General features: G+C 42.0%; 216 protein-coding genes, 1 tRNA gene, 19 pseudogenes, 3 riboswitches and 3 other annotated features (2 of these 242 cut by a window edge). Of the genes and pseudogenes, 70 read left to right on the top strand and 166 right to left on the bottom strand.

Features of this window, described 5'->3' with window-relative positions; translation table 11 throughout:
- Positions 1-284, bottom strand: partial view of an amino acid permease gene (locus NST18_RS03870; RefSeq protein ID WP_004891557.1) — the start only. The gene continues 1123 nt to the left of window position 1, outside the view; the window shows 284 of its 1407 coding nt (coding positions 1-284); its start codon is at positions 282-284; its stop codon lies beyond the left edge, outside the window.
- Positions 285-702: 418 nt separating this feature from the next.
- Here NST18_RS03870 and NST18_RS03865 point away from each other — a divergent pair, with 418 nt between their 5' ends.
- Positions 703-1038 carry a DUF485 domain-containing protein gene (locus NST18_RS03865; RefSeq protein WP_004891560.1) on the top strand — a complete coding sequence of 112 codons (336 nt, stop codon included), beginning with the start codon at positions 703-705 and terminating at the stop codon, positions 1036-1038.
- On the top strand, positions 1038-2579 hold the full coding sequence (locus NST18_RS03860; RefSeq protein WP_004891562.1) for a solute symporter family protein: 1542 nt from the start codon (positions 1038-1040) through the stop codon (positions 2577-2579). Before NST18_RS03865 ends, NST18_RS03860 begins: the two co-directional genes overlap by 1 nt.
- Before the next feature lie 122 nt (positions 2580-2701).
- Here the strand turns inward: NST18_RS03860 and NST18_RS03855 are convergent, their stop codons facing one another.
- From NST18_RS03855 to NST18_RS03780, 17 genes and pseudogenes are all read right to left on the bottom strand, one after another.
- Entirely contained in the window at positions 2702-3328 is a 627-nt protein-coding gene (locus NST18_RS03855; RefSeq protein ID WP_004891564.1) for a hypothetical protein, read from the bottom strand.
- A 23-nt stretch (positions 3329-3351) separates the two neighbouring features.
- Positions 3352-4167: an urease accessory protein UreD gene (locus tag NST18_RS03850; RefSeq protein ID WP_035018805.1), complete on the bottom strand. Its 816-nt coding sequence runs from the start codon at positions 4165-4167 to the stop codon at positions 3352-3354.
- Between the two features lie 74 nt (positions 4168-4241).
- Entirely contained in the window at positions 4242-5522 is a 1281-nt protein-coding gene (gene iscB, locus NST18_RS03845) for an RNA-guided endonuclease IscB (protein WP_340721620.1), read from the bottom strand.
- A gap of 238 nt (positions 5523-5760) precedes the next feature.
- A pseudogene (locus NST18_RS03840) lies at positions 5761-5826 on the bottom strand (urease accessory protein UreG); the annotation flags it as partial.
- A 35-nt stretch (positions 5827-5861) separates the two neighbouring features.
- Complete coding sequence (locus tag NST18_RS03835; protein ID WP_340720847.1) at positions 5862-6791, bottom strand: Rpn family recombination-promoting nuclease/putative transposase; 930 nt, start codon at positions 6789-6791, stop codon at positions 5862-5864.
- Positions 6792-6868: 77 nt separating this feature from the next.
- A complete protein-coding gene (locus NST18_RS15155) occupies positions 6869-7033 on the bottom strand; it encodes a flavoprotein (RefSeq protein WP_080601159.1) in 165 nt (54 codons plus the stop codon).
- A gap of 5 nt (positions 7034-7038) precedes the next feature.
- Positions 7039-8250, bottom strand: coding sequence for an MFS transporter (locus tag NST18_RS03830; RefSeq protein WP_064213934.1), 1212 nt, complete (start codon positions 8248-8250; stop codon positions 7039-7041).
- Between the two features lie 154 nt (positions 8251-8404).
- Positions 8405-9580 carry an ISL3 family transposase gene (locus NST18_RS03825; RefSeq protein WP_004891576.1) on the bottom strand — a complete coding sequence of 392 codons (1176 nt, stop codon included), beginning with the start codon at positions 9578-9580 and terminating at the stop codon, positions 8405-8407.
- Positions 9581-9668: 88 nt separating this feature from the next.
- Positions 9669-10142 carry a hypothetical protein gene (locus tag NST18_RS03820; protein WP_155116434.1) on the bottom strand — a complete coding sequence of 158 codons (474 nt, stop codon included), beginning with the start codon at positions 10140-10142 and terminating at the stop codon, positions 9669-9671.
- Positions 10126-10434 (bottom strand): hypothetical protein, encoded by a 309-nt coding sequence (locus tag NST18_RS03815; RefSeq protein WP_004891577.1) that lies wholly within the window; start codon positions 10432-10434, stop codon positions 10126-10128. The genes NST18_RS03820 and NST18_RS03815 overlap by 17 nt, the downstream gene beginning before the upstream one ends.
- 81 nt (positions 10435-10515) lie before the next feature.
- Positions 10516-13797: a VWA domain-containing protein gene (locus NST18_RS03810; protein WP_340721242.1), complete on the bottom strand. Its 3282-nt coding sequence runs from the start codon at positions 13795-13797 to the stop codon at positions 10516-10518.
- Positions 13798-13973: 176 nt separating this feature from the next.
- Complete coding sequence (locus NST18_RS03805) at positions 13974-15140, bottom strand: IS256 family transposase (protein ID WP_340721241.1); 1167 nt, start codon at positions 15138-15140, stop codon at positions 13974-13976.
- A 94-nt stretch (positions 15141-15234) separates the two neighbouring features.
- Positions 15235-16200 carry a Cna B-type domain-containing protein gene (locus NST18_RS03800; protein WP_004891586.1) on the bottom strand — a complete coding sequence of 322 codons (966 nt, stop codon included), beginning with the start codon at positions 16198-16200 and terminating at the stop codon, positions 15235-15237.
- Positions 16201-16236: 36 nt separating this feature from the next.
- Positions 16237-17088, bottom strand: a complete 852-nt coding sequence (locus NST18_RS03795; RefSeq protein ID WP_064214012.1) for a class C sortase — start codon at positions 17086-17088, stop codon at positions 16237-16239.
- Between the two features lie 42 nt (positions 17089-17130).
- A complete protein-coding gene (locus NST18_RS03790) occupies positions 17131-18606 on the bottom strand; it encodes a SpaH/EbpB family LPXTG-anchored major pilin (RefSeq protein WP_004891590.1) in 1476 nt (491 codons plus the stop codon).
- Between the two features lie 431 nt (positions 18607-19037).
- Positions 19038-20219: an IS701 family transposase gene (locus tag NST18_RS03785; protein WP_088223288.1), complete on the bottom strand. Its 1182-nt coding sequence runs from the start codon at positions 20217-20219 to the stop codon at positions 19038-19040.
- Positions 20220-20652: 433 nt separating this feature from the next.
- On the bottom strand, positions 20653-21777 hold the full coding sequence (locus NST18_RS03780; RefSeq protein WP_340721240.1) for an IS4 family transposase: 1125 nt from the start codon (positions 21775-21777) through the stop codon (positions 20653-20655).
- A 423-nt stretch (positions 21778-22200) separates the two neighbouring features.
- Here NST18_RS03780 and NST18_RS03775 point away from each other — a divergent pair, with 423 nt between their 5' ends.
- Entirely contained in the window at positions 22201-22356 is a 156-nt protein-coding gene (locus NST18_RS03775) for a hypothetical protein (protein ID WP_155116435.1), read from the top strand.
- Positions 22357-22651: 295 nt separating this feature from the next.
- On the opposite strand, the pseudogene NST18_RS03770 reads toward NST18_RS03775, so the two are convergent.
- A pseudogene (locus tag NST18_RS03770) lies at positions 22652-23184 on the bottom strand (IS256 family transposase); the annotation flags it as partial.
- 42 nt (positions 23185-23226) lie between these two features.
- On the opposite strand from NST18_RS03770, the pseudogene NST18_RS03765 reads away from it, so the two are divergent.
- Positions 23227-23778: pseudogene (locus NST18_RS03765) on the top strand (MFS transporter); the annotation flags it as partial.
- Between the two features lie 377 nt (positions 23779-24155).
- On the opposite strand, the gene NST18_RS15150 reads toward NST18_RS03765, so the two are convergent.
- The 5 genes and pseudogenes from NST18_RS15150 to NST18_RS03740 all read right to left on the bottom strand — a co-directional run bounded on the left by NST18_RS15150 (position 24156) and on the right by NST18_RS03740 (position 28733).
- Positions 24156-24218 carry a DUF7667 family protein gene (locus NST18_RS15150; RefSeq protein ID WP_420867691.1) on the bottom strand — a complete coding sequence of 21 codons (63 nt, stop codon included), beginning with the start codon at positions 24216-24218 and terminating at the stop codon, positions 24156-24158.
- A gap of 131 nt (positions 24219-24349) precedes the next feature.
- Entirely contained in the window at positions 24350-24667 is a 318-nt protein-coding gene (locus NST18_RS03755; RefSeq protein WP_013146668.1) for a hypothetical protein, read from the bottom strand.
- Positions 24668-25069: 402 nt separating this feature from the next.
- A complete protein-coding gene (locus NST18_RS03750) occupies positions 25070-25975 on the bottom strand; it encodes an Rpn family recombination-promoting nuclease/putative transposase (protein WP_004891643.1) in 906 nt (301 codons plus the stop codon).
- 479 nt (positions 25976-26454) lie between these two features.
- Positions 26455-27585 (bottom strand): annotated as a pseudogene (locus NST18_RS03745) (IS1380 family transposase); the annotation flags it as partial.
- A 252-nt stretch (positions 27586-27837) separates the two neighbouring features.
- Positions 27838-28733 (bottom strand): annotated as a pseudogene (locus NST18_RS03740) (cation diffusion facilitator family transporter).
- A gap of 150 nt (positions 28734-28883) precedes the next feature.
- Between NST18_RS03740 and NST18_RS03735 the strand changes: the two are divergent.
- The 5 genes and pseudogenes from NST18_RS03735 (at position 28884) to NST18_RS03715 (ending at position 33033) form a co-directional block, all read left to right on the top strand.
- Positions 28884-29192: an ArsR/SmtB family transcription factor gene (locus tag NST18_RS03735; RefSeq protein ID WP_004891647.1), complete on the top strand. Its 309-nt coding sequence runs from the start codon at positions 28884-28886 to the stop codon at positions 29190-29192.
- A 14-nt stretch (positions 29193-29206) separates the two neighbouring features.
- Positions 29207-30163, top strand: a complete 957-nt coding sequence (locus NST18_RS03730) for a cation diffusion facilitator family transporter (RefSeq protein WP_004891650.1) — start codon at positions 29207-29209, stop codon at positions 30161-30163.
- 15 nt (positions 30164-30178) lie between these two features.
- A pseudogene (locus NST18_RS03725) lies at positions 30179-30301 on the top strand (oxidoreductase); the annotation flags it as partial.
- 352 nt (positions 30302-30653) lie between these two features.
- Positions 30654-32376 (top strand): annotated as a pseudogene (locus NST18_RS03720) (putative bifunctional diguanylate cyclase/phosphodiesterase); the annotation flags it as partial.
- A 39-nt stretch (positions 32377-32415) separates the two neighbouring features.
- A complete protein-coding gene (locus NST18_RS03715; RefSeq protein WP_004891652.1) occupies positions 32416-33033 on the top strand; it encodes a histidine phosphatase family protein in 618 nt (205 codons plus the stop codon).
- A gap of 44 nt (positions 33034-33077) precedes the next feature.
- On the opposite strand, the gene NST18_RS03710 is transcribed toward NST18_RS03715, so the two are convergent.
- From NST18_RS03710 to NST18_RS03700, 3 genes are read right to left on the bottom strand one after another with little or no spacing between them, the layout of a single operon-like run.
- Positions 33078-34433, bottom strand: coding sequence for a nucleoside recognition domain-containing protein (locus tag NST18_RS03710; RefSeq protein ID WP_413432305.1), 1356 nt, complete (start codon positions 34431-34433; stop codon positions 33078-33080).
- A 7-nt stretch (positions 34434-34440) separates the two neighbouring features.
- Positions 34441-35175, bottom strand: a complete 735-nt coding sequence (locus tag NST18_RS03705) for a FeoB small GTPase domain-containing protein (RefSeq protein ID WP_004891658.1) — start codon at positions 35173-35175, stop codon at positions 34441-34443.
- Entirely contained in the window at positions 35168-35419 is a 252-nt protein-coding gene (locus NST18_RS03700; RefSeq protein ID WP_004891660.1) for a FeoA family protein, read from the bottom strand. Before NST18_RS03700 ends, NST18_RS03705 begins: the two co-directional genes overlap by 8 nt.
- Before the next feature lie 229 nt (positions 35420-35648).
- Here NST18_RS03700 and NST18_RS03695 point away from each other — a divergent pair, with 229 nt between their 5' ends.
- Entirely contained in the window at positions 35649-36377 is a 729-nt protein-coding gene (locus NST18_RS03695; protein WP_064221392.1) for a M48 family metallopeptidase, read from the top strand.
- Between the two features lie 42 nt (positions 36378-36419).
- Here NST18_RS03695 and NST18_RS03690 read toward each other — a convergent pair whose 3' ends face one another.
- From NST18_RS03690 to asnB, 5 genes are all read right to left on the bottom strand, one after another.
- The gene (locus NST18_RS03690) at positions 36420-39374 is read right to left on the bottom strand and encodes a type I restriction endonuclease subunit R (RefSeq protein WP_340721619.1); all 2955 of its coding nucleotides are present in this window, start codon (positions 39372-39374) and stop codon (positions 36420-36422) included.
- 62 nt (positions 39375-39436) lie between these two features.
- Positions 39437-40717 carry an RNA-guided endonuclease IscB gene (iscB, locus tag NST18_RS03685; protein WP_340721618.1) on the bottom strand — a complete coding sequence of 427 codons (1281 nt, stop codon included), beginning with the start codon at positions 40715-40717 and terminating at the stop codon, positions 39437-39439.
- A 205-nt stretch (positions 40718-40922) separates the two neighbouring features.
- Positions 40923-42236: a restriction endonuclease subunit S gene (locus NST18_RS03680; RefSeq protein ID WP_340721239.1), complete on the bottom strand. Its 1314-nt coding sequence runs from the start codon at positions 42234-42236 to the stop codon at positions 40923-40925.
- On the bottom strand, positions 42229-43713 hold the full coding sequence (locus NST18_RS03675; RefSeq protein ID WP_340721237.1) for a type I restriction-modification system subunit M: 1485 nt from the start codon (positions 43711-43713) through the stop codon (positions 42229-42231). Before NST18_RS03675 ends, NST18_RS03680 begins: the two co-directional genes overlap by 8 nt.
- A gap of 275 nt (positions 43714-43988) precedes the next feature.
- Positions 43989-45887 carry an asparagine synthase (glutamine-hydrolyzing) gene (gene asnB / locus NST18_RS03670; protein ID WP_004891673.1) on the bottom strand — a complete coding sequence of 633 codons (1899 nt, stop codon included), beginning with the start codon at positions 45885-45887 and terminating at the stop codon, positions 43989-43991.
- A 151-nt stretch (positions 45888-46038) separates the two neighbouring features.
- Here asnB and NST18_RS03665 point away from each other — a divergent pair, with 151 nt between their 5' ends.
- The 5 genes and pseudogenes from NST18_RS03665 to NST18_RS03645 all read left to right on the top strand — a co-directional run.
- Positions 46039-47220 (top strand): IS701-like element ISBsm1 family transposase, encoded by a 1182-nt coding sequence (locus NST18_RS03665; RefSeq protein ID WP_088223322.1) that lies wholly within the window; start codon positions 46039-46041, stop codon positions 47218-47220.
- Positions 47221-47404: 184 nt separating this feature from the next.
- Positions 47405-47643: pseudogene (locus NST18_RS03660) on the top strand (IS982 family transposase); the annotation flags it as partial.
- Between the two features lie 183 nt (positions 47644-47826).
- A complete protein-coding gene (locus NST18_RS03655) occupies positions 47827-48699 on the top strand; it encodes a C39 family peptidase (RefSeq protein ID WP_042411611.1) in 873 nt (290 codons plus the stop codon).
- 149 nt (positions 48700-48848) lie between these two features.
- Positions 48849-49169, top strand: a pseudogene (locus NST18_RS03650) (multicopper oxidase domain-containing protein); the annotation flags it as partial.
- A gap of 118 nt (positions 49170-49287) precedes the next feature.
- Positions 49288-50376 (top strand): annotated as a pseudogene (locus NST18_RS03645) (IS701 family transposase); the annotation flags it as partial.
- Positions 50377-50709: 333 nt separating this feature from the next.
- Here NST18_RS03645 and NST18_RS03640 read toward each other — a convergent pair.
- The 13 genes and pseudogenes from NST18_RS03640 to NST18_RS03580 form a co-directional block, all read right to left on the bottom strand.
- Positions 50710-51447: pseudogene (locus tag NST18_RS03640) on the bottom strand (Rpn family recombination-promoting nuclease/putative transposase); the annotation flags it as partial.
- Positions 51448-51679: 232 nt separating this feature from the next.
- Positions 51680-52258, bottom strand: coding sequence for an Ig domain-containing protein (locus NST18_RS03635; RefSeq protein WP_340721234.1), 579 nt, complete (start codon positions 52256-52258; stop codon positions 51680-51682).
- A 73-nt stretch (positions 52259-52331) separates the two neighbouring features.
- Positions 52332-52673, bottom strand: a complete 342-nt coding sequence (locus tag NST18_RS03630) for a hypothetical protein (RefSeq protein ID WP_340721233.1) — start codon at positions 52671-52673, stop codon at positions 52332-52334.
- A 3-nt stretch (positions 52674-52676) separates the two neighbouring features.
- Positions 52677-53102, bottom strand: coding sequence for a hypothetical protein (locus tag NST18_RS03625; protein ID WP_340721232.1), 426 nt, complete (start codon positions 53100-53102; stop codon positions 52677-52679).
- A 521-nt stretch (positions 53103-53623) separates the two neighbouring features.
- Positions 53624-54988: a phage portal protein gene (locus NST18_RS03620; protein ID WP_340721231.1), complete on the bottom strand. Its 1365-nt coding sequence runs from the start codon at positions 54986-54988 to the stop codon at positions 53624-53626.
- A gap of 21 nt (positions 54989-55009) precedes the next feature.
- Positions 55010-56614, bottom strand: coding sequence for a terminase large subunit domain-containing protein (locus NST18_RS03615; RefSeq protein ID WP_340721230.1), 1605 nt, complete (start codon positions 56612-56614; stop codon positions 55010-55012).
- Between the two features lie 261 nt (positions 56615-56875).
- Positions 56876-57277 (bottom strand): hypothetical protein, encoded by a 402-nt coding sequence (locus NST18_RS03610; RefSeq protein WP_340721229.1) that lies wholly within the window; start codon positions 57275-57277, stop codon positions 56876-56878.
- A complete protein-coding gene (locus tag NST18_RS03605; RefSeq protein WP_172437888.1) occupies positions 57277-57435 on the bottom strand; it encodes a hypothetical protein in 159 nt (52 codons plus the stop codon). The genes NST18_RS03610 and NST18_RS03605 overlap by 1 nt, the downstream gene beginning before the upstream one ends.
- 67 nt (positions 57436-57502) lie before the next feature.
- Positions 57503-57763 (bottom strand): hypothetical protein, encoded by a 261-nt coding sequence (locus NST18_RS03600; RefSeq protein ID WP_340721228.1) that lies wholly within the window; start codon positions 57761-57763, stop codon positions 57503-57505.
- Between the two features lie 513 nt (positions 57764-58276).
- Positions 58277-59068: a hypothetical protein gene (locus NST18_RS03595; RefSeq protein WP_340721226.1), complete on the bottom strand. Its 792-nt coding sequence runs from the start codon at positions 59066-59068 to the stop codon at positions 58277-58279.
- A gap of 161 nt (positions 59069-59229) precedes the next feature.
- A complete protein-coding gene (locus NST18_RS03590) occupies positions 59230-59391 on the bottom strand; it encodes a hypothetical protein (RefSeq protein ID WP_340721225.1) in 162 nt (53 codons plus the stop codon).
- A gap of 14 nt (positions 59392-59405) precedes the next feature.
- The gene (locus NST18_RS03585) at positions 59406-60323 is read right to left on the bottom strand and encodes a tyrosine-type recombinase/integrase (protein ID WP_340721224.1); all 918 of its coding nucleotides are present in this window, start codon (positions 60321-60323) and stop codon (positions 59406-59408) included.
- Between the two features lie 117 nt (positions 60324-60440).
- Positions 60441-60513 (bottom strand) — tRNA-Val (locus NST18_RS03580).
- A 193-nt stretch (positions 60514-60706) separates the two neighbouring features.
- Here NST18_RS03580 and NST18_RS03575 point away from each other — a divergent pair.
- Positions 60707-61243, top strand: a complete 537-nt coding sequence (locus NST18_RS03575; protein ID WP_004891686.1) for an HD domain-containing protein — start codon at positions 60707-60709, stop codon at positions 61241-61243.
- A 20-nt stretch (positions 61244-61263) separates the two neighbouring features.
- Here the strand turns inward: NST18_RS03575 and metC are convergent, their stop codons facing one another.
- The 3 genes from metC to tnpC (NST18_RS03560) all read right to left on the bottom strand — a co-directional run bounded on the left by metC (position 61264) and on the right by tnpC (NST18_RS03560) (position 65961).
- Entirely contained in the window at positions 61264-62403 is a 1140-nt protein-coding gene (gene metC / locus NST18_RS03570) for a cystathionine beta-lyase (protein ID WP_340721223.1), read from the bottom strand.
- A 4-nt stretch (positions 62404-62407) separates the two neighbouring features.
- Positions 62408-63511, bottom strand: a complete 1104-nt coding sequence (locus NST18_RS03565) for a methionine biosynthesis PLP-dependent protein (RefSeq protein ID WP_340721222.1) — start codon at positions 63509-63511, stop codon at positions 62408-62410.
- A 78-nt stretch (positions 63512-63589) separates the two neighbouring features.
- Positions 63590-63697: riboswitch (SAM riboswitch) on the bottom strand.
- Positions 63698-64512: 815 nt separating this feature from the next.
- Positions 64513-65961 carry an IS66 family transposase gene (tnpC, locus tag NST18_RS03560; RefSeq protein ID WP_340721183.1) on the bottom strand — a complete coding sequence of 483 codons (1449 nt, stop codon included), beginning with the start codon at positions 65959-65961 and terminating at the stop codon, positions 64513-64515.
- Between the two features lie 209 nt (positions 65962-66170).
- Here tnpC (NST18_RS03560) and NST18_RS03555 point away from each other — a divergent pair.
- From NST18_RS03555 to mscL, 4 genes and pseudogenes are all read left to right on the top strand, one after another.
- Positions 66171-66383, top strand: a pseudogene (locus NST18_RS03555) (extradiol ring-cleavage dioxygenase); the annotation flags it as partial.
- 236 nt (positions 66384-66619) lie between these two features.
- Entirely contained in the window at positions 66620-67900 is a 1281-nt protein-coding gene (gene iscB, locus NST18_RS03550; protein WP_340720851.1) for an RNA-guided endonuclease IscB, read from the top strand.
- A 53-nt stretch (positions 67901-67953) separates the two neighbouring features.
- Positions 67954-68130: pseudogene (locus NST18_RS03545) on the top strand (dioxygenase); the annotation flags it as partial.
- A gap of 13 nt (positions 68131-68143) precedes the next feature.
- Positions 68144-68539, top strand: coding sequence for a large conductance mechanosensitive channel protein MscL (gene mscL / locus NST18_RS03540; protein WP_004891700.1), 396 nt, complete (start codon positions 68144-68146; stop codon positions 68537-68539).
- A 103-nt stretch (positions 68540-68642) separates the two neighbouring features.
- Here mscL and NST18_RS03535 read toward each other — a convergent pair whose 3' ends face one another.
- Positions 68643-69158, bottom strand: a complete 516-nt coding sequence (locus tag NST18_RS03535) for a phosphatidylglycerophosphatase A family protein (protein WP_064221123.1) — start codon at positions 69156-69158, stop codon at positions 68643-68645.
- Between the two features lie 194 nt (positions 69159-69352).
- Here NST18_RS03535 and NST18_RS03530 point away from each other — a divergent pair, with 194 nt between their 5' ends.
- The 4 genes from NST18_RS03530 (at position 69353) to NST18_RS03515 (ending at position 73412) form a co-directional block, all read left to right on the top strand.
- Entirely contained in the window at positions 69353-69865 is a 513-nt protein-coding gene (locus NST18_RS03530) for a YjcG family protein (RefSeq protein WP_128356787.1), read from the top strand.
- Positions 69866-69869: 4 nt separating this feature from the next.
- Positions 69870-70301: a GNAT family N-acetyltransferase gene (locus NST18_RS03525; protein WP_340721220.1), complete on the top strand. Its 432-nt coding sequence runs from the start codon at positions 69870-69872 to the stop codon at positions 70299-70301.
- A 67-nt stretch (positions 70302-70368) separates the two neighbouring features.
- On the top strand, positions 70369-71046 hold the full coding sequence (locus NST18_RS03520; protein WP_064214214.1) for a DUF421 domain-containing protein: 678 nt from the start codon (positions 70369-70371) through the stop codon (positions 71044-71046).
- 242 nt (positions 71047-71288) lie between these two features.
- Entirely contained in the window at positions 71289-73412 is a 2124-nt protein-coding gene (locus NST18_RS03515) for an ATP-dependent helicase (RefSeq protein WP_340721219.1), read from the top strand.
- 17 nt (positions 73413-73429) lie between these two features.
- On the opposite strand, the gene NST18_RS03510 is transcribed toward NST18_RS03515, so the two are convergent.
- The 3 genes from NST18_RS03510 to NST18_RS03500 all read right to left on the bottom strand — a co-directional run bounded on the left by NST18_RS03510 (position 73430) and on the right by NST18_RS03500 (position 74217).
- Positions 73430-73684 (bottom strand): stage VI sporulation protein F, encoded by a 255-nt coding sequence (locus NST18_RS03510; protein ID WP_064214213.1) that lies wholly within the window; start codon positions 73682-73684, stop codon positions 73430-73432.
- 87 nt (positions 73685-73771) lie between these two features.
- Positions 73772-73906, bottom strand: coding sequence for a YjcZ family sporulation protein (locus tag NST18_RS03505; protein ID WP_004891713.1), 135 nt, complete (start codon positions 73904-73906; stop codon positions 73772-73774).
- 68 nt (positions 73907-73974) lie between these two features.
- A complete protein-coding gene (locus tag NST18_RS03500) occupies positions 73975-74217 on the bottom strand; it encodes a hypothetical protein (RefSeq protein ID WP_004891715.1) in 243 nt (80 codons plus the stop codon).
- Between the two features lie 86 nt (positions 74218-74303).
- Between NST18_RS03500 and NST18_RS03495 the strand changes: the two genes are divergently transcribed.
- Complete coding sequence (locus NST18_RS03495; protein WP_088223443.1) at positions 74304-74624, top strand: thioredoxin family protein; 321 nt, start codon at positions 74304-74306, stop codon at positions 74622-74624.
- A 20-nt stretch (positions 74625-74644) separates the two neighbouring features.
- Here the strand turns inward: NST18_RS03495 and NST18_RS03490 are convergent, their stop codons facing one another.
- The 13 genes and pseudogenes from NST18_RS03490 to NST18_RS03430 form a co-directional block, all read right to left on the bottom strand.
- The gene (locus tag NST18_RS03490) at positions 74645-74950 is read right to left on the bottom strand and encodes a hypothetical protein (RefSeq protein ID WP_088223444.1); all 306 of its coding nucleotides are present in this window, start codon (positions 74948-74950) and stop codon (positions 74645-74647) included.
- A 157-nt stretch (positions 74951-75107) separates the two neighbouring features.
- Positions 75108-75401, bottom strand: coding sequence for a hypothetical protein (locus tag NST18_RS03485; protein ID WP_019418192.1), 294 nt, complete (start codon positions 75399-75401; stop codon positions 75108-75110).
- A gap of 5 nt (positions 75402-75406) precedes the next feature.
- Positions 75407-75634, bottom strand: a complete 228-nt coding sequence (locus tag NST18_RS03480; protein WP_019418193.1) for a helix-turn-helix transcriptional regulator — start codon at positions 75632-75634, stop codon at positions 75407-75409.
- A gap of 296 nt (positions 75635-75930) precedes the next feature.
- The gene (locus tag NST18_RS03475; RefSeq protein WP_340721218.1) at positions 75931-76788 is read right to left on the bottom strand and encodes a DUF421 domain-containing protein; all 858 of its coding nucleotides are present in this window, start codon (positions 76786-76788) and stop codon (positions 75931-75933) included.
- Positions 76789-76790: 2 nt separating this feature from the next.
- Positions 76791-76997 (bottom strand): DUF1657 domain-containing protein, encoded by a 207-nt coding sequence (locus NST18_RS03470; protein ID WP_004891728.1) that lies wholly within the window; start codon positions 76995-76997, stop codon positions 76791-76793.
- A 6-nt stretch (positions 76998-77003) separates the two neighbouring features.
- Positions 77004-77360, bottom strand: a complete 357-nt coding sequence (gene spoVAE / locus NST18_RS03465) for a stage V sporulation protein AE (protein WP_004891731.1) — start codon at positions 77358-77360, stop codon at positions 77004-77006.
- Positions 77357-78373, bottom strand: a complete 1017-nt coding sequence (spoVAD, locus tag NST18_RS03460; RefSeq protein ID WP_064214212.1) for a stage V sporulation protein AD — start codon at positions 78371-78373, stop codon at positions 77357-77359. Before spoVAD ends, spoVAE begins: the two co-directional genes overlap by 4 nt.
- Positions 78370-78852, bottom strand: coding sequence for a stage V sporulation protein AC (gene spoVAC / locus NST18_RS03455; RefSeq protein ID WP_064214211.1), 483 nt, complete (start codon positions 78850-78852; stop codon positions 78370-78372). The genes spoVAD and spoVAC overlap by 4 nt, the downstream gene beginning before the upstream one ends.
- A gap of 12 nt (positions 78853-78864) precedes the next feature.
- A complete protein-coding gene (locus NST18_RS03450) occupies positions 78865-79320 on the bottom strand; it encodes a YhcN/YlaJ family sporulation lipoprotein (RefSeq protein ID WP_064214210.1) in 456 nt (151 codons plus the stop codon).
- Between the two features lie 106 nt (positions 79321-79426).
- Complete coding sequence (locus NST18_RS03445) at positions 79427-79630, bottom strand: DUF1657 domain-containing protein (RefSeq protein WP_064214209.1); 204 nt, start codon at positions 79628-79630, stop codon at positions 79427-79429.
- Positions 79631-79714: 84 nt separating this feature from the next.
- Positions 79715-79905: pseudogene (locus tag NST18_RS03440) on the bottom strand (holin).
- An 18-nt stretch (positions 79906-79923) separates the two neighbouring features.
- Positions 79924-80046: a hypothetical protein gene (locus tag NST18_RS03435; protein WP_269194780.1), complete on the bottom strand. Its 123-nt coding sequence runs from the start codon at positions 80044-80046 to the stop codon at positions 79924-79926.
- 71 nt (positions 80047-80117) lie between these two features.
- Positions 80118-80384 (bottom strand): hypothetical protein, encoded by a 267-nt coding sequence (locus NST18_RS03430; protein WP_064214208.1) that lies wholly within the window; start codon positions 80382-80384, stop codon positions 80118-80120.
- Positions 80385-80539: 155 nt separating this feature from the next.
- Between NST18_RS03430 and NST18_RS03425 the strand changes: the two genes are divergently transcribed.
- A complete protein-coding gene (locus NST18_RS03425) occupies positions 80540-81259 on the top strand; it encodes a hypothetical protein (RefSeq protein ID WP_064214207.1) in 720 nt (239 codons plus the stop codon).
- A gap of 33 nt (positions 81260-81292) precedes the next feature.
- On the opposite strand, the gene NST18_RS03420 is transcribed toward NST18_RS03425, so the two are convergent.
- On the bottom strand, positions 81293-81553 hold the full coding sequence (locus NST18_RS03420) for a hypothetical protein (RefSeq protein ID WP_004891751.1): 261 nt from the start codon (positions 81551-81553) through the stop codon (positions 81293-81295).
- Between the two features lie 199 nt (positions 81554-81752).
- Here NST18_RS03420 and NST18_RS03415 point away from each other — a divergent pair, with 199 nt between their 5' ends.
- On the top strand, positions 81753-82442 hold the full coding sequence (locus NST18_RS03415) for a hypothetical protein (protein ID WP_064214206.1): 690 nt from the start codon (positions 81753-81755) through the stop codon (positions 82440-82442).
- Positions 82443-82463: 21 nt separating this feature from the next.
- Here NST18_RS03415 and NST18_RS03410 read toward each other — a convergent pair whose 3' ends face one another.
- Positions 82464-82796 carry a DUF1360 domain-containing protein gene (locus NST18_RS03410; protein ID WP_004891761.1) on the bottom strand — a complete coding sequence of 111 codons (333 nt, stop codon included), beginning with the start codon at positions 82794-82796 and terminating at the stop codon, positions 82464-82466.
- A gap of 108 nt (positions 82797-82904) precedes the next feature.
- Between NST18_RS03410 and NST18_RS03405 the strand changes: the two genes are divergently transcribed.
- A complete protein-coding gene (locus NST18_RS03405; protein WP_340721217.1) occupies positions 82905-83069 on the top strand; it encodes a hypothetical protein in 165 nt (54 codons plus the stop codon).
- Here the strand turns inward: NST18_RS03405 and NST18_RS03400 are convergent.
- The 6 genes from NST18_RS03400 to mgtE form a co-directional block, all read right to left on the bottom strand.
- On the bottom strand, positions 83053-83409 hold the full coding sequence (locus NST18_RS03400; RefSeq protein WP_035018832.1) for a CotO family spore coat protein: 357 nt from the start codon (positions 83407-83409) through the stop codon (positions 83053-83055). The genes NST18_RS03405 and NST18_RS03400 overlap by 17 nt on opposite strands.
- A gap of 74 nt (positions 83410-83483) precedes the next feature.
- The gene (locus NST18_RS03395) at positions 83484-84305 is read right to left on the bottom strand and encodes a multinuclear nonheme iron-dependent oxidase (RefSeq protein WP_155116437.1); all 822 of its coding nucleotides are present in this window, start codon (positions 84303-84305) and stop codon (positions 83484-83486) included.
- 150 nt (positions 84306-84455) lie between these two features.
- The gene (locus NST18_RS03390; protein WP_230456210.1) at positions 84456-85232 is read right to left on the bottom strand and encodes a hypothetical protein; all 777 of its coding nucleotides are present in this window, start codon (positions 85230-85232) and stop codon (positions 84456-84458) included.
- A 319-nt stretch (positions 85233-85551) separates the two neighbouring features.
- Positions 85552-85971 (bottom strand): hypothetical protein, encoded by a 420-nt coding sequence (locus NST18_RS03385; protein WP_004891771.1) that lies wholly within the window; start codon positions 85969-85971, stop codon positions 85552-85554.
- A gap of 395 nt (positions 85972-86366) precedes the next feature.
- Positions 86367-87143 carry an enoyl-ACP reductase FabI gene (gene fabI / locus NST18_RS03380; RefSeq protein WP_004891773.1) on the bottom strand — a complete coding sequence of 259 codons (777 nt, stop codon included), beginning with the start codon at positions 87141-87143 and terminating at the stop codon, positions 86367-86369.
- Positions 87144-87235: 92 nt separating this feature from the next.
- On the bottom strand, positions 87236-88555 hold the full coding sequence (gene mgtE / locus NST18_RS03375; RefSeq protein WP_004891777.1) for a magnesium transporter: 1320 nt from the start codon (positions 88553-88555) through the stop codon (positions 87236-87238).
- Positions 88556-88666: 111 nt separating this feature from the next.
- On the opposite strand from mgtE, the gene NST18_RS03370 reads away from it, so the two are divergent.
- Positions 88667-89830 (top strand): FtsW/RodA/SpoVE family cell cycle protein, encoded by a 1164-nt coding sequence (locus NST18_RS03370; RefSeq protein ID WP_004891782.1) that lies wholly within the window; start codon positions 88667-88669, stop codon positions 89828-89830.
- Between the two features lie 42 nt (positions 89831-89872).
- The gene (gene prpE / locus NST18_RS03365) at positions 89873-90607 is read left to right on the top strand and encodes a bis(5'-nucleosyl)-tetraphosphatase PrpE (protein ID WP_004891783.1); all 735 of its coding nucleotides are present in this window, start codon (positions 89873-89875) and stop codon (positions 90605-90607) included.
- Here prpE and NST18_RS03360 read toward each other — a convergent pair.
- From NST18_RS03360 to NST18_RS03345, 4 genes are read right to left on the bottom strand one after another with little or no spacing between them, the layout of a single operon-like run.
- Positions 90604-91482 carry an RluA family pseudouridine synthase gene (locus NST18_RS03360; RefSeq protein ID WP_004891785.1) on the bottom strand — a complete coding sequence of 293 codons (879 nt, stop codon included), beginning with the start codon at positions 91480-91482 and terminating at the stop codon, positions 90604-90606. The two genes, prpE and NST18_RS03360, sit on opposite strands and share 4 nt — an antisense overlap.
- A 12-nt stretch (positions 91483-91494) precedes the next feature.
- Entirely contained in the window at positions 91495-92286 is a 792-nt protein-coding gene (locus tag NST18_RS03355; RefSeq protein ID WP_004891788.1) for an NAD kinase, read from the bottom strand.
- 6 nt (positions 92287-92292) lie between these two features.
- Positions 92293-92931: a GTP pyrophosphokinase gene (locus NST18_RS03350; protein ID WP_004891792.1), complete on the bottom strand. Its 639-nt coding sequence runs from the start codon at positions 92929-92931 to the stop codon at positions 92293-92295.
- Positions 92932-92943: 12 nt separating this feature from the next.
- Positions 92944-93300: a UPF0738 family protein gene (locus NST18_RS03345; RefSeq protein WP_004891794.1), complete on the bottom strand. Its 357-nt coding sequence runs from the start codon at positions 93298-93300 to the stop codon at positions 92944-92946.
- 127 nt (positions 93301-93427) lie between these two features.
- Here NST18_RS03345 and NST18_RS03340 point away from each other — a divergent pair, with 127 nt between their 5' ends.
- The 5 genes from NST18_RS03340 to NST18_RS03320 all read left to right on the top strand — a co-directional run bounded on the left by NST18_RS03340 (position 93428) and on the right by NST18_RS03320 (position 96283).
- On the top strand, positions 93428-94018 hold the full coding sequence (locus NST18_RS03340) for a CYTH domain-containing protein (protein WP_064214259.1): 591 nt from the start codon (positions 93428-93430) through the stop codon (positions 94016-94018).
- Positions 94015-94623, top strand: a complete 609-nt coding sequence (locus NST18_RS03335) for a lytic transglycosylase domain-containing protein (protein ID WP_064214258.1) — start codon at positions 94015-94017, stop codon at positions 94621-94623. The genes NST18_RS03340 and NST18_RS03335 overlap by 4 nt, the downstream gene beginning before the upstream one ends.
- 56 nt (positions 94624-94679) lie before the next feature.
- Entirely contained in the window at positions 94680-95084 is a 405-nt protein-coding gene (locus NST18_RS03330) for a globin domain-containing protein (protein ID WP_064214257.1), read from the top strand.
- Positions 95068-95880, top strand: a complete 813-nt coding sequence (locus tag NST18_RS03325; protein WP_064214256.1) for a ClpXP adapter SpxH family protein — start codon at positions 95068-95070, stop codon at positions 95878-95880. The genes NST18_RS03330 and NST18_RS03325 overlap by 17 nt, the downstream gene beginning before the upstream one ends.
- 238 nt (positions 95881-96118) lie before the next feature.
- Positions 96119-96283: a hypothetical protein gene (locus NST18_RS03320; protein WP_035018834.1), complete on the top strand. Its 165-nt coding sequence runs from the start codon at positions 96119-96121 to the stop codon at positions 96281-96283.
- A 24-nt stretch (positions 96284-96307) separates the two neighbouring features.
- On the opposite strand, the gene pepF is transcribed toward NST18_RS03320, so the two are convergent.
- Positions 96308-98104 carry an oligoendopeptidase F gene (pepF, locus tag NST18_RS03315; RefSeq protein ID WP_004891804.1) on the bottom strand — a complete coding sequence of 599 codons (1797 nt, stop codon included), beginning with the start codon at positions 98102-98104 and terminating at the stop codon, positions 96308-96310.
- Positions 98105-98141: 37 nt separating this feature from the next.
- Positions 98142-99326, bottom strand: coding sequence for a competence protein CoiA (locus tag NST18_RS03310; RefSeq protein ID WP_004891807.1), 1185 nt, complete (start codon positions 99324-99326; stop codon positions 98142-98144).
- A 223-nt stretch (positions 99327-99549) separates the two neighbouring features.
- Here NST18_RS03310 and mecA point away from each other — a divergent pair, with 223 nt between their 5' ends.
- Positions 99550-100215 (top strand): adaptor protein MecA, encoded by a 666-nt coding sequence (mecA, locus tag NST18_RS03305; RefSeq protein ID WP_004891810.1) that lies wholly within the window; start codon positions 99550-99552, stop codon positions 100213-100215.
- Between the two features lie 57 nt (positions 100216-100272).
- Complete coding sequence (gene cls, locus NST18_RS03300) at positions 100273-101781, top strand: cardiolipin synthase (RefSeq protein ID WP_004891813.1); 1509 nt, start codon at positions 100273-100275, stop codon at positions 101779-101781.
- A gap of 12 nt (positions 101782-101793) precedes the next feature.
- Here the strand turns inward: cls and spxA are convergent, their stop codons facing one another.
- Positions 101794-102204 carry a transcriptional regulator SpxA gene (gene spxA / locus NST18_RS03295; RefSeq protein ID WP_088223457.1) on the bottom strand — a complete coding sequence of 137 codons (411 nt, stop codon included), beginning with the start codon at positions 102202-102204 and terminating at the stop codon, positions 101794-101796.
- Positions 102205-102455: 251 nt separating this feature from the next.
- Here spxA and NST18_RS03290 point away from each other — a divergent pair, with 251 nt between their 5' ends.
- Positions 102456-102647 (top strand): hypothetical protein, encoded by a 192-nt coding sequence (locus NST18_RS03290; protein ID WP_035018836.1) that lies wholly within the window; start codon positions 102456-102458, stop codon positions 102645-102647.
- Positions 102648-102750: 103 nt separating this feature from the next.
- Here the strand turns inward: NST18_RS03290 and NST18_RS03285 are convergent, their stop codons facing one another.
- The 5 genes from NST18_RS03285 to NST18_RS03265 form a co-directional block, all read right to left on the bottom strand.
- Positions 102751-103689: an ABC transporter ATP-binding protein gene (locus NST18_RS03285; protein WP_064214253.1), complete on the bottom strand. Its 939-nt coding sequence runs from the start codon at positions 103687-103689 to the stop codon at positions 102751-102753.
- Complete coding sequence (locus NST18_RS03280) at positions 103686-104744, bottom strand: ABC transporter ATP-binding protein (RefSeq protein WP_004891822.1); 1059 nt, start codon at positions 104742-104744, stop codon at positions 103686-103688. The genes NST18_RS03285 and NST18_RS03280 overlap by 4 nt, the downstream gene beginning before the upstream one ends.
- Positions 104745-104757: 13 nt before the next feature.
- Positions 104758-105768, bottom strand: a complete 1011-nt coding sequence (opp3C, locus tag NST18_RS03275; RefSeq protein WP_004891823.1) for an oligopeptide ABC transporter permease — start codon at positions 105766-105768, stop codon at positions 104758-104760.
- Entirely contained in the window at positions 105768-106697 is a 930-nt protein-coding gene (opp3b, locus tag NST18_RS03270) for an oligopeptide ABC transporter permease (protein WP_004891826.1), read from the bottom strand. The genes opp3C and opp3b overlap by 1 nt, the downstream gene beginning before the upstream one ends.
- Before the next feature lie 103 nt (positions 106698-106800).
- Entirely contained in the window at positions 106801-108453 is a 1653-nt protein-coding gene (locus NST18_RS03265; RefSeq protein ID WP_340721215.1) for a peptide ABC transporter substrate-binding protein, read from the bottom strand.
- 291 nt (positions 108454-108744) lie between these two features.
- On the opposite strand from NST18_RS03265, the gene NST18_RS03260 reads away from it, so the two are divergent.
- Together NST18_RS03260 and trpS are read left to right on the top strand one after the other, a co-directional pair.
- Entirely contained in the window at positions 108745-109071 is a 327-nt protein-coding gene (locus NST18_RS03260) for a DUF3899 domain-containing protein (protein WP_004891831.1), read from the top strand.
- 35 nt (positions 109072-109106) lie between these two features.
- Positions 109107-109334 (top strand) — a binding site (T-box leader).
- Positions 109335-109383: 49 nt separating this feature from the next.
- Complete coding sequence (trpS, locus tag NST18_RS03255) at positions 109384-110373, top strand: tryptophan--tRNA ligase (RefSeq protein WP_340721214.1); 990 nt, start codon at positions 109384-109386, stop codon at positions 110371-110373.
- Between the two features lie 29 nt (positions 110374-110402).
- Here the strand turns inward: trpS and NST18_RS03250 are convergent, their stop codons facing one another.
- The 3 genes from NST18_RS03250 to NST18_RS03240 all read right to left on the bottom strand — a co-directional run bounded on the left by NST18_RS03250 (position 110403) and on the right by NST18_RS03240 (position 112203).
- Positions 110403-111143 carry a YjbA family protein gene (locus tag NST18_RS03250; RefSeq protein ID WP_077427633.1) on the bottom strand — a complete coding sequence of 247 codons (741 nt, stop codon included), beginning with the start codon at positions 111141-111143 and terminating at the stop codon, positions 110403-110405.
- 76 nt (positions 111144-111219) lie between these two features.
- On the bottom strand, positions 111220-111426 hold the full coding sequence (locus tag NST18_RS03245; protein WP_006318836.1) for a hypothetical protein: 207 nt from the start codon (positions 111424-111426) through the stop codon (positions 111220-111222).
- A gap of 54 nt (positions 111427-111480) precedes the next feature.
- Positions 111481-112203, bottom strand: a complete 723-nt coding sequence (locus NST18_RS03240; RefSeq protein ID WP_340721213.1) for a DUF2268 domain-containing protein — start codon at positions 112201-112203, stop codon at positions 111481-111483.
- Between the two features lie 432 nt (positions 112204-112635).
- On the opposite strand from NST18_RS03240, the gene NST18_RS03235 reads away from it, so the two are divergent.
- Entirely contained in the window at positions 112636-113865 is a 1230-nt protein-coding gene (locus NST18_RS03235; RefSeq protein WP_064214420.1) for an IS110 family transposase, read from the top strand.
- Positions 113866-114070: 205 nt separating this feature from the next.
- Here the strand turns inward: NST18_RS03235 and fabF are convergent, their stop codons facing one another.
- From fabF to NST18_RS03220, 3 genes are all read right to left on the bottom strand, one after another.
- Positions 114071-115312 (bottom strand): beta-ketoacyl-ACP synthase II, encoded by a 1242-nt coding sequence (gene fabF / locus NST18_RS03230; RefSeq protein ID WP_340721212.1) that lies wholly within the window; start codon positions 115310-115312, stop codon positions 114071-114073.
- 32 nt (positions 115313-115344) lie between these two features.
- Positions 115345-116277 (bottom strand): beta-ketoacyl-ACP synthase III, encoded by a 933-nt coding sequence (locus NST18_RS03225; RefSeq protein WP_004891851.1) that lies wholly within the window; start codon positions 116275-116277, stop codon positions 115345-115347.
- 108 nt (positions 116278-116385) lie between these two features.
- Positions 116386-117345 (bottom strand): BMP family ABC transporter substrate-binding protein, encoded by a 960-nt coding sequence (locus NST18_RS03220; protein WP_051035098.1) that lies wholly within the window; start codon positions 117343-117345, stop codon positions 116386-116388.
- A gap of 312 nt (positions 117346-117657) precedes the next feature.
- Here NST18_RS03220 and NST18_RS03215 point away from each other — a divergent pair, with 312 nt between their 5' ends.
- On the top strand, positions 117658-117837 hold the full coding sequence (locus tag NST18_RS03215; RefSeq protein ID WP_035018840.1) for a YjzD family protein: 180 nt from the start codon (positions 117658-117660) through the stop codon (positions 117835-117837).
- Positions 117838-117863: 26 nt separating this feature from the next.
- Here the strand turns inward: NST18_RS03215 and clpB are convergent, their stop codons facing one another.
- The 9 genes and pseudogenes from clpB to argC form a co-directional block, all read right to left on the bottom strand.
- Positions 117864-120446, bottom strand: a complete 2583-nt coding sequence (gene clpB, locus NST18_RS03210; protein WP_004891856.1) for an ATP-dependent chaperone ClpB — start codon at positions 120444-120446, stop codon at positions 117864-117866.
- 85 nt (positions 120447-120531) lie between these two features.
- Positions 120532-120711: a YjzC family protein gene (locus tag NST18_RS03205; RefSeq protein WP_003395421.1), complete on the bottom strand. Its 180-nt coding sequence runs from the start codon at positions 120709-120711 to the stop codon at positions 120532-120534.
- 89 nt (positions 120712-120800) lie between these two features.
- Entirely contained in the window at positions 120801-121745 is a 945-nt protein-coding gene (gene argF / locus NST18_RS03200; protein WP_340721209.1) for an ornithine carbamoyltransferase, read from the bottom strand.
- Positions 121742-124846: a carbamoyl phosphate synthase large subunit gene (locus NST18_RS03195; protein ID WP_340721208.1), complete on the bottom strand. Its 3105-nt coding sequence runs from the start codon at positions 124844-124846 to the stop codon at positions 121742-121744. The genes argF and NST18_RS03195 overlap by 4 nt, the downstream gene beginning before the upstream one ends.
- Positions 124839-125907, bottom strand: a pseudogene (locus tag NST18_RS03190) (carbamoyl phosphate synthase small subunit). Before NST18_RS03190 ends, NST18_RS03195 begins: the two are co-directional and overlap by 8 nt.
- A 49-nt stretch (positions 125908-125956) precedes the next feature.
- Positions 125957-127114 carry an acetylornithine transaminase gene (locus NST18_RS03185; RefSeq protein WP_004891867.1) on the bottom strand — a complete coding sequence of 386 codons (1158 nt, stop codon included), beginning with the start codon at positions 127112-127114 and terminating at the stop codon, positions 125957-125959.
- Positions 127111-127869, bottom strand: coding sequence for an acetylglutamate kinase (argB, locus tag NST18_RS03180; RefSeq protein ID WP_004891870.1), 759 nt, complete (start codon positions 127867-127869; stop codon positions 127111-127113). Before argB ends, NST18_RS03185 begins: the two co-directional genes overlap by 4 nt.
- A 12-nt stretch (positions 127870-127881) precedes the next feature.
- Positions 127882-129108 carry a bifunctional ornithine acetyltransferase/N-acetylglutamate synthase gene (gene argJ, locus NST18_RS03175; protein ID WP_340721207.1) on the bottom strand — a complete coding sequence of 409 codons (1227 nt, stop codon included), beginning with the start codon at positions 129106-129108 and terminating at the stop codon, positions 127882-127884.
- A gap of 14 nt (positions 129109-129122) precedes the next feature.
- Positions 129123-130148 carry an N-acetyl-gamma-glutamyl-phosphate reductase gene (gene argC / locus NST18_RS03170; protein ID WP_004891874.1) on the bottom strand — a complete coding sequence of 342 codons (1026 nt, stop codon included), beginning with the start codon at positions 130146-130148 and terminating at the stop codon, positions 129123-129125.
- 173 nt (positions 130149-130321) lie between these two features.
- On the opposite strand from argC, the gene NST18_RS03165 reads away from it, so the two are divergent.
- Positions 130322-131005: a Crp/Fnr family transcriptional regulator gene (locus tag NST18_RS03165; RefSeq protein WP_004891876.1), complete on the top strand. Its 684-nt coding sequence runs from the start codon at positions 130322-130324 to the stop codon at positions 131003-131005.
- Between the two features lie 40 nt (positions 131006-131045).
- Here the strand turns inward: NST18_RS03165 and NST18_RS03160 are convergent, their stop codons facing one another.
- Complete coding sequence (locus NST18_RS03160; protein WP_064214239.1) at positions 131046-131753, bottom strand: YwiC-like family protein; 708 nt, start codon at positions 131751-131753, stop codon at positions 131046-131048.
- Positions 131754-131821: 68 nt separating this feature from the next.
- Entirely contained in the window at positions 131822-132577 is a 756-nt protein-coding gene (locus NST18_RS03155) for an alpha/beta fold hydrolase (RefSeq protein ID WP_340721206.1), read from the bottom strand.
- Positions 132578-132685: 108 nt separating this feature from the next.
- Here NST18_RS03155 and NST18_RS03150 point away from each other — a divergent pair, with 108 nt between their 5' ends.
- Genes NST18_RS03150 through NST18_RS03140 form a run of 3 tightly spaced genes read left to right on the top strand, consistent with a single transcriptional unit; the run spans position 132686 to position 133909 of the window.
- On the top strand, positions 132686-133492 hold the full coding sequence (locus NST18_RS03150) for a Cof-type HAD-IIB family hydrolase (RefSeq protein WP_004891884.1): 807 nt from the start codon (positions 132686-132688) through the stop codon (positions 133490-133492).
- Positions 133493-133521: 29 nt separating this feature from the next.
- On the top strand, positions 133522-133734 hold the full coding sequence (locus NST18_RS03145; protein ID WP_004891887.1) for a hypothetical protein: 213 nt from the start codon (positions 133522-133524) through the stop codon (positions 133732-133734).
- A gap of 1 nt (position 133735) precedes the next feature.
- On the top strand, positions 133736-133909 hold the full coding sequence (locus NST18_RS03140; protein WP_004891891.1) for a DUF3813 domain-containing protein: 174 nt from the start codon (positions 133736-133738) through the stop codon (positions 133907-133909).
- Positions 133910-133932: 23 nt separating this feature from the next.
- On the opposite strand, the gene NST18_RS03135 is transcribed toward NST18_RS03140, so the two are convergent.
- Positions 133933-134766 carry a YitT family protein gene (locus NST18_RS03135; protein ID WP_081253607.1) on the bottom strand — a complete coding sequence of 278 codons (834 nt, stop codon included), beginning with the start codon at positions 134764-134766 and terminating at the stop codon, positions 133933-133935.
- An 88-nt stretch (positions 134767-134854) separates the two neighbouring features.
- Here NST18_RS03135 and NST18_RS03130 point away from each other — a divergent pair, with 88 nt between their 5' ends.
- The 5 genes from NST18_RS03130 (at position 134855) to metH (ending at position 141993) form a co-directional block, all read left to right on the top strand.
- The gene (locus tag NST18_RS03130; RefSeq protein ID WP_004891897.1) at positions 134855-135718 is read left to right on the top strand and encodes a DegV family protein; all 864 of its coding nucleotides are present in this window, start codon (positions 134855-134857) and stop codon (positions 135716-135718) included.
- 31 nt (positions 135719-135749) lie between these two features.
- Positions 135750-135875: a DUF3941 domain-containing protein gene (locus NST18_RS03125; protein WP_003395443.1), complete on the top strand. Its 126-nt coding sequence runs from the start codon at positions 135750-135752 to the stop codon at positions 135873-135875.
- A gap of 133 nt (positions 135876-136008) precedes the next feature.
- Positions 136009-136500 (top strand): YajQ family cyclic di-GMP-binding protein, encoded by a 492-nt coding sequence (locus tag NST18_RS03120; protein WP_021094041.1) that lies wholly within the window; start codon positions 136009-136011, stop codon positions 136498-136500.
- A 93-nt stretch (positions 136501-136593) separates the two neighbouring features.
- Positions 136594-136696: riboswitch (SAM riboswitch) on the top strand.
- Positions 136697-136763: 67 nt separating this feature from the next.
- Positions 136764-138611 (top strand): bifunctional homocysteine S-methyltransferase/methylenetetrahydrofolate reductase, encoded by a 1848-nt coding sequence (locus NST18_RS03115; RefSeq protein ID WP_192951450.1) that lies wholly within the window; start codon positions 136764-136766, stop codon positions 138609-138611.
- A complete protein-coding gene (metH, locus tag NST18_RS03110) occupies positions 138604-141993 on the top strand; it encodes a methionine synthase (protein ID WP_004891906.1) in 3390 nt (1129 codons plus the stop codon). Before NST18_RS03115 ends, metH begins: the two co-directional genes overlap by 8 nt.
- Before the next feature lie 24 nt (positions 141994-142017).
- Here metH and cobO read toward each other — a convergent pair whose 3' ends face one another.
- From cobO to NST18_RS02995, 23 genes are all read right to left on the bottom strand, one after another.
- Positions 142018-142539, bottom strand: coding sequence for a cob(I)yrinic acid a,c-diamide adenosyltransferase (gene cobO / locus NST18_RS03105; protein WP_004891909.1), 522 nt, complete (start codon positions 142537-142539; stop codon positions 142018-142020).
- A complete protein-coding gene (cobA, locus tag NST18_RS03100; RefSeq protein ID WP_004891912.1) occupies positions 142533-143282 on the bottom strand; it encodes a uroporphyrinogen-III C-methyltransferase in 750 nt (249 codons plus the stop codon). The genes cobO and cobA overlap by 7 nt, the downstream gene beginning before the upstream one ends.
- Complete coding sequence (locus NST18_RS03095; RefSeq protein WP_004891915.1) at positions 143275-144789, bottom strand: cobyric acid synthase; 1515 nt, start codon at positions 144787-144789, stop codon at positions 143275-143277. Before NST18_RS03095 ends, cobA begins: the two co-directional genes overlap by 8 nt.
- Entirely contained in the window at positions 144782-146143 is a 1362-nt protein-coding gene (locus tag NST18_RS03090; RefSeq protein WP_004891918.1) for a cobyrinate a,c-diamide synthase, read from the bottom strand. Before NST18_RS03090 ends, NST18_RS03095 begins: the two co-directional genes overlap by 8 nt.
- The gene (locus NST18_RS03085) at positions 146140-147219 is read right to left on the bottom strand and encodes a cobalt-precorrin 5A hydrolase (RefSeq protein ID WP_004891921.1); all 1080 of its coding nucleotides are present in this window, start codon (positions 147217-147219) and stop codon (positions 146140-146142) included. Before NST18_RS03085 ends, NST18_RS03090 begins: the two co-directional genes overlap by 4 nt.
- 1 nt (position 147220) lies before the next feature.
- Positions 147221-147988 (bottom strand): precorrin-4 C(11)-methyltransferase, encoded by a 768-nt coding sequence (cobM, locus tag NST18_RS03080; RefSeq protein WP_004891924.1) that lies wholly within the window; start codon positions 147986-147988, stop codon positions 147221-147223.
- Positions 147985-148686 carry a precorrin-2 C(20)-methyltransferase gene (gene cobI / locus NST18_RS03075; RefSeq protein WP_192949222.1) on the bottom strand — a complete coding sequence of 234 codons (702 nt, stop codon included), beginning with the start codon at positions 148684-148686 and terminating at the stop codon, positions 147985-147987. The genes cobM and cobI overlap by 4 nt, the downstream gene beginning before the upstream one ends.
- Positions 148683-149888, bottom strand: coding sequence for a bifunctional cobalt-precorrin-7 (C(5))-methyltransferase/cobalt-precorrin-6B (C(15))-methyltransferase (locus tag NST18_RS03070; protein WP_035018841.1), 1206 nt, complete (start codon positions 149886-149888; stop codon positions 148683-148685). Before NST18_RS03070 ends, cobI begins: the two co-directional genes overlap by 4 nt.
- Complete coding sequence (locus NST18_RS03065; RefSeq protein WP_088223467.1) at positions 149854-150966, bottom strand: cobalt-precorrin-5B (C(1))-methyltransferase; 1113 nt, start codon at positions 150964-150966, stop codon at positions 149854-149856. The genes NST18_RS03070 and NST18_RS03065 overlap by 35 nt, the downstream gene beginning before the upstream one ends.
- 2 nt (positions 150967-150968) lie before the next feature.
- Positions 150969-151601, bottom strand: coding sequence for a precorrin-8X methylmutase (locus NST18_RS03060; protein WP_004891934.1), 633 nt, complete (start codon positions 151599-151601; stop codon positions 150969-150971).
- Positions 151602-152378 carry a precorrin-6A reductase gene (gene cobK, locus NST18_RS03055; RefSeq protein WP_004891936.1) on the bottom strand — a complete coding sequence of 259 codons (777 nt, stop codon included), beginning with the start codon at positions 152376-152378 and terminating at the stop codon, positions 151602-151604.
- A 10-nt stretch (positions 152379-152388) separates the two neighbouring features.
- Complete coding sequence (locus NST18_RS03050) at positions 152389-153222, bottom strand: sirohydrochlorin chelatase (RefSeq protein ID WP_004891937.1); 834 nt, start codon at positions 153220-153222, stop codon at positions 152389-152391.
- Positions 153223-153227: 5 nt separating this feature from the next.
- Entirely contained in the window at positions 153228-154748 is a 1521-nt protein-coding gene (cobJ, locus tag NST18_RS03045; protein ID WP_088223731.1) for a precorrin-3B C(17)-methyltransferase, read from the bottom strand.
- Between the two features lie 4 nt (positions 154749-154752).
- On the bottom strand, positions 154753-155517 hold the full coding sequence (locus tag NST18_RS03040) for an energy-coupling factor ABC transporter ATP-binding protein (RefSeq protein WP_004891941.1): 765 nt from the start codon (positions 155515-155517) through the stop codon (positions 154753-154755).
- A complete protein-coding gene (locus NST18_RS03035) occupies positions 155501-156211 on the bottom strand; it encodes a CbiQ family ECF transporter T component (RefSeq protein ID WP_004891944.1) in 711 nt (236 codons plus the stop codon). Before NST18_RS03035 ends, NST18_RS03040 begins: the two co-directional genes overlap by 17 nt.
- A complete protein-coding gene (locus tag NST18_RS03030; RefSeq protein ID WP_004891947.1) occupies positions 156204-156473 on the bottom strand; it encodes an energy-coupling factor ABC transporter substrate-binding protein in 270 nt (89 codons plus the stop codon). Before NST18_RS03030 ends, NST18_RS03035 begins: the two co-directional genes overlap by 8 nt.
- Positions 156470-157222, bottom strand: coding sequence for an energy-coupling factor ABC transporter permease (locus tag NST18_RS03025; RefSeq protein WP_004891951.1), 753 nt, complete (start codon positions 157220-157222; stop codon positions 156470-156472). The genes NST18_RS03030 and NST18_RS03025 overlap by 4 nt, the downstream gene beginning before the upstream one ends.
- Positions 157219-157584, bottom strand: coding sequence for a (2Fe-2S) ferredoxin domain-containing protein (locus NST18_RS03020; RefSeq protein WP_003395475.1), 366 nt, complete (start codon positions 157582-157584; stop codon positions 157219-157221). The genes NST18_RS03025 and NST18_RS03020 overlap by 4 nt, the downstream gene beginning before the upstream one ends.
- A 137-nt stretch (positions 157585-157721) precedes the next feature.
- Positions 157722-157902: riboswitch (cobalamin riboswitch) on the bottom strand.
- A gap of 86 nt (positions 157903-157988) precedes the next feature.
- Entirely contained in the window at positions 157989-159023 is a 1035-nt protein-coding gene (locus tag NST18_RS03015) for a LacI family DNA-binding transcriptional regulator (RefSeq protein WP_004891954.1), read from the bottom strand.
- A 16-nt stretch (positions 159024-159039) separates the two neighbouring features.
- Entirely contained in the window at positions 159040-161367 is a 2328-nt protein-coding gene (locus NST18_RS03010) for a glycoside hydrolase family 31 protein (protein WP_004891958.1), read from the bottom strand.
- 19 nt (positions 161368-161386) lie between these two features.
- Entirely contained in the window at positions 161387-162901 is a 1515-nt protein-coding gene (locus tag NST18_RS03005; RefSeq protein ID WP_128356571.1) for an alpha-amylase family glycosyl hydrolase, read from the bottom strand.
- A 97-nt stretch (positions 162902-162998) separates the two neighbouring features.
- Positions 162999-163841 carry a sugar ABC transporter permease gene (locus tag NST18_RS03000; protein WP_088223470.1) on the bottom strand — a complete coding sequence of 281 codons (843 nt, stop codon included), beginning with the start codon at positions 163839-163841 and terminating at the stop codon, positions 162999-163001.
- A 175-nt stretch (positions 163842-164016) separates the two neighbouring features.
- Entirely contained in the window at positions 164017-165366 is a 1350-nt protein-coding gene (locus NST18_RS02995; protein WP_064214294.1) for an ISLre2 family transposase, read from the bottom strand.
- Between the two features lie 260 nt (positions 165367-165626).
- Here NST18_RS02995 and brnQ point away from each other — a divergent pair, with 260 nt between their 5' ends.
- On the top strand, positions 165627-166955 hold the full coding sequence (brnQ, locus tag NST18_RS02990; RefSeq protein WP_004889014.1) for a branched-chain amino acid transport system II carrier protein: 1329 nt from the start codon (positions 165627-165629) through the stop codon (positions 166953-166955).
- A gap of 22 nt (positions 166956-166977) precedes the next feature.
- Here the strand turns inward: brnQ and ezrA are convergent, their stop codons facing one another.
- Positions 166978-168669 carry a septation ring formation regulator EzrA gene (gene ezrA / locus NST18_RS02985; protein ID WP_128356582.1) on the bottom strand — a complete coding sequence of 564 codons (1692 nt, stop codon included), beginning with the start codon at positions 168667-168669 and terminating at the stop codon, positions 166978-166980.
- Positions 168670-168832: 163 nt separating this feature from the next.
- On the opposite strand from ezrA, the gene hisJ reads away from it, so the two are divergent.
- Positions 168833-169621: a histidinol-phosphatase HisJ gene (hisJ, locus tag NST18_RS02980; protein ID WP_004889012.1), complete on the top strand. Its 789-nt coding sequence runs from the start codon at positions 168833-168835 to the stop codon at positions 169619-169621.
- Between the two features lie 13 nt (positions 169622-169634).
- The gene (locus NST18_RS02975; protein ID WP_064214278.1) at positions 169635-170120 is read left to right on the top strand and encodes a GAF domain-containing protein; all 486 of its coding nucleotides are present in this window, start codon (positions 169635-169637) and stop codon (positions 170118-170120) included.
- Positions 170121-170153: 33 nt separating this feature from the next.
- On the opposite strand, the gene NST18_RS02970 is transcribed toward NST18_RS02975, so the two are convergent.
- Complete coding sequence (locus NST18_RS02970; RefSeq protein ID WP_340720624.1) at positions 170154-172001, bottom strand: sensor domain-containing diguanylate cyclase; 1848 nt, start codon at positions 171999-172001, stop codon at positions 170154-170156.
- Between the two features lie 380 nt (positions 172002-172381).
- Here NST18_RS02970 and rpsD point away from each other — a divergent pair, with 380 nt between their 5' ends.
- Positions 172382-172984, top strand: a complete 603-nt coding sequence (gene rpsD, locus NST18_RS02965) for a 30S ribosomal protein S4 (RefSeq protein WP_003398030.1) — start codon at positions 172382-172384, stop codon at positions 172982-172984.
- Positions 172985-173021: 37 nt separating this feature from the next.
- Here the strand turns inward: rpsD and tyrS are convergent, their stop codons facing one another.
- Positions 173022-174281, bottom strand: coding sequence for a tyrosine--tRNA ligase (gene tyrS / locus NST18_RS02960; protein WP_064214279.1), 1260 nt, complete (start codon positions 174279-174281; stop codon positions 173022-173024).
- Between the two features lie 51 nt (positions 174282-174332).
- Positions 174333-174557 (bottom strand) — a binding site (T-box leader).
- Positions 174558-174695: 138 nt separating this feature from the next.
- On the opposite strand from tyrS, the gene NST18_RS02955 reads away from it, so the two are divergent.
- Entirely contained in the window at positions 174696-177509 is a 2814-nt protein-coding gene (locus tag NST18_RS02955) for a transglycosylase domain-containing protein (RefSeq protein WP_004889007.1), read from the top strand.
- A gap of 25 nt (positions 177510-177534) precedes the next feature.
- Here the strand turns inward: NST18_RS02955 and acsA are convergent, their stop codons facing one another.
- Positions 177535-179253, bottom strand: coding sequence for an acetate--CoA ligase (gene acsA, locus NST18_RS02950; protein WP_035019132.1), 1719 nt, complete (start codon positions 179251-179253; stop codon positions 177535-177537).
- Positions 179254-179420: 167 nt separating this feature from the next.
- Here acsA and NST18_RS02945 point away from each other — a divergent pair, with 167 nt between their 5' ends.
- A complete protein-coding gene (locus NST18_RS02945) occupies positions 179421-180053 on the top strand; it encodes a GNAT family N-acetyltransferase (RefSeq protein ID WP_004889005.1) in 633 nt (210 codons plus the stop codon).
- Positions 180054-180284: 231 nt separating this feature from the next.
- Here NST18_RS02945 and NST18_RS02940 read toward each other — a convergent pair whose 3' ends face one another.
- On the bottom strand, positions 180285-181724 hold the full coding sequence (locus NST18_RS02940; RefSeq protein ID WP_064214575.1) for a DDE-type integrase/transposase/recombinase: 1440 nt from the start codon (positions 181722-181724) through the stop codon (positions 180285-180287).
- A 164-nt stretch (positions 181725-181888) separates the two neighbouring features.
- Here NST18_RS02940 and NST18_RS02935 point away from each other — a divergent pair, with 164 nt between their 5' ends.
- Positions 181889-182533: an acetoin utilization AcuB family protein gene (locus tag NST18_RS02935; RefSeq protein ID WP_004889004.1), complete on the top strand. Its 645-nt coding sequence runs from the start codon at positions 181889-181891 to the stop codon at positions 182531-182533.
- Complete coding sequence (locus NST18_RS02930) at positions 182530-183702, top strand: acetoin utilization protein AcuC (RefSeq protein WP_004889003.1); 1173 nt, start codon at positions 182530-182532, stop codon at positions 183700-183702. Before NST18_RS02935 ends, NST18_RS02930 begins: the two co-directional genes overlap by 4 nt.
- A gap of 72 nt (positions 183703-183774) precedes the next feature.
- Here NST18_RS02930 and ccpA read toward each other — a convergent pair whose 3' ends face one another.
- The 3 genes from ccpA to NST18_RS02915 form a co-directional block, all read right to left on the bottom strand.
- Positions 183775-184773 carry a catabolite control protein A gene (gene ccpA, locus NST18_RS02925; RefSeq protein WP_064214280.1) on the bottom strand — a complete coding sequence of 333 codons (999 nt, stop codon included), beginning with the start codon at positions 184771-184773 and terminating at the stop codon, positions 183775-183777.
- Positions 184774-184922: 149 nt separating this feature from the next.
- A complete protein-coding gene (locus tag NST18_RS02920; protein ID WP_004889001.1) occupies positions 184923-186005 on the bottom strand; it encodes a bifunctional 3-deoxy-7-phosphoheptulonate synthase/chorismate mutase in 1083 nt (360 codons plus the stop codon).
- Positions 186006-186091: 86 nt separating this feature from the next.
- Positions 186092-187273 (bottom strand): IS701 family transposase, encoded by a 1182-nt coding sequence (locus NST18_RS02915; protein ID WP_088223189.1) that lies wholly within the window; start codon positions 187271-187273, stop codon positions 186092-186094.
- A gap of 352 nt (positions 187274-187625) precedes the next feature.
- On the opposite strand from NST18_RS02915, the gene NST18_RS02910 reads away from it, so the two are divergent.
- Both NST18_RS02910 and NST18_RS02905 read left to right on the top strand, forming a co-directional pair.
- A complete protein-coding gene (locus NST18_RS02910; protein WP_064221133.1) occupies positions 187626-188750 on the top strand; it encodes an IS4 family transposase in 1125 nt (374 codons plus the stop codon).
- A gap of 190 nt (positions 188751-188940) precedes the next feature.
- Positions 188941-191098: pseudogene (locus NST18_RS02905) on the top strand (cell division protein FtsA).
- Positions 191099-191122: 24 nt separating this feature from the next.
- On the opposite strand, the gene NST18_RS02900 reads toward NST18_RS02905, so the two are convergent.
- The gene (locus NST18_RS02900) at positions 191123-192238 is read right to left on the bottom strand and encodes an aminopeptidase (RefSeq protein ID WP_004888999.1); all 1116 of its coding nucleotides are present in this window, start codon (positions 192236-192238) and stop codon (positions 191123-191125) included.
- Between the two features lie 128 nt (positions 192239-192366).
- Here NST18_RS02900 and NST18_RS02895 point away from each other — a divergent pair, with 128 nt between their 5' ends.
- From NST18_RS02895 to ytxJ, 3 genes are read left to right on the top strand one after another with little or no spacing between them, the layout of a single operon-like run.
- Positions 192367-192759 (top strand): DUF948 domain-containing protein, encoded by a 393-nt coding sequence (locus tag NST18_RS02895; RefSeq protein ID WP_004888998.1) that lies wholly within the window; start codon positions 192367-192369, stop codon positions 192757-192759.
- Positions 192760-192771: 12 nt separating this feature from the next.
- Positions 192772-193122: a hypothetical protein gene (locus NST18_RS02890; RefSeq protein ID WP_004888997.1), complete on the top strand. Its 351-nt coding sequence runs from the start codon at positions 192772-192774 to the stop codon at positions 193120-193122.
- Positions 193109-193438, top strand: a complete 330-nt coding sequence (gene ytxJ, locus NST18_RS02885) for a bacillithiol system redox-active protein YtxJ (protein ID WP_004888996.1) — start codon at positions 193109-193111, stop codon at positions 193436-193438. Before NST18_RS02890 ends, ytxJ begins: the two co-directional genes overlap by 14 nt.
- Positions 193439-193449: 11 nt before the next feature.
- Here ytxJ and murC read toward each other — a convergent pair whose 3' ends face one another.
- The 8 genes from murC to NST18_RS02845 all read right to left on the bottom strand — a co-directional run bounded on the left by murC (position 193450) and on the right by NST18_RS02845 (position 201605).
- The gene (murC, locus tag NST18_RS02880; RefSeq protein ID WP_004888995.1) at positions 193450-194751 is read right to left on the bottom strand and encodes a UDP-N-acetylmuramate--L-alanine ligase; all 1302 of its coding nucleotides are present in this window, start codon (positions 194749-194751) and stop codon (positions 193450-193452) included.
- 160 nt (positions 194752-194911) lie between these two features.
- Positions 194912-196021 carry a nicotinate phosphoribosyltransferase gene (locus tag NST18_RS02875; RefSeq protein WP_004888994.1) on the bottom strand — a complete coding sequence of 370 codons (1110 nt, stop codon included), beginning with the start codon at positions 196019-196021 and terminating at the stop codon, positions 194912-194914.
- 71 nt (positions 196022-196092) lie between these two features.
- Positions 196093-198204 carry a DNA translocase FtsK gene (locus NST18_RS02870; protein WP_004888993.1) on the bottom strand — a complete coding sequence of 704 codons (2112 nt, stop codon included), beginning with the start codon at positions 198202-198204 and terminating at the stop codon, positions 196093-196095.
- 72 nt (positions 198205-198276) lie between these two features.
- A complete protein-coding gene (gene ytpR / locus NST18_RS02865) occupies positions 198277-198882 on the bottom strand; it encodes a YtpR family tRNA-binding protein (RefSeq protein WP_035018444.1) in 606 nt (201 codons plus the stop codon).
- On the bottom strand, positions 198882-199685 hold the full coding sequence (locus NST18_RS02860; RefSeq protein WP_004888991.1) for a DUF1444 domain-containing protein: 804 nt from the start codon (positions 199683-199685) through the stop codon (positions 198882-198884). Before NST18_RS02860 ends, ytpR begins: the two co-directional genes overlap by 1 nt.
- Positions 199678-200004, bottom strand: coding sequence for a thioredoxin family protein (locus tag NST18_RS02855; RefSeq protein WP_004888990.1), 327 nt, complete (start codon positions 200002-200004; stop codon positions 199678-199680). Before NST18_RS02855 ends, NST18_RS02860 begins: the two co-directional genes overlap by 8 nt.
- Positions 200001-200525 carry a DUF84 family protein gene (locus NST18_RS02850; RefSeq protein WP_004888989.1) on the bottom strand — a complete coding sequence of 175 codons (525 nt, stop codon included), beginning with the start codon at positions 200523-200525 and terminating at the stop codon, positions 200001-200003. The genes NST18_RS02855 and NST18_RS02850 overlap by 4 nt, the downstream gene beginning before the upstream one ends.
- 12 nt (positions 200526-200537) lie before the next feature.
- Positions 200538-201605, bottom strand: a complete 1068-nt coding sequence (locus tag NST18_RS02845; RefSeq protein WP_004888988.1) for a M42 family metallopeptidase — start codon at positions 201603-201605, stop codon at positions 200538-200540.
- Between the two features lie 106 nt (positions 201606-201711).
- Here NST18_RS02845 and NST18_RS02840 point away from each other — a divergent pair, with 106 nt between their 5' ends.
- The gene (locus tag NST18_RS02840; RefSeq protein WP_035018443.1) at positions 201712-202008 is read left to right on the top strand and encodes a PepSY domain-containing protein; all 297 of its coding nucleotides are present in this window, start codon (positions 201712-201714) and stop codon (positions 202006-202008) included.
- A 51-nt stretch (positions 202009-202059) separates the two neighbouring features.
- Here the strand turns inward: NST18_RS02840 and NST18_RS02835 are convergent.
- Both NST18_RS02835 and trmB read right to left on the bottom strand, forming a co-directional pair.
- Positions 202060-202224: pseudogene (locus tag NST18_RS02835) on the bottom strand (MBL fold metallo-hydrolase); the annotation flags it as partial.
- An 80-nt stretch (positions 202225-202304) separates the two neighbouring features.
- Positions 202305-202955: a tRNA (guanosine(46)-N7)-methyltransferase TrmB gene (trmB, locus tag NST18_RS02830; protein WP_004888986.1), complete on the bottom strand. Its 651-nt coding sequence runs from the start codon at positions 202953-202955 to the stop codon at positions 202305-202307.
- Positions 202956-203027: 72 nt separating this feature from the next.
- On the opposite strand from trmB, the gene NST18_RS02825 reads away from it, so the two are divergent.
- Positions 203028-203297, top strand: coding sequence for a YtzH-like family protein (locus NST18_RS02825; protein ID WP_004888985.1), 270 nt, complete (start codon positions 203028-203030; stop codon positions 203295-203297).
- Here the strand turns inward: NST18_RS02825 and NST18_RS02820 are convergent.
- From NST18_RS02820 to pepV, 9 genes are all read right to left on the bottom strand, one after another.
- The gene (locus NST18_RS02820) at positions 203289-204065 is read right to left on the bottom strand and encodes a phosphotransferase family protein (RefSeq protein WP_004888984.1); all 777 of its coding nucleotides are present in this window, start codon (positions 204063-204065) and stop codon (positions 203289-203291) included. The two genes, NST18_RS02825 and NST18_RS02820, sit on opposite strands and share 9 nt — an antisense overlap.
- 81 nt (positions 204066-204146) lie before the next feature.
- Positions 204147-206267: a type I pullulanase gene (gene pulA, locus NST18_RS02815; RefSeq protein ID WP_004888983.1), complete on the bottom strand. Its 2121-nt coding sequence runs from the start codon at positions 206265-206267 to the stop codon at positions 204147-204149.
- Positions 206268-206506: 239 nt separating this feature from the next.
- Positions 206507-207880 carry an IS1380 family transposase gene (locus NST18_RS02810; RefSeq protein WP_088223305.1) on the bottom strand — a complete coding sequence of 458 codons (1374 nt, stop codon included), beginning with the start codon at positions 207878-207880 and terminating at the stop codon, positions 206507-206509.
- 268 nt (positions 207881-208148) lie between these two features.
- Complete coding sequence (locus NST18_RS02805) at positions 208149-209105, bottom strand: hypothetical protein (RefSeq protein WP_004888982.1); 957 nt, start codon at positions 209103-209105, stop codon at positions 208149-208151.
- A 35-nt stretch (positions 209106-209140) separates the two neighbouring features.
- A complete protein-coding gene (locus NST18_RS02800) occupies positions 209141-209812 on the bottom strand; it encodes an LrgB family protein (RefSeq protein ID WP_004888981.1) in 672 nt (223 codons plus the stop codon).
- Positions 209809-210186 carry a CidA/LrgA family protein gene (locus NST18_RS02795; RefSeq protein WP_004888980.1) on the bottom strand — a complete coding sequence of 126 codons (378 nt, stop codon included), beginning with the start codon at positions 210184-210186 and terminating at the stop codon, positions 209809-209811. The genes NST18_RS02800 and NST18_RS02795 overlap by 4 nt, the downstream gene beginning before the upstream one ends.
- A gap of 22 nt (positions 210187-210208) precedes the next feature.
- A complete protein-coding gene (gene thpR / locus NST18_RS02790; protein WP_004888979.1) occupies positions 210209-210739 on the bottom strand; it encodes an RNA 2',3'-cyclic phosphodiesterase in 531 nt (176 codons plus the stop codon).
- Between the two features lie 33 nt (positions 210740-210772).
- A complete protein-coding gene (locus NST18_RS02785; protein WP_035018442.1) occupies positions 210773-211924 on the bottom strand; it encodes an MFS transporter in 1152 nt (383 codons plus the stop codon).
- 84 nt (positions 211925-212008) lie between these two features.
- A complete protein-coding gene (gene pepV, locus NST18_RS02780) occupies positions 212009-213412 on the bottom strand; it encodes a dipeptidase PepV (protein ID WP_004888977.1) in 1404 nt (467 codons plus the stop codon).
- A 173-nt stretch (positions 213413-213585) separates the two neighbouring features.
- Between pepV and NST18_RS02775 the strand changes: the two genes are divergently transcribed.
- The gene (locus NST18_RS02775) at positions 213586-213807 is read left to right on the top strand and encodes a DeoR family transcriptional regulator (RefSeq protein WP_004888976.1); all 222 of its coding nucleotides are present in this window, start codon (positions 213586-213588) and stop codon (positions 213805-213807) included.
- A gap of 38 nt (positions 213808-213845) precedes the next feature.
- On the opposite strand, the gene NST18_RS02770 is transcribed toward NST18_RS02775, so the two are convergent.
- The gene (locus NST18_RS02770; protein ID WP_004888975.1) at positions 213846-214568 is read right to left on the bottom strand and encodes a pseudouridine synthase; all 723 of its coding nucleotides are present in this window, start codon (positions 214566-214568) and stop codon (positions 213846-213848) included.
- Between the two features lie 106 nt (positions 214569-214674).
- On the opposite strand from NST18_RS02770, the gene NST18_RS02765 reads away from it, so the two are divergent.
- Positions 214675-214959 carry a hypothetical protein gene (locus tag NST18_RS02765; RefSeq protein ID WP_004888974.1) on the top strand — a complete coding sequence of 95 codons (285 nt, stop codon included), beginning with the start codon at positions 214675-214677 and terminating at the stop codon, positions 214957-214959.
- Between the two features lie 14 nt (positions 214960-214973).
- On the opposite strand, the gene NST18_RS02760 is transcribed toward NST18_RS02765, so the two are convergent.
- On the bottom strand, positions 214974-216599 hold the full coding sequence (locus NST18_RS02760) for a putative polysaccharide biosynthesis protein (protein WP_004888973.1): 1626 nt from the start codon (positions 216597-216599) through the stop codon (positions 214974-214976).
- A 101-nt stretch (positions 216600-216700) separates the two neighbouring features.
- On the opposite strand from NST18_RS02760, the gene NST18_RS02755 reads away from it, so the two are divergent.
- Positions 216701-217966: an NAD(P)/FAD-dependent oxidoreductase gene (locus NST18_RS02755; RefSeq protein ID WP_004888972.1), complete on the top strand. Its 1266-nt coding sequence runs from the start codon at positions 216701-216703 to the stop codon at positions 217964-217966.
- 32 nt (positions 217967-217998) lie between these two features.
- Here the strand turns inward: NST18_RS02755 and NST18_RS02750 are convergent, their stop codons facing one another.
- The 5 genes and pseudogenes from NST18_RS02750 to NST18_RS02725 form a co-directional block, all read right to left on the bottom strand.
- A complete protein-coding gene (locus tag NST18_RS02750) occupies positions 217999-218295 on the bottom strand; it encodes a rhodanese-like domain-containing protein (RefSeq protein WP_004888971.1) in 297 nt (98 codons plus the stop codon).
- Between the two features lie 58 nt (positions 218296-218353).
- Entirely contained in the window at positions 218354-220771 is a 2418-nt protein-coding gene (leuS, locus tag NST18_RS02745) for a leucine--tRNA ligase (protein WP_004888970.1), read from the bottom strand.
- 62 nt (positions 220772-220833) lie between these two features.
- Positions 220834-221046 (bottom strand) — a binding site (T-box leader).
- 228 nt (positions 221047-221274) lie between these two features.
- Positions 221275-222570, bottom strand: a pseudogene (locus tag NST18_RS15145) (ISLre2 family transposase); the annotation flags it as partial.
- Positions 222571-222574: 4 nt separating this feature from the next.
- Positions 222575-223120: pseudogene (locus tag NST18_RS02730) on the bottom strand (UPF0236 family transposase-like protein).
- A gap of 212 nt (positions 223121-223332) precedes the next feature.
- On the bottom strand, positions 223333-223878 hold the full coding sequence (locus NST18_RS02725) for an MFS transporter (protein ID WP_340721200.1): 546 nt from the start codon (positions 223876-223878) through the stop codon (positions 223333-223335).
- A 166-nt stretch (positions 223879-224044) separates the two neighbouring features.
- On the opposite strand from NST18_RS02725, the gene tnpC (NST18_RS02720) reads away from it, so the two are divergent.
- Positions 224045-225493, top strand: a complete 1449-nt coding sequence (gene tnpC / locus NST18_RS02720; protein ID WP_088223283.1) for an IS66 family transposase — start codon at positions 224045-224047, stop codon at positions 225491-225493.
- Positions 225494-225715: 222 nt separating this feature from the next.
- On the opposite strand, the gene NST18_RS02715 is transcribed toward tnpC (NST18_RS02720), so the two are convergent.
- The 5 genes from NST18_RS02715 to dgt all read right to left on the bottom strand — a co-directional run.
- A complete protein-coding gene (locus NST18_RS02715) occupies positions 225716-227155 on the bottom strand; it encodes a DDE-type integrase/transposase/recombinase (RefSeq protein ID WP_064214575.1) in 1440 nt (479 codons plus the stop codon).
- Positions 227156-227276: 121 nt separating this feature from the next.
- Entirely contained in the window at positions 227277-227921 is a 645-nt protein-coding gene (locus tag NST18_RS02710; protein ID WP_340721199.1) for an MFS transporter, read from the bottom strand.
- An 11-nt stretch (positions 227922-227932) separates the two neighbouring features.
- Complete coding sequence (locus tag NST18_RS02705) at positions 227933-228556, bottom strand: dienelactone hydrolase family protein (RefSeq protein ID WP_004888968.1); 624 nt, start codon at positions 228554-228556, stop codon at positions 227933-227935.
- A 70-nt stretch (positions 228557-228626) separates the two neighbouring features.
- The gene (locus NST18_RS02700; protein ID WP_231110112.1) at positions 228627-229760 is read right to left on the bottom strand and encodes a cytochrome P450; all 1134 of its coding nucleotides are present in this window, start codon (positions 229758-229760) and stop codon (positions 228627-228629) included.
- On the bottom strand, positions 229742-230686 hold the 3' portion of the coding sequence (gene dgt / locus NST18_RS02695) for a dGTP triphosphohydrolase (RefSeq protein ID WP_064214410.1). 183 nt of this gene lie beyond the right edge of the window; only the last 945 of its 1128 coding nucleotides appear in the window; its start codon lies beyond the right edge, outside the window; it ends in the stop codon at positions 229742-229744. Before dgt ends, NST18_RS02700 begins: the two co-directional genes overlap by 19 nt.

Below are 230686 nucleotides of genomic sequence, written 5' to 3'. Positions count from 1 at the left end.
TACGTATACGCACTTCCCGATACCGGAACAGTCGATGCAAATTCTGCATAGCAAAGTGCCGCAAACACGCACGCAAGACCGGAAAGAATAAATGAAAGAACAAGTGCTGGCCCGGCATGTTCTGCTGCTGCTACCCCTGTAAGTACGAAAATTCCTGTACCGATGATCGCACCAATTCCGAGCATCGTTAAATCAAATGCACCTAATTCTTTTTTTAGTGATGCCCCTTTTCCTTCTGCTTCTCTCAGAAGGACATCAATCGGTTTCTTTCTGAATAAATTCATCCGCTGTCTCTCCTTGTCGTTTTTTGTCGAATGTTGCAGAAGTTGCACGACTGAAATTGTATACTATTCGATATTTTTTGTAAAGTTGAAAAATAAAGAAATAGTCCGATTACTTTTCTTTTTTCACAAACTCATCTTCTAAACACGAAAATTACCTTATTTATCAGAAAATAAATTATTATTTTAATTTTACAAAAATAATTTCGGTTGTTTTTCTGATAAAAATATAGTTAAATGACAATTAATTTTTTAAATTTTTTAATTTACTAATTTTTCAGATAAATGTATAATGAAATTGTGACATACTTGTGAACATCATGTGTCATACTTATGAAAACGAAATGAAAGGAGGATCACATTACTTTTATCTTGCCCATCAAAAGCAAAAAAATATTTGTAAGAGGGGGTTAGTTAAATCATGGCTTTGAAAGAATTTTCTTCTCAACAGCAAACGATTGACTATAGCAAAGTCGTTCAATCAGCTTCTTTCCAACAGCTTATGCGTGAAAAACGCGGATTCATTTTACCTTTCTCATTGTTCTTTTTAGCGTTTTATTTTACGTTGCCGATTTTAACATCGTATTCAACTGTGCTCAATACTCCAGCATTCGGCTCCATTAGCTGGGCTTGGGTGTTTGCTTTCGCTCAATTCATCATGACATGGGTGCTTTGCATGTTGTACTCTAAGCGCGCCGCACGTTTTGATGAAATCGTTGAAAAAATGAAACAAGAAGTAAAAGGAGGCAACATGTAATGAACGGATTAGCATTCACCCTATTTTTAGCGATTGTTGCATTAACGCTTATTATTACGTACTTTGCTTCTAAACGAACAAAAACAACGAGTGAATTTTACACAGCCGACAGTTCATTAACTGGCTGGCAAAACGGATTAGCAATCGCCGGAGACTACATGTCAGCTGCCTCATTTTTAGGTATTGCCGGAATGATTGCGTTAGTTGGTTTTGACGGATTTTTCTACAGCATCGGCTTCCTCGTCGCATATCTTGTCGTTCTTTACATCGTTGCAGAGCCGCTTCGCAACTTAGGGAAGTATACGATGGCAGACATGATCGCTGCACGTTTTGATGATAAAAAAGTGCGCGGTGTGGCAGCATTAAACACCGTTTCGATTTCTATTTTTTACATGATTGCACAACTTGTCGGTGCAGGTGCCCTCATTAAACTTTTATTAGGTATTGATTATGTGTACTCCGTCTTAATCGTCGGAACGTTGATGACCGTTTATGTCGTATTCGGCGGAATGACAGCAACAAGCTGGGTGCAAATTGTAAAAGCTGTTTTATTGATGGTTGGTACGTTCATTATTTCCATCATGGTATTTGCGAAATTTGATTTTAGCATTTTCAAAATGTTTGAAGAAGTAAAAACAGCAACACCGTTAGGCGAAGCGTTTTTAAATCCAGGCAATAAGTTTAAAAATCCACTTGACACCATCTCACTCAACTTGGCTCTCATCTTAGGTACAGCAGGACTTCCACACATTTTAATTCGTTTCTTTACAGTAAAAGACGCACCAACAGCTCGAAAATCAGTCGTATATGCAACGTGGATTATCGGATTGTTCTATGTTATGACGATTTTCTTAGGATTCGGAGCAGCAGCGTTTGTAGGCTACGATAAAATCGTTGCAGCAAACCCAGCTGGAAATATGGCTGCGCCATTATTAGCTGAAACGTTAGGCGGCGACTTCTTGTTCGCATTCGTTTCTGCGGTCGCATTCGCAACCATTTTAGCGGTTGTCGCTGGACTTGTTTTATCTGCCGCATCAGCATTTGCCCACGACTTTTATAGCCATATTATTCGTCATGGGCAAGCAACAGAAAGAGAGCAAATGTTGGCTGCGCGTTGGGCATCAGTTGGAGTTTCCGTATTGTCCATTTTATTAGCGTTATTTGCTCAAAAAATGAACGTGGCATTCCTCGTTGCATTAGCGTTCGCCGTAGCAGCAAGCGCCAACTTGCCAATCATTTTATTAACGATCTTTTGGAAGCGCTTTAATACAACAGGCGCCATTACAGGCATGCTCGTCGGCTTGTTTAGCTCACTCTTGCTTGTAGCGCTTAGCCCGAACGTTTGGGCACCAGAACCTGGTGTAGCCATTCTCGTTGGCGAACCAATTTTCAAACTTTCAAACCCAGGAATTGTGTCCATTCCGTTAGGCTTTATCGGGGCTATTGTCGGTACGCTCCTCTCGTCGAAAAAAGCAGACGAGAAAAAATACGAAGAAATTCTCGTCAAAGCAAATACCGGCATAAAAGAACTAACACATTAATGTTCGATCGGTACATCCGAAACAATCATCTGAAAGAATCAGGGCGAAATTGCTCTGATTCTTTTTACGAACAGTGCCTGGCACCGTTCGCTTATGCTTTTCGTTTCGAACCTTGCAAGCGATTAAACAATGATTTCACTACTTATGCGATACATATAGTATAAACCATATACTATACTAATTAAGGAAACTACTTTTACAATGAACTGATAAATCGTTTGCTTCTGTTTCATCCAGATGAACGGAAGCCCTAGAAAAGTAGTGAATAACATCATGCCAATGATCGTTCCTACGCCAAATATGAGTATAAACAGCAGCGCCTGCCATCGATTATCAACAGTTGTTAACGTTAAAAGCACCATCCCGGCACTGCCGGCTAATCCATGAATAATTCCAATTAAGGTCGACTTTAAATGCAGATGGTTTATATTCATTTCTTTTCTAATAGGAATCATATAAGCGGAACGAAAGCTTGTAATTCCTAAGACTACGATCATCACTCCAACGATTAGTTCCAGCCACATTGCTGTGGTTTCTGGTATTTGTTGCTCCATCCCTATTATAACCATGCCAATGACAAACAGGGTTACGGTATGGCCGATCCCCCAAAAAACCCCTGCAAGCGATGAAAGCGAAAGCTTATTTGTTCGGCTGGCAATGGTGGATACAGCAATGACATGATCCGGTTCGGTTGCATGTTTGATGCCTAAGACAAATCCAAAAAGTAAAATCGGTAATACGGTACTCACCAACACTCCATCTCCTTATCTTTTTAGTACTTTCGCAGAAAAATAGGTTCCTCTTGAAAACATTCTTCGCGAATAAACTGATGAATCATTTGAAAAATCGTTTCAATAGCATGCGTTTCATGGGCCAAAACACGAATAACCAATCCAGGGATCATAGGGATGGACCAGCCAAGGTGTACAGAAGCAGGAAAACGCGCTGCCATCGATTCAAATTTTTGAAGAAGATCCTGTGTCATAAAAGGGCTAATCACAAAAAGCGAACCAAAATGAGTATATCCTTCCATCTGAAAAATTCCTGTCATCCCTGTGCTTGTCTCTAAATAGAGATGATCAAACAACTTTAAATTGTCCTCATAATATATCTTTAATTTAGAGCGGATCCAATCGTAGCGAAACAACTCGCCACTTTCTGACCACCCTGGCGTAATAATATCCCCATAAATAAATGTAGAACTTTCTTTCATATAAACGGTCATTTCTTGATAAAATTGAGCTTTTTCATAAGCAATGACTGGATCGGGAAAAAATTCGAGCACACTTTGATCATCCAAGTAAGCTGACGTATATTGTTGTACCGGCACCTTGACTGTCTTGTATATTTTCGTTGCCGATTGGGTGGTGGCAATCAGATGTGCTCCTTCTTGCAACATTATTTCCGTTTTATATCGATCCCCGTCTACATACCCTCCCCCTACATGAATCAAGTAAATCGTCGGCTGAGACGGGTGAAGGTATACCGGCCGGGTCAACTTCAACGCTCCTTCATAATAGCAATCGGAAATAACCGTACGGCCGTTTTTCTCCACAGCCGTACACTGCAACAGTCCTGACCAGCTCATTCTTCTAACCCTACCAACATCACGAAACTTACGCAAGGAAGCCCCTGCCTTTAGGCACGGGGAGGAATTGCACCTTACGCAAGTTCCGCCACCCCCTTTCCATAAGCATATCCGTCAAATCGCTGAATGACTTGGACATATCTATAATTTATTCCTTGTGCGATACGCTTTCCGTCCTTGCCTTTAATATCGAAACTTCCAGTCTTTCTACATGCGACTTCGCCAAACCAAACGCCTTGATATTTCCCTCTTGGGACAACAGCCTTAACCATGTCCCCTGTTTGGAAGCCAAAGAAGAACTTTTGTCTTGCAAGATAACCTCTTGGGAAGCCATATCTATCTAGGTTTGTGCGTGAACGACTACCACGCCCCTTTGCTCTAATGAATAACACTTCTTTTGTTTTGAAATATAAGTGATTTGGTGTGCTTTCGCCTACACAACAAGCGTCAAAATAGTGTGTTTTCGGCAAGTCTAAACGAATACGATTCATTTTTGTTCGTGCACCTGTTCCACACTCGACATCTAATCCTGTCTGCTTTAACACTTCATACACTTTCCATCGAGTGGCATTCACTACACTTGCGTCTTTTAGCGTTTTTTTGACCATTTCTTGAATATGTGGATACCCGAATTCTTCTGCTGTCTTACTTCCTTTGCGCTGATTACAGTCATGACAGGCAAGACATAGGTTATCCACTCGGTCTGTTCCACCTCTCGATTTTGGAATGATATGCTCCACTTCAAGTGGAACATTTTCTTTTCCGCAATAACAACACTTCCGCCCAAACTTTTCAAGCAAATACTCCCGTACTTCATATCCTTGTAGCGTGCCTTGTTGATACTCTACACCATTGATTTCAGGATTTCGCATGAGTTGCGTGTCGAATTTGGCATTTTCGTATGATATATACCCAATGGGGCATAACTTCTTTAGGCGGTTAACCCATGTTTGGATATTTTGCACACGACTCTCTAGTGATGACGGCAACCACCCCTCCTTTCGCTTGCGGTTCAGAAAGCGTGGTTTTCTGTATCTTGTTTTTCGATTTCGTCTTGCTCGACGAAAAGCACGCCTTTTATCTATTCTTTCCTTGATGTCTGTGCGATGGTCAAGTTGCCCTAACCATACCACTTCTTGTCCTCGCAAAATCGCTAATCCTGTATGCCTGCTTCCATAGTCGATTTTTAGCCGATATGTTGCTTTAATTTCTGATTCGTCTACTGATTTTTTCAAGATGATGGTAAATGGAAATCGCCTGTAAATCGCCGCCTTCCCTTGTTTCAACAGCTTTCTTGCAACTGCTTCGTGACAAGGAGCAAGCGGACGTTTGTTTGTGTCTAACACAAAAACCATAGGGTTCTCCCCTTTCCTCTGCATAAAGCAGGTCATATTCTCCTCGACCATGTTATAGATGCTTGTTATGTGCAAGACACTAGCGCTACCCACCACGCTTGTTTAACCTTGCACGACAGAGGAACGGGCTGGAGAAGCACCCGAACGTGTCATGACATCTATAACGTAGGCTCTGTTTCAAGCCTTGGTCTGGTCAACATGGGGCTTACAAGCCCATGACTTTAGTCATTGGGTTGTTGACATAAATAGAGAAGTCAACGAGCTCCGGACTGAATGTGGCGGCCAAATTATCGCCGCCGCTTTTACGAACAGTGCCTGGCACCTTTTGGACACCGTTCGCTAATCTCCCAACCGCTCCCGTACTTCCTCCTCTGTCATGTCGAGAATATGGGCAACGTCTGTTATACTCATTCCTTTTTCGACCATTTTTCGAATCGTTTCATTTTTCCCTTCTTCTCGACCTTGTTCTAATCCTTTTTTCAATCCTTCTTTCAATCCTTCTTGTCTTCCTTCTTCCCGACTGCCGCGAATGTTTGAGAGTTGATCAAGGAGCCATTTCAGCCGCATTTCGTACGCGTAACGGTTTTCGGGGTCAACGCTTAAACTTTGCCATTCTTCTAACGCCTCTAAAATGTCTTGTTCTGTCATCGCGATTCCCTCCAATTCGCGAAACATCTCTTCATCCATTTTTTTCGTTCGTCCATCGACAGCCGACAACATCGTTAGCCATGGCCATTCCGGTGACTGTTTCACTTCTCTCCGATATTTCTTCCATTTTACCATAAATTGTGACAAGTCGAGTACATGAAATTCAAGGTGATGGCTCCAAAGAAACTGTTCTTCGTCTTCACGAATGTGAAAAACGGTATGGAAGCGATCTGTTTCATGTGGGAAAAGGGGATAATTTAAGATGGCGATCATAATCGTTGGAGGGAGAATGTCGTACCGTTCTCCTTTCGATAGTGAAGATGAAAACAACCTTGCCCAGTAATACAATAGCCGTTCGGGCATACCGTATTGTGGGATGATTTGAATTTCAACGTGAATGCGCTCGCCGCGGTTTGTGCGAACGATGACATCTAACCGTCCAGTCTTACCGTCTTCTGTTTCTTTCGTTAGTTCGGTGTTTTCAAACTGTACGTCGATGATGCGATCATCTCCAGTCCGATGTAGCAACGCATTTAAAAACGCCATCGTGATTGACTTTCTGCTTGGGTGGCCGAACAGTTGTTTAAACATAAAATCCATTTTTAAATCGAGGTATTGCATACAAATCATCCTTTCGTAGAATATAAGGGACAATTTGATTAAAATCGGGAAATAAGGGAAATGCAAAAGTGGAAAATTTACGAACAGTGCCTGGCACCGTTCGCAATAAATTTCTGAACGTTCGATGTACAAACTAGTCTAATGTTAGCATCTAGTTTTTCTCTAAAAACTCGTAAATACATAGGTAGTTCAACAACTCCTGAAGAACCTGTAACGCCAACTAATATATTCAAGCTTAACACCTCCTTTACATTACAGTTTCTCTTGGCGTACCTTTTCTCTCATTAATTAATAACGAAGATAAACTAGTAACTATACCCAAAGCACCTGCAATGAAGAAAAGATATTTTATATTGAAATAATCGACACTGACCCCAAAAATAAACTGGGCTACTGGCGTTGAAAGCATTGAAATCGCCATCATAATACTATTAACTCTTCCTAATAAATGAATAGGTACAGAACGTTGAACAAAAGTAGGTATAAGGACTCCTATAAAACCAGTAATTAAGCCAATTACAAAAACAAAAATTAGAATAATCAAAAAATTTCGGGTGAAACATAGTGCGGCAATACCAGTAGCTTGTAAAAGAAAAGATAAATAAATAATCTTCAATTCAACCCTGTGAATGCTTTTAACTGAAAAGATTAAACCAGTTAACAAACTTCCCATTGACATCGATGAATATATATATCCTAAATACTTAGCATCATCACTAACATTTTTAGCTAAAAAAGGGAACAATACATTAACCCCGTTTGCTCCAATATTTACAAAAAACATAGTTATAACCAAATAAAAAATCATTTTTTGTCTATTCAAAAAACTAAAACCAAGTCTTAAATCCGAAAAGTAAGAAGTTTTGTCATTATTATCGTTCATATTTTCAAGATGACTATTTTTAGAGTCAATAAACAAAATTAAAAAAGTTGAAAATACATATAAGATAGAAATGGCTATCAAGGAATGTTCTATTGAGATTGATTCAACCGTCCAAGCGGCGATTAAAGGTCCCAAAATGATCGTTGTTCTTACAACAGTGAAGTATTGACTATTGAGACGACTCAAATATTCAGTAGCGACTAATCTTGGCTTTATTGATTCTGAGGCTGACCAATAAAAAGCATCAATCGCTCCAAACAAAACGGAGACCATTATGAGAATTACAAAAGAGATAGTATGATCCCATAACAGAATAGCCAAAACTAACACAATGATTGCCCTTATCATGTCTGACAACCACAGAAACAACTTTGCCCCTATTCGATCAATAACCGGTCCGCAAAGAAGCCCAGCAATAAATCTCGACAAACCTAGGGAAAATAAAACTGCTCCCATCAAAAAACCTGATTGTAAAACATCAGCAATATACCAAGCTATAACAACACTGTATATGACATCCCCCAAGTTTGAAAGAAACGTTGCTATACAAAATTTTGTAGCGTTCAAAATGATCACCCTTAGAAAGATTGAGACTAGGCATGTAATGCACTTGTGAAACAGAACAAAATCAAAACATAGGATAAGGGGCGGTTTTAATATAACTAAAGATTCATTATATTACAATTATTACAATAATTAGGTTCATCACCAAAAGTTGTACTTGCACCTGTCATGAAAGTATGTTAGCTGTTTCTAGCCGAACCCGCAATGCAAAACGCTGGATATTTCTGTATCCGTATCCCCGACGTTTCATCAGCTTGATCTTGTTATTTGTTCCCTCCATTTTCCCATTTGAATAAGGGGATAAAATGCACGATATGATTTCGTCTGTTCGTTTGACGAGTGATTTTGCGATGGCGCGAACAGCAGAACAAGGACAAAACAAATACCGATGAACCCAGGCGTTCAAACGACGTTTCGCCTGTTGCTCATCTTTGCTTTTGAACACATAGCGAACATGTTGGAGCGATTGGTAAACAGACTTTAAGTAATCGCTTTCATTACACCATTCTCGTATGATTTGACGTTCTTCCTCCGTCAATTTCTCTGGACATTGGCTCAATAAACGGCAAACGTAACGAACATTTCCGTGTTTCTTGCCTCCTTTGCCCAAATATTTGCGACAACGTTCTAAAGCATCGGTAAACAGCTGAATGACATGGAAATAGTCGACGACATGTGTCGCCTCTGGGCAAACCCGTTGAATCGCTTTTTTCATCGCTGGAGTCAAGTCACTCACGACATACTGAACGGAACGAGACACATGAGCCAATGCACGCCCAATGGCTTCCTCGTTCTTTCCTGCTTCCATGGCATACACTTCTCCCGTTTCGGCATCCATGATCGCCACTCCATAGTCGTGCCCTTTTCGAAAAGCAAACTCATCGACACAAACCGCCTTTGGTTGGACGTCATTCGATAGGAAGGAAGGGGCATGGGTATAAAACCAGCGTTCAACGGTCGTGTAAGGAAGCTTGAGCATACGAGCCACCGCCTGAATGGATGTTCCGATGCAAGATTGCGCGACCCATCGCTGAAAAGCATCCGTCGCCACACTTCGAGGAGAGATGGCTGGATACGACGTGCTGAACGTCACGCCACACGTGCTACAACGTCTGCGCTCGACAGGAAGTTCGATCCAAAAAATTCCGATTCGCTGAGCATAGCCATGCATCCATTGCTTCTTTTTGTCTGTCATTTTGATCGTGCGCTTCAAGCAGACAGGACATAACGGGCATTGTTCGGGTAGAGAAAGTTCGAAAATCCAACGTTCCCCTTCTTTCCGCACCTTTTGAATCAAAACATCTGGTAAATCGATGAGTTCTTTGATAAACTGAGAGTACATGCGAATTTCCCTCCATGGTTTGGTTTGGTCACCTTTACCATACAGGAAAATTCGCATTTTTTGTACCCTCTATTTCCTCTATGCACACCTACCTTAAATGATCAAGTACAACTTGTGGTGAAGAGCCTTTTTTCTTAAATGTTCCCAGTGTATATCTCTTTTTTCTTAAGGTAATATAAGAAACCCATTTGCCACTTTTAGTTTGACTAACGCCTTTTACACCACTGGTATTATTTGATGGAACTTTTCCTGTTAATAGGTATGGTAAAGCTCCGTCTACATAGTTATATTTTCGGTCATTACCAAGATGACCACAACTAATAAGTGTATGCCTGCTGATTAAATTAGATCTGGATACATAAGTGGACTTACCGCAAGAACATTGGCAAAGATATTTTTCTCTATTTTTATCAAATGAGATAACTGTAAGTTCTCCGATTTTTTGTCCCAATAAGTCTTCATATTTATGATTCCCACAGTCTTTGACATATCCTCTGTCCAGTTGCTTTTTAGTGGCTTCAATATATTTTCCACATTTAAGACATCTACATTTTCCAAACAATTAAGCCATCTTCACGTTTTTCAGTCTTCTCTTCGACTATAAGATCGTGATATATTTCCCCTACTATGTTTTTATAGCTATTAGCAATCTCTGCCCCTCGACAACCGCAACTTACTGTTCTTCCTGAAACAAGATTGCTATAGTATACATCAGTAGTATTTCCACAATCACAAATACATTTACATTTTTTGTACTTGCCTTTTTTATAAACAGATAATACTTTTAATTTTCCAAACCTTTTTCCTACAAGTTTATCTTTTTTATTTATTTCTTTTGCTTTGTTTGATGTCATATCTACAAAAATTTTCTCTTTTCAAAATATAACCTCTCTTAAATTTTATTTCTACAATGATATATGAAGAAAAATTATTGCCTATTTTTCAATTCTTTTACATCGTATAGTTGTTCTTGCTTCACCACTTAGAGTGCAAGTGAATAATGTTAAGTCCCAATCTCCAGAGACCATCTCTTCAACTTGTATTTCATCTAACTCTTCTTTCTTTTCTACAGTAAAATCGAAAAGATTGTCATTCATATCTTTAAATTGAATGATATCTCCAATATTTAATCGATGAAGCTTGCCAAAATGGGCTTTATAGTTATGTGCTAACAGGATCATATTATTTAGGTATACCGATCCCTCATATCTTGCCGGGGCGATCTTAAGCTTAGGATAAGACCAAGAGCTCAGAACCGGAAGTTCCAGCTCTAAGCTCGGTATAATTACATATCCGATATAGTCATTGCCATCAATCGTTGTTTTTGGCATTTCCATATACGGGTTTTTAACATAATCAGGTCTATCATCAATTGGTTTTTCAATTTTTGTGACCTTCTTTTCTTCAAGCCTTTCTTTGATAATCTCGGTTTCTTTTCCAACCTGATAATCTTCCCATAAGTTTTTAGAAAAAAGTACAAGTCCTGCTAAAATACAGATAGTACCAAATAAGAAAAACTTATTTACCTTTCGCATTCTAAATTGTCTCTTTCTATAAGGGATGATTAAGGCAATGGCTAACACTAAAAGCCCAGTTAATCTGAATATAGTATTTCCTGATCCACCAGTTGTTGGCAGTTCATAGCCTCCTAATTCCTGATTTATAACCTCAATATTAACATCTCCTCTCGGAATATCACCTTCATGATTTACCAAGAACTTACTAGTTTCTTCTCCATCAATCTTAATAGTCGTAATATAGTTTTTTTCTGGAGTAGCTATTTCATCAACCGAGTAGGTTCCCTCATCTCTCAGAGTAGTACGCCACTTATAATCTTCATTTGGACTTAATACATGGCTTTCATCGTAGGTCTTCAAATCATTAGTAACATTAATTGTAAATGTTATATCTTCATTTAATAATTTTCCATTAATATCTAATAAGACCTTTTTAACCTTCAAAAGAACTGGATCTACCTTTGGAGAATCAATTGATACGGTCTTCTTCTCATCCTTAATATCTGTATAAGTCAAATCAGTTACGGCATTGGTAATAAACTTCTCGTGTTGATTAGTCTTTGCACCTGGTAGAGTTAGAATATCATCGTTGATTTCAATTCTATAAGTTAATTCTGCATATCTTACGTCACTTTTTGCAGCCACACTCTTAGTTACAGTTCCTATATCCCAATTTATTGTTTCTGAATTTCGATCAAAACTTATTTTCCCTTCACTTACTTTTATTTTTGACTCATCTGTTACCGTAAAGCCTTTACCCATGATGTCAACGATTTTGAAGTCACGCATAGCACTTTTGATACTAATAGTTTTTGCTATTTCTTTAAAGGTATCTGTCAATCGCTCCTCATTTCTAACATCATAAAACTTTCCAGAATCAGCAATTTCGCTTAGCGTTCTAACAGCAATTTCCAATGCTTGTCCAGTATAGGTTTCAAAGCCAACACCTACAGCATACAAAGTATCCAAACCTATGTTTGGGTCTTCTCTTAATCTTTTAGCTTCTAAAACAGTTGATTTTTGATGTGAATATCTGTATTCTCTTGCAAAGTTCTCACCGTCCACATGATAACGATGAGCTTGTACAGTTAGGTCTATATTATTCGGATCTTTAGTACCTGTTTTATATTCTCCATAGGTATACCAGTAAACATTTTGTATATTCTTATTAACTTGCAGAGTCTTATATGCTGCTGACGACATATTTTCAGTTCCCAAACCTACCCTATTATTGTAATTAAATTGAATCTTACTTTCATCTTCAGGTAGTCTGTAGTATTTAGTCTTTTTATAAAGATCCTTTATTATATTAAAAGGACCACCTGGCTTGTAATATAATTCTGTTTGTTCTATTTTCTCATCCCAAGATGAAGAATCTAAGTCATAACTAAAAGTCGGTAAACCATCAGTCATAAGCACCATGTGCTTATTATCTGCTGAAGAACCTTTTAAAATTTCACCAGCCTGTTTAATAGCTGCTTGAGTAAAAGTTCCCCCTTTCTTCTCTGGGTCAAGTGAAGGCGGTTTTTTAATCGCATCAATATTTGAATATAGTGCTTGTTTGTCTTGTGAAAATGGTTGTTTAATATCCCCAGAGATTATCGTTACCTCACCATTATAAACTACTATAGCAATTCTTAAGTTAGGATTTTCATTCAGTGCTATATCAACAAATTTCTTAGCAGCCTCTTGTGCCGCTTGAAAACGAGTTCGTCCATCAGCTAGTTTGTTTTTATACATACTTAATGAATTATCAAGAACTAGAACAACATCTGTAGTATCAGGTATGTTGTCCCTACCTTCTACACGAACAGTAATATCCCAAGTATTAACCTTTCCCTTAACAGGTGTTGCTGTTTTCTTTGTTATAACTTGGCCATGTTCAAGAACTATATTACCAAAGGCATCGGAAGTACGACCTGGATTCAGTATTTGAGAAGAGTCTATTACTGCTTTTCCAAGAGAACCGGGAGCATATTCTATATAGTGCTTAACATCATTAACAAAGTCTGTTGCCTTAAGAGTAGAGGGATGATCTGCTATTACTTTAACAACTGTCACAGGAGAGAAGCTATCAAATTCAGCTTCTATAACTCCGTTTTCCCCAATTTCAATTTCCTTATCTTCTACCTCATTTGTTAATTCATTCAGATGAAGAACCTTTACTTCCTTTGTAGCATCATCAAGATCAGTAGTATCAAAACCTGAGAAGGACACCCTTAACTTATTAACAGGTTCAATTTCCTCCCCATCTAACAAGATGCTTATATCATAATGATGCCAATTGATCTTAATGGAATCACTTTTTTCAGGAATAAATTTTTCCATCTCTGTCTCGATAATTTCAATTTGCTCTTTATCTTTCCCATTGTTTGGATTAAGTTCTTTTACCTCAAGCTGTATTTCACCTTCTAATTCTGAAAAGTCTTTTCTCAACCCCTCAATAGTAATTTTCTTATTACCTGATAAACTCTTTTCAAGCTGAATAAATTCATCTAGTGAATTACTCTCACTCTTTTTTTCGTCTAATGAGCCTTTTTTTATTTCTTGTGTGTTTGTTGTAACAATTGAATTACTTTCTTTTGTATTCTCATCAAAAGAATCTTTACCCATAGCTAGAGAAAGAGGGGAATTTGAAAATAATATTAGCAACGCTAAAACTATCGATATAATTTTTTTCATTTTAATTTTAATTTTCATTCATCCACCTTCTTTCGGTACCGTCAAGAATTTTGTGTAATGTAAAATAGATAGGGTATCTCTGAAATAGATTTAGAATAGAGGGGAGACTGGTTTCCTCCACACAAGAGACTGAATATTCAGCCTCTTGTATGGAAAGGGAGAATCCCCTTATTTTGTTTATTTACATTATTTGGTTAATGATAACGTTCTTCAAACATTCGCTCGAGGGCTTCATGCGCTTCGGCAAATCCTCTTAACTTTCGCCCTGCCCATTTCTCATTAAAATCTTGAATGGTCAAATACACGATTTTTTCAGTGGCTTCTAAACTATTCAAACTGTTCATCGGTTTTAGGCGTTTCCGAATTTCCTTGATCGTTCGTTCAATGGCATTCGTCGTATAAATCACACTTCGAATACTGCTTGGATAATCCATAAATGTAAGGAGGACATCCAACTCATTGGCCCAAGATTGAACTTCTCTCGGATACTTGCTGGACCATTTCGACTCAAACTGTTGAAACATTTGTAACGCCATCTCCTTATTCGGCGCGCGATAAATCAGTTTGAGATCCTCTGCCACTTCAAATTGATCTTTTTTCCGAACACGGCTGAGGGTGTTACGGACTTTGTGAACGACACAACGCTGCACATCGGCTTTCGGATAAACCGCCTTAAAGGCTTCCTCCAACCCCGGTAGTCCATCGAATACGCCCAGAAGCACTTCCTTGACGCCTCTTTGATAGAGGTGTTGAAGGATTTCCTGCCATACATAGGCGCTTTCTTGTCCTCCCACAAAGAAATCAAGAATTTCGCGATATCCTTCTTCGTTCACCCCTAACACCACATAAATGACTTCTTTCTCCACGGTTTCGCGACGAAGTTTTACGTATAAACCATCCAAATATAAAACCGAATAACGCTGATGTAGAGGACGATTGTGCCATTTCTCGATGTCTTCCTTCACTACATCGGTAATACGACTGATTGTCGTTGGAGAATAGGCATTTCCTAAAATTCGTTCGATAAACTTGCCAATTTCCCTCGTACTCATGCCACTTTGATACATTTTGATGACGGCTTCCTCGAGCCAACCAGTATGACGTTGGTAAGGGGCAAACAGCTGCGTTTGAAATTCCCCATTTCGATCCCTTGGGACCAAAAGGCCTTCAATTCGGCCATATTGCGTATCTAGATTTCGTTGATAGTAGCCGTTTCTCATATTGGATGTGTCCGCCTGTTCGATTTCGAGGAAATGTTTGATTTCTTCCCGCATGATCAGTTCTAATTTTTCCTTTACAAACTGACGAATGACACTTTCCAGTTGATTTGCCCAGTCTACATTCGGTATACTTTTAGACATAGGTAGGGTACTCCTTTCTCTAAGATTTTTGGTTCAAATCAGAGAATACCCTACCTTTTTTCTTTTTGCCTAGCAAAATGCTTTACACAAAATTTTATACATCATCCTTCTTTCTTCTATTTTGAATAAAGCCTAACACAATCATGACTGAGCCGAGACCAACTAGTGTATACACCGGCCACCATAACTGACCCGTTTGTGGCAAGGGTTCTTTTGTTTTTTTGGGTGGTTCTTTTGGTGGTCTTTTAGGTGGTATATAGGTATTTTCAACTATAAAAGTATCCCCCTCTTCACTTATAGATACTTTATATTTTCCTTTATCCACGCCTTTTTCTACCAATGTCCAATTAACACTTTCGTCTAATTTATGCCATGTGTGTTGCCAATTATTTTTTTCACTTAAAACTATGGTCTCTCTTAGCTTCCCGTTTCCTAATAGTTCAATCTCTATTTCTTTAGGACGTAAGTTTTCAAATCCTTTATCTTTCCAAATCTTAATGACTTTTTTAGATACTTCCTTTATGATTTTTTCATTTCTTGTTGTCTTTGGCTTTGAGATAACATCATAATTCCATGTTCCTGTTTCTTTTTCGACATTAGGTAGTAATACTAGAAAAGGACTAGACTCATATATATAATTATCCAAAGTTAGATTTTTACCGATAACAAGATACAAGCCTGCTTTTAGTTTTGTTTTGTAAATTCCTTTGGCATCAGTTATTCCTGTCTGTAAGGGTTTTACCCCGTCACTTTGTACATATCCCTTAAGAGTCAGAGCATAATCGTTCCAACCATCTTGATTTAATTTTGTTAAATCCACAGGATATTTACTAAATTCCTCTGTAAGTTTAATGTTTAAATCTTTATCAACATCTGCCACTTTATATATGTCAAATTCCGCATTAGATAATCTTTTACCTTCATTCTGATAGTCGATAGTAAACTCAACGTCTTTGTTTGCATCAAACTCACTACTTGCTAAAATCTTTGAAGGAAATATAATAAGACTTAATATTAAGCACATAAGAAATAATGGTAGGATTTTTTTAGTTTTATTCATCTTTCACCACCAATAAATCTTGCTTTAAGCAAATTTTTAATTTTTATCTTGGTTTTTATGCTTTTTCCTATTTATTATCAAAGATATTAAATCTTTTATAATAGTAAATAGAATAATAAGGAATACAATCAAGAAAAATATCATCTTAATTAGATGTGTTTTTATACTTTTTTCTGCTTTTTCAAGAGTTTTTGCTTCTTTATGATTTGTATCTTTTATTACTCTTTCTCCTCTTACTAAAAGCCTATGAGTATTTATTCCATAGGGTGTGCATGTAACCATGGTTACATAGTCCTTATCTTCTTCAATTTTTAAGGCTTCTACTTCTTTTGGTAAAACAGTAATAATTTGATTTATTTTATAGGTTAAATTATCCCCTAAGACAGATAAGGTAAATTCATCACCTATTTTCAGTTTATTTAAATCAGTAAATAATTTAGCCGATGGCAGTCCACTATGAGTTGTAATTACAGCATGTGTGCCTTTGCCTCCTACCGGTAAAGAAGATCCCGGAAGGTGTCCAACTCCTACTTGGAGTACCCCCTCGTTGACACCATGGTAAATAGGTAAGTTGACATTTATTTTGTCTATGATTACCGTTCCCATCATTCCGTTTTTAAAAGGATCCAGGTTTTCTTTATATCCTTTGAGTGAAAGAGGGTTGGATAAGGGATGTTCTATCTTTAATAAATTTTGATTGTACTTATCCGCCTTTTCTTTTATTTTCTCTATCTCCATCCCTTCGAGCTGACTTAGTGCTTCTTGGTATTCAACAATCGCTCTGGATTGAGTGATGCTATTGACATAATCACTAATAGTAGGGTAGAAGAAAATACTACAACCTATTAATAAAAGAAGGCGAAAAAAAATTGATTTGCTTTTTTTCATAATTAACTATTATTTAAGTAGAGGTGGTAAGTCCACCTCTACTTAAATTTTTAGCTCCTTTCCTTTTTTTACTTTTCCTTTTGCAAGACCAAATAGAGCGATTAAGATAACTCCTCCACCTAAAATTGTAAATAGGGTTGTACCCATACCACCAACTCCTGGAAGTTCTACACCTGAATTATTTTCAACTGTTGCTTGACCATCTATAATAGCAGTAACAGTTTCATTTTCTTTAGTCACTTTAATTTCTACTACTTTTTCTTCTGTTAATAGGTTATATCCTTCTGGTGCTTTAGTTTCTACCAAATAATATGTTCCAGCAGCTAAACCTTCAAAAGAAGCAGTTGCTTTTCCATCAGTTCCGATTTTTGTTTCAACTTCTGTTGCTTCTTCTTTGTCAACCCAAGTTACTTCTTTAGTTGACTCATCAACTTTATAATATTTACCTTGGTCATTTTTTAACTTGAATTTTGCACCCTCTAAAGCTTTTTGGTCTTTTCCATCAACTTTATTTACTATAACTTTAGCTGTAAACACTTTTTCATTATCTTTTGTTGTATCTGTTGATTCAGGATCTTTTGGATCGTTACTATATTCAAGAGTAACTTCGTTTGGATTAGCTTTATCTGTAATCACTGCATCTTTATTTAGTTTTGCCTTATATGTTATCGTAATTGTTTGACCTACTTTATCTTGTAGTTGTAACATATCAAAAGATACTTCTAAGACTTGCCCATTTATTTTTTTTGTTACATGTTCTTCAATAGGGTCACTACCAATTGTTACTGTTACTTCCTCAGGTTTAGAAATAAAAGTTAGCCCTTTTGATAATGTATCTTTCATTTTAAAGGTATACTTACTATATCCTGTAGTGTCAGGAACTTTACTTGTTAATGTATAAGTAAGTTCTTGTCCAATGTCAGCTGTTGGCTTATCCACTTTCTTTTCTACAGTTGGATATGTTGCTTTCACTTTAACTTCTGCTTTTGGAGTTGTTGAAGTTAAAGACACAATTGAATTTTGGCCATCTGCTTTATCTGTAGCTCCTTCTGGATGTACTAAATAGTAACCAAGTTCTAATCCACTAAAAGTCACCGAGTCTCCTAATGCTTTTTTTGTCTGAGTTTTCTTTATACTTTCCTTATTTAATTCACCCAATGCAGCTTTTGCAAAGTCAGCAATATTTTCGTTGGTTATATTTATATACTTAACAGCACCGCTTACTACTATTGGATTTAGGTTTCCTTGTTCATTATTTTTATCAGCGATATATTCTTTACCTGCACCATTAGTGAAAAAGTCTTCCCATTCTTTTGCAATAGTATACGAAACATTTTCTCCACTTTGAGTTAAGTCAAAAATCTTATATATTGAATAACTCTTACCTTGTGTTGTTCCTGTTACTTCAATTTCTCCATTACCTCCAGCAGCTAATACCTTTGAACTTCCAAAGCCTGCTGATAGAATCATTGCTAGTGCCATCATTATACCTAGTAAACTTTTAATTTTTTTTGTCATGTTTTTCCTCCTTATGACTTGATTTTTAGTTTCTTATTTGTGTAATAAAACACTGATGTCGTATAGATTTATTTGTCATTAATTATTGTCTTTTAACTCCTCCTTCCATTTAAATTTTTTGGTTTAATTCTAACTTTGACTGTCAAGGCTCTTCACCACAAAGTGTACTTGACAAAGAAAGACGATTATGATAGAGAAAATCAAAACAGCATTTTTCCTTTTTATACCACACATCTCTTTGAGCAACATTGCTATCATGTTTGTCTTTAAAAGTCAAGTACATCTTTTGGTGATGAACCACTGTCAATAATATCAGACTTTTAATGGCAATAATCTTAGACTTTTGTTTACGTATAAATCGCTTACTAACTGTAGTTGAGCAATTTTCGTTACAATAATTACCATTTAAAAAGAGACAAACAGGGTACCCCTTATGCCACGTGGAGCTGTTTTTTCACGGTATCAATGGGAATATTTTGTTTCGCTGCACGGTAAATGAACTCCACGAGGCTATGTCCTTTTCTCTTGCGCAGGAGATCGAGCCCATCCGAAAAATCACTGTTCGACTCGAACATGCTGTACATATACGCAAGTTGCACCAAGATCCAATACCGTTTCACCGCCCGACGCCCGCGAACGCGGTATCCATCGAGTTTCAGCTGGTCTTTCGCTTGACGGAAAAAACATTCGATCGACCAACGTGCAGCATAGTAGCGCAAGATCTCTTCATCGCTTAGCTCGCGATCGGTGCTCAAGACGCAATGAAGATGTTTCGGCGTCATCGGCTGATCGGCTTTCCATGCGAGCAGCACCACGGCATCCTTGAGACCGTTCAGAGCGCCTTCGTAGCGATACACCCGATAACGCTCTTTTCCCACCGTGACGAGGCGGGTATCCCGTGGCTCCATAGATTTGGCAAATTCTTTTGCTTGAATGGCCGTCCCTTTTGGATAGAGAATCCGATTCGTCTTCAGCATCGCGATGACGTGGAACCCTTTTTTCAAGCAGGCTCCCACGAGGGTTTTCGATGGATACCAAGAGTCCATGAGCACATAAACGGGGCGACTCACATCCAACGAAGAAAGCATCTCGATCGCGAGTTCCCCTTTGCTTTTCCCCGCCGTCTTGTCGTAGAGGCGAAAGGCAAAAGGAAACGCTTGAGTCATCGTATGAACCATGAGCCAAACGAGAGAATGTCCCCAAATCGATTTTTTCTCTGCGTGACAATAGTGCCAATCACACCCTTGAATGGCGTGCGTTGCCCGTGATGAGGGCTTCGTTTTTTGGCAAATCGTATCATCGATCGAAACAAAAATGGGTTGATTCTCTCGTTTCGAGCTGCGTTCGACACGATGAAGCACCCACTGTTGGAGTTTGCGAAGCAGCGTCTCTTCCTCCCATGGGCTTTTCGTGAAAAAATGGCTCAGTGTCGTGCGATGGTTCGGATGAAAACTCCCATGATGTAGATCGGTCAGCGTTCCCGAAAAGCCCTTTGTAATCATCGCATCCACGATATGAACGAGATGCTTCATCACAGGTTTCGAGAAATAAAGCGCCAACCCTAACGTTATGAAAAACTTGTGGATTCCTTGATGATGTGCTAATCTATTCATGAGACATGAACCTCCTTGTGGATAGTTGTGGCACATCTATTTTAACCAAGGAATCGGGTTCATGTCTCCTTTTTTGTTTGGTTGTAAATTTATGTTAGCGAATTTGCTCATCTACAGTTACTAATTCAATACTGTTACCCGTGGTGCTAGTTGAGCGCTAGCGCTCAACTAGCACCACGGGTTTCACATGTATCTTTCTTACTCATTCATTATCCCCTTTCATATTCAAATTTCCGTTTGAATATATTATACCCCATTTCTTTTATTATTCAAGTATTTATTTGAATGCACTACCGTCGCATAAATGATGTCTGAATTTTCAGTTTTATTTTTTCTGGACTTTAGAGAAAAAACGAAAACACCTAAGCGAGGGTAGTATACATCCATTTTTTTACTATAACCTATGACTTGTGCAACAACGACTGGCAAACCTTTATGGGACGCTGTTTCCTTCGATTTTTCGTAACCAAATGTGAGCGGATTTCCACAAAGAAGCCTTCAAATAGCGACTAATTTGTAAGTAACTGCGTTCGCTATTCGTGTTCAACTGAGCTAAAACATTCAGACAGTACACTATCATGGCTACGTACACTTGATTATGTACAGCTTGTTCACTGTGACCAAAAAACTTTTTAATGTTCAGATGTTGTTTCATCCATTTGAAAAAAAGTTCGATTGCCCAACGTGATTGGTAGATTTCTGCAATTTCATCTGCGTCAATGTCAAACCGATTTGTCAGTAAATGAAGCTTATTTCCTTTTGTATCTTGCAATTTGAGTAAGCGAAACACGTTTTCAGAACGATTTTGTGGTGTTCCAATGACAACCATTTCATCAGAGAATACGGGTGAATCTTCTGGTAACGAAAAGGATTCTAACACTCGGACAACAGCGTTTTTACGCAAACGGGTCACAAAGAAATAGCCATCTTCCGTCATTTGATCAAAGCGCCTATAATCCAAGTAACCACGATCAAACACGTACATGCATTCTTTGTCATCCGCGAATACTTCTAGTTGACCACGATCATGTTCGTTGGCATTCGTGAGTACGGCTTTATCTGGATAGGAGAGTCCTTTTTCCATAAAAACAAGTCGTAAGTGAAGCTTTACTCCTGATTTTGTCTTTCGAAACTCTGCCCACTTATGATTGGTCAAATTAAGCGGTAATGTACTCGAATCAATGATTTTCAAAGGCGTTGTCACTTTTCTTCTTGTTTGGAAATTGGTTTTCCGATGAATTTGTGCCACTAAATCGAGAAAAATCGTTTGAAAGAACTCAGTTGGGATGGTATTGATTCGTCTCCCTAACTGTGAAAAACTAATCGATTCCAATCCCGTTGCTCGTTGTAATTCTTCTAAAAAGACAGCGTCACTCAACGCCCGTAAACTCTCGGTTTCATGGAGTTGGGCATACAAAAGCAGTTTCATAAATGAAGCCATATAAAGTTTCTTGGTATAGTGATTTAATTGATGTGTTTTCACTAGGTCGTCAAATAATGGACGATTAATCGGTGAAAACCATTGTTCAAATGATGTTTTTCGTGTAAACTTATCCATGGTTTTGTCCTTTGTATTGGATTTGGATGGTTTACTACCACCCAACCATTATAAAGGATTTTTTTGTGTTTGGATTATATTTCAGAAAATTCGGTTTATTTAAAGGTGTTAAATTATTTTAATGCGACACTAGTGATTTGAATGAAAAACAAAAAAAGAATTGGATGTAAAAAATCCACCTAATATTTACCAGGTAGTTCATTTAATTAGCTACATCAAAAAATTCTATTAGCTAAAAACAATAAACCTCATTATCCGCAAAAAGATAATGAGGTTTACTATTTCTTAACCAAAGAATAGTACAACTTTCGATGAAGATCCAAATTTAAAATAAAATAGACAAAAAGTAGGATATGTTTTATTAAGAGGAAAAATATAACTATGTGTTATAATATGATAAACATCTGTTTTGGGGGGAAGATTGTGAAAGTATCTTTGGGGTTACTAATATTTTGGTGTCTTCTTTCAGGGTTAATTTTATATGTAATAATTGAAACAGCAGTTAGAAGAGCTATAGATAGCTCTAGATTAACTGAAAAAATAGATAAAATTTTAAATGAAAAGAACAAAAGAGATTAAAGTTCTGATTGATAATTCGATGAAGTCCGAGTTTTTGTGTAAAAAGAAACGCCAAAAAGCTGTTTAATTTTCCCAAGGCCTAAATTCGTTGGAACGAGAGCGAAATTTTACACAATAATCAGGACTTGACCGAACTAGGTACCGTCAGGAATTTTGTGTAATGTAAGATAGATAGGGTATCTCTGAATGGATTTAGAATGGATAAGGAGTCGGTTTCCTCCGCACAGGAGACAGAATATTCTGTCTCCTGTGCGGAAAGGGAGCATCCCCTTACTTTGTCATTTGCATTATTTGGTTAATGATAACGTTCTTCAAACATTCGCTCGAGGGCTTCATGCGCTTCGGCAAATCCTCGTAACTTTCGCCCTGCCCATTTCTCATTAAAATCTTGAATGGTCAAATACACGACTTTTTCAGCGGTTTCTAAACTGCTCAAACTGTTCATCGGCTTTAGACGTTTCGAATCTCCTTGATCGTTCGTTCGATGGCATTCGTCGTGTAAATTACACTTCGAATACTGTTTGGATAATTCATAAAGGTGAGGAGGACATTCAACTCATTGGCCCAAGATTGCACTTCTCTCGGGTACTTGCTCGACCATTTCGATTCAAACTGTCGCAACATCTGTAACGCCATCCCCTTATTCGGTGCGCGATAAATCAGTTTGAGATCCTCCGCCATTTCGAATTGGTCTTTTTTCCGAACACGGCTGAGGGTGTTACGGACTTTGTGAACGACACAACGCTGTACGTCAGCTTTCGGATAAACCGCCCGAAAGGCTTCCTCCAGCCCCGGAAGACCATCAAATACGCCTAAAAGCACTTCCTTACGAACAGTGCCTGGCACCATATTGATGACAGGGGGATACACATGAATCAACCGATGATTTCCCAGCGCAAGCTGTTAGGCATTGCCGATCTCGGTTGGCTGTTTGACGCGATGGATGTCGGCATGTTGTCGTTTTTGATGGCCGCCTTGCAAAAAGACTGGAACTTGACAGCCGAACAAGTCGGCTGGATCGGCAGCGTCAACTCGATCGGCATGGCGGTCGGGGCGCTCGTGTTCGGATTGCTTGCGGACCGGATCGGGCGGAAAAACGTTTTTATTTTCACATTGTTGCTGTTCTCGCTTGGCAGTGGGCTGTCGGCGCTGACGACGACGTTGGCGGCGTTTTTGGCGCTCCGCTTTTTGATCGGCATGGGACTTGGCGGCGAGCTGCCGGTCGCGTCAACGCTCGTCTCAGAAGCGGTGCCAGCTAAGGATCGCGGCCGGGCTGTCGTGCTGCTCGAGAGCTTTTGGGCTGGCGGTTGGCTATTGGCAGCGCTCATCTCGTATTTCGTCATACCAGCTTACGGCTGGCGGACGGCGTTATGGCTGGCGGCGATTCCGGCGCTGTATGCGATCTATTTGCGCCTCCGCCTCAGCTTTCAGTCTTCGATTCTCTTCCTCTAAACTGCACTCTTTTTTTCGGGGTCTTCCCTTGAATGGAGACTTGGATGTCCCGCGCCGTTCTTCGAGCCCTTTTCGACCATGTTCATGATAACGTTTTACCCAAAGTCTGATCGTTTTCGTGCAGGGAATCCCTATAACTCTTGGCATATCCGCTTATATCCCCATCCTTCTTCGATGTACATCTGGACAGCCCTCCATTTAAACTCCACGGAATAGGTGGTCTTCCCTTTCGGTGTTTGCTTGGTCTCGAACATAAACAAATCCCTCCAGTGTTTTTCATGACAGTATGGGCATTTTCCCAACTGTCTACACTAGAGGGATAATATCAAGCGAGAAGGGCTCCTTTTTCATCCCGACAACTTCTCCAGCCTCGCGCACAACTCATGCTGCCACTCAACGTCGCCGGTCATGCTGGCCAGTAGCGACAGGTTTTTGAGTTTCGCGATCTCCATACTCTCTTGACATTGACAGAATCGTTTGGTGAAGATTTGGATGTTTTGAAGAAAAATAAACCCGCCTCGACATGGGCGGGTTTTTTCTGTCAATCCAAATACTTCTCGCATAACGATACGAACTTTCCATCTGACTTTAGCCCTTCCAAAATGCTTCTCAACATTGCACTTCTTTTGGGAAGCTGCTTCTCGAACTCTGCCACAAATGTGTCCTTGTCCCACTGTGATTTGCCAGCGTGATAAAACAGCTTTTCCAGGCGTTCCAACTCGTCGGCAGTAAAGCCAGTGGCTAAGGCCAGAATCGCAAAGCTTTTGTGCTCCTTGTTCACCATATCTAAGAGTAACGTAATTGCGTCGGTGGCTAGACTCAATTTTGCTTCAAGATCCTTGATTCTTTCCTCGTTCATAGCACCCTCCTTGTACTATAGTAATACCCAGTCTACGAATTTTGAAATGACCCAACCAACCTGTCTCGCTGTACTCAGTGGTACTCCCAGATCATATAACGCCCCGCTAACTTGATCTTGAATGATTTGGATAGAAAGGTCTTTCCAAGAAGCTATGGTCCGCAAGGTATCAGCAATATTATCGGCATATTCCCTGATAGTATCTGCTACCTTTTTACTGCCGTAGTCCTTACGAACAGTGCCAGGCACTGTTCGCTAAACAGTGCCTGGCACCGTTCGCTAATTTAGGACGTATTTGAACAGCGAATCGATTTTCTGATCGCTCTCCAATCACCTGTGCAACATCATTGACGTGGGACAAAGAGGGACACAACATAGTTGAACAGCACCCGACACCGTTCGCTAATCTCCCAACCGCTCCCGTACTTCCTCCTCTGTCATGTCGAGAATATGGGCAACGTCTGTTATACTCATTCCTTTTTCGACCATTTTTCGAATCGTTTCATTTTTCCCTTCTTCTCGACCTTGTTCTAATCCTTTTTTCAATCCTTCTTCCCGACTGCCGCGAATGTTTGAGAGTTGATCAAGGAGCCATTTCAGCCGCATTTCGTATGCGTAGCGGTTTTCGGGGTCGACGCTTAAGTTTTGCCATTCTTCTAGCGCTTCTAAAATGTCTTGTTCTGTCATGGCTATTCCCTCCAATTCACGAAACATCTCTTCATCCATTTTTTTCGTTCGTCCATCGACAGCCGACAACATCGTTAGCCATGGCCATTCTGGTGACTGTTTCACTTCTCTCCGATATTTCTTCCATTTTACCATAAATTGTGACAAGTCGAGTACATGAAATTCAAGGTGATGGCTCCAAAGAAACTGTTCCTCGTCTTCACGAATGTGAAAAACGGTATGAAAGCGATCCGTTTCATGTGGGAAAAGGGGATAATTTAAGATGGCGATCATAATCGTTGGAGGGAGAATGTCGTACCGTTCTCCTTTCGATAGTGAAGATGAAAACAACCTTGCCCAGTAATACAATAGCCGTTCGGGCATACCGTATTGTGGGATGATTTGAATTTCAACGTGAATGCGCTCGCCGCGGTTTGTGCGAACGATGACATCTAACCGTCCAGTCTTACCGTCTTCTGTTTCTTTCGTTAGTTCGGTGTTTTCAAACTGTACGTCGATGATGCGATCATCTCCAGTCCGATGTAGCAACGCATTTAAAAACGCCATCGTGATTGACTTTCTACTTGGGTGGCCGAACAGTTGTTTAAACATAAAATCCATTTTTAAATCGAGGTATTGCATACAAATCATCCTTTCGTAGAATATAAGGGACAATTTGATTAAAATCGGGAAATAAGGGAAATGCAAAAGTAGAAAATTGAATTTTGCGGAAAATTTTTATGACAAATGGGGTAAAAAAGTGAGAGGATGAACCGTTTTTTAGGTTGAAAATTTAATTTTTGAAGGGAGAGAGTGATTAAAAGATAAAATAAATTCCAACTGTTTAAATTCAGCCCACTTGATCATGTGGCTGAATAGTTACAAAGTGTTTATTCTTCGCTGGACCATATCTTTGGAAACGAATAAAACGGAAAAGAGAAGAAGTTTTGATTAAAGTCTCAGATGACTAGATATCATCCACATCCATTTCAGGGGAAAGCCATTGTCGCTTTGCCTTTTTTCTTTTTAATCAAAGAAAGGGAAGACAAAAGAAAAGCCCCGCAGAGATTTCTCTCCGCAGAGCTTTTCGACATACTTCGGGCGGTGACAGGCACCGATCCTAACACGAGCGCATTCGTTTTCATCTTCCCTGATGGAAGTCGCTCTAAATCTAAGTCGCTTTTCAGTTCGCTATGAAACTGTTCGCATGTCGCATGATCGTGATACAATGCGAGCACATCACTCATTCGAACATGCTCGTATCCTTCGAGGCGCACCCAGTAGCTTTCGACTTCGTAATCAGGAACGAGCATCAGCTGTCCATTTCGTTCCATCGTTCGTTCCGTCACTTGGGTGACTTGAACGTACGTATACGTGTGTCCATCGATTGCTGCTGTCTGTGGAAGGCATAACTCATACGTTTGTACTCCTTCTGTTTGTCCATCATCGACGCGTCTGCCCTTTTGCGAAGCGATCTGGAACCAAAGCGCTTTCGATTCTCGGCGTAAGTTTCGCTTGATGACAAAGTCCACGTCTTCCTTTAGACATACGTGCACATTCGCTTCCGCATCGTTCCCTGCATCCATGCGGACAAGCAGACGAGACGAGGTCAGCGGACGAGCTCGACGGATGGCGGTAGTTAAAAACGAAGGCATGTTGTCTTGTACATGTTGTTTCCCTGGACGCAGCTCGGCATGAACGATATACCCTTCCTTCCCTGCGTACGCAAACAACGGCGTAAAACCGTCAAATCCTTTATACGTTCGACTCACTCCTTCTTTTTTCGTATCGGAGTTATCAAATGGGGAAGCATCTATATCAAGGGGAAGCCATGTCGTTTTCCCTTTCGTCCAACAAGCGGACAAGGTAGCGTGTTGTCGAACCAACAGACGCATCGATTCCTCCCAAATGATGGTTTCGGTCATCGGGAGACAAGCGAGCTGATCGAGACGCTGTCGCAACGTTGGGGAGGAAGGTACGTGCCGAATGCCCATTGATGTCGAAAAGATATCGTCCTGACGATACGCTTCGATATGATCAAAATCCGTTTTTCCTGTGGCAAGCAAGCCGATCATCGAGCGAATGACGTCGCTATGGGAAATGTGCACATCTCGACGAACCGTTGGGAGCCGAAGTGCGTTTACTCGTTTATCCAGCTTCGTTTGGTGCAGTAAGTAGCCCACGAGAGCAAGCCCAGCACTTGGAGTAATCGCTTCATCTGTCAATACAAACCGAATCGGGAAATCTTTCATCACATTCACCTACTTGATGAAGAGTCGTCAACGTCGTTTTCCCTTATCGTATCAACGGTTTGCGACCATTGTAAAGATGTTTTGTCACGGATTCAGGTATACTGTGTTATAATGGCTATAATTGGTTTTGTATTGGTTTCATTTTACTTATTTTTTCTGTAAAAAACTTGAGGATAACGTCATACGGGAATTTGAATAAGAATTTACAATAGATGTGCTTATATTTTAAAGGACAGCTTACTGCTGTCCTTTTTATACCCTTAAATCGGTATGTTGTAAGTCCGATTTTTCCACTTGAATTGTCGTATGCAAGATGTGAAATTCTTCTTCAATCCGTTGGATGGACTGTTTCAAAATGTCCTGACTATCCTTGGTATCATCAATGAGCAAATGGCAACTGAGCGAATCCAACCCAGAGGTGATTGTCCAGATGTGTAAATCGTGAACATCTTTTACGCCCTCAATGGATTGAAGAGTTTGCTTTACTTTGTCCATATCAATTGTAATCGGCGTTCCTTCCATAAGAATGTGAAAGGAGTTGCTTACCACACCCCAAGCGCTTCTCAAGATTAATAGCGACACGACAACACTGATGATGGGGTCAGCCACATACCAGCCGAAAAAGTACATTACAATCCCTGCCACAATTGCCCCAATCGCACCTAATGCATCAGAAATGATATGCAAATAGGCACTTCGCACATTTACATTTTCTTTGGTATCACTTTTTTTGTCAAAATAAATGCGCTGGTGATGTTTGCCAACAATCCAATGGTAGCAATGAGCATCATTGTACCACTTGCGACTGTTGGAGGTTCAAAAAAACGTTTATAAGCTTCGTAAGAAATAAATCCCGCAATGACGAATAAGAGAAGTCCATTCAACATAGCTGCCAGTATTTCAAATCGGTAAAAACCGTATGTTTTTCGTGGAGAAGGGGGTCTTGCGGCGAACCACATAGCAAACAAGCTCAAAGCTAGAGAGCCAATATCGCTTAACATATGCCCTGCGTCCGATAGTAATGCTAGGCTATTCGTAAACAGTCCACCAAAGAACTCCAAAACCGTTATCCCCGAAGTAATAAGAAGAGCGATCATTAATCCCTTTTTGTTATCTGATACGTGGGAATGATTATGATTGTCTCCCATATCATCAGCCTCCTCTCATTCATTATGAGCTAAATCACCCATTTTCATTAAAAAACATTTCCTAAACTTGACAAAAAACTGAATTTAAAATATTATTACATACATATGAACATATGCTCATATATAATAAATAAAGTGAGGGAAATCATAATGAAAACCGAAGACCATTCTTTCTTAAAATCTGAAACCATTGAAAATGTATCGCAAATATTTAAGGTATTAGCCGATCCAACAAGAATCAAAATTCTTTATTTGTTATCGCAAGAAGAGTGCAATGTAGATCACATTGCAGAAGTATTGGAAATGTCTCAATCAGCTGTTTCCCACCAACTTAGTATGTTACGAAATCTGAGACTGGTTAAGTATCGCCGTGAAGGAAAAACACTATTTTACTCCTGCGATGACGAACACGTTATTTCATTATTAAAACAAGCCATTGACCATTCTGAACATCATTAAGGAGGCGTTTTACAATGCATAATCATCATCACCATCATTCTCACGATCACCACGGTCATCACCATCATCACGGTCACGGACATCATCACCACGACTTCGGCAGAGAAGGTAATAAAAAGGGGCTTACGATTGCCCTTCTCATCACCTCTGGAATTATGTTGTTAGAGTTTTTCGGAGGTTTAATCACAAACAGCCTAGCCCTTCTTTCTGACTCTGGTCATATGCTTAGTGATGCCAGTTCACTTATTCTTAGCTTAGTTGCAATTTGGTTTGCAACCAAACCAGCTTCCCCCAATAAAACGTATGGCTTTTATCGTTTTGAAATCTTAGCCGCTTTATTTAATGGAGTTACCTTGTTTGTTATCGCTGGATTTATCGTATGGGAAGCTATTCAGCGTTTTTACAACCCGCCAACTGTAGCTAGCGGTTCTATGATGCTGATTGCATTCATTGGACTTTTTGCCAACCTTTTAAGCGCCTGGGCGTTAATGAGAAAAGGTGATGTTAAAAATAATGTCAATCTTCGTAGTGCCTATCTTCACGTTATCGGAGATGCTTTAGGTTCTGTTGGAGCCATTGTTGCAGGACTCGTTATGTGGCTCTTTGGTTGGTATATTGCAGACCCCATTATTTCAGTTTTGGTTGCTTTATTAATTTTGAAAGGTGCTTGGGGAGTTATTAAACATACGGTTCATATTTTGATGGAAGGAACGCCTATTACCATTGACCAAAATGAAGTGAAAAAAGCCTTAGAAAGTATTGAAGGAGTGATTGACGTTCACGACCTTCATATTTGGACAATTACTTCAGGGTTGGACTCATTAAGTTGCCATATTTTGATTGAAGATCATCAAGACAGCCAAAAGGTTTTACAAGAAGCGATCCATTTTATTGAGGAACACTTTAAAATTCAGCATACAACCATTCAAATTGAAACCTCTCAAATCCATCACGGGGAAATGAGAATCTAACCCTCTTCGGAGCTGGTTGATTCTGTACAAGGATTATATTTCTTAGGATTGCCGTGGCAGTATCGAAGAGGATCCGCTCTTATTGGAGGAGTGGGTGCCGATGCAGAGTATTTGATAAATGATTTTTTAAACCATTGAAGGTGATGGCAATGTTATGGTTAGAACTTTTTATAGCCCTTCTAAGCTTAACGTAAGTGGGAGAGTATTCATTCAAACATAAGTTTCAAATATTATTAAATGGTTTGAACAAGGTCAGTACCTTGTTCAATATTTTAGAGAGCCTAAGAACTAATAAGTAATAAAAGTTTCCCTTGACTAAAATTCTTTCGGAGGTACAATTTATTTAGGCAACATTTTCTTTGCTCTTACATATATCTAATTCTAAGTGTAGGAGCAATTTTTTTTACCCTAAAAGTTTCCTTTATGCAAAATATTTAGTACAAACCAATTACGAACAGTGCCTGGCACTGTTCGCTTAGAAAACGTTTGCGCTATTTTATGCGTATTACGCGATCGAACAGAACAAAAGCAGATGGAAGCGGCGCTGCAAGAAAGCGAAAAATGGTTTCGGATCATCGCTGAACATTCATCCGACTACATTTTAATTCTTTCTAATGAAGGAAAAGTAACGTATATTTCTCCTTCTTTTGAAAACACGTTCGGTATCGTTCGAGAAGAATGCTTGAAGAACGATTTGTTTCGTTACGTACATCCGGAAGATGTGTTGCTTTTGCAAGAAAAATTACAAATGTTATATGGAACGAACGAGCAACAAACCGTAGAATTTCGTAGACTCAACCAACAAGGCGAATGGGTATGGATGGAAGCTCATGGAAAAGCGATTTTAAATGAGGACGATCAGCTTGATTACATTGTTGTTACGGCGAAAAATATTAGTGAGCGCAAAAAATATGAAGAAAAATTGCATCAGCTCGCTTATTTTGATTCGTTAACTGGCATTGCCAATCGCAGTTATTTTGAAAAATATATACGTCAGCTTGTTGAAGCGCAGACGACGTTTGCCTTATGCTATTTGGATTTTGATAAGTTCAAATGGATTAATGATCATTTTTCGCACCAGGCGGGAGATTATTTTTTAAAAGAGGCGGTGAAGCGGGTTCAAGCGGTGTTGCGTGCTGATGATTTTTTTTGCGCGAATTGGCGGAGATGAATTTGTGCTATTGTTGACGAATGCAACAAAAGAAAAAGTGTCCGAGTTAGCGGAGCGGTTGATTCAGGCGTTTCACCAGCCGTTCCGTTACGAAAAACAAATGATTCAATCGACGCTTTCGATCGGCATTGCGTTTTTTCCGAGTGATGCGGACGACCAAGAACAACTGATGAAATATGCCGATCAAGCACTTTACTATGTGAAAGATCGCGGAAAAAACGGCTATTATTTTTACCAGCCCGTTCAAAACCAGGCGGCGGTGATTAAGCGTGATCTTCCGTTTGCAATTATGCGTGAACAATTTTATTTATGTTATCAGCCGAAAATCGAATTAGGAAGCGGCTCTGCGATGGGGGTAGAAACGTTGCTTCGCTGGCGGCATCCGAAACTTGGAGAAATTCCGCCGCTTGAATTTATTCCACTTGCAGAAAAAAGCGGATTTATTTTTGAAATTACCTTGTGGGTATTAGAGCAGGCATGCCGGCAAGTAAAGGAGTGGCAAGTCCATTTTCCGCAGTTAAAATTAGCGGTAAATTTATCTCCATTTTTGTTGAATCGAAAAGAACTGGTCGGTCATGTCATTTACATATTGAACGAAACTGGCTTTGCGCCGGAGCATTTAATTTTAGAAGTGACAGAAAGCGGATTGATGGAAAATATCGAAACAGGCAGGCATATTTTAACGGAGTTGAAAAACATCGGTGTGCAAGTGGCGATCGATGACTTCGGTACCGGTTTTTCATCGCTTGCCTATATCCGTAATTTGCCGGTGTCGATGTTAAAAATTGACCGCAGCTTTATTCAAGGGATTGTTGAAAATTCAAAAGATGCAACGATTGTCGATACGATTATTCATTTAGCGAAAAGCCTTGATATTCAAGTACTTGCAGAAGGGGTCGAAACGAATCACCAATTATCTCTCCTTCAACAAATGCACTGTGATTTTGCCCAAGGCTTTTATTTCAGCAAATCGCTCGAAGCGGAAAAGTTAAAGCAATGGCTTGAGCAATATAACCGAGCAAACATGCCCTCTAACACGTAATGGTGAGAGGGTATGTTACAAGGGGGGACTAGCGTGCTTATGCTATATTTGACAAGACATGGGGAAACGGAGTGGAATATAGAGAAGCGCATGCAAGGTTGGCAAGATTCGCCGCTGACGGAAAAAGGCAGGGAAGATGCGCGCCGGCTTAGGAAAAGGTTAGAGGAAGTCGATTTGACAGCAATTTATGCGAGCACAAGCGGACGGGCGCTTGATACAGCAAAGATCATCCGTGGGGAGCGGTTGATTCCGATTTATCAAGAGGAAAGATTGCGGGAAATCCATCTCGGGGATTGGGAAGGAAAAACGCATGACGAAATTCAGCGGTTCGACCCCATTTTGTTTCACCATTTTTGGAATGAGCCGCACTTGTACGCCCCGAAGCGAGGGGAACGATTTAGTGACGTGCAAAATCGGGCGTTTGCTGCATTAACTGACATCATCAATGAGTACCGTTCCGGCAATATTGTAATTGTAACGCACGGAGTTGTCTTAAAAACGATCGTGACTCGTCTGAAACAAGCCCCGCTGGAAGAACTTTGGGCTCGGCCGTTTATGCATGGTGCGAGTCTTACAACCGTTCGAGTGAAAGACGGGCGATTGGAGTTGCTTGTAGAAGCAGATGTGTCGCATTTAGAGGAAGTGAAAGAGGTATAACAAAATATCCCGCTTGCCTTTTAACTAAGGAAGCGGGATGTTCATTAAAGGAGCCCTAGCCACTGTACGATATGGGCGGTTGTAAACGTTACGGCAATCGCAATACCTGTTGGAAGTGCGAACGCCACAAACGTCCATTTTTTGCTTTTCGTTTCTTTATAAATATTGATGAGTGTTGTCCCGCACGGATAGTGAAGCAACGAAAACAGCATCATATTTAACGCCGTCAGCCATGTCCAGCCGTGGTCGAGGAAAATTTGTTTCAGAGAATGAAGCCCATCAACTTCGGTTAACGCTCCTGTCGATAAATACCCCATCAATAAAATCGGAAGCACAATTTCATTGGCAGGGAGCCCTAAAATGAACGCCATCAAAATGTAGCCGTCGAGTCCTAACTGGCGGGCAAACGGATCAAGCAAATGGGCGACATAAGCAAGGACTGTTGTATCACCGATATGAATGTTAGCTAACACCCATGTCAACACGCCAGCTGGAGCAGCGACTGTTACAGCCCGCTTTAAGACGCAAATGGATTTATCCAATGTGGAGCGAACAATCGTATCCCATATTTTTGGCCGCCGGTATGGCGGAAGTTCGAGCGTATAATGGGTCGGCATGCCGCGTAACGCGGTTTTGGATAACACCCAGGAAACGGTGAGGGTGACGACGATTCCAAATACGACCATCGCGACGACCACACTTGCTGTCATCAACGTCTTCCAGCCACCTGTATAGCCAGCTGCCATAAATAATGAAGCAAGCAAAATTAACGTCGGCCATCTGCCGTTGCAAGGGACAAAGTTGTTCGTTAAAATGGCCAGCATTCGTTCACGTGGCGACTCGATAATTCTTGTGGACATGATCGCCGCAGCGTTGCAGCCGAACCCCATCGCCATCGTCAGCGACTGCTTTCCGTGCGCTCCTGACTTTTTAAATAACCGGTCCATGTTAAAAGCAACGCGTGGAAGATATCCGTAGTTTTCGAGCAAAGCAAAAATCGGGAAGAAAATCGCCATCGGCGGCAACATGACGCTCACGACCCACGTTGTGCCACGGTACAATCCTAGCACGAGAATTCCGTGCAGCCACTCTGGGGCATGCATTTTCTCAAAAGCAAGCGTTATATATCCTTCAAACCATCCGAAAAATTCAGCGAGCAGCGAAGAAGGAACGTTTGCGCCAGCGATTGTGATATAAATAACGACGGCAAGCATGGCGAGCATAATAGGGAATCCCCAGATTTTTGAAGTAAAAATACGATCGAGCTTTTCGGTTTCATGCAGCTTTTCACGTTTTGTGTACGTAATAGTTTCTTTGCAAATGTCTCTTGATGTTTGGAAAATAGCGGAAACAATTTGTTCCCTTGTATCGCCGTCCGATAAACTTTTCGCATAATCCATCAATTCATCAAATGGATTTAGCGGAACAGTGGCACGCATAGTTCGGCACCCCCTTTAACAAATGATGCGGCTGATGCTGCAAGGCGTGAAGCAATGACGTATCTCCGTCTAATAAACGAAGCGCAACCCAGCGCGCCGGATATTCCTCCCCGACAATTTCTTTAACAAGCGGGAGAAGTTTGGTGATCTTTTCTTCGATCGCGCGACTGTATGAAACAACGATCGGTTTTGTTTTGATTTCCCCATGAACCATCCGGACGATTGTTTCGAGCAATTCCTCGATGCCTTCTTTATTACGCGCCGCAAGCGGTACAACCGGAACGCCTAGTTTTTTGGAAAGTTTAGCGATATCAATGACAATTCCTTTCTTTTTCGCTTCGTCCATTAAGTTGAGGCAGACGATGACACGGTCGGTCATTTCTAATACTTGCAACGCTAAATTCAAATTTCGCTCCAGCGCCGTTGCATCCAACACGACGAGCGTAACATCAGGCTTGGCAAAAATGATAAAATCCCGCGCCACTTCTTCGTCCACGGAGTTAGAGTATAACGAATACGTTCCGGGAAGATCGATGATTCGATATTGTTCATCTTTATAGGTGAAAAAGCCTTCGGCGTGAACGACCGTTTTCCCCGGCCAGTTTCCTGTATGTTGCCGCAAGCCCGTTAACACGTTAAATAACGTACTTTTTCCTGTATTTGGATTTCCTGCGAGTGCAATCGTATATTCACGATTATTCATTGCCGATCCTCTCCCCGTAAATATTAGAACTTTCTTCCTTTCTTAAAGCAATGGTCGTATGGCTGACACGATAAGCCGTTGGGTCACCTAACGGACTTTTTTGCAAGACTGTTACTTCACAGCCGGGCACAAACCCTAAATCAAGCAGTCTCCGCTTCATTGTTCCTTCTATATTAATCTTTGTGATACGAAAACGTTCTCCTGGTTGAGCATCACATAAACGTTCGAGTTTTGCTTGAGTCATAACAGTTTCCCTCCTATTAACAATTTGTACAGAGGTTATAATTTTTCCCTAAACCAACTTTTAATCTTATCTTATTCAGCGAATGTCATTTTGTCAACGATTTTGCTTGTTTTTTGGCGAAAAGAGCATATTCCTTACGAACGGTGCCTGGCACCGTTCGCAATTGACCTTTTGCTTTCCCAAAGTTAAAATGAAAGACAATTAAAGGAACGAAGGAGTTAGTATTTCTATGCCTAGCTTTCAATATGGCAAGACAACAATAGATTATGCAGTAGAGTATAAGCCGGAAAAGCGGGATGTGACGATATCGGTTGAATGGTTAGAGGGGGTAAAAGTCGTAGCCCCCGTGGGGATAGAGCCTACACTTTTACATTCTATCCTTTATAAAAAGGCTCCATGGATTATTGATAAATGGCAGGCGTTGAATCAAATTTCTGATTGCCCTGCTCCAAAAGAGTTTGTAAGCGGAGAGAAATTTGCTTATTTAGGGCGCAATTATCGATTAAAAGTATATAAAAGCGAGGAAGTTACAAAGCCGATTCTTATGTTTAAACAAGGGAAATTTATTGCCACGGTGCCACCGCATTTAACAGAAGAAGAAAGAATCTCATTTTTCCAACAAGCGTTCAAAGATTGGTATATTCTGTACGGAGAAATGAAACTACAAGAACGTTTAAAAATTTATTGCCCTAAAATGGGAGTAACCCCTACTAAAATTAAATTAAAAGAACAAAAAATGCGCTGGGGAACATGTACAAACGAAGGAGCCATATATTTAAACTGGAGAATTATGATGGCACCAATGCCGATTATCGATTATTTATTAGTACATGAATTAGCACATATTAAATATCCGAATCACTCCAATGATTTTTGGCATTTTGTTAAATCTGTGATGTCGGACTATGAACAAAGAAAAGAATGGTTGCGTGTAAATGGCCCAACCTTAACTTTATAAATGACGAAAGCCTCCCTAGATTGGTAGGAGGCTTTCATACGTTTATCGTTTATAATGAACCATCGCTAATGACATAATCTGTTGCGTTACATTTTCTATCTGATCTTTAGGGATAACACTTGCCCGCAACTGCTTTTTAATTTTCTTCCGCATTTCTCGTTTTACATCTTCTTTGTTTACCCAATCAATGACTTGGCTTTCCTCGGCAATCATGTCTGTTACAAGATGCGTCAACGCATCGATCGTATCTTTATGTTCTTCATCTGGAAGAAGCTGTTGGAACAGCTGGTAAAATGGATATTGTTCCCGTGTAAAGCCAAGATTTTGCGCTTGTTGGTTGACGTTTCGCATGTCATTGACCATGCTGCGTAGCTTTTCTACTAATTCTGCGATATCCATCATTTTTTTCCGTCTTGCTTCGATTAATTGTTCAAGTTTTTCTCTTAACGACGTGTAGTATACAGGGTTTTCTTCCAGCTTCACTTTAATCTCATGACGAATCGCATGTTCCATTTCCGCCGCCTGTGCTTCTTTTGAAGGGGCTTTTTTTAGCCGCTCATCAAACTTACTGGACAAAATATCAATCGGTTCATGGATGACTTCGACAGACTCAGCATATAAATGCTCTGCAATTAATTGTTTGACCTTCTCGCCACACTCGGAAATATCCATTTGCTCGTCACGATATAACGTTTTTGCCATTTGCCGTACTTTCCCTAAAAACTTTAAGTCTTCTATATATGGAGAAGCTTCACGGTTCGGTAAAATCATATCCATTCGTTTGGAAAACTCTTTAAACGCTTTTTCAAACTCATGACGCACATCTTCAGGCTCTAATACTTGAACGCACGCATCGGCATCGCTTCGGTTAATATAGTCAAAAAAGCTCATCGCTTTTCGGTGGGCTTGTTTTAACTTTGGCAACTCGCTTTCAATCGGCAACAACGCTCCTTGAATATCTTGTTTAGAGAAAATCGCGAGCGCCTTCTCTAAAAATTTCGATACCCCAAAGTAGTCAACAATAAGCCCATACGTTTTTCCTTCATACGTACGGTTTGTACGAGCGATTGCCTGAAGAAGGTTATGCTCTTTTAACGGTTTATCTAAGTACATCACTTGTTCGATTGGAGCGTCAAAACCTGTTAGAAGCTTATCGCAAACAATTAAAATCGCTAGTTTGTCTTCTTCAAACGGCTTTTTGAAGCGTTCAATTAATTGTTTTTCTTCCTCACGGGATAGAGAGTAGTCTTTTAATAATTCATTGTTTTTATCTTCGGGACCTGTTGAAATAATTAATGCTGTTTCATATTTTCCGTTAATAAGTTCATCGAGCTTTTGTTTATAAATCGCCGCCGCTTCACGGTTCACCGCCACCACTTGCGCTTTAAAACCGTTTGGCAGGATATAATTTTCAAAATGTTCCACAATATCTAAGGCAATTTGCTCAATGCGGCTCGGAGCGGCTAAGATGGCTTCTTCTTTGGCGTATTTCTTTTTTATTCGCTCACGGTCTTCTTCGCTATAGTCGCTAAATTTACGATCAAATAAGCGATCTAGTGACTCGCCTTGCAAATGAAGGTTAACCATTCGAGCTTCGTAGAAAATCGGAACGGTTGCCCCATCATCGACCGCTTGTTCAATCGTATATTTGTCAATATAAGAGCCAAACGTTCGTGTTGTACTTTTATCTTCTTTATCAATCGGTGTTCCTGTAAAGCCGATATAGCAGGCATTCGGCAATCCTTTCCGCATGTTCATCGCTAAACCTTTATATTGCGTACGGTGCGACTCGTCGACTAGCACAAAAATATTTTCCGACCTTGAAAGTTCTGGATACTCGTCTTGATCTTTGTCTGGTTGGAACTTTTGCACAAGCGTCATAATCGTGGATCCCGGTCCTTGTTGTAATAGCCTTTTAAGGTCTTTAACGCTTTCCGCTTGCTGCGGATTAGGAAAGCCGCATTTACGGAACGTTTTTGTAATTTGGTCATCCAAATCTTTACGGTCGGTGACAACGACAATCGTTGGGTTGTGCAACTCTTTGATTCGTCGCAGTTTGACGGCTAAATATAACATCGTCAACGATTTACCTGAACCTTGTGTATGCCAAATCACCCCGCCGCGATCTTTCGGCGTTTTTGCATGTAAAATGCGATGGATCGCTTTATTTACAGCACGGAATTGTTGATAACGGGCAATTTTTTTAATGACCCGTCCACCATCAACTTCATAGACGATGAAGTTTTGAATCAAATCAAGCAAATTTTCTTTCGATAACATTCCTGCAACTAAAATATCTTGTTTCGTAGGTGAGTCACCAAGTTCAGGCACCGTTCTTGGATACGGATCTTTCCACTCGCCGTAATGTTGCACTTTCGCTCCGATCGTTCCCGCCTTTGCGCGATAATTGCTTGTCGCAATCATAAACTGGTTATAGTAAAAAAGTTGCTCATGCGTTTCTTGATAGCGTCGTAATTGATTGACCGCTTTTGAAATTTGCGTATCTTCTTGCAACGTTGGGCTTTTACATTCAATTACGACTAAAGGCAATCCATTCACAAAAATAACAACGTCAGGACGAATCGTGCCTCTTGCATTTTGAATGCGGAATTGGTCAACAACTAGAAATTCATTGTTATAAGGGTTATCAAAATCAATCAGTTTAACCGTTTGATTTTTTTTTCCTTTTCCTAAATCTTGTTGAACCGAAATGTAGTTCACAAGCATTTCATGAAACTTTTCATTCGCTTGCATGAGTCCTGTTGCTTCGATATGAGTAATGTTGTAAATCATGCGAGCAAGGTTGTTGTCATCAATCCATGGATTTAACCGCTGAATCGCTTTCTTTAACCGCTCTTTTAAAATCACTTCACTTAACGAATCACGTTCAGACTCAAGAGCTGAGCCTGGTACATGTTCATAGCCCAACTCTTGAAGCTGATTGATCAAACGTTTTTCCACGAGGTTTAACTCATTCCATTCACTTGCGGCGGTCACTGTGACATCACGAAACTTACGCAAGGAAGCCCCTGCCTTTAGGCACGGCGAGGAATTGCACCTTACGCAAGTTCCGCCACCCCCTTTCCATAAGCATATCCGTCAAATCGCTGAATGACTTGGACATATCTATAATTTATTCCTTGTGCGATACGCTTTCCGTCCTTGCCTTTAATATCGAAACTTCCAGTCTTTCTACATGCGACTTCGCCAAACCAAACGCCTTGATATTTCCCTCTTGGGACAACAGCCTTAACCATGTCCCCTGTTTGAAAACCAAAGAAGAATTTTTGTCTTGCAAGATAACCTCTTGGGAAGCCATATCTATCTAGGTTTGTACGAGAGCGACTACCACGCCCTTTTGCCTTGATAAATAACACTTCTTTTGTTTTGAAATATAAGTGATTTGTTGTGCTTTCGCCTACACAACAAGCGTCAAAATAATGTGTTTTCGGCAAGTCTAAACGAATACGATTCATTTTTGTTCGTGCACCTGTTCCACACTCGACATCTAATCCTGTCTGCTTTAACACTTCATACGCTTTCCATCTTGTCGAGTTGATAGCACTTGCATCCTTTAATGATTCTTTGACTTGCTTTTGAATGTGCGGATACCCGAATTCTTCTGCTGTCTTACTTCCTTTGCGCTGATTACAGTCATGACAGGCAAGACATAGGTTATCCACTCGGTCTGTTCCACCTCTCGATTTTGGAATGATATGCTCCACTTCAAGTGGAACATTTTCTTTTCCGCAATAACAACACTTCCGCCCAAACTTTTCAAGCAAGTATTCTCTTACTTCGTATCCTTGAAGCGTGCCTTGTTGATACTCAATGCCGCTGATTTCAGGATTTCGCATGAGTTGCGTGTCGAATTTGGCATTTTCGTATGATATATACCCAATGGGGCATAACTTCTTTAGGCGGTTAACCCATGTTTGGATATTTTGCACACGACTCTCTAGTGATGACGGCAACCACCCCTCCTTTCGCTTGCGGTTCAGAAAGCGTGGTTTTCTGTATCTTGTTTTTCGATTTCGTCTTGCTCGACGGAAAGCACGCCTTTTATCTATTCTTTCCTTGATGTCTGTGCGATGGTCAAGTTGCCCTAACCATACCACTTCTTGTCCTCGCAAAATCGCAAGTCCTGTGTGTTTGCTTCCGTGATCGATTTTGAGCCGATATGTTGCTTTAATTTCTGATTCGTCTACTGATTTTTTCAAGATGATGGTAAATGGAAATCGCCTGTAAATCGCCGCCTTCCCTTGTTTCAACAGCTTTCTTGCAACTGCTTCGTGACAAGGAGCAAGCGGACGTTTGTTTGTGTCTAACACAAAAACCATAGGGTTCTCCCCTTTCCTCTGCATAAAGCAGGTCATATTCTCCTCGACCATGTTATAGATGCTTGTTATGTGCAAGACACTAGCGCTACCCACCACGCTTGTTTAACCTTGCACGACAGAGGAACGGGCTGGAGAAGCACCCGAACGTGTCATGACATCTATAACGTAGGCTCTGTTTCAAGCCTTGGTCTGGTCAACATGGGGCTTACAAGCCCATGACTTTAGTCATTGGGTTGTTGACCTCATCATCAACTTTGACACGAACTTTGCCTGTTAGGAGGACTTGCATAAGGGCTTTTTTGATTGTTTGAAGTTGTTCAAGCGATTTTTCTTCAATCTCAAGTTTTTCATCGTATTTTGCTAGTATTTTCGCAATTTTTGTCTGCTCATTAATATCTCTAGGTACACCCAACTTATACTCTTTTATGTCTGTCGCTGTTACAGCAGGATAATTTGAACCAGTCATTCTGGATTTCAAAAATTCTACAAACTTATCATTCAAAATAGACTGAAACAAAAAAACAGGGTCAATTTTTTCTTTCGGTCTTAACACAGCAAAACCTGTTGAACAAACTTTTTGATCATGTTTATTGTCAATAAAAGCAAACGCCCTCAAATATGGACGAACGGTAGAAATAATTGTATCGCCAGTTCTTACTATTCTTCTGGCTCGACTAGGAGAATTTTTGAACTGATAGCGAACTGTTTCTCCAATTTTTCCTGTTCTCTCCACAGATCCAATATCAATATATTCAAACTCGTATTCTTCATTGGTTTTATTGGACAAACTTTCTGGATTTACAAATACCAACTCGTCTATACTTTTCACTTCCCACTCTTCAGGAATCTCCCCAATCTCCGACTTTTTAAACTTCGTGTGTCCGATTCCTTTTGTGAGCAACTGTTGCATGAGTCCCTTTTTCACTTTCTCCGTTTGCTCGATGATAGCTTCGGTTTTTTCAATGGCTTCATCGACGGATGAGAGAATGGCTGCGATTTTGTATTGTTCTTTGACTGGTGGAACGGGTACTTTTAGCTTAATCATTTCACTTTTTGACAGATTAAATCTTGTCGATCCCTGGGCCAGCGGATACACTTCATTTCTAAATACTGGTCCTCTAAAGTAATATCCATAAAACTCTGGTATAGTTTTTTTCAGGTCGTTAAACCTAAATCCAAAACAAAAACTATTTAGATAAACATCATCGACCTCTTCAAGTAAAACAGAACTAATTCCAACTTCATCAGGTGTTTCAGAAGAACCTGTAAAAAAAACATCACCGTATTTTACTTTATTTTGTTTTTCGTCCTTATATATTCTTACACTTTCTAATTCATTAGTGTTGATAAATGTATTGTTGTATATATTTTTATAAGTTATAAATTTTGAGTTACCTTCAGCGAAATCCTCTTTGCTTTTATTGGTTAAACCTCCATAAGTTGAGCCAATATCCGCTAACTTTTTTATTGGCCAATCCTTAGGAAAGCTATTAGCATTTGTTATTTTTTCTTTACCCACTATACCCCAACTCCTTCAAATAGCCATACATCACCTTTTCAATCTCGTTCCGTTCTTGTTCGAGTTGACGGAGTTGACGAAGTGCTTCTGCGACATCAATTTCCTCTTCTTCTTCGGTTGTATCAATGTAACGTGCAATGTTTAAGTTGTAGTCATTTTCTTTAATTTCTTCTAATGTAACGACACGGCTATATTTCTCAACATCTTTCCATGCATCGTATGTGCTGACGATTTTTTGAATATCTTCATCACGAAGAAAGTTTTGATTTCTGCCTTCTTGATAGTCCTGTGATGCGTCAATGAAGAGAACTTTTCCTTTTTTATGCTCTTCTTTATTTTTGCTGATAATAAGAATAACCGCAGGAATACTCGCCCCATAGAACAAGTTCGCTGGCAAACCGATAATCGCTTCAATTAAGTCTTCTTCTAAGATACCTTGACGAATTTTCCCTTCCGCTCCGCCGCGGAAAAGAACGCCGTGCGGCATAACAACTCCCGCTTTTCCTTCATCATTAAGTGTGGCAATCATATGTTGAATAAACGCATAGTCTCCTGCGTTTTTTGGCGGTAAACCAAAACGGAAACGGTTAAATGCGTCTGCTTCTGCTTCCTCACGTCCCCAGTTTTTTAAGCTAAACGGAGGATTAGCAATGACGCGATCATATAATAGAAGCTCGCCATTTTCGTCTAATAGTTTCGGTTCACGAATCGTATCGCCTTTTTTAATTTCATGGTCGCTTAAGCCATGAAGCAACAAATTCATTTTACAAATCGCCCATGTATTTAAGTTTTTCTCTTGTCCATGCAATGTAATGTTGCGTGGATTGCCGCCTTTTTCTTTTATATAGTCAACAGCTTGAATAAGCATTCCACCAGACCCTGCGGTTGGATCGCATACACGCATACCTTCTTCAGGTTTAATTAGTTTGACAATTAATTTAACGACTTGGCTTGGCGTATAAAACTCGCCGCCTTTTTTTCCTGCATCGTCAGCAAACTGCTTAATTAGGTACTCGTAAGCACGACCAAGGATATCAGGTTCTGATAAGTTTTCATTGCGTAAGTCAATTTGTGAGAAGTGCTGTACTAATTGAAGAATCGTTTTATCGGACAATTTTTCTTTATCGTTAAAATCAATATTCGCTAATACCCCTTGTAGGGAAGGGTTCTCATCTTCTAATAATTCAAAGGCTTTATTAATAACCGCCCCCACGTCTTGGGAGTGGGATTGAATATAACTCCAACGTGCTTTCTCAGGTACGAAAAATTGGTGTTCGTCGCGATCATACCAACCGTAATCTTCCCCTTCTTCTTTTTCAATCCGCTCAGCTGTTTCGACAAACACATCGTTTAATCGTTTTAAAAACAGCATTCCGAAGATATAGTTTTTATAATCAGAAGAATCAATACTACCACGCAATATATTCGCAGATTCCCAAAGATGAGATTCAAGTTCTTGTAGCGTTAACTTGCTCATACTGTTGCCTCCATTTTTTCTTGTTCTTTCATCTCTTCCAACTTTAATCATAACAAAAATTCCTATTTGTAGACTACTGTCATTTGACAACAATGGATAAGAACATCACGTCTCGTCTCATATGCCCAAATATACGAAACCCCAGCTATCTGAACATAGCTGGGGTTAAGTTTAGTCCATCATCTTTATGGATTGGTACATTTGTCGTCAATCCCCCGGAGTTTTTGCAAGATTGGAGGCCGACAATAGAAGACAGGCAACGAAAATCAGTCAAATTAGATTAATAGCGACAGCTTGTCTTTTCTATATATATTTGTAAAATCGTATTTCTTTTCCATGTATACTTGATGCCAAATCATAAAAGCAAGGACGGTCCAGATTTTTCGGCTATGGTCTGCTTTATTTTTGCAATGTTCGTCTAGTAAACGATACAATACATCTTTATTAAATAAATGATCGGTTTCGCTTTCTTTTATAATGTTTTTCGCCCAATCATGCATTTCATTTTTTAACCAATGACGAATTGGCACCGGAAATCCTAATTTTTTGCGATTTAAAACATGATCTGGAACAATTCCTTTTGCTGCTTTTCGTAGAATATATTTCGTCGTTTTGTTTGTCGTTTTCATTTCCGGAGCAATTTTGGCGGCTACTTCAAATACCTTTTTATCTAAAAATGGAACCCTTAACTCTAATGAATGGGCCATCGTCATTTTGTCGGCTTTTAATAAAATATCGCCTCGCAGCCATGTATGAATATCAATATATTGCATCCGGTTTACAGGAGGATAATGAGTTGTTTCTCTATAAAAAGGAGCTGTAATATATATATATTCTAATCCCCTCTTATATCCTTTTAGCAGTTCTTGTTTTTCTGTCTCGCTATACATTTTCGCATTGCCGATATATCGTTCTTCCATTGGTGTTGTACCGCGCTCAATAAAGCTTTTTCCTTTTATTCCTTCCGGGAGTAGCCATGCAATCACTCTCAAAGCTGATTTAACCGTACTTGGCATTCGCTCAAAAAGTTCCAATGACTGTGGCTCACGATAAATGTTGTAACCGCCAAATAACTCGTCAGCTCCCTCACCGGAAAGAACGACCGTTACATGCTTTCTTGCTTCCCGGGCAACAAAATAAAGCGGTACTGCCGCAGGATCGGCAAGTGGATCATCCATATGCCACATAACTTTCGGTAATTCCGCCATATATTCCTCTGGTGAAATGACATAGCTAATATTCTCAACGCCCAGCTTTTCCGCTGTTTCTTTTGCCACATCAATTTCACTGAAGCCTTCCCGCTCAAAGCCGACAGAAAATGTCTTGATATTAGGATTGAATTGTTTAGCAATTGCTGCAATGAAGGATGAATCAATTCCTCCTGATAAAAACGAACCTACCGGCACATCGCTGCGCATATGCACTTGCACGGAATCGAACAGCGCGTTGCGAATTTCTTTGACAAGTTCATCTTCTGATTTGATGATAGGTTGGAATTGGGCTTTCCAATAGCGATGAATGGTTAATTTTTCACCGATTTTTTTCTTAATATAATGACCCGGTTCTAACTTTTTAATACCAACAGACATCGTCATTGGTTCAGGTACATATTGGAATGTTAAATAATGCTGCAGTGAATCATAGTCTAATAAATCATTTTTAAGAGCTAGCAAAATACTTTTCTTCTCGGAAGCAAAAAACGTACGGTCGCCCTGTTCCATATAGAAAAATGGTTTTATGCCAAACGGGTCACGTGCCGCAAAAATCGTTCTCTCTTGTTTGTCCCAGATGACGAAAGCAAACATACCTCGAAGCTTTTCTACAGCTTTTTCTTTTTCAGCACTATAAAGAGCAATAATGACTTCTGTATCGGAATGAGTAGTAAATTTATATCCCTTTGCAAGCAATTCTTCTCGCAATTCCACATAGTTGTAGATTTCCCCATTAAATATGATCCAATATCGTTCATTTTCATAGGACAATGGCTGGTGCCCTGTCTCAAGATCGATAATACTCAAACGTCGAAATCCAAAATTCACATATTCATCAAAAAAATAACCACCATCGTCAGGACCACGATGAGTAATGATATCATTCATTTCTTGAAACGTTTCTTTCCATTTTTCATCAATGATTCTTGGATGATCATGAATACAACCAATAAAACCGCACATTATGTTGTTATTCCCCCACTTTATTAAATTTACTGTAGATGAGCAAAATCACTAACATAAATTTACATCGAAACAAAAAAGGAGACATGAACCCGATTCCTTGATTAGAATAGATGTGCTACCAAACCATTCACAAGGAGGTTCATGTCTCATGAATAGATTAGCACATCATCAAGGAATTCACAAGTTTTTCACGATGTTGGGGTTGGCCCTTTATTTTTCAAAACCCGTTATGAAGCATCTCGTTCATATCGTGGATGCGATGATCACGAAGGGATTTTCGGGAACATTGACCGATCTTCATCATGGGAGCTTTCATCCGAACCACCGCACGACACTCAGCCATTTTTTCACGAAAAGCCCATGGGAGGAAGAGGCGCTGCTTCATAAACTCCAGCAGTGGATCCTTCGTCGTGTCGAACGCATCGCCAAACAGGAGAATCAACCCTTGTTTGTTTCGATCGATGATACGATTTGCCAAAAAACCAAGCCTTCGTCACGGGCAACACACGCGATTCAGGGATGTGATTGGCACTACTCTCACTCAGAGAAAAAATCGATTTGGGGCCATTCTCTTGTTTGGTTCATGGTTCATACTGCAACCCAGGCGTTTCCCTTTGCCTTCCGCCTCTACGACAAGACGGCGGGAAAAAGCAAAGGGGAACTCGCAATCGAGATGCTTTCTTCGTTGGATGTACGCCGTCCCGTTTATGTGCTGATGGATTCGTGGTATCCATCGAAAGCGCTCGTGGAAGCTTGTCTGAAAAAAGGATTCCACGTCATCGCGATGCTCAAGACGAACCGGATTCTCTATCCGAACGGCGTTGCCGTCCAAGCGAAGCAGTTGGCCCGCTCCATCGAACCGAATGACACTCACCTCGTCACGGTGGGAGAAGAGCATTATCGCGTCTATCGTTACGAAGGAGCGCTCAACGGTCTCGACCATGCGGTGGTGCTGCTCGCTTGGAAAGCCAATCAGCCGATGACATCGGAACATCTTCACTGCGTCTTGAGCACCGACCGGGAGCTAAGCGATGAAGACATCTTGCGCCACTATGCCCAACGCTGGTCGATCGAATGCTTTTTTCGACAAGCGAAAGACCAGCTGAAGCTCGATGGGTACCGTGTTCGTCAGGTTCGAGCGGTGAAACGCTACTGGATCTTGGTGCAGCTTGCTTACGTGTACAGCCTATTCGAGTCGAACAGCGATTTTTCTGATGGGCTCGATCTCTTGCGCAAGAGAAAAGGACATAGCCTCGTGGAGTTCATTTACTGTGCAGCGAAACAAAATATTCCCATTGATACCGTGAAAAAACAGCTCCATGTGGCATAAGGGTTACCCTGTTTGTTTCTTTTTACATGGTAATTATTGTTATGAAAATTGCTCATCTACAGTTAAATTTAAATTTTATAGAACCCGTGGTGCTAGATAAAATCGAGTAAGCATAAAAATAGCCCTTGCTTGTGGATCTCCTGTAGAATGAAAGGGCGATCCAACATTCGAAAGGAGAATCCCTATGCAAGAGCACTTTCATTTTACTACAGATCAAGCAAAGATTCAAAAACAATATGCAGTCATTTTCTTTTTGTTTCTGCCCAGCTGTCACAAATTCAATGCTATCTTCAACGTCGCAATCGTCATTTGGTGAAACAAGAAGATACGGTGATCATTGCTATTCATCTTTTACATCTTTTAGGAAAGCTGCTTGGCTTCTCTTCCGAACATGCATGGCATCGCTTTGTGACTGGGAACTTGACCTGCTTGCGATATTTTCATTCCTCTAACATATTAAAACAATAAAATGTGGAGAAATTATGGATTTTTTGAGATTGTTACATAATTGTTACATAATTACATGATAAGAATCATCTCCATTGTTTCTGCATATGTAGTCGATAATATAAAAACAGCAAGTTTAACAAAGGAGTTGCAACTATCATGTTAGGGATTATACTTTTTTTAGCCTTTATGATTGTTTCACTTTCTATTTTTCTTTTACGAAAGCCAACCAATGAGAAGTTATATAAACTAGCAATAGGATCCTATATCGCTTTTTTCCTATTGTTTTTAACTCTATTTTTCCATTATGTAAATTCTGAAAATATGGTCGACGCTATAAACAATCTAGTACAGAAAACATCATATAAAAATAAAGTTGAAGCGAGAAATCCATCATCTAGACATTCAAAAGAACAAATCCCGGTTAAATCAGCTCTCATTGATGCCCCCCTTTTCTCGCAACTCCCAGAACTACCAAGGGGGTGCGAGGTAACAAGTCTGGCAATGCTTTTGAATCACGCGGGAATCAATGTAGACAAGATGACACTAGCGAAGCAAATAAAGAAAAATCCAACCCCTTATCGAATACATAATGGAAAAGTATTTTATGGACATCCAAATGAAGGGTTTGTTGGTGACATGTATACAATAAAGAAACCGGGATATGGTGTCTATCATAAACCTATAAAAGAATTAGCCGAGATTTATTTACCAAACCAAATCGTTGATTTAACAGGACAATCATTTGAAGAAATATATAAGTATTTGTCTGAAGGTACCCCAGTTTGGGTTATTACCAACACAACCTTTCGTATACTTCCTCCGTCTGAATTTATTGAATGGCAGACCCCGCAAGGCCCTATAAAAATAACATACCGGGAGCATTCCGTGTTAATCACCGGATATGATGAGAAATATATTTATTTTAATGACCCATTGACAGGTACGAAAAATAAAAAAGCACCTAAGTCTGAATTTATTCAAGCTTGGATACAAATGGGCAAACAAGCTATTACCTATAACCGCAATTAACCGGTTATAGGTAGTGGCTTATCTTTTTTATTTTAATCTTCGAACTACTTCGTGTGAAAAAAATATAATTTTTCCCCATAAATTTTGCACATTTATTTTTTATGATGATGTTACTATGACTTACATCACAAGTTTATGGAGGGAAAGCGATGAAGAAATTATTGTTAGGAACTGTTTTGGCAGGAGTTGTTGCGATTGGTGCAGCTTGCTCAAATAATTCTTCGATGCAAGGACACGACATGTCCAACATGAATATGAAGGAAGAAAACACCGCACAGGACTCCAGTAAGAAACTGCCTTTGGCAACAAACACAGAAGTTTTATCCGGTAAAGAGATTAATCTTACTGCTAAGGAAGCATTATTACAAATAAATGATAAAGTCAAACTCCCGGTATACACGTATAATGGATCGGTACCCGGTGCGCAAATCCGCGTAAAGCAAGGGGATAATGTGAAAATTGTTTTAAAAACTGTAGATGAGCAAATTCGCTAACATAAATTTACAACCAAACAAAAAAGGAGACATGAACCCGATTCCTTGGTTAAAATAGATGTGCCACAACTATCCACAAGGAGGTTCATGTCTCATGAATAGATTAGCACATCATCAAGGAATCCACAAGTTTTTCATAACGTTAGGGTTGGCGCTTTATTTCTCGAAACCTGTGATGAAGCATCTCGTTCATATCGTGGATGCGATGATTACAAAGGGCTTTTCGGGAACGCTGACCGATCTACATCATGGGAGTTTTCATCCGAACCATCGCACGACACTGAGCCATTTTTTCACGAAAAGCCCATGGGAGGAAGAGACGCTGCTTCGCAAACTCCAACAGTGGGTGCTTCATCGTGTCGAACGCAGCTCGAAACGAGAGAATCAACCCATTTTTGTTTCGATCGATGATACGATTTGCCAAAAAACGAAGCCCTCGTCACGGGCAACACACGCCATTCAAGGGTGTGATTGGCACTATTGTCACGCAGAGAAAAAATCGATTTGGGGACATTCTCTCGTTTGGCTCATGGTTCATACGATGACTCAAGCGTTTCCTTTTGCCTTTCGCCTCTACGACAAGACGGCGGGGAAAAGCAAGGGGGAACTCGCGATCGAGATGCTTTCTTCTTTGGATGTACACCGTCCTGTTTATGTGCTGATGGACTCTTGGTATCCATCGCAAACGCTCGTGGAAGCTTGTCTGAAAAAGGGATTCCACGTCATCGCAATGCTCAAGGCCAATCGGCTTCTTTATCCAAAAGGCATTGCGGTTCAGGTGAGGGAGTTTGCCCGCTACATCGAACCGAAAGACACTCACCTCGTCACGGTGGGAAAAGAGCGTTATCGGGTTTATCGCTACGAAGGCTCTCTCAAAGGTCTCGATGATGCCGTGGTGCTGCTCGCATGGAAAGCCGATCAATCGATGACATCGGAACATCTTCATTGCGTGTTGAGCACCGATCGCGAGCTAAGCGATGAAGAGATCTTGCGCTACTATGCTGCACGTTGGTCGATCGAATGTTTTTTCCGTCAAGCGAAAGACCAGCTGAAACTCGATGGATACCGCGTTCGCGGGCGTCGGGCGGTGAAACGCTACTGGATCTTGGTGCAGCTTGCTTACGTGTACAGCATGTTCGATTCGAACAGTGATGTTTCGGATGGGCTCGATCTCCTGCGCAAGATTACATGGTAATTATTGTGATTAAAATTGCTCAACTACAGTACCTTAGCTATTTTCAATCCAATCCCTTCTTCACTATAAACGATAGTACTAATGACGCTCTTATTTAGAAGGATTGATGATTTTTAAATGTTTGTCAATGAAAATTTTTATCACACTCATACTTACGGACACACGCACAATGACAACAAAATGAGAACATCTTAAGAAATATTCGTGATAATTTGCAACGTTAGAAGAAAGCGTGTTAAACGGCAAACGAACATCATATTGGCACCCACTCATTGTAAAACAAAAAACTGCCGTCTCCAAAAAGGTCGACGACAGTCCCCCCTACTCCAACAACCGCTCCACTTCTTCTTCCGAAAGGTCCGTGACGTTCGCAATGTCTTTTACACTCATCCCTTTTTTCGCCATCGTTTGTACAAGACGCTTCATTCCTTGCTTTATTCCTTGCTTCACCCCTTCTTCTCTTCCTTTTTCTAACGCCTTTTGTTCATAAGAAATAATCAATTCCATCACTTGTTCTTTTTCTTTCGTCTCCATTTCATTCACCTCGCTTCGCAGTCTTCGTTCTTCTTCATCTGATAGTTTCACATATGTTTCAAAAAAGCCAAACAATAACCGTTGTTTCGCTTCGTCTAATTCCATTCGGACAAGCATGCGTAAAAATTGTTTTTTCAATTCTACCCGTTCACTTTCAGTATACCCCATTTTACTTAGTAGTGCAGCGGCGATCGGGTTGTCTTGGCGGATGTAGTTGCGCCAGTTTTGTTTGCGCAATTCGACAGTAAAAAAACGAAAGTCAAGCACGTGGCCAAAAGGAAATTGGAGGGTAAATGTCGATGGCTCGTCGCGGATCGTATCGTAGCTAAATACAGCAATTGGTACAATGTTTTTACGGTACTTTTCAAACAAACGGCTAAAATAAATAAACATCCGTTCGGAAAACGACGATTGAACGTAGCTTTGATTTTCGATATGAACGATAATTAAGCTATCCTCCCCTCTCAGCTTCGTTTCCACAAGCAAATCAACGCGATACTTCTCCCCTGCCACTACAGGGGAGAAACAACAAAAAACCCCGAGCTCTTTCATCGAACTCGGGGTTTGCGATGATTCCGACTGGGCTCGAACCAGCGACCTCCACCCTGTCAAGGTGAATCCAGTCAAAATCTTATGTATCAATAAGTGGCTCAACAAATTTTACGAAAAACCACTTCACATTTTATTTTATTGATTCTTATTATAGAGTAGTCGTTAAAAAATGTAAAGTGGTCATAGAAAATATTATAAAATTTATTTAATTACTCAATTCACACGTCAAAATAAGCAATCCATTTCTTGTTAAATCCACATCAATAACCTTCCAAGTTTTCCCCATCACATCGAATGTTGCATTAGCAACAAATTTTTGTTTCGTATTATCATCTTCACGTATAGTTACGATTATCTGATTTTCCGGCAAACGGATTGGCGCAAAATTATCTATTTTGAAAGTGTATTTATCAACGATTGCAGGAATATTAATTGATTCTGTTGTGTGGCACTCATAAATTGGCTCTCCGAAATCATTCCAGCCGACTATTTCACACACTTTCTGCCCTTCAACAATGATTTCATAATTACAATGACGCATTAATGCTTTCTTATAAAGTTTCCCTTGTGTCACATCAGAGACAATAAGATAGTTTTTTCCATTGTACACAATAAGATTTCCACGCTGGATTGAATCGAGAGTATAAATATATTTTTCCTCATAATCGCCAATTTTTGCATTATTTACAATTACTTTTTTCTCAACATTATCTATCGTAACCGTTTCCCCGATTGTATCAAGAAGGAATTGAAAATCAGACGTATCAAATGTAAAAGGATTCATTTTTAAACCTCCTTTAGTAACATAAAGGGGAATGGATAATCATCCCCCTACTGCGTGACTTCCAGTCACTCTGTCATGAATTAAACAACATAAACACATTTCCTGTTTGCTCTTGTTCATCCGTTTTCATGCTGCGAATTTTCCGCTCTAATTGATCTATACGATTCAATAAATTTTCGTGAAAATCGGCAACGGTCATATCGTCAAGTTTGTATGTTTTCATTAAAGTAGGATTGTTGGCGATGGATTCAAGGATACTTAATGCTGTCTTATAAATGTTCCGTTTATTCGTTGCTGATTGAGGAATATATTCATCATGGGCTTTTAGACCGTTTTCTTCTAAATAAACCGCTAATTCATTTTGATCGAGGTTGATTCCTTGTACCTCTAAAAGCAAACGTTGAAGATTAGTCATAATTTATTCTCCTTTCTGTAAACGTAAATATTCATGATTCAAATCAATGACAAATGCTTTCAATGTATCATCAGTTACTAGATGTCCTTGACCGACAAAGCCATATTCGTTTTCGTACCAGTCGCCGCTTTTTTCAAGTTTATATTGACGCTTAATACTTCCGTACTCTAAAACGAAACCTTTTAAGTAATAATGGTTATAACCGACATAATAACTTAAAGGCGAATACGATATATCTTTCATACTCAACCGCTTTGGTTGATATTCATTTAGATAATTAATGATTTTTTGCATGAACTCACGATGTTTCACCTTGTACATAGCGTTGTAATAATATTCGTCCATAAAATTCTGTTCTAACCGCTTTTCAAATTCTTCTCGCCTTCTCTTTTCTAAAATCATTTGAGGGTGATGTTTAAAATACTCCATTTTTTCACCTCCCGAAATATTCATCATTTCCTTTCATTTTATTTTGGCGGAATGGGTAATCATAGGCAAAGCGAAAAAATAATCAATAGAAACGAGCAATATTTCATCTATGTTTAAAAAACGTTGATATATAGGCATTTTTTGAATGTATAGTGAATGTGCGAAAAGTATTGATATATCAACGTTTTTGGAAGGTTGAAAATTTAAAAAAATTTTCGTGGGTGTGTAAAATGACTTGCTGCGGGCAAATTTTGACAATTAGGGGTACTTCTGTATGCTTTTTGAGTTGCCCCTATAATGTCTGTTATATGGGGAATTGCTTCCGATAACATGTATTATGTAACCTAGAGTATATTTTCACCTAATTTTTACCATATTTTATGTATTTTTTTACATTTTTAAGCCCTATTTTAGATTTGACCGCCTGCCCTCACTTATTTTTGATAAGTGTGTCATTTTTCGGGAAATATTTTTTTATTTCCCACATTCATAACAGGCGCAGGCAAGCGGATATATCACTGTCAAGTATTATCCCTTGACACATCTACATTTTCATTAAACACAACATCTTGTGTCTTATTATCAACTCCACTACTATATCTAGTGTTATTTTCTTCCTTCAATCTCATAAGTTCCTGCTGAACATCATATACATATGGATTCTGTTCGATCATCGTTTGCAAACTCAATCCGCCTACTTCACGCAACGATTTCATGTTTTCAATAATTTCTTTATCACTTGAAGGCAACGCATATTGGAATACAAGCCCTAACGAATCAAATTCATCATCTGTAAACGTTACGCCTTTGTATGCAAGTAAACGTCTAATCTTCTCAAAACGTTGCTCAATACCTTCACGAATATGTTGCTCATTCTGTCCTGCCTTCATTTTTGCCATTTGATAGAAGATTCTAACTGCTTCTGTACTCACATTACTAATATCTGTACGCCCTACCGCAATAGCAGGCAAATGTGCTACTGTATATAAAGCATTTAACAATGTTTCATACAATGTATCAAACGCTTGTGAATCAAACTTATTACTTACAAATTCAAATGTTGCTCCATCATCTAAATTCAATCCTGCTCCAACGATGTCAACTGACAATCCTTCACCTTTTAACTCTTGCCCTGTGATTACCGGAATACCTGTGATGTATTTGTAGTATGCATCTGTTGCTTTACTGATTAAATCCTCTAAATTGTCAAGAATACTTATCCAATTTTCAAGTTCACTTTTTCCCTCATTCTCATTTACTTCATTTGTTGTTTTATAAATAATAGGTAATCCACTTAAATTCGCATAACGCCCTGTTAATCTTAATTGTCCGCCTTTGTTGCTGTATGTTTCAACAACATCTTCACTATAAACGATATAATAATCAATCCCATCAACCATATACGCTTGGATAAAGGCGATCATTTCATTTTCATGATTATAAATAGGATACCCTTCACTAGCATCAATGAGTTTCGATTTAATTGTTTTATTATCTAAATAAACATACTCATACACTTGTCCATATTTCAACATCTTATCAAGAATCCGATAATTCAATCGGTCATATTTCCCTTGTCGATTTACTTTTTGATACTCCTTCACGATGCGCTCTTTTCCTGTTATTGTGATAGGATTTTGCAACAAGAATGATGTTTGAAAGTTAAGAAGTGTCAACGCATGATTCATAACAATTTTTCTCGGCACATACTCCTTCCCGCCAAACTTTTCATTCGGCTTCTGAAGGATTTTATGTTTTCCGTCAAGGTAATCTTTTAAGTTTAACACATTCATTACACGTTGTTGCGCTGATACACTCTGCACTTCCTCAACGAACCAGTCACTACGCCCTTCATGATATTCGTTTATGTACTGTTGAAGATTCATATAGAAATTCCCCCTTCATCATCAAATATCAACATAATATTTCGCTTGTTTCATGGCTTGGCACGCCATAGCAACGCTGATAACCATATCATCGAAATTTGATTTTCCTTTCTTGTTACCCATCTTTCCATTTTTCTCTTGATATATCTTCATTTCTTCTAACGTTCGTACACATTCAATGTTAATCATGCCAAGTTCAAACATTTCTTTCATGTCGTTAATAATAATCGGCTTTGTAACATTTGTCGTTTGAAAACCTAACTGCATTTTCCGTTTACCTCTTTGGTCAAACACCTTTTGTTTCAGTAAGTTCATATATCCATATTCTTTTCGCAATCGTTCAAGTAAAGGCAAACCGTACGAGTTACGCTCTACACAAATAAACGCATAATTAAAAAATCTACCTAAAGCGTCAACTATTTCAGCAAATTTATAAACAGGAATATCATTCGCATAGAATGAAGCGACTTGCTGCCCATCAGCGTCTAAAATACTAATTGCCGTATAATCGTTGTTACCTCCAGTCCCCGATGCCACGTCCACGCCTGCATAATGTCTAATTTTTGGTTTCGGTAAATGATAAATGAATAGATTTTTGTTTAAATAAGGTTTTAAGGTATCGGGTAAAACTCCCAAGACCTCTTTTGTTTCAAGTGGAGGAATGACATGATGAAGTCGTTCAATGATCTTTGCAGTATCAAAGATTGCTTTATTTGTTTCCATGAACGCTTCATTTGGTGTAGTCGGAAATTCGCGTTTAAACTTTTCAAGAGAATTTGTTTGAATATAGTAACGTCTAAACATTAATTGACGGTATGTCGCACCGTATTTATCACGCAAAATCTTTTCATCGTGATCTAAATCGTCATATGTCATTCTGCGACCTTGATTATTTAACTTAAACCAATTCTCTGCTTCATCAAATGTATGGCGGAATTGTTTCTCATACGCCTTTGCTAACCATGAATAGAAATGTGCCTTCCAAACACTTTCTTTGTCACGATACGCCTTCATAAACATTTCTTGGTAAGTGTTGTAGCCAAAGGCAGTCGATTCAATAATGATTGCGCTAGATTCATTTTTTGCCAGTGCAGGAATACATGTCGCAATTATTTCCTCTTGTACATCGGCAGGGTATTTAGCCATTTCTGAAAGATGTATGATTTGAAATGAATTTCCTGAAATGGCATCTTCTCCTTGTGCTGTTGCGATGATGATTCGGCTACCATTGTCTAAATACAACTCATCCCTGTTATTGAGAACTGTTTTAGGAAACAAATTCGGATACTTCTCATGCGGAAGGTTTTTATACATCTTTTTCAATTTGACAAAAAGCGATTTACTGACGCTAGCATGATGTGTCATGATGATATAGTTTGTATCGGGCTTTGTGCACGCGCTAAAAAGCATATACGCAAGTGAAAGCGTTGTGAATCCGACCTGTCGCCCTTTGAGAATGCAGTTATATTTTGACATCTCATTCATAAACTGTTCCTGCTCTGGATTCAAAACAAAAGGCACTGTATCCCCGTTATTGTCAATAATTTTAATGAAGTTTTTAGAGAACAATTTAAAATCGTTCATAATGATTTTTAACTTTTCTTCTTTCGTTAATTTTTTAGCCAATCTAATCACCTCCTACAAACAGAAAAAGGAGTGCCATTACGACACTCCTTAAAATAGAAGTTTTTTTAGTATAGAAATTTTCAAAGTGAAATTTTCCCCTTTTCTCATACTTAAAACCACGTTACCCAAACGAAAAATCGTTACCCGTCTTTGGGTAATGAAGTTGGGTAACGATCGGGTAATGATGGGTAATCATCGGGTAACAATGTTGGGTAATGTGGGAAACTTATATTAATATAAAAAACCGACATACTGTCTGTTTTAAATCTCTAAATCATCATCCTCATCTTCTTGTACTTTCTCTTGTTTTGTTTGTGTCCGATTCATTGCTTTTTGAAGTTGTGTCATATCTTTATGTAATTGAAGAAACAATTTAACCGCCTTTTCGTCACCTTGTTTTGCTTTTTCTGAAACAACATCATAAACAGTTTCAAGGTCTCGTTGCATTTTGCCCTTCATATACAACATATAGATTTCAAAATACTCATCCGTTTGTTCCCAATTCTGAAAAACAATCATCGACTTTCTATCTGCCCACTTGAGAAATTCTTCATCAGACATAGAAAGAATGTGTTCATTCTTTGGTGATCGTATTTGAAATTTCCGCATGAAATATGCTCTTTTGCGCCAATCTAGTTTTGATAATGCTTGATGAATGTTCATTATTTATCCTCCTTTGATTCAAAATATTTTTCCAGCCGTTTTATGTCGGACAATATTTCTTTTGTAATCAATTGTTGTTCAAGAAGATTTAATTTCATTAGCGATAACCGCATTTGCATCATTTCAATATTTTTCATCATTTTCTTAAATTCTTTCATAAAGATTCCCCCTATTTGATTAATTTTTGATTAAATAAAAAAATGGACTAGCGTTTGGGCTAGCCCATTAATCTAATTCATTAAGCCACACATTCAATTTACTTTGTCGTTCTTGATGATCTTGTTTTTCTTTCTGTTCATCTTCTCTTTTCTTTTCATCTAATTCCCAATCTTCTACAACGATAGCACTAATGTCAATGATTTCACGCTTTCTTTTTTGTTCTGCTTCTCTTTTTGCTCTTTCCGCCATTTTCATATATTCATTTTCAACTTTTTTCGCAACAACTTTCACCGTTTCATTTTTTTGTGTCGGGAAAAATTCATTCATAACCGTATCTTTAATTGAAATATCAACGTTTTTCTTGTCAAGTGTTTTTTTACATTTTTTCGTACAATTTATACTCCTCATAATATAGCAATTTAAACAAAAAATTTTCACGATTTTTCGCTAAAATTTTATACCTCTCATAATATAGCCTTTTTTAGAGATTTTTTTCACGATTTTTCGCCGAAATTTCGCATCACTATATTTCATACTACAAAAAATCCTTAATTTCTCCCATTTTTTTTTGACGTAATATATAGCAAAAATTTTTATACCTCTCATAATATTGCTTTTTTTAGAGATTTTTTTCACGATTTTTCCTGTAATTATCACATTTTTTACAAAATGACTGTTTACCTTCCTTTACAGGAAATTATTTCAAAATAGGCTCAATCCCTTGTCGCTCTAGGGCTGGAGGGTATTTTTTCAAAAAATATTTTTCATTAAAAGTGCCGAAAAATCTTGTGGCTGTAGGGATTTGGCGATTTTCTAAACTTGGACATCTTCCCGTTTTTTCTAACTTGCATAATATTCTTCATACATTTCATGAAGTGTATTTTCGTATTCACGATCAAGAATAGCCCCTACGATTCCCCAATAATAACCGAAAATGTTGTGTACTTTACGCCCATGTCTAATGTTCCGTATTAGTTGTTTAAAAGAATCAATAGCAAGGTCAAGTTTATCTTGCTGCGAATAATAGGAAAGATAATAAGTTTGAATCTGAATGACCTTCCATAGTTCCTCGATCACTTTATAATCATTCCAAAAGCACTTTACAAGATCACGAAACTCTTTAGGTACTCTTGAAGAAGCGAATGAGCCATCTAATGCTTTAGTACGTTTTATATTATTTTGATTGCTAGTTTTAGATAGATTGCTAGTTTGTGGGCAGTTCAATTTTTCCTCTTTAGGTAGTTCAATTGTTTGAGAAAAAGAAACATCTTCTTTTACTGGATAGCGATTAAACACATATAGATTAGATGATTGAGAACCGTTTTTCCGTTCTGTTTCATAAACAGTAAGCAATCCAAATGCTTTCGCTTTTGTAACCATGCGCTTAAAAGTTGAACGACTAATACCAACTCCATCTAATTCATGTGTAGCCGAAACAATAGTTGCGATCTTCGCGTTGCAAACGCCAGCGACTTTTGCGGAAAAACGAATAAGGCGTTTTAAAGCGATTAATTCCGATTTGGTGAATTTAGATTTTAAATCAATCATCCATTGTTCTATATTATTGTTAAAATCTTTTAAATTTTGAAACTGTGATAAATGTTTAAATTGTTCAATAATGCCCGCTTTCATAAAAAATATGCCCCCCTACCGTATGTTTTTAGGGCATACTCAATACACAAACACCTTGCTTATTTTTAAAAAATGGTGTATGCTTTATTTAGTGCATTATTTATTGAGTATGCCTTATCCTTTTTGGGAGTGATGTTGGCGCATCACTCCCGCTTTTTTTGTTACTGTGCAAACGATAGTGCTTCAAACGCTTGCTCGTATTGTTGAAGCAAATCATCTACATTTGCACCTGCGGCTTTTTCTTTTTTCATTTGTTGGATTTGTGTCCATAGCACCGCTTTGAGTGTTGCAAGTTCTTGTTCAGTCACTTGAATTGTTTTCATATTTGATTACCTCCTTAAATATCTAAATTGTTTAAAGGATTAAATTTCTCGTTCTGTTCCTTTAAATCGTTCCCCCACATTGCGACATATCGCATAGTAACGTTTATATTTTGATGGCGCATGAGTTTCTGAATCGCAAATGCCGACATGCCCGACATGGCTAATCTGTGACAAAATGTGTGTCGAAACGTATGAGACGATAGACGTACATCTTTAAAATTCATGATCTTTGCTAGACGCTTAAAGACATTCTGTACTGCGTTCGGTGTAAGTTGTTTATTGGATCTATTCGTAAAAACATACTCACTCAAATTTTCAGCACCGAAATATTGCTCACAATACAATTTGTAAGATGATAATTCTTTAGCCAACTTTTCAGTGATTGGAATTGTTTCACGTTTACGACTTTTGCCGAAAACCGTTAATGTTTGATTGACAAAGTCAATATCATTCCATTTTAAAGAACATAATTCACTTAATCTTAAACCTGTGCCAAGTAAAGTAACGATGATCGAATAATCACGATAAGCATAGAACGCTTTTTCTCTTTGTTTTATTCTCCTGTAATAATTCAACATTTGCCTAATGTGATAATCAGAAAAAACATCAATCTTAATATCTTCCTTTGCTCTTTGGAATTTATCCGCTGGATTTTTTTCAATTACTTCACATTCAACCATGTAATTAAAAAATGCTCTGATTCGCTGTAGTTTTGTATTTGTAGTGGTGGAGTTGTTTCCTTTGTTTTGACAATGAAGCAAATATTTCTTGACCGTATTCGGAGTGACATCTTGAACATTTAATATTTCATTTTCATTACAAAAATCAAAGAAATGTTTTAAAATGTTTTTGTAACTTTCGATAGTTTTAAGGGTAACGTTCTTAAATTTCCTATCGTCTAAAAAATCTTGAATCGCAAATTTAAGCAACAAAAAAACCACCTCACATTTCTGTGAAGTGGTTTACCCGTATTGTAGCAAGTTTCGCTACGACCACAACATTTTTTAATGTTGTGAATGTTGAGCGAACCCTTGATACAACTATTGCGATGATTCCGACTGGGCTCGAACCAGCGACCTCCACCCTGTCAAGGTGGCGCTCTCCCAGCTGAGCTACGGAATCGTATGTTGTTGTGTTATCGAACACATTTTTCATTATACGTATCGTTCCCTAGTTTGTCAAATACTTTTTTTAAAAAATTTTTTCGTCATGACGTCTTTCGTCTGTTTTTTCTTTTCTGTAAAAATAGATATTGCCTTCTTTAAAAAAGACATGATATGATAATTAGAAAAACATTTGAAAGGGATGGTGAGCTATGAGACGTGTCACATTAACTGACATCTTCCTTCACCCCATCACCCAAAAATATTTAAAACGTTCAGGCGTCGCGCACGCCATTGCGACCGCATATCATGCGTATCGCCTTGCCTTGCAATATGGAGTGAATGTTGATTTAGCAACAAAAGCCGCATTGCTTCATGATATCGGGCATTATGAATGGTACTCTAATGGAACATGGGACTATGAAACATATAAACAAAACGACATTCATGCGATTAAAGGGGCGGAGCGAGCACATAAACTGCTTATTCGACTCGGTGAACATCCTCAACATGCGAAAGAAATTGCCCTCGCCATTTTGCTTCATACCGATTCGTATCTTCCAGAAGGAGAATTAAAACGAAAGCCGCTCCAAACGATCGTGAAGCTCGCCGATGAAGCAGATGAAGAACCGGGTGGCAAACATCATTATCGCCAAATCGATGACGAACTCGCTTTGAAAAAAATTCAACAGCTCGATCGCATGGTCGAACAACAACTACAACGTAACGCTCTCGACCAAATTAGCTAAGGCTAGGTGTTATACCTAGCCTATACATATGATAACGCCTGTTCCACATCAGCAAGCAAATCATCGGTCGCCTCTAATCCAACACTTAAGCGCAACAAGCCGTCCGTAATGCCGCGGCGATGGCGCTCCGCTTTCGGCATCGCTGCGTGCGACATTTTCGCTGGATACGATAAAATCGACTCGACCGCTCCTAAACTGACCGCAAACACAGGGATGCGCGCATGTTTCACAAACGTCCGCACCGCTTGTTCGTCCTCCAATTCAAACGACAGCACCGCACCAAATCCGCGCGCTTGATCGCGATGAATATCGTGTCCTTCATGAAAAGAAAGCCCAGGATAATATACGTGCGCAACTTTCGGATGATGATGGAGAAACTGCGCCAGCTGCAACGCCGAACGTGAAGCATAATCTAACCGAACGTGAAGCGTTTTTAACCCGCGCAACACGAGCCACGCATCTTGCACGCCAAGCACCGCCCCGAACGAATATTGCAGTTTGCGCAGCTGTTTTGCGAGACGCTCGTCTTTTACAACCGCCAGCCCGGCTACAACGTCGCTATGGCCAGCTAAAAATTTCGTCGCGCTATGCAAAACGACATCGACGCCGAGATCAAGCGGACGCTGCAACAAAGAGGTCGCAAACGTATTATCTAAAAACGTCAAACAACCGTGCGCTTTCGCAAGCTTCACAACCCCACGAATATCCGTAATTTTCAAAAGCGGATTCGATGGCGTTTCCATATAAATGACTTTCGTGTTCGGGCGAATGTGACGCGCTACCGCATCTAAATCAGTCATATCGACAAACGTATGTTCGATGCCAAATCGGCTCAATACGTCCGTGATGATGCGATACGTTCCACCATACACATCATCGGTAATTAATACGTGATCTCCTTTTGACAACAATAAAAATGCTGTTGAAATGGCAGCCATGCCCGATGCGAACGCAAAACCGCTGACGCCCCCCTCCAGTTCCGCAATCGTTTCCTCAAGCGCCTCGCGTGTCGGGTTGCCAGAACGGCTATAATCGTACTTGCCAAACGTATCAAAATCAAACTGATGAAACGTCGATGCATGATGAATCGGGACGCTAACTGCCCCTGTTTGCGCATCAATTCGCCATTTATTATGAACAAGTTGCGTTTGTAAATCCATCCTTTTACACCTCTTTCATGCGTTGAAACGCTTGAGTTAAATCGGCAATTAAATCGTCCGCATGTTCAATGCCGACCGAAAAACGTAACAAACGATTACACACCCCGTTTGCGATGCGAATATCCTCTGGAATATCCATATGCGTTTGCGTTGCGGGATACGTAATAAAACTTTCGACACCGCCTAAACTTTCCGCAAACGTAATCAGTTTTAAACTTTGTAAAAAGGTATTCACCCATTTTTCATCGCGCACGCGAAACGACAACATGCCGCCTCTCCCCGGATACAATACGTCCGTCACATCTTCATGTTCGACTAAAAATTTATATATCGCCTTTGCGTTTTGTTCGTGCTGGCGCATGCGCAGCGCAAGCGTCTTCATGCCGCGAATTAACAGCCATGAATCAAACGGTGATAACACCGCCCCGATCGCGTTATGATACATCGCGAGTTGCTCGCACAGCTCTTTTCCTTTGGCGACAATGAGCCCGGCTAGCACATCGTTATGTCCGCCTAAATATTTTGTCGCGCTATGAATGACGATATCAGCTCCTTTCGTTAATGGCTTTTGTAACACAGGGGTATAAAACGTATTATCGACGATAAGAAGAAGCCCATATTGCTTCGCGAACGTTGCCACCGCTTCAATATCCGCCTCTTGCATAAGTGGATTTGTCGGCGTTTCTAAAAAAATCGCTTTCGTTTTTTCAGTCACATGCGCCTTTACCGCATCGAGATCGCGAAAATCGACGTATGTAAACGACAAACCGTATTTCTTCCACCCTTTTTCAAATAGCCGATACGTTCCGCCATATAAGTCGGCGGAAACGAGAAAATGGTCGCCGCTTTCAAACAGCGCAAACACCGTTTGAATCGCTGCCATGCCTGAGCTACATGCAAACCCTTGATCCCCTTCTTCTAGCTGCGCGATCGCTTCTTCGACAATATGCCTTGTTGGGTTGCCGGTTCGAATGTAATCGTACCCTGTCGATTGTCCGATTCCTTCATGACGATACGCCGTTGAAAAATATACTGGCGGATTGACCGTCCCTGTCGCTGTCTCGCTTCGATTGCCAATTTGCGCTAACCGTGTTTCGATATGACTCATTCGCTCTCTCCCTTTCTAATCTAAAAAAATAAAAGCCTTCAAAGAAGAAGGCTTTTTTTGTCCGTAGACAATCGCTTCTTCTTATCTTCCGAATTGAACGCCAATTCGCTGGATTTAGCACCTGACCGTTTCCGGCTGGTTGCTGAAGCTTCATCGGGCCAGTCCCTCCGCTTCTCTCGATAAGAACGCAAAACAATATCGAATTTTCTGATTTTTAATTAATGTACATCATTTACAACAAAATTGCAACTGTTTTCTTCACTAAAAGTTGTGCTTGATTTTTTCGCAACATGCCCCCCTCGCGCTTGTAAGGAAAAATCAGTGAGTCAATGATTTTTGCAAATCCTTGTCTAGGAGAGCATATCGCTTGTCAAGCACATGTTGTGATGATGAACCCCTTTTTTATATAAAAAACAACAAATAAGTCTTATCTGATATAACGGAACGCATACCTCCTTATATAGGAATATGACAAACCTTATTTTTTACAATAATGTGAATTATATAGAATTTTTGACTATAAATCATGTAAAATATATCTTAAATTATAATTATTACAGAAGAAACAGAAAACGAAAAAGAGATTGTCGTTCAGTTCGATTTGTCTAATCAAGAAAAACACGAGATGAGTATCGTCAATGAATTTGGGAAAGAAATAACCTTTATCGTTGAGCCCTTTATTTTATCGGAAAGCATGAATTATGACAAAGTAACTAATTACTAAGGACGGAGAGCAATGGGATACTTTTCACTTGTAGCCATTATTATTTTTGCATTTTCACTATTTTTTCTTTTGAAATGTGCTTACCAGCTAAAAAAAAATAGCGATATACAAATTAAACAAAACGAACACATTATCCAATTACTAATAGAACAAAATCATAAAAAGAGATAATGTAATAATACATGTTCTCACCTCTTTTTCATGGTAACTATTCATCCCGATAGTAGTATGTAAAGAAGCGCAACACAAATAGGACATCCCCGTAATAGAAAATGCCCTAAGTGGTAGAAAGAACACGATCGAGCGTGTCACCCGTCAACAGAAGACATAACGAATCCCACACGTTTTTTTCGTGTTTCGTCAGTGTGGAAACGATGCTTCTTGCGATGCAAAACGACTGCGCGAATGTTTCTTCGCGAAACGTACCCGAAATGTTCTCTTTGACTTTAACCATGCGAAGATCGCGTTCGGCTTGGTTGTTGTCAAAGGGAACATGTACTTCACGTAAGAAACGCAACGCTTCTTCCTTTCGTTTCTGAAGCCGTCGAACAAAAGCGAGTGCTTTTTTCGGAAGAGGTGTCATCGTTTCCAATCGATGTTGTGCTCTTTCTAGGATGCGATCATACACTCGTTCCCACCGTCTCGCTTCTTCTTCGGAAAGTGCACCGTGATGGGCTTCGACGGCTTGCTTGGCGGCTAACAGAAACGTGGTCATGCGCATCGCCCACGTATGCCCTTGTTCGATGAATCCTTTTAACTCACGCAAATGGTGGGCATGACAAAGGGCATGGGTGGCATGTGTGTATTTCGGATACGTACCGAACCCATCGTGCATCATCGTCCCTTTGTATTGTGGAAGAATCCCGATCTCATCCGTTGCTTTCTTTCCACGAGAAGCGTGAGAAGCCAAGTATGTATATCTCGATGTACACGCGACATGCACCCATGCGAGTTTCCCATTGATGCGCAAACTCGTTTCATCGACATGCAGGATGTTGGATTCAAGTAAGGCGTCTTCGATGATGTCCATATTTGATTCCAGCGCTTCGCGTCCTCGTTTCACCATATTGGCAAGGGTTCCTGTACTAATCGAGTGTTGATATAACGCTTCGATTGTATCACTTAAACGCTTGTACGGGATCAATTGGATATGATGTAAATAAACAACGAGCGCAGTAAGGCGTGGACCGTATTGCACATGATTCGTGACATGGGATGGGAATTCGGCTTGTTGCACGCATCGACAATGCGGACACGATTTCACTTCACGTTCATGTTGTGTCACCTCGATCGCCACAGGAGGGACATCAAACACTTGACGGATATCGACTTTGAACGGTTTGACGTCACGCAAAGAAACCCCACATCCTTGACACGTATGCACACGGTGGACGACACGATGATGTGGATGTTCCACTTGACGGAGCGTCGTTCCTTGATGTCCTTCTTGTCCGCCTGGCTTGTTGCCAGATGGTTGACGAGAAGAACGTGTGTTGGCAAAACGGTCAGAAGATGGGGGCAAATGGCTATTGGAGCTGTTTTTTTTCGTGCGTGCTTCCAGCTCTTGAACGCGATACTTCAGTTGTTCATTTTCTTTGCGCAGCTGTTTGATTTCGTGACGCAAATGTTCATTTTCTTGAACGAGTTGATGAATGAGCTGTTTTTGTTGTTGAACTTTGCTGATTAAGCTTTCAACTGTAAATACAGCTTGTTGTACCGTCAACATGCGATTCACCTCCTTGTCTATCAATATTCACATCATAGACAAGGAAAGAAGAAAATATTCAGCTCACTTTATGATGTGGCTGAATAGTTACTTTTCATGATTAATCACATTCATCGTCATGTTATGCACAACTGCCCGACCATGTGCCTCGGATGCAAAAATCGACAAATCAGAAATATATATGGTACATTAAAAAAAGGAGTGAGATAATGAAAGCACCTGCTTTATTTCTTGCGCATGGATCACCGATGTTAGCGATTGAAGATAGCTCATATGCATCGTTTTTAACAACGCTCGGAAAACAGATGCATCCAAAAGCTATCGTCGTCTTCACTGCACATTGGACGACGCGTCAACCGACCGTTTCGTCGATTGACGGAACGTATGAGATGATTTATGACTTTTCCGGCTTCCCACGTCAACAACCCAATGACTAAGGTCATGGGCTTGTAAGCCCCATGTTGACCAGACCAAGGCTTGAAACAGAGCCTACGTTATAGATGTCATGACACGTTCGGGTGCTTCTCCAGCCCGTTCCTCTGTCGTGCAAGGTTAAACAAGCGTGGTGGGTAGCGCTAGTGTCTTGCACATAACAAGCATCTATAACATGGTCGAGGAGAATATGACCTGCTTTATGCAGAGGAAAGGGGAGAACCCTATGGTTTTTGTGTTAGACACAAACAAACGTCCGCTTGCTCCTTGTCACGAAGCAGTTGCAAGAAAGCTGTTGAAACAAGGGAAGGCGGCGATTTACAGGCGATTTCCATTTACCATCATCTTGAAAAAATCAGTAGACGAATCAGAAATTAAAGCAACATATCGGCTAAAAATCGACTATGGAAGCAGGCATACAGGATTAGCGATTTTGCGAGGACAAGAAGTGGTATGGTTAGGGCAACTTGACCATCGCACAGACATCAAGGAAAGAATAGATAAAAGGCGTGCTTTTCGTCGAGCAAGACGAAATCGAAAAACAAGATACAGAAAACCACGCTTTCTGAACCGCAAGCGAAAGGAGGGATGGTTGCCTCCATCACTAGAGAGTCGTGTGCAAAATATCCAAACATGGGTTAGCCGTCTAAAAAAGTTATGCCCCATTGGACATATATCATACGAAAATGCCAAATTCGACACGCAACTCATGCGAAATCCTGAAATCAATGGTGTAGAGTATCAACAAGGCACGCTACAAGGATATGAAGTACGGGAGTATTTGCTTGAAAAGTTTGGGCGGAAGTGTTGTTATTGCGGAAAAGAAAATGTTCCACTTGAAGTGGAGCATATCATTCCAAAATCGAGAGGTGGAACAGACCGAGTGGATAACCTATGTCTTGCCTGTCATGACTGTAATCAGCGCAAAGGAAGTAAGACAGCAGAAGAATTCGGGTATCCGCACATTCAAAAGCAAGTCAAAGAATCATTAAAGGATGCAAGTGCTATCAACTCGACAAGATGGAAAGCGTATGAAGTGTTAAAGCAGACAGGATTAGATGTCGAGTGTGGAACAGGTGCACGAACGAAAATGAATCGTATTCGTTTAGACTTGCCGAAAACACACTATTTTGACGCTTGTTGCGTGGGAGAAAGCACACCAAATCACTTATATTTCAAAACAAAAGAAGTGTTATTTATCAAGGCAAAAGGGCGTGGTAGTCGCTCTCGTACAAACCTAGATAGATATGGCTTCCCAAGAGGTTATCTTGCAAGACAAAAATTCTTCTTTGGTTTTCAAACAGGGGACATGGTTAAGGCTGTTGTCCCAAGAGGGAAATATCAAGGCGTTTGGTTTGGCGAAGTCGCATGTAGAAAGACTGGAAGTTTCGATATTAAAGGCAAGGACGGAAAGCGTATCGCACAAGGAATAAATTATAGATATGTCCAAGTCATTCAGCGATTTGACGGATATGCTTATGGAAAGGGGGTGGCGGAACTTGCGTAAGGTGCAATTCCTCGCCGTGCCTAAAGGCAGGGGCTTCCTTGCGTAAGTTTCGTGAAGATGTGTTTCACTATGAAGAAAAAGCCCCTTATGCGAAACAAGCTGTCCCAACACCAGAACATTTAGCACCGTACTGGATCGCCTACGGAGCAGGCGACCGCAAAGAAGCTCCACGCGTCTTATTTCGAGCATACGAGTACGGAAGCTTAAGTTTAATGGCTGTATCGTTTTAAAGGAGGGGTTCGGATGTGGCAGGAATTTAAAAAATTCGCAGTACGTGGCAACGTCATCGACTTAGCTGTCGGGGTCATTATCGGCGGGGCGTTCGGGAAAATCGTTTCTTCTCTTGTCAACGACATCATTATGCCGCTTGTTGGTCTCATTTTAGGCGGCATTGATTTTAGCGAGTTATCTTGGAAAGTCGGCGAAGCGGAAGTGAAATACGGGGCGTTTCTTCAAACCGTCGTTGACTTTTTAGTTATCGCCTTTTCGATTTTTCTATTTGTCAAACTTTTAAACAACTTGCATGAGCGAATCAAAAAACAAGAAGAAACGAAACAAACCGCACCAACGATGACAAAAGAACAACAACTACTCACAGAAATTCGCGATTTGTTAAAACAGCAAAAAGAAACACCGTAGCCCTCAAAGTTTGGGGGCTTCATTCGCATAATAAGCAAGCCGTTTATATTTCACATTTTCTCCGTAAAAAAAACCGTAAACCCATGCGGATTTACGGCTTTTTTTACGCATTCAACGCAGCTTCTTCCTCGTCGCGCAAGTTGTGCGCAAGGCGACCAGAGGCGCTTGCGGCAACGCTTGCGACTAAATCGTCTAAAAACGTATGCACGCCTTTGCCACGTTTCGTATCAAGCTGCTTAATGATCCCGACTTTATTTTTATCGAGATGACCAAACGTTGTCACCGCGATGCTTCCGTATCCGAGCACTGCGCCGAGCGCCAACGTTTCATCGACGCCAAACAGTCCTTCGTCCGTTTCAACAATCGTCTGAAGCGGTTCGGACAGCATGCCTTGCTCTGCGAGTTTATCAAGCTCGATGCCAACTAAAATCGCATGTTGCACCTCGCGTTTTTGTAGCACTTTTTCGACGCTTTCGATACATTCTGCCATCGTTAGCTCTTTGTTGTAAGGACTTTGCATTTCATATACAATCTCAGCAATGGCTGGAATCGTTACCCCACGTTCTGTTAATAACTGCAACGTTTTTTCATACACTTCTTTACTTGATATACGCTTCATGTTTTATTCCCCCTCTCGTTCTCCCATTATATCACGCAACGACAAAAAATGCCGAAATGTAGTACGATAAAAAAGAACAACGTCGTAAAAGGATGGGAGAACATGCAAGAGTTAAAAAAAGTTATTGAAATGGAACAGTATTTTCCGAAAATTTGTTATAATATATAAATATAATGACGAAAGGAGGAAATCGCATGAAATGTGGCATCGCGATTTTTCCATCAAAAAAAATTCAAGATTTTGCAAATTCGTATCGTAAACGGTACGACCCTCACTACGCCTTAATCCCACCGCATATCACGTTAAAGTATGCGTTTGAGGTGGAAGAGGACAAGCTCAATGAGCTCGTTCAACAACTTCGCAACGTCGCGCGCGAAACAGAGCCATTCACGTTGCGCGTCACGAAATTTAGTTCGTTTTATCCAGTCAACAATGTCATTTATTTAAAAGTGGAAAAAACAGAGCCGCTCATCAAACTACATGAAAAATTACATCGTCCACCGTTTATCGAACAAACGGACTATGCGTTCGTACCGCACATTACGATCGCATGCGATTTATCAAACGACGAATATTCCGACGTATTCGGACGCTTTAACATGCAGTCCGTCCATTTTGAAGAACAAGTCGACCGCTTCCATCTGTTATATCAGCTTGACAACGGATCCTGGTCGACATACGAAACATTTCATCTCGGAAAGGAATAATCATATGTACGTCAAATACGGACAAGATGAAGCGCTTTGGCGCGACGCCCTTTTCGTTCGCCGCGCCGTCTTTATTGACGAACAAGGGGTATCGGAAGAGGAAGAAATTGACGCATTTGAACAAACGTCCATTCATTTCGTACTATACGACGATGACAAACCGATTGCGGCAGGACGCTTCCGAACGATTGACGACGTCGGTAAAATTGAACGCATTTGCGTCCTCTCTGCTTATCGCGGACGCGGCCTTGGCAAGCGCATCATGAAAGCAATCGAACAATACGCAAAACAACATGTCACAAAAGTAAAATTAAACGCCCAAACACGCGCCGAACCGTTTTACAAACAACTCGGCTATGAAACCGTATCAGGCGTCTTCCTTGACGCTGGCATTCCACATGTGACAATGGTCAAAGCAATCAACATGCGATCATAACGGTCGCATGTTTTCTTTTTCCCTTGGCATACTAACAAAAAAAAGCGACAGAAGAAAGGATATCGTGATGAACGAATTTGGACAAATTGCGGTCGAACTCATTGTCGGTTATATCACCTTGTTTATTATGGCGAAAATACTCGGACGGACACAAATTACGCAAATTACACCATTTGACTTCATTTCCGCCCTCGTTCTCGGAGAGCTTGTCGGAAATGGACTATACGATGTAAATGTCGGACTTGCGCAAGTATTGTTCGCAATCGCTCTTTGGGGACTTTTAATTTACGCAACTGAAATGATTACGCAAAAGAAAAAAGAGCTGAGGGAACTGCTAGAAGGAAAACCGGTGATCGTCATTTCAAAAGGAAAAATTTTATATGACGCATTGAAAAAAACGAAGCTTGATTTAAACCAACTGCAACATTTACTTCGCTCTCGCAACGTCTTTTCCATTCGCGAAGTCGAATACGCCATTTTAGAAACAGACGGAACCGTAAGCGTCATGAAAAAAGCCCCATACGAACAACCGACGCGCCAAGACCATAACATATCTGCATCTGAAGCGGTATTGCCTGTGACGGTCATTATCGACGGGGAAGTCATTTGGGACAATTTACGTGAAAACGGCTGGGACGAACAATGGCTGAAAAAACATATGCGCCATGCGGGCTTTGAAAACTATAGCGACATTTTATACGCCGAATGGCAAGACGGCAAAGGCATGCACGTACAATCATACTAACGCTTTTTTAAAGAACGATCTTGAGGTCGTTTTTTCTTTTCAGGGGGGTTTTCTTTTTTTCATTCGTTGTGCGTTGTACGCTTGTTGCACGCGGAACGGTGAATGGATTCGAACGAATTGGCGGGATATGCACGTTCATCGCCTCCTTTATCATACTATTCGCCAACCAACAAAAAACTCCTTTTCTCTTATTGTATGTTTTGTTAACATAGACGTTGACGTTACACAAAGGAGTTCAAGCGATGAATAAGGCGCAATATAACGGCAAGTTGTTTGACATTCATACGTTACCAAGGGAAAAATATGAGCTCGTGTATGAACAAAGTTTACGCAACAAATGGACGTGCCCGATGTGCGGTGGAATCGTTCGTTTGCATTTAGCGATTGAACATGCCCCGCACTTTTATCATGTTTCGAATCCGTGCATAAAAGAAGAACGACAACGAGGAAACGCGGTTGCTATTCGACCGCACCAACCGTTTCAAGCGAAAGAAAAAAAACAGACGATCGTATGCGGTATCCCACTCGATACAGAGCAATACGAAGCCGTTCAACACGTGGAGGGTCCACTTCTTGTGCTTGCAGGGGCTGGGAGTGGAAAAACACGCACGTTAACGACGCGCGCTGCCGCCATGATCGCACATCATCGCATTCAATCGAAAAACATGATGATCGTCACCTTTACGACAAAAGCGGCAAAAGAGCTAGCGGAACGACTGTATGCATACAACCTTGATGTCCTGCCGACAATCGGCACATTTCATAGCTTATTTTATCGCATGTTGCAACATGCCGATCCGTTCCGTTGGCGACACGAACGGCTCATTCGCGACTGGCAAAAAGAAAAGATGATGAAAGAAATCGGCCGCGACATCGGCATCGATGAACGTGATTTTCCGTACGACGAAGCGATGCAGCGCATATCGTATTGGAAAAATACGCTGACGCCCCTTCACACCATCACCATTGAAAACGAATGGGACGAGCGCGTTGTGCAATTGTACAAACAATATGAAGCGAAAAAACAACAGCTCGAATTGTTTGATTTTGATGATATGTTATACGCGTGCTATGACATGTTGCGGACGGACGAAAGACGATTGCGACAATATCACGAACGGTTTCATTACTTTTTAATCGACGAATTTCAAGACATTAACAGCGTGCAATATGAAACGATGAAGTTGCTTGCGTCACATACGCACCATATATGCGCCGTCGGCGATGACGATCAAGCGATTTATGCGTTTCGCGGCTCTGATTCATCGTTTATTCAGCAATTCCAACAAGATTTTCCACATACAAAAATCGTAAAGTTAACGGAAAATTATCGTTCGCCACATCCGATCGTATCGCTTGCCAACAGCATTATTTCTAAAAGTCGCACGCGCATTCCGAAACAAATGAACGCCCAAACGGATAGCGCACATATGCCGATATGTTTCTTTCCGTACGATGAAGAAGAAGAAGCGACGATGATTGCCTGCGACATACAAGAGCGAATGAAACAAGGTGCGAAACCGAGCGATATCGCCATTTTATGCCGAACGAACGCCGCGTCGCGCGCCGTCTTTGAACGGCTTTCACAACTTCACATCCCCGTCACGACAGACGGCGATTCGTTTTACAACCGTCGCATCGTGCGCTATTTGTTAAGCTTTTTTCAACTTGCGCTCGATCCAAACGACGAACAAGCAATGACCGACGTCGCCACCGTTTTGTTTTTAAAACAAACGATTATGAACGACTTAAAGGCGAACGCCATTTTACAAGACTGTTCGCTCGTGGAGGCGCTCGCTAAACTCGATCGTATCGCACCGTTTCAACAACAAAAATTGCGCACGATCGCCCCGCTGTTTGCGAAAGTGAAAGACATGAAACCGATGGACGCCATTGATTTCATTGAAAAAGAAATGGGCTTTGGCGACTTTTTAAAAAAGCGCGGCAACGAAGGAAATGCGATCGAAAAAGGATCAGATGATGTGCGTGATGTCAAAGTCGTCGTGCGGAAATTTAAAACGATTCAAGCGTTTCTATCTCACGTCAAACGCGTTCAAGCATACGCCAGCACAACGTGCGATGACGGCATTCAACTCATGACGATTCACCGTTCGAAAGGGTTAGAGTTTCCGATCGTCTATATCATCGGGGCAGTCGACGGACTATTGCCGCATGACTATGCGCTTGAAGCATACCGAAACGGCGATGTCGCACCGCTTGAAGAAGAGCGCCGCCTTCTTTACGTCGCCGTCACGCGCGCCAAAGAGCGTCTCTTTATTTCCGTCCCGTCGATGCGCCGATTAAAAAAAGCAAACGCCTCGCGCTTGCTTCCTTCTCTCAAAGCAAAAGCGAAAAGCCCCGTCTAAGACTTTTCGCTTTTGCGTTATTTTTTATTTAACATGTTCGCGATCGTATTGAAGTCCATTTGTTTTCCGTTGTTGATAATCGATTGAACAATTCTATCTTCCAATTCTTTCGGCACGTTGCGATTCGCGATTTGCGCCACGCGCTTCACGATATCGCGCACCGTTTTTTCATCTTTAAAGTTCGCATGTTGCAACGAATTGGCGAGCGCAAAAATGTCTTGCATATTCACACCCGTTTTCTTTTCAATGTTTTTAAAAAAATGTTGATCCATCTTCGCTACCTCCTTCACTTTTCTTTTTCAGCATATGAAAAAACAAAAAAAAACGTTCCAAAGGTATGCCCTTTGGAACGTCTCTTCTTAGTGAACGAACGCTGCACCAACGATAATCAACAAGATGAACAACACAACGATCAACACGAATGTTGAACCGTATCCGCCGCCGTATCCGCCGCCGTAGCCACCGTAACCATATCCGCAATATCCGAAGCCCATGAAACTCCACCTCCTTGAACGTTGTCGCTTACATCATATGCATACAAATGAATTTGGTATGGGCGCTCCTATAAAAATTCCCCTCCTTGCCGAAACATCCGCGCGAACTGCTTTTCTTTTTTCGCAAAAAACGCTTCGGCATCGCTCATATTTGCTTCAAATTGTTGCAATAGCTTACCGTTTATGTTTTCAAGTTTGCTTAGCGTTGCTTCGACTTCTTTCCCCCATGTGTCAAACTCCTTCATGAACGCATCGTGCTTTTGATGTTTGGCGCGCGTATACGATTGCAGTTCTTTTTCCAATCGATCCATCGTTTTTCCCCCCTTGCTTTTTCATACGTAAAAAACGAAAACATGTGCTAAAATAAAAGACGAAATCAAAAGAAAGGACGTGTCATATGGAACGGCTACAAGACGCACAACAATTTGAACAAGCAATCGCATCGGCTACACCTGTTGTCGTGAAATTTTTTACAACATGGTGCCCAGATTGCGTACGAATGGATCAATTTATCGGCGAAGTGATCGCTAGTTATCCACAATTTAAGTGGTATGACATCAATCGCGACGATGTGCCAGACATTGCGGAAACATACAACGTCATGGGCATTCCGAGCTTACTTGTATTCCAAAACGGCGAAAAAATCGCCCACTTGCATAGCGCCAATGCAAAAACACGCGAACAAGTCGAGGAGTTTCTGCAAACAATTAAAGGCTGACAAATGATGTCAGCCCTTCTTTATCGAATCTCCACTTTTCCTGTATATTTTATTCTTTCTAATACAGCAAACAACCGTGAATAACAGTCTTGAATCGTTTTTTCATTTTTGATGTTGTTGTATAGCCCAAAACCAACATACGTATCTTTGTAAAATCCAACAAGATAATCGCCCGATTTCATATCATGCGCATGCTCATAGCTGAGATTGCCATCCACAAACGCTAAATATACTTTTTGGGAATCAACAAAAACAAACGGAACAGAAGATTGTAAATAAATATCGGCATACGGTTTTTCAGCTGCCTCTTTCAAATGTTCCTTCATTTTTTGATAAAATTTTTTGGTTCATTATCACAACATGTACTTGACAAATGATGCTCTCTCCTGAACAAGAATGTGAAAACATCATTCATTTGCTTATTCTTTCGTATAAATGTCAGTACAACATGTTATAAAAAATGGTGTACAACTTTTATTTTTACTAAGCTGTTTTACTAAGATATATCCAATAAACAAGTCCAACAAAAATGTTCAATGACATTAAAGTAGTGATGCTAACTCTAAGCAAAGTATAATCTATAGTTTTCCACCCTGTCACAATTATAATTAAAGATAGTCCGATCAGCAGGAAAGTAAACAGAAAACTAAACAATTTATAAACCATATATTGTGTTCTTTCATCGTTACCTTCTCGCTTAATCAAAAAAATTAAAACTAAAAAAGCAGCCAGTGCTAATACTGCTAAAATATTAGTAAAATGAACGAAAGTACCCATTATTATCAAACCTCCTCATTTTTTTTAAACTGGAATACATCATTAATGTCCACTCCAAAAGCATTTGCAATTTCAAACGCTAATACTAACGAGGGTGTGTAGTTTCCCTTTTCAATTGAAATAATCGTTTGTCTACTAACCCCTACTTTTTCAGCTAAATCTTTTTGTGTCATTTTCCGTTCGGCTCTTAAAACGTTGATTCGATTGGATAAAGAGCCGTTGTTCTTTGTCATTTATCACACCTCCATTATGCAAAGATTTCTATATACACATAGTAAAGTATTTTTTACAAAATGTAAAGTTTATTTTACATAAAAACGTTACGTTTTTCACCTAGAACTCGTATACTATCCGAAAATAACTTGGCAAAATGAAATGTTCGCATGTGTCAACGTTAAATCGCTTAACCACTACATGCGACAATGACCCATCGTCCACTTTGCTTTCTATATGTAAGCTGAACCATTTCCCCTTAGAAAAACAAAAATACCGCCCCTATGCCTATTCGCATAAGAGCGGTGTTTATCTTTCACATAAGAAACGGCTTCAATTTTTGAATAAGCTGCTGCATTTGTTTTGCTTGTTGTTCATACATTTGTTTCGCTTCTGCATCGTTCGTTTGTAAAGAGAACAGCTCGAAATCGGCTTCTGCTTTTTTCATCGAGGCAAGCAATAGTTGTTTTTGTTGCGGTGCTGGTACTTGAATGCGGTCGTCATATAAATCGACGGTCAGCTGGCCGTACGAATCGACTTGCGCTAAAAAGACGTTTTCGATAGCGACGCCCATTTGATCGAGTTGTTGCTTCAACCAGCCGCGGCTTAAACGGGCGGTCGCAAGCGGTTCGTCTAAAATTTTGCCGTCCATAATGACCGTTTGGGGTTCTTTTTCTTCTGGCGCATACGGTTTGATGTCTCCGAGCGTCAACGGCTGTTTGTCGCGTTTTAATAAAATATTTAAATCACCGTTCGCTTCAAGCGTCGCAAATTCCACATCGGCGACGCGGAACACATCTTTTTTCCGCAGCTGTTCAAGCAATTCGTCCGCCGTATATTTCTCTTTTTTCAAATTATCTTCTAAGATTTTTCCGTTTTTAATAAATACGGTTGACTTTCCTGCGACAAAATCACGAAATTTTTTGCTTCGTAACGAAATGATCGAGATGGCGACGGGGAAAAGCGTCCAAATTAAAATGCTCGTAATCCCTTCCGTTAATCGAATATCTAAATCCATTGACATCGTGCCAGCAATATCCCCGATCGTAATGCCGGCGATATATTCGAAAAACGACAGCTTTGACAACTGTTTTTTTCCTAACAATTTCGTAACGATGAACAGTCCGATTAAAATGCAAATGGAGCGAATCGCAACTTCTAACCATGCTGGCATATTTACATCCCCTTGTATTGCGGCTCCTCGCGTTCAAGCGTCGATATTCGACCTTTCAGCGCCGCAATCATTTGTTCCGTCTGTAACATCGCTTCATGAAACGCCCGTTGCGCTTCCTCGTTTGTCGAAGTGAGCGCCAACTGTTGCAACGTCGCATGAATCGCTTTCATATTCGCTAAACTTTGCTTTACTTGTGAACCAATGGTCATCTTCCTCTATCCTTTCGGTTTAAATAATAATGCTCCGATAAAGCCGAATACAATGGCTGCCGAAATGCCGGCGCTCGTCACTTCAAACATGCCCGTCAACACCCCGACGATGCCATGCTTTTCCGCTTCTTGCATCGCTCCGTGCACGAGCGCATTACCGAAACTTGTAATTGGAATAGTCGCACCCGCTCCAGCAAAATCAATAAGCGGCTCGTATAAGCCGAAGCCGTCTAAAATCGCTCCGACGACAACGAGCGTGCTTAACGTATGGGCTGGGGTAAGTTTGAATACATCAAACATCAACTGCCCGATGACACAAATGAGCCCTCCGACGACAAACGCCCAAAAAAACATCGCTATCATGAATGATCGCCTCCATATTCAATCGCCACTGCATGAGCAATACAAGGAATCGTTTCCCCTTGTTGAAACGTCAGCGGCGACAAAAGTGCGCCCGTCGCGACGACGAGCATGCGCTTTATCTCTCCTCGCTTCATACGATTCAACAAATGACCGTACACGACCGTCGCAGAACATCCCGCCCCACTTCCACCTGACAACACCGGCTGCCCTTCGCGATAAATGATTAACCCGCAATCTTGATATCGCTCCTCCTCTAGCTCCATTCCGTTTTTCCGCAATAAATCGAGCGAGACGGTGCGGCCAATTTTTCCTAAATCACCTGTGACAATTAAGTCATAATACGACGCATCGACTTGCATATCGCGCAAATGCGCCTCAATTGTATCAACAGCCGCTGGCGCCATCGCTCCCCCCATATTAAACGGATCGGTCAATCCCATATCGACGACGCGCCCGATCGTTGCGGACGTAATGCGCGGACCGTCTCCTTCGCCCCCGACGAGCGCCACGCCTGCCCCGGTCACCGTCCATTGTGCCGTCGGCGGCTTTTGTCCCCCGTATTCCGTCGGATAGCGAAACTGCTTTTCGACCGCTGTATTATGGCTTGCCGCTCCTGTTAATATGTACTTTGCGCCGCCGTAATTGACGATAAACGCGCTTAGTGCGAGCGCCTCCATCGACGTTGAACATGCGCCAAATACACCGAGATACGGCGTGCTAAGCGTGCGCGCCGCAAAACTTGACGGCGTCATTTGATTAATTAAATCGCCACAAATAATAAACTGCACTTGTTCCTTTTCGATGCGCGCTTTTTTCATCGCTTGAAAAAACGCTTCTTCAATCAACACTTTATGCGCTTTTTCGTACGAATCTTCCCCGAGCCAAAGGTCTTCGTGAAGCAAATCAAAATCATCGGCAATCTTTCCGTTCGCTTCAAACGGTCCGCCAACCGTTGCGGTGGAGACGATGACCGGACGGTTTTCAAACACCCACGTACGATGCCCTTTCATCATCCGAGACCACCCCATCTCACCGCAATCGTTTTAATGAGCGCAACGACAAAGGCAGAAAACGTGCCAAATAAAATGACAGAGCCCGCTAATTTAAACATATTTCCACCGACACCGAGCACAAACCCTTCCGTCCGATGCTCAATCGCAGGCGAAATGACGGCATTTCCAAATCCGGTGACAGGCACCGCACTTCCTGCCCCGGCAAACTGCGCCAATCGGTCATATACGCCAAACCCCGTTAATAACATCGCGATAAACACCATCGTCGCCACCGTCGGATTGCCGACTGTTTTTTCTGTAAAGTCGAAAAAGTACATGTAAAAATAAGAAATGGCTTGGCCAATCGCACAAATCAAACCGCCAACAAGAAAGGCACGCACGCAATTTTTTAACACCGGTCGCTTCGTTTCACGCGCTTGTTCAAACTGATGATATTCTTGTTGAACGGGTGTTGAATTTTTTCGTTTTTCGTTTGCCATCATCTCACCTCGCTACGTTTGTTCTTCGCTTAATTTCTGAATGGTCATCATTTTTTTTTCAATCTCTTTTTCACTCATATGCTTCGTTTCGAGTTTTTCTTTTAACGCTTTCGTTTCCCAAAAAATTTTTAAATCGCGTGAAGCGATCACTTGTTTATCGAACGTATCGTTTAACATGCGCTCTATATCTTTTTCAATATCTTTCATACGAAATCGTTGCATATGCTTCACTTGATACGCAACAAGCAGTCGTCCGTTCGCTTCGACCGCCACCGCATCTTTCACATCGCGTCGTGCTTTTAACATATCGACCGCTTTTTTTGCGTGCCATTGGTCGCTTCGACTTGCGCTCCCGTCATGGCTTACGTTCGTGATGTTTTCGTTTTGCAGCGACTGTTTTTGTTCTTTTGGCTCATGTGCACAACCTATGATGAAAAAAAAGAGGATCATTACGAGCAATTGTCTCATCGCATTCACCTTTCTGTTCATGTAATGAGAGGGCGCCCACGATTGGACACCCGACTCACTTACTTCATGTGACGAGAGGGCGCCCACGATTGGACACCCGACTCACTCACTGTTTGTATTGTGGCTCTTCTTGTTCAATTTCTTGCAGGCGCGGGGACAACATATCAACGATCGCTTGCGTTTGTTGAGCCGCTTGTTGATACAATTGTTTCGCTTGTTGGTTTTCTGTTTGCAGGGCAAACGTTTCAAAACTTGCTTGCGCCGATTTTAATCCAGCTAACGTTTGTTTCACAGAACTTGCAACAGTCATATTGAAAAACCTCCTTTTTCTTTTTCATCCCATAGTGTGCACACATCTCGTAAAGTTATACAAAAAAAATAGCCCCCGAAGGAGCTAACATTTATCGCGAAATCCGTTTCCGAGCGACGGGTTATTGATGATTCCAGCCATGACTAAAATACTTAAAAAGGCGTTCCATAATTGCTCATATTTTCCTAAATCAATATCGACTCCAAACGTTTGCAAAAAAGCGGTATAAAAGCGCCGATCGCGAGCCATAGCCCGTAATTTTTAAAACGCTCCATCTTCTTCTCACCCCGTGCTTATTGTTTTTTTATTTTTTTTCCACATCCGCAGCCACCCGTTTTTTTGACAGGTGCTGGGGAAGACGTATATACTTTTGCCGACTGTGTTCCGTAAAGCGCCATCGTCTTTTTCTTTTCCATTTTGTAACCCTCCACACATGTAAGATACAATAACATATGAAAAAGATGGAGCGAACGACTATGCGTTTTCCCTATTTCTTTTTTTCCGCAAACGAAAATGGGGTCGAAAGTGGCAGCTGTCCGTCATGCTTTAACGTCTGTTGTCGCTTGATATTGTGCATAAACCATGAATCTGTTCCTTGGGCAAATAACTGTTTGGTCATTTGTTCGAGCTGCTTTTTTAACTCCTCATTTTCTTTTTTTAACCGTTTCATTTCTTGATAGCGCTGTTCACTTAACGCTGCTAATTCTTTTAACAACACATTTTCCGCCCGCAACACGTCTAACTCGTTTTGCATATGCCGCCTCCTCTCTACTACATAACAATTCAACATTGCGCTCATTTATGACAAAAAGATTCCGCACATATCCCTGCACACTTACCTACCTTTCTCATACTATACAGTAGTCCCGATACATGCGACGGGAAAAACTGAAATAGGAGGAACGAGGCATGACGCATCATAAAGAATGTAAAGAAAAAGTGTGTATTAAAACACGCAAAGTGTATGACTGGGTTACTCGTCAAGTCGATGTGCCGTTGCGTAGTTTTTCAAATGGGGATTTGGAAAATATCTTTCCTGAATGCAAATGTCCGCGTGGAGGGCAATCGGTTTGTGATTTCTTCGCGTCCAACGGCTTAAGCGCTGGCGATTTCTCGATTCGCTGCTTTTTAACAGACGATGAAGGAAACCGCATCGATCAAACAGTAGATAACAATGCTCTTATTTGCCAAGAAATTTTGCAACCAGACGGACGCCAACCTGTTCACGTCACTCTTCCATCAGGCGACACAGTTACATTACAAAAAGTAAAAGTGCTCGTAAAAGGCCACGTTGTTGTGCAAGTCGTAAACGCAAATGGCTACGTTGTTTGTGAATCAAATCCAATTCCATTCGCGACAGCGCAAACATTTATTTTATGCGCCCCAGAAGGAACGACGCTTGATTGCCACATTTCATTTTTCGAATGTGACGCTAGCTTAATTTGCACCGACAACTTCTCACAGCTCGATGTATCGATTACATTATGTTTAGAAGTGCAAATGGAAGCCGAGGTAAAACTTGAAGTCGAAGCACGCTACTGCCAGCCGCGCGAAGAAATTTTAGAAGCGACGCTTTGCCCAACAGACAAATTCCCACCGCAATGCCCTGAAGTATTCCCAGCACATTAATGAGTAAAGCAGGCTCACATACAGCCTGCTTTTTTATATGTTTAACATGTAGCTGATTACCGTATATGTGCAAGCAATCCAAAAGGAATAAGAACGATAGCACGTATTTTTCACTTCTTCTGAAGACCTATTCCACATATACCCACTTCCATGTATATAGAAGAGAAAACTTGTGGCAATCACACCGACAAGAAACGTCCATTCCATATATGGCACGCCTGTTTTTTCACTTGCGGCATATGGAACAAAAAATAAAAATACGATTGTAGTCAAAATAGAAAGCGATGTTCCCATTCAATCAAACCTTTATTTTGGTATATATGACATATGATAAAATAAAATGAATATTGAAACAACAAAAAGAGAGGATGGCATAAAATGACGAAAAAAATATTGGTCGTATTTTTCATTTGTTCGATGTTTATCATTCAACCAAGTCATATGACTCCAAATGGTTGGCAAGGATGTCCAGAATGCTTATAGGGGGGAGGAGATGAACGACCAACATATTCAACTTCAACAAAAAGTGATTCATTATCGCTCGGAAGTGGCCAAATATAAACAACTTTTGCAGCTTGCTGAAACCGAACTAAAACGTGAGCAGCTGCGCAATCATTATTTACAAAAACAGCTTGAACAAATGGATGAATATGAACAAACGATCGAAAAGCTCGAACAACAGCTTCTGTTTTACGAAGTGGCGCTTGAAGAAGAAAAAAAGCGAAAAAAAGAAACAAAAAAAGAAACAAAAAAAGAAGAGATCGTGCGCGCCCACGCCTATTTTGCATATGCCGTCATGATCCCGGAAGAAAAAGAAGAACATGTGACGATTGTTGGCGATTTCGTCATTGAAAATATCGGCAATACGCCGCTCAATGACCCGATCATTTGTCTTCGTCTCCGCCCCGCACATCACGCTCAGTTAAGCGGAAAATTTTCATTTCGCCAACTGCAAGAAGAAGGCGGATGGACGTTTGCGGTCGAAGATTGGCGCCAAAAAGTAAAAGAAGGGGAATATTGGCTAAAACCGATCGACCAGACAACGCTTTTACCGAACGAACAACTGCGCTTTCCGTCATTTGAATTGAGCATATTCCATACGATCGTTGTAGAAGCGTTCGTTTATTTCCGCCAGCTCAAACAAGGAATCCCCTCCTTCAATCATATCGTTATCAATAAATAAGCAGGCATTTGCCCGCTTTTTTTATCGGCTCCATTGTTGGACAACGACTTCGATAAGCGCAGCACCTCCCGCAATCGCTAATATCCACACAAACGGCATGACAATGTACGTGGCGAACATCACGCCAACGTACAACGCCGCTGCGCACCATACCCCTGTACACCAATGACAGCTTAACAGTTCTCCGATCCATTTCCGTATTCCTGTTCCTTTTATGACGATATACGTTTCTCCATCTTGTTCAACTTCATCGTGAAACGGCGCGCGCAAAAACGACGTAATACGGTCATATACAATGAGGTGCGTCAAGCGAAACGAAGCAATACATAAAAGAAAAAAGTGAAACGCATCCATCTTTCTCGCCTCCTCGCTCTACTGTATGTGACATACGATGAAAAAATGTCGGCAAACCGCCCATTCCCCTTTTCCTTTCCGTACTAGACGAAGAAAGGAGTGGAACGAATGTATCGCATTTTTTTCAGCAAAGACTTTTTAGCAAAAAAAAAAACAAATAAAGAAAAAGCGCTCGCACTTGCTCGCGAAGGACGAAAACGGGCAGAAACGACGTTTTCATTCGCAAACACAGCCGAGCAGCTCGATCGTGTATATATTACGATTTGCCAATAAGCGATACGGATACGATATGTTCTAGCGGGATCGTGATCGTTTTTTCTTCTTCACTCAATGTAAAAACGACTTTTTTCTTATCGCACGTTTGAATAACCCCTTCATACGTCTTGTTTTTCGTTTTTAATTCGCACGTCACCGGGCGAAGTTCATTCGGGAGCGTCGCTAAAAACTCAATGCGCTCGATCGTATCCATGTCGCGAAAGTTCGCAAACGATGGCGGTGGATACGACGGCTTTTCTTTTTTTGTCCGAAACGTCTGTTGCATATAGCACGTTTTCGGCCCTAAATTCGGCTGAACGATATACAACAACGGTGCATTTTCCACATGCTTTTTCATTTCCATACCCCTCCTTTTTACGACTACTATATGCGCAAAAAGAAAGGGGCATGCTAAAGGAATGAGTAACAAATTTACAAGATACTCTTCTTTTTATGAACGATGCCCCTAAGTTTATAAATATCCTCTAACACATCATCAATGGATCGAACATTAAAATCTCTCTCTATCAGTATGTACTTTGGATTCACGCGTTGCAACATCCACTCCGTTGATATTAAAATCTCTTCATTAAGGGAGTTGGAATGAGTATCTCTCAGCGTTCCCTTACCATCCCTCTCAAATCCAGAAACATGAATGCATTCAATTTTTTCAAAAGGGTATTCTGAAACATATTTTTCGAAAGAGTGGTTATTATTTAAGGCTGTTACGTAAGCATTTGTAACATCAAACAAAATTTTTATCCTAGGATTTGCATCCTTCAATAATTCGCTGAAAAATCTTCCCTCATTTAATTGATCATTGTTAGACAATTTATTTTGCGTAATATTCTCTACGAGTATTTGGTTAGAAAAGAAGCTTAATATAATTTCTAAGTTCCTCCTCATTATGAGTACATTTTCTACATCATACTCTATCGGAAAAACTTTTGATAAATAAACCCCGTGCATATGGGAGTAGGCGACGTGATCTGAATAATATTCAGCTTCTACATAATCACTATAAAAAGCATATTGTTCAATTGCCGATCTATATATTCCTTCCTTTGACCCTAAGGAAGATCTTAGACAATGTATACCTATCCCAATATTTTTATCCTTACAAATTTCCAACAATCTTTTCGTTTCCTTATATCCTGTTATATCAGGCATAAGTTCAATAAAATCTACATATTCAATGATTTCATTGATAAGATCCTCATGGATAGAATCTCTATAACATATTCCTATTTTCATGATTAGCGAAGACACCTACCTTCTTTTGTTAAATATATACGACTGGAAATTTTATTTTTTTTGTATATTTAGCGAGTACTGGTCAAAGGGGAATCCTACTCCATCATACCTTCCGTCCCCCCACTGATGCTTTTCATAAAACTTTTGACACTACCGTTTAGGGCTGCTGTATCCCTTTTCATTCACTTTCATGCGCTCGAAAGATATAAAAAAAACTAAACTTAAAATAGCGTTTATTAATAACATAAAGTGAACTATAGAATGAATGTACATACCCAAAAAACTAAATAATAGATTGGAAATCGATATAGACACTTGAATGATTTGCATTAACTCCCTCTTATCTCTTGTCTTATTTTTGTGAATAAAAATCGTATTGATGTAAACATTTATGGATACGCCTAAAGTGATAGTAGTACTTAGCATGATAACTTGAAAGATAAGGGGAGTATCGGTGAAATATATCACCATAAAAAGTAAGGATATCACAAAGTAAGAAAGGGGAATATATCTACTATACTCCTTGTCTTTGAGATACCTCAAAAATAAAACATTCATTATTCCTGGTAAAATAAATGGAATAAAGGATAACCTTATCATTCCTTCTTGATCAAATCTTTCTACTAAAGATGGGATCCAAAGCATTGGGATAGATGATATAAAACTCATAAATATTAACAAAAATACACTTTCTACTTTTCTGGGAGATATAGTAACAACTTTATCATATGAAAAGTTACTTTCGACATTTATACTCGCGATTACTATAAACAAAACTAGTGATAAGAAGATATATATCGTCGACGGAATATTAAAAATGAAAGCCCCTAATCCAAATCCTATAAGTTTAGCTAGATTCCCAGCTATGCTTATTTTTGCCATACCACCAAACAGACGTTCCTCACTCTCAAATATCTTTTCCTCCAAGCTTCTCCCTACATATGAAGATGAAAAAAATAAAACTACATATGTAACCAATAGAATGATTATCTCACTTTGTAAAAAGTAAGATAGAAAAAATAATATCAACAAAGAAAAGCTTGTGATCAAACTAATAATTCGAAAATGCAAAATCGATATTTTTTTTATAAAAATAAAGACTAAGATGCTAATAATTGAATTTATAACTATAACTAAAAAAGGCGATAAATTAGAAGTTGACACAACTCTAGTAATCGTGTAGGAATAGGTCATCCCTGAAGACAAAACTAAGAACAAATACAATAAAATTAATTTATGTATTATTTTAACATATTTCATAATACGTAATTCCCTTTTTTTGTTCCTTGAAGTTTTCAAACTCTAGCTTATCATGAAAGAAAAAGACAGAGGCATCCTCACCTATTTCAGAAACATATAGCTCATAACCATTTTTATACTTCACTAACACACCATAGTTAAAATCTTCAAAGTAGATAACTATTGTTTGTAAAAGTGATTCTACGATAACATTCATCTCTTTTTCATAGGCATACTTAACAACTTCTAAGAAAAAAAAGAAAGAAAATGAACATTCTTTTTCAAAGTAGATCCGAAGTATATCAACTTGAACATCACGAGGAAGTTCAACATTTTTAGGTAAATACTGTTTGAACACAATCATAAATCTATCAAGGGATTGAACAACAAACTTTTTAAAAATCTCATCTTTCGAATAAATACACATTTAATGCACATGCAAGTAAAAGATGGTCTCCGTGACTGAGTAAAGTCACCAGTCACGGAAAGTTAATTTACCAGTTATAACAAGTCTCCTTAGCCAACTTTTTCTTAGATTTCTTAATCACTTTTACCTGCATGTTTTTCCTCCTCTCTCCAAAAATTAAATACATTAGTAATTATATATATATATATATATAATTTTGTCAATAAAAAATTTTCCAAAAATAAAAATCGATTAAATTCAAGAGATCTTAATCCAGTTGTTTACTTATACCACATATTAACCCCTAACGCGACACGCCACATGCTGGTAAAAACCCATCAGAGGACTTTAAAATGTTATTTGGATTGATGTGTACAGAAAAAAAGCTGTTCGGCAAATGCCAAACAGCTTTCAAATTAGCGTGCTAAAATGTGGTAGCCAGAGTCAACGTGGATAATTTCGCCTGTCACGCCGCGCGATAAGTCGCTAAATAAAAATAGAGCAGTATCGCCTACTTCTTCTTGTGTCGTTGTACGGCGTAACGGTGCGCGTTCTTCAATTTCTTTTAAAATCGAGTTAAAGTCGCCGACGCCTTTCGCTGATAATGTGCGAATCGGACCTGCGGAAATGGCGTTGACACGAATGCCGTATTTGCCTAAGTCGTTCGCTAAATATTTGACGCTCGCTTCCAATGACGCTTTCGCTACGCCCATAACGTTATAGTTTTGTACGACGCGCTCGCCTCCTAAATACGTTAACGTGACGATGCTTCCGCCTTCCGTCATTAGCTCTTTCGCCGCTTTCGCCACAGCTGTTAATGAATATGCGCTAATGTTGTGCGCCAGCAAAAATCCTTCGCGATCGACGTTCATATATTCGCCTTCTAAATGCTCTTTATTCGCAAACGCGATACAATGCGCAAGACCGTGAATGACGCCTACTTGTTCTTTGATTTGCGCAAAGCACGCTTCAATTTCTTCATCTTTCGTCACATCGCAAGGCAATACAAGCGCTGTGTCATCTTCTAACGTCGCAACGAGTTTTTTCACTTCATTTTCAAAACGCTCACCTGCATATGTAAAAATTAATCGCGCCCCTGCCGCATGAAGCGCACGCGCAATGCCCCAAGCGATGCTTCGTTTATTTGCCACACCCATAATGACGTACGTCTTTCCTTGCAATGATAATTGCATATTCGTTCATCCCCTTAAATTATGATTTGTTATTAGAACCTAGTATTAATATGATTATAACAAAAAATTCCCTACTTTCAAATAGGGAATTATCATAAATAGTCCATAAACATCGTTGCTAAACCGAAATAAATGAGAATGCTAATTAAGTCGTTAATCGTCGTAATAAACGGACCAGAGGCAACGGCAGGGTCGATGCGCAGTTTATGCATAAAAAGCGGAATGAGCGCCCCTGCAACTGTCGCGACCGTCAGCGTCGCAAATAACGCCAGCCCGACGAGCATCCCTAAGAAAAATTGTTGCTTCCATACATACACGACAATCGTAATGACGACGCCACACGACAACCCAATAATCAGCCCTGTCAACGCCTCACGCGCGATCATACTCCACTTTCCTTCTTTTTCGAAATCGCCCATCGCCAGTCGGCGCACCGCGACCGCCAACGACTGCGTCCCTGTATTTCCAGACATGCCCGCAATAAGCGGAATAAACACTGCTAAAATCGCGACTTTTTGCAACGTGTCTTCAAAACGGCTAATTAAATTCGCCGTCATCATGCCTAAAAACAGTAAAATAATAAGCCATGGCAGCCGTTTTTTCGCTGCTTCAAACGGATTGCGCTGAATGTCGACATCCGGAACCCCTGCGAGTTTCGAATAGTCGTCTGTCGCTTCTTCCGAAATGACGTCGACGATGTCATCGACGGTAATAATCCCAAGCAAATGATTGTTCATATCGACGACAGGAAGCGCTAAAAAATCGTAGTTTTGCATTTTGCGCGCCACTTCTTCTTGATCCTCATCAACAAATACAGAAACGACCCGGTCGTTCATGACATCACAAATCATCGCATCATCATCCGATGTCAACAGCTCGCGTAGCGACAATACCCCAACGAGCTGCCGTTGTTCATTGACGACATACAAATAATAAATCGTTTCTGCATTCGCTGCTTCTCTTTTTAAAATTTGCATCGCCGAACGCACCGTTTGATTGGCGTGAATGGCGATATATTCCGTTGTCATAATGCTTCCGGCCGTATATTCTTTATAATGAAGCAGCCCTTGAATATCTTTCGCCGCTTCATCGTCCATAATCGTTAAATAATTCGCCACTTCTTTTTTATCGAGTTCATTTAATACGTCCGCCGCATTGTCGGCATACATGTGCGCGAGCATTTGCGCCACAAATAACGGATCCATTTCCGACAAATAAATTTTATATTCATCTTCTTCAATGTCGAGGTGGTCAAAAATTTCCGCCATTTCCGCTGGCGACAAATATTCATACATGCGCTTTCTCACTTCTGGGCTTTGTTCAACGTAAAACTTCGCACGATCATACGGATGCAATTTTAAAAACTGTTTTCGAAACGCTTCGATTTTTCCATCATATAACGCCTGCAACATAATACCCCTCCTCTCGACAAAAATCGCTTTTCTTATTATGCGCGAATCTTTGCCAACTTGCAAGCAACGATGTAAAATGAGAATGCACGATGAAACACAGGGGGAACAAAAATGGAAAACGAAAAAACCGTTCAATCGAAAATAGATTATCATTTATTGTTCATTTTATTTTTAATTGCGATCGTGAGCGCCGTCGCCATCGAAAGTGCGCGCGAGACGCTCCCTGTCAAACTGCAACATATTAACTTTGCGCAAAAACAGCTCATGTGGTACGCCATCGGTGCCGTCGTCATTGCCGTGACGATGCTTGTCGATTACGATCGACTATTTAAAATCGCTTGGTATTTATATGGCTTCGGGATGATTCTTTTGCTTGGATTAGAATTAAACGTACCGGGTACATTAACGATTAAAGGAGCAACGAGCTGGTACAGACTGCCGGGCGGAAACTTTCAGCCGTCTGAGCTGATGAAAATTTTTATGATTATCGTCATTAGCCGCATGATCGTCAACCATCGCGAAAAGTACCATGATCCGACGTTGCAAGACGATTTGAAACTGCTCGGAAAAATCGGACTGTCGCTACTGCCGCCGCTCTTTTTACTTGCGCGTCAACCGGATATGGGGATGTCAATGGTGTTTATGGCGATCGCCGGCTCGCTCATTCTCGTTTCCGGCATTCGCCTGCGCATTATCGTCGCCATCGTTAGTCTCGCTGTACTCGGAGCGACAGCCTTTATCGTGGCGTTTTTATATTTCCCAGACGTGTTAAAAATTCAACAATATCAATTAAACCGTTTTTACGGCTGGTTGAATCCGTACGAATATTCAAGCGACCAAGGGTTTCAGCTTATTAAATCGCTACTTGCGATCGGATCTGGGGAATTATATGGAAAAGGATATAAAAACTTAGACGTCTATTTACCAGAGTCGCATACCGACTTTATTTTTAGCATTATCGGGGAGCAATTCGGCTTTATTGGGGCAAGCATCGTCGTGTCGCTCTTTTTCCTATTAATTTACCGCATGATTCAAATTGCGCTAGAATGCCACGATCCGTTTGGCAGTTATTTATGCGCCGGCGTCATCGGCATGATTACGTTCCAAGTATTCCAAAACATCGGCATGACAATCGGGTTGCTGCCGATTACCGGTCTTCCGCTTCCATTCGTCAGCTACGGAGGAAGCTCGCTTGCCACATACATGCTTGCGATCGGGCTCGTCTTAAACGTCCGCTCCCGCACACAAAAATTTATGTTTTCTGCTGAACAATGATAGCCGCTTGTATGCGGCTATTTTTGTAGAAAGGAGCAAACGATGTACGACATTATTGGCGATATTCACGGCTGTTTTCACGAATTCATGTTATTAACAAAAAAGCTTGGCTACGTTTGGGAACACGATATCCCGATTCATCCGAACGGGCGAAAGCTTGCCTTCGTCGGCGATTTAGCCGATCGTGGTCCGCAATCGTTGCGCGTCATTGATACGGTCATCTCGCTCGTTCAACAAAACAAAGCGGTGTACGTTCCGGGCAACCATTGCGACAAATTGTATCGTTTTTTTCTCGGTCGAAACGTACAAATTACGCACGGGCTTGAAACGACCGTTGCTGAATGGGAACAAGCCGATGAAAAAACAAAAACGCGCCTTCGTACGCAATTTATGAAGCTGTACGAAAACGCCCCGCTTTATGCCGTCTTAGACGATGGAAAACTTGTGATCGCCCACGCCGGCATTCGAGGGGACTATATTGGCAAATCGAATCAAAAAGTAAAAACATTTGTGTTATACGGCGATATTACAGGAGAAAAACATCCAGACGGCTCGCCCGTTCGGCGCGATTGGGCAAAATATTACCGAGGCGATGCGCTTATCGTATACGGACATACGCCCGTCAAAGAGCCGCGCTGGCTAAACAACACCGTCAACATCGACACCGGCTGCGTATTCGGTGGACAACTCACAGCGCTTCGCTATCCGGAAATGGAGACGGTTTCTGTTCCATCAACGATGCCATATGTCGCAGAAAAATTTCGCCCGTTTGACTAAAGCAAACGGGCCATGTCATGAGGGAGCGGCGCATGAAACGTCATCGTTTTTTCGAGAAATGGATGAAAAAACGTCAGCTCACAACTATGTAACGCTTGGCGGTCGATATGTTCCCGAAAACCGCCATACAAATCATCACCAACGAGCGGATGACCGATATGAGAAAAATGAACGCGAATTTGATGCGTACGCCCCGTTTCTAATCGAATCGACACGTGCGTCATCTCATTTTTCTGTTGCAATACTTCATAATGCGTCACCGCCCGCTGACCGTCTAATCGCACTTCCCGCTCGATGATGCTGTCGCCTTTTCGTCCGATCGGCGCATCAATCGTTCCAACGAGCGGGGTGACATAACCGTGGCAAACCGCTTCGTACCGCCGTTTCACCCGCCCTTGCTTTTGTTGTTCGCTAAGTAAATGATGCACGTGGCGATGCTTTGCGACAAGCACAAGCCCAGACGTATCGCGGTCAAGCCGTGTGACGACATGCACCGTCGTTTGTAACTGTTGTTGTTCGTAATGATGCAATAACGCATTCGCAAGCGTCCCATGCGGATGTTCGCGCGACGGAATGGTTGACATGTGCGGAGGCTTATTGATGACGATCACATAATCATCTTCATACACGACCGCAAGCGGAATCGGCTCAGCGACCATATGTACCCCTTTTTGTTCTGGTGGAAACGAAACGCACACTTCATCGCCTGCTTTTAGCACGTAGCGAACGGTGACGCGCTGACCGTTTACTTCAATATTTCCCCCTTTAAACTTAATGTCTGTCAATGCTGTTTTCGAAATATGCTTTTCTTTTAAAAATTCCCTTACAGCCATTCCATCTTGTTGCTTTGTCACAATCCAACGAAGTTGAAACATACGAATCCCTTTCTACTGAATAAATGATTCGCGTACACGCTTCCAAAACGGAAACGGACGGAAGCGCGCAAAGCGAATTTTTTCATCAGCGACGCGGCATTGTATCGACTTCACATCTTTATGAAGTAGCGACAAATGGTCGATCGTAATTTGAAAATCGACGTCATTGACCGGCTTTAACATGCACGTATGATGCTTCGGCAAAACGAGCGGCGAGCCGATCGTGCGGAAGACGCGATTGTTAATCGACGCCATTTCCGCGACTTGAATGGCCTCTAACGATGGATGTAAAATCGCCCCGCCAAGCGCTTTATTGTATGCCGTACTTCCCGATGGCGTCGAAATGCATAACCCATCCCCGCGAAACGTTTCAAACAAATCGCCGCGAATTTCAACGTCCATCACAAGCGTCCCTCCAACGCTTTTCACCGTACATTCATTGAGCGCTAAATATTTTGCTTCGCGTCCGCCGCGCACATATCGAATCGTCACTTCTAAAAGCGGGTATTCCACGATTTGATATGGCGTTTTCGCAATCGCAATGACGAGCTTTTCAATTTCATCTGGCACCCAATCGGCATAAAAGCCTAAATGACCCGTATGTACCCCGACAAACGCCGTCTGTTCGAGCCGGCTCCGATAACGATGAAACGCATACAACAACGTCCCATCCCCGCCGACTGAGATGACAATATCCGGCTCATCTTCATCATACGTTAAACGAAAATCGGTTAAATATGTACGAATTTTATACATACATTCGTTTGATATCGCATCCCCTTTTGATATGACCGCAAATTTCACGCGCCTTCACTCCTCGCTCTCTTTTAAGTCTTGCTTACGCGAAAACGCCGCTTGCGCCTCTTGAATTTCAAAACGAATTTTCGACATTTCCTCGTCTAACAAATATGCGGCTTCTGCGGCGCGCTGCAATCGTTGGCGAATATCTTCTGGAAACTTGCCGCTATATTTGTAGTTTAACGAATGTTCAATCGTCGCCCAAAAATTCATCGCAAGCGTTCGAATTTGAATTTCCACTAAAATGTTTTTTTCACCGTAAATCATTTGCACCGGATAACGAATAACGACATGGTACGAACGATACCCGCTCTCTTTTTTTTGCGTAATGTAATCGCGCTCTTCAACGATCGTAAAATCGTTTCGCTTGCGCAACAGTTCAACGACCGTCTGAATGTCATCGACAAATTGACACATCATACGCAAACCAGCAATATCTTGCATTTGTTGTTCAAGTTGATCGAGCGGAATATTTTTCTTTTGCGCTTTATCTAAAATGCTCGCAATCGGCTTCACTCTTCCTGTCACAAATTCAATTGGAGAATGCACCCCTTGCATTTCAAATTGGGCGCGCATCCCTTTTAACTTTACTTTCAGCTCTTCCACCGCCTGTTTATACGGCGCTAAAAAAAACTCCCAATGTCTTTCCATTCAACCACCTACTTATGCGAAAAATGCCGTTACCGCCTGTTCCATTTCTTCACCGTAGTTTGCATTTCCTGCAATATTTTCGATTAAGTATGCCACTTCTTCATGAATGCCTTCTAACTCGATTGTTGCATCGTTTCCGACAAGAAACACCGGCTCGCTTGTACGAAGCGCTTCTTTAATCGCCCCCCATACTTCCTTTGGCATAATGACATAAACGAACGCATCCGCCGCTTCTAATATGTATGCGAACGCACATGCATCCGAATCAACAAGCATATGGCGTTTCGCTTGTAACCCTTGAAGCGACGCCTCACATAAAAAGTACCATCCGTTTTCTTTTTTTTCTGCTGTATGTACATATATTTTCATGTTTGTTCCTCCGTCATCCATGATGTCCGCCTTTATTTTACCACATTTCACCTAGCGATGTTCACTAGTTGCACTTTTTCGCGTACATGTTGATAATAAAAGTAGAATGACGTAAGGAGAAAAAACGATGAAGCATGAATTAGAAATTGAATTTAAAAACGTGTTAACGGCTGAAGAATTTTCCCGCTTAACGAACGCATTTTGCGTGCGCGATGAGGAATGGGACGTGCAACAAAATTATTATTTTGACACGCCAGACTTTCAACTGAAACAACAAAAAAGCGCATTACGCATTCGTTTCAAAAACGGCTCATATACATTAACATTAAAACAACCATACGAAGACGGGCTGTTAGAAACGCATGAGCCGCTAACGTCTGAAACCGCGACAGCACTTATTTCGGGTGCGACATCACTTCAAGGCGACATCGCCAACATATTGCAGGCGCTTCATATCGATCCAACAGCGATCGTTTGTTTCGGATCGCTCACAACTCGGCGCGCGGAACGCCCGTATAAAAATGGCACGCTCGTTTTCGATTATAACGAATATATGAACGTAGCTGACTATGAAGTCGAATACGAAGCGAACGAACGAGCAGAAGGGGAAAAAACGTTTACGCAACTGCTCGAATCGTTTCATATTCCAAAACGAAAAACGAAAAATAAAATTGAACGATTTTACGAAGCTAAATACGAAACGGAGCGATCGTCATGAACGTGCAACAATTGAAATTGCTTCTTGAACTGCAAGCGTTGCAACATTTACAAGGAAAAAAAGAAGCGCCAACAACATCGTTTCACGACCTATTTCGCGAGCTGTTAACGCCAGAGACGAACGAAAAAACGGAAGCAATGCGCCTATCGCTTCCGCTTATGACAAGCGGAGAAACGAAAGCGCCGACATATAAAGTGAGCACACCGCTTCATAAAGATACGATACATCAATGGATTGACGAAGCTGCAGCGAAATACGATGTCGATCCGAAACTCATTTATGCGGTCATTCGCCATGAATCGAATTTCAATCCGCAAGCAAAAAGCCGCGTCGGCGCGATGGGACTGATGCAGTTAATGCCGAGCACGGCGCGCATGTTAGGGGTACAAGACGCCTTCGATCCACAACAAAACATTGAAGGCGGGACAAAATATTTACGCCAGCTTCTCGATCGGTACGACGGCAACATGGCACTTGCGCTTGCGGCTTATAACGCCGGGCCGGGAAATGTCGATAAACATGGAGGCATTCCACCGTTTCGCGAAACGATAAACTACGTGAAAAAAGTCATGCAAACGTACTATGCCGCAAGTCACATCGTTTGAGATGAAACAAAGTCGTTGTTACAATATGTATATATCTCGGCAAAGGAGTTTTTCATATGTTTCAATCCCCTTATGAAGCGATTGGAGGCGAACAAGTTGTCTCAAAACTCGTTGATGCTTTTTATGAACGGGTGGCGAAACATCCTGATTTAGCGCCGATTTTTCCAAAAGACTTAACAGAAACCGCGCGAAAACAAAAACAATTTTTAACGCAATATTTAGGCGGCCCACCGCTTTATACAGCCGAACACGGACACCCGATGTTGCGCGCTCGCCACTTGCCGTTTCCAATTACACCAACGCGCGCAAAAGCATGGCTTGCGTGTATGCATGAAGCGATGGATGCGATCGGACTAAAAGGACCTGTTCGAGACGAATTGTATCAACGGCTCATGTTGACTGCCCAACATATGATTAATACACCAGATGACGAGCGAAAGGAGCATGAAGGTGAATGGTAAGCAAGAAGGAACGGCAAAGCAATTAGAGATTTACTTATTTGTCGATCCTCTTTGCCCAGACTGTTGGGCGCTTGAACCTGTTTTAAAAAAATTATGGATCGAATACGGACAATATTTTGCTTTGCGTCACGTCTTAACCGGTCAACTCGATCGGCTGAATGGCGTCAGTTATAAACGAATCGATCGGCATGCGTCGCGCGTCGGCATCGCCTGTGAAGACCGCGTGCTTCTTCAAACGCCGTTGCCGATCCCATACATTGCTTCGCTCGCTGTGAAAGCGGCCGAATTGCAAGGGCGTCAAGCGAGCATTCGCTTTTTGCGTCAACTACAAGAAATTGTATTTATTCAAGGCAAAACGATTACAGAAACAAACACACTCATTCAATGCGCCATCGATGCTGGTTTAGATGTGCAAGAGTTTATAAACGATTTATCTTCTCCAAGTGCCGTTAAAGCGCTACAATGCGATTTAAAAATTAGTGCAGAAATGGACGTTCGCGAAGTTCCAACGCTCGTCTTTTTTAACGAAAACATTGAAGAGGAAGGCATTAAAATTTCAGGCTGTTATCCGTACGACGTATATGTCGATTTAATCCATGAAATGCTCGGATTTCATCCTCAACCATCTTCACTTCCACCAATTGAACAGTTTTTACATCATGCGCTATTCGTTACGACCGATGATATTGCCATGGTATACAACATCCCGCACAGCAAAGCGGAATGCGAATTAAAAAAGTTGCGTTTAAAGCAAAAAGTGGAGAAAATCGGCTCATTTTGGCGCTGGATCGGATAAAGAAAAAGGACTCGGGGGATGCCGAGTCCTTTTTCTTTGTCACAAAGACAACAAAGGGGATGGGAGAAATTTTTCACGGTCAAACAAAGGGGTATAAGTTTGTTTGATTGTGATTCACTTCACGTTTATATATTAACAGACTCCTTTATGCCTTGACAAGTGCTTTGCTTACTTGTTCACACATTTGTCATAATTATTTTCGTTTTTGCTTATTATGAATAAGTAAGGGGGGATCAGCATGTTCGCGTTGCATATCGTCTGGATCATCGTCGCATGGATCATTCATTTTTTTGCATTAATGCGCTTATTTCCGCTGCTCATCTCAACTCCGTTTTTATTTCTTTCTTTTTTCTCGTTTTTTACTTACCTCAACAACCGCCACCGTTTTCGCGGATTTCATTAAGAAAAGGCGACACGCAGTCGCCTTTTACAATAGTTGCTCAAGCTGTTGTAATTTTTGTTCGAACACTTGACACGCTTGTTCAATCGGCTCAGGCGCTGTCATATCGACACCTGCTTTTTTCAACACTTCAATCGGATAATCGGAGCTTCCTGCTTTTAAAAATCCAATGTAACGTTCAACCGCAGGTGTACCCTCTTCTAAAATTTGTTTGCTTAATGCGGTCGCAGCGCTAAAGCCTGTCGCATATTGATACACATAATAGTTGTAGTAAAAATGCGGAATGCGCGCCCATTCTAAACCGATTTCTTCATCGATGACGACGCCATCCCCGAAATACGTTTTGTTTAGCTCATAATATTTTTCCGTCAATACTTTGGCGGTCAGCGCTTCCCCGTTTTGTGCCATTTGATGAATCATATGTTCAAACTCCGCAAACATCGTTTGACGGAACACCGTCCCTCGGAACGTTTCTAAATAATGGTTTAATAAATATAACTTTTTCTTCTCGTCATCGATCGTTTTTAATAAATAATCGTTCAACAACGCTTCGTTGCACGTCGATGCGACTTCCGCAACGAAAATCGAATAGTTTCCGTACGGATACGGCTGATATTTGCGCGTATAGTAACTATGCACCGAATGGCCAAACTCATGGGCAAGCGTAAATAAGTTGTTCACATTATCTTGCCAGTTCATTAAAATGTACGGATTCGTTCCATATGAACCAGACGAGTACGCTCCACTTCGTTTGCCGCGCGTTTCTTGCACGTCAACCCAACGGTTATCAAACCCTTCTTTCACGATCGAAATATATTCGTCACCTAGTGGCGTCAATCCTTTTAACAATATGTCTTTTGCTTCTTCATACGTCACTTTCATATCGACTTGTTTGACAAGCGGCGTATATAAATCGTACATATGCAATTCATCTAATCCGAGCACGCGCTTGCGCAATTGAACGTAACGATGCAAAAGTGGCAAATAGCGATGAATCGTTTCAATTAAGTTATCGTACACCGTTTCAGGAATTTGGTTTTTACTTAATGCCGCCTCGCGCGCTGAGCGATAGTTGCGAACGCGCGCAAAAAAGTTATTGCGCTTCACCGCTCCGCTTAACGTGCTCGCAAACGTATTTTCATATTTGCGATATGTATCGTATACCGCTTTAAATGCATCGCGGCGGACGCGGCGATCTTCGCTTTCAAGGAAACGAATGTAACGGCCGTGCGTCACTTCCACTTCTTCGCCGTTTTCATCTGTAATCGTCGGAAAACGCAAATCAGCATTATTTAACGCCCCGAACGTATTGCTTGATGCGTTCATCACTTCCGCCGCCTGTGCAAGCAACGCTTCTTCTTTTTCCGATAACACGTGCGGACGTTGGCGGTTCATTTCATCTAATTCATGCGCATACAAACGAAGCGGCTCGTATTGTTGTAAAAACGTGCGCAACACATCTTCATCCATCGCTAAAATTTCTGGCACGATAAACGCCGTCGCTTGACCTGCTTCCGCATACAACCCTTCCGCTCTCGTTTCCAATCCTTGATAAAGCGAATTAGCCGTATCTTCGTCATGGCGCATATGTGCGTACGCATATAATTTTCCTAGTCGCATGAACACATGGTCGCGATATTGTAACGCTTCGTATAACATCTGTGCGCTTTCCCCTAATCTGCCTTTATACTCCGAAAATTTCGGAAGCAGTGCTTGAATTTGTTGAAATTCTTGTTCCCATTGTTCATCCGTCGCGAAAATATCTTCGAGACGCCATGTGTACTCTACCGGAACGTCTTTACGTGTCGGCAACGTTTTTGCCATATCAATCACCTCTTACATCAAAATGTTTACTTATATATTATTCTCGTTTTGTGAAAAAATCCTCTTTTTTGCTTACAATTCGTCGCAATAGTTGCTCATCTCCACGAATCGCTTCTTCAGCGTTGCGCGGAAGCGACCATGACCGAATGCGCTGAAACGAACTTTTTCCGACTTTTTTTAAAAAACGAAGCGAAACGAGCGCATGTAAATAATCCATAAGGGCATATGAGTAATGACTTTTTGTCACAAGCGGCAAGCGGCGAATATGAATAAGATTTTGACGAATGAAATATCGCATTCGCTCATATAATTGATGAAACGAAAACGTCACATGAAGCGGAACGTTCATCATCTCAACTAACATATACGTTTGCCAAATAAACGGAGGTGTCTCAAACCAATACGAATGGCGAAGTGGAATGCCAGCTTCATGCGGAAATAATGATGGGGTCATATGCGCATGATATACGATGCGGCAAAACGTTCGATTTGTGCGATAGTATAAGGGAGATAGCCGCCATTGCTTCTTTTTCATTTGCCATGCATGAAACAAAACATCATGTTGTCGTTGTGGCGTCTGAAAAAAAGAAGAAAACGATATCGCATGAAGTGGAAACGTCGCCCATTCTCCGTATGCGAGCGTAGAAGAGAGCGGAATAAGATGATGAAGAAACGATACTTCTCGGCGTTCAGCACAATAAAACGGGATGACTTCTTGATCATTGAAAAATAGCCATGAAAATGAGGAAAGTTGAAAAAACAAACTGCGGCGTTTGACATGAGATGTATGAAGTAACCAAATCGGGACAATATGTGCGTTCTTGTATGCATTCGTTCGTTTCGCGAATAAAGAGAATGGAATGACGGAACATTGATATTCGATCGCGTACATGTGTTGCATATGTCGAACAAATACATCTGGACGTTGCTGAATGTGCCGCAAATACTTCTCGATTTCTACTTCGATTTTTTCATTTGTCAACCATTCATACAATTGTTGTTTTCCTTGTAAATGAGCAAATGTCTCCCGCTCTGTTTCAATCGTACATTTCGTTTCGTGCGCAAAATGCGGCATACGTTTTGTCCCTATTTTCAACTGAACTCGTTTTAAACAAACAGGACAAAAAAACGCCTGCGTCGCTCGCAATACATATAGCTGCTCGATCGTCCAATCGTCTAACAACGAACATGTTTCTCCATTTTTCAATAATGCGACAAACATATAACCTCTCCTTTCTCCACACATTTTTTCACCATCATCGTCTTTTTTCCTGCAACAAATACAAAAAATAGGGGAACAACTAAATTTATTGAATTAGGCGTTTTTTATTTCCCTTCTTTCACATTTTGTCATACAATAGAAGTACAAGATGTAGGAGGATGGGCGAACGCTCGGGGATACATTCCCTTCCTGACTGGATAATCGTAGAAGGGAGCTGAGGAACATGGAAATCGAACGCATCAATGAATATACGTTGAAACTATATATATCTTACGGAGATATTGAAGAACGCGGCTTCGATCGTGAAGAAATTTGGTACAATCGCGAACGGAGTGAAGAATTATTTTGGGAAATGATGGATGAAATCCATCAAGAAGCAGAAATTTATTTAGAAGGACCGCTTTGGATTCAAGTGCATGCTCTTGAAAAAGGGTTAGAAGTATTCGTCACAAAAGCGCAAATTTCAAAAGACGGCAGCAAACTCGAATTGCCAATTGTCGATGAACGCTTCAGAGACTTACCGGTTGATGAAAAAATTGAACATATATTAGACCAGCATTTTAACATTATAAAAGCATCGTCATCAGAACCTGATAATCCGCTCCAGTTCGTCATCCGTTTCAAAACGATTGAAGACGTCATTGCTCTTGCGCACCGTCGCGATTTTTCAACATTGCACAACAAACTATTCGCATTTGAAAATCACTACTACTTGTACGTCGAATTTACAGAAGAAGATACCGATCGCGACATTGACAATATGTTAAGCATATTGCTTGAATACGGGCAAGATTCGCAAATGACGATTCATCGTCTCGAAGAATACGGAAAAATCGTCATCGCAGAACAAGCATTAACAATGATCGCCAAACACTTTCCAAACTCATAACGCCGATTTCAATTGATTGAAATCGGCTTTTTTCTCGCGAGGTCAGGTGAACAACAAATGAGAAACGCTTTAAAAGTTGTGCTATTTATACTTGCTTTCGTCGGCTTTTTAGTAGTGACAAAAGATTATTGGGAAGGCTGGCTACTCGGAACGTTCAGCTTATTTGTCACCTTGTCAGTAATTTTTATTTCGTTTGTCATCTTTTTAGAAAATCGCCATCCAACGAAAACGCTCACATGGCTCGTTTTATTCAGCAGCTTTCCGCTCGTTGGTTTTATTCTTTATTTTTTACTCGGCCAAAACTATCGCAAAAAACGACTATTTCGAAAAAAGGCGTTGCTTGATGAACAAACGTTTCGCAAACTAGAGCGCAACGAGGCGCATGACGCGCAAACATTATATATGAAACCGCATCAACAGCCGTTGCTACAACTAGCGAGACGCATGACGAAAGAATCGATTTCAACCGCTACGCAAACGCGCGTCTTAACGAACGGAGAAGAAACGTTTGCCGCTATTTTTGCCGAATTGGAAAAAGCCGAGCATCACATTCATCTTGAATATTATATCGTACGTGACGACGACATCGGCCAACGGCTGAAGCAAATATTAATGGGCAAAGCAAAAAAAGGGGTGCACGTCCGCTTTTTATACGATGCGGTCGGCAGTTGGCAGCTATCGAAAACGTACATACAGGAGATGCGTGAAGCTGGCGTTGATATCATCCCTTTCTCCCCTGTGCGCTTGCCGTTTTTAAACAATAAAATTAACTTCCGCAACCATCGTAAAATTATCGTCGTTGATGGAAAAGTCGGTTTTGTTGGCGGGTTAAATATTGGAGACGAATATTTAGGGAAAAACGAATATTTCGGCTTTTGGCGCGATACGCATTTATTCGTGTACGGCGAAGCAGTACGTACGCTACAACTTATTTTTTTACAAGATTGGTATTACATGACCGGTCAACAGCTATTAACGCTGAACTACTTAAGTGCACCGACAGTTGAGGATGAAGCACTTGGAGGCGTTCAGCTTGTCGCCGGCGGACCGGATACGAAATGGGAAGTGCTGAAACATTTATTTTTTGCGATGATTACATCGGCACAGCGCTCGATCTGGATCGCCTCGCCGTATTTTATTCCAGATGAGGACATTTTAACGGCATTAAAAGTGGCGGCATTAAGCGGAATTGACGTGCGGCTTCTTGTTCCGAAGCGACCGGATAAGAAAATTGTATTTTATGCGTCACGCTCTTATTTTCCCGAACTACTCGAAGCAGGAGCGACAATTTACGAGTACGAAAAAGGATTTATGCACAGCAAAATTATCGTTGTAGATGGAGAACTCGCTTCCATCGGCACAGCGAATATGGATATGCGCAGCTTCCATTTGAACTTTGAAGTGAATGCGTTTTTATATCAAACACCAAGCGTGCAAACGTTAGTCGATGACTTTTTAAACGACTTCGAGCATTCATCAAAAATTGATATCAATCAATTCAAACGCCGACCGCTTTGGATGCGGCTCGCCGAGTCGACTGCTCGCCTCCTTTCGCCGTTACTATAAAAGGCTTAGCGTTTATGCTAAGCCTTTGTTGTTGACGAGTTGCTGTGCTTGACGCAATTGATACGTACGCACTTTTCTCGGTAAAAAGCGACGAATTTCGTCTTCATTGTAGCCAACTTGTAGGCGCTTCTCGTCCATAATGATCGGACGGCGCAACAAGCCTGGATGTTGGCGAATAATTTCATATAAATCTTGCAGCGGCAATGAATCGACTTGAATATTTAGCTTTTGAAAAATTTTTGATCTCGTCGAAATAATTTCGTCTGTCCCGTTTTCAGTCATGCGCAAAATGCCTTTAATTTCTTCAATCGTTAACGGTTCAGCGAAAATATTGCGCTCTTTATACGGAATGTGATGCTCTTCTAACCACGCTTTTGCTTTTCGGCAAGACGTACAACTCGGCGATGAATATACGATCACCATATATCAATCACTCCCTTAAACATGGGTTGTTTTACTAGCTTCTGTATTAAAACACATCTTATTTTAAAATAAATTTAAAAAACTCTACAATGTACATTATATAACAAAAAAGTTTAGAAAGATACACCTTTTTTCAATTTACCCAACATATTATACGGTTGTCCGATAAAAATGGTTTCATTTTTCGTTGCGTTCATTTGCAATTTTCTCTACAATAAAAGTACAGATGGCAAACAAAGGGGGAAGTGACAATGGCGCAATTTTTTATTGACTTTACGATCGTCGCTATTTTAGTGATTGGAATAACTGCGCTCATGGGCGTCATTTTAAACGGCATTGGTGAAAACGTATTTGGCGGACGAAAAAAGCGGCTACATACAGCGATGAGTGAACATATCCAAATCGGTTGGAAAACGGTCGGCGGCAAAAGAGCTTCGAGATAATCTCGGAGCTTTTTTTAAAAATGAAATAGTCGAATAAATCGAAATATTGTATAATACTTTAGTGCATCAAACGAAAAAAGCTAATCTCTCGAAAGCCGAGAGATTAGCTGTACATCGCTTTATATGTTTCGTACTCTGCTTCAGAGCAGTAAACGAAATGACCTGGCGTAATTTCGCGCATGCGCACATCTTCGCCTTCTTTATAGTTATGTTGTGACGGATCGTAAATGATGCGCTTACGCGTCCGCTCTGTTTCTGGATCTGGATGTGGAATCGCAGAAAGAAGCGATTTCGTGTATGGATGAATTGGGTTGCGATACAGTTCTTCTGCATCAGCAAGCTCAACCATTTTTCCGAAATACATAACACCGATGCGATCGCTAATGTATTTCACCATCGACAAGTCGTGCGCGATAAATAAATACGTTAACCCTTTTTCACGCTGCAACTTTTTCATTAAGTTGACGACTTGCGCTTGAATCGATACGTCTAACGCCGAGATTGGCTCGTCCGCAATAATAAACTCCGGCTCAACCGCCAATGCGCGCGCAATGCCGATTCGTTGACGCTGACCACCCGAAAACTCATGCGGATAGCGATTCGCATGTTCACGATTTAATCCGACTGTTTCAAGAAGCTCATATACGCGATTCATGCGCTCTTCTCGCGACGACGCTAAGCCGTGAATATCGATGCCTTCCGCAATAATATCCGCAACCGTCATACGTGGATTTAATGACGCATACGGGTCTTGGAAAATCATTTGCATTTTTCGCTTTAACTCTTTCGCTTCTTTCGCTGACTTTTTCCGATGCACACTTTTCCCGTTAAACAACACTTCGCCGCCTGTTGCTTCATATAGCCCGATAATTGTACGGCCTGTCGTTGACTTTCCACATCCTGACTCCCCAACAAGACCGAGCGTTTCACCTTTATAAATATCGAACGTCACATCGTCAACCGCCTTAACGACTTGACCCTTCCCGACTTTAAAATATTGTTTTAAGTTTTTCACTTCAACGAGTTTTTGTTTTTCGCTCATTGCTTATTCCCTCCTTTGTTGTTCGTTAGTGTAACGAATTTTTTCATCCGTTCACGAACGACTTTCGGAGGTTCAACTTTCGGTGCGTTCGGGTGAAGCAACCACGTCGCTGCATAGTGCGTGTCTGATACTTGGAACATTGGCGGCTCCATTTCATAGTCAATTTTTAACGCGTACGCATTACGAGGCGCGAACGCATCGCCTTTTGGCGGATTTAATAAGTCTGGTGGCGTTCCTGGAATGGAGTACAATTCTTCGTCTCCGTGCTCTAGGCTTGGCATCGACGCAAGCAGCCCCCACGTATACGGATGTTTCGGATTGTAGAAAATTTCATCGACCGTTCCTTTTTCAACAATTTTTCCTGCATACATGACCGCCACACGATCAGCTACGTTTGCCACAACACCTAAATCATGTGTAATGAATATAATCGATGTGCCTGTCTTTTTTTGAATGTCTTTAATGAGTTCCAAAATTTGCGCTTGAATCGTCACGTCCAGCGCTGTCGTTGGCTCATCGGCAATGAGCACTTTCGGATTGCATGCAAGCGCAATTGCAATAACGACACGTTGGCGCATACCACCTGATAATTGATGCGGATATTGTTTAAAGCGAAGCGCTGGCTCTTTAATGCCGACAAGATCAAGCAATTCAATGGCACGCGCTTTCGCCTCCGCTTTTGCCATTTGTTGATGTTTTAACAATACTTCTGTAATTTGTTTTCCGATCGTCATCGTCGGGTTTAACGCGGTCATCGGATCTTGGAAAATCATCGAGATTTCCGCACCGCGCACACGTTGCATTTCTTTTTCCGATAGTTTCGTCAAATCGCGACCTTCTAACAAAATTTGTCCTTGTTTAATTCGCGCAGGAGGAACCGGTAGTAAACGCATAAGCGCTTTTGATGTCACCGATTTTCCTGATCCGGACTCCCCAACAATCGCCAACGTCTCTCCTTTGTACAAATCAAACGATACACCTCGTACAGCTTGTACTTCTCCACCGTACACATCAAACGAAATGTGCAAATCTTTTACTTCGAGCACTTTTTCCATTGTTCCACCTCCTCTATTTACGCATTTTTGGATCAAGCGCATCGCGCAATCCGTCTGCTAATAAGTTAAAGCTTAAAATGAGCAAGCTAATAACAAACGCTGGAATCATCATTAAATGCGGGAACGTTTGGATCGACTTATAACCGTCATTTACAAGTGAACCGAGCGATGCTTCTGGTGGACGAATACCAAGTCCAATAAAGCTTAAAAACGCTTCTGTGAAAATGGCGCTTGGAACCGTAAACATCGTCGTAATAATAATTGGACCAACGACGTTCGGAAGCAAATGTTTGCCGATAATGCGTGCATCTGACGCTCCGAGCGTACGTGCCGCTAATACGTATTCCATATTTTTTAACTTTAAAATTTGTCCGCGCACAATACGCGCCATCGTCACCCAACCTGTAATAACCATCGCCATCGTTATTGAAATAATTCCCGGCTCAAATACGAGAATAAATAAAATAACGACAATTAAGTTCGGGATACCGACTAATACTTCAATAATGCGCTGCATCACATTGTCGACGCGCCCACCGTAAAAACCGGACACACCACCGTAAATAATTCCAATTAACAAGTCAATGGCTGCAGCTAACACCCCGATATATAACGAAATACGGGCACCATACCACGTACGTGTCCATAAATCGCGACCGAGGTCATCGGTTCCAAACCAATAGTACTCTTTTACGCCACGTTTCTCGTACACATCAATGCCGTTCATATCTTTTCCGTTAAATGGAAGCCAATCAATATGTTCTAACACCGGAATGCGCGGTGGTAATTTCGCATGACTTAAATTTTGTTGTTTGTACGTACGATCGCTCATGATCGGTGCAAAAATAGCCATCAACGTAATGGCAATAATCATGATTAGTCCGAAAACAGCACCTTTATTTTTTCTTAATCGAAGCCAAGCGTCTTGTAAAAACGTTAAGCTTGGACGATTAATTTTTTCCATATCACCTTGACGTTCTGTCGCTAACTCAAACAACTCAGGAGATAGTTGCTTTTCTGTCATTATTTTTTCCCTCCCGCCAAACGAATTCGCGGATCAATTAAGCCGTAAAGCACGTCCACAATAAAAATAACAAAAATAAATAACGCACTATAGAAAATAGTCGTTCCCATAATGACCGGATAGTCATTTAAGTTAATGGAACGAACGAACTGTTCCCCTAAACCAGGGACAGCAAAAATTTGCTCAATGACAAGTGTTCCTGTCATTAAGTTAACAGCCATCGGACCAAGAATTGTAATAATCGGAATCATTGCATTTCGCAATCCGTGTTTAAAAATGACGCCAAAGCCGCTAATTCCTTTCGCGCGCGCTGTTAAAATATAGTCGGAACCGAGCACTTCTAACATTTCTGTACGCATAAAACGAGCGATGCTCGCGATAACGGATACGGATAATGCTAGCGTTGGCATAATTGTGTATTCAAATCCTTCCCAAAACGCAACAGGAAGTAGTTTTAATTTAACACCAATGTAGTATTGTAACAAGCCACCGAATACAAACGATGGGATAGAAATACCTAGAACAGCTAGTACTGTCGCACCATAGTCGATTGGTGTATTATGGCGAACAGCAGCAATGACACCGAGTAAAATACCAACAATTGTCCCGAATACGAGCGCTTGAAAACCGAGTTGTGCCGATGGCCCAATGCGATCACCAATAAGCTGTGTGACTGGACGGTTATCATATTGGAAGGAAATTCCTAAATCACCTTTTACTAAATTGCCTAAATAACGAACGTATTGCACAGGAACTGGATCATTTAATCCATACTTTTCTAAAACGATTTTTTGTTGTTCTGGTGATAACTTCTCTTGATTTTGGAGAGGAGAACCTGGGAGAAGTTTCATTAAAAAGAACGTGGCCGTTGCAATAATAAATAGCGTAATAATCATATAAATAAGACGTTGCAACGTATATCGTGCCATATCGCACACCTCCTTAAAAATTAAAAACTTTTTGAAATTTTACTGATTAGCAGGCAAAAGGAGAGTATATGCTTTCGCACATATACTCTCCTTTCTTTTTCGATTACTCGATATAAGCCCACTTATAGCTATTGTCTGGACCGAATGGATGATCAACGATACCTTTCACGTATTCACGCTCTAAGTACGCTGAACCACGTTGGTACACTGGTGCGATAACTGCCTCGTCTAACAAGATTTTCTCAGCTTTTACCATCGCATCCCAACGAGCTTGCAAGTCAGAAAGAAGCGTTGTTTTCGCATCTTTTACAAGTTTGTCGTACTCCGCATTTGACCAACCTGTTTGGTTATGAGCACCGTTTGTGACAAACATATCGATGAATGTCATTGGGTCTTGGTAGTCTGGATCCCAACCAGCAAATGAAAGCTCATATTGCATTTTGTTTTCAAGATCAAGTTTTTGTTTAAATGGTTGTTGTTTAATGTTAATTGTTAAACCTGGTAAGTTTGTTTCAAGTTGCTCTTTAAAAAATTCACCGATTTTCTTCGCGCTATCATTGTCGTAGTTTAACAATTCAAGCGTAATTTTGTCTTTGCCAAGCTCTTTTTTCGCTTGTTCCCAATATTTTTTCGCTTCTTCTGCGTTAAACTTCAATAAATCGCCATTTTCTTCACGGAAGTCTTTTCCGTTCGGACCTTTAACGAATCCTTCTGGAACGAGGTAGTTCGCTGCTTTAGAACCGTTATTTAAAATCGTCGCAACCATCGCTTCTTTATCGAAGCCCATCGCAATCGCTTTGCGAGCATTTACGTTTTTCAACACTTCATTCTTTTGGTTCATACGAATGAAGAATAATACTGGTTCAGATTTTGTTTTAAAGTTTTTGTCGCTTTTATATTTGTCAACAAACTCTGCACTTAAACCGACGCGGTCTGCTTTGTTTGTTTCATACAAGTTTACACCTGTCGCTACATCTTTAACGATGTTGAAGTTAATTGTTTCAAGTTTAACTGTTTGTGCATCCCAATATTGCTCGTTTTTCTTTAATTGGAAGCTTTGCTCATGTTTCCACTCGCTTAATACGAACGGACCGTTGTAAATTGTTGTGTTTGCTTCAAGACCGTACTTGTCCCCTTGTTCCTTAACGAATTTCTCGTTTTGTGGATAGAACGTCGGGAATGTTAATAAGCTTAAGAAGTATGGAATTGGGTTTTTCAATTCAACTTGTAACGTTTTTTCGTCAATTGCTTTTACGCCTAATTGGTCAACAGGCACTTTTCCTGTGTTTACTTCTTCAGCGTTTTTAATGTCGTACATAATGTATGCATACTCAGCACCTGTATTTGGATCAAGCGCTTTTCTCCATGCAAACACGAAATCGTTTGCCGTTACAGGCTCACCATTTGACCATTTCGCATCGCGAAGTTTGAATGTGTACACTTTTCCATCTTCGCTTACTTCATAGCTTTCAGCCATTCCTGGTGTAGGCTCGTTGTTTTGGTCTAAACGATATAACCCTTCAAATACGTTGTTCATGACGCGGAATGATACGGAATCAGTCGCTAACGTAGTGTCTAGTGAAGGAATTTCCGAAGTTTCTAACAAGTTCAATACTTGCTCTTTTGCTGGCGCTTCTTGAGCCGGCTTTTCGCCCTCATTGGCAGTCTTGTCTTCTTCTTTTTTGCCGCCACATGCTGCTAGTACCATGGAAGCGACGAGAAGAAGAGCGAAAAAGGCAGATAGCTTTTTCTTCATGCGAGTTTCCCCCTTATTTTTTGTTTTTTTAGATTTTATTTCCATCTTCTGATTTATCAGAAGATTTGAAACACAAGGATATTATATAATGAATTAGTATACTTGAAAAGATTTTTTAAAAACTTTTTTTAAATTTTCTAACATCTTAAACGAATGTAAGGTTTTTTCACAAATATGATAAAATCAACTTGAGGACTATTTTATTCGTTTTATTCTCATTTGTAAATAGAAAATTTACACTTTTTTTAGTATAATACTTCACAGCGATTAAGCGTGGAAGGTGGATAAGTTGTGAAAAAACTAGTTGTGACAAGCGTTCTCGTCTTTTTTATTGCGCTAACAGTTGCACTTTTTTCTGCACATAGATGGCTTACTTTTATTAACGTTTCGTTTCTCCTCGCTCAACCGCTCATCATCATCGGTGGCTTACGGTTCATTTATGAACGAGGATTTTTCGATGTAACGATCGCGAGTTTTAAGCGGTTGTTTCGCTCACCTGTCGAGCGTTATTATGCCCAAGACGAACATGATGAAACAAAAACGCAGTGGGGTGCTCCTTTTTTTTTCGCTGGGCTATTCGTAACGTTCATGACGCTCATTTTGTCATACGTTTATTGACATAAAAAAACGAACACCATATAATGTTTTAAAAAACCGATGCGATGACAAAGAATAGTACATATGACGAGGCGTTCAGAGAGCTTGTGGATGGTGCGAACAAGCCGCTAGTTATATGGAATGGGCTTTCGAGCATTCAAGCTGAAACGAAAGTAAGCTTGGACGGTTGCCTTCCGTTACAAAGGTGCCATGCATGCGCATGGGCAAAGTGATTGTCGTATCGGCAATAACTAGGGTGGCACCACGGTTCTATCGTCCCTACAGATGATAGAGCCTTTTTTTATTTGGAAAAATAAAAAAAGGAGTGATTCGATGAAGACGATTTTTTCAGGTATTCAACCGAGCGGCGTCATTACGCTCGGCAACTATATCGGGGCGATGAAGCAATTTGTTGAACTGCAACACGACTACAACTGCTACTTTTGTATCGTCGATCAACATGCGATTACCGTCCCGCAAGATCGGCTCGCGCTTCGGAAAAACATTCGCAGTTTAGCGGCCTTTTATTTAGCGGTTGGCATTGATCCGAACAAATCAACGTTATTTATCCAGTCAGAAGTTCCTGCGCATGCACAAGCAGGTTGGATTTTACAATGCATCGCCTACATCGGCGAATTGGAGCGCATGACGCAATTTAAAGATAAATCAGCAGGAAAAGAAGCGGTCAGCGCTGGGTTGTTAACGTATCCGCCGCTTATGGCAGCCGACATTTTACTTTACTCGACAGACATCGTTCCTGTCGGTGAAGACCAAAAACAACATATTGAGCTCACACGCGATTTAGCGGAGCGATTTAATAAACGATATGGGGACATTTTCACGATCCCGGAGGCGCGCATTCCGAAAATCGGAGCCCGCATTATGTCGCTCACCGATCCGATGAAAAAAATGAGCAAATCCGATCCAAACCAAAAATCGTACATTACACTACTTGACGATGCGAAAACGATCGAGAAAAAAGTAAAAAGCGCCGTGACGGACTCCGAAGGCACCATTCGTTACGATAAAGAAAAGAAGCCGGGCGTATCAAACCTATTGACGATTTACTCCATTTTGGCGAACGAATCGATTGAGCAATTAGAAGAGCGCTACGCAGGAAAGGGATACGGAGAATTTAAAGCGGACGTCGCTCAAGTGATCATTGACGCATTGACACCAATCCAAGAAAAATATTATGAGCTTATGGAAAGCTCAAAACTAGATGACATTTTAGACGAAGGGGCAGAAAAGGCAAACCGCGTCGCAAACAAAATGTTAAAGAAAATGGAAAATGCCATCGGGTTAGGAAGAAAAAGACGATAAAAAACTCAGCTCCGTGTGGGGCTGAGTTTTTAATTCACTTTCGGTTCTTGTTCCATTTCCCACAGTTTTTCAAAAAACGGTTGTCCTTTCACAAGCCGTTCGCACAAATGAACGTGCCGCTCCGACCATCCATGTTTCGCTTCTTCGTACAAGCCGTTCCACGCTTCTTCGAACGACATTTGTTGAATGTATGCATACTTTTCTGGCGCCCATTCCGTATACCAATAACGCACTTCGGCAACATTTTTCGTTCCGTATAGTTGATCAAGCGCCATAAATAACAGTTGTTTCAATTGTCGCTCTTTACGTGTCAATCCGCTCATGAGCGCAGGATGAGGCGATAAAATGTGATATTCTTTTTCACTTTGTTGAAATGGATATGTGCGCACTTCTTGTTCTTTCATCATCTCATACACGAGCTGTTCTTGGCGTGGAATGAGGCGGCTTTTTCGAATCGGAATATGATAACCAATCGTATCAATGGCGATAATGCCGTAACCATCTGTGGCGATAAAACAATAATCAAGTTGAATGCGTTCGTGGTTTTTGCGCACGTACGCTTTTTGATATACGTCTTCAAGCAACGGTTTCGGAATTTCGGCCAAGCTGTTTTCTAAGTAGTGAAACAACGGCGCGCTCACTTTCAACACTGGCACTTGATCTAACAGTTCAATCGCATCATCTTTTCTCCACTCATAAAAGTGGCAAACGTTATAGCCGTTTTCTTCTCCTTCAAACCAATTTACCCAAACATCGTGAAGATACAACATGCATAACCCCTCACTTCGAACGATTTGTTCACAGTATGGTCAGAGGTCGTTCATTTTATTCCATTTCACCCTAAATTTAACCATCATCACGAAATGGGAAAAAAATGCTTAGCCACGTCATGAATAAGCCAATCGGTAAAAAATAACACTCCACTTTTGTGCTAATAAATAACAAATATTCTTTCCAATCTGAGCGCGATGCCATAATGTTTAAATACGCAATCATCGTCGTCCCACCGATCACCGACATCCCGAACCCAAGCAAATAAAAAAAGAAACGCATACATTAGCCCCCTTGTCCACTACTATATGTATGAACAAGCGACATAACGATGCGTTACATAAAAAAAATTTGTTCAGATGTCATAGTGAGTAACTCCGTCATCGTCTTTTTCGCTAGCGCTCGTCTCACCACTTCATATCCAACCGCGTAACCAAGCATGCGTGGATACAACATCGAACCATACAACAAGGCACGATAACGAGCATCGTCTGGACGAAGAGACAAGTTTGGCACGAGCCATTTTTTCGTAAATTGCTCGAGTTGTTCTTTCGTATAATATGTCGTCCATTTGGCGACATATTCGCTTCCAAGCCGCTCCCTCACCGCATGTTCGGCTAATCCTTCCATGACGATGCGATCAAGGAGCGTATAGTCCCGTTCATCTTTCGGGTCAGCATGTAAACGACAGACATGATTGTATTCGTGAATGAGGAGGGCGTAAATATGTTCGTTCGAGACATGAGGAAGTAAAAATAAAAATAGTTGATCGAAAAAAGCGACGCCTGACTTTCCGCCAAATTCATGTTGGAGTGAACGATTTGTGGCATCTGCGGGGAAAATATAAATCGGCACATCTGGCCCATTCCACTCTTTTTTTAGCTCCGCAAACTTTTTGGCGACAAACGCCCATACGTTTTTTTGTTCCAGCTGTTTCATCATGTCATGTTGATTGCGCCGTGCCATGCCATGTGCGAATAAATGGCGCTGTACGTCTTCGTTTATTTTTTTACGCCATCGATCATCCACAAACCAATCTTTCGTATTTACTACTCCCATCATCCTCCCTCCTCGTATAGTATGTTTAGAAAGATTTTTAAATCGAATTTCCAGTTGGATATGCTCCTTGACAATCGCATATGTGTAAGTGATTTGCCCACGGGGGAGGGGCGCGCCCCTCCCCCGTGGATGGCACTACATCGGGGTTGGACTTTTCGCGATGTTCTTGGATAATGGTCTTAGGATCATCGGGGACACTCTTCTCTCTCCTGTAGCTTTGACTACTTAGAAAGTCTGTCTCCCCGGCTCCTGTTCGGACTTCTAACCCGCAGGCTGTTCCCGTTGGTTTCCCATGCTGGAAGGAGCAGCTTCCAGGCAGCCCATGGCCCAACGTGAGTTCTCATATGCGAGGGTGACTGGTCAACAGGCGCGGTCCGGGGGCATCCCGAAGAGTCCCAACCCCACGATCCTACTACGATTGGAGGTGATCTCATGAAACTCTACGTCGGGATTGACGTGAGCTCAACGGACTTATACACGTGTATCATGGATCAAGAAGGAAACACGTGCGCCCAATTCAAGGTGGACAATCATCTCCTTGGCGCGACCTTCCTTCGCGATCAAATCCTCCTGTGGGCCAACAAGCTCCAACCATCCGAAATTCTCATCGGGATGGAAGCCACTTCGGTCTACAGCTGGCATCCAGCGATGTTTTTCCACCAACAGGAGGAGCTGAAGTCTTGGAATGTCAAGGTGTTTACCATCAATCCAAAGCTCATTCGCAAATTTAAAGAAGCGTACACTGACTTGGATAAAACGGACGGCATCGATGCGTGGATCATCGCCGATCGGCTTCGCTTTGGCCGTTTGAAAGTGACAGCTGTCATGCAAGAACAGTTTATCGCCCTTCAACGGCTCACGCGCATGCGCTATCATCTCGTCCATCAGCTGACTCGGGAAAAGCAGTACTTCCTCCAACACTTGTTTTACAAGTGCAGTTCCTTTACCCAAGAGGTGGACAGCTCCGTGTTCGGACATGCCATCTTAGAGCTTCTTCTCGAGTCGTTTAGCTTAGACGAAATCAGTCAGATGGACGTGCAACAGCTCGCTGACTTCTTGCGCCAAAAAGGACGCAATCGCTTTGCCGATCCGGAATGCATCGCCAAGTCCATTCAAAAGGCGGCTCGTTCGTCGTATCGGCTTTCCAAATGTGTCGAGGATTCCATCGACTTGCTTTTAGGGCTATCGATTCAATCCATCCGTAGCCTTCAAGCGCAAATTAAAGAGCTAGATAAAGCGATTACTCGCCATTTGGAAGGCATCCCAAATACGTTACAAACGATTCCCGGCATTGGTCCGGTCTACGCCGCTGGCATCTTAGCCGAAATTGGACAAATCGAGCGCTTTGACAACCAAGCCGCCTTAGCAAAGTATGCAGGTTTGACTTGGTCTAAGCACCAGTCCGGTCGGTTCCAAGCCGAGGAGACTTCCCTCATTCGTTCCGGCAATCGCTATCTCCGTTACTACCTAGTGGAGGCTGCCAACTCGGTACAACGGCATGATGCGTCGTTTCGCACCTATTACCGGAAGAAGTATGAGGAAGTACCAAAGCACCAACACAAACGAGCCCTCGTCCTCACCGCTCGAAAACTCGTGCGTGTGATCGATGCGCTGCTACGCAACGGTCAAATCTACACGCCAAGAAAGGGGGAAGATCGATAGGGGTATCGATCTAACTGATTTTGCATTAAAACCCAGTTAATGACATAAGACAAGACTGGGCTTCTTAAGTATTGCCTTTTTTCGGGTCATCGGACAATCGAATTTCCAATTTCGATGATTTTTCACCTTGACATATTACCGCAGGACTTTCGTTATCGCATTGTACGAAAAACGAAAGGAAAATGTGAAAAGGATGAGGAAAGCCTCATCCTTCATATTTTTTGAAAATGATCGTCGCATTATGGCCACCAAAACCGAGCGAGTTGCTTAATACGGCACGCACGTCTTGTTTGCGGGCAACGTTTGGCACGTAATCTAAGTCGCATTCTGGATCTGGTGTTTCATAGTTAATCGTTGGCGGAATAACACCATCGTAAATCGATAACACGGAGAAAATCGCTTCAACAGCCCCTGCTGCCCCGAGCAAATGCCCTGTCATCGATTTCGTCGAGCTGACCGCTAATTTGTACGCATGTTCACCAAATACTTCTTTAATCGCCATCGTTTCGTATTTATCGTTATACTCTGTGCTCGTTCCGTGTGCGTTAATGTAATCGATGTCTTCTGGTCGCATGTTCGCATCATGAAGCGCTTGGCGCATCGCGCGGACGCCGCCTTCTCCGCCCGGTGCTGGCGCGGTAATATGATACGCATCGCCTGTCGCACCGTAGCCGACAATTTCTGCATAAATGCGTGCACCACGTTTTAACGCATGTTCAAGTTCTTCTAAAATAATAATGCCTGCCCCTTCGCCCATAATAAATCCGTCGCGATGTTGATCGAACGGACGGCACGCCGTTTTCGGATCAGGGTTAAACGAGAGCGCTTTTGCGGCGCTAAATCCTGCAAACGCCATATGTGTAATCGGCGCCTCTGTTCCGCCTGTAATCATCACATCGGCATCGCCGCGCTCAATTACTTTGAACGCATCGCCAATCGAGTTCGTTCCTGTGGCGCAGGCGGTCACCGTGCATGAGTTTATTCCTTTCGCGCCAAGCATAATCGACACTTGTCCGGCCGCCATATCTGGAATCATCATCGGAACAAAAAACGGGCTGACGCGACGATACCCTTTTTCTAAAAACGTCTTCATTTGCTCTTCGTACGTTTCCATCCCGCCGATACCTGAGCCAATCCATACGCCGACGCGCGTTGCGTTTTCCTCTGTAATTTGTAAATTTGCATCTTTTACTGCCATCATCGAAGCAGCAACCGCATACTGCGTGAAACGGTCCATTTTGCGCGCTTCTTTTTTATCAATAAATTGTTCGACTTGAAAATCTTTCACTTCTGCCGCCACTTTTGCAGGGAAATCGTCCGCATTTAACCGTGTAAGCGGACCGATGCCCGATTTTCCTGCCACGATGTTTTTCCATGTCGTTTCCACATCATGTCCTAACGGTGTGACAGCCCCTAATCCCGTGACGACGACTCGTCTTTTTGCCACCACTCATCACTCCTTTGTTTCATCATACATCGTTATTTGCCCCAGCGCAACGCGATAGCGCCCCACGTTAATCCACCGCCAAAGCCAACCATAATGATGAGATCATCATCTTGAATGCGTCCAGCTTCTACTTCTTCAACGAGCGAAATCGGAATCGATGCAGCGGACGTATTTCCGTATTTATTAACCGTAATCGACATGCGTTCGACAGGTAGTTCTAACCGTTCGCGCGCCGCTTCCATAATGCGAATGTTCGCTTGATGTGGGATTAAAAAGTCGACGTCCGCTTTCGTCAAGCCTGCTTTTTCTAATACGCGAATGCACGACTCTCCCATTTGACGCACGGCAAACTTAAATACTTCCCGTCCGTTCATGACGACATAATCGTCATGATATAAATATTTTCCACCTGTTCCGTCCGCACCAAGCTCAAATGACACGATGCCGCGGCCTTCTGAAACTTTCCCCATCACAACAGCTCCTGCTCCGTCCCCAAACAACACCGCTGTGTTGCGATCCGTCCAATCGACAATTTTCGATAATTTTTCTACCCCGACAACGAGCACATATTTGTACGTGTCCGTTTCAATAAATTGTTTCGCTGTCACCATGGCATACATAAATCCTGCGCATGCCGCGCTCACATCAAGCGCCGCCGCGCGCACCGCACCAAGCTTTTCTTGCAACATACATGCAACAGACGGAAACGCGCGATCTGGTGTCACCGTCGCTACTAAAATCAAATCAATTTGTTCGGGAGAAATACCCGCATCATCAAGCGCACGCTTTGCTGCGATATAGCCCATATCGGACGTATCGATATCGTCTGACGCAATGCGCCGCTCTTCAATGCCTGTGCGCGTCCGAATCCATTCATCGGACGTATCCATTTGTTGTTCTAATTCTTTATTCGTCACAATACGTTCCGGCAAATATCGTCCAATTCCAATAATTCCTGCATTCACGGAAATATCGTCTCCTTTTATTATCAAACTTTATTACTTGGTACTAATTTTACTTTCTTTTTTCGTTCCGTGCAATAAAAAAAATGAGGTGCTTACTCGACACCTCATTTACTCATTCGGCAATTTCCCTGTTTTTTTATATCGTTCAATCGCTTTTGTCATTTTTTGTTGAAACGATTCATCTACAAGCGGGCTAAACGCGCCGAGTTCAACGACACCGTCTTGAAAGTCGACATATGTCGTTCCTGACGTTAACTCCCCGTCGATAAACTTTTGCGCAACGAGTTCATATAGTGCATCGACATGTTGGACGGTGCTTGTCAGCACTGTTCGTTCCCCTAAATCTGATTGGTCTGTCACATAGCCAATCGCATAAAGACCATGTTCTTTCATCTTTTCAATGATCGGTACGCTAAATTTATCGCCAGCTGGGTATATGACATCGACCCCGTCAGCGATCATCCGCTCAGCGATCGCCATGGCTGCATCGATGTCATCCCAACTTTGTACATATTCAATATCGACATGGACGTTTTCATTTTCATATAACGCCCCTTCAAAAAAACCGTCCACTTCCGATTGCCATTCAAACGCAGCAATAACACCTATTTTGTTTGTTTTCGTCATATGTCCTGCGACCATACCACCGAAAAAGCCCATCGCATGTCCTTGGAGATTGAAGCTTGTGACGTTTTTCTTTTTCGCCTCTCCGTTAAAAAATACAAAATGTATGTTCGGATATTTTTCCGCGATGTCATCAAAATATTCCCCATATTCGTTTCCGTGCCCGAAAATTAACTTAACGCCTTTTTGATGAAACTCTTTTACCGCCTGTTTTGTGGCCGCTTCCGAGTTCACACCCTCCCGATAAAACACTTCAGCGCCAAACTTCGCTTGAATACGAAGCAACCCTTTATATCCTTTCGTTCCCCACACTTGATCGTCGATCGTATCCGGAACGAGCAAACCAACCTTTTGTACATGTCCCGATGATAATTGAGCAGGAGCGCAAGAAGATAATATAACAAGTAGTGCAAAAATCAAATATGTATATCGCCACATCAACATGCAACACTCCTTTTTCCGTTTCATCTCTTATTTTACTTGCTTTGTTTCTAGTTGGTAAAGAAAAAATCCCCACGGGTATGGGGACTATACATCATTATATTGTTCGTAAATGCGTTCATATGAATCGCACACCATTGCTCGCTGAATTGGAAAAATCGTTGCTTCTCTGTCATAACCGTCCACCTTAAGCACATCATTGTACAATATATCGTATGCGATTTTCTTTTGCGTGTACTAGGCGTTATAATTTTTCGTTTTCGCACATCCATCATTTATGTTAAGATAAAAAAAGAGTGCAAAGGAGGGAGTTACATGCGCATTTTTTGGACGTTTTTTTGGACGTTTTTATTAGTCAACATGGTGACATACGTCGTTAGCTCCATGATCGGTGTGGCGTACCATTTCGCAACCGGTACAACATTGGCAGTCATTGCAACCGTTCTCATTTTGTTAATCGCGCAACTTATTCCAAACGACCCTGTCCATCATTAAAAAAAGGATAAACGGCATCTGTCCGTTTATCCTTTTTTTACAACTAATTGATCACCTTCGACATCGATCGTCACCGCGTTATAGTCTCCGATATGCCCAGCGACAATTTCACGCGCAAGCTTCGTTTCGATATGTTTTTGAATAAACCGTTTGAGCGGGCGAGCACCATATACATGATCAAACCCATGTGTCGCAATGTATGTTTTCGCTTCGTCCGTTAATGTGACTGTGATGTGACGCTCCGCTAACCGTTCTTCTAATTGTTTGATAAACTTCTCGACAATGCCTTTTACTTCACGTACCGTTAACGGCTTAAATAAGACAATATCATCGATGCGGTTTAAAAACTCTGGTCTAAAATGCGCACGTAACTGTTTTAACACTTGTTCGCGCGCTTCTTCGTTTACCTCCCCGTGCGCATCGACCGCTTCTAACAACGTATGTGATCCGATATTTGATGTCATAATGACGACTGTGTTTTTAAAGTCTACCGTTCTTCCTTGCGAGTCCGTCATGCGACCGTCATCTAACATTTGCAGTAAAATGTTAAACACTTCTGGATGCGCTTTTTCAATTTCATCAAGCAAAATGACCGAATACGGTTTTCTGCGTACCGCTTCGGTGAGTTGTCCCCCTTCTTCGTAGCCGACATACCCCGGAGGCGCTCCAATTAAACGAGATACTGCATGTTTTTCCATATATTCCGACATATCGATACGAATCATTTGTTGTTCGCTATCAAACAACGCTTCCGCTAACGCCTTCGCCAGTTCGGTCTTTCCGACACCTGTCGGACCGAGGAAAAGAAATGAACCGATCGGACGATTCGGATCTTTCATCCCTGCACGCGCGCGTAACACCGCATCACTCACTAGCTCAACAGCCTCATCTTGTCCGATAACGCGTTCATGTAAAATATTTGAAAGCCGCAATAACTTTTCTCGCTCGCCTTCCACGAGTTTCGTCACCGGAATGCCCGTCCATTTCGACACAATCGTTGCGATTTCTTCTTCCGTTACTTCTTCACGTAGCAAGCGTCGCTCTTTTTCGCTTTGCTCTAATTGTTTCAATTGTTTTTCAAGCTGTGGAATGCGTCCGTGACGAAGTTCTGCTGCTTTATTTAAATCGTAATTGTTTTCTGCTTCTTCTAACTCACGCTTTGCTTTTTCTAACTGCTCACGCAACGCGCGCACGTGTTGAATCGCTTCTTTTTCTTTTTCCCATTGCGCTTTCATCGCGTTTGCTTTTTCGCGCAAATTTGCCAGCTCTTGCGATAGCGCCTGTAAGCGTTGTTTGCTCGCTTCGTCTTGTTCTTTTTTAAGCGCTGCTTCTTCAATTTCCAATTGCATCATTTTTCGCATTACTTCATCAAGTTCCGTTGGCATCGAATCAATTTCTGTTCGAATCATCGCGCACGCTTCATCAACTAAGTCAATCGCTTTATCAGGTAAAAACCGATCGGAAATGTAACGGTCTGATAATGTCGCTGCTGCCACAAGCGCACCGTCATGAATGTTGACACCATGATGAATTTCAAATCGCTCTTTTAATCCGCGTAAAATTGAAATTGTATCTTCGACCGTCGGCTCTTCGACGAGCACTTGTTGGAAACGACGTTCGAGCGCTGGATCTTTTTCAATATATTGACGATATTCATCAAGCGTCGTCGCTCCGATACAATGCAATTCCCCGCGCGCAAGCATCGGCTTTAACATGTTACCAGCATCGAGCGCACCGTCTGCTCGCCCTGCCCCGACGATCGTATGCAGTTCGTCAATAAATAAAATGATACGACCTTCGCTTTTCTTTATTTCATTTAATACCGCTTTTAACCGCTCTTCAAACTCTCCGCGAAACTTCGCACCGGCAATGAGCGCGCTCATATCGAGTGCAAAAATCGTTTTATCTTTCAATCCTTCTGGCACGTCTTTTCGGACGATGCGCTGCGCGAGTCCTTCGACAATCGCTGTTTTACCGACGCCCGGCTCCCCAATTAAAACCGGATTGTTTTTCGTCTTGCGCGATAAAATGCGAATGACGCGGCGAATTTCGCTATCGCGGCCGATGACCGGATCTATTTTTCCCGCTTTTACTTCTGCGACTAAATCGCGACCGTATTTTTGCAACGCTTCGTATGTAGCTTCCGGATTTGGACTAACCACGCGTTGATTCCCCCTTATTCCCATAATCGTTTGTAGTAGCTTTTCTCGGTCAATACCGTAGCGCGACAATATTTGTTTCGCTTCTTTATCATCAACGAGGGTAAGCAACAAATGTTCAACCGATACATATTCATCTCTCATTTGTTTCGCTTCTTGTTCTGCCCGCACAAGCCATTGTTGTAAACGATTTGTTACATATATTTTTCCTGCCTCTGAACTCGAAATAACTTGCGGTTTTTTGTTTAGCTGTTTATGCCATTCATCTAACAACGTTGCGACGGAAACTGACATTTTCTCGCATATTCGTCGAGCGAGCCCATCTTCTTGTTCAAAAAGCGCTATACATACATGTTCGACATCGACTTCTTGATGTTGTTTTTCCACCGCCAACGATTGAGCCCGCATGAGTGCTTCTTGCACTTTTTCCGTCATTTGTTGCATATTCATCGCGCTCACCCCTTTGACTTTGACTTTATTTGACTTTTATCTATTACGTATTATAACGAGAAAGCCACCCTTATGCAAGGATGGCTTACGGTTTCGGAAAGTACGTCCAAATGCGGTTATGATTTGACGTCTCAGGGAAACGGTCACCTGCTTTTAGCTTTAATTTTTTCGGGTTTTTCACTTGATCCCCTGTTTCACCAATTTCAATATATATCCCGTTGTTAGGTGCTTTTTGCCCTGGGCGGAAATGTCGACTTTGTCCCATCCGTATCCCTCCTCATCGTCTCATCATTTTATAATATGTCCGTTTTGCTTCGGAAACATGATGAGAAATAACGGATGGACATACAAATGTTACAGTAACGAAACGAGCAGCGCTTTTTGCGCATGAAGGCGGTTGCCTGCTTGTTGGAAAATGTACGACTGTTTTCCATCGATGACACCTTCCGTCACTTCTTCTCCACGATGGGCTGGCAGGCAATGTAAAAACATAAAATCTGGTTTCGCTCGTTGGACGAGTGCTTCATTCACTTGAAATGGGGAAAAAATGTGCATGCGCTCGTTCGCCTCCGCTTCTTGCCCCATGCTTGCCCAAACGTCTGTGTACACCACATCCGCATCAGCAATTGCTTCGTACGGATCGTTTGTGACAACGATCGTCGCTCCGCTTTCGTTTGCGATCTGCTTCGCTTCTTTAACAATCGCTTCTTTCGGCTCATATCCTTTCGGTGAAGCGACCACACAATGCATGCCGACTTTTGCAGCAGCAAGCATTAACGCATGCGCCATATTGTTTCCATCGCCAATGTAGGCTAGCTTTAGTCCTTGTAGTTTTCCTTTTACTTCATAAATCGTCAATAAATCAGCAAGCGCTTGACACGGGTGATCGTCGTCAGTTAACCCGTTAATAACTGGAATGGTCGCATAATGAGCAAGTTCCGCGACTTTTTCATGCTCAAATGTGCGAATCATAATGGCGTCGACATATTCGGACAATACGCGCGCCGTATCGGCAATCGTTTCTCCGCGCCCAATTTGCAAATCGCGACTGCTTAAATGAAGCGCATGTCCGCCTAATTGCACCATACCTACTTCGAACGAGACGCGCGTTCTCGTTGACGGCTTTTCAAAAATCATTGCCAACGTTTTGCCGCTTAACGGCGTATACCGCTCCCCGTTTTGTTGTTTTTCTTTTAATTCAACAGCTAAATGAAGCAAATATTCAATTTCTTCTTTTGAATAATCCGCTAACGTTAAAAAATCTTTTCCTTTTAATTGAATGGTTGCTGTCATATTCATTTTCTCACCACTTCACTTATTGTTTTTAACCAATCTTGAATCGAACAAACGGAAAAATCTTTACTTGACCATGCTTGTAAAAACAATTTCGCTGTTTCTTCTTCCGTTAACACGAGCACATGGCGAGCGAGCGCTTGTTTTCTTCGCCCCGCACTTTGTTCATCACGCATAAAGCTAACAAACGCAAGCGCCTCTTTTTTCGCGACCCATTGTTCAAACGGCTCATCTGTTACAATCGTTACCCCTTGTTGTTGCGCTTGTTCAATAAAGGACTTCGCATCCGCTGGCGCATCGACGTATATTTCATGCGCCTCTTTTTTCTTCACGAGATATGGATAAAACGCTTTATATGCCGCTTCTTCGATCGTTTTGGCGATGCTAATGCCTTCGCCTGTCGATTTCATTTCCGGCCCAACGAGCGGATCGACACCAGGCAATTTATATGTCGAAAACACCGGATATTTTAAGACAACATACGGGAGTAAAACCGTTTGTTTGACTTCTTCCGACAAATATTTCCCAAGCAATACGTTTGTCGCATGTTGAACCATCGGTACCCCTGTCACTTTACTAACAACTGGAACGGTACGACTTGCCCGCGGATTCACTTCTAATACGTACACTTCGCCGTCTCGTACGATAAACTGAACGTTCATTAATCCTTTAAAATAAAGCTTTTTTGTGATTCGTTTCGTATAGTCGATCATTTTTTCTTTTTCTTCTTTCGTAAACGATTGAGCAGGCAACAATGCATAACTATCGCCCGAATGCACCCCTGTTTTTTCGACATGTTCAATGATCGTCGGAACAAACGCGTCATATCCGTCACAAATCGCATCAAGCTCGCCTTCTTTTGCGCGCACATATTCGTCAATTAATACAGGATAAACGATGCCTTGCTCTACAAGGGCAGAAAGCTGTTGTTTATCGTGAACAATATGCATCCCTCTCCCGCCAATGACATACGATGGGCGAAGCAAAAGTGGATATCCAATTTCTTCTACTTTTCTCCACAATTCCGTTTCATCGTTTGCCATCGCCCCTTTCACGTGCGGGATGTCAAGCGATTGAAGCAACGTATAAAAACGCTCCCGATCTTCCAACTGATCGATCGTATCGCTATTCATTCCAATGATGGAAACGCCGTACGCTTCAAGTTTGCTCGCTAAATTAATGGCCGTTTGCCCACCAAATTGCACGATGACCGCTTCAACGTTTTCCGCTTCCACCACATTTAATACGTCTTCGACGGTGAGCGGTTCAAAATATAAACGATCCGCTACCGTAAAATCGGTACTTACCGTTTCGGGATTGTTGTTGATTAAAATCGCTTCATAACCCGCTTGTTGTAAAGCGTACACACAATGAACAGAACTGTAATCAAACTCGATCCCTTGCCCAATACGAATCGGTCCTGAACCGAGAATAAGCATTTTCGGTTTGTCGCTCGTTTGCACTTCGCTTTCGCCAAAATATGTTGAATAGTAATATGACGTTTCTGCTGAAAATTCTGCCGCACACGTATCGACCATTTTATAAGCTGGAACAATGCCGTATGCTTTTCTTTTTTCACGCACATCTTTTTCAGCAACGTTCCATATATGAGCTAAATACGCATCGGAAAATCCTTTTTCTTTTAACGTGCGAAACGTTTGTTCATCAATGAGATCGAGCGTCGTTTCTTTCGCCTGTTGTTCAAGCGCAATGAGCTGAGCAAAACGCGTTAAAAAATACAAATCGATTTTCGTCCATTCATATATTTGCTCCGTTGACATGCCGCGCCGAAGCAGCTCTAAGATCGCAAAAAAGCGCCGATCGTCTCCCGTTTTTACGATGTCAATTAACATCTTCGTCGGCTGTTTTGCCATTGTTGGTGAATATAAGCCAATATGGTCTAACTCAAGCGAATGAAGGGCCTTTTGCAACGCTCGCTCGAAATTGCGGTCGATCGCCATCACTTCTCCTGTCGCTTTCATTTGCGTCCCGAGACGACGATCGGCAAACGAAAATTTATCAAACGGAAAGCGCGGAAATTTGACGACGACGTAATCGAGTGCAGGCTCAAAGCTCGCATACGTATGTCCCGTCACCGGATTAATAAGCTCGGCTAGCGTATAGCCGACCGCCAATTTCGCCGCCATTCTAGCGATCGGATAACCGGTCGCTTTCGATGCGAGTGCAGACGATCGACTCACACGCGGATTGACTTCAATTAAGTAATATTTTTTGCTCGTTGGATCAAGCGCAAATTGAATGTTGCATCCACCGACAACGCCAAGCGCCGAAATAATTTTAATGGCAGCGGAACGCAACATATGATATTCGACATCCGTCAACGTTTGCGACGGGGCAACAACGATCGAATCGCCCGTATGAATACCGACAGGATCAATATTTTCCATATTACAAATCGTAATGCACGTATTCGTATGGTCTCGCATCACTTCATATTCAATTTCTTTAAAACCCGCGACGCTTCGTTCCACTAAACATTGCGTAATCGGGCTTTCCTGCAATCCTTTTGTGACAATGTCAACAAGCTCATCCATCGTTTCGGCAATGCCACCGCCTGTTCCACCGAGCGTATATGCCGGACGGACGATGATCGGAAACCCGATTTGTTTTGCGAATTGCACCGCTTCTTCAACTGTCGTTACAATTTCGCTTTCTGGCACCGGTTCATTTAATTCATACATTAACGCTCGAAACGCTTCACGATCTTCCCCACGCTTAATTGATTCAATCGGTGTACCGAGCAAACGAACGTTATATTTTTGTAAAATACCACGTTCATGGAGCGCAAAAGCCAAATTTAGTCCGGTTTGCCCGCCAAGCGTAGCCAACAGCCCATCGGGTCGCTCTTTTGCGATAATTTTTTCCATACTTTCAACGGTCAGCGGCTCAAAATATACCGCATCCGCATGCACTTCATCGGTCATAATTGTCGCAGGATTGTTGTTTGCTAAAATGACGCGGTATCCTTCTTCTTTCAATGCTAAACAACCTTGCGTTCCTGAATAGTCAAACTCCGCTGCCTGCCCGATGACGATCGGACCAGAACCGATGACAAGAATCGAGCGAAGCGTTGTATCTTTAGGCATACACTTTCTCCTTTCTTGCTGCTTTCATCATGTCGACAAATTCTGCAAAGATAAATTGCGTATCGTTTGGTCCAGGGTGCGCTTCAGGATGATATTGCACGCATAAAATCGGCTTCGTTTCATGGACGACTCCTTCCACTGAACCGTCATTAACGTTAATAAAGCGAATGGAGAGCGGCGTATCGGCTAAACTTTCCGCCTTGACAACATAGCCGTGATTTTGCGATGTCATCCATACTCTTTTCGTTTTCACATCATATACCGGCTGATTTGCCCCACGATGCCCAAACGGCAATTTTTCCGTATCCCCCCCCGTAAGCAAGCGACACGAGCTGATGTCCGAGACAAATCGCAAGCGTTGGATACCGTTCAATAACGGAAAGAATGTTTCGTAAATGATGCGACAACTGTTTCGGATCCCCCGGTCCGTTCGATAACAACACCCCGTCAGCATCGAGTTGCTCAACCGTTTGTAACGGCGTATTGTACGGAACGACGGTCACCCGACACCCATGTTCAATTAACGACTGAACAATTGATTTTTTGTAGCCAAAATCAAATAAAACAACATGCATATGACCGTCTCCGTACGTTTGTACATCCGATGTACTAACGAGTGGAACAGGCGCTTGTTCCTCCATTTGCACGACCGCTTGACGACTTGTTGAAATGACGGCAGGCATCGCCCCATGTTCCCGGATTTGTTTCACAACCGCCCGCGTATCCACATGCGTAAGAAGGGGGACGTTCCATTTTTGCAAATATTGCTTGAGGCTATAGGCCGCTTCGTAATGATGTCCCGTCTCTTCTGCTTCATAAACGATGACAGCTTTTACATGCGGCTGTTTGCTTTCAAAATCGACTTCATTAATCCCGTAATTTCCAATGAGCGGATACGTAAAAACAATCATTTGATTTTTATACGACGGGTCTGTTAACACTTCTTGATATCCTGTCATTCCTGTAAAAAAGACAACTTCTCCTGCAATATCTCCCGTCCACGCCGTTTCTAAATTGCCGACAAACGTTTTGCCGTTTTGTAAATGTAAATACGCTTCCATTTCAACACCCCAACCGAATGTTTATTAAACAAAAAGAATTTTTATTCATTTATGCGTATAAAAAATTGCGTTCATATAACGTTAACGCATCTTGTAATATATTTACCGCTTCATCAAGCTCTTCTTTCGTGACAATGAGCGGTGGTAACAGACGAATCACGTTCGGCCCTGCGGCTAAAACAAGCAATCCTTTATCGTGAATATGTGGTAAGATGTTTGCGACTGGTTCGCGACATACGATGCCAATCATTAACCCTAAACCGCGTACTTCTTGAACGATATGAACGTCTTTTAATTGCTCGGCTAATTTTTCCTTGAAATATATTCCTTTTTCCTGTACTTCTTGTAAAAACGAAGGCTGAGTGACGATTTCAAGCGTTGCTTTCGCTGCTGCCATCGCCAAAGCATTTCCGCCAAACGTGGAGCCGTGCACACCTGCGCTAAACGTTGCGACGACATGTTTTTTTCCGAGCATCGCCCCAACAGGAAATCCGCTTCCTAACCCTTTCGCAATCGTAATAACATCAGGTGAAATGTCAAACTGTTCGTAAGCGAATAACGTTCCTGTTCGCCCGATCCCTGTTTGCACTTCATCGACAATCAACAATGCTCCATACGTTTGACAAAGCTGTTGTGCTGCCTGTAAAAATGATTTTTCTCCGACGACAACACCGCCTTCACCTTGCACGACTTCCACCATGACAGCCGCTACCGTTTCGTCCATTTCTCTCTGAAGGGCATCGATATCGTTAAACGGTACATACACAAACGTCGGCAACAACGGGCCAAAGCCGTCATGAATTTTCGCTTGCCCTGTTGCTGACATCGTCGCAAATGTACGCCCGTGAAACGATTGTTCACACGTAATGATTTTCGAACGTCCCGTATGTTTGCGTGCAAGCTTGATCGCCGCTTCGTTTGCTTCCGCTCCGCTATTGCAAAAAAACACCGCATCGCCAACAGAATGTTGAACGAGAAGAGAAGCGACTTCTTCTTGAATCGGGAGATGAAATAAATTGGACACGTGCCATACTTCATTTAGTTGCGCCTCGAGGGCTTGTTGCACTGCAGGATGGCGATGACCGAGATTGCATACCGCAATGCCTGCAACAAAATCGAGATATGATGTTCCGTCTGTTGCGATAAGTTTCGTCCCCTCAGCTTTTGCCACCGTAATCGGGAATCGTTGATACGTTGGAAAAATCATACGTACACCTCTTTCTTCATCATCGTTCCATGCCACGTTCCTTCTTTATAAAATGAAGCCTTTCCGCTCACAATCGCCACTTCTTCAACCGAATGGAGCGCGTGAAGAGCAGCTTTTACTTTCGGAATCATTCCACCTGAAATTGTTCCATCAGCCATCATTGCCTCAACCGTTTGAGCAGTTGCTTCTTTAACAACTTCTCCATTTTTTAAAATACCAGCGACGTCTGTGACAAAAACGAGTTTGTCAGCCGAAAGCGCCTGCGCAATGGCAGAGGCGGCTGTATCGGCGTTAATGTTGTACGTTTGTCCACGTTCATCCACACCGATTGGCGCAATGACAGGGACGTATCCGTGACGCAACAACATATGCAACATTTTCGTATGAACGTGTACGACTTCTCCTACATAGCCGAGCGTTTGTACGTCGATCGGTTTCGCTTGTAACAAGCGATCGTCGACACCGGACAAACCAACCGCACGAATGCCGTTTGTTTGCAAAAGTGAAACGAGCGTCTTGTTCACTTTTCCGTTTAACACCATTTCAACAACGTCTAGCACGTCTTTTGTCGTTTTTCGCAAGCCGTTGACAAATTCGGACGGTATGTTGAGCGCCTGTAACAAATGCCCAATGTCTGGTCCACCACCATGAACGATGACAACATCAAGTCCACTTTCTCTTAGTTGTTTAACGCTCGTAAAAAACGATGGAGATAACTCATGAAGCACACTGCCGCCGCATTTAATGACAATCACAACGATCCCACCTTATGTGCGATAGCTCGCATTAATTTTAATGTAGTCGTACGTTAAATCGCATCCCCATGCGATCCCTTCTCCTTCGCCGAGATGTAAATCGACTGTAATGACGACAACATCTTCCATTAGAGCGGCTTTCGCTTCTTCCTCTGAAAACGGCACCGGTTGGCTTTGCTTTAACATTTGAATGAAGCCAATCCATACGTCAACACAATCTGGTTTGATGTATGCTCCGCTATGTCCAATCGCACCGATAATACGCCCCCAATTTGCATCTGCCCCATATACTGCTGTTTTCACCAAATTCGATCCGACGATATGTTTCGCCGCCCATTTCGCTTCTTCGTCTGTTCGCGCTCCCTTGACACGCGCTTCAATCAATTTCGTTGCCCCTTCACCGTCGCGCGCAATTTGCTTCGCTAAATGTTCACACGTTTGGCGAAGCGCTTCATAAAAGTTTTCCCAATCCGGATGTTGCGGGGAAAGCGTCTCATTGCCTGCCAATCCGCTTGCCATGACGATGACCATATCGTTTGTTGACGTTTCTCCGTCGACCGTAATTTGATTAAACGACACATTTGTAATGGAGCGCAGCGCATCTTGTAATACGTCTGATGGGATGTTCGCATCCGTCGTAATAAAAGCAAGCATCGTTGCCATATTTGGATGAATCATCCCCGAACCTTTTGCCGCCCCTGCAATAGTCACGACTTGACCGTCTACAACCGTTTCGTAACACGTTTTTTTCATAACAAGGTCAGTCGTTAAAATGGCCGTTTGAAAATCAACTGCACTATCCCATTCCGCCTTCGGTTTCAATTTTGGAATGCTCGCACGAATTTTTTCCATCGGCAAATACTCACCAATGACTCCTGTCGATGCGACCGCTACGAGATGCTCATGAAGTCCAAATGTTTCCGCACACAACCTCCGCATTTCGTACGCATCTTGTAATCCTTGTTCTCCTGTACATGCATTCGCATACGCGCTATTGACAATGACTGCTTGAAGTTTTTGTTCTACCGCAATGCTTTGTTTCGTCACTTGCAAAGGGGCTGCTTGAAACACATTTTGCGTATACACTGCCGCACATGTTGCCGGCACGTCGCAAACAATCACCCCTAAATCTTTTTTCGTATAACGCAGTCCCGCATGCACACCAGCAGCTTGAAATCCTTTCGGTGTAACAATCGTTCCATCGGCTATATATTTTACTTTTTTTTCTTTCACTTTCACTTTTCTCCCCCCATTTACGGATACATCGGCATCGCCGTCAGTCCCGTTTGTTCGTCGAATCCAAACATCACATTTGCATTTTGAACGGCTTGCCCTGCCGCCCCTTTCATTAAATTATCGATCACGCTCACAACAGTAATGCGATTCGTGCGCTCATCATAAGCAATCCCAATATCACAATAATTTGAGCCATATACGTCTTTCGTACATGGGAACGATCCAGCTTCCCGCACGCGCACGAACGGGCAATGTTTGTACGTTTCTTCATATAACTCTATTATTCTATCAACCGATACGATACATGCCGCTTCCGCATATATCGTCGCCATAATGCCGCGCGTCATCGGAATTAAATGCGTGCTGAACGTAATCGGCCCAATTTGGTCATTCCAATCGCCTAACATTTGTTCAATTTCAGGAATGTGTTGATGCGTATTCACTTTGTATATTTTTACGTTTTCATTCGTTTCTGCAAAATGAACGCCAAGCGACACCCCGCGCCCTGCACCAGACACACCTGATTTCGCATCGACAATAATCGAATCAGAAACAACCCATTTTTGAATGACAAGTGGCGCTAATCCGAGCAACGTCGCTGTCGGGTAACAACCGGGATTGGCAACGACATTCGCCTTCGCAATATGCTCACGATTCCATTCCGTTAAACCGTATACAGCCTGCTTAAGCATTTCTTCACTCGGTGGCGTTTTTTTATACCATTTCGCATATACGTTCCCATCACGCAAACGAAAGTCTCCGGATAAATCGATGACTTTATGCCCTGCTGCCAGCAATTTCGGCGTCCATTCGCTCGATACGCCAGGCGGTGTCGCTAAAAACACAAGCTCGCCTTCGATATCATCGCTTCGAATATCACGCAAGACGAAACGCTCCTCGATATGCGGATACACGTCATGTAGCGAAACACCTGCTTGTGAAGATGAATGAACAGAAGCGACATGCATATGCGGATGATGTTGCAATAAGCGAATGAGTTCAATTCCCCCGTATCCTGTCGCTCCAATAACGGAGACTTTCATCAACCTGTTCCCCACTTTCTGTATATTTTATAAATTTAGTTATCATTATAATACTGCATAAAAATAAAATCAAATGTATATTTAAATATTTTTCGTTTTTCCCATTCATTTATTGACGCCGCATCTGTTTTTCTTTTTAATGGAATTAGATAACAACAAAAGGTGGTTAGCATATGACAATTCAACCGATCTCCTTATCCGAGCTTCTTTCCCTCCCTCACCATACGATCGACATTCAAAAAGGAGAATATATTTTTCAAGAAGGGGAAGCGGCAAGTGAGCTGTATGTTGTATGTACAGGAAAAGTACAATTGAGTAAAACGACTGAGGAAGGGCGCGAACTGTTGCTTCGCATTTGTGAGCAAGGGGACGCGTTTGGGGAGATCGTTCCGTTTCAATCGATGTGCGTTTGTACCGTTAGCGCAAAAATGATGGAGGCGGGGACGTTAGCTGTCATCAACAAGCAACAACTCGAAGAAAAATTGACGACAGACCATGCGTTTGCGTTGCAGTTTATGCAATGGATTCATTTACAATTACAACGGATGCAAGCAAAAGTGCGCGATTTAATTTTGCACGGAAAAAAAGGTGCGCTTTATTCCACACTCATTCGTTTAGCGAATAGCTACGGCGTTGAAACAGAAGACGGTATTTTTATCGATCTTCCGATGACGACGCAAGAACTCGCCAATTTTTGTGGCAGTGCACGCGAAGTCGTCAGCCGCCTGTTGAAAGAATTAAAAGAGCGTGGCGTCATTTCTTTCGAGAAAGGGAAAATGACGATTTACGATATACAATTTTTAAAAGATGATATTCGTTGCGAAGGTTGTCCAATCGACATATGCAACATGAAATAAACGGGTGTCCGAAAAATGAAGACACCCGTTTTGCATCATATTAATAAACGATCATCACAACAAGCGCAAAATAAACAGCATTGACAATTTCATAAATCCCTACTTTTTTAATCGACAACGCTTTTCCATAAAAATAAATCGCCCGTACGGCGCTTGGCACATACGCGAAGGCAAGCCAACCGTTTCCTGTTGCAACACATGCGACAACGACAAATAGATGAAACAACCATGACGCCCACTTATAGCGTGGATTGTTTTTTTCGCGAATCATCGTTTTCACGTAAAATGTACTTCCGATGAAAAACAAAACAGAAGCAATAAATAAAAACAACGCTTTTTCATCTATATGTCCCGTACCGATGTAGTAACTCCCAAGTCCACCAATGGAAAAGTTGATAATGGCAGCGACATCGTTTACAAACGCACGCTCTTTTTTCTTTTTCGCAAAATACATATTTACAATAAAGAACGGAATCATCGCTAAACCGAAATAAATGAGCGACGGTTTGTAAGCAAGTGGAAACGCGACAAAAATAAGCGCGATCAACATATATGTTGCAAACCATTTTTGATGACGAACAGTTGCTTGTTTTTTTATCATTAACGTCCATACATATGTGGCTAAATATAGGAAAAACCATGCGACAAATAACGGAAAATGAAGCCACGTCGCTTGACCGATGTCGATACCGAATAAAAATGGAATGATTAACATCGCCCATGCGCCATGTTGTTTCGGAATAACCATACTATCCCTCCTCACGTCTCATTGTACCATCCCCCCTTTCTCTTTTTTGTGATCGATGTCACATGTTTTTATAAATGTGTGACAAACCATTGAACCGTTTGTAACCATGCTTCGCGCGTCACTTTATGTCCCGCATGTTCATCAATTAGCATCGTAAGCGGCTGATGAAACGGCTCAATTTGTTTATAAAAGGCGTATGTATAATCAAACGGAACGACATCATCTTGTTTTCCGTGCCAAATAAAAAGCGGACGGCCATTTAATTTTTCCGGCTGCAGCGATAAATCATATGTTGTTAATGTGTTGCGCAACGCAGCGAGCTGCTCGTTTGACAGCGGCAAAGACATACCTTTTCGCTCAGCAAATTGCAGCTGCAAGTCGAAAAACGTTTGATAGCATGGACTGCCCATGAGCGAGCCAGCGACGCGAATCCATTCATATTGCGTCAACGCACCGAACGTCACAATTCCCCCCATCGATGTCCCAACGACGCCGATGCGATTCGGATCAACAACGTTTCGTTCGACGAGCTCATTTTTTATATCATCTAGCTCGCGAATGGTCGTTAATACAATATCCCAAAACGACAAATGAAGTTCATCGTCAGAAAGCGGATTTGGACGTTCCCCATGATACAGCGCATCCGGCAAAATGACGCGATATCCTGCTTCTGCAAGCCAATAGCCGAAATGAAGATTATGTTCTTTTGCGCTCGTAAAACCATGAATAAAAATGACAAGTGGACGCATATGATGGATACCATCTTCTTTTACGACATGTAAGCAAGGAATGTTTGCGATCGACTCGCGAATAATGGATACCATGTTCTCATCTCCCATATGATGTTTTAACATTATATTACCATATAGACAAATATTTTGGAAAAACGATACACTGAATGAGGAATAATTTTGACGAAAAGGGGAACGGTTATGGAACAACATTTAATTGCAATTGATTTAGATGGGACGTTGTTAAAAGATGATAAAACGATTTCTTCACGTTCTTATGATGTTATTCAAAAAGCAAAAGCGGCGGGACATGTCGTCGTCATCGCAACAGGTCGCCCGTATCGCGCAAGTAAAATGTATTATGAACAACTCGACTTAACGACGCCGATCGTCAATTTCAACGGTGCATTCGTCCATCATCCGAAAGATGACAGCTGGGGAATGTACCATACGCCACTTCAGTTAGAAACAGTAAAAGAAATTGTTGAAGTAAGCCGAAAATATAACGTACGCAACATTTTAGCCGAAGTGATGGACGATGTTTATTTTCACGAACATGACGAGCAGTTGCTTGATTTGTTTAATTTAGGAAATCCAAATGTGTATATCGGAAACTTACGTGACATTTTACGAAAAGATCCAACGAGCATTTTAATTTTATCTGACGAACAAAACGTCGGGCGCATTCGCACATATTTATCTGAAGTGCATGCCAACGTCATCGACCACCGCAGTTGGACAGCCCCGTGGCACGTCATCGAAATCGTCCGAAGCGGCATTCATAAAGCAGTCGGTCTTGAAAAAATTGCTTCCTATTACGGTATTCCACGCGAGCGCGTCATCGCTTTTGGCGATGAAGATAACGATATCGAGATGTTAAAATGGGCTGGATTAGGTGTCGCGATGGGCAATGCGATTGAACCGCTAAAAGCGGTCGCAGACGATGTGACAAAAACGAACGAAGAAGACGGGATCGCTGTTTATTTGCAATCATTATTAAAGTTATAAAAAATTCCCTTACGTATTGTGACGTAAACATGAACAAACTATCATCGACGCCATATGCGTCACAAGCGGCAAACAAGGGGGCGTATCGTGTGGGCAAACGAAATAAATCAAAACGTTTCGTTCAACAAGGTGCTGATGCGGTTTATAAACATGATGAGCGCATTCCGTATCATATGACGTATGAAGAAGCGGAACAACGCAAAGCAGAAAAAGCGGATCATACGAATCTCGGGGGATTTTAATATGGGTAATCCGTTATTTCAACAAGCAAAAGAAGCGGTCGCTAAAGCAAAAGAGGAAAAAACAGAACGCGCCATCGCTGTAGCGAAAAATGCGCTCTCATCCGCTTTTGCGAATGCGAACGATGCGGAACGAAGACAGTTGCACGATTTGCAAGATGAGCTCGATACATTGTAAAAAGCTGCGCGTCACGCGCAGCTTTAATCTTTTCGGAAAAACCCGACGACTTCTGTCGTTTGCATAATATTTGTAAACGCCTTTGGATCGACTTCTTTAATAATTCGTTTTAAATCAAACAACTCATAACGTGTAATAACGATCATAAGCATATCTTTATCTTCGTTTAAAAATGCTCCTTTCGCCGGAATGACGGTAATGCCACGAATCATTTGTGACTTGATCGCTTGCTTCATCTCTTCCCCTTTTGTCGTAATAATGAGCGCAGTTAATTTTTGATGGCGCGTATGAATCGCATCGATGACGCGCGTCGTCACATATAACGTCACGAGCGTATATAACGCTTTTTCCCATCCGTACACATATCCAGCGGTTAAAATAATAATCGAGTTTAACGCAAAAATGTACGTCCCGACCGAACGATCATTGACGCGAGACAATACGAGCGCAATAATATCTAATCCGCCTGTTGACGCCCCCCATTTTAACGTCCAGCCCGTTCCGACTGCTGCAATCACTCCGCCGAAAACGGCGTTCAATAAAATGTCTTCAGAAAGCGGACGAACAGGAATGATTTCAAGAAATAGCGACATAAACACAACGCTTAAAAAGCTATAAAACGTAAACGATTTTCCTACTTTTTTCCATCCTAAAATGGCCACAGGAATGTTAAATAAAAAAAGCAATAAACCTGTCGAAATAGCATAAGGCGTATAGTCGCCTACGACTTTGGAAATGAGCTGCGCCGCTCCAGCAAACCCACTCGTATATACGTTCGCTGGAATTAAAAATAAATTCATGCCGATGGCGTTTAATAATCCGCCAATGACGACGACAAACAGTTTTTTTACGTCCACAGAACATCCTCCTACAAAGCGATAAAAATTGTTTTTTTTCATAATAATCGCTACACTTAAAATAAGTACATACATAGGGGTGATTGAAATGAATATTAAAATTATAGCGGATAGCGGGTGCGATTTGCCACTTTCTTTTATACAAGAAAAACAAATTGCTTTTTTACCGTTAGCTGTTCATATAAACGACAAAGACTACGATGATCAACTGACGATCCAGCCAAAGCAAGTATACGATGCCATGCGCGCAGGCGACGTACCGAAAACATCGCAAGCAAAACCAGCGCAAATGGAAGAGCTATTTACGACGCTCGCCAAAGAAAACATTCCTGCCATTTATATCGCCTTTTCCTCTGCTTTATCCGGTACATATCAAACAGCGGTCATGATAAAAAACGATGTGCTTGAACGATACCCTGATGCAAAGCTAACGGTTATCGACTCGAAATGCGCATCGCTCGGTCTTGGGCTTGTCGTAAAAAAAGCCGTTGAGCTTGCAGAAAGCGGTATCGCATATGAAGATGTCGTGACGACCATTGAAACGTATTGTCGCCATATGGAACATATTTTTACCGTTGATGACCTACAATATTTAGCGCGCGGCGGTCGCGTCAGCAAAACAGCAGCATTTGTCGGCGGGGTATTAAACATTAAACCACTTCTTCACGTCGAGGACGGGAAATTAATCCCGATTGAAAAAGTGCGTGGACGGAAAAAAGTGTTGAAACGAATGGTCGAGATCATGCGAGAGCGCGGAGCAGACGTGCAAAACCAGCTCATCGGCATTAGCCATGGCGATGACGAACAAACGGCGCTCGAACTAAAAGCGATGATTGAAGAAACGTTCGGCTGCAAACAATTTTTCATTTCTGAAGTCGGCGGCGTCATCGGAGCACATGCCGGACCGGGAACGATCGCCCTCTTTTTCTTGAATAAACAGCTTGGGCATTGATTACACTACCCTTTAAAGGGGTGACGAAGCGATGACAAGCGACAACGACAAAAAAGCAAAAGACAATAACGCGAAACGACACGAAAAAAATATGGAGCGCGAAAAAAATCGCCAAGCTGGCAAGCGCGCCTACTCAAAAGAAACGAACCATTTGTAAACAAAAAAGATGCTCGCGCGGAGCATCTTTTTTACTTCGTTTGAATAGAAAGCATAATAAAGATTTTGTAAAGTTGTTCATATGTCAACAACCGACTATAATGGAAGCACAATATTTGTTTGAGGTGATCCATATGTCAAAAGAAAGTTCATTTGATATCGTGTCAAAAGTCGATTTGTCGGAAGTCACAAACGCCGTCAACATCGCGTTAAAAGAAATTCAAAATCGCTATGACTTTAAAGGGAGCAAAAGCGACATTTCGCTTGAAAAAGACGAGCTTATTCTTATTTCCGACGACGAGTTCAAACTAGAACAACTGAAAGATGTGCTCATCGGCAAACTTATTAAACGTGGCGTCCCTACAAAAAACATTCAATACGGAAAAGTGGAAGCTGCGTCTGGCGGAACGGTGCGCCAGCGTGCGAAACTCGTTCAAGGCATCGACAAAGACAACGCGAAAAAAATTAACACAATCATTAAAAATACAGGTTTAAAAGTGAAAAGTCAAATTCAAGAAGACCAAATTCGCGTCAGCGGCAAAAGTAAAGACGATTTGCAAAAAGTCATCGCCGCGATTCGCGAAGCAGATTTACCGATCGACGTCCAATTCGTCAACTACCGTTAAGAAGGCTATGCGCCTTCTTTTTTCTTTTCTCAAATAAAATAGTTGAATATTTCTAAAAAATCAGTTACATTTATGAGTAACTTCATACACATCATCTTATCGAGAGAAGGGGAGGGACTGGCCCGATGAACCTTCAGCAACCTGACGATCGTCAAGGTGCTAAGTCCAGACAAGCGATTCGCTTGGAAGATAAGAAGGAGCGTACGACGTCTTCTTCTTATGGAGGAGACTTTTTTATTTGAAAAAGAAACGGAGGAATGGACGTGGGATTGCTAAATGATTTAAAAGAACGCATCGTCATCGCCGATGGAGCGATGGGGACGTTATTATATGCGCACGGCATCGATCGCTGTTTTGAAGAATTAAATGTGACAAAGCCTGAAGAAATCGTTCATATTCACGAAGCGTATATCGATGCAGGAGCTGAAGTCATCCAGACGAATACGTACGGAGCGAACTATGTAAAGCTCGCCCGCTACGGATTGCAAGATGATGTCAAACAAATAAACGAAGCAGCCGTTCGGCTCGCCAAGCAAGCCGCAAAAGGACGCGCCTATGTGCTCGGCACAATTGGGGGACTCCGCAGTACAAATAAAAGCACCATTTCGCTCGAAGAAGTGAAACGAACGTTTCGCGAGCAACTGTACGTCTTGTTAAACGAAGGCGTCGATGGCCTGCTGCTTGAGACGTATTACGATTTTGAAGAACTGCAAACCGTTCTTTCCATCGCTCGCCAAGAAACGACGTTGCCGATCATCGCCCACGTCACCTTGCACGACATTGGCGTCTTACAACATGGCATGCCGCTTGCAGATGCGCTGTGTCAACTCGAACAGCTTGGCGCCGATGTCGTTGGCTTAAACTGCCATCTCGGTCCGTATCATATGTTGCGCTCGCTTGAAGAAGTGCCGATTCCGACGCGCGCCTTTTTATCGGTGTACCCAAACGCAAGCTTGCCGCAATATCGCGACGGACGGTTCGTTTATGAAACGAGCGAACAATATTTTGAAGAAACAGCGCGCGCCTTTCGCGATCAAGGAGTTCGACTCATCGGCGGATGTTGTGGAACGACGCCGAAACATATTTCCGCTATCGCTCGCGCCCTGTCCGACCGCACACCTGTATATGAAAAAAAAGTGAAACAACGGCATACAATCGTCGTGCAAGAAGCGGAACAAACATCTGCACCTTCCCTAGCTGACATCGCACGCACGCGCCGTTCGATCATCGTCGAGCTCGATCCACCAAAAAAGCTCGGCTTAACAACATTTTTAGAAGGCGCCAAAGCGTTGAAAGAAGCACATATTGATGCGCTAACGCTTGCTGACAATTCGCTAGCAACACCACGCATTAGCAACGTCGCTGTCGGAACGATCGTCAAACAACAACTGAACATGCGCCCGCTTATTCACATTACATGCCGCGACCGCAATTTAATCGGCTTACAGTCGCACTTAATGGGGCTTCATACGCTCGGCATGACCGATGTGCTCGCTTTAACCGGCGATCCATCAAAAGTCGGCGACTTTCCAGGGGCGACATCCGTCTACGATTTATCGTCATTTGACCTCATTTCGTTAATTCGTCAATTTAACGAAGGGCTTTCGTATTCTGGAAAACCGCTCGGACAAAAAACGAACTTTTCCATCGCTGCGGCCTTTAATCCGAACGTACGCCATTTAGATAAAGCGGTGAAACGACTAGAGAAAAAAATTGAATGCGGAGCGCAATATTTTTTAACGCAGCCGCTATATAGTGAAAAACAAATCGAAGACGTATACGAGGCGACAAAACATTTGGCGACGCCAATTTACATCGGCATTATGCCGCTTACAAGCGCTAGAAACGCCGACTTTTTACACCATGAAGTACCGGGCATTACATTGTCTGATGACATTCGCGCTCGCATGGCCGCTTGCGCCAATGACCCGATTCAAGCAACAAAAGAAGGATTGGCAATCGCCAAATCGCTTATCGACGCAGCATTCGATTTATTCCAAGGTATTTATTTAATTACACCGTTTTTACGTTACGATATGACAGTCGAACTCGTTCGCTACACGCACGAAAAAGAGCGGCTCAAAAAAGAAAGGACGGTTTACCATGGCTAGTTTACTCGAACAGCTTGAAAAGAAAATTTTAATTATTGACGGGGCAATGGGAACGATGATTCAAGCCGCCAACTTAACAGCGGATGACTTTGGCGGTGAAGCGTACGAGGGATGCAATGAATATTTGACGATCACCGCCCCAGAAGTCATTGCCCACATTCATGAAGCTTATTTTGAAGCGGGCGCGGACATCGTCGAAACGAATACGTTTGGCGCAACGAACATCGTATTAGATGAATACAATCTCGGACATATCGCCCTTGAGTTAAATATCGAAGCGGCAAAGCTCGCTAAGCGAATCGCGGAGCAATATTCAACGAGCGATTGGCCACGCTTTGTTGCTGGTTCGATGGGACCGACGACGAAAACGTTATCTGTTACAGGCGGAACGACGTTTTCTGAACTTGTCGCCGCATACGAACAACAAGCGCGTGGACTATTACTTGGCGGCGTCGATCTTCTTTTATTAGAAACGTGCCAAGATACGTTAAACGTCAAAGCCGCTTTTCTAGGCATAACCGAAGCGTTTAAAACGGTCGGAAAACAAGTGCCGCTTATGATTTCTGGAACGATTGAACCGATGGGAACGACGCTTGCCGGACAGACGATCGAATCGTTTTTTATTTCGATTCAACATATGAAACCATTTGCCGTCGGCTTAAACTGTGCAACCGGTCCAGAATTTATGACCGATCATTTGCGCACGCTCGCCTCCCTCGCCAATACAGCCGTCAGCTGTTATCCAAACGCCGGTCTTCCGGACGAAGAAGGACATTATCACGAAACGCCAGACATGCTCGCGAAAAAAATTCGCCAATTTGCCGAGAAAGGATGGCTAAATATCGTCGGCGGCTGTTGCGGTACGACGCCTGAACATATTCGCGCCATCGCTGAAGCCGTTCGCGACGTGCCACCGCGCGTCATTCCGAAACAGTTTCCGATGCATGCCGTCTCTGGCATTGATGCGCTCGTTTACGATGAGACGATGCGCCCGCTTTTCGTTGGAGAACGAACGAACGTCATCGGTTCGCGCAAATTTAAGCGGCTCATTGCGGAAGGAAAATATGAAGAAGCGGCAGAAATTGCTCGCGCTCAAGTGAAAAACGGGGCGCACGTCATCGACATTTGTTTAGCCGACCCTGACCGCGATGAAAAAGAAGATATGGAACAATTTATTCAACAAGTCGTGAAAAAAGTGAAAGTGCCGCTCGTCATCGACTCGACAGACGAAGACGTCATTGCCTGCGCTTTATCGTATTCACAAGGAAAAGCAATTATTAACTCGATTAACTTAGAAGACGGCGAAGAACGATTTGAAAAAATTGTTCCGCTTCTTCATCAATACGGAGCAGCGGTCGTCGTCGGCACGATTGACGAACAAGGCATGGCGATCGAAGCGAAACGAAAACTTGATATCGCCCTTCGTTCATACGATTTACTCGTCAACAAATACGGTGTCTCACCGCACGACATCATTTTCGATCCGCTCGTTTTTCCGATCGGCACAGGAGATGAACAATACATTGGTGCAGCGAAAGAAACCATTGAAGGCATTCGCCTCATTAAACAACATTTGCCGAACTGTTTAACGATGCTCGGCATTAGCAACGTCTCATTCGGTTTGCCACCTGTCGGGCGCGAAGTGTTAAACTCCGTCTTTTTATACCATTGCACACAAGCTGGTCTCGACTATGCGATCGTCAATACCGAAAAATTAGAGCGATTCGCTTCCATTCCTGAAGAAGAAGTACGTTTAGCCGAGGCGTTGTTATTTGACACAAACGATGAAACGTTAAACGCGTTTATTCAATTTTATCGCGATAAAACGAAACAGCCGAAACAAGCAAACGTCCATATGACGTTAGAAGAACGGCTCGCCGCATATGTCGTTGAAGGAACGAAAGACGGGCTCATTGAAGATTTAACGCTCGCATTACAAACGTACAGCCCACTTGACATTATTAACGGTCCGCTTATGAACGGAATGGACGAAGTCGGTCGTTTATTTAACGACAACCAACTCATCGTCGCCGAAGTGTTGCAAAGTGCGGAAGTGATGAAAGCCGCGGTCGCCTTTTTAGAGCCGTATATGGAGAAAAACGAAACGAGCGTGAAAGGAAAAGTGCTGCTTGCAACCGTCAAAGGAGATGTACATGACATCGGTAAAAATTTAGTCGACATTATTTTAAGCAATAACGGGTTTCATGTCGTTGACTTAGGCATTAAAGTGACACCACAACAACTCATCGAAGCGGTGCGACACGAACAGCCCGATATGATTGGCTTATCAGGACTGCTTGTTAAATCCGCACAACAAATGGTGCTTACCGCCCAAGACTTAAAACAAGCCGGCATTTCGTTACCGATTTTAGTTGGCGGAGCGGCTCTGTCACGCAAATTTACCGATACGAAAATTGCCCCTGAATATGACGGTATCGTTTTGTACGCCAAAGATGCGATGGAAGGACTGACGCTAGCCAATCGCATCGTTCAACAAGATATCGTCTATGAGAAAAAAGAAAAAGTGGAACATGTAACAAAACAGCAAAACGCTGTCACTGTCATGACAAAGTCCAATGTGAAGCAAGCACCTATTTACGTTCCGACCGATACAGAAAGGCATATATTACAACACATTCCGCTTTCACACATTGAACCGTACGTCAATTGGCAAATGTTGCTCGGACACCATCTCGGCTTAAAAGGAAACGTCAAACAGCTGTTGGCGGAAGGAAATGAAAAAGCGATCATGTTAAAAGAGCTCATCGATGAATTACTTGCCGAGGCAAAACAAACAAGTTCGCTTGCACCAAAAGCAGTATATCAATTTTTCCCAGCAACAAGCGACGGCGATACGGTGATCATTTACGATCCGCGCGATCAACAAACGGTCATTGAGACGTTTACGTTTCCAAGACAAACGAAAGCACCGTATTTATGTTTAGCAGACTATCTTTCTAGCGAACAAATCGACTACGTCGGGCTATTTGCCGTTACCGCCGGGGCAGGCGTGCGCGATTTAGCACAACGGTTCAAAGAAGAAGGGCAATTTTTGAAAAGCCACGCGATTCAAGCGTTAGCGCTTGAACTAGCGGAAGGATTGGCGGAACGCGTGCATCAAATTATGCGCGACCGCTGGGGCTTTCCAGATTCGCCTGACTTTACGATGGAGCAACGGTTTGCGGCAAAATACCAAGGACAACGTTTTTCTTTCGGCTACCCTGCTTGTCCAAATCTAGAAGACCAAGAAAAACTTTTTCGCCTATTGCGTCCAGAAGAAATTGGCATTCATTTAACAGAAGGCTATATGATGGAACCGGAAGCGTCTGTCTCCGCCATCGTCTTCGCTCATCCAGAAGCAAGATATTTTAACGTGTTGTGAAAAAGCTGACTAAAGTCAGCTTTTTCACAAATCAATCCCTTTGATCGCATGAACGCCTTCACGGTAATAATGTTTTACTTCTTTCATTTCCGTCACTAAATCGGCAAGTTCAATGATTTCCTCTTTTGCCCCTCTTCCTGTGACGACAACGTGCGTATGCGCTGGCTTGTTCGTTAACGTATGTACAACGTCATAAAGCGGCAACACATCATCAATCGGAAACGACGTAATCGCTAACGCTACATTTAATTCGTCTAAAATAACGACATCATACATACCTGATTGCACGCACTCTTTCGCTAGCGCCCACCCTTTTTGCAATGCTTCGCGATGCTCAGACGGTGTTTTCGTCCATGTGAAACCAACACCTGTTTGGTGTACGGCGATGCCGAGCTGCTGTAATATTTTCGCCTCACCATATGGACGATGCGGCGATTTAATAAATTGAATGACAATCACTTTTTTCCCATGCCCCGTGGCCCGAACAGCAAGACCGACCGCTGCAGTCGTTTTTCCTTTTCCGTCCCCTGTATAAACAATCACCATGTTTCTTCCACCCACTTTAATTGATCGTGTAAACGTACAACGTCTCCGACAACAATAATCGCGGGGGAAGAAAGTTGTTTTTCATTGACGATGTCAACGATCGTTTGCAACGTACCGACGACCGTCCGCTGCTTATTTGTCGTTGCCCATTCAATGACCGCCACCGGCGTATGCTCATCTTTTCCATGACGTTTCAGCTGTTCGCAAATGTAAGCGATATTTGCCATCCCCATATAAAATACGATCGTATCTGTCGCTTGACTTAATGCATCCCAACGAATGCGATCGCGCTCTCCGCTTTGATGTCCAGCGATGAACGTCACCCCGCCCGCATAGTTGCGATGCGTCACAGGAATGCCAGCGTACGCTGGCGCAGCCACACCAGCTGTCACCCCGGGGACAATTTCATACGGAATGCCGTGTGCCCGCAAATGTTCTGCCTCCTCTCCACCGCGACCGAACATAAATGGATCACCGCCTTTTAATCGAACAACCGTTTTTCCTTGCAACGCATATTGTACAAGCCATTCGTGAATTTGTTGTTGAATATTTCCATGTTTTTTCGGCTCTTTACCGCAGTATAGTAGCTCGGCTTCTTCTTTCGCATATGCAAGCAGCTGTTTGCTCACGAGCCGATCGTAAATAATGACATCCGCCCGTTCTATACATTCGCGCCCATATACGGTAATAAGCTTCTCATCCCCCGGACCTGCCCCGACAATGTACACTTTTCCTTTATGCATCACCATATCTCCCCTTTTGAAATTCAATCATTTTTCGTTCAATCGTTCTCACATCGACATGTTTTTCGACGCAATCTGCTAGCTCGTCAAACGCTTCGTTGCGCAATCGCCGATAAAATGGTCGCTCTATAGGGAATAAAACGTGCTTTTTTCGCCGTACATCATTTAACAAATAATGACGAAACGCATCGTTATGAAATAAATCGTGCATATACGTTCCGATGACACGTTCATCTTTCGTTTTGCATCCATCTGTTTTCCCTTCCATAAAAATGAGCGGTTCGCCTCGTTTTACGCTTGAACGTCCCATATGAATTTCATAGCCTTCTACGTGGAACGTTTCGCCTTTGAACATCAATATTCCTTCGCATAACACCGTCGTTTTTTCGCGAGCGAGCGTCGTCTCCATCGGCAATAAACTTAATCCGTCGATCTCATCAAGCGGTGTTTCGACATGAAAAGGGTCTTGAATGCGCTCGCCAAGCATTTGATAGCCGCCACAAATGCCGACGATTGTCACATCCGTTCGTTCATATAAGCGTCGGAGAGCAGAAAATAAGCCCGTTTCTTTTAAAAAACAAACGTCTTCGATCGTATTTTTACTGCCCGGCAAAATGAGTATATCGGGCTCACCTAACAACGACGCGTCCGACACAAACCGTACCGAACAGTCCGGCTCCGCAAAAAACGGATCGATATCAGTAAAGTTGGAAATGCGAGGATATTGAATGACGGCTACATCGATCGCTTTCCCATCGTCTTTTTTCGTCGCATAACGAGAAAGTGCAACCGAATCTTCCGCATCGATGCGCACGTGCGTATACGGAACAACGCCAAGCACCTTCACACCTGTATATTGTTCGAACCAGCGCAATCCCGGCTGAAGAAGCGAAAGGTCGCCACGAAATTTATTAATGATGACGCCAATCACACGCTTGCGATCTTGTTCCTCTAATAATTGCAACGTGCCAACTAAACTCGCAAACACCCCTCCTCGCTCGATGTCGCCAACGAGAACGACCGGAGCATTTGCCATGCGTGCTACACGCATATTCACAAGTTCGCGATCATTTAAATTTACTTCTGCAGGGCTTCCCGCTCCTTCAATGACAAGCCGATCGTATTGCTTCATCAACATATCAAGCGATTGTTGAATAAGCTGAAGTCCAGTATGAAAAAACTCGCTTCGGTAGTCGCTCGCCTTCATATTTCCGTACGGTTTCCCATGTACAACAATTTGCGCTTCTTGATCGCGGCTCGGTTTAATTAAAATCGGGTTCATATGCGTCGTCGCCAACACGCCTGCTGCTTCCGCCTGCACCCCTTGCGCGCGTCCAATCTCCTTTCCGTCAACCGTCACATATGAATTGAGCGACATATTTTGTGATTTGAACGGGGCCGTCTTCCAACCGTTGCGCGCAAAGATGCGGCAAAAAGCGGTCGCGATGACGCTCTTTCCGGCATCCGAATGCGTTCCTTGAAACATAATCGGAAGCGCCCTACGCATCTTTTTTCACCTCGCTACACGCCTTGAGCCATCGCTCAACAAGCAAAGGATTTGATGGAAAATAAAAATGAACGTAACCGGCGACAAGACGTTTATCCATATAGCCATCTAATTTACATCCTCGCAACCCTTTCACTTCATATGCAAACTTTTCTTCTTTGCGTGGGACAAACGTCGAGTAATGAAATTCGTGACCTTTTGCTCTGTCATATTCAAGCAAAAAGTTCCCCTTTCGTCCCGTCACTTCGCGATATCCGAGAGCAGCGAGCTTTTGCTGCATACGTACGTATCCTGGGATGACGCCGACCATCTCGTAATATCGTTCGTCAGTTGTCGTCATAATTCCTTCCGTTAAATACATAAATCCGCCGCACTCTGCAAGCGTCGGTAAACCGCGTTGAATCGCTTCCGCAACCGACTGTTTCACTTGTTCATGTTGTGCAAGTTCCGCTGCAAATTCTTCTGGAAATCCTCCACCAATATATAGCCCATGTACATCATGTGGAACACATTCACCGACGAGTGGAGAAAAATAAACGAGTGTTGCCCCATACGCCTGAAGCATTTCTAAATTTTCTTCGTAGTAAAAATGAAATGCAGCGTCCTTCGCCACAGCAATGCGCACATCGTACGTTTGCTTCGGCTGAAAAAGTGGAGCGCTCGTCAGCTCATTCGCCTCGGCTAAGTCCCATATCGCATCCAAATCAACCGTTTTCTCTATTCGCTTGCCAAGCTCATTAAAAAACGGTTGAAGCTCTCCACGCTCCACAGATGGAACGAGCCCTAAATGACGCTCTGGAATCGTCAAGTCAACCTCTTTTTGTAAATAACCGACAACAGGAATACGGCATTGTTGCTCAATCGCTTCTTTCACAAGCCGAAAATGTCCTTCGCTCCCAACGCGATTCGCGATCACCCCAACGATGCGAACGCGCTCATGAAACGATTGAAACCCGCGCACGACAGCCGCCGCACTTCGCGCCATTCCTGAACAATCAACGACTAACAACACCGGGCTTTCCGTGATGATGCTAATTTCTGCAGTGGAACCTTCATCTGTCGTCGCTCGTTTCCCATCAAATAGCCCCATTACCCCTTCAATAATGGAAAGATGCGCTCCTTCGCTTCCTTTCTTGCATACGTAGCGCACAATGTCTTCATTTCCCATCCAACTATCTAAATTGCGCGAACGCCTTCCCGTCACCGCCGTATGATACGTCGGATCAATGTAATCAGGTCCACATTTAAACCCTTGAACAACATAGCCTTTTTGTTTAAACGCACTCATTAAGCCGAGCGTTATCGTCGTTTTTCCAACACCGCTCCCAGTCCCAGCCACGACAATTCTTTTCACCGCTCTCCCTCCCATAGCGCAACGGAAATCGTCACATTCCCACTCTTTTTTTTCGTTAAAATAAGCTTTTGTTGTCCGCTATATCGCTTTGCTGCAGGTTCGCTTACACCATATGCCCCAGTATAGCGAAATACTGTTTCAGACGGTTCATCAATCGGAACGTCGTTTAATTGTTCGGGCGTATAAAAAATAAGCGGCCACCCATATTTGTTTGCGACGGCTAATAAACCTTCTTCATCTTTTTTTAAATCAATTGTGCATAATGCTTTCACACTTTTTATAGAGAAACGTAGCTGTTGTAACGTATCACAAATCACTTGTTCAATTTCTTGTGCGCTTGTCCCACGATTGCAACCGATGCCAATGACGATCACTTTCGGACGATACAACACTCCATGTTGTAAAATGGCTTGTTCCTCTTTCTCGAGCAGCCGATGCGTCACAACTAATGCTGCATCAGGCCTTGCTTTCAGCGCTTCCGCAATCGACCCATATGTACGAATGTTCGCTGGAAGCGGTGCATCATATGTCCACCAATGCCGCTCCCCTGATTCTTGTACAATCGCGACGTGTTGCTCGTTCACAACGGCAGCGCTCACAGGTGTTAAGTTTTCTTCGTTCTCCCACACCCATCCGAACGAGCGGCCAAATAAATCAACAGCAATTGTTTGTTGCACATCAGATGCTGTTGTAATAACTGGACGGGCATGCAGCAATGCCGCTACTTGGCGCGTTAATTCGTTTGCCCCACCTAAATGGCCAGACAACACACTAATGACATGCTCCGCCTTATCATCAATAACAACAACAGCAGGATCTGTTTTTTTATCTTTTAGTAACGGGGCAATCATGCGCACAACTGCCCCAAGAGAAATAATTAAAATAAGACCGCGGTACGTGCCGAACCATTTTCCTAAATGAGAGCGAACATTTCCAGAAAATAAATAAATACCTTTTTGCTTTTCATCACCTTTTGCAAATTTATCTGTGTAATACACGTGTGTATCTGGGAGTGTTTCATGTAGTTTTCGTGCAATTTCTACTCCGTGCTTCGTAATGGCTACAACGGCATACATGTTATTCCCCACCTTTTCGATAGCCGTGTGTAAACGTTTCATCATACAATTTGGAACGACATGATTCATCGAGTTCATTAGAAAGCGCCCAGCCTGCTAAAATAAGGGCATGTTTCCGAATGCCGTGGCGCTGCATATCTTCATGTAGCGTACCAACAGTAGAACGAACGACTTTTTCATCCGGCCATGTCGCTTTATACACAACGACAACAGGCGTATGCTCGCTCCATCCTGCTTCAAGAAATGCAGCTGTCACTTTTTTCGTTAACGTCGCACTTAAAAAAAGAGCGATTGTACAATGATGTTGCGCCAACGAAGCGAGCTGTTCTTTTTCAGGAACTGGGGTTCTTCCTTCTGCTCGCGTTAAAATGACCGTTTGCGTTAAATTCGGTACGGTCAATTCTACTTGTGCCGCAGCGGCGGCAGCGAACACCGAACTAACTCCCGGAACGATGTCAACGTCAATGCCTTCTTTTTTCAAAAGCACGATTTGTTCCATCGTCGCCCCGTAAATCGACGGATCACCAGTGTGAAGACGAACGACGATACGTCCGTTTTTCACTTCTTCGCACATCATGGCAACCATTTGCTTTAAATGCATACCCGATGTACAAAAAATGCGCGCGCTTTCTTTTGCATATGTAAGCAGTTCATCATTGACAAGCGAATCGGTGTAAAAGATGGCGTCCGCTTGCTGCAACAGCTTCATTCCTCTGACTGTAATTAAATCGCTCGCTCCCGGACCAGCGCCGACAATATATATTTTCACTTTCTCACCACCATTAATGTTAAATAAGGTAATGACACTTGCTCCAACTGTTCAATATTCCATATGACCTCTTCGTGAGATGTCACTTTTGTCACAACTGCTGCTTTGTTTGTTATATTCATCTCCCTTAAAATGGCAAGAAGCAGCGACATCACTTTTGCGACTTTTAAAAAAATGACGCAATCGTGCGTTTCAATCACTTTTTTCATCGCATCATAATCATCTCGTGCTGGGATGATGGCAACTGTCTCATCCCCATCCGCTAGCGGCAACTGCAAACGTGCGGCTGCTCCATTTATAGATGAAATGCCAGGTACAATTTCAATCGAAACGTTCGGATATTTCATTTGCATCGTGCGCATAAAATGAATCCATGTGCTATATAAAAGCGGATCGCCTTCCGTCACAAACGCAACATGCTTCCCCTCACGCAAATAAGTCCATACCGTTTCGACTGTTTCATTCCATTTTTCCCGCAACACATTTTCGTCTTTCGTCATCGGAAAAACGAGACCAAGCACCTGTTTTTCTTTTGGCGAAAAGTACGCATCGACAATTTGCTGCGCATAACTTTTACTGCCATTCGCCTTTTTTGGATAAGCAATGACGTGCGCCTCTTTCAATCTACGAAACGCTTTGACTGTTAGTAGTTCTGGGTCCCCCGGACCAACTCCTATGCCGTATAACGTACCAATCATTCTGTATCCCTCTTCCATGCTGAAATGATATATATTGGATTTAATGCATCAAAACGCGTCAATTGTAAAATCGGTTTGCTGCGTGAAAATTGGGCGAGCAAAATATCAACAGTATATCCATAGCTTCGTAATGCATCGATCGCTTCATATAACGTTTCGACCGTGACCGCATTGATGACGATGCGCCCACCTTTTTTTAATCGCGTACAACAAACAGCAATAATGTCACGCAAACTCCCTGATGTACCGCCAATAAAAATCGCATCTGGATCAGGAAACTGCTCCAAATGTTCTGGCGCGCGGCCGTGAATGAGTGTAAAATCTACGCGAAATTTTTTCATATTTTTCTGACATATCTCAATATCATAGGCGTTTTTCTCAATTGCAAATACTGCTCCTTCACGAGCCATTTTTGCCGCTTCAATAGCTACCGACCCTGTACATGTGCCAATGTCCCATACAACGCTTTTTTCATGAAGATGGAGCGCCTGCAAACTTAATACCCTCACTTCTTTTTTCGTAATGAGCCCTTTTTCTGGCTTGCGCTGAAAAAATTCAGCATCGTCGATCCCAAACATCCACTTCGTCCCATCTGTTTTTCTGCGCAAAACGACAATATTTAATGGAGCGAACGAAGCCTCCTTCATCTCTTCCAACGTAAAAAAACGACAGCGCTCGTTTTCGCCCCCAAGATGTTCCCCGACAAACGCCTCATATTCAGTCATCCCATAAGCCAACAAATACGACGCAATGGCAGGCGGATCGTTCGTTTCATCTGTTAAAATAGCTACCTTTTCTTTTCCATCGATTCGCTGTGCCAATCCTTTCATCGTACGCCCGTGCAAACTAACGATGTATGCATCATGCCAACTTTCTCCCATTTTCGCAAACGCCCATTGCAACGAGCTTACAGAAGGATATACTTCAATCGGCACTTTTTTTGCTAAATAACTACCGATTCCATAAAACATTGGATCCCCTGAAGCTAAAATAACTGTTTTTTTCGGCTCATTCATTAACGTGGAAACGAGCGATGATAAATTGTTCCGAATAACGATTTTTTCTCCTTTGTAATGAGAAAAAAAAGATAGTTGCCGTTCCCCACCAACAAGCCGTTCACTTTCATCAATCCATTGTTTATATAGCGTAGGGAGGGATGCTGCTCCGTCAGCACCAATCCCGATTAACTTCATTCGCTCCATCGCTTCGCACCGCCTTTCCTAAACATTGCCCTTTCAGCGTATATAACGTCGTCTCGACAGTCAGTCCGCCATTCACTTCCCGAAACGCATGTTGGCAACAATAGTCACATAACAAATGAAAGAATGACAAATGTCCAGCTTCATACATCATATCGCCAACTTGCGATGCGGTATTCGCCTGTTTAACAGCTTCAATCATATGTGTTGGAGCACCTGATTGTTTCGCAACGTCTGCTAAAAATTGAAAATCAACAGGTGCACTTTTGGAATGAACCATCATAACGCCTTGGGCGACTTTCGAAAATTTTCCCATCATCCCAACGAGCGACACTTTTTTTATCCCGAGCCGCTTACATTGTTTTAATGTAAATCCAACAAAATCCCCCATTTCAATAAATGCTTCTTCTTTCAAATGAGGATATTGTTTCATTGCATATGTTTCACTTCTTCCACCCGTGGTGACAACAACATGATCGCAGCCACAAGCGACCGCAACTTCAAGTGCACGCACAATACTTGCTCGATACGCTGATGTCGAAAATGGAACAACGATGCCGCGCGTCCCTAAAATCGAAATGCCTCCAACGATACCAAGACGGCCGTTTAATGTTTTTTTCGCAATTTCTTCTCCATTTGGAACAGAGATAATAATGCGCACACCACGTTTTATACCGTATTTTGTCATCAACTCATTGGCAACGTCCATCATCATTTGCCGCGGCACGGGATTAATCGCTGCTTCGCCAACAGGAATAGGTAAACCCGGTTTTGTTACTCTTCCTACCCCTTCTCCTCCGTCAATATGGATGCCCTCTTCCGTCCAGCTTACAGTTGCGACAATAGAGGCACCGTGTGTCACATCTGGATCATCTCCCCCATCTTTAATTACCGTTGCGCTCGCTCGTTCTTCTTCCATTTCACAAGAAACGATCGCAAAGGTAACTTCTCGTCCGATCGGCAACATAATGGTCGCTTCTGTTTGTTTCACGCCAGTAATGAGCGCACATAACGCCGCTTTAGTAGCAGCCGTTGCACACGCCCCTGTCGTATATCCTTCACGCAACTTTTCTTTTTCCATACTTATTCCCGCTCCGCTAAAATGGACAACGCATTTAATGCGGCGACAGTTACCGTACTCCCTCCCTTTCTCCCGATATTTGTGATAAACGGAACATCCAATTTCGCCAATTCTTCTTTCGATTCTGCTGCTGAGACAAATCCGACGGGTAATCCGATAATGAGACTTGGGCGCGCCTCCCCTTCTTTCACTAGTCGAATGAGTTCTAGTAGAGCTGTCGGAGCGTTACCAATGGCAAAAATGCCCCCCTCCGCTTCTTGCACCGCTTTGCGCATCGCAACAATCGCTCTCGTTGTGTTTAATCGTTTCGCTTCTTTTATCACATCTTCATCAGAAATGTATACATGAACGCTCCCACCATATTTTTCAATACGCGCTTTATTAATTCCAACTTGCACCATTTGTACATCAGCCACGATCTTTTTCCCGGCACGAATCGCAGCCATTCCCGCTTCAATCGCTCGCGGATGAAACAACAAACTTTTCCCTAATTCAAAATCGGCGCTCGCATGAATGACGCGTTGAACAACGGCATACTGCTCAGCAGTGAATGCATGCTCCCCTATTTCTTCATCAATGATTTGAAAGCTTTTTTGCTCAATTTGTTCTGGTTGCACAGTTATTGGACGAAACATTTACTTTTCCTCCTTTTTTATCTCTCGCTCAAGTGCGCGAATGATGTCGGAAAACTCATTGTACACGTTTGGATAAGCAAGTTTTGGGCGACGAATAACAACCGTTTCAATACCAAGCTCTTGCGCCGCAGCAATTTTTTCATCAACGAATCCAACCCGTCCGCTTTCTTTCGTCACAAGAAGCGTCACTCCGAAGTGTTTCATAAGTGCAACATCTAACTGTTTCGTAAACGGACCTTGCATCGCAATAATATTTTCTTGTGGAAAGCCCAATTGTTCGCACTTTTCCATATTGTCCTTCCGCGGTAACATACGGGCAATGAGGCGAACATCGGGAAGCGGAAGCAACTGCTCTGCAAAAATGTGTAACGTTTTGCTTCCCGTCGTAAGCATAATGACTCCTCTTTTTTTTGCTGCATACTGTGCCGCCGCTTCATAGCTATCGACAAATGTAACGCGCTCATACGCAATCACGCTTTCTTTTCGCTCATAGCGAATGTACGGAACGCATGCTCTTTCCGCAGCTTGCATTGCTTGACGCGACGCCTCTTCCGCAAACGGATGGCTCGCGTCAACGATCGCCTTAACTTTATGTTCGTTCATGAGCGCAATCATTTGTGACGCTGTTAATCGTCCGACGTGCGCATGAATGCCGACATGAGCCATCTGCTCTGCCGCATGTTCGGTAACGACGGTCGCAAATATGTCATATCCCGCATCGCGAATAGCTAGCGCTAACTGTCTCGCATCGCTTGTTCCTGATAACATCATAATCATGTGCTTCACCTCAATGATCGTGATGGTGATGATGGTGATGATGGTGATGATGTTCAGCGACATGAAGCCGATATTGACACGTATCACAATTCATACGAACCGAATTGCTTATTGCTTCTTGCAACCGATCAAGCACAATCGTTTGTAGTGCCGGGTGAAAACCAAAATAATGCGCAAGCACAAACGAAATGTCCGAGTATGTGCTTTGAAACTCGGAAACTCGCTTTTCTAACCGTTTGATTAATACGCCCGTAAATAAAAAGTACGGCAAAATCACAATTCTTTTCGCACCGAGTTTGATACATCTGTCGATGGCCTCATCTAATGACGGATTCGTCACCCCCATAAACGCCGGTTCTACAATCGTCTGTTTATTTCGCTCCCAAAATAAGCGAGCAATTTTATACAAATCGCTATTTGCATCTGGATCGCTTCCACCGCGCCCAAGCAAAATGATCGCTGTCTGCCCATCCATAACAATCCCTGCTTCTTGCAGACGGTCGTTTAAAATCGTAAACGTGGCGTCATGAATACCGAGCGGTCGTCCGTACGTAAATGAGACGTACGGGTAACGTTCTTTTGCCTCATCAATCGCTGCCGGAATATGCAACTTCGAATGACCAGCTGGCAGTAAAATGATTGGAATAACAATAACGTCCGTTGCCCCTTTTTCTACACAATGGACAATACCGTCTATAACAGATGGGACACCGAACTCTAAAAAACACGTGTACACATAAAACGTCTGATCAATTTGCGGACGAAGCATTTGAACAAACTGGCGAACTTGCTCGTTTCCTTCTTCATCCCTACTTCCATGCCCAACAAATAAAATTGCTCTCATTTGCCTCACTCCCCACATGCCGCTGGCTCTGTTTTTAACGTTTCACCGTAAACAAAACCGCCGACTTCTTTTTTTCGTTCAAAAAATTTATGGAAACGTTCATTCGCATATCCTTCCTCTTTATATTGCCTAATGATACGAGTGATCGTTTCAATCAACTGATCAGGATGAATACCTTCAGCAACAAGCTGTCCCGGATGAGCATTTCTCCCTACCGTTTTTCCACCTAAAAATAAATCAAATGCTCCTTTCCGATAGACGATGCCAATATCTTCATGGACAGCGCCATAACAAGCCATGCCACACCCGTTAAATCCAAGCCGCAATTCTTTTGGCAATTCCATCCCGCCAAATTGTTTGTATAATTGTTCAGCATAAGGAATGGCGTCTTTTTTCTCTCCGTCACAAAAATCACATGCTTTCATAACAAATACATTTCCTGTTGGGGCGACGGTTAAACCAGCTTCTAAAAGCTCACGAACAACTTCGTCTGGTCGCTCCGTTTCCATCGTCACTTTAAGATAATGATCTGGTGTGTACGTAATTGTTCCTTTTTCACCAACGATGCGTGCAATGTCTATCATTTGTTTCGTTGTTAACGTTTTATTTGTCACCCCTGGACTAATGGCTATTTCTAATCTTTCTATCTGTTTTGGAGCACTCACTTTTTCGTACGCTTCTTCGGCAATCGCGCGCACGTTTGCGAGTGACCACGGTTCCGCCTCTGGTCGCAGCCGTTCATGTGGCTTTAACGGTTGAACAGCGCTCGCTAGCTTATATTTCCGTTCATAACCACGAGGTGTAATCATCAGTCCATCGTAAACAAATGTGGAAGAGTTCCCGATAATAACGGTCGTTAACATACCGATGTCGTGCTCTAACATGTCTCCTAAACTTGTTAATACAATATGTTGTCGTTCGCGGTACGCGCTTTTGACGAGACCAACAGGTGTATGTGGTGAACGATATGTTAATAAAATACGTTGCGCTTCGACAATCTGCTGGGTACGGCGACCGCTTTTTGGATTGTATAGCGCAATAACAAAGTCAGCTGCTGCGGCTGCCTCAATTCGTTTGGCGATGATGTGCCATGGTGTTAAATGGTCGCTTAAACTAATCGTGCATGCGTCATGCATAATCGGTGCCCCTAGCAAAGCGGCACAAGAATGAATGGCTGAAATGCCTGGAATGACTTCCACTTCAATCCCTGTTTCCTTATGCCACCCGTTTTCAATTAACACCTCGTAAACAAGCCCAGCCATACCGTACAGTCCGGCATCTCCGCTCGAGATGACAGCGACGTTTTTTCCGCGTTCTGCCTGCTTTACAGCTTCTTGTGCTCGACTCACCTCTTCCGTCATCCCTGTGCTAATCACTTCTTTTCCACGAATGATGTCTTTAATTAAATCGACATACGTTTTATAACCAACGATAACATCGCTTTCTTCAATCGCTTCACGCGCCCGTTTCGTCATATGATCAACACTTCCTGGGCCAAAACCGACAACAAACAATTTTCCCATTATGTTTTCACCCCTTTTTCCATCGTTCGATCCATTCAAACAGTTGTTGTTCTGTACACGTCTTATTTTCCTTCATCCATATGCGTAAAAGAAGAGGAAGCGGCAAACGAAGCTGGTGAAAAATATCCGCTTGTGAAAATATAAACGCAGGTGTACCGTGCAAAACGATGCGACCGTCATCCATAACAAACACTTCGTCTGCCCATTGCCATACGAAATCAAAATCATGAGTGATGACAACGAGCGTCGTACCTGCTTCGTGCCACTCATTTAGTTTCATGATAAGGCGCTCGCTCTGTGCAGCATCTAAATAAGCAGCTGGCTCATCGACAATAAGCAACTCCGGTTGAGAGGCCATCGCTACAGCGAGCGACAACCACTTTTTTTGTCCGAGACTGAGATGATGAATGGGCACGTCTCGCCATTCAGCAAGCGAAAATGTTTTTATCGCTCGTTCGATCCGTTCGCTATTCCCTTGCAAACTAAGCGCAAGCTCTTCCTCAATCGTTGGTGCTAAAAATTGATGTTCTGGATTTTGAAAAACGACGCCGACATGTTGACGTAAATGTTCCTTTACACGTTTTCCTTCCCAATACACCTCCCCTTTTGTTGGGCGATAAATGCCGTTTGTATGAAGCAACCATGTTGTTTTTCCACAACCGTTTTTTCCGATCAACGCATATTTTTTTCCGCGTTCGATCGTAAGTGATACTCCTTTTAAGACGTGCGCACCGTTTCGATACGTATAGTGAACATCATGAAACTGCAACATATAATCCCTCCACGATGAGTAAAACAACGATGCCAAGCGATGCTTCAATGACATACCTTTTTGGCAATTGCTCGTCCGTGCACCGCGGAACTGTAAAAGAGACGTGGCGCGCTCGTTGCGCAATGACCATCGCCTCATATTGATGCAATGTGTGGCGTAACAATTGTGCAACGGCAAGTGAAGCGATCCGCCAATTTCGTTCTCCTTGTCTCACGCGCACCGTAACAAACAGCTCCCTTGCTGCCTTTTCCAACATGAAAATGAAACGATACGTTAACAATAGAAGCTCTATTAGTACACGCGGGATGCGCAATGTTTGTAGTGCGCATGCCAAGCGAAAAAATGGCGTTGTTGCGGCAAGAAAAAAGAGAACGAGCGAGCATGTAAACGCTCGTAACCAAATCGTACCTACATATGAAACGTCCACAACAGCACCATCAAGTGAAAAAAGGAGCGGTGCGCTACTCCAAAGAATAACGAGCGCCATAAGCAAACAAACACGCAAACAAACATGCCATGGTAAGCGTGCATAAACAATAAGCCAAGTAAGCATCCATCCAACAATGAAAAAACGACCAGCATTCGTTCCAATCATCGCCCATATAAGCAAAATAAATGAAAATGTCAGTTTAAATGTCGCCCGAAGTTTCGAAAGCTGATTGCGATACGCCCATTCGTCAAGCCAGCTAACCATTTCGTTTTCGCCCTCTATATAAACCGATAATGTAGCCAATCACTCCCGCTCCAATTGCCGCCTGCAATGAAAATAGCAACGTTTCTACTTCCCCGCCGGGCGGTTCAAAAAACACATCGAACCACGGTTCATAATTGGGCGCAAGTTGTTGAATCATCTCCTCCGCAAGCGCATCCGCCCCAGCAAACTCCGTATGTTTTACAACGACGAGCGGCAAAACGATCAAAAGTGCGGCAAGGAAAAGCAATAGTCGATTGTTCATTTAGCAGACGCCCCTTTCTGTTGCAATATACTTAATTCTTGTTTCGTGTACGTATGTAAAAAATTCCATACAACAACAGTCAGAAGCCCTTCGGTAATTGCAAGCGGTATTTGAGTGACAGCAAAAATGGAAGCAAACTTTAAGAACGCCCCCCATACCCCGCCTGTTGCGTCTGGAAATGCCAGCGCAAGTTGTATCGATGTCATCACATACGTAGCTAAATTGGCAAACATCGCCGCCACAAAAACAGAAAGGCGCATCGAAATGCGAAGCTTTTGGCATGCAACAAACGACACGTACGCTACAAACGGACCGATAACCGCCATCGAAAACGCATTTGCACCGAGCGTTGTCAATCCACCATGCGCAAGCAATAATGCTTGAAACATTAACACAGCCGTACCGATGACCGTCATGACGAACGGCCCAAATAACAGCGCACCGAGGCCTGTCCCTGTCGGATGCGAGCTGCTTCCTGTGACAGATGGAATTTTTAAAGCGGAAAGAACGAATGTAAATGCGGTCGCTAGCGCAAGCAACATTTTCATTTCCGGCTGTTGTTTTACGATGCGCGTCATCGTCCGTAAACCGACGAAGAAAAATGGCAAAAATAACAACCACCAAACGAGCGCCCAATGCCAAGGTAAAAATCCTTCCATAATGTGCATCGCATATACTGAAGGTGAAAGCGCAAATAAAACGTAGACAGTCAAGCATGTACAAACGATCCACCATGCGTTTCGCTTCATTTTTCTTTCCCCCTTGTCGCAACGCTATGTTCGGGCATAACAAATCCTGTATGTTCATACGTATACGTGACGTAATCGCGCAATATGTTCCCGTCACGTACATGATTGCGTACAATGTCTCTCCCTATTTGTTCATCAATCGTACGATACCAAACACCTTCTGGATAAACGATGACGACACATGCATCTTCGCAGCGACCGTTGCATCGTGTACGCGTCGTATGAACGCGCCCATGTAACTGCAACCGATCAATTTCATCGCGAATCGCTTGCGTCACCTCTTCCCCTCCTTTTCTCATGCAGCTTCCTCCGTTGCAAATAAGCACGTGATGTGTCGTTCCTTGTAAATTCCATGTTGCCATATATGTCGCCCCTTTTTTCAAAATAAAAAAGCACCTCTAGGTAGAGGTGCAGAAAAAACGAAAGATTCAAACAATCATATATTCACAACCGTTGCTTTCCATCGTCTCCGCACGTCCACCTATATTCCCGTAGGCAGCCGACGTATCGCAAGCAGGCAGGTCTCCTGGCTTAGGTTCATCATTTCGTTGCGCCTTCCCAAAAATCAGTGGCATATTGCAACGAAACTCCCCATCACAGTGGCGGGTACCGCGACGGCTTTGCACCGTTCTTCCCTTTTAAGCATACGGACGTATGCACCGTACTTGCTCATCGTATATATTTTTTCAAAGAGCGTGAATGTTAAGAATATAATACACCATTTTTTTCTTCTCGCCTAGCCTGTTTATAAAAAAAGAGCACCTTCCTATTCAGAAGATGCTTTGTAATAATCGCACGAAAACCGTTTGACGAGCGTATGCGGAATAATGATGCGTTTAATTGGCTCATTCGGGTTTTCGATTTGTTGAATTAAATTTCTTGCTGCTTCAAAGCCGAGCTGGAAAATGTTAATGTCTACCGATGTTAATGGCGGACGGGAAATTTCTGATAAAAGTACGTTGTTAAAGCTCACGATCGACAAATCGGCTGGTACGCTTAGCCCCATTTCCGCAAGCGTATTTAATACTCCAAGCGCCATTAAATCGTCGGCGACAACGAGCGCAGTCGGCGGTTCTTTCAATGAAAGCAACCCTTTCATCGCCTCTTGGCCGCCTTCTTTTAAAAATTCTTCATGCACGATGTAATCTTTTCGATACGGAAGACTAGCCGATTTCAATGCTTTTTCATATCCGAGCAAACGATCCATCGTCACGATGAGATTTACATTTCCTCCGACAAAAGCGATGCGTTCATGACCGAGCTCAATTAAATATTCCGTCGCCTCGCGCGCAGCGCGAACGTTATCGTTATCCACGTGCGTAATTTGCTCCGCTTTTTTATGCGGTTTACCGATGACGACAAACGGCACGTCTTCTTTTTGTAAATACGCCATAATTTTATCGTTCGCTCGCGAATACAGCAAAATCACCCCATCGACGCGTTTTCCTTGCACCATATGGACGACGCCTTCATAAATTTCCGCTTCCGTCTCCCCTGTCGACAACTGCAACGCATATTGCCGATCATGCACCGCTTTGCTAATGCCGCGAATGACTTCTGGGAAAAACGGGTTTTGAAACGCTTTATCGGCTGAGCTTGGCATAATTAAGCCGATCACTTGCGTCGATTTATTTGCTAAACTGCGGGCGATAAAATTCGGATGATAGCCGAGCTCTTTCATCGCTTCGCGCACTTTTTTCTTCGTCTTTTCACTAATGCGCGGACTGTCAGCAATGACGCGTGAAACAGTCGATGGTGCCACGTTCGCTCGTTTCGCTACATCTTTAATCGTTACTGTCATAAAAATCCCCCATCTCTTACAAAACAAACGTGTTTGTCGCCTCATCGATGATACATCGTTCTCCATTAACAACAATTGTAGACGGTACATCGCCAACAAATACGACACGCAATTGCCAAGGTGGTTTGTACGCACCTTCCCGTTCTATCTCAAAATGAACCGCATCGTCCGAAAACGTCGCACGAATATGCATGTTCACATACTCTCCTTTTTCGTATGCAAACGTTGTGCCGTCATCATCGTATAACGTATATGATGATATTCCTTCTTCCATCGTATACACATACAACGTCAACTGTTCGTCCGCAATGGACGTCGATTGTTTTGCTTCGGCACGGGCAATCATCGCCCCTTCTTTTACAAATATCGGCAACCGATCAAGCGGCGCTTCGACAATATATCGTCTGCCGCCTTCAAATTTTTCTTTCGTCCAATAATCGATCCAACGCCCTTTCGGAAAATAGACGAGGCGATGGAACGTATGCGGACGCATAACCGGCGCGATCATGACTTCATTGCCGACCATAAATTGATCTGATATGTTCCACGTCTCAGCATCGTCCGGATATTCTAACATGAGCGGACGCATCATCGGCACACCTGTTTGATATGCTTCAAAACATAACGTGTACAAATGTGGGAGCCACTCGTAGCGCAACTCAATATATCGCTTCACCATCTGTTCATATGTTTCACCGAACGCCCACGGTTCTTGACGGGCGAAACCAATCGCACAATGATTGCGGAAATATGGGAAAAAAGCGCCGACTTGCGTCCAACGAACAAGCAATCCCCCATGAGCATCATGAGCGAAGCCGCCCACATCCGCCCCACAAAATGCAACGGCAGATAATCCTAAATTTAAACACATCGGCAAAGATAGTTCAAGATGTTCCCAAAAACTGCGGTTGTCTCCTGTCCACACAGCAGCATATCGGTGAATGCCCGAAAAACCGGCGCGCGTTAACACAAACGGACGCTTCCCTTTCAGTTGTTTTTTCAATCCGTTGTACGTCGCTTCCGTCATCATCATTCCGTATATGTTATGCACTTGACGATGCGTTTTCCATCCGTCATGAACGACTTGATCGTCCATCGTTTTCGTTTCGTTAAACACAGACGGCTCATTCATATCATTCCAAATGCCTTCAATGCCGATGCTCGTGTAAAACGCATGTTGTTCGCCCCACCATTTGCGCACTTTTTTCTTCAAAAAGTCAGGAAACACGCTCGTCCCCGGCCAAACGTCTCCTTTAAACAACGTTCCGTCTGCATATTTACAAAAATAATCTTTTTGCACGCCATCGCGATACGTATCGTACTCTGCATCTACTTTCACGCCCGGATCAACGATCGGAACGATGCGAACCCCTTGTTCACTCGCATATTGAACGAGCGATTTCGGATGTGGAAACCGATTTTGATCGAACGTAAATACACGATATTCGTCCATATAATGAATATCTAAATATACCGCATCGAGCGGAATATGTTTTTTGCGAAATGTGTCAATTAATTCACGCACTTCTTGCTCCGTTTCATAACTATAGCGCGACTGGTGATAACCGAGCGCCCACTTTGGCGGCAGCGGCATGCGACCAACGAGATGCGTATACTGCCCTAACACATCTTTTGGGTGCGGGCCGGCAAACACGTAATAGTCGAGGGCACCGCCTTCTGACGTGAACGTATAAAACGATTCATGCCGCAAGTCAAACGTCGTTTCATACGTATGATCGAAAAAGACGCCGTGTGCATGTCCGTCTTTTAACACCATCATATACGGATGCGACTGGTACAGCGGGTCCGTTTCTAAATTGTGCGGAGCATACACATCTGTATTCCACATCTTCCATACCGCTCCGCGTTTATTTAACACTCCTGTCTTTTCACCTAATCCATATACGACATCGGTCGGAGCGAGGGCGTGTGCACAGCGCATACGCCCTTTCGCTTGAAAACGAACCGGCTCGACATCGCGTACAAGCACCTTCCCTTCTCGATCATAAACCGTTATACGAAACGGGCGTCGTTCGATCACGACCGTCAACGCATTCGTCTTCAGCTCCCAACCATTTTCCACTTCCTGCACATGCATCGTCACTTTCTCTGGCGCTGCCACGACTGCTGGACTAACGGAAGCGTACTTTTGAGCAAATGGATCGATCGTGATCCGAACGATATCGTCGCGGTAAAAATGAATTTTACCCGACGCGTTCTCGCATGTGAATGCAAATATTTGCTTTTTTCCTTCAATTTTTTGTACATCACCAAGCGGTTGCCACACTTCTTTTTCGTCCAACTGATCAATCGGTCGAATCGCAAAACTTGTATCTTCTAACATACTCTCTCCTCCCCCATCATTACGCTTTTCGTTTGCGCGCGAAGTATAAAAATAGACCGAATGCCGTATATACCGCTACAAGCGCCGCAATAAACGGAATGTTTAATCCTGTTTTTGGCGCCAACACGTAAATTTCCGCCGTTTCACGATCTAAAATGATATCATACTTGCCGTCTTTGCTGCGCACTAAATCTCCCGCAAGCAACCCACGCAATTCTTTTCCTTGTTCCAATTCGTCATCGAGCGTTACTTTTTGTGTTTTTGACGTATTGTTAATCGCGATCACTGTTGTTTCGTTTTCGTACGTTCGTTTAAAAAGTGCCATGCCGTCTTTTTCATAAAGCAATTCAAAATCACCTCGGCGAAGCGACGGCAATTTTTCACGCAATTCACCAAGCTTTGTCACATAATCAATGAGCTCTTTATCAGTACGGAAATTCATTAAACGTCGATTATCCGGATCTTCTCCGCCATCAAGCGCGATTTCCGTTCCGTAATACATAATCGGAATGCCTGGGGCACTAAACAAATACGTCAGTCCAAGTTTTAAACGCGTCACCGGATTGATGCGATTTTGCAAGGCTAAACGTGTAAAACGAACCGTATCATGATTATCTAAAAACGTCCCAAGCAAATATGGACGGTCATAAAACGCCTCGTTTCGCTTCCATACGTTGTAAAGTGGTTCAAGCGATTGATCGACGTTTGAAAAAATGGCTGATGCTTCTTTATAAAACGGAAAATCAATTAATGCATCAATTCCGTGCTTCCCATATTCCGCTACATAACGCGGATCGTCATGCCATACTTCTCCAAGAAGGAAAAAGTCTTGTTTCACTGACTTCACTTCTTTAGCAAACTCTTCCCAAAACCATTTCGGTACATGTTTAACCGTATCTAGCCGATATCCGTCAATATCCGTTTCTTGAATCCACCATTTCGCCACGTCAAATAAATACGCTTTCACTTCCGGATTTTCTTGCGCTAAATCAGGAAGGCCAAACAGCCAGCCGTTTTCAACTTCCTGTTGATCGGCCCAATTGAAAATGTCTTTTTTCTCATGAAACCAATCTTTTTTCGTCGGATCATTTAGCCACGGGTGGTTGTAGCCTGTATGATTGACAACGAAATCTAAAATGACTTTCATATCGCGCTTATGCGCTTCTTTTACAAGCCGTTTGAAATCATCGAGCGTACCAAAATGTTCTTCCACTTTATAAAAATCTTCAATCCAATAGCCGTGGTAGCCGCCTTTTTCGTTCGCAAAAATGGGGGTAAGCCAAATAGCTGTAAAGCCCATGTCCTTTATGTAATCGAGCTTGTCAATAACCCCTTGCAAGTCGCCACCGTGATACGCTTTCGGGTCGTGCACATCGACGTCGTAGTCATTTTTCGGATCTCCATTATTAAAGCGGTCAACCATAATAAAATAAATACGTTCATCTTGCCATGTGCGCTCTGTTTTCGCACTTACTGGCGCCGTCACGGACAACAACAAAACAAAAATAAGTAGCGCGCGAAATACACGTTTCATTTCATTTCACTCTCCATTCATTCCAAAGCATCTTGTGTTAATATATCTCGAAATAGTAAGAAAGGAAAGAACCTAAACGATTCTTTCCTTTCGTTTCTCATCCTTTTGTTCCACCTGCCGTTAAGCCAGAAACGAAATACTTTTGGAATGAAAGGAAGAGAATAGCGATCGGCACCGCAATTAATACAGAACCTGCCGCAAACGTCGTAAATTCGCTGCCGAACTGCTTTGCAACTAAATCGTACAATCCAACCGCAAGCGTATATTTTTCTTTGCTGCGAAGCAACACGCTCGCTAAAATGAAATCGCCAAACGGACCGATAAACGTAAAGAGCGCCACAACCGCAATAATTGGCTTCGCAAGCGGCAAAACGATTTGGAAGAAAATGCGCAAATGCCCAGCTCCGTCAATCTTCGCTGACTCATCAAGCTCTTTCGGAATCGTATCTAAATATCCTTTCATTAACCACGTATTCATTGGAATCGCTCCGCCGACATACACGAGAATTAACCCTAAATGCGTATCAACTAATCCCGTTAAAAGCGCTAAAATGAAAATCGCAATAAGCGCCGCAAAGTTTGGGATCATCTGCAAAATTAAAAACGTCATCAATCCGTTTTGGCGTCCGATAAAGCGATAACGCGAAAACGAATACGCTGTTAAACTGACTAAAATAACGGAAAAAATCATCGTCAATGTCGCAATTTTTAACGAGTTCCAATACCAAATGAGATAGTCGCTTTGCGACGTATCAAACAGCTTTTTATAATGGGCAATCGTTGCGTTATCTGGAATCATTTTTGACCCAGATAAACTTTGTCCTGGGTTAAATGACGAGCCGATGACCCAAAGAAGCGGATAGACGATAATGATCGTCATCACCAAAACGACTGCATACGACAACGTAAGCCGAATAAGTTTTTGTCCTTTCATATCCATCTTACATCATATCCTCTTCTTTAAATGATTTTGTTCTTCTAAATGTTTGAGTCAAGACTTTGTGGGAGATTTTTTTCTCGACCGATTTTTTTGGTTATATATGGTTTTATAAAATCGTTATATGTAAGCGCTTTTACTTACTCTCATCCTGTAGGTATGTGCGTTTTCTCTCGTTTTAAAAACCTTTCAATGCTTGCAATGCCTCGTAAATCGGTGTCCCTGAAGATTGGCGAAGGTATGGGATGTTATCTCGTACCACTTCTGTCATTTGCGTTTGCACGCGCTTCAGTGCCTTTTTCACGATCGTTTCTCGTTTCGTTTCTTCTCGTTCTTCCGCGCCATACATCACTCCATCGCGTGTCCGAATGAGTAACGTATCTTTTATCGCGACGATCGCTCGCAACATCGCTTCAATCCCTGCATCCCTCCAACTTCGACCGTTTTTACTTCGTTTCGCAAACACATGCATCGTTCCTTCCGCACTCCCCATCGCCCTCATGTTTGTCGTGTCAATCCCTTTTTCCTTCAACCATACGCGATAGTCACGCAAACATCCTGGCATCTCCTCGATTCGACGAACAAGCGCCTCGAGTTGCTTTTCCTTCTCCTCATGTTCTAACGTACCGATGGCACTTGTGAGTTCTCGTAACACACCTTCTTCATCCCATGATGCTAACTTCTTTCGAATCACCCGATATCTCGCATGACCTCGGAACAATTGACGAATCTCTCTTGCCACATGGAACCGATCAAGCTGAAAGTACCCCCTGTCCCCGAAATATTCTCGACACGCTGTAATCCATGGGGCTCCATCTCCATTGATGACCACCCAATCCTCAAACGGATCATAGCTGTATTCCTTCATCAGAAAATTCTCTACAGCTTCCCAAATCGGTTCATTCGTTTGATGAACCATATACCGTCGATTCACTAAGGATACGCGTTTCCCGTTTTTCTCCCATCCTTGGTGAATCGTGATGATCTTTTCTTCTTTTCCTTTGATGCGGCTTCGTTGACGTTTCACGTACAACCCGTCTGCTTCGATAAAAAACACGCGCCCTTTTTTCTCCATCGCACGGTGCCCTTCCACCTCTGCCTCGATGATGGACTGGCGAATCGTTTCGTGACTCATACATGCATACCCCACCAGCTTTTCAAGCGACTGCGCAGCCTGTCGATACGAAGAACCCGTCACGGCGAGATGAATCGCTGTCTCCTCTAATAGCGGACTCACTCCATGCGCCCCATCGAACTGGAGAAAGACATCGAGTAAAGACGTATACACCTTTTTTTCACGGTCAAAGTAGTAGTTTCGCTTCACTTCCACCTCTCCAAATAGCGTTTGGAGTCGGATCGTCCGCTTATCTTTGAGCGCATATCGTTTCTTGTCCCGCTGTTCTGCCAATGTGCGGTCGATCTCCTCCAACACCTGTTGAAGGAGATGACCATATTGTTTTTGCATATGTCTAAATAAAGACTGTTCGATCTCTTTTAATGTCAAGCCGTTTGTGATATAATCCTGCATGGGCTCCACTCCTTTCTTTGGTTGTATTTTTTTTCGCACTTACTACCTTACCAGGAGGAGAGCCCGTTTTTCATCTATTTTGCTTACATATCTGACAGGTTCCTTATTATACCAAATCAGGAACCTGTCTTTTTTTCTCCCACAAACATTTTACTCATACAAGAATATTTTAAAGATTGAAACTTTTGATAAAAACGACAAAATTTTTATTTTGTATGGTAGTATATATGCTGGTACGGAGAAAACAAAGGAGGATCAGCATGTCGAAAAAAGATTTAATAGCTGTCGGTTTTATGTTATTTGCTTTATTTTTTGGCGCTGGTAACATGATTTTCCCTCCAGCTCTCGGGCAAGCAGCAGGGGAAAACATGTGGCTTGCCATCGCAGGTTTTTTAATTACCGGTGTCGGATTGCCAGTTTTAGCAGTAATCGCGATTGCAAGAACAGGGAACGACTTGCAACAATTAGCTAGCCGAGCACATCCAGTATTTGGTATCATCTTTACAATCGTTATGTATTTAGCCATCGGTCCGTTTTTTGGTATTCCACGAACAGGTACGGCATCATTTGAAATTGGTGTGACACCATTTTTACCTGAAACTGTCGATCGATCCGTCATGTTAGCGGTGTATACTGTTGTTTATTTTAGCATATCCCTTTGGTTAGCGTTAAACCCTTCGAAATTAGTTGACCGAATTGGCAAGTTGTTAACACCTCTTTTACTCATCGGTCTTACTTTATTTTTTGTCAAAAGCATATGGACGCCTATGGGAGACATTCAACCGCCAACGGATGCATATACAGACGCCCCATTTTTTAAAGGGTTTGTTGACGGGTACTTAACGATGGATGCCATCGCAGCACTCGTTTTTGGTATCATCGTCATTCAAGCCATTCAACAAAAAGGAATTACAAATAAAAAACAATTAACGAAGCTTTGTATTCAGGCCGGGTTCGTGGCTGCTTCTGGATTAACGCTCGTGTATGTATCGCTCGCTTTTATTGGAGCATCGAGCGTACAAGCGATCGGTTATCGCAATAACGGCGGCGAAATCATTAGTCAAACAGCGACCTATTTATTCGGTCAAGCGGGTACAATCATTTTATCGATCATCATTATGCTTGCGTGCTTAACGACATCAGTTGGTTTATTATCTTCTTGCGCAAGTTATTTTTCGAAAATTTCGCCAAAGCTTTCCTATCGAATGCTCGCCATTGTTATGAGCTGCTTTAGCGCATTCACCGCAAATGTCGGTTTAACGAAACTCATTTCGTTATCCGTTCCTGTGCTTATTATTATTTATCCATTAGCCATTACCCTCGTCGCCCTATCGTTTCTCCATGACTATTTCAGGGGAAAACAAACCGTTTACATCGGGGCGCTCGCTGGTACGTTTCTCGTCAGCATCGTTGACGGACTGAAGGCAGCAGGATTTGATGTATCGTCCATCTTACATGTATACGAAAAAACATTGCCGCTCTTTGAACAAGGGATCGGCTGGCTTACACCAGCACTCATTGGCGGGGTCATCGGTTTATTACTAAACAAAACAAATCGTGTCACACGTACCGAAAGAAAAGTAAGTTAAAAACGAGTGAAAGGACATCCTTTCACTCGTTTTCTTTTAGCCACTGGCGGATGCGTTCGAACGCCCCTTCTTCGACTTGTTCTACCGCAGCGATGGCTTTTTGTAACGCCAGTTCGTATTCGTATCGTCGGAATAGTTGTTCCGCTTCCTCTAATCCCGCATTTACCGCATGAAAACGGCGACGATAGCGGTTGCCGTATTGAATCACACTCTCCGCTAATTGAGCTTGCTCAATCATTTCTTTCGTTTGATCATATACGTTTTGCACGGAAACAGTTGCCTCATCCAACGCTTGATGAACAGCTTCCATATTTAACGGTTTCCCATCTAGCGTAAGCGATACGCGCGTTAAACTTTCACGCGCCTCGCTTACTTGCAACATATAAGATTCTGGCAACCCAGGAAGTTTGCTTTTTTTCACGAGTCGAATCGCTTCAGACAATTGTTTTTTCATTTCTGCTAACTTTTCGCGCGCCGCTAGCTCGTCTTTGCGTAACGCATATAAATGCTCGCGAAACTGGGCATGCTTCTCTTTTACTGTAGCAATTTGCGCTAAAATTTCTTCAAGCTCTTCACGAATAAGCGAGTAAGCTAAACGCTCCTCGGCCATCTTCGTTTGGATGAGCATAAAACGTTTCATTAGTTGTTGTACTTGCTTCTCGATTTGTCGATATTTATCTAAGTCGCTTTGCGATAAATGATAGCTTTGTTGCACAAATAATGTTTCATCACGCGTTTCTTTCGTTTCTTCTTCCAAATCGTAAAGCGTTTGTTCAATTTTCTCCGTTTCTTCATGGACAAAACGTTCTGCATATACTTCTTTCTCTAACAAATCGTACAGCGTGTCCACATCTTCTTGCACCTCACGAAGCAGTTTTTCTGCTTCATCTACAGCAAGTGTTTCTAACAACGCAAGCACTTCCGATACTTTTCCACGGATCGCTTCCACTTCTTTTTCCACCGGAAGATGGTCAAGCACATACCCTTTTTCTAACAGTTCACGATATCCCTCGACAATGTTGTCGAGTTGCGCAGGGATTTCAATTTGTGCGTCGCTTAATAAAAGCGGAATTTGTTCAATAAAACGGTTCAATTCATGTAGCTCGTTTTGAATAACCACTACGACTTCGCGAGCAGCCAAATAATTCCCTTCCGTTGTTAACTGTTCAAATGTCTGGAATTGGTTTTGAAGAGCATTTAATCGCTCCTCAAGCGCAACTTCTGTGCAACCAAATGCATGACGTTGAGTAAGCATCGCTTTTTTTACTTGACGATACTTTTCCTTCAGTTGCTCAATTTCTTCTCGATTTTTCTCTTCGCTTCCGACTAATTCTTGCAACTCTAATAAAATACGTTGAATGTTCCCTTCAATTTCTCGTAGTTGTTGCTCCGTTTGACGTAACGCCTCTTTTGCTTTCATAAATCGGTATTTGACAACCGCTTCCTCAATGTCGAACAACTTTTCCTCTATATTCGGAAGCTGAACAGCAACAATATCGTCCCACTCATTTCGCCATTTTTCAAACAGCTGCTCTGTTTCCCCCATCATATTTAACGACTTAATTTTAGACAGTTCCTCTGGCACAGGTCGATTCATCAAGGAAATTTTCCATTGTTCTAATTCGTCAATTTGTTTATATAAACGTTTTCGATGCACATATGTATATGTAAGTCCTCCGATGACGAGGAGCGCACTAATCGCTACAAATTCCATAATGGGCCTCCTTGTTGTCAATCTTTCTTTTTTTATGGAGAAGGCATTTTCTTTTCAATGATTTTATGATACCATGTTAGCAACATTTTTTGAGCAAAAATTTTAATTTTTTTCCTAAAAAACGTGATTTTTGTCGAAGTTTGCGCCTAAAGGAGTGACTAATGTGCGCGATGGACATATTCATACACCTTTCTGTCCCCACGGAAGCAAAGATGCGCTACATGAATATATTGAAAAGGCTATTTCGCTCGGCTATACAGACATTTCATTCACCGAGCACGCACCGCTTCCAAAAGGATTTATAGACCCAACCCCTTACCAAGATAGTGCAATGAAAGAAGAGCAACTAGCGTCGTACGTATCCATTTTACAATCATTAAAAAAACAGTACGAAAGACATATTCGTATTCGCATCGGATTAGAAGTTGATTTCATTCTCGGATATGAACAAAAAACGAAGGAGTTTTTAAATGAAATTGGTCCACAATTAGATGACAGCATTTTATCTGTTCATTTTTTACACGTTGACGATCAATACATGTGTATCGATTATAGTGAAGACATGTTTGGCGACATCGTTACATCGTTTGGTTGCATTGAACGAGTGTACGATGCATATTATCGTACTGTTTTAGCTTCTGTTGTAGCCGATTTAGGGGTGCACAAACCAAAACGCATCGGACATATAACACTCGTCCGCAAGTTTCATCGCGCATATCCGTGTGAATACGATGCAACAAACATCATCGCACACATTCTCGATGAAATGAAAAATCGTCAACTTGAGCTTGATTATAACGGCGCTGGCGCAGTAAAACCGCTTTGTTTAGAGCCATATCCACCTCATTGGGTAGTCAAGGAAGCCGTCAAACGCGGCATCCCTCTTGTGTATGGCTCAGATGCCCACTCGGTCGCTGGCCTTCACCAAGGAATTGAACATATGCTGATATAGAGGGGTGAAATACATGTTTCATACGCAAACATACACAGGGACAAGAGAGGAAAATTATACACTTGTCATCGAACAACTGAAAGCGTTAATTTCAGATGAAAAAAATGTTGTAGCGAACTTAGCGAACGCTTCCGCTTTATTGAATTATTTTTTGCACGATATTAATTGGGTCGGTTTTTATATAGCCGAAGGAAACGAACTCGTTCTCGGGCCGTTTCAAGGGTTACCGGCTTGCGTGCGCATTCCGTTCGGCAAAGGGGTATGTGGAACGGCCGCTGCTGAAAAGCGCACAGTACGTGTTGCCGATGTTCACACGTTCCCAGGTCATATCGCCTGCGACGCAGCGTCCCAATCTGAAATTGTCGTTCCCATGATCAAAGACGGTCACGTTATCGGTGTGCTCGATATTGACAGCCCGATCAAAAATCGCTTTGATGAAATAGATGAACAATATTTACAACGTTTTGTTGAAACGCTCGTTCGCTACCTTGACATATAAGAAAGAGGCCGATGAATAGGGCCTCTTTCTTGTTTAATATTCTTGAACAACGACGCGGTTTTTTCCTGTCCGTTTCGCTGTATATAACGCTTCATCAGCGCGATTAAATAGCTCCTTGACCGAGTCAGCGCGATTTTTTTTCCAATACGATACTCCACATGAGATCGTCACAGGAGGGTTTGTTAATTCACGCACTTTTTGTACGAGACGATTCGCAATAGATAAACCAGCGTTAACAGATACTTTTGGTAAATAAATGGCGAGTTCTTCTCCTCCCCATCGAGCACCAATATCGTTTTGGCGAATGTTTGCTTTAATAATGTTTGCCACTTGAATAATAATTTCGTCACCTACTTGATGCCCGTACGTGTCGTTTACTTTTTTGAAGTTATCAATGTCTATTAAAATAAACGTACCTAATCCATCCTCTTCCATCGAACGTTGGATGCGTTCATCTAAGTAATGACGTGCGTATAAATTCGTTAACCGATCGGTAATGACCATCCGTTCAAGTTCTTCACGCAACGCTGCATTTGTGAACGCCAATGTCGAGTGATGAATAAGCGACTGCAACAATTTAAACATATCAAACGAAAAATGATACGCCTCTTGATGCAATACGATCGCTACTCCCTTCATCATCCCGCGCATCATCGGCACAGCCATAAGCGAGCGGAAGCGTTTCGTATGATCACTATGAATTTTTACATCACCTAAAAATAACGTATCACGTGGATGTTGAATACGATGAAAAACGAAATCTACATATGCCTTGGCTTCACGTGATTGGAAAAAAGGCGTACTTCCCGGAAGCACTTTTCGTTCTTTTTCTTGCAAAATAACAAATCCAACTTCCTCTGCATCAAATGATGTTTTTATTTTTTCAATCATAAACTGTAATGCATCTTGGAAACGTAAATTCGTATTTAAATGGTGAATCGTTTCATTAATGAGTTGTAAATCAGCAATTAATCGTTTCGATTGTTCGTATAATTTCGCGTTTTCTAATGCGCTACCAGCCGTATTCGCCAACAAAGAAATAAACCGCATTTCCCGTTCAGACAACTCCATAATTGTCGGGGCAATCATTTCAATGACGCCATAAATCCCTTGTGCTCCTTTAATCGGAGCATAAATGACAGACTTTTTATGGACAAGCGAATTGTGGAACTGAATTTGCCCCGTCACGTACGCCTGCATTGCTCCCATATGCTCATCTTCATTTTCAAATGTGAGCAATTTAATCGGCAAATCGCGGTTCGTCGTGCTATCATACGATAAAAACAAATGGCACGTAAATGTTGGATATACTTCTTTTAATGTTTTTACAATTTCTTCAAGCACATCCCCGATATTCATAGAAGCATGAATTTTTGTTGCTGCTCGATGCAACTGTTCATATCGCTTTTCTTCACTTAATACTTCAGACACTTTACGAATACGAGCAAACACTTTTAAAAAGTCGTGCTTCACTTGTTTAATAAAATGTTTTGTCATCATATCCCGCTCATGAATTTTGAAACGAACGAGTCCGCACGAATCTTCTGAAAAAACTACGCCAAATTGAATCGTCTTGACTTCACTTTCGTCATCAATGATAACAATATCGTCGAACTGCTTTTTTAACTGATCATCAAATGGAATCGTATATTGTTCTCGTTGCTGTTCGATCGTACAGTCTGTCGTCACTTCAGGCTCAAAAGCATGTTTAAACGGGTTAAGTACGTAAAAGGTGACATCTAACAAATGAAACTCTTTTTGCAATAAGGTGATGAGCGCTTGAATGATGCGAGGTAAATCGGTAAAATCTTCTTCACTTAAAAACCAATCAAAAAACTTTTGTTTAAATATTGCGTATTGATCGCGCTCTTGAACGTTCATTTTTTTCACTCACCCGCACATACTTCCTCTCTTTATGTGTAAAAAACATATAAATAAAAAAATGAGAGTTTCTGTAATATCCCTAAAGCTTAAGACCTATTAACTATATCATACCATAATCCTTATTACAAAGACCATACAAAAATGATTGACTCAGACGCAAAAAAAAACTATAATAGCCTTTGTGTAAAATATTGCAGCCTTTGTGCTCACATTTGTATGTCCATTTTGTTCCCCTTAGAGACGTGCGTCTCTAATTGGAGGCTGTATCGTGTAACTCTCAGCTGCTAGGGCGAGGATACATGAAAACAAAATGGCGATAAATGGTGAGGCACGACTGTTTTTATTTTACCAAAAATAAAAACAAAGGAGGAGCATTTATGGCTCGTTATACAGGTCCAACATGGAAAATTTCTCGCCGCCTTGGCATTTCATTAAGCGGCACTGGTAAAGAATTGCAAAAACGTCCTTACCCACCAGGTCAACATGGTCCAGGACAACGTAAAAAATTATCTGAATATGGCATGCAACTTCAAGAGAAGCAAAAGCTTCGCCATATGTACGGTGTCAATGAACGTCAATTCCGTAAAACGTTCGAAGAAGCAGGAAAAATGGCTGGTAAGCACGGTGAAAACTTCATGATTTTACTTGAGTCCCGTTTAGACAACCTTGTTTACCGTTTAGGTTTTGCGCGCACTCGCCGTCAAGCTCGCCAATTAGTAAACCATGGTCACATTTTAGTTGACGGCAACCGTGTGGATATCCCATCTTATCGCGTGAAACCAGGTCAAACAATTTCTGTTCGCGAAAAGTCTCGCAACCTTCAAATTATTAAAGAAGCGCTTGAAGTGAACAACTTCGTACCTGACTATTTGACACTTGACGCAGACAAATTAGAAGGTACTTACACTCGCTTACCAGAGCGTTCTGAATTACCTGCTGAAATTAACGAAGCATTAATCGTTGAGTTCTACTCTCGTTAATAAAAAAATCCTCTCTGCCAAAGCAGAGAGGACTTTTTTATGCGTAACGAATTAAATAATATTTTTTCTTACCGCGCCGAATAATTGTAAAGCGACCTTCAATACGATTTGCGTCTGTCATGACTTTATTCACATCTTGCACACGTTCACCATTGACATAAATGGCCCCATTTGTAACATCCTCACGAGCTTGACGCTTCGATGGGCAAATACCGCTTGCTACAAGTAAATCAACAAGCGCTATCTCCTGTTCTTCGCATACATACGATGGTACATCTTTAAACCCTTGTTCAATTTCATCCGCTGTTAGTTTGGCTACATCTCCGCTAAAGAGCGCTTCAGAAATGTTGATCGCCTGCTGCAACGCTTCTTCCCCATGAACAAGGCGTGTCATCTCAGCAGCTAACGCTTTTTGCGCTGCACGTTTTTCCGGTGCTTCAGCCGTTTGTCTTTCCAATTCGATAATTTCTTCATGGGATAAAAACGTAAAGTATTTTAAATATTTCACAACATCACGATCATCAGTGTTAATCCAAAATTGATAGAACTCATATGGCGACGTTTTATCAGCATCAAGCCATACTGCCCCACCTTCTGTTTTTCCAAATTTTGTTCCATCTGCTTTCGTTACGAGCGGAACGGTTAATCCAAACACTTTCGCATCTTCTTCTGTTTTCCGAATGAGCTCTAATCCTGCTGTAATGTTTCCCCATTGGTCACTGCCACCTACTTGCAACTTACATCCATACATTTCATATAGTTTGAGGAAATCGTACGCTTGTAAAATCATATAACTAAATTCTGTAAATGAAATCCCTGCTTCTAATCGCGATTGGACTGATTCTTTTGCGAGCATGTAGTTAATCCCAAAGTTTTTCCCAACATCGCGCAAAAATGTAATGACATCAAGCGAACCAATCCATTCATAGTTATTTGCAATAATGGCTGGATTGTCGACTTTCTCAAAATCTAAAAAACGGCTTAGCTGTTGTTTAATTCGCTCACTGTAATAAGCGACTGTCTCTTTTTCATTTAATTTTCGCTCTGTTTTCTTTCCGCTTGGGTCTCCAATGAGTCCTGTTGCCCCACCGACGAGCGCAATCGGTTGATGCCCTGCTTGTTGAAAACGACGCAACATTAAGATCGGAAGCAAGTGACCGATGTGCAAACTATCCGCCGTCGGATCAAAACCACAATATACTTTTACGCTTTCTTCTGCCAACAACGCTTTCAATCCATCTTCATCTGTCATCTGATTAATTAAACCACGAAATTGTAAGTCTTGAAGCAAATCCATCTCAACCATCCTTTCTGTTTTAGATTCAAACAAAAAAACTCGTCCTTCACATGAAGGGACGAGTTTATGTCGCGGTACCACCCTACTTAGAGAACGCCTATGTTCTCTCACTTCATTGCCATAACGGTCGACACCGTCTTTTGCTACTTGGCACACGCCGTTCGCAAAAGATGCTCCCGGAGGTAATTCATGCTCATCTATGCGCTAGTTCGCACCAACCACTAGCTCTCTGTTCGCAGGGAGATAAGCACTACTCGTTCCGCTCATCGCTCGATTATTTACATGTCAGTATATCCTCTTTTATCATAAAACGCCAACTGTTGTCAAGATCTTCAAACAAATTTAGACATTTACCGATATGAAAAGACAAATTATGATATAATAATGAAAATATAATACAGATGGGAGGTCACTATGTCAGAAAAACAAGTGCGATTCTCATGGCAAAAACTATGGCGTCATTTTACGATCACATACGAAGTCGTCTGGAACGTATGTTTAATTATATTCATCGTAAGTTTATGTGCGTTCAGCTTTGCTTTCGGTGTCGGGGCAGGATATTTCGCCTCGCTCGTGAAAGATGCCAAACCGATTCCATACAAAGAAATGAAAAAAGATATTTATAACTATGAAGAAACAACACATATTTACTTCGCCAATCGCGAATATCTCGGCTATTTTCGTTCAGACCTAGAACGCGATGAAGTCAAACTTTCGCAAGTTTCCCCTTATTTCATTCAAGCCGTCATTGCGACGGAAGATGAACATTTTTATGAACATAAAGGGGTTGTACCAAAAGCTATTATACGTGCCATTTTTCAAGAAGCAACAAATTCCTCTACACGTAGTGGAGGAAGTACATTAACACAGCAACTTGTAAAAAATCAAATTTTAACGAGCGAAGTGTCATTTGAGCGCAAAGCAAAAGAAGTGTTACTTGCTTTACGCCTTGAGAAATTTTTTACGAAAGATGAAATTTTAGAAGCCTACATTAACGTTGTAACGTTTGGACGAAACGCATCCGGACGAAATATTGCTGGCGTTCAAGCTGCCGCAAAAGGCGTTTTCGGTGTTGATGCAAAAGAATTAACATTGCCGCAAGCTGCATTTTTAGCAGGATTGCCACAAAGTCCGTTTCGCTATACGCCGTTTACAAGCAAAGGGGAGTTGAAAAACGATTTATCCCCAGCGTTAAATCGGATGAAAACTGTATTATCGCGCATGAAAAAAGCAGGGTATATTTCAAAAGAGCAGTATGAGGAAGCGATTGCATACGACATTACGAAAGATTTTGTTTCTTCCTTACCTTCTCCAATAGAGAAATACCCGTGGTTAACGTTTGAAATTGAGCGTCGTGCAAAAGACATTTTCGTTGATTTACTAGCTAAAAAAGATGGCTATGAACGGCAAGATGTGCGTTTGAACGATCAACTATATATGGAATATGCGGAAAAGGCTGAAAAACAATTACGACAAAACGGTTACACGATTTACACAACGATCGACAAAGATATATATGAGCGCATGCAAGCAATCGTAGAAAAATATCCTTACTTTGGAAGCGATACAGTCGTGCGCAAAAAGGACGAAAAAACAGGACAAATCATTTCCGTTCGTCAGCCGGTAGAAGTGGGGGCTATGCTCATCGAAAACAAAACAGGTCGCATCATTAGCTTTGTTGGAGGAAGAGATTATAAACGCGAGCAGCTAAATCACGCTACACAAGCATATCGCTCAAACGGATCAACGATGAAGCCGCTTCTTGTTTATGCACCAGCAATGGAAATGGGGATCGTTCAGCCGGGGTCCGTTATTCCAGATGTCGCGTTGGAAATCCCAACGAAACAAGGTCCGTACCGACCGAAAAACGCGGATGGAAAAACGCATGGCTTAACATCCGTACGTCATGCGTTGAAAAAGTCGTATAACATTCCTGCTATTCGGACGTATGCGCGCATCATCGAGCAACGCCCCATTTCCTATTTAGAAAAAATGGGCTTCACGAGTTTAACAACGGGAGATGGAAGCAACTTAGCGCTTGCGCTTGGCGGATTGACAAAAGGGGTAACGATTGAAGAGAACGTAAACGCATACGCAACATTTGCTAATGGCGGAACGTTTATCGATGCGTACTTAATCGAAAAAATTGTCGATAAAAACGGAAATGTCGTATACGAGCATGAAACAAAGCCGGTAGAAGTATTTTCGCCACAAACGGCCTATTTAACGATTGATATGATGCGCGACGTCATTCGCTCCGGCACGGCCGCCTTTTTAAATGGCAAGCTGAAATTTTCGGCCGATTGGGCGGGAAAAACAGGAACGGGTCAAAATACGAAAGATGCATGGTTTGTAGCAACAAATCCAAATGTCACGTTTGGCATTTGGATGGGATACGATACACCGAAATCGCTCGAAAAAAATTATAAAGGGTTATCATATTCGCAAAGAAACTTATTGTTATGGGCACAGTTAATGAATGGGGCATATGATATTCGCCCAGAACTCATTGCGCCAAAAGAGCGATTCCGCATGCCTGGCGGAATTGTTAAACGTTCGTATTGTGCTATTTCTGGGTTACTTCCATCAGAGACGTGTAAACGATTTGGACTGATAGAAACTGACTTGTTTAATACCGCATTTGTGCCAAAACAAGAAGATCGGTACTTAATCAACGGTACTTTCGTTGAACTAAACGGGGAACGATACGTTGCCTTGCCGACAACACCAAAAGAATTTACAAAAGAAGGGGTCATGATTGACACTTCGTTGCTTGAACAATGGGGAATTCAACATATAAAAGATATGAGCCAACTGCTTCCTCGAAACGACAAGTGGAAACATGTATTTGTAGCAAAAACACTTCAAGAAAACGGTAAAAAACCAGATCCGCTTGCAGTGCAACAAAAAGGAGCAACGCTCGTCTGGGGCGAACATCACGAACAAGACGTCATTGGTTATCGCGTATATTACACAGCATCAGAAACAGCACCGTTTCAAGTCATCGCAACAATACGTAGAGGAGAACAAAAAAGCATACCGTTAAAACAAGGAATATATTATGTTACTGCTGTCGACATCGCTGGATTGGAATCAAATCCGTCAAATATCGTTCGCATGCTGCCTGCTACACCACCTGAGCAATCAACCGATGAACAACCGATAGACATACCGACCGAAGAGCAACCGATAGACATACCGACCGAAGAGCAACCATCAACTAATTAAAAAAATCGGGCCGAGCCCGATTTTTTTAATCTTCCATTGTTGATAAGTCACCTGTCGGTAAGTTTAGCTCCCAAGCTTTTAAGACGCGACGCATAATTTTTCCACTTCTCGTTTTTGGAAGTTTGTCACGAAACTCGATTTCACGCGGTGCGGCATGTGCTGCTAAGCCTTTTTTCACAAAGTTACGAATATCTTCTTTTAACTCTTCTGACGGCTCGTACCCCTCGCGTAAAGCTACAAACGCTTTAATAATTTCACCGCGCACTGGATCCGGTTTTCCGATGACACCTGCTTCTGCAACAGCTGGATGTTCAACGAGCTTGCTTTCTACTTCAAACGGACCGACACGCTCTCCTGCTGTCATAATGACGTCATCAATTCGTCCCTGGAACCAAAAATATCCGTCCTCATCCATATACGCAGAATCACCAGACACATACCAATCACCAGGCAAGAAATACGATTCGTATTTTTGCGGATTGTTCCAAATGGCGCGCATCATTGATGGCCAACCTTTTTTAATCGCCAAATTGCCCATACGATACGGTGGCAATTCATTTCCTTGATCGTCAACGATCGCTGCTTTGACTCCTGGAATCGGTTTCCCCATTGATCCTGGTTTAATTTCCATACACGGATAGTTGCAAATGAGTTGTGCTCCTGTTTCTGTCATCCACCATGTATCGTGAATGCGACGATTAAATACTTTCATTCCCCAGCGCACGACTTCTGGATTGAGCGGTTCACCGACACTTAAAATATGGCGAAGTGAACGCAAATCATATTTTTTCACAAGCTCGTCCCCAGCACCCATTAACATGCGGAATGCTGTCGGTGCACTATACCATACTGTCACACCATAGTCTTCAATCGTTTTGTACCACGCTTCTGGGTTAAATCGCCCCCCTACAATGACGTTTGATGCTCCGCAAAGCCACGGACCGAAAATACCATATGATGTTCCCGTTACCCAACCTGGGTCAGCTGTGCACCAATATACATCGTCCTCTTTTAAGTCTAACACCCATTTTGCTGTTTGATAATGTTGGATCATGGCATTATGCACGTGCAATACACCTTTTGGTTTTCCGGTTGAACCAGATGTATAATGTAAAATGAGACCGTCCTCACGTCCGACCCACTCAATATCGAAATGTTTGCTTGCGGCATTCATCCGTTTTTTCAAATCAAAAAATGGGCCTTCTTCTTTCACGTCATCTCCGACTAAAAATACGTATTTTAATGCCGGCAACTCATTTACCGGTACACGCGGTAACAGTTCAGGCGTCGTAATAATGACCTTCGCTTCGCTATCTTCTAAACGGTCACGCACAGCCCCTTCCATGAACGCTTCAAAAAGCGGCCCAACAATTGCACCAAGTTTAATTGCACCAAGCACAGAGAAATATAATTCTGGTGAACGAGGCATAAAAATAAAGACACGGTCGCCTTTTTCAACATCAGCTACTTCTTTTAATACGTTAGCTACTTTATTTGAAAACTCTTTCATTTCTTTAAACGTATACTTTTCTTCTCTTGTCGCATCACGATAATAAAGAGCTACTTTGTTTTTTCGAAACGTTTCCGCATGGCGATCGATCGCTTCGTACGCCATGTTTACTTTCCCGGTTTCATACCATGAAAAATGTTTTTCTGCTTCAGACCAGTCAAACGTTTGATACGTTTCTTCATAGTTTTTCAAGTTAAAATCCCCTTGAATGACTGGTAGCGCTTCCACTTTAATCATCCCAAACTCCCCCTTGTTTGAAGTCTTTACACTCGTATTATATTATACTATAAATGATTTCTCAATTTTAAAAAAATTTTCATTTATGTTTATTATGAAAACGATTTAATTTTTATTTTTTTATGTATAATTGAAATGAGATCATTTCAGTAGGCGGTGGGGCAATGGAGCATAAAAAAACATATAACGCAAAACAGTTAAAAACACCGAAAGGAACGTTAATTATTGAGGGGCCGATTTCTCCCGAAAAACTAGCTAGTTATGAATTTCATCACGATTTAACAGCATTTCGTCAGCCGCATCAACAACATCAAGCGCTCATTGAAATTGCTGGCCTTCCAGAAGGACGAATTATTATTGCTCGCCACGGTCATACGATCGTTGGCTACGTGACCTTTTTATATCCCGACCCGCTAGAAAGATGGTCGCAAGGGAAGATGGAAAATTTAATCGAACTTGGTGCAATTGAAGTTATCCCAGACTTTCGAGGCTACGGTGTCGGAAAAAATTTGTTGAAAGTTGCCATGATGGATGATGCGATGGAAGATTACATCATTATTACAACAGAATACTATTGGCATTGGGATTTAAAACGAACGGGTTTAAACGTATGGGAATATCGAAAAGTAATGGAGAAAATGATGAACGCAGGTGGACTCGTCTGGTACGCAACGGACGATCCAGAAATTTGTTCACATCCAGCTAATTGTTTAATGGCTCGAATCGGAAAACGCGTCGATCAGCAATCTATTCAAAAATTTGACCAATTACGCTTTATGAACCGCTTCATGTATTAAAAACGGTAGCGTCAAAAAATCTATGAAAAGTCATCATGGTCTACCTGTTGAAGGAAAATAAAGAGGATAGTGGAATTGGATTCGCCCTTGACCAACACTCGCCAAAGGAGAAAAACGGTCAGTAAGGGCAAGGGCAGAAAAGAAGGGCATAGGAAAGCAGCCCTTGCCCTATCCTGATTTTACCTTTGGCGAGGTTCGGATGGTCAAGGGTACGCTCCGCCGAATCCGTCCTTAGGATGCAGCTTGTTGGGTCAACATCTCTTGAGCCATGACAATGAGCCTTGCCCAACGTGCCGGCATATGCGGAAGGCTCTCTAATGCTGGGATGACGACCGGTACCCGTTTTTCTAACGCGCTATGCGGACGCAAGAAGTTGAAATACGCCACAAAGAGTGTGACAAAGGAAACCGAGCCTTCTTCTGCGCCAAACCCATGAGTCGGTCGGTAGTTGCCTTTAAACGTTCGGTTGAATCGTTCAATGATCTGTTTAAGTGGTCGATATTCCTCGGACACAGGATCCTCGTTTGTCAGCCCGATGACTTGACGGACATCGAAAGAAATCCCTTGTTGGGCGAAAAAGTGCTGCGCCAACAAGTAGATCGGGTTGCCATCGACGACAAAAGACAAATCTTCAGGAATGGACGGCAGTTTCTTGAGAACATCATCGATCGCACGGATGGCAGAGAGTGTATCCCGATGTGGAGAGACCCGGTAAGACAGCACGACCTTTTTCACGGCATCAAACATAAAAAACAAGTAATGCCAGCACCCTTTGACGCGGATATACGTCTCGTCGCCGCAAAAAGAACCAGACAGTTCGTAAGGAAAGTGATCGATGAAAGGTTTGACGATCAGCGCAACACTGTTGGCATAGTTGATGACGGTCTGATGAGAAATCGACAACCCATGAATGTCTTTCATGATCCTCGCTGTTTTCCGCGCGGAGAGCCCATAGTTGACGTGATACGTCAAGATGAGTCCGAGTGTATGCGAAGACACGGAAAGACGCGACAAATCCACCTTCGACTGTATCGGTGACGACGGTGCCAACGGCTGAAAATCAAAGAGAAACTCACGGAAAATGTATCGAACTTTAAAGGCATACGGCGCATGTTGAAACTGTTCTTTTTCCTGAGGTGTCATCTGTCGCAAGTTTGCTTGGTAAAACGAGCAATCATCATTCTTACATTTGTGGATGTAATAATCGTTGCGCTCTTTGATTTTCTCGAGTGCCTTTAAACAATGTGGGCACCGAAAAATCACTTGTTTGGCAAAACGGCTACGATGGTTGAAACGGCAACGACACACTTTGCATTGATACTGCCCTTTACCCCCGTTGTTGGCGTACACATAATTAGATGGCGCTTGGCACTGTGGACACGTCAATGCATCAGGCACCGTGGTTTTCGTGTTCGCGTGCCTCTTGATCGGCTTCAACGGTTTTCCGTGTTGTTGTTCGTATTCGACAAGAAGATGACGATAGTCTAAACGCGGAAGCGTTTCGATGACAGGCAGTTCATCGACTTGGAGTTTCTGATACGATTGATTCACCGGTTCTTCGTCATCCCAGTCTGTGAGGGACTTTCCAAAAAGTACACCTAGTAAATAAATAATGATTTGATATTGGGTCTTGATTATTTGAAGACATTTGATTAATAATTGAGGTAACAAGCTTGTCACTCCTTTGTTTGGATTGGGTGTGTGGTTACCTCAATCGTACCAAAAACAGCAGGGGTGGCAAGCTTTTTTTGTCGAAAACCGCATAAAATCAATAAAAACTTAGGGTATGTCTTTAAAACTTTTGACAATACCTTAAAAACAAAGGGGATGGGGAAATGATTGTCGAACAAATGATGAAAACGGATGTCATTGCACTAAAGCCGTCAAACACAATCGCTGACGCACTAAATATTGTTAAGCAAAAAAATATTCGACATTTACCGATTGTTGATGATGAATATCGTGTTGTTGGTATCGTTACGGATCGCGATTTGCGCGATGCAAGTCCATCGATTTTCCATGCAAATGAACATCTCGAAGATTTGCAAAAACCGTTAAGCACCATTATGAAAACAAACGTCATTACAGGACATCCACTTGATTTTGTCGAAGAGGTCGCGGCTTTGTTTTACGAACACCGCATTAGCTGCATGCCCATTGTCAAAGAAAATAAACTTGTCGGCATCATTACAGAAAGCGATTTGTTGTACACACTTGTGCAACTGACAGGGGCTCACCAACCTGGATCGCAAATCGAAATTAAAGTGCCGAATCGGGCAGGAATGTTAAGCGAAGTCGCTTCTGTTTTCCAAAAACGTAACATCAATATTTCAAGTGTTCTCATCTATCCTGATCAAAATGAAATGTATAAAGTACTTGTTTTTCGTATTCAAACGATGAACCCGATGGCGATTATTCATGATTTAAAGGCACAAGGATACGACGTTTTATGGCCGAACTTGCCGGGGGTTTCATCATGAGTAAAAACAGCGTATTCGTTTATTCCGATGCGTTTCAAACGTATAAATTCCATGATCGCCATCCATTTAATCAATTACGTGTCAAACTGACGTATGACCTGTTGCAAACGCTCGGTGCACTTCATGATTCACAAATTGTAGCACCACGTCTAGCAACAGACGAAGAGTTAGCACTTGTTCATGATACCGATTACATTGAAGCAGTAAAAAAAGCAGGAAGAGGACAACTGCCAGAAGAAGTTGCCCTCAATTATGGATTAGGTACAGAAGATACACCCATTTTTCCAAATATGCATGAAGCGAGCGCTCTTCTTGTTGGCGGAACATTAACAGCAGTTGATTACGTACTTTCCGGCAAGGCTGAGCATGCGCTCAGTTTGGGGGGAGGGCTCCATCATGGATTTCGTGGCAAAGCATCAGGTTTTTGCATCTACAATGATAGCTCTGTCGCCATTAAATATATGCAAGAAAAATACGGTGTCCGCGTTTTATATGTCGATACAGATGCGCATCATGGAGATGGGGTGCAATGGACGTTTTATGACGATCCAAATGTTTGTACATTTTCGATTCATGAAACAGGACGCTATTTATTTCCAGGAACAGGAAATGTGAATGAACGAGGACAAGGAAAAGGATATGGCTACTCTTTCAACATTCCCGTTGATGCGTTTACAGAAGATGAGTCGTGGTTAGCAGCATATACAGAAGCGCTGATCGAAATTGCTGACTTTTTCCGTCCGGACGTCATCTTGACTCAAAATGGAGTGGACGCACATTATTATGATCCATTAACACATTTGTGTACAACGATGCGTATTTATCGCGAAATTCCAAAAATCGCGCATCAAATCGCGCATCAATATTGCAACGGCCGTTGGATTGCGGTCGGAGGAGGAGGATATGACATTTGGCGCGTTGTTCCACGTGCATGGGCGTTATTATGGCTCGAAATGACAGAACAATCCGATATTTCTGGACGTTTACCGGAAGAATGGGTCGCTCGATGGCAACCTCATGCTCCTGTTTCTTTACCACTCGAATGGGATGATCCAGAAAACTTATATTCACCCATTCCGAGAAAAGCAGAAATTACAGAAAAAAATGCCCAAACGGTCATGAAAGCGCTCCACCCAATCCGAAGCAATAAACAACGGTTAAACTTATAACAAAATAACAAGGGTGTTCCGAAAGTAGCGAACACCCTTTTCTATGTTCGTACGCACAGTTAGCTGCGCCGCCTATTTTGTCGAATCGCGATATTCAATGCGATGCGGCAACACAACGATGTGATTGTCGACATGTTCTTTATTCATATATTTCGTTAATAAACGCATCGCCACCGCACCAATATCGTACATCGGTTGCACAACTGTCGTCAGCTTTGGACGAACCATGGTGGCTAAACGCGTATTATCAAAACCGACAACTTCTAACTCATCAGGAATGCGTACGCCGCGATCTTGCGCACCATGAATGACCCCGAGAGCCATTTCATCTGTTCCAACAAAGATCGCTGTTGGTCGCTCTGCAAGTTCGGCTAACTTGTCATACGCTTCGATGCCAGAGTCATATGTGTAATCCCCTTCAACAACAAGTTCATCATCATAAGCGATATTCGCTTCTTCTAACGCACGACGATAACCAGCTAATTTTTTTAATCCGTTAATTGGATCATTTAAAGGGCCTGTTACATAAGCAATGCGTTTATGTCCTTTTTCAATTAACATATGTACCGCATCATACGCTGCTTGCTCGTAGTCAATGTTGACGGACGGAATAATATTATTTTTTTCAATTGTGGCAGCTAATACGATCGGTACATCTGACTTTTTAAACTGCTCGACATGTTCTTCCGTTACGTCGCCACCCATAAATAAAATACCATCAACTTGTTTAGCGAGCATCGTGTTTAATAAATGCAATTCTTTTTCCTTATTTTGATCCGAGTTACTTAAAATGATGTTATACTTGTACATTGTTGCAATGTCTTCAATTCCGCGTGCCATTTCTGCAAAAAAGATGCTCGAAATATCCGGAATAATGACGCCAACTGTTGTCGTTTTTTTACTTGCTAATCCGCGCGCTACCGCATTCGGACGATAACCCAGCCGTTCAATCACTTCCAACACTTTTTTGCGCGTCGAAGGCTTTACATTTGGGTTCCCATTCACAACACGTGAAACGGTTGCCATCGACACGTTTGCTTCTCTTGCTACATCATAAATTGTTACATTCATCACATACACTCCTTTTTTACACTCTATATATCGAAAACTGTCGTACATCGCAATTTTATGTAAAATTATCATACGATAAATGATTGCCTAAGTGCAACGTTTTCACAAATAAATTCATAAGAAAAGCTGGTGACAATCACCAGCTTTTCTTATGCTTTGACAAATTGTTTTTGGAATGATTTTAATTCTTCCATAAACTCATTGAATTGATTAATATCCATTTGTTGTGCGGAATCAGATAACGCAACCGCAGGATCTGGATGTACTTCCGCCATGACCCCGTCTGCCCCGATGGCAAGCGCAGCTTTCGCGCAAGGTAAAAGTAAGTCACGACGTCCTGTTGAATGCGTTACATCGACAAAAACAGGCAAATGCGTTTCTTTTTTCAAAATCGGTACGGCTGAAATATCAAGCGTGTTGCGCGTCGCCTTTTCATATGTGCGGATGCCACGCTCGCATAAAATGATTTGCCCATTTCCTTGCGACATAATGTACTCCGCTGCATGAATAAACTCTTCGATCGTTGCAGCTAATCCCCGTTTTAATAATACCGGTTTATTCACTTGACCCGCGGCTTTTAACAACTCAAAGTTTTGCATATTGCGCGCTCCGATTTGAATAACGTCAATATAATCGAGCGCTGTTTCAATATCTGCTGGCGTTACAATTTCACTAATGACTGCTAAATCAAATTCATCTGCTACACGCTTTAAAATTTTCAATCCTTCTACACCAAGTCCTTGGAAGTCATACGGTGACGTACGCGGTTTGTAAGCGCCGCCGCGCAACAATTTTAAGCCGTGGCGTTTAATTGCTTGTGCGACTTCTGCTACTTGTTCATAGCTTTCAACCGCACATGGCCCCATAACGAAATATTGATTACCATCGCCGATTTTTTCCCCTTTTACATCGACAATCGTATCCTCCGGCTTTTTCTTTCTTGATACAAGCAATGCCTTTTTATGATCATCTTCTTGCAAATCGAGCCCTGCTTTAAAAATTTCTTTAAAAATATGTTTCAACGTCGCCGTATCAAACGGTCCGTCGTTATGTTCTAGAATTAAATCTAACATTTTTCTTTCACGAACAGGGTCATAAAAGTACGTCCCTTGAGCATCTTTAATTTTCCCAATTTCTTGAACAACACGTCCGCGTTCATTAATTAACTTTAACAGCTGTAAATTCAACTCATCAACCTTTGCTCTCAGCTCGTCTAATCTTTCGTTACTCATACATCTCATCCTTTCTTTATATAACTGTAGTTGAGCAATTTTCGTTACAATAATTACCATTTAAAAAGAGACAAACAGGGTACCCCTTATGCCACGTGGAGCTGTTTTTTCACGGTATCAATGGGAATATTTTGTTTTGCTGCACGATAAATGAACTCCACGAGGCTATGTCCTTTTCTCTTGCGCAGGAGATCGAGCCCATCCGAAAAATCACTGTTAGACTCGAACATGCTGTACACATACGCAAGTTGCACCAAGATCCAATACCGTTTCACCGCCCGACGCCCGCGAACGCGGTATCCATCGAGTTTCAGCTGGTCTTTCGCTTGACGGAAAAAACATTCGATCGACCAACGTGCAGCATAGTAGCGCAAGATCTCTTCATCGCTTAGCTCGCGATCGGTGCTCAAGACGCAATGAAGATGTTTCGGCGTCATCGGCTGATCGGCTTTCCATGCGAGCAGCACCACGGCATCCTTGAGACCGTTCAGAGCGCCTTCGTAGCGATACACCCGATAACGCTCTTTTCCCACCGTGACGAGGCGGGTATCCCGTGGCTCCATAGATTTGGCAAATTCTTTTGCTTGAATGGCCGTCCCTTTTGGATAGAGAATCCGATTCGTCTTCAGCATCGCGATGACGTGGAACCCTTTTTTTAAGCAGGCTCCCACGAGGGTTTTCGATGGATACCAAGAGTCCATGAGCACATAAACGGGTCGACTCACATCCAACGAAGAAAGCATCTCGATCGCGAGTTCCCCTTTGCTTTTCCCCACCGTCTTGTCGTAGAGGCGAAAGGCAAAAGGAAACGCTTGGGTCATCGTATGAACCATGAGCCAAACGAGAGAATGTCCCCAGATCGACTTTTTCTCTGCGTGAGAATAGTGCCAATCACACCCTTGAATGGCGTGTGTTGCCCGTGACGAGGGCTTCGTTTTTTGGCAAATCGTATCATCGATCGAAACAAAAATGGGTTGATTCTCTCGTTTCGAGCTGCGTTCGACACGATGAAGCACCCACTGTTGGAGTTTGCGAAGCAGCGTCTCTTCCTCCCATGGGCTTTTCGTGAAAAAATGGCTCAGTGTCGTGCGATGGTTCGGATGAAAACTCCCATGATGTAGATCGGTCAGCGTTCCCGAAAAGCCCTTTGTAATCATCGCATCCACGATATGAACGAGATGCTTCATGACAGGTTTCGAGAAATAAAGGGCCAACCCCAACATCGTCAAAAACTTGTGGATTCCTTGGTGATGTGCTAATCTATTCATGAGACATGAACCTCCTTGTGAATGGTTTGTTGGCACATCTATTCTAACCAAGGAATCGGGTTCATGTCTTCTTTTTTGTTTGGTTGTAAATTTATGTTAGTAAATTTGCTCATCTACAGTTATATAAGATAAAAAATATGGTACATTTCTATATAATTAGAGATTATTATAAACGAAGTGGATAAAGTTGTCACCCCTTTATTTATAAAACGCGTTTCACTAGTGTCGCATTAAAATAATTTAACACCTTTAAATAAACCGAATTTTCTGAAATATAATCCAAACACAAAAAAATCCTTTATAATGGTTGGGTGGTAGTAAACCATCCAAATCCAATACAAAGGACAAAACCATGGATAAGTTTACACGAAAAACATCATTTGAACAATGGTTTTCACCGATTAATCGTCCATTATTTGACGACCTAGTGAAAACACATCAATTAAATCACTATACCAAGAAACTTTATATGGCTTCATTTATGAAACTGCTTTTGTATGCCCAACTCCATGAAACCGAGAGTTTACGGGCGTTGAGTGACGCTGTCTTTTTAGAAGAATTACAACGAGCAACGGGATTGGAATCGATTAGTTTTTCACAGTTAGGGAGACGAATCAATACCATCCCAACTGAGTTCTTTCAAACGATTTTTCTCGATTTAGTGGCACAAATTCATCGGAAAACCAATTTCCAAACAAGAAGAAAAGTGACAACGCCTTTGAAAATCATTGATTCGAGTACATTACCGCTTAATTTGACCAATCATAAGTGGGCAGAGTTTCGAAAGACAAAATCAGGAGTAAAGCTTCACTTACGACTTGTTTTTATGGAAAAAGGACTCTCCTATCCAGATAAAGCCGTACTCACGAATGCCAACGAACATGATCGTGGTCAACTAGAAGTATTCGTGGATGACAAAGAATGCATGTACGTGTTTGATCGTGGTTACTTGGATTATAGGCGCTTTGATCAAATGACGGAAGATGGCTATTTCTTTGTGACCCGTTTGCGTAAAAACGCTGTTGTCCGAGTGTTAGAATCCTTTTCGTTACCAGAAGATTCACCCGTATTCTCTGATGAAATGGTTGTCATTGGAACACCACAAAATCGTTCTGAAAACGTGTTTCGCTTACTCAAATTGCAAGATACAAAAGGAAATAAGCTTCATTTACTGACAAATCGGTTTGACATTGACGCAGATGAAATTGCAGAAATCTACCAATCACGTTGGGCAATCGAACTTTTTTTCAAATGGATGAAACAACATCTGAACATTAAAAAGTTTTTTGGTCACAGTGAACAAGCTGTACATAATCAAGTGTACGTAGCCATGATAGTGTACTGTCTGAATGTTTTAGCTCAGTTGAACACGAATAGCGAACGCAGTTACTTACAAATTAGTCGCTATTTGAAGGCTTCTTTGTGGAAATCCGCTCACATTTGGTTACGAAAAATCGAAGGAAACAGCGTCCCATAAAGGTTTGCCAGTCGTTGTTGCACAAGTCATAGGTTATAGTAAAAAAATGGATGTATACTACCCTCGCTTAGGTGTTTTCGTTTTTTCTCTAAAGTCCAGAAAAAATAAAACTGAAAATTCAGACATCATTTATGCGACGGTAGTGAACGCGTTTAAGTAATAAAGAATTTTTTAATTTTCGAAAAAGAAGGTGGGAAGCTTGATTTTTGCATTAGACATTGGCACACGTTCAGTAGTTGGCATTATTTTAAAGGAAATAGACGGACGATATCAAGTTGAAGACATTGTCATAAAAGAACATGAAGAACGGGCAATGCTTGATGGGCAAATTCACGATGTGCTTGCTGTTTCTAACGTCATTCTCGACATAAAGAAAACGTTAGAGGAGCGGCACGGGCCTTTGACGCGCGTATGCGTCGCAGCGGCAGGTCGTTCATTAAAAACAGAAAAAGGAAAAGCAACGATTTCAATTAAAGGAAAGCCGCTTTTAACTCATGAAGATGTCGCGTACTTAGAACTCACCGCCGTACAGCAAGCTCAAATGACGTTAGCAGAAAAATCAGCGAATGAAAAAAGTTATCACTATTATTGCGTCGGTTATTCCGTCACGCGCTATGAAATTGACGGCGAAGAAATTGGTAACTTAATTGATCAGCAAGGAGACGAGGCAAGCGTTGAAGTGATCGCTACATTTTTACCGAGACTCGTTGTTGAGTCACTTCTTGCAGCACTACAACGCGCTCATTTAGAAATGGAGGCGCTAACACTTGAGCCGATCGCCGCACTAAACGTGCTTATTCCTCTAACGATGCGACGATTAAATGTAGCACTTGTAGACATTGGCGCAGGAACGTCTGACATCGCCATTACCGATCTCGGTACAGTCATCGCCTACGGCATGGTACCGATGGCAGGAGATGAAATTACTGAAGCAATTTCAGACGCCTATTTGCTTGATTTCCCTCTCGCTGAACAAGCGAAACGCGACTTGCATTCGAAAGAAACGGTAACAATCACAGACATTCTCGGGTTTGAAACAGAAGTGACTCGCGAACAAATGATTGCCACGATTTCAGATGCCATTGATCGACTTGCTGATGCGATTAGCAAAGAAATTTTACGATTAAATAATCATCAATCTCCGAAAGCAGTTATGCTCGTTGGAGGAGGGAGCTTGACGCCCGAACTTCCAAAACGGCTTGCTCACAAGCTTCATCTTCCAGAAAATCGCATTGCTATTCGTGGTATTGATGCTATTCAAAAATTGCATATCGATCGTGAAGAAATGAAACATCGACCAGAACTCGTCACCCCGATCGGCATCGCAATTGCCGCAAAGCAAACACCGATCCAGTACGTGACAGTTCATGTAAATGAACAAACAATTCGCCTATTTGATATGAAGCAACTAACAATCGGTGATGCCTTACTCGCTGCAGGCATTCAAATACATAAACTATACGGAAAACCAGGCTTAGCGTGCGTCATTACGTTGAATGGACAGGTTATTACAGTTCCCGGGACACACGGAGAACCACCAACCATTATAAAAAATGGTGAGCTAGCGACATTTGATACACCAATCAAAAGCAATGACCACATCATAGTCGAAAAAGGAAAAGATGGGAAACAAGCTGTGATTCGGCTTCTTGATTTGCTCGAATCATTGCCGACAAAGCATGTAACGATAAATGATCAACACTACAACATTGAGCCACTTATATTACGAAACGGAGAAGTTGTTTCTCTCGATGTCGTCTTATGTGATCGTGATGACATTGTCGTTCATATGCCTGAAACGATTGAACAGCTTCTAAAAGCAACAAAAAACGACCACCTTCTGAAACAACTTGAACCGTTTACAATCACGTTAAACGGAAAACAAATAAAATTTCCTGAATGGTGCGGAACAGTGTATCGCAACGGGCTAGAGTGCCAACGTTATACAACGTTTGAAGACGGCGATCATATTACTGTTCACGAACAAAAGCCGCGCACCATCGCTCAAATTGCTGAAGCAAAACAAATAAAGCTTCATTATACGATGCCGATTATATTTCATGGCGAAACATTTACATTGACAAAGCCGATCGGTATATTTTATCGCAACGGTGAACAGCTCAAAGAAGATGGTCTCGTTCACCATGAAGATGAGCTCCAATTTCATGAACAAAAAATCGAACCGTTCATTTTTCAAGATATATTTCAATATGTCGAAGTTGATATTCCTCACGGGGCATCAACAACATTTACATTGCTAAAAAAATGGAGAACAAACAACATTTTATGAACCGCTTACCCCAGGAGATCAACTTGAAATTGTTTGGCATAAGAAAAAGCAACTATGAGCAAGTCATAGTTGCTTTTCTCTTTTATTTTAAGTTTTCTGGATTTAACGGTTCTAATTCTGGGATGACAAAACGGCCATCTTTGCGAATAAGCACACCGTCAAAATATATTTCACCGCCGCCATATTCCGGACGTTGAATCATAACCATATCCCAATGAATGTTCGAATGGTTACCATTGTATGCTTCATCGTAACATTGCCCCGGCGTAAAATGGAAGCTTCCATCAATTTTTTCATCAAACAAAATATCTTGCATCGGATGTTGAATGTATGGGTTGACCCCGATCGCAAATTCACCAATGTAACGCGCACCTTCATCTGTATCAAAAATTTGATTAATGCGCTCTGTATCGTTTGCTGTTGCTTCAATAATTTTTCCATCTTTAAATGTTAATTTCACGTTTTCAAACGTAAATCCTTGATAAGGAGAAGGTGTATTAAACGTAATGGTACCATTGACAGAATCGCGGACTGGAGCCGTATATACTTCTCCGTCTGGAATGTTCATTTGGCCTGAACATTTTATAGCAGGAATATCTTTAATGGAGAACGTTAAATCTGTACCCGGTCCTGTAATGCGCACTTGATCCGTTTTATTCATTAACTCAACGAGAGCATCCATCGCTTTATCCATTTTACCGTAATCTAAGTTACATACGTTGAAATAAAAATCTTCGAACGCCTCTGTACTCATTTTTGCAAGCTGTGCCATCGATGGATTCGGATAGCGGAGCACAACCCACTTCGTTTTCGGTACACGAATGTCACGATGTACTTTTTGCATAATTGTTTTTCCATGAATTTTCATTTTATCCGCTGGCACGTCAGCAAACTCATTAATGTTGTCCCCAGCACGTAAGCCGATATAAGCATCCATCTCTTTCATAACATTCGCTTCGAACTCAGCCATCATGTTAAACTGTTCTTCTTGTGCACCGAGCAAAAGGGCACGGTCGACTTGATGGTCTTTCAATGAAACAAACGGATAAGCACCTACCGCATATGCTTCACGCACAAGCGCGATCACAAGCTCTCGTTGCAAACCGAAGTTTTCGATTAATACCTTTTCTCCTTTTTGTAAACGAAGCGAGTAATGAATTAAGTTTTTCGCTAACTTTTCAATACGTGGATCTTTCATTTGTCTTCCTCCATTCCATCATATGTACATGTATATTGTAACCGACCTACAAAAAATTTGGAGCTTTTTGCAGGATTTTTTCTTTTTTTGTCGAACGAAATGTAAAGTATACAGAAAGGGGTTTTACAATGAACATTATTTTATACGGGAGCATTGCACTCATCGCCATCGCCTTTCTCATTTTAGTCATTTATGTTATCCAAACGTTAAAAACGTTGCAAACAACTTTACAACACGTTGCGAAAACCGTCGAAGAAGTTGAAAAACAAATGCATGAAATCGGAAAAGAAACGGCACAATTACTACATAAGACGAACGCGCTTGCGGATGATGTGCATAAAAAAGCAGAAAGTTTGCAAGGGGTATTTGATGCAGTCAAACAAGTAGGAGTCACCGTTCAAACATTTAGCGACTCCATTTCTAAAACGTTAACAACAAATGAAAAAAAAATTACACAAGCCATTCAATGGGGCCAAACGCTTGTAGAAATATGGACAAAATGGAAAGGGAAACGAAAATAAGGAGGGTTTCATATGGCTAAAAATAGTTCTTTTCTACTTGGGACAATTGTCGGGGGAATTGCAGGCGCAGCAACAGCACTATTCTTGTCAAGCGAACGTGGAAAGCAGTTATTAACCGAATCAGCACAACATGGAAAACAACTGCTGAATGATTTAAAAGAAAGCAATATAAATGAATGGAGAAAAAGTGAAGAAAAAGAAGAACTGATAAAAAGCGAACAAGAGAAATCACATTCCGTTTCATCTATTCCGATTCCGCTTCCTTCATCAGATGTGGAACAGTTGTTAAAAGAGACAGAGGAAGCTGTGAACGATGTGGAAAAACATTTAAATAAAGGAATGGACACGCATGGAGAAAATTGAGACAGTAGAACAGTTTGAACAAATTTGTTTGTCCCATCGTCCATTTTTATTGATGAAACATAGTCTTACATGTCCAATTAGCCATCGAGCATGGGGGGAGTTCGAACGTTTCACAAAAGATTTTCCGCACATTCATGCATATTATTTACATGTACAACACGCACGCCCATTGTCGCAACATATTGCAGAAACATTTCATGTTAAACACGAATCTCCTCAAGTGTTATGGGTGACAAATGACGGAGTAGCGTGGCATGCTTCGCATTGGAACATCACATACGAACAAATGCAAAAAGCAACTATGAACGCATCATAGTTGCTTTTTGCTTATACGTGAACGGATTGTTCATATCTTTGTTGAAATTTTTGAATATCGCCTGCTCCCATAAAAATAAGCACAGCGTTATCATGTTGCTTTAATACATCGACTTGCTCCTCGTCTAAAAGCTTTGCCCCTTCGATTTTAGCACGCAAATCCTCGATAGATAATTTCCCTTGATGCTCACGAGCAGAGCCAAAAATATCGCACAAATATACCGCATCAGCTAACGATAAGCTTTCAGCAAATTCATGTAAAAATGTTTGTGTACGCGTGTATGTGTGCGGTTGAAAAATCGCAACAATTTGACGATCTGGATACTTTTGTCTTGCTGCTTCGATCGTTGCACGTATTTCAGTCGGATGATGCGCATAATCATCAATAAGCACTTGTGAACCAAACGTTTTCTCATGGAAGCGACGTTTCACGCCAGGAAACGTTTTTAATCGCTCTTGAATAATGCTTACATCGATCCCTTCATAATGGCAAAGCGCAATGACAGCAAGCGCATTAAGCACGTTATGATCGCCATATCGCGGAATATGGAAAGAAGCAAAAAACGTATGGCGCACAAACACATCAAACGATGTCCCTTCTGGTGTTTTCACAACATTTCGGGCTTGAAAATCGTTATCTTCACCGAACCCGTAAAAAACAACAGGAACTTTAGCTTGAATTTTTTGTAAATATTCATCATCCCCACAAGCAATAATTCCTTCTTTCACTTGCCACGCCATTTGTTGAAATGCTGAAAACACATCTTCAATATTTACAAAGTAATCTGGATGATCAAAATCAATATTTGTCATAATCGCATAATCAGGGGAATATGCTAAAAAATGACGGCGATATTCACACGCTTCAAATACAAAATACTTGCTCCCTTCTCTTCCTTTTCCAGAACCATCACCGATCAAATACGACGTCGGTTCTGCTCCCTGCATTACATGAGCAAGCAATCCTGTTGTTGATGTCTTCCCATGGGCGCCTGTCACAGCGATACTCGTAAATTTTTGTAAAAATTCACCTAAAAACTGATGGTAACGAATGACGGGTACACCGAGTTCACGAGCGGCTACAATTTCTTCATGTGTATCAGGAAAGGCGTTACCAGCAATCACGACCATATTTTTCTGAATATTTTGAGCACTAAATGGAAAAATCGGTATCCCACGTGCTTCTAAAGCTTCTTGCGTGAAAAACCGCTTATCATAGTCCGATCCTTGCACGACGCATTTCATATCATGTAATACTTGTGCGAGTGCGCTCATTCCAGTTCCTTTAATGCCGACAAAATGGTAAATAGTCATAAGAAAACCTCCACCAACTATCGTTGATCTATATCACAGTATATGACATAAATTCCGTTTTGCTATTTTCACGATATGTAACAAATTTCATTATACCATCGTTTGCCCACGATGATAAGAAAAACTGATAGAAGAATGTTCTTCTATCAGTTTTTCCGTGTTATTGAGGCGTATACTCCACTTTTTCAAGGCGCGGATTTGGACGATAACGCCGTCCTGCTTTCGCTTGATGTTTTCCATTTAACAATACATTATCTCCTGTAAAACCAATGTGCACTTTCAATAAACTACTTCCCACACCATACATATCAACTGGTACACCTTGTTTTTCAAACTCAATAATGCGCTGTTCATTAAATCCGCCACTAACAACGATTTTAACATGTTCAAATCCTTCGCGATCAAGCGCTTCGCGTAAAGCAAAAATAAGCGGTGGATTGACGCCACGTGGATCAAATGTGCCAAGCACTTCTGGATGGCGAATAAAATATTGATCGATCATCGTCCGAGACGTATCAACGCGAACAGCCTTTAGCTTATCGCCAAATTCACGAGCCACTTTCAGCGCATCTGTAATACAGTCATTGTTGTAATCAACAAGAACAATTAAATCATCATCTGGATATTTTGCATGATACGCTTTTGCTGCCGCAACAACGTCACCATCAAACAATTGAATGAGGGCATGCGGCATCGTCCCCATGCCTTGTTTTCCCCACCACTCGTTCATCGCATGGGTCGCTTGAGCGGTGGAACCACCAATAAACGCAGCGTATCCATCACCAGCTTGCATCATAAAATGATCATCCCGATCTCCCATAAAAATGACCGGCTTTTGTACACCAGATAATGCCGCCGCTTTAACTACATTGTATACGTTTGTTGCTACAGATGTTCGGCGCGCTAAAATTCCATCAATAATGCCTTCTAAATACCCAAAATTTTGATACGGCCCTGTAATCGTAAGCACCGTCTCAAACGGACTAATTTTGTCTCCATCTTTTAACGAGTAAATCTCTAATTTTTCTGGTTCATCTGCAAATGTATGCAACAAGGCGATCACTTCATCGGTGCCACATAAAACAGCATGTTCTTTTTGAAAAAATTGCATTGTGACGATATTATCCGGACGAAATTCTTTGACGATTTCACGCGTTTTTAAAAAATATACGGCTGAAAACCATCCGTCTCGCACACGCTCATCAAATTTAAACGTTTTATTTGTTAGCCGTTTAATTTTCCCTTGTAATTTCAACTCGATCTCTTTCATTTTTCTTTCCCCTTCAGCCATCGTTTTCACGTCTTTAGCATAGCACGTTTTCTATTTCACGACTACTCCGTCTAAATTGTATCTTGTAGTTGCTCAAGATCTTGCTCGTCAATTAGCACATCGCGTGGCTTGCTTCCTTTTGGTGCCGATACAATCCCACGCTGCTCCATCATTTCAATTAAGCGCGCTGCCCGATTATAGCCGATACGAAAACGACGTTGCAAACTCGACGTCGAAGCACCACCTTGTTGAACAACAAACTCACATGCTTCATAAAAGAGCTCATCATCTTCCTCAGCTTGTACATGTTGTTGCAACAACTCATCGTGTTGAAATAAATAAGACAGTTCCATTTGTTGACGCACATGGGCAACGACGCGCTCAATTTCTTCATCCGATACAAAATTGCCTTGTAAGCGAATTGGTTTTGCTGTTCCGTTTTCTAAAAATAACATATCGCCTCGCCCAAGTAATTTTTCAGCACCGTTTATATCAATAATTGTACGTGAATCAATTTGTGACGATACAGAAAAGGCAATGCGCGTTGGGATATTTGCCTTAATTAAGCCGGTAATGACATCAACAGACGGTCGTTGTGTAGCAACAAGTAAGTGCATCCCACACGCCCGCGCTTTTTGGGCAATACGGCAAATAGCTTCCTCTACATCGGCTGGAGCAACCATCATTAAATCTGCTAATTCATCAATGACAATAACAATATAAGGTAGATGTTGTTCTGGCTTTTGTGCTTTTCGTATTAACTCATTATAACGAACAATATCGCGCACCCCTGTATGTGCAAACAGCTCATATCGCCGCTCCATTTCAGATACAGCCCATTTTAATGCTGCTGTTGCTGCTTTTGCATCTGTAATAACTGGGCTAACTAAATGTGGAATATGATTGTACGGTGCAAGTTCGACCATTTTCGGATCGATCAATAATAACTTCACTTCGTGCGGTGTTGCTTTATATAACAAACTTACTAACATCGCATTCATGCAGACGCTTTTCCCTGATCCAGTTGCTCCCGCAATCAATCCGTGCGGCATCTTTTTTAAATCAGTAACAACTGGTCTCCCTGAAATATCTAATCCTAAGGCAACGGCTAACGGAGATTGTGATTGTTGGAACACCTCGCTTTGTAATACTTCACGAATGAAAACAGGGCGGCTTGAGCGATTAGGCACTTCGATTCCGATCGTGTTTTTCCCAGGGATAGGCGCTTCGATACGAATATCTACAGCCGCTAAATTTAATTTGATATCATCCGCTAAATTCGTAATTTTATTCACTTTCACTCCAAGTTCTGGTTGCACTTCAAAACGAGTCACCGTCGGACCTTGAGTCACGTGAACGACTGTTGCTCCAACGTTAAAATTTTTAAACGTCTCATTTAACCGCTCTGTCTGCTCTTTTAGCCACGTTTCATCGCCCTCATGTTGAATCGCTGGAGCATGCAATAGCGATAACGGCGGAAACGTATAAGATCGCTGTTGCTGTTGCTGTCGCTCTTTCCATTTTTCTCGATCTTGTTTTAACATCATCACGTTATATGGCACACCGCTTCTCTTTCTCTCCCGTTCTTCGTTCGTTTGTTCAATTTTTTCTTCTCTACGCTCCTGCTCTTTACTTTCTCCTACCTGTATTTGCGTAACTTGTTCTTCACCAGCTTCCCTCTGCACTTCTTCTTGTTGCATTTCTTCTTTTTCATGAGCAACATCTTTCTCTTCATGATGAATTGGCTCACTTGCTGGCATATGCACATGTTCGTTTGTTTCAGCTTCTTCAACGATCGGAAGTTCAAATTCAACAACCGCATCATGTTCTTTTTTTCGCTCAACACGCTCCATTCGCTTATAACCAAATATAGGCGATGGCACATCTGTCGGACGAAACGTGCGTGATTCGTTTACTGTGCGCTCTATGCGTGTTATTTTTTTCTCAGAGGAAACGGTCTGTGGTGATGAGCGCTTTTGTTCATATATTCGCTCTTTTTGTCTTTCTTTTGGTTCATCTGGAATTAATGGAAAGCGAAATTTCCCTTTCGGATATTCATAAACAACTTTTGCCTCCACATGTTTATGATCATTTTTTTGTACGGAAGGGAGGCGTTTGCGCGTTTCTTTTTCCTTATCATTTTCTCCAAATAAATAACGAAGTAGTGCCTTAAACCAACCCATTTAATCCTCACTCTTTCTCTTATACATTCGGTTTTATTTTACCACAAAAAAAGCTGACTGCCGTGATGGAAGTCAGCTAAAAAATGGTTGACCTACTTCGTACTCATCATCTAAAACGAGAATCCCTTTCTCTTGTGGGGCGTTTGGCAAATCGAGTTCACGGGCAGAACAAATCATTCCGTAAGACTTCACCCCACGAAGTTCTGCCTCTTGAATGACTAGACCGCTTGGCATGACTGCTCCGACTTTTGCGACAACGACTTTTTGTCCTGCTTCTACGTTTGGAGCCCCGCATACAATTTGCAATGTTTCCGTACCAATGTCTACTTGACAAACACTTAATTTATCAGCATTCGGGTGCTTCTCCTTTTCTTTCACGTAACCGACAACAAATTTTGGTGAAAAATCAGCCTTTAATTGTTCATTTACACCATTTTTTTGCAATATGTCGTTAATCGTAGCGATTACTTGTTCGTTTAGTTCAACGACTCCATTTCCTTCAAATGTGCTATATGTAGACGCATGAAAAATATTGTAACCAACTGTTTCACTTGTTTGCTCATCATAAATGCGCACAACATCCCCTTTTTTCTCAAAAGCACGCACTTGTGGATCAACAACTTTTAAAGTAATGAGCAACGTGTCGCCAATACCTTCTCGATTGTAAAATACGTTCATCATTTCTCATCCTTTCGATGATTTTTTCCAAGAATAAAAATCGGTTGCAATTGCCCACCTTCATATAAAAATGAAAGCGCAGTAATCGGCACTCTGCCACTTGCAAAAAAACTCATCGTTAACTGCGCAAGTACATCATAGCCGATTTCGTTTTCAATGTCAGCAATAATGAGCACATCTTGATGAGGAACCGCAAGCAACATCGTTCCTTTTATTTTTTCGGAAAAACTTTTCAAAAAAGCATCATTCAATATGCGACTTGCATCATATCCATCGTTTGTATTCAAAAAATAAAACGTATTGCCACCGACACGATCTTCTTTTACTGTCGTAGGCAACGAACGGATGTTAAAACGGGCAATTTCTTTCAATTGTTGCACATTCCAACGCTCGGATTCAACTAAACGTTCATCAATGAGCCGATACGTTGTTCCTAAATCGAGCGCATAATAAATGCGCGTTTCTGCTGTATGCTCGTCATAAATAAACGCAGCGCCTTCGTTCGTCGTTGTCGGAAATGAGGTAGAACGAATGACCGGATATATATGTTTTTCTTTTCCGTGTAACGGCGAATCATCATGTAATGCCGTTAACGTTTGTTCGACATAATAAACAATTTCGTCAATGGCACGCTCTTTCTCAACCTCCCATTTTGCGATAATAGGGGGTAACGAAATCGTCACCCCTTTTTTCGTGTCACGATGCTCAATGCGAAGTGTATCTTTTTTTCGATCCCATCGAAATTCCCATGGGTAGTGGGATAATCGTTGTTGAATATGCTCGCTTATTTGCTTACTATTCATCACGCTCACCTAAACTTTGAATAAAAGCGACGATTTCTTCTTTCGTTTTCCGATCTTTGCTGACAAATCGCCCTTTCTCTTGGCCATTTTCATATGCAATAAAACTCGGAATGCCAAAAACGTTGTGCTCCGCAAACAAATCAAGCAATTGATCACGATCGACCGCATAAAACGTATAATCGGAAAATTGCGCTTCAATTTCTGGTAAAACCGGTTTGATGAATTGACAATCCCGGCACCAATCAGCCGTAAACATCATAATCACTTTTCCACGCTGAATGACTTCATTGTATTGCTCGATGCTTTCAATCATTTTCATCTATTTATCCACCCTTTCTTATGCTCATATTGCCCTTTTAACATATAAACAATATGTGTATACATCGTTGTTCGGTCGATGGCTCCGTTCGTCAAAATGCCGATCGCCCCTTCATTAGAACGGACATCGCGACGATCGGCGTATTCGTCTATCACTTCAGCTAATTCTTTCCCAGTTTTTAATTGTTCACTAATTTCGGCAGGAAGCGGAATGCGCGCCCCTCCTGCCACAACGACAACGCCGTCCCGATCTACAAGCGCACCCCAATTACATAGCCAGACTGTTCCATTACGTGCAGCAAATACGCCTCCTTCTAAACCTATTCCGATATGTGCTTGTTGTTCATGAACAGCTAACGTTGCACGCTCAATCGCACCTTGCAACGTGTCTTCATCGGAAAACGGCTGTTTTGACACGTTCGGCTGCACGTCACTCGCTATAATCGCATGATGCGCCTCATGAAATACAGCTTTTACCGCTTTTACTTTCGTGTTGTTTTTTGTTCCAACTGCAATTTTCATCGCTCAATCACCTTAACCGTTATGACGAATCGCATCGACTGTCGCACGGTCACATTGTTTTACAAGGGCGATTAATAACTGTTTCGCCGCTTCATAGTCATCCACATGAATGATAGAAGCATGTGTATGAATATAGCGTGCACAAATGCCAATGACAGCTGAAGGAATGCCGCTATTCGCGATATGCACTCTCCCCGCATCTGTTCCCCCACCTGGTGAAATGAAATATTGGTATGGAATATTGTTTGTTTCCGCTGTATCTAAAATAAATTCGCGCATGCCGCGATGAGTAATCATTGTACGATCATAAATGCGCACGAGCGCCCCTTTCCCAAGATGCCCGAACTCTTTTTCGTCTCCTGTCATGTCGTTCGCTGGGCTTGCATCTAGCGCAAAGAAAATATCTGGTTTAATCATCGTTGCTGCCGTTTGTGCACCGCGCAATCCGACTTCTTCTTGAACCGTTGCTCCAGAATATAATACGTTCGGCAACGTTTCATCTTTTAATTCCTTTAACAACTCGATCGCCAAGCCACAACCGTAACGATTATCCCATGCTTTCGCCATAATTTTTTTCTCGTTTGCCATCGGTGTAAACGGACAAATCGGTACAATTTGTTGCCCCGGACGGATGCCCATGCGCTCTGCATCGGTACGATCATCTGCTCCAACATCAATAAGCATATTTTTCATATCCATCGGCTTTTTTCGTTGCTCTTCATCAAGCAAATGAGGCGGGATCGAACCGATGACTCCAACAATCGGACCTTGATCTGTTATGATTTGTACACGTTGAGCGAGCAGTACTTGACCCCACCAACCTCCAAGCGGTTGAAAGCGAATCATTCCTTGTTCTGTAATGGCGGTGACCATAAAACCCACTTCATCCATATGCCCTGCAACCATCACAACTGGACCATCTTCCGTTCCGCGCTTCACTCCAAAAATGCTCCCAAGCCGATCTTGCACAATTTCATCGGCATATTTTTGTAACTGTTCACGCATGAAGGCGCGCACCGCATGTTCATTTCCCGGTGCTCCCGGCAATTCCGTTAACGTTCGAAATAACTGCAAATCCATCGCTATATCCCCTTTCTTTTCTCGCTATTTGTCATTGTAGCGAATTTTACATGTAGTTTCCACTCGAACAATTCGGTATACTAAAAGAAAAAGTGGAGGAATGCATATGCGCATGAAAACATTTCTTACCGGTATCGTTGTCGGTGCAACAGCAGCATACATATTTGACCAATGGCAACATAGACGTTTGATTTCATCTGAACAAGCGCTTCAAAAAGCGAAAGAAGCTTTTCAACAAACGGGTGACGTTACAGGATCGTGGATTCAAACAACCGTTGAAATGATTGAAAAAAACGGGTTGCGCTATACTGTCTATCGAGGAGGAGTCACTCGTCCAACCGATGCTTATGAATGTCTCATTGATGCAAAAACAGGGACGATTATTGAAGCACGAAAATTGTAAAACCCAAGCAAAGCCGCTTGGGTTTATTGACGTTTAACGGATTCAACAATATAAAATCGGGTCGGTACGAAGCGGAATTTGGTTATGTTCGTTGCATGGGTATTTTTTCGTCCAAAGAGGCTTTGGTACAACCCCAAACATCGCTCCCCCGTCTAAATGTGTAATTCCCCCATTCAGCCACGTCATCGTTGCTTGACCGATCGTTAATTTCTCCATCTCTTTTCCCCCTTGTCCTCTTTCACTCTCCATTTTAACATTACAAAAATATTCAGAAAAGAGAAAAACCTATGCCAGATTTACGACATAGGTTTTCGATATTTTGCTTCACAACGATAAATCGGGTTTCCTTTTTCCGAAAACTTTTGTTCATATTCTGTCATCACATTTCCTTCGAAGCCGCTTCGATGAAGATCGATACTAACATACTGAAGAACTAAACCGTATTGCGAAAAACTAACAAGGGAATATTCAAACAGCCCGCGATTATCCGTTTTGAAGTGAATTTCCCCTTCATCCACTAAAATGTTTTCATATAGCTCTAAAAATGCACGATAAGTTAAGCGGCGCTTTTCGTGTCGCTTTTTTGGCCATGGATCAGAGAAGTTTAAGTAAATGCGCTCTACTTCTCCTTTAGCAAAAATATTCGTTAAGTCTTTTGCATTGACATTTAATAAACGCAAATTTGGCAAATTGTTCTCGATCAATTTGTCGAGGGCGCATACAATGACGCTCTCATATAACTCAATTCCAATATAGTTAATGTGAGGATTCATTTTTGCCATTTCGGTAATAAAACGGCCTTTCCCTGTCCCAATTTCAATATGAATCGGATGATCGTTTGAAAACAATTCATGCCAACGTCCTTTATATTGCTCTGGTTGTGGAATAATGTATTGCGGATATGATGCAATTTTTTCTTTCGCCCAAGGCTTATTTCGTAAACGCACGTCTCATCCTCCGTTTCTTTGTATATAAAAAGATAAAAACGGCCATATTATAAAGCGAATAGGGGGATGAACATGGCCATTAATCATGAACATCAATTAACTGTGTTAAAAGATATTTTATCGGAACATCACCTTGATCGTTCAGGAACCGTTGCAGAATGTGAACAAATTGAACGGCTCGCCAAATCGTTAATGACGAACGATGCCGTCCATTCTGAACTGAAACAAACATTGTCCCATATTTACACGTATAGTCAAAACGGCAAAAATGCAACCGATCTTTCTTTACACATCGATCAACACGAACAGCAACTTGCGAATTGGATGGATCAATTAACGTAGCACATGTTCAAGGAAATGCAACAGTCGTTGCATTTCCTTTTCATTATTCCTTCCTTTATGCCATGCAAGCAACGTAACCGTTTGAGCAATCGTATACCATTTCATACGTAGCTGCAATTGCTCATCGAACTTCTCACCATATTCTTCTAGCCAACTCGACCACTGCTCTCTTGGAATGTAAGCATATAACAACATTCCGATATCAATCGCCGGATCGGCAATCATTGCGCTATCCCAGTCAATTAAATACAATTGATCATCTTCTGTTAAAAGCCAGTTATTATGATTCATATCGCAATGACAAACGACATAATCCATACAATACACATCATCTACGTGTCGCTCTAAAAATGCCAATGCGTCCCGAACGGTCGGATGCGCCTTTAATTCAACGTATTCATTTTGCTTTACTTCCTCTAGCAAACGATGAGGTACTAAAGGTTTTTTACCAAGGCGCTCCATCATTCCCAACAATTCTTTCGAGCGATGAATTTTCCGAAGCAATTGAGCAACTTGTTTGCTAGTCATATCACTCGGCTTTAATTCACGCGCTTGTAAAAATTGTTGGGCGGTAATTACGTCTCCATTTTCCATTCGTTTCGTCCATACTAATTTTGGGACGATTCCTTCCGCTGATAAAACAGCCAAAAACGGAGAAGAGTTGCGCTTTAAAAACAACTTCTTCCCATCGTACTCCGCGATATATGCATCCCCTGTCGCACCACCTGCCGGGGAAATTTCCCACTCCTTACCTAGTAACTGTTCCAAGTGAGCTCACCTTTCGACTTAGTCAAAATAAAAATTGCAATTGTCATCTTACTAGATTTTATCTTTCCCATCGTTTCCCCGTCAACATTCAATTAATACCCACGTCCCGATTCCATTAATTTCAATAAAGCATTCGCACTTTTTCTCTACTTCTTCCCGATTTGAGCTGAAAACGACTTTCCATTTTCCTTCAGAAAGAGGTAATGTCGTTTTTTTCTCCTCATTATGATGCACGACAATAATTTGTTCCCATGGACCATACACACCCACATCAACAAGCTGATAGGCGATCACAGATGGATGGGTATCATAAAACTTGATATGACGCCGAACTTGATCGGCAGTAAAAAAACGAAACGCAGCATGTTTTTTACGAAGCGCAATAAGAGCCGTTATCTCTCGAATATCTTCTTCCCATTCACTTTTCCGCTCCCAATCGATTCGATTCACTTCATCAGGAGCGTTATAGCTGTTTTCAATTCCTTGTTTCGTTCGATAAAACTCTTGACCGCTATGCAAAAATGGAATACCTTGGGATAATAAAACGATCGCGGTCGCTAGCTTTTGGCGCTTCCGACGAATATATTCGCTCTCATGCGAATTGGCAATCATCATTTTATCCCATAATGTATGGTTATCGTGACATTCAACATAATTGACACTTTGCCTTGGCGAAAAAAATAGATGAATGCTTCCTCGAATAACTTCCATTACCGCTTCCTTATATGAACAATCACCTAACGCAAATCCTCGATCGTGCACTTGGAATGTGCTACCTTTAACATAGTCGCGAAAATGATCATTAAAATAAGCGATGCGCGGTGTGTGTCTTGCGTTTGCAATCGTTGTCTTTTTTTCTTGAGGCAATGGGGTAGCTAACTCCCATCCCTCTCCAAGAACAAGAACTGTCGGATCGATTGCATCGATAGCTCGGCGGACGTCATTCATCGTGTCGATATCTAAAATGCCCATTAAATCGAAACGAAATCCATCGACGCCGTATTCACTTAGCCAATATGTCACCGAATCAACGATAAATTTTCGTACCATTTTCCGCTCAGATGCTAAATCATTCCCAACTCCTGTTCCATTCGATGGATAACCGTTTGATTCGTATCGGAAATAATAACCCGGTACAAGCTGTTCAAACGATGATGTTTCTCGAATATATACGTGATTATAGACGACATCTAAAATGACGCGAATGCCTTCTTGTTGAAACGCACGAATCGCCTGTTTTAGTTCGATGATACGCGCATATGGATCGGTTGGATCCGTTGCATAACTTCCTTCTGGAGCATTGTAGTGCACCGTGTTATATCCCCAGTTGTATTCAAATGGCTCGAGCTCATCCACCCCTTCGAAATCTTGCACAGGCATAAGTTGAACATGTGTCACACCGTGCTGTTTCACGTACGAAAGACCTGTCACCGTTCCGTTTGGTCCTAATGTGTCCCGCTCCGTTAAACCGAGATATTTCCCTTTATGTTCCACGCCACTTTTAGGATGGATCGTAAAATCACGAACATGCATTTCATAAATGATCGCATCCGTCATAGAAATAAACGGAGGCATCGTTGGTTTTTGTATGTTTGTCTTCGAAAGGTCAACAACAACACCGTATGTGCCGTTAACTGAAACGGTTTTTGCATAAGGATCCACCGCTTCCCGCCAAACAAAATTGATATATGTCTTATACGTATACAAAAAATATTCTATATTTTCATAAACGGTATATGTCCATATTCCTTTTTGTTCGCGCACCATGGCATAAATTTTTTCTTCTTTCGTCTTCGGATGAATAAGCTTTAATGACACCTTTGTTGCCGTCGGCGCCCACACTTTAAACGTCGTTTTTTCCGGTTTGTACGTTGCACCAAGATCATTTCCGTCATATGCGTATAAATCGTCAAACGCTTTTGTTCGCATCACCGCCCCTACCAGTAAAGGTGTTTGCCATCCTTCTTCTGTATAAACGACATATCGTTTCCCTAATGGAACGATAAAAGGAACGAGACACTCATATTTTGTAAATGAGTGCTGTTTCTCACTTGAACGAACTGTTAAACGGTATGCTGTTTGTTCTTCATCGCATAAAAAAAATATTGGTGCACGTTCGTGAACAACATCGTTCGGTACCAAAATAGTAATTAACGTCAACTCATCTAAATAGGCTTCAAACGAGTGTTGTTTTGTCATCATTATCGGTCACCAACTTCCAGTTTTGAAGTCACCTGAATCCGTGATGGTTGGAAATCAACTTTGATTTTGGTGTTAGTTCTATGGATATATGATCCATACATCCCTTTTTTTGATGATTCCCTGCACCACTTTCATGTTTGAAAACGAGATAAATCCTCTTTTATGGAGATACAAACCAAAAAAGAGACAAAAAAAGTACAGGGGGGAGTGATGGATATGAGTACCCGAACATCTGTTTGTTATCTTGCCTCTTTCCATTTTTGATACACATTCAGTAGGAGTATACTGTACCCACTCCTTCGCGTCAGTTTCATCCAGATCTGTCGTGATCGGCGGACGAGTCGACCTGCCATCGTGATCACCGTCTGAATGATCGTCTTGATGCGGCGGCGTTTCACTTTATGATGTAATGGATGTCTCGGATCGCTTAATAGATCTTGTCCAATCAGGCGAAGAAGGTTGTACACGAATGCTCCCATGACTAACACGAGCGCATTCGTTTTCATCTTCCCTGATGGAAGTCGCTCTAAATCTAAGTCGCTTTTCAGTTCGCTATGAAACTGTTCGCATGTCGCATGATCGTGATACAATGCGAGCACATCACTCATTCGAACATGCTCGTATCCTTCGAGGCGCACCCAGTAGCTTTCGACTTCGTAATCAGGAACGAGCATCAGCTGTCCATTTCGTTCCATCGTTCGTTCCGTCACTTGGGTGACTTGAACGTACGTATACGTGTGTCCATCGATTGCTGCTGTCTGTGGAAGGCATAACTCATACGTTTGTACTCCTTCTGTTTGTCCATCATCGACGCGTCTGCCCTTTTGCGAAGCGATCTGGAACCAAAGCGCTTTCGATTCTCGGCGTAAGTTTCGCTTGATGACAAAGTCCACGTCTTCCTTTAGACATACGTGCACATTCGCTTCCGCATCGTTCCCTGCATCCATGCGGACAAGCAGACGAGACGAGGTCAGCGGACGAGCTCGACGGATGGCGGTAGTTAAAAACGAAGGCATGTTGTCTTGTACATGTTGTTTCCCTGGACGCAGCTCGGCATGAACGATATACCCTTCCTTCCCTGCGTACGCAAACAACGGCGTAAAACCGTCAAATCCTTTATACGTTCGACTCACTCCTTCTTTTTTCGTATCGGAGTTATCAAATGGGGAAGCATCTATATCAAGGGGAAGCCATGTCGTTTTCCCTTTCGTCCAACAAGCGGACAAGGTAGCGTGTTGTCGAACCAACAGACGCATCGATTCCTCCCAAATGATGGTTTCGGTCATCGGGAGACAAGCGAGCTGATCGAGACGCTGTCGCAACGTTGGGGAGGAAGGTACGTGCCGAATGCCCATTGATGTCGAAAAGATATCGTCCTGACGATACGCTTCGATATGATCAAAATCCGTTTTTCCTGTGGCAAGCAAGCCGATCATCGAGCGAATGACGTCGCTATGGGAAATGTGCACATCTCGACGAACCGTTGGGAGCCGAAGTGCGTTTACTCGTTTATCCAGCTTCGTTTGGTGCAGTAAGTAGCCCACGAGAGCAAGCCCAGCACTTGGAGTAATCGCTTCATCTGTCAATACAAACCGAATCGGGAAATCTTTCATCACATTCACCTACTTGATGAAGAGTCGTCAACGTCGTTTTCCCTTATCGTATCAACGGTTTGCGACCATTGTAAAGATGTTTTGTCACGGATTCAGGAGTCAATTATTTTTGTTATAAAATGGACTAAGATAAAAAAAGGAATTCATTTGTCTCATGTAGCGTTCCATTTCCGCTTTTACCATCTGGTTACTTACTTATTATGCAAGAAGAACAAAAAAAGTATTTATCCTTACCATAATTATAAAAAATCGAAAAAGAGGCTACGCTTCATTCGTCAGCCTCTTCTATTTCTTCAATAACGAGCGGATCGTAATAGCGCGTATCACAATATGTCAACAATGATTGCGCCGCCTTCAGTTGCGTATGTTTCAATGGCATCGTCAACTGTCTGAGTGACATAAACCATATCTCATAATGACGGCGATCGACGATATCAAAATCGCTCGGTGCATAGCGATAATCAATATACCCTTCTCGATTAATCAACACTTTTTTGATCGGCATATCGACGGAAAATTGCTTATAAATCGTTTGAACAACTTTTTCCGTTCGATGAAGCGAAATCATCGGATTGACGATTTTTCTCTCCACATTATCGACAATCTCCGTCCAAAAACGTTCAGCTGAGCCAACAATAATGTTATTTTTCCGTTCTTGCGTAAACGCAACGCACCACGTCGTTGTTGGACTAATCAAAATCGTATTAAGCTCGACAGGAGCTTTTTTCAATAAAAATACAGGCTTGTACATACATAAGTATGTATCTGGAAAACGTTGCAAAAAATATTTTAAATATGCGTCATAATAATATTTCGGATCAATAACGGATTCTTCCGTTAACGTCGAGCTCGCCCAACGAATTTGCAGTTGAAACAGCTTTTCTAAAAATAATATTTTCAATTCTTCAATCGTTCTTGGTTCGGACGGAATAGAAAACATAAAGTCTTCCTCTTCTTGCGACTGTTCATTTTCGTCCGTCACATCTTTTACTTTTTCCCGTTTCCATATTCGTTTAATCTTATCAAAAAATGACGGTCCCTCCTCAAGCCATTTCCATGACTCATGTACACGCGACTCCATTTGTGGCGCCAATTGACCCGTCTCCCATACATGCTTCATTCGTTCCCATTGCTTCCTTTTTAAACGAATAAACTCGCTCGGATAATGATACATATCTAGCTCGTAGCGCGAAATATAGTCTTGAAGCTTAATGAGCTGTCCCACGCCTTAACCTCCAGCAATCAATTGTTACTTTCATTCTACAACAAAAGCAACAACGGGCAAAGAAGAGAAGCGAAAATTGCACTTAGCGTCATCGCAACAGAACTAATGGCAGCCTCTTTTTTTCCGATTTCAAGCGCTTTTGCCGTACCAATCCCGTGCGAAGCCGCACCAAGCCCGCTCCCTATACCTAATGCTGTTGTTATGCGAAACATACGAAAAAGGCTAGGACCAAACATCGCGCCAAAAATTCCAGCAATCATTACATATACTGCCGCAAGCGTCGGTATGCCATCAATCAACTTCGCAATATCCATTGCTACAGGCGATGTAACTGATTTCGGAATGATCGAACGAACGACCTGTTTCGGTAAATGAAAAAGGCGAGCCAGTAATAGGCCGCTTCCCATCCCGATCATTGTGCCAAAAAATGTACTGCATAACAACGGCCATAAAAACTGTTTTAACGTACGGCGATGTTGGTAGAGCGGCAAAGCTAAAGCGACGACTGCAGGACCGAGCAAATGAACGAGCCATTTTCCTCCGCTCATATATTGTTCATACGACAAATGAAAGAGCGATAACGTGATGATGATGACTACTGTGCTCGTAGCGATTGGCACAAGCAAAGGAAAATAAAAGCGAGCATACAATTTGCGCATCGCCATATACACGACAATCGTCCACAAAAGCATAATCGCGCCGATCATGCTCCTTTCACCTCATGCATTCGCTTTTGTTCACGTGTTTGTGCCCATTGACCGATGAAACCAGCAAACAACATGACGATCATTGTACTCACGATGACAACGAAAATAGACCATATCCCTTTCCCTAAAAAAAGTTCAACATAATCAATGATGCCAACAGTTGCCGGAATAAACAAAAGTGTTAAATGAGACAAAAGCATGTTAGCACCACGGGAAATCCACTCTTCCTTCACCATTCCGGTCATTAACAATAAAAATAGCAACAACATCCCTATCATACTACCTGGAATAGGGATGTGTAGCAGTTGCTGAATAATCGAACCAAAAATATACAGCATATACAATACCCCGATTTGAATGACCGTAATCCCCATTTTTTCTCCCCCTGTTATTGAATTATGAAAGAGGAAAACGCATCAACGGCTTATATTTCGGCGTTTGATCCATATGTGTTTCGTATAGCACAACGTCGTGTACGAAAAAGCGAATGTCCTCTCCTTCAATCTTTCTCGGATATGTTTCAAGTGAGAACGGAAACGATCCGTTCCATTTTTTCGCCAACGTAATATGTGGCGTGAACGGTCGAGCATCAAGAGAAAAACCTATCTGCCGGCAAACGTCATACACATCTTGGCGAAGGGAAAACAAACAAGGCTCTTCTTTTACGCCATACCATAAAATACGAGAACCAAACGAATAAACTTCGCTCAATTGTAATGAAAATACTCGATGTCTTTGGATCACATCTGGCATAAGCGCTGCGATTTGTTTTCGTTCTGTTTCCGTTGCCCGCCCTAAAAAAGCAAGTGTAATATGATAATCTGCTTCATGAACGAACAAACGAAATGGCGCTTTCCATTCGGAAATAAAGGCATGAAGCTGCTGTTTTACTTCATTCGGCAAAGGAATTGCCAAAAAGTAATGCATTTATTGTCCCACCTTTTAATTTTCTAAATTTTATCAAATTTCCGATGTTTTATGCAACGCCTTTTTTGACTGCCAGGCGAAAATAACCATTCCTCCAAGCGTCAACAATCCAAAAAATAAATACACATGTTCAATCGTCCAACGTTCTAAAATATACCCTCCTACAAATGTACAAAACCAGCTTCCAAGTCCATTTCCAACTGTAGCATAAAGCGATACAGCCGTCGTACGCACGTGTGCAGGGGTAATGTCACGCACATATTGAAGGGCAGCTGGGATAAACAAACCGACAGACGCCCCTTGTACAATTGTCGTGGCATACACGATTATTAAAGGTGGTTCAAAAAAATAAAACAACCAACGAGCACAAGATAAAGCTGTTGCAACTAATAGCACGTTCATCATCCCGAATTTCCGAACGACACCGTCAGCAAATTTCATAAACGGCGCCTCACTACCTGCCGCTAACAAAAATGCAAGGCCTACGCCTGCAAGCGTTCCTCCTAAATCGGTAATCAAAATGCCAAAATAAAAATTGTTAGCATAAATTGGACCAAAAACGAGAAACGTCGTTAGCAAAAATAAAAGAAACGGTGGAATGCGAACTAACTCTTTCATTCCTTCCCGAATGTTCACCTTAGCACTTGACTGTTCTCGTGGCAACTTCCATGCGAGCATGCTCGAAATAATGAGCAAAGCAACGAAAATGTAAAAGATAAAACGAAGATGGAACCACTCAGCCACTTGTCCAGCGACAGGAACAGCCGACGCAAACCCAAGCGCCCCCCAAAGCCGAATCGATCCATATCGCTCATTTGCCTTTTGTACATAATGAAGAGTAATACTATCAGACAGAGGCACGATACCACTTTGCATAACTGCAAGCAGAGCAGCAATAACAAGCAACGATACGTAAGAGTGGGCGAGTGAATACATCAGTCCGAATAAAGCGGTTCCTAATAAAGATATCATTAATACTTGAACCGGCTTACGCGTATAATCACTCAGCATCCCCCAAATAGGCTGAGTAAAAATCATGACGATCGGGCTAATGGACATAATCATCCCAATTTCTGTCCCAGACAAACCGACTTCATCTTTTAAATATACAGATAACAACGGAAAGAGCGAACCAAAACTAAAAAACTGTAAAAAATAAAATGCTCGAAAAATACGTGTATACACAAAAAATCCCCCATATCGAATAAAATAACGAAAAGTACCGTCACGATCGACGGCACTTTTCATTATAACATATTTTGGAAATTGTCATTTTGCTAATTCATAAATCGCTTGGGCGTAAATGGCTGTTGCTTTAAGTAAATCATCGATAAACATATACTCGTCTTTTTGGTGCGCAACATCTGGGCGATTTGGGAATAACGGACCAAACGCTACCCCTGCTTGTAAAGAACGCGCATATGTCCCACCGCCGATGGCAAGTAGTGACGATCGTTCACCCATCTGCTCTTCATAGACGCGTTGCAACGTTTGAACGAGCGGATGATCTTTTGCTACATAATGGGGCGAAGAGTTAGAAAAGTTTGTTAACATAAAGTGATGACCGTTTGCGACTCGCTCGATCACTTCTTTCGTATGGGCAATGTCGCTCGTCACAGGGTAACGTAAATTGATACCTATTTTCCCACCATGCTCACGCGTATATGAAAGAATACCGACATTGATCGTTAAATCTCCTAATTCCTCATTTGTATGCGCAACCCCTAATTGCTTTCCGCGCGTATCGCCATAAAAGTATTGAGAAACGAAACGAACAAATTCGTTTGCTTGTGGATCGAGTGTTTCATCTGCTAAAAATTTTGCAAGCCATAGCCCCGCATTCACTCCGTCGTCTGGTTCCATCCCATGCACAGAAACACCGCGAACACATAACTTCATCGTTTCGCCATCTATATACGCCTCACCTTCAAGTGTGTGTACTTGTAAAAATTCAGTAAAACGATCTTTCATATCGTTTCCGTTCGTTAACTGCAAAACAGCCTCTGCAAAATCTGGAACCATATTGTATCGACGACCAGCTTGAAACGACAGAAGAACACAATCAGCCGTTTGCTTATTTATTGGCTGTTGAATGAGATCAAAATCGGCAATCCCTTTTTCAGCGTAAATAATCGGGAAATCGGCATCTGGCGCAAATCCGAGCGTCGGCATTGGCTCAGTTTGAAAATATCGTTCGACGCATTGCCAATCGCTTTCTTCATCTGTCCCAATAATCATGCGTACGCGCTTAGATAGCGGTAATCCTAGCTCTTTTACAATTTTCATCGCATAAAATGCAGCAATCGTCGGCCCTTTATCATCTAATGCACCACGTGCGTAAATTTTCCCATCTACAATCGTTGCCCCAAACGGATCAAACGTCCAACCATCTCCAGCGGGAACAACATCTACATGACATAATATGCCTACAATCTCTTCACCATTGCCCATTTCCAAATGACCAGCTAGTCCGTCAACGTTTTTTGTGACAAACCCTTCTTCTTCACCACGCTTTAGCATGTAACAAAGCGCTTCATACACCTCTTTTCCTAGCGGGGCTTCTTCTGTTGCTGTTTGTTCATTTCGTACGCTTGGAATGCGCAAAAATGTTTGCAAATCTTTCAAAAGCGCTGACTCTCGCTTTTTTACTTCTTCCATCCAGTTCATATTCATCGTCGCTTTCACCTTTCCTTAAGAAAAATATGGTATTAATTGTATTAATATTGTGTAAAATTCAGCAAAGTTATAGCATTTTTCTTATGTTTTCGTGTAAAATAGATGGTAAGACATCTAGTTTTTCATCTTTGTTGTACCATGCGAATGATGTAACGATAGGGAGTGATCATTTGAAACCATCTACCGATCGCATGCTAACCCGTATTAAGTCCGTCTACATGTTCATTAGCGAAAGAGGAACAGTGACAACGCAAGAGCTCGTGGAAGAATTCGGTATTACACCACGAACAATTCAGCGGGATTTAAACGTGTTAGCATACAACGATTTAATTCACAGCCCTAGCAAAGGTAAATGGACAACAACTAAAAAAAGGGTGAAGATGTCATCTTAACAGCATGGATATAGACGGAACCTGATTCGTTCAGGTTCCTATTTTTTGCCTTCTCCTTTTAATAAAGCAATTTCTTCATCTGTCAATTCACGATACTCTCCCGGTTCTAACGTTTCATCAAGCGATATCGGTCCCATTTGAATCCGCTTTAAATAAACAACACGTTTACCGACCGCTTGAAACATTCGTTTAATTTGATGAAACTTTCCTTCTGTAATTGTAATTCGTACGTCTGAACGCAAACCCGAGCGGATGACCACAAGCTCTGCCGGCTTTGTTTCGTATCCATCATCGAGCACAACACCACGTTGAAATGCGACAACATCATCTTCAGTCACTTCCCCATCAATAATTGCTTCATATATCTTCGGCACATGTTTTTTCGGCGACAGTAGCTGATGGGCAAGTTGTCCATCATTCGTTAACAGCAATAACCCTTCCGTATCTTTGTCAAGCCGTCCGACAGGAAATGGATCAAATATGCGATCTTCCTCTTCTAGCAAATCAACAACTGTCTCTTCGACCGCATCTTCTGTTGCTGAAATGACCCCTTTTGGCTTGTTCATCATTAAATAAATGAACGGTTTATACTCCACTTCTTCTCCCCACACAGTAACAACTTGTGCTTTTGGATCGACGTGCGTTTTCGCATCTTTTATCGTCATCCCATCGACTTTAACGACGCCTGCTTTTAATAGCTTTTTCACTTCCTTTCTCGTTCCGTATCCCATATTTGCCAACAGTTTATCGATTCGCAGCACTAAAATCCCTCCAAATGTTTTTCGTTTTTAGGCATCCGTCCATACACGAATGTCAATTGTCACATATACTTCCTACGTAACAACTAAAGCGAAAGGAGTTTTCCGAATGGATGAACGCCAACAACAACAGCAAATGCCTGGTATGCCTTATTACGGAGGTACTCCGTTTATGCCGGGATTCCCTGGAACACCAACATTCCCAGGAACACCAACATTCCCAGGAACACCAACATTCCCAGGAACACCTGGATTTCCAAGCGACTCTCTTGAGCGTCGCGTCGACCGTCTTGAACGCATTACCGAGCGACAACAACAACAAATTAACAATTTAAATCGACGCCTTCAACGCGTTGAGCGTCAGCTTGGATTCCCGTTTAGCAGTGATTTCTAATAGAAAGAAGAAGGCTACGATACGGCCTTCTTTTCTTTTTTTCGCAAAAATGAAAACCTGTTTCCAAATAACGCATATAACAAGTTCGAGCGTTTACTTAAATAAAAATAAACAGCTGCTCCGATTCCCCCACCACATGCAACAATAATCACCGATTGGATCATGCTGCCGTTGTAATGAAGGAAACGATCGAGGAGCTTCACAATCGGCCAAACGACTGCGCACATCATTGTCGTCAAAATTCCCATAAACAATACACGCTTGGCAACAAAATGATACCGATAATTTGTATAACGATGAATAACCCATAAGTTTAACCCGACCGATAAAGCATATCCAATCGTCGTTGCCAAAATAGCCCCTACCGTTTCAAATGAAACGATCAGTATATAGTTAAACAACAATTTAAACAAAAGCCCAATCGTTAAACTAATTACAGTAAATTTTTGTTTGTTAATACCTTGTAAAATGGCTGCCGTCACAGAAAATAAAGCAAAGAAAATAGCCGTTGGCGCATATGCGCGCAACACTTCTGTTCCGAGTGGATCATAACTATAAAACGCAGCATATACGTATTCAGATAAAAGAGCCATGCCAATAACTGCAGGCAACGTAATAAACATAACGACTTGAAACGTGTCGTTTAAATATTTTCGTAACCGCTTGCTTTCCCCTTTCACATAAGCTTTCGTAATCGTGGGAATAAGCGTTAAGCTAAACGACGTTGCTAACGTGACCGGAATAATGACGAGTTTTTGCGCCCATACGTTAAAAATACCGTATGCGTCCTCAGAAATCGCACCGAGCCCGATGCTTGCCATCGCTTTGTTAAATGTAAATTGATCAATAAGCTGATATAACGGCATCGCCAAACCAACAAAAGCAAATGGTGCTGCGTAGGCAATCAGTTCTTTATACATATCTTTTAACGACATATGGATCGTGCCACGATCTTGCTTTAATAGTTCATCTAAAAATGATTTTCGCTTAAACCAATACATGAATAAAACAGCTAGTCCACCGACAGCGCCAATAAAGGCAGAAAACGTTGCAACTTGAATGGCAGTCACAAGCGAACCATCAAAAATACGTAAAACGATATAGCTACCTGCAAGCAAAAAGATGATGCGGACAAGCTGTTCGATAACTTGCGAAAGCGCTGTCGGCCCCATTGATTCATGCCCTTGAAAAAAGCCGCGAATTAAACTCATCATCGGCACAAGCAATAAAGCGAAACTAACCGCACGAATAACAGAAGTAACATCGGCAATCGAGTTGCCGTGTCCGTCATCATTGACAACAAACGGTGCTAATAGTGGTGCACTCATGTATAAAATAAGCCAAGCGAGAAAACCGGTGACCGCCATTAACATGATCCCTGAACGAAACAACTTTCGTCCAATCGCATATTCCCCAAGTGCATTGTATTTCGAGACAAACTTGGATACTGCAAGCGGCACTCCCATCGTTGCGATGCTAATAAATAGTGTGTATGGAACGTAACCGTAAGAATAAAGTGCTCCTCCTTGTTTGCCAACAAGTTGGTAAAATGGGAAGACGTATATAAGCCCTAATATGCGTGACAAAAACACGCCTCCCGTTAAAATAAACGTGCCACGCAATAACTTTGATGATGACATAACATCCCTTCCTTAACGGATTCATTGCTTCACTTATTTTAGCACACTTTTTTCTTTTTCATAAAATCATTTATAATCGTAACAGAAAGGACGTGAAAGTGATGACATATGATGTTATAGTCATCGGTGGAGGACCGTCAGGACTCATGGCAGCCATCGCCGCTGGGGAACGAAGTAAGCGTGTGCTCCTCCTTGATAAGGGAGATAAGCTCGGACGAAAATTAGCTATTTCTGGCGGCGGGCGTTGCAATGTGACAAATAGACGACCAGTCGATGAACTTATTCAACACATTCCGGGAAACGGCCGTTTTTTATATGGCGCATTTTCAATGTTTAATAATGAAGATATTATTCGCTTTTTTGAACGGCTTGGCGTTCCGTTAAAAGAAGAGGATCACGGTCGTATGTTTCCGGTGAGCGATAGTGCGCAATCTGTCGTACAAGCTTTGCTTCGAGAATTAAAACGATTGCGCGTCGACATTCGCGTTCATACTCCTGTCAAAGACATTGAATATAAAGATGGATCCGTATATGGAGTGACGCTGCGAACAGGGGAAATGATTCGAGCAAAAGCGGTTGTCGTTGCCGCCGGAGGGAAATCTGTGCCACATACCGGTTCGACAGGGGACGGCTACGCATGGGCAGAAAAAGCTGGACATACGATTACAGAACTGTTTCCAACCGAAGTGCCGATTGTTTCACACGAACCATTTATTCAAAAGCGAACGTTACAAGGATTATCACTACGCGATGTGGCATTAAGCGTATTAAACGCAAAAGGGAAACGAATCGTGACACATCGTATGGATATGATTTTTACACATTTTGGGGTTTCAGGACCAGCAGCACTACGTTGTAGCCAGTTTGTCGTCAAACAATTAAAAAAGCAACCGTCCGTTATGATGACGATCGATGCCTTGCCAGATGATAAAGAAGAAGCGTTATTTCAACGCATTGTACGTGCCATAAAAGAAGAACCGAAAAAAACGATAAAAAATATTGTAAAGGCACTTCTCCCTCTTCCTGAGCGATATATATTATTTTTATTTGAACAAGTAGCGATCGACCCGCAAACGACCGCGAGTACGTTAGGGTACGACAAAGTTCGCTCATTCGTCGCGACATGCAAGACGTTTTCTTTTTCCGTTCATGGCACGTTGCCGCTTGAAAAAGCGTTCGTCACAGGGGGTGGCGTGTCAGTGAAAGAAGTGCATCCGAAGGAAATGGCATCGAAGTTAATGAAAGGTCTTTATTTTTGCGGAGAAATTTTAGACATTCACGGTTATACGGGCGGCTACAATATTACTGCCGCACTCGTCACCGGACGACTCGCTGGAATGCACGCTGCCATATATGCAAAACAATAAGATCGCCACGAAGCGATCTTATTGTTTTATCTTTACACAACTTCTCCGTCCCATCCGAGCATGCCATCGACAATGTTACATACATCATAACCATGCGCCTCTAAATAACGGCAAACGTGTTCACTACGCACGCCAGAACGACAAATAATCACATATGTTTTCTGTTTGTCTAGTTCACTCATTCGTTCAGGAATGTCCCCCATCTTTATATGAATCGCTGATGGAATCATTCCGAAAGCGACTTCTTCATCTTCACGCACGTCAATAACCTGAATTCGCTCCCCAGCTTCGATCATTTGTTTTAATTGAGCGGCTGTCATTTCTTTCATCAATCTCTTCCTTTCTTTAGCAAAAGCCCCCCGCCACATGTGCGAGAGGCTTTGTACATTAATTTGCAACAATGTTCACTAATTTTCCTGGTACAGCGATCACTTTACGCACCGTTTTTCCTTCAATTTGTTCTTTAATTTTTTCGTCTTCCATCGCCAATTGTTCAAGTTGTTCTTTCGTTGCATCAGCTGGCACATGTAGTTTTGTACGTACTTTTCCATTCACTTGAATGACAATTTCGACTTCATCTTCAACTAATTTTGCTTCATCATATGCTGGCCAAGCTTCGTAAGCAATCGTGTTGCTATGACCTAGTTTTTCCCACAACTCTTCAGCAATGTGCGGACAAACTGGCGATAACAGTTTTACGAATCCTTCCATGTATGCTTTCGGCAATACAGGCGCTTTATATGCTTCATTAATGAATACCATTAATTGTGAAATGGCGGTATTAAAACGAAGCGCTTCGTAATCTTCGGTTACTTTTTTCACTGTTTGATGATATACGCGTTCAAGCGTATCTGTTTCCGGATTGTCAACGATTTTTGGATTTAGTTGACCGTTCTCTTCAACGAATAAACGCCATACGCGATCGAGGAAACGGCGTGCACCGTCAAGTCCTTTTGTCGACCATGCAATCGATGCTTCTAAAGGACCCATAAACATTTCGTATAAACGTAATGTATCGGCGCCATGGCTTTCAACAATATCGTCTGGGTTGACGACATTTCCTTTTGATTTGCTCATTTTTTCATTATTTTCCCCAAGAATCATCCCTTGGTTGAATAGCTTTTGGAACGGTTCTTTTGTTGGCACAACACCAATATCGTATAAAAACTTATGCCAAAAACGCGCGTATAACAAGTGCAATACGGCATGTTCTGCCCCACCAATATAAATGTCGACAGGCAACCATTTTTCTAATTTTTTAGGGTCAGCCAATTGCTTATCGTTATGCGGATCAATATAGCGCAAATAATACCAGCAACTTCCTGCCCACTGTGGCATCGTATTCGTTTCGCGACGACCTTTTTTGCCTGTTTTTGGGTCAACAACGTTCACCCATTCTTCAATGTTTGCTAGTGGGGACTCCCCTGTGCCCGACGGTTTAATTTCATCTGTCTTTGGCAACACAAGCGGTAATTCTTCTTCTGGCACTGGCGTCATCGTACCGTCTTCCCAATGGATGATCGGAATCGGTTCGCCCCAATAACGTTGGCGGCTAAACAACCAATCGCGGAGGCGATACGATACTTTTTTCTCTCCTTTTCCGTTTGCTTCTAGCCATTCAATCATTTTTTTCGTCGCTTCTTCTTTATTTAACCCGTTTAAGAAATCAGAGTTCACGTGTTCCCCGTCACCTGTGTACGCTTCTTTCGAAATGTCGCCACCGGCAACGACTTGTTTGATCGGCAAATTGAATTTTTTCGCAAATTCATAATCGCGTTCATCATGGGCTGGCACTGCCATAATTGCGCCTGTACCGTAGCTCATTAACACGTAATCTGCGATCCAAATCGGCAATTTTTCCCCATTGGCTGGGTTGATCGCATATGCTCCCGTAAATACACCTGTTTTTTCTTTCGCTAAATCCGTGCGCTCAAGATCGCTTTTGCTTTGAATTTGTTTTAAATATGCTTCAACCGCTTCTTTTTGCTCAGGTGTTGTAATTTTTTCAACGAGCGGATGTTCAGGGGCAAGCACGGCATAAGTTGCACCAAATAGCGTATCTGGACGCGTTGTAAACACCGTAAACGTTTCATCGTGTCCATCGACTTGAAAATGAATATTTGCTCCTTCTGAACGGCCGATCCAGTTGCGTTGCATTTCTTTAATGCTTTCCGGCCAGTCTAATTCTTCTAAATCTTCAAGTAAACGGTCCGCATATGCCGTAATGCGAAGCATCCATTGTTTCATCGGCTTACGAATGACTGGATGACCACCGCGCTCGCTTTTACCATCAATGACTTCTTCATTCGCAAGTACCGTCCCTAGTGCAGGACACCAGTTGACCGGCACTTCATCCATATACGCTAATCCTTTTTCATATAGCTTTAAGAAAATCCATTGTGTCCATTTGTAATAGTTCGGATCGGTCGTGTTCACTTCGCGATCCCAGTCATATGAAAAACCGAGCGATTTAATTTGACGGCGGAAGTTGTTAATATTTTTTTCTGTAAATTCAGCTGGGTCATTTCCTGTATCAAGCGCATATTGCTCGGCTGGTAATCCGAACGCATCCCATCCCATTGGATGCAACACGTTATATCCCTGCATGCGTTTCATGCGCGCTAAAATGTCCGTTGCTGTATATCCTTCTGGATGACCAACGTGCAATCCCGCCCCTGATGGATATGGAAACATGTCAAGCGCATAAAACTTTCGCTTTCCATCGTCTTCTGTCGTTTTAAACGTTTTATTTTCTTCCCAATACTTTTGCCATTTTTTTTCGATTTCTCGATGATTAAAACTCACGTGACAAACCTCCTTTTAATCCATTTTTAACAAAAATGAAAAACAAAAAACCCCCCATCCCAAAAAGGGACGAGAGGATTCTCCCGCGGTACCACCCTTGTTAGCGCACGAATCGTGCACTCACTTTCATCATTAACGCAGATTCACGGCGCATGCTACTTCATTCGCATACGCGACTCCAAGGCGAGTTCGTAAACAAACTTCGGTTGACTCGCACCACCCGTCAACTCTCTGCCGACCATTTGTTTACTACTACTCCTTTTCACCGTCATTTTCCATTATTTCATTATACATATCATTTTAAAAAATTTACACCTTCGTTGCAAGTGTATTTAAATTTACACCTTCGTTGCAAGTGTATTTAAGTATGGGTTTGAGTCAAGACTTTGTGGGGGATTTTTTTCTCGACCGATTTTATTGGTTATATATGGTTTTATGGACTTGTTTCATGTAAGCGCTTTTATCTACTCTTATCCTGTAGGTATGTGCCTATATCTGTGTTTTTAAAAACCTTTCAATGCTTGCAATACCTCGTAAATCGGTGTCCCTGAAGATTGCAAAGGTATGAGATATGATGTCGTACCACTTCTGCCATTTGCGTTTGCACGCGCTTCAGTGCCTTTTTCACGATCTCTTCTCGTTTCGTTTCTTCTCGTTCTTCCACGCAACACATCACTCCATGGCGTGTCCGAATAAGTAACGTATCTTTTATCGCGACGATCGCTCGCAACATCGCTTCAATTCCTGCATCCCTCCAGCTTCGACCGTTTTTACTTCGTTTCGCAAACACATGCATCGTTCCTTCCGCATCCCCCATCGCTCTCATGTTTGTCGTGTCGATCCCTTTTTCCTTCAGCCATATGCGATAGTCACGCAAACATCCTGGCATCTCCTCGATTCGACGAACAAGCGCCTCGAGTTGCTTTTCCTTCTCCCCATGTTCTAGCGTACCGATGGCACTTGTGAGTTCTCGTAACACCCCCTCTTCATCCCATGACGCGAATGTTTTTCGAATCGCCCGATATCTCGCATGACCTCGGAACAATTGCCGAATCTCTCTCGCTACATGGAACTGATCGAGCTGAAAGTACCCTCTATCTCCAAAATATTCACGACAACCCGTGATCCATGGGGCACCATCTCCATTGATGACGACCCAATCTTCTAGTGGATCATACCCATATTCTTCCACCAAGAAGCTCTCGATGGCTTCCCAGATTGGCTCATTCGTTTGATGAACATAGTTAGCGTCGGTTCACCAAAGAAACTCGTTTGCCGTTTTTCTCCCATCCTTGGTGAATCGTCACAATTTTCTCTTCTTTTCCTTTCATGCAGCTTCGTTGCCGTTTGACGTACAACCCGTCCGCTTCAATGAAAAACACCCGACCTTTTTTCTCCATCTTGCGGTGTCCAACGACTTCAGCCTCGACAATCAACTGACGAATCGTTTCGTGGCTCATGCACGCATATCCCACCAGTTTCTCTAAGGACTGGGCAGCTTGTCGATACGATGAACCTGTCACTGCCAGATGAATCGCTGTTTCTTCTAACAACGGACTGACTCCATGTGCCCCCTCAAACTGAAGAAAAGCATCCAACAGACAGACATACCTCCGTTTTTCCCGATCGAAGTAATAGTTCCGCTTGACTTCCACTTCTCCAAACATCGTCTACATCCGTATCCCTCGTTTATCTTTGAGCGCGTATCGTTTTTTATCTCGTTTTTCCGCCAATGTGCGGTCGATATCCTCCAACACCTGTTGAAGCAGTTGACCATATTCTTTTTGCATATGATGAACATAGTTAGCGTCGGTTCACCAAAGAAACTCGTTTGCCGTTTTTCTCCCATCCTTGGTGAATCGTCACAATTTTCTCTTCTTTTCCTTTCATGCAGCTTCGTTGCCGTTTGACGTACAACCCGTCCGCTTCAATGAAAAACACCCGACCTTTTTTCTCCATCTTGCGGTGTCCAACGACTTCAGCCTCGACAATCAACTGACGAATCGTTTCGTGGCTCATGCACGCATATCCCACCAGTTTCTCTAAGGACTGGGCAGCTTGTCGATACGATGAACCTGTCACTGCCAGATGAATCGCTGTTTCTTCTAACAACGGACTGACTCCATGTGCCCCCTCAAACTGAAGAAAAGCATCCAACAGACAGACATACCTCCGTTTTTCCCGATCGAAGTAATAGTTCCGCTTGACTTCCACTTCTCCAAACATCGTCTACATCCGTATCCCTCGTTTATCTTTGAGCGCGTATCGTTTTTTATCTCGTTTTTCCGCCAATGTGCGGTCGATATCCTCCAACACCTGTTGAAGCAGTTGACCATATTCTTTTTGCATATACCGAAACAATAACTGTTCAATGTCTTTCCATGTGACTCCATCTGTGATATAATCCTGCATGGGCTCCAATCCTTTCTTTGGTTATTTTTTCGCACTTACTACCTTACAGGAGGAGAGCCCATTTTTCATCTATTTTGCTTACATATCGGACAGGTTCCTGATTATACCAAATCAGGAACCTTTCTTTTTTTCTCCCACAAACATTTTACTCATACCTGAAATGTGCTGGATTGACGGGTAAGCTCTTTAAGCATCGGGCATAGGAATAAACTAGGTGCCACGACCAATGCCATTCCGAGAAATGGGAATCCAGGTGAATACAAGTACAAGTATCCACTGACAAGTGTTAAAACCCCAGTGGTTAAACTCATGGCAAGTGATGCGTAGAGTCCATGAGCTGAAGGAATTTTGTCCTTACTAATATATTGATTAACAAAAGTCATGAATGCAAAGTGCGTGAGACCAAATGTTAAAGCGTGCAACGGTTGAGAAAACACAAAAACCAGTAGATTCTCAAAAAAATAGACACTTGACCAACGGATAATTGATGCAATCCCGGCCAATAGAAACATAGTCGCTACATCGAACTTAGTGAATACTCGGTTTGAAATGTAAAAGAACCCGATTTCAGCTAAGACAGCCAAAACAAGGATTCCACCAATATAAACACTATTGATTCCTATGTGTTTAAGATAAATAACTCCGTAATTATAATAGGCAGCATGGGTACCTTGTAAAACCATAGGTAGCGTCAAAAAATCTATGAAAAGTCATCATGGTCTACCTGTTGAAGGAAAATAAAGAGGATAGTGGAATTGGATTCGCCCTTGGTAACTATTCAGCCACATCATAAAGTGAGCTGAATATTTTTTGCTTTTCCTGTCTATGATGTGAATATTGATAGACAAGGAGGTGAATCGCATGTTGACGGTACAACAAGCTGTATTTACAGTTGAAAGCTTAATCAGCAAAGTCCAACAACAAAAGCAGCTCATTACTCACCAACAACAAGTCATTGAGCAACTGTTGAAAGAAAACAAACAGCTACGCAAAGAAAATGAACAACTGAAGTACCGTGTTCAAGAGCTGGAAGCACGCACGAAAAAAAACAGCTCCAATAGCCATTTGCCCCCATCTTCTGACCGTTTTGCCAACACACGTTCTTCTCGTCAACCATCTGGCAACAAGCCAGGCGGACAAGAAGGACATCAAGGAACGACGCTCCGTCAAGTGGAACATCCACATCATCGTGTCGTCCACCGTGTGCATACGTGTCAAGGATGTGGGGTTTCTTTGCGTGACGTCAAACCGTTCAAAGTCGATATCCGTCAAGTGTTTGATGTCCCTCCTGTGGCGATCGAGGTGACACAACATGAACGTGAAGTGAAATCGTGTCCGCATTGTCGATGCGTGCAACAAGCCGAATTCCCATCCCATGTCACGAATCATGTGCAATACGGTCCACGCCTTACTGCGCTCGTTGTTTATTTACATCATATCCAATTGATCCCGTACAAGCGTTTAAGTGATACAATCGAAGCGTTATATCAACACTCGATTAGTACAGGAACCCTTGCCAATATGGTGAAACGAGGACGCGAAGCGCTGGAATCAAATATGGACATCATCGAAGACGCCTTACTTGAATCCAACATCCTGCATGTCGATGAAACGAGTTTGCGCATCAATGGGAAACTCGCATGGGTGCATGTCGCGTGTACATCGAGATATACATACTTGGCTTCTCACGCTTCTCGTGGAAAGAAAGCAACGGATGAGATCGGGATTCTTCCACAATACAAAGGGACGATGATGCACGATGGGTTCGGTACGTATCCGAAATACACACATGCCACCCATGCCCTTTGTCATGCCCACCATTTGCGTGAGTTAAAAGGATTCATCGAACAAGGGCATACGTGGGCGATGCGCATGACCACGTTTCTGTTAGCCGCCAAGCAAGCCGTCGAAGCCCATCACGGTGCACTTTCCGAAGAAGAAGCGAGACGGTGGGAACGAGTGTATGATCGCATCCTAGAAAGAGCACAACATCGATTGGAAACGATGACACCTCTTCCGAAAAAAGCACTCGCTTTTGTTCGACGGCTTCAGAAACGAAAGGAAGAAGCGTTGCGTTTCTTACGTGAAGTACATGTTCCCTTTGACAACAACCAAGCCGAACGCGATCTTCGCATGGTTAAAGTCAAAGAGAACATTTCGGGTACGTTTCGCGTAGAAACATTCGCCCAGTCTTTTTGTATCACAAGAAGCATCGTTTCCACACTGACGAAACACGAAAAAAACGTGTGGGATTCGTTATGTCTTCTGTTGACGGGTGACACGCTTGATCGCGTTCTTTCTACCACTTAGGGCATTTTCTATTACGGGGATGCCCTATTTGTGTTGCGCTTCTTTACATACTACTATCGGAGTGAATAGTTACCGCCCTTGACCAACACTCGCCAAAGGAGAAAAACGGTCAGTAAGGGCAAGGGCAGAAAAGAAGGGCATAGGAAAGCAGCCCTTGCCCTATCCTGATTTTACCTTTGGCGAGGTTCGGATGGTCAAGGGTACGCTCCGCCGAATCCGTCCTTAGGATGCAGCTTGTTGGGTCAACATCTCTTGAGCCATGACAATGAGCCTTGCCCAACGTGCCGGCATATGCGGAAGGCTCTCTAATGCTGGGATGACGACCGGTACCCGTTTTTCTAACGCGCTATGCGGACGCAAGAAGTTGAAATACGCCACAAAGAGTGTGACAAAGGAAACCGAGCCTTCTTCTGCGCCAAACCCATGAGTCGGTCGGTAGTTGCCTTTAAACGTTCGGTTGAATCGTTCAATGATCTGTTTAAGTGGTCGATATTCCTCGGACACAGGATCCTCGTTTGTCAGCCCGATGACTTGACGGACATCGAAAGAAATCCCTTGTTGGGCGAAAAAGTGCTGCGCCAACAAGTAGATCGGGTTGCCATCGACGACAAAAGACAAATCTTCAGGAATGGACGGCAGTTTCTTGAGAACATCATCGATCGCACGGATGGCAGAGAGTGTATCCCGATGTGGAGAGACCCGGTAAGACAGCACGACCTTTTTCACGGCATCAAACATAAAAAACAAGTAATGCCAGCACCCTTTGACGCGGATATACGTCTCGTCGCCGCAAAAAGAACCAGACAGTTCGTAAGGAAAGTGATCGATGAAAGGTTTGACGATCAGCGCAACACTGTTGGCATAGTTGATGACGGTCTGATGAGAAATCGACAACCCATGAATGTCTTTCATGATCCTCGCTGTTTTCCGCGCGGAGAGCCCATAGTTGACGTGATACGTCAAGATGAGTCCGAGTGTATGCGAAGACACGGAAAGACGCGACAAATCCACCTTCGACTGTATCGGTGACGACGGTGCCAACGGCTGAAAATCAAAGAGAAACTCACGGAAAATGTATCGAACTTTAAAGGCATACGGCGCATGTTGAAACTGTTCTTTTTCCTGAGGTGTCATCTGTCGCAAGTTTGCTTGGTAAAACGAGCAATCATCATTCTTACATTTGTGGATGTAATAATCGTTGCGCTCTTTGATTTTCTCGAGTGCCTTTAAACAATGTGGGCACCGAAAAATCACTTGTTTGGCAAAACGGCTACGATGGTTGAAACGGCAACGACACACTTTGCATTGATACTGCCCTTTACCCCCGTTGTTGGCGTACACATAATTAGATGGCGCTTGGCACTGTGGACACGTCAATGCATCAGGCACCGTGGTTTTCGTGTTCGCGTGCCTCTTGATCGGCTTCAACGGTTTTCCGTGTTGTTGTTCGTATTCGACAAGAAGATGACGATAGTCTAAACGCGGAAGCGTTTCGATGACAGGCAGTTCATCGACTTGGAGTTTCTGATACGATTGATTCACCGGTTCTTCGTCATCCCAGTCTGTGAGGGACTTTCCAAAAAGTACACCTAGTAAATAAATAATGATTTGATATTGGGTCTTGATTATTTGAAGACATTTGATTAATAATTGAGGTAACAAGCTTGTCACTCCTTTGTTTGGATTGGGTGTGTGGTTACCTCAATCGTACCAAAAACAGCAGGGGTGGCAAGCTTTTTTTGTCGAAAACCGCATAAAATCAATAAAAACTTAGGGTATGTCTTTAAAACTTTTGACAATACCAAACCATACTCAGGAGGAGACATATTAAAAATGATTTTGATTTCAGTAATTCAAAGGAACCTCCTGCCCGTTGAGAAAGCTTAACTCTTAAGCTTGATGGAGATCGAATTAATGATAGGATTAAAATGAATAGATTACCGAGTAAAAACAAATAGATAATATTGTTCGCATTTTTTGAGGCTACCCATCCTGTTAACACTGATGAGAGAATAAAACCGAACGATCCCCATAATCTGCATTTTCCATAGTCAATCCCATTTTCTTCTTTTGATAGAATGGAGGCCTTTGTCTCGTTGATAGGTAACAACATGGGATAGATGAGGCTGAAAAAGACCATTACTAACATAAGCCCTGCCAAATTATTAAAAGGCAAAAAACATACTAGGATGATTAGAGATAAAAAAGCGACTATAAGCGAAACGTGTGATAACCAATACCTTTTGCACAAGGCAGGAAAAATGTACGAAGTTGAAAAAGCTCTTACTAGTAATCCGATGGATATCACGATCCCTGCTTGTTGAGCAGTTAACCCTTTTGTAATCAGCCAAACGGTCCAGTACGGTAAGAAAATCCCCCAGGTGAAGAAAAATACAAAAAAGTTTGTGGATAACCATGTTTGTTTCATAACACTTCCCCTCATGTCAATACATTTTTTTTCGTTTTCTGAATGGTTTCAATAAGTTGTAGGGACAGTTCAAAAGCCTTTCTTTCTGAATCCGGATGATAGTTATCGGAGAAGGGATTAGCGAACCCGTGCTGTCCTTTAAACAACTCGACTTTTATCCCTGATTTACAGGATAATTGCTCGATGAGCCAGTTAACATTAAATGACTTTTCGTGCTCAGAAAACAGTAATAGTACGGGTAGTTTTGGGAATAAATTGAGATAGTCTCTAATCCGTGATCCATAGTAACCTATGGCCGCATCTCCTATGCCATAATGTTCGCAACATAACCAAGCTACGGTTGCACCGACGCTATACCCCCAGAACACAATGGTTTTGTATCGAGACTTTAAGGAATCTACTAAATTTAAAACTTGTTTTTTCGCTTTTCCAAATCCAATTTCATTTTTGAAATATTGGTAAGCATCTGCCTCATCATCATAATGAAAATGATCTCGATTTAATAAATTGGGGCAGTATACATCATACCCTTTAGTGGCAATCATTTGAGCTACGTGTTTCATATGATCGTTAATCCCATAGATTTCATGTATTAGGATGACAGCAACATCAGAATAATTACAGTGTTTTAACATGATATGACAAACTCCTTATCCTTATAATTAAAGATAGAGGGGGTGTCGCACTCCCCCTCAGTATAGGAAGTTAGTATTTGATCGGCATTGTAACAATACCATGAAAGGTAGGGTTAGGCGTCCATTCAGGTCTTTCAAGATTATATAAAGGTGTAATGTGAGAAAAACGTTGAATAACTTCTTTTAAAATTTCGGCGATTTCTACGCGAGCAAATGCTGCAGCAATGCATGCATGATAACCACCACCAAAACCAATATGCTGTTTACCTGTCCGATTGATATCAAATTTTTCTGGATTTTCAAAAACGCGTTCATCACGACCAGCGGAACCGAGGAAGAAATAGACCGAATCTCCTTCACGAATAAGTTGGTTATGAATAGTAATATCTTGGGCAGCGTGTCTTGTTATGTATTGAATTGGTCCTTCAAGTCGCATAGCCTCATCCAAGACCTTAGGAATTAGAGACAGATCTTTTTTGAGTTCATCAAATACTTTTGGATGTTTGAACAATAGATGCAACGTATTACTTAACATGAACTGCGGAATTTTATGTCCACCAAAAATTAGATGAATGGTTTGTGCGATAAGTTCATCGTCACATAATTCTCCTTCCTCACCCGGATTATCTGAGATTAAACGGCTTAACAAATCGTTGCGTTTTTTGATGCGTCTTTCAGCAATTGCTTCTGAAAGAAACATGTACATTTCTTTCATACTTTTTTTGGTTTGATCGCTGATATCTTTGTCAGGGACGTGGGAAACAACAAAGTTTTGCATAAATTGAGCAATGTCATCTGACCAACGGATAAAACGTTTAACCTCTTCACCTGGAATACCAAGCATTTTACAAAGTACCAACGCCGGAATTGGATGAGCAACTTCAGAAACGAAGTCAAACTCGTTCGAATGTTTTTCAACCACTTGATCTAAAACTGATGTTACAATTTTCTTGATTTCAGGAGTGATAGCCTCAATCTCTTCTTTCCAAAAAGCACGGTTCATGTATTTTCTTAAACGTGTATGGATTGGACGGTCGTTATAAATCATCCATGTGGATATAATGTCGATGATCTCCTTAAAGTGCTTGTCTTCGCCTTCAGGGAGATTTTTCATTTTGTGCCAAATTAGTGGGCTAGTGATAAAGGTGTCTCCCTGCAAATATTTTGTGATGTCATCATATCTTGTTATAAACCACGAACGCATTTCTTCATTCCAATAAGTCTCATGTTAGTGTCTGAACCTCTGTTTTTGTGGTTATCAAAAAATAGAAAATTAAATATTCTTTTAATATAATCATCTATTCTGATTTCAAACTTGAGGTTTATATCATTTTTCAGAAAACATATCTTTGTAATTTGGATTAATATTGCTAGTTTCAAGCTGCTATGTAATGGTAATTGTATTTTGCTGTAGTAAGGCTTTGCTGGATTTATATAAAATTCTAAGGAATCAATAAATTCAATAACAATTTTATTTAATGCATATCTTTCCCTAGATATTTGGCCAGATAAAAAATCTTCCAAGAAATTATCTTTGATTTCATTGAAAAGACAATTGATTATTCTCTCTAAATTATCAATATTCTTATAATTAGGGTTAGATGTTATACCTTCTAATATTAACGAAAGTATAGTATTTGAGTTTAAAATATTAGCAAATTGATTTCTACTAAAGAAACCCACCATGTCTTTTATATCGTAGATGGCATTAGAGATATCATCTGCGAGTTCAATTATATATTCTTCAATAACAGGTTGATTGTAAGTCTGGAGAATTTTATTTACAAAAATAGATGACTCCTGATAATATCCCTTAATTAAATTCGCTTCTTCTTCCCTTTTAAGAGGTATTACATTTTTATGTTTAAGAAGCGCGGCTACAGTTCTTAATGTAACATTATGAGATTCTTCAGTTACAATTCTTATTGTTTGAGCATTGGATTCAAATCCCCCAAAGCATTTCATTATATTATCAAGACTTCTTTCGGCACTATGACCAAAAGGAGGATGTCCTATATCATGCGCAAAGGTTGCCGCATGAATAAGATTCAAATCAATAGTTGGTAAATCATTTTTTAACAAATGATTGTTTACTCTTTCAGTAATTATTTCTGCGATTTCGTTGACTTC

It is taken from the genome of Anoxybacillus sp. FSL W8-0104 (assembly GCF_038004465.1).
In the GTDB taxonomy this organism is placed as follows: domain Bacteria; phylum Bacillota; class Bacilli; order Bacillales; family Anoxybacillaceae; genus Anoxybacillus; species Anoxybacillus flavithermus_G.
This window is presented reverse-complemented; position numbering and strand designations above follow the sequence as displayed.

Coding starts and splice junctions, on each gene's coding strand:
- NST18_RS03865 (WP_004891560.1), top strand. CDS start 703: ATGGCTTTGAAAGAATTTTCTTCTCAACAGCAAACGATTGACTATAGC.
- NST18_RS03860 (WP_004891562.1), top strand. CDS start 1,038: ATGAACGGATTAGCATTCACCCTATTTTTAGCGATTGTTGCATTAACG.
- NST18_RS03850 (WP_035018805.1), bottom strand. CDS start 4,167: ATGAGCTGGTCAGGACTGTTGCAGTGTACGGCTGTGGAGAAAAACGGC.
- iscB (WP_340721620.1), bottom strand. CDS start 5,522: ATGGTTTTTGTGTTAGACACAAACAAACGTCCGCTTGCTCCTTGTCAC.
- NST18_RS03835 (WP_340720847.1), bottom strand. CDS start 6,791: ATGCAATACCTCGATTTAAAAATGGATTTTATGTTTAAACAACTGTTC.
- NST18_RS03825 (WP_004891576.1), bottom strand. CDS start 9,580: ATGTACTCTCAGTTTATCAAAGAACTCATCGATTTACCAGATGTTTTG.
- NST18_RS03815 (WP_004891577.1), bottom strand. CDS start 10,434: ATGACATCAAACAAAGCAAAAGAAATAAATAAAAAAGATAAACTTGTA.
- NST18_RS03810 (WP_340721242.1), bottom strand. CDS start 13,797: ATGAAAATTAAAATTAAAATGAAAAAAATTATATCGATAGTTTTAGCG.
- NST18_RS03805 (WP_340721241.1), bottom strand. CDS start 15,140: ATGTCTAAAAGTATACCGAATGTAGACTGGGCAAATCAACTGGAAAGT.
- NST18_RS03800 (WP_004891586.1), bottom strand. CDS start 16,200: ATGAATAAAACTAAAAAAATCCTACCATTATTTCTTATGTGCTTAATA.
- NST18_RS03795 (WP_064214012.1), bottom strand. CDS start 17,088: ATGAAAAAAAGCAAATCAATTTTTTTTCGCCTTCTTTTATTAATAGGT.
- NST18_RS03790 (WP_004891590.1), bottom strand. CDS start 18,606: ATGACAAAAAAAATTAAAAGTTTACTAGGTATAATGATGGCACTAGCA.
- NST18_RS03785 (WP_088223288.1), bottom strand. CDS start 20,219: ATGAATAGATTAGCACATCATCAAGGAATCCACAAGTTTTTCATAACG.
- NST18_RS03780 (WP_340721240.1), bottom strand. CDS start 21,777: ATGGATAAGTTTACACGAAAAACATCATTTGAACAATGGTTTTCACCG.
- NST18_RS03755 (WP_013146668.1), bottom strand. CDS start 24,667: ATGAACGAGGAAAGAATCAAGGATCTTGAAGCAAAATTGAGTCTAGCC.
- NST18_RS03750 (WP_004891643.1), bottom strand. CDS start 25,975: ATGCAATACCTCGATTTAAAAATGGATTTTATGTTTAAACAACTGTTC.
- NST18_RS03735 (WP_004891647.1), top strand. CDS start 28,884: ATGAAAACCGAAGACCATTCTTTCTTAAAATCTGAAACCATTGAAAAT.
- NST18_RS03730 (WP_004891650.1), top strand. CDS start 29,207: ATGCATAATCATCATCACCATCATTCTCACGATCACCACGGTCATCAC.
- NST18_RS03715 (WP_004891652.1), top strand. CDS start 32,416: ATGCTATATTTGACAAGACATGGGGAAACGGAGTGGAATATAGAGAAG.
- NST18_RS03710 (WP_413432305.1), bottom strand. CDS start 34,433: ATGGATTATGCGAAAAGTTTATCGGACGGCGATACAAGGGAACAAATT.
- NST18_RS03705 (WP_004891658.1), bottom strand. CDS start 35,175: ATGAATAATCGTGAATATACGATTGCACTCGCAGGAAATCCAAATACA.
- NST18_RS03700 (WP_004891660.1), bottom strand. CDS start 35,419: ATGACTCAAGCAAAACTCGAACGTTTATGTGATGCTCAACCAGGAGAA.
- NST18_RS03695 (WP_064221392.1), top strand. CDS start 35,649: ATGCCTAGCTTTCAATATGGCAAGACAACAATAGATTATGCAGTAGAG.
- iscB (WP_340721618.1), bottom strand. CDS start 40,717: ATGGTTTTTGTGTTAGACACAAACAAACGTCCGCTTGCTCCTTGTCAC.
- NST18_RS03675 (WP_340721237.1), bottom strand. CDS start 43,713: ATGAGCAAGTTAACGCTACAAGAACTTGAATCTCATCTTTGGGAATCT.
- asnB (WP_004891673.1), bottom strand. CDS start 45,887: ATGTGCGGTTTTATTGGTTGTATTCATGATCATCCAAGAATCATTGAT.
- NST18_RS03665 (WP_088223322.1), top strand. CDS start 46,039: ATGAATAGATTAGCACATCATCAAGGAATTCACAAGTTTTTCACGATG.
- NST18_RS03655 (WP_042411611.1), top strand. CDS start 47,827: ATGTTAGGGATTATACTTTTTTTAGCCTTTATGATTGTTTCACTTTCT.
- NST18_RS03635 (WP_340721234.1), bottom strand. CDS start 52,258: ATGAATCCTTTTACATTTGATACGTCTGATTTTCAATTCCTTCTTGAT.
- NST18_RS03630 (WP_340721233.1), bottom strand. CDS start 52,673: ATGACTAATCTTCAACGTTTGCTTTTAGAGGTACAAGGAATCAACCTC.
- NST18_RS03625 (WP_340721232.1), bottom strand. CDS start 53,102: ATGGAGTATTTTAAACATCACCCTCAAATGATTTTAGAAAAGAGAAGG.
- NST18_RS03620 (WP_340721231.1), bottom strand. CDS start 54,988: ATGAATCTTCAACAGTACATAAACGAATATCATGAAGGGCGTAGTGAC.
- NST18_RS03610 (WP_340721229.1), bottom strand. CDS start 57,277: ATGAACATTCATCAAGCATTATCAAAACTAGATTGGCGCAAAAGAGCA.
- NST18_RS03605 (WP_172437888.1), bottom strand. CDS start 57,435: ATGAAAGAATTTAAGAAAATGATGAAAAATATTGAAATGATGCAAATG.
- NST18_RS03600 (WP_340721228.1), bottom strand. CDS start 57,763: ATGAATGAATTTTTCCCGACACAAAAAAATGAAACGGTGAAAGTTGTT.
- NST18_RS03595 (WP_340721226.1), bottom strand. CDS start 59,068: ATGAAAGCGGGCATTATTGAACAATTTAAACATTTATCACAGTTTCAA.
- NST18_RS03590 (WP_340721225.1), bottom strand. CDS start 59,391: ATGAAAACAATTCAAGTGACTGAACAAGAACTTGCAACACTCAAAGCG.
- NST18_RS03575 (WP_004891686.1), top strand. CDS start 60,707: ATGAGACGTGTCACATTAACTGACATCTTCCTTCACCCCATCACCCAA.
- metC (WP_340721223.1), bottom strand. CDS start 62,403: ATGGATTTACAAACGCAACTTGTTCATAATAAATGGCGAATTGATGCG.
- NST18_RS03565 (WP_340721222.1), bottom strand. CDS start 63,511: ATGAGTCATATCGAAACACGGTTAGCGCAAATTGGCAATCGAAGCGAG.
- tnpC (WP_340721183.1), bottom strand. CDS start 65,961: ATGTTGACGGTACAACAAGCTGTATTTACAGTTGAAAGCTTAATCAGC.
- iscB (WP_340720851.1), top strand. CDS start 66,620: ATGGTTTTTGTGTTAGACACAAACAAACGTCCGCTTGCTCCTTGTCAC.
- mscL (WP_004891700.1), top strand. CDS start 68,144: ATGTGGCAGGAATTTAAAAAATTCGCAGTACGTGGCAACGTCATCGAC.
- NST18_RS03535 (WP_064221123.1), bottom strand. CDS start 69,158: ATGAAGCGTATATCAAGTAAAGAAGTGTATGAAAAAACGTTGCAGTTA.
- NST18_RS03530 (WP_128356787.1), top strand. CDS start 69,353: ATGAAATGTGGCATCGCGATTTTTCCATCAAAAAAAATTCAAGATTTT.
- NST18_RS03525 (WP_340721220.1), top strand. CDS start 69,870: ATGTACGTCAAATACGGACAAGATGAAGCGCTTTGGCGCGACGCCCTT.
- NST18_RS03520 (WP_064214214.1), top strand. CDS start 70,369: ATGAACGAATTTGGACAAATTGCGGTCGAACTCATTGTCGGTTATATC.
- NST18_RS03515 (WP_340721219.1), top strand. CDS start 71,289: ATGAATAAGGCGCAATATAACGGCAAGTTGTTTGACATTCATACGTTA.
- NST18_RS03510 (WP_064214213.1), bottom strand. CDS start 73,684: ATGGATCAACATTTTTTTAAAAACATTGAAAAGAAAACGGGTGTGAAT.
- NST18_RS03505 (WP_004891713.1), bottom strand. CDS start 73,906: ATGGGCTTCGGATATTGCGGATATGGTTACGGTGGCTACGGCGGCGGA.
- NST18_RS03500 (WP_004891715.1), bottom strand. CDS start 74,217: ATGGATCGATTGGAAAAAGAACTGCAATCGTATACGCGCGCCAAACAT.
- NST18_RS03495 (WP_088223443.1), top strand. CDS start 74,304: ATGGAACGGCTACAAGACGCACAACAATTTGAACAAGCAATCGCATCG.
- NST18_RS03490 (WP_088223444.1), bottom strand. CDS start 74,950: ATGAAGGAACATTTGAAAGAGGCAGCTGAAAAACCGTATGCCGATATT.
- NST18_RS03485 (WP_019418192.1), bottom strand. CDS start 75,401: ATGGGTACTTTCGTTCATTTTACTAATATTTTAGCAGTATTAGCACTG.
- NST18_RS03480 (WP_019418193.1), bottom strand. CDS start 75,634: ATGACAAAGAACAACGGCTCTTTATCCAATCGAATCAACGTTTTAAGA.
- NST18_RS03475 (WP_340721218.1), bottom strand. CDS start 76,788: ATGCCAGCATGGTTAGAAGTTGCGATTCGCTCCATTTGCATTTTAATC.
- NST18_RS03470 (WP_004891728.1), bottom strand. CDS start 76,997: ATGACCATTGGTTCACAAGTAAAGCAAAGTTTAGCGAATATGAAAGCG.
- spoVAE (WP_004891731.1), bottom strand. CDS start 77,360: ATGATAGCGATGTTTTTTTGGGCGTTTGTCGTCGGAGGGCTCATTTGT.
- spoVAD (WP_064214212.1), bottom strand. CDS start 78,373: ATGATGAAAGGGCATCGTACGTGGGTGTTTGAAAACCGTCCGGTCATC.
- spoVAC (WP_064214211.1), bottom strand. CDS start 78,852: ATGGCAAACGAAAAACGAAAAAATTCAACACCCGTTCAACAAGAATAT.
- NST18_RS03450 (WP_064214210.1), bottom strand. CDS start 79,320: ATGAGACAATTGCTCGTAATGATCCTCTTTTTTTTCATCATAGGTTGT.
- NST18_RS03445 (WP_064214209.1), bottom strand. CDS start 79,630: ATGACTGTTGCAAGTTCTGTGAAACAAACGTTAGCTGGATTAAAATCG.
- NST18_RS03435 (WP_269194780.1), bottom strand. CDS start 80,046: ATGGAAAAGAAAAAGACGATGGCGCTTTACGGAACACAGTCGGCAAAA.
- NST18_RS03430 (WP_064214208.1), bottom strand. CDS start 80,384: ATGCAAAACGAGTTAGACGTGTTGCGGGCGGAAAATGTGTTGTTAAAA.
- NST18_RS03425 (WP_064214207.1), top strand. CDS start 80,540: ATGACGCATCATAAAGAATGTAAAGAAAAAGTGTGTATTAAAACACGC.
- NST18_RS03420 (WP_004891751.1), bottom strand. CDS start 81,553: ATGGGAACATCGCTTTCTATTTTGACTACAATCGTATTTTTATTTTTT.
- NST18_RS03415 (WP_064214206.1), top strand. CDS start 81,753: ATGAACGACCAACATATTCAACTTCAACAAAAAGTGATTCATTATCGC.
- NST18_RS03410 (WP_004891761.1), bottom strand. CDS start 82,796: ATGGATGCGTTTCACTTTTTTCTTTTATGTATTGCTTCGTTTCGCTTG.
- NST18_RS03405 (WP_340721217.1), top strand. CDS start 82,905: ATGTATCGCATTTTTTTCAGCAAAGACTTTTTAGCAAAAAAAAAAACA.
- NST18_RS03400 (WP_035018832.1), bottom strand. CDS start 83,409: ATGAAAAAGCATGTGGAAAATGCACCGTTGTTGTATATCGTTCAGCCG.
- NST18_RS03395 (WP_155116437.1), bottom strand. CDS start 84,305: ATGAAAATAGGAATATGTTATAGAGATTCTATCCATGAGGATCTTATC.
- NST18_RS03385 (WP_004891771.1), bottom strand. CDS start 85,971: ATGTGTATTTATTCGAAAGATGAGATTTTTAAAAAGTTTGTTGTTCAA.
- fabI (WP_004891773.1), bottom strand. CDS start 87,143: ATGCAATTATCATTGCAAGGAAAGACGTACGTCATTATGGGTGTGGCA.
- mgtE (WP_004891777.1), bottom strand. CDS start 88,555: ATGTTGCAGGCGTTATATGATGGAAAAATCGAAGCGTTTCGAAAACAG.
- NST18_RS03370 (WP_004891782.1), top strand. CDS start 88,667: ATGGAAAACGAAAAAACCGTTCAATCGAAAATAGATTATCATTTATTG.
- prpE (WP_004891783.1), top strand. CDS start 89,873: ATGTACGACATTATTGGCGATATTCACGGCTGTTTTCACGAATTCATG.
- NST18_RS03360 (WP_004891785.1), bottom strand. CDS start 91,482: ATGTTTCAACTTCGTTGGATTGTGACAAAGCAACAAGATGGAATGGCT.
- NST18_RS03350 (WP_004891792.1), bottom strand. CDS start 92,931: ATGGAAAGACATTGGGAGTTTTTTTTAGCGCCGTATAAACAGGCGGTG.
- NST18_RS03345 (WP_004891794.1), bottom strand. CDS start 93,300: ATGAAAATATATGTACATACAGCAGAAAAAAAAGAAAACGGATGGTAC.
- NST18_RS03340 (WP_064214259.1), top strand. CDS start 93,428: ATGAAGCATGAATTAGAAATTGAATTTAAAAACGTGTTAACGGCTGAA.
- NST18_RS03335 (WP_064214258.1), top strand. CDS start 94,015: ATGAACGTGCAACAATTGAAATTGCTTCTTGAACTGCAAGCGTTGCAA.
- NST18_RS03330 (WP_064214257.1), top strand. CDS start 94,680: ATGTTTCAATCCCCTTATGAAGCGATTGGAGGCGAACAAGTTGTCTCA.
- NST18_RS03325 (WP_064214256.1), top strand. CDS start 95,068: ATGAAGGTGAATGGTAAGCAAGAAGGAACGGCAAAGCAATTAGAGATT.
- NST18_RS03320 (WP_035018834.1), top strand. CDS start 96,119: ATGTTCGCGTTGCATATCGTCTGGATCATCGTCGCATGGATCATTCAT.
- pepF (WP_004891804.1), bottom strand. CDS start 98,104: ATGGCAAAAACGTTGCCGACACGTAAAGACGTTCCGGTAGAGTACACA.
- NST18_RS03310 (WP_004891807.1), bottom strand. CDS start 99,326: ATGTTTGTCGCATTATTGAAAAATGGAGAAACATGTTCGTTGTTAGAC.
- mecA (WP_004891810.1), top strand. CDS start 99,550: ATGGAAATCGAACGCATCAATGAATATACGTTGAAACTATATATATCT.
- cls (WP_004891813.1), top strand. CDS start 100,273: ATGAGAAACGCTTTAAAAGTTGTGCTATTTATACTTGCTTTCGTCGGC.
- spxA (WP_088223457.1), bottom strand. CDS start 102,204: ATGGTGATCGTATATTCATCGCCGAGTTGTACGTCTTGCCGAAAAGCA.
- NST18_RS03290 (WP_035018836.1), top strand. CDS start 102,456: ATGGCGCAATTTTTTATTGACTTTACGATCGTCGCTATTTTAGTGATT.
- NST18_RS03285 (WP_064214253.1), bottom strand. CDS start 103,689: ATGAGCGAAAAACAAAAACTCGTTGAAGTGAAAAACTTAAAACAATAT.
- NST18_RS03280 (WP_004891822.1), bottom strand. CDS start 104,744: ATGGAAAAAGTGCTCGAAGTAAAAGATTTGCACATTTCGTTTGATGTG.
- opp3C (WP_004891823.1), bottom strand. CDS start 105,768: ATGACAGAAAAGCAACTATCTCCTGAGTTGTTTGAGTTAGCGACAGAA.
- opp3b (WP_004891826.1), bottom strand. CDS start 106,697: ATGGCACGATATACGTTGCAACGTCTTATTTATATGATTATTACGCTA.
- NST18_RS03265 (WP_340721215.1), bottom strand. CDS start 108,453: ATGAAGAAAAAGCTATCTGCCTTTTTCGCTCTTCTTCTCGTCGCTTCC.
- trpS (WP_340721214.1), top strand. CDS start 109,384: ATGAAGACGATTTTTTCAGGTATTCAACCGAGCGGCGTCATTACGCTC.
- NST18_RS03250 (WP_077427633.1), bottom strand. CDS start 111,143: ATGTTGTATCTTCACGATGTTTGGGTAAATTGGTTTGAAGGAGAAGAA.
- NST18_RS03245 (WP_006318836.1), bottom strand. CDS start 111,426: ATGCGTTTCTTTTTTTATTTGCTTGGGTTCGGGATGTCGGTGATCGGT.
- NST18_RS03240 (WP_340721213.1), bottom strand. CDS start 112,203: ATGGGAGTAGTAAATACGAAAGATTGGTTTGTGGATGATCGATGGCGT.
- NST18_RS03235 (WP_064214420.1), top strand. CDS start 112,636: ATGAAACTCTACGTCGGGATTGACGTGAGCTCAACGGACTTATACACG.
- NST18_RS03220 (WP_051035098.1), bottom strand. CDS start 117,345: ATGTTGATGTGGCGATATACATATTTGATTTTTGCACTACTTGTTATA.
- NST18_RS03215 (WP_035018840.1), top strand. CDS start 117,658: ATGCGCATTTTTTGGACGTTTTTTTGGACGTTTTTATTAGTCAACATG.
- clpB (WP_004891856.1), bottom strand. CDS start 120,446: ATGAATATGCAACAAATGACGGAAAAAGTGCAAGAAGCACTCATGCGG.
- NST18_RS03205 (WP_003395421.1), bottom strand. CDS start 120,711: ATGGGACAAAGTCGACATTTCCGCCCAGGGCAAAAAGCACCTAACAAC.
- argF (WP_340721209.1), bottom strand. CDS start 121,745: ATGAATATGACAGCAACCATTCAATTAAAAGGAAAAGATTTTTTAACG.
- NST18_RS03195 (WP_340721208.1), bottom strand. CDS start 124,846: ATGCCTAAAGATACAACGCTTCGCTCGATTCTTGTCATCGGTTCTGGT.
- NST18_RS03185 (WP_004891867.1), bottom strand. CDS start 127,114: ATGATTTTTCCAACGTATCAACGATTCCCGATTACGGTGGCAAAAGCT.
- argC (WP_004891874.1), bottom strand. CDS start 130,148: ATGAAAGTCTCCGTTATTGGAGCGACAGGATACGGGGGAATTGAACTC.
- NST18_RS03165 (WP_004891876.1), top strand. CDS start 130,322: ATGACAATTCAACCGATCTCCTTATCCGAGCTTCTTTCCCTCCCTCAC.
- NST18_RS03160 (WP_064214239.1), bottom strand. CDS start 131,753: ATGGTTATTCCGAAACAACATGGCGCATGGGCGATGTTAATCATTCCA.
- NST18_RS03155 (WP_340721206.1), bottom strand. CDS start 132,577: ATGGTATCCATTATTCGCGAGTCGATCGCAAACATTCCTTGCTTACAT.
- NST18_RS03150 (WP_004891884.1), top strand. CDS start 132,686: ATGGAACAACATTTAATTGCAATTGATTTAGATGGGACGTTGTTAAAA.
- NST18_RS03145 (WP_004891887.1), top strand. CDS start 133,522: ATGAACAAACTATCATCGACGCCATATGCGTCACAAGCGGCAAACAAG.
- NST18_RS03140 (WP_004891891.1), top strand. CDS start 133,736: ATGGGTAATCCGTTATTTCAACAAGCAAAAGAAGCGGTCGCTAAAGCA.
- NST18_RS03130 (WP_004891897.1), top strand. CDS start 134,855: ATGAATATTAAAATTATAGCGGATAGCGGGTGCGATTTGCCACTTTCT.
- NST18_RS03125 (WP_003395443.1), top strand. CDS start 135,750: ATGACAAGCGACAACGACAAAAAAGCAAAAGACAATAACGCGAAACGA.
- NST18_RS03120 (WP_021094041.1), top strand. CDS start 136,009: ATGTCAAAAGAAAGTTCATTTGATATCGTGTCAAAAGTCGATTTGTCG.
- metH (WP_004891906.1), top strand. CDS start 138,604: ATGGCTAGTTTACTCGAACAGCTTGAAAAGAAAATTTTAATTATTGAC.
- cobO (WP_004891909.1), bottom strand. CDS start 142,539: ATGGTGATTGTTTATACAGGGGACGGAAAAGGAAAAACGACTGCAGCG.
- cobA (WP_004891912.1), bottom strand. CDS start 143,282: ATGCATAAAGGAAAAGTGTACATTGTCGGGGCAGGTCCGGGGGATGAG.
- NST18_RS03095 (WP_004891915.1), bottom strand. CDS start 144,789: ATGCGTAGGGCGCTTCCGATTATGTTTCAAGGAACGCATTCGGATGCC.
- NST18_RS03085 (WP_004891921.1), bottom strand. CDS start 147,219: ATGTATGCCGTTGTAGCCATTACGAAGCACGGAGTAGAAATTGCACGA.
- cobI (WP_192949222.1), bottom strand. CDS start 148,686: ATGATTGGTACGTTATACGGCATAGGAGTTGGTCCGGGGGACCCAGAA.
- NST18_RS03070 (WP_035018841.1), bottom strand. CDS start 149,888: ATGGAGCGAATGAAGTTAATCGGGATTGGTGCTGACGGAGCAGCATCC.
- NST18_RS03065 (WP_088223467.1), bottom strand. CDS start 150,966: ATGGAAAAAGAAAAGTTGCGTGAAGGATATACGACAGGGGCGTGTGCA.
- NST18_RS03060 (WP_004891934.1), bottom strand. CDS start 151,601: ATGTTTCGTCCAATAACTGTGCAACCAGAACAAATTGAGCAAAAAAGC.
- cobK (WP_004891936.1), bottom strand. CDS start 152,378: ATGATTATGATGTTATCAGGAACAAGCGATGCGAGACAGTTAGCGCTA.
- NST18_RS03050 (WP_004891937.1), bottom strand. CDS start 153,222: ATGAGAGCAATTTTATTTGTTGGGCATGGAAGTAGGGATGAAGAAGGA.
- NST18_RS03040 (WP_004891941.1), bottom strand. CDS start 155,517: ATGTTGCAGTTTCATGATGTTCACTATACGTATCGAAACGGTGCGCAC.
- NST18_RS03035 (WP_004891944.1), bottom strand. CDS start 156,211: ATGGTTAGCTGGCTTGACGAATGGGCGTATCGCAATCAGCTTTCGAAA.
- NST18_RS03030 (WP_004891947.1), bottom strand. CDS start 156,473: ATGAACAATCGACTATTGCTTTTCCTTGCCGCACTTTTGATCGTTTTG.
- NST18_RS03025 (WP_004891951.1), bottom strand. CDS start 157,222: ATGAAGCGAAACGCATGGTGGATCGTTTGTACATGCTTGACTGTCTAC.
- NST18_RS03020 (WP_003395475.1), bottom strand. CDS start 157,584: ATGGCAACATGGAATTTACAAGGAACGACACATCACGTGCTTATTTGC.
- NST18_RS03015 (WP_004891954.1), bottom strand. CDS start 159,023: ATGACAGTAACGATTAAAGATGTAGCGAAACGAGCGAACGTGGCACCA.
- NST18_RS03010 (WP_004891958.1), bottom strand. CDS start 161,367: ATGTTAGAAGATACAAGTTTTGCGATTCGACCGATTGATCAGTTGGAC.
- NST18_RS03005 (WP_128356571.1), bottom strand. CDS start 162,901: ATGAAACGTGTATTTCGCGCGCTACTTATTTTTGTTTTGTTGTTGTCC.
- NST18_RS03000 (WP_088223470.1), bottom strand. CDS start 163,841: ATGGATATGAAAGGACAAAAACTTATTCGGCTTACGTTGTCGTATGCA.
- NST18_RS02995 (WP_064214294.1), bottom strand. CDS start 165,366: ATGCAGGATTATATCACAAACGGCTTGACATTAAAAGAGATCGAACAG.
- brnQ (WP_004889014.1), top strand. CDS start 165,627: ATGTCGAAAAAAGATTTAATAGCTGTCGGTTTTATGTTATTTGCTTTA.
- ezrA (WP_128356582.1), bottom strand. CDS start 168,669: ATGGAATTTGTAGCGATTAGTGCGCTCCTCGTCATCGGAGGACTTACA.
- NST18_RS02975 (WP_064214278.1), top strand. CDS start 169,635: ATGTTTCATACGCAAACATACACAGGGACAAGAGAGGAAAATTATACA.
- NST18_RS02970 (WP_340720624.1), bottom strand. CDS start 172,001: ATGAACGTTCAAGAGCGCGATCAATACGCAATATTTAAACAAAAGTTT.
- rpsD (WP_003398030.1), top strand. CDS start 172,382: ATGGCTCGTTATACAGGTCCAACATGGAAAATTTCTCGCCGCCTTGGC.
- tyrS (WP_064214279.1), bottom strand. CDS start 174,281: ATGGATTTGCTTCAAGACTTACAATTTCGTGGTTTAATTAATCAGATG.
- NST18_RS02955 (WP_004889007.1), top strand. CDS start 174,696: ATGTCAGAAAAACAAGTGCGATTCTCATGGCAAAAACTATGGCGTCAT.
- NST18_RS02945 (WP_004889005.1), top strand. CDS start 179,421: ATGGAGCATAAAAAAACATATAACGCAAAACAGTTAAAAACACCGAAA.
- NST18_RS02935 (WP_004889004.1), top strand. CDS start 181,889: ATGATTGTCGAACAAATGATGAAAACGGATGTCATTGCACTAAAGCCG.
- NST18_RS02930 (WP_004889003.1), top strand. CDS start 182,530: ATGAGTAAAAACAGCGTATTCGTTTATTCCGATGCGTTTCAAACGTAT.
- ccpA (WP_064214280.1), bottom strand. CDS start 184,773: ATGAATGTAACAATTTATGATGTAGCAAGAGAAGCAAACGTGTCGATG.
- NST18_RS02920 (WP_004889001.1), bottom strand. CDS start 186,005: ATGAGTAACGAAAGATTAGACGAGCTGAGAGCAAAGGTTGATGAGTTG.
- NST18_RS02915 (WP_088223189.1), bottom strand. CDS start 187,273: ATGAATAGATTAGCACATCACCAAGGAATCCACAAGTTTTTGACGATG.
- NST18_RS02910 (WP_064221133.1), top strand. CDS start 187,626: ATGGATAAGTTTACACGAAAAACATCATTTGAACAATGGTTTTCACCG.
- NST18_RS02900 (WP_004888999.1), bottom strand. CDS start 192,238: ATGAAAGATCCACGTATTGAAAAGTTAGCGAAAAACTTAATTCATTAC.
- NST18_RS02895 (WP_004888998.1), top strand. CDS start 192,367: ATGAACATTATTTTATACGGGAGCATTGCACTCATCGCCATCGCCTTT.
- NST18_RS02890 (WP_004888997.1), top strand. CDS start 192,772: ATGGCTAAAAATAGTTCTTTTCTACTTGGGACAATTGTCGGGGGAATT.
- ytxJ (WP_004888996.1), top strand. CDS start 193,109: ATGGAGAAAATTGAGACAGTAGAACAGTTTGAACAAATTTGTTTGTCC.
- murC (WP_004888995.1), bottom strand. CDS start 194,751: ATGACTATTTACCATTTTGTCGGCATTAAAGGAACTGGAATGAGCGCA.
- NST18_RS02875 (WP_004888994.1), bottom strand. CDS start 196,021: ATGAAAGAGATCGAGTTGAAATTACAAGGGAAAATTAAACGGCTAACA.
- NST18_RS02870 (WP_004888993.1), bottom strand. CDS start 198,204: ATGGGTTGGTTTAAGGCACTACTTCGTTATTTATTTGGAGAAAATGAT.
- ytpR (WP_035018444.1), bottom strand. CDS start 198,882: ATGAACGTATTTTACAATCGAGAAGGTATTGGCGACACGTTGCTCATT.
- NST18_RS02860 (WP_004888991.1), bottom strand. CDS start 199,685: ATGAATAGTAAGCAAATAAGCGAGCATATTCAACAACGATTATCCCAC.
- NST18_RS02855 (WP_004888990.1), bottom strand. CDS start 200,004: ATGAAAATGATTGAAAGCATCGAGCAATACAATGAAGTCATTCAGCGT.
- NST18_RS02850 (WP_004888989.1), bottom strand. CDS start 200,525: ATGAAAATTGCAGTTGGAACAAAAAACAACACGAAAGTAAAAGCGGTA.
- NST18_RS02845 (WP_004888988.1), bottom strand. CDS start 201,605: ATGGATTTGCAGTTATTTCGAACGTTAACGGAATTGCCGGGAGCACCG.
- NST18_RS02840 (WP_035018443.1), top strand. CDS start 201,712: ATGCGCATGAAAACATTTCTTACCGGTATCGTTGTCGGTGCAACAGCA.
- NST18_RS02825 (WP_004888985.1), top strand. CDS start 203,028: ATGGCCATTAATCATGAACATCAATTAACTGTGTTAAAAGATATTTTA.
- pulA (WP_004888983.1), bottom strand. CDS start 206,267: ATGATGACAAAACAACACTCGTTTGAAGCCTATTTAGATGAGTTGACG.
- NST18_RS02810 (WP_088223305.1), bottom strand. CDS start 207,880: ATGAAAGATTTCCCGATTCGGTTTGTATTGACAGATGAAGCGATTACT.
- NST18_RS02800 (WP_004888981.1), bottom strand. CDS start 209,812: ATGATCGGCGCGATTATGCTTTTGTGGACGATTGTCGTGTATATGGCG.
- NST18_RS02795 (WP_004888980.1), bottom strand. CDS start 210,186: ATGGGGATTACGGTCATTCAAATCGGGGTATTGTATATGCTGTATATT.
- thpR (WP_004888979.1), bottom strand. CDS start 210,739: ATGCATTACTTTTTGGCAATTCCTTTGCCGAATGAAGTAAAACAGCAG.
- pepV (WP_004888977.1), bottom strand. CDS start 213,412: ATGAATATGAACTGGATGGAAGAAGTAAAAAAGCGAGAGTCAGCGCTT.
- NST18_RS02765 (WP_004888974.1), top strand. CDS start 214,675: ATGGATGAACGCCAACAACAACAGCAAATGCCTGGTATGCCTTATTAC.
- NST18_RS02760 (WP_004888973.1), bottom strand. CDS start 216,599: ATGTCATCATCAAAGTTATTGCGTGGCACGTTTATTTTAACGGGAGGC.
- NST18_RS02755 (WP_004888972.1), top strand. CDS start 216,701: ATGACATATGATGTTATAGTCATCGGTGGAGGACCGTCAGGACTCATG.
- NST18_RS02750 (WP_004888971.1), bottom strand. CDS start 218,295: ATGAAAGAAATGACAGCCGCTCAATTAAAACAAATGATCGAAGCTGGG.
- tnpC (WP_088223283.1), top strand. CDS start 224,045: ATGTTGACGGTACAACAAGCTGTATTTACAGTTGAAAGCTTAATCAGC.
- NST18_RS02710 (WP_340721199.1), bottom strand. CDS start 227,921: ATGAAACAAACATGGTTATCCACAAACTTTTTTGTATTTTTCTTCACC.
- NST18_RS02705 (WP_004888968.1), bottom strand. CDS start 228,556: ATGTTAAAACACTGTAATTATTCTGATGTTGCTGTCATCCTAATACAT.
- NST18_RS02700 (WP_231110112.1), bottom strand. CDS start 229,760: ATGCGTTCGTGGTTTATAACAAGATATGATGACATCACAAAATATTTG.